Genomic DNA, 230,686 nt, shown 5'->3' on the forward strand with positions numbered 1-230,686 from the left:
GAATGCTGCCAATGATAAAACTAATGACTCCGTGCGTGTGATAAACTTTGTAGTGAGCTATGAAGAAATAGATTATACTGTAGAAGAATATCACGTTCATTAATAAATAAATAATGACACTAATTGAACTATGTGTTACATCTGCCAATTTATATAAAAAGGAAAATAACAAAATGGTCAATAATAAAAAACTGAAATAGTGCAATGTGAAGATCCCATGGTCGAAATACCACCATTTTTTCTTGTTATGGAAAATCCACAGGAAAAATGCAAAAATCGGAAGATAAATGAACAACGCTTTTGGCAGATTATGAAAAGAAGTCTCACCCAATTTTTTTACAATTTCTCCTTTTGTTACACCTTTTTCTTTTAGTTCGAAGAATTTGTGAGCAACAGGAACATTGATGAAATCGTAAAACGATGGATTTTTTGCTTTTGCAGAATCATATGATTTTTTGTTTGTATAGCCATTAAACTCAAAATCATCATCCAGTTTCTTGCTCATATCAAAACTATTCTCGATATCGCTTAATCTTGCAGAGTCTTTTAGTAAGGCATTCACTTTAGTAATTGTGACAGAATCTGTTCCTTTCATTTTTTTTTCCGTTCTTATGCTATCAAGCTTTTTTGAAGTTTCTGCAAGTCTATTCAATGAAACTATTTTTTCTTTTTTTGAATTTTTTTTGCCTTCGAAATTAATATTGAAAGGGGGAAATACGGCAAACAGGAAAAAGGTAATGAAACTGATAAAAATATAAAGCTTAACCGGCGGAACAAATTTTTGCCTTTTACCTTCGAGATAAGTATTGGTCAATTTACCCGGTTTGAAAAGAAGATTTTTAAGAGTTCCCCAAAATTGACCGTCATAATGGGTGAAATCTTCTACAAAATGCGTGAAGAGATAATAAAAGGGCTGTCTGGTCTGGATGTTCTGTTGACCGCAATGGGGGCAGTAATGTTCTTCAACAATATGTCCGCAATTGAGGCAATCTTTTTCTTCTCTCAGTTTTCCGTGGCTCATTTTATAGAATTTTTAACAAAAAAGATTAATAAAAAGCAAAGATAAGCAAAACGGTTAAACCCGTTATTATACAATGCTTTATAAAAGTGTAGTCTTTTTTCGGAAGTCGTTGTCCGATAGGTTTTGGGCTTGAAAATGCAAAGTTAGGTTCCTAAATCGTTACCAATTCAATCGGTAACTGATAAAGACTAATAGGTTATATTTCAGTCTTTTGCACTCCTTTTTACATTTCCTTGTAACTCAATGTAATTTAATTTTAAACATTAAACATTGTGGTTATGGAACAGACAAAAAGGTCAACGTTTAAATTGCTTTTCTACCTGAAAAAGAACGAACCAAAAAAGAACGGTAATGCTCCGATTATGGCACGTATTACCATTGACGGAACTCCTAAAACTTTCGGAACAAAGTTAGAAATTAATGCAGATAATTGGGATTTAAAGTTCGGCAGAGTTTTAGGCAAAAGTGCTGAAGCAGTGAGAGTAAATAAAAAATTAGACAACATACGTGGTCGTATTGATACGATTTACGAGAATATGCTCAAAAATGAGGGCTTTGCTACCGCGCAGAAAGTGAAGCTCGCCTTTTTGGGTGTAGGTGTAATGGACGATGCTGTTTTAAAAGTTTTTAATGACCAGAATGAGCAATTTGAGAAACTGGTCGAAAAGGAAGAACGCTCAGAGGGTACTTACAATAAGTACATCACGGTTTACAATCATCTTTCCAAGTTTATACAGGAACGTTATCATCGTGATGATATGGCTTTTCGTGAATTGAACAACGATTTTATCCGTGAGTTTGATTTTTACCTCCGCTATGATTTACAGTTAAGCCATAATACTATTTGGGTGTACACAATGCCCGTATTGGCTTTGGCAGAACTGGCTATTAAAAAGGGATTGATACGAGATAATCCGTTTCAGGATTACGAAATAAATATGGAAGAAACCGACAGAGGTTACATATTGAAAGAAGACGTTGAGAAACTAATGTTATCCAAAGCACCGCACCCACGGTACGAAGTTGTAAAAGACCTGTTTATTTTCAGTTGTTTTACAGGGCTTGCGTATGCGGATATTAAGAAATTGAAAAGAAATAATATTCAATCTTTCTTTGACGGTCATCAATGGATTATCAGCCGGAGAAAGAAATCAGATGTTGCTTCCAATGTCAGGTTAATGGATATTCCAAAACGCATTATTGAAAAATATCAAGGTACAACAAGGAATGAATTTATCTTTCCAATTCCAACCAATGCTACCTGCAATAACCACGTTACCAAACTGATTGAAAACGCAGAGATTGTTACAGAGCAAAAAGTAACTTTCCACACGGCAAGGCATACTTTCGGAACAATGTTTTTGACCGAGGGCGTACCACTTGAAAGTTTAAGCAAAATGATGGGACACAAAAATATTTCTACCACACAGATTTATGCAAAAATTACCAGTCAGAAAATCAGTAAGGATATGGATTTGGTAACACCTAAATTCAAGGCAATGGAAGAAGCATTTTTAACGGTAGCTATTTAATTAAATCCGACACAACTAATAGAACAGAGCTTGACGGCTCTGTTTTTTTTTGCCCTAAACTTTTTATAGCCAAAGCACATTTACCCCTTTCCAATTCCCTCGCTGTAAAAGAGCTTTTTTCGGCTACTTCTGAAACAGCCATTTTAAAAACACCCTACCTCCGCTAATTCCATTTACAGCATTTTTAAAATCCCTGATAATGTGGCTTTGAGAGCCACACAAGCTAAAAAAACATTTATCAATCCAGCTAATTGGAAGTGTTATTTCAAATCACTACGAACCATTTTCAAATGCCATCTTCTTAGGCTTCCACAATAGTTTTTATCCAAAGTGCCGTATGCTTTTTTGTCTCATTTCAAGAGCAAAGGTATTTCCGTGTTCTTAACGCCACCAAAAGGTCACGCAAGTTTGGAAAAAAATCTCCACCCGTTGGGTAGTATTTGTTTTCCAAAACCTTGTGTCGGCTAAACACGAACCTTTTATGCTCGTGAAACGAAACATAGCATACTCCGGCTCTTTACACGAATAAAAAAAAATGTCAGATACGAAGATTAAAAGCATTGAAAATGGTAATGAAACGAAACAGCACCTCCTCTCATTGCCGAATAAATCAAAAAAAAAACAAATCGAAATCAATAACTAAAAATCAAAGAAGATGAACATCACAGGCAGACTGACAAGAAATGCGGAAGTACGCACATTGTCGAACGAAAAACAGGTAGTAAACTTTTCAGTAGCGGTAAACGACAGCTACAAGAACAAGCAGGGCGAACGAGTAGAGCAAACAACCTACTTCGATTGTGCCTATTGGATAACCGCAAACGTGGCAAGGCTACTGACAAAAGGCACTTTGGTAGAACTCACAGGACGTGTAAGCACAAGAGCGTGGGTAAACAAAGAGGGCGAAGCAAGAGCAGGTCTGAATTTCCACACCTCACAAATCAAATTGCACGGAGGTGGCAACAGAGCCGAAACCGTACAAGCTACTGCACAATCAGAAAGCAACGGATTTACAGCACAGGGAACAGAGGACGACCTACCATTCTAAAACAACAATTCAATCATTTTTTAACATCAAAATTTTATCAAAATGGCACATAACATCAATTTCAACGAGAAAACAGGAAAGTACAGTTTCTTTTCAGTAGAGCAAAAAGCGTGGCACGGTTTGGGGCAAATCGTGGAGCAATACCCAACAAGCGAGGAAGCAATCAAACACGCAGGGTTAGATTACGAGGTAGTGAAATCCCCACTATTTACCAAAGGTTCGGGCATTATCGAAACTGCCAAAGGCATAGAGATAGGCAGTAGCGAATTGGAAGTACCTAACTATTTCGCCAACATACGCACCGATAACAATGCAGTATTGGGCGTAGTGGGTAAAGATTACCATATCGTACAAAACCGTGAAGCCTTTAATTTCTTTGATGCTATCGTAGGCGGTGGCGAGGGCATTCTCTATGAAACCGCAGGAGCATTGGGCAACGGAGAACGCATTTTTATCACAGCCAAACTGCCTGACTATATCCGTGTAGGCAATGGCGATGATGTAACGGAGAAATACATTTTCCTTACCACTTCGCACGATGGTAGCGGAAGTATTACCGCAGCGTTTACGCCTATCCGTATCGTTTGCCAAAATACCTTAAACGCTTCATTGCGTAATATGACCAACGTTGTCCGTATTAAGCACACTTCGGGAGCAAAACAACGTATCGAGAACGCCCACAAGATTATGGGATTGGCAAACACATTGAGCGACCAATTACAGGGCATTTTCAACGATTGGACAAAGGTAAGAGCAACAGACAAAGAGGTTAGAAAACTGATACAGTTGGCACTTTGCCCGAACAAAGAAACGCTTGACCTTATCAAAAAAGGTGCGGAAGATGAAATGTCCACAATGTTCAAAAACACCGTTGAGAACGCATTTGCATACGCAATGACAAGCGACACCCAACAAATGGACACCACAAAAGGTACATTGTTCGGAGCGTACAACGCTGTTACAGGCTATTTCCAAAATGTACGCAGTTACAAAGACAACGAAGCCAAACTACAATCCATTGTATTAGGTGGAACGGCTCAACTCAAATCACAGAAAGCATTTGAGTTGTGTACCGCCTTTGCTTCGGACGGTGCGGAAATCCTAAACCTTAATTAAATAACCACAGGCTACCGCCTTAATCGGTGGTAGCCTACTATAAAACCCAAGCAATGACAATAGGAATATATAAAGCAACGCTGAAGCACGACACAGGCACAACAACGCTCAGAGTAGTATCACTAAGCGGAAAACAGGGAGCTATACAGCAGATAACAACCTCAGAGGGTTGCCCCGAATGTGCCATTGTGGATATAGTAGAAATTTTAAACGATACAAAACAGCAGGATATGAAAGCAACAACAATCGAGGAAGCTAAAAGTCTGGCGAGAGCCAAGAGCCTTGAAAAGAAGCATAAAGACGAAAGCGTATTTATTATTTACTGCAATCGTACAGAGCATTTCTATATAGATACAGACGGTTTAATACGCCTTTGGGAAAAGTCGCACGGCTACTATGTAAATGGGGTTTACACCGCAGAAAATTAACACTAACAATAAAACATTTGATTATGGTTAATTGGTGCAACAATACGGTTTATTTCGAGGGAACACCCGAAGCAATCGAACAGATACAACAGCTATTCAAAGCAATGGCTGAAAAACAGGAAAAAGAAGAATGCGGACAATTGCCCGACTTCGTAGAGGATAGCAATGGCGGTTATTTTTTCGACATCTATTGTAACGAGGGCGATACAGGGATATTTCAATACGAAACAAAATGGTCGCCAAATACTGAAGTGCTGAAAAAGATAGCAGAACAGTATAATGTGAGTTTCTCACAGGACTATGAAGAAGTGAGCAACCTTGTATATGGCAGGGCAACCTATTCTGACAAGCTACTCACGAATATTTATTTGGAGTACGAGGACTTTGAAAAGTTTCACTTTGACGAAGAAACCGATACCTACCACTTTGAGGGCGAACCTCACGAAAGTGATTGCGACATATTGGAAACTCTATTGGAACGGAAAATTGAAAATCATCAACCTTTAAACCAAGTACAATGAAAACTGAAACAATAGCTACAAAGTTTGTACGTCACGATGTACCCGAATTACAATCCCTGCAATACGCTAAAGTGTACCTGCTAAGGGAAAAACTGAACAAAGGAGAGAAGATGAACCGAGCCGAGAAAAATTGGCTTGCGGAAGCCGTAAACCGAAATGCCTTTTTCAAAAAAGCCGTTCCCTTGCAAGGCTATCGTTTTGGGTTTGAAGATGTGCTGAAAACTTATTTGGTAAAGCAGTACGACAGTTGGCACGAATACAATGCTCCCGACAAAACAAGCCTTAAAACCATTGTTTACGGCAAGATTGAGCAAATCGCAGAAATCAAAAATTAACAGGATAGCAATGTACATAACAGATTTAAACGGTTGCCTAATTGAAGTAACAGACCTTGACGAAGCCATAAGAATAACGGCAGACTACAAGGAATACAGGCATAAGGATAAAAGTTTTTCGGAGTTTGACAAAAGGCAAAAAGCCTATTGGGTGGATATGTACGAGAAACTGACAGCAATCAAAGAACAAGTAACAACACATTAAAATTTAAGAGCAATGAACACAAATTTTTTCAATCAAATACAGCAATTGGATTTTACAGGAGTATTGCAACTGAACATTTCTAAGGGAGTAGAAAATAACCTAATTGTATCGATTATTCTCAACAATGAGCAATGCGGAGATAGTGCCAAAAACCTCATTCCCCCATTGACATTTAACGCCACGCCCCAAGAGTTTGACGAGGGATTTTTTCAGCAGATAACCGCACCTATACAAACCGTTTCGGGTTTAATGGTCGATATGGAAGCCTTTATGAAGCAAATGGAAGCAGTCAAAATGCAATCCGAAATGGAGAAGCAGAAAGCCGAGAAAGCCAAAAAGGAAAAAGAAGCCAAAGACAAGAAATACAAAGACGGTATGGCAAAGGTGGACGAGCTGGAGAAAGAGGGCAAATTCCGTGAAGCGTGGATGAAAGTACCTGACATTACGGAGTTTCCCGAAAAAGCAGATGAGATACGCAAACGCAAAACATCATTGTCCGACAAGTTTGCAACACCGAGCCTTTTCGGAGCAATGGAAGAACCAACCGCAGAGCCACTACAAACGGTAGAAGCTACTGCCGATTATCCCATTGATGAAGCAGACGAGAACGAAGAACAGTATTAACCCTTAAAATCGAATTTATGTTATTAGCAACAGTATTACCGAGAGTTTTTATACTCAAAGATAAAGGACAGGAAATCACATTGACCGACCCCGAAACAGGTTGGAGCGTGGAAGCAGTAATGAATTTTTACGCCAATATGTACCCGATTTTGACAACTGCAAAGGTATCAGCACCGAAGATTAAGGACGATGCAGTCGAGTACAGATTTGAAAGCGTAATGGGGACAAAAGGATAATTTAAAACCGTAAAGCAATGAACTATGCAACGCAACAAAATATCGGGAACAATCCATATACCCGAACAGCAAAGGCAACAGAAGTTGCACCGACAGTTGGGCGAGTTCGCACAATGGATGCAAAGACCAAAAGACGCAGACCAAGTACAAAAAGACAAACGGAAATCCGTACCGATAGCAATGCTACCAATGGTTTTTTAAAATGTACGTTTCTGCCTAAATTGAAAACAGCACAATCTGTACAGGCTTGTAAGAAATCGGAAAGGGATTTTTATCAGTCCCTTTCCAAACTTGCCGAGCATTACAGCATTGAGCCAATGCCAACCCAACAGGATTACGGTTATCCCTACAATATGGTACTGGCTATGTGGGATATGGACACTAAAATGAAACGAAGCCTTAGAAATTGGGACGGTTTTAAATTGATACTGGACAGTAAGAAAACCTTTTTAACGAGTGAGGAAAGATACGACACAGGTACAACGCTGTTTTACATTCCTATTGTTCCACTCTTTGAAATGTTGCACGACAAACAGCGAAAACACACCGCACATTTACTGACTTCGGTTTGCAGTTATCTGTACCATATTGCCCGAATACCGTATTACAGACAGGAGGACAGTTATTTGTATTGGCTGTATGAAACGCATAAAGATTGGATAGATAATGACGATGAAACGGAAGAAACCGAAAGTTATAAAAATGAATTGAGGAAAGCGGAAACCATTGGCGACAAGATTGAGCAGAAGTTATACAACCGTATAAATCTAACGGTATTTGAACAGCGTTTAAGCCGTTTTAAAAGCCGTGATACATTTGATAAAGAATGTTGGAACGTGGCTTGTAATGCCTTTGCCCTTTATACGGAATACCCGACAGCAAGTATTTTCCGAAACGCACCAATGCCCGAACAAGACCCCTATAACGATGATTGCGAAAACGAAGTTATCGGAATGGAAAAGTATATCTCCTTTATTTCCGATACCAAAGGTTGGCTTTATGAAAGCCTTACAGAAAGCATCAACAACGAGTTTAACGAGTACGGAGTAATGGAAGAACCGACCATTAACAAAGTCTTTGACGGAAGTAAAATATCGGTTGGAAACCTTGATTTTGAGAACCGACTGTTTGAACTATTGGACGACCTTTCATACCTATTGAATAACTATAAAACCACAGAATAATGAACAATGCAACCGACATAACAGCAAATTTCGGAACGCTTTATTTTCCTAAATCAGCATTGGTTTTTTACGAAACCAACAGCACGGAGAAAGAAACCTATGTAGAGCATTTCGATATGGATAAGGACGGAAACCCTATCAATGCCCACCCATTGACCGTAAAAGAAGCCAATGTTTTGGCAAAGTGTTTACAGACCGATGAAGAAAAGAACACCGCCTTTTTAAAGTCAAAAGGAATTTTGCCTACCAATGTTCTGCACATCAATCCGAGCCTTGATAAAGGCACTGTACTATGGTACACCAAAACACAGCAAAGACAACTGTATTTTGTGGACAGTCTGGGCATTCCCAACGGAATGGCACAAGTACCCGCAATGCTTTGGTTGGCGAGCAAAAGCAGTCTGACTGTATTTGCTTTGGCAAACGACAGAAGACCCACCGAGAAAACACCTTTGCATTACACCCCATTTTTCAACATCTACGAAAAAGGCAATGTATGTATGGGAACGGTAAGTATTGATATTAAAAATTCGGCTTCGGTTGAAGAATTTATACAGGCTTGGGAGCATTATTTTTTCAATTCCTATTTCAGCCATTCATTGTGTGAGAACTTGACCAAAAAGAACATCGTAACCCTTTGGAAAGACCTTGTTAATACAAACAAACCCTTTCCGAAAGAAGCATTAAAAAAGAACAACAAAACACTTAAAAATCTATTGTGATGAATACCGATAAAACAAAAATACATTTTACAGACAACTATCTGCTAAACCCGACCAACCCCATTACGGTAAACCTTATCGGAGCAGGTGGCACAGGCTCAAAAGTTTTGACAGCCTTGTTAGAAATAAACGAAAGTTTGACCGCTTTAGGACACGCAGGGTTGTCCGTAAGATTGTGGGATGATGATATTATCTCGACTGCAAATTTAGGCAGACAGCGTTTTTTTGAAAGCGAAACAGGATTGTATAAATCCGTTGCTTTAATCAACCGTGTAAACCGTTGTATCGGTACAAATTGGAAAGCGGAGAACCGAAAATTTGAAAAGGATAATTTCGGGCGAATACCCGAAGAAGCACAGGCGACCATTACTATTACTTGCGTTGATAATGTACAGGCACGTTTTGGCGTTGCCGAAATACTGAAAGCAGTCAGCCACCGCAGAAGTTACAGAGATACACCAAAATATTGGTTGGATTTTGGGAACAGCCAACACACAGGACAAGTTTTGTTATCTACTATCGGAGAGATAAAACAGCCTAATTCCGAAAAATACGAAACGGTGGCAAGCCTGCCATTTGTTACCGAAGAATTTGGCGACTTGCTGAAGCAATCCGAAGAACAGGACGACACACCAAGTTGCTCACTTGCCGAAGCATTGCAAAAACAGGATTTGTTTATCAATGGCTCATTGGCTCAAATGGGTTGTTCCTTACTTTGGGACTTATTTCGCTATGGAATGACGGAATACAGGGGATTTTTCCACAATCTGAAAGACTACCGCACCCAACCGATAAAGGTTGGGTAAAGCCCGAAAATCGGGCGGCAAAAAGACACACCTCCCGATGGTCGGGCAGTCTTTTTGCATCTTATAAGGTGCAACCCCTTTGCCAAAATGCAGGACTACGCACCGTCCTTACTTCACATTTTACCAAACAGGTTGCGACATTATTTGCGTGGGATATTCATTATCCCATTTATTGTTTATGGTATGACTTCTTTTCTTTTCACACAGCGACCAAAGAAAAGAAGCAAAAGAACGTCGCTTTATTTAGAACAGATATTTAAACTTTCTCGATAGCTCTTTTAAAATCGTCTGCATCGCTACCGATAAGCAGATGACTTTCTACACCTATTTCCGAAAGGATTTTTGCGGTTTCTATATCATCAATATCACTGTGGGCAATTAGTCTAATAGTTGGGTATTTAGCCTTTAATTCCTGAAGCTGTTCCAGCACATTCTCATCATAAAAGTCAAGGTCTATAATAGCCGTTTTGGGGAGTTTCTTTAATGTTGATAATTGAGATAAGCCGTTCGTAATGTTTTCCGAACGGAATAAGATTTCAAATCCTGAAGCAATTAGGTCTTTGCAGATAAAATCTAAAACAGGGCTTTTATCATTGATAAGGGCAAGACTGTTTTTTTCGGGGGTGTTTATTGTTTCCATACTACCATTTTTTTAATGTTAGTCGGTGGAACCTGCAAAAAAATAAGGCGCAGGCAACCACACTTACCGATACTAAGGCACTGGTACGCCCAAACCCCGAATAAGCGAGCGCCCACGCCTATGACGTGAGCGTTCTTACTTATTGCCTCGGGGTTACAAAAATTACCAGTTTTTAGTACCAAGACCTAAAGCAAAAACACTTTAAGTATTTCTATATTTTCACTTACAAATATACAAAAGTAGTTTTGATGGAAAGATACCCGGAACGAAATTAATTGTAATTAAGAAGTTTGAATAGATATGTAATTCTGTTCCAGCACGGTCAGAATATCACTTTCTTTATAGATTATCTTACCACCTATCTGTATATATGGTAAAATGGTATCATCACGGTATTGCTGTAAAGTCCGTTTGCTGATGTGTAACATTCTGCACACCTCTTCGCCCGACAGATAAATTTCTCCATTCATTACAGGACGGTAATTTTTCAATATTTCCTCAATACGGTTTCGTAACTGCGTAATCATTTCCTTATGGGCAATGATTTCTTCGGTTTCATTTGTCAGTAAATCCATTGTCATTTGTATTGTACGGCTGTCCGGCTTGTAGCAAAGCCTGTACATCCGAGAGTTTATAATAATTCTTGCGGTTGAGTTTAGAATACGGCAACAAACCTTTGTCCTTATAGGTCTGTAAAGTCCGTTTGGTAATGTTCATCATCAGGCATACCTCCTGGTTATCCAGCCATTTTTCTTCATTGAAAATCGGGGTGTATTTTTGGGTAGCACTTTCGGTTAGTTCCAAAAGCTCCTTTATATCATTCGTCATTCCGTCCAATGCGGATTTTGCTATTGCGATTACTTCCATATTTGCTCAATTTTTCTGTGGAAGTCGAAGATATTAAGGCTTGTTACAGGGCTAAAGAATGTTGCACCCTTTGGCTTTGAAAGGCAGTGTTTGGCGTTTTACGTTTGCCATAAACAAAAAATCGGATAACCTTTTGGGCTATCCGATTTATTTAGTTGGGATTTACGAAATTCAAAATTCTGTTATATTCAGGAGGGTAATAAGCAAGCTCCCATATATGTCCATCGGGGTCAGAAAAATATCCTGCATATACGCCGAGTGTTTCATTGATAGTAGCATCGTGCGTAACCTTGCCACCGTACTCTGAAACTTTTATCAATGCTTTATCTACTTCTTCTTCAGACGACAGAATACAACTCATAATTGTCCCCACATTATCTTTTGGAAGTTGTACGGAACGACCTGTTTTAAGGCTGTAATACGCTTCAAACCTGTTCTTTTCTATTAGGAATAGATTAAGGTTAGGCAGTTCGATAATAATCAAACCGTCTTCAAGAAATATATCAGGCGTATTGCTGAATAGATTTTTGTAGAATGTTACCGACCTTTCCGGAAACTCAACGGGTAAATAAATGATTGCACCTTTTACGTTCATACACTGTTCTTAATATGCTGCAAATTTAGCCAAAACTAACGTGTGCTTTGTACCTCTACCTGTTGCTGTTTCTTTTCCTTATCCTTTTTCATCTGCCTCCACGACCAGATGAGTAGAATGCCAAGAATTATCAAAGCGTATGCAATCCATCTGCCTACACGCTCTATAAAGCGAATAAATACCGATGCTTCAAAGCTCGAAAAACCCTCAGCACCTACGGCATTACGCCTGTAAAATTTTCTTCTTTTTATCCAATAGATAAGCCCTATCCCTATCACAAGCGGGATTATACCCATCACCAATTGAGAAGTTACCGCATTCATAGCCACAAGATTTTAATTCAAGTAAATTTAAACAAAATAGACCTGAATAGGTGTTGATTTTTAAACTTTTAGGTATTATTAATAAATCCATTTGTTGTCAAATGCTTAAAATCGAAAACGGCTTACCATTAAGATAAGCCGCTTTCTTTGTTTATGGAAATAATAAATTATTCAGAGTTTGTCGCAATGTATAAAATATTACTTAATCACTGCTGTTAAACTGAAAACTTATTTGCTTTTCGTTCCCAAAGCTGTCAGAAATCCACACATCAAAGGATTGTGATACGGCAGAAGTAGAAGTATAGTACAACCTGAATTGCTCCGTTGGTAATGGGTACAAATCATTCGGCTGATACGGCGGTTCATCGTAATATCTCAATGTGCCTTGTCCGTCAAATTGAAAATAACGGAGGAAATATTGCGTATTGCTGTAATTTCCGGTACGCTGTATGGTAATGCGTATTTCAACAGTCTGTCCGTTGGCAACGTCCTTTGGTACTGGCATTACATTGACCTCAAAAGGAAAATCGTTTTGTATTTCGAGGTCATCATCTTTGCTGCAAGATACCAAAGAAACTGAACTTGTCAGGACTGCCAGCATTACATATAACGGCAGTAATCCTATTCTGAATTTATTAAATATTGCTATCATCTTTTTACGTTTTAAAAGTTAAACCTTAATCCCAAGCCTGCGGACGGTCGGAACTGTCGCAAATCTGTACCCCAAAAGACTTTTGTGCGTCCTTGCAGGACGAGTACAAATCGGTCAGACAGGTACGTTTCAAAGGTCAGCCGACCACCGGCACCATAAATGAAATTATCTTCGCTCATTATCTTCGCACCGTCAAACAACATTTCTTCGCCACGGTTGATATTTTCGTAACCGACAACGCCTGTTATCCCGGCGTTGAGCGTAATGTTCTTACGGGTATCGCCCAACAAAAAGAAACTGTAACCGCCCTCAGCGGTATAAGTTTCCTGTGGTATGCGTTGGTCTTTATAATCGTGATATTGGTGTGTATATTCCAATGCCCATATCTGATAATTCCCGTTTTTGCCATTTACCGTCATACCGAGGTTGATGTAATAATCGTTACCGATTTTATCATCAGACAAAATGCCTGTGCTTATTTCCAAACCTTTCTGTTTGGGTAGCATTCTTTGTGCCTGTGTTACCGTGATGGCCACAAAGAGCAGCATCACGGTATAGATATATTTATTCATTGTAATTGCTTTAAAGGGTTATTAAAATTTCAGGTGCATATCATTGATTACACGGGCTTTGATTAAGTCCGAATTTTCCACCTGAAGCGTTTGGTGTCGTCCGCCGTTTTTCTCAAAGATTTCAATCAGCAGAACCTTGTCATCGGCAATAGTAAACTGGTCTAAGAGAAAAACATTTTGTTCGGTAGATTGTCCGTTTATGCTGTCCTCCAAAGGTTTGTAAGTGCGAAGCGGTATCATTGGTCGTTCCTGCACTACGGTGCGTTTGGCAACTTTTTTATCTACTACTTTGAAATTGATAAAATCAATGTTAAACGGTACGTTGCTTTTGTTTCTCAATTCCGTATGGAAATAATATTTGCCGTTGTGTATGTAAATGCCTTTCAGGATAAACTGAATACCGAAGCTCTTTGCCCCAATGTGCTTTACAATACGCTTATCTTTCTTGTAAATGGTTTCCAATAACAAGCCAGCCAAAGACGGCGAATTGTTTCCCAGTTCCTCGAAAAGCACATCGTTTCCGTTGGCTTTATCTACCGCTTTTTGCATTGTCAGCAAGTCATAGCTCAACGCTTCCGGGTAAGAACTGTAATACACGTTAAAGGAGTAAAAACGTCCGTCATTGGTAATTACGGAAAAGTTGGTTTCGGCTTCAAAATTCCTAACCGATGCTTTTACACGCAATACGTTTTCTGCATCTTCCGCTTTTCCGGCAATCAGGTATTCACTACCCAAATCCACATAACGGATAGCGGTCGGGAAAATCAGGTGCGAAGTTTTATCATACGTTACTTCCATACGGTACGGTTCAATCCTGCCCAATTCCAGAGGCGTTTTTACCGTTGCACTATCCTGTGCAAAGGTGGTTACGGCAGAGCCGATGGTCAGGGCTACTGCCCAAAATGTTTTAAAAATATTTTTCATTTTCTTTGATATTTAATTTTTATGGTAATGAAACAAGATCCGTTGCACGGAACTGGTTTCATTTTTTAATTATTTGAAATTGACTTTACTGTTTTGATACAAGAAATACCTGGTGTCCTGCTTTTAATGTTACTTTTGGGGTGCGTACTTTCTTGGCGAAATAGCCCGAAATTCCCTGCACCACACCACGGCTTAAATCGGCAGCTACCTGTTGTCCGGCATTCTGTGTCAGCATTACACTTGTTCCACCTGTCTGGCTCATATTACCTGCCATTTCGGTAAGGGCATTCATTTCAGGAGAGTATGGAACATACAGACCTTGCTGTCCGTCCAAATCATAAATGGTTATATCTACCGGAATGATGTTGCCCTCCAATTCAACAGAGGTAATTTTAAGCTGTAAACGTCCGCCCTGAAACTTGGCATTAGCCGTTACAATCGTTCCCTGCGGGATGGTACGGTTGGGTGTTTTTGCAGGTTCTAATAACCGCAATCTTACACCCGTTTCGCCAACAACAGTCTGTGCATCGTGTACGCAGGCTTTGATACTGTTTTTTGGCTGTACCACTTGCTCGGTAGCACCTGCTGTATAAAAACCCCTGTTTCGGGTTTCGCTCCAATTTTCCAAAAACTCGCTGTCCGTAGGTTCACGATACAAGGCAGATACGGTATTTTTTCTTGCCGCAGTAAAAGATACAAAATACTCTTTCTTGCTTGCACCCGCAGTTCCTGAAGCTGTACCGTTTGCAGGTACGGGTTGTTGTTCTGCGTTGCCTGTGGTCGTATTGGTCGGTAGATACTTTGCCGCCATCTGGTAGGATTTTTCCATTAATGCCAATTGGTCATCTACGGTTGTTGGCTTTGGTACAACTTTTTCAGCCAACTTTTCTTTCAGTTCGTCCAATTGCTTACGGAGTTCCATCGTTTCCGAATTGTTGTCCTGATAGAAATTGCCCAATGTACTTTGTGCATTTCGATAGCTGTTCAATGCAGAATTATTGTTTCTTCCCGAATTTCTACCACCGTTTCCATAGCCTGTGCTTTCGTTTTCATCATCTTCTGTAAATTCATCAGCAGGTTCTTCCTTATCATCGGCATTCCAATAGTCCGAAAGTGTTGCCAAAGCGTTACGCTTTTCCTGTTCTTTGCGTTCCAGCATTTCCTGCTCATACGCCTTGCCTTTGTCGGCAGGCATTCCTGCTCCGGTAGCTTGTGGGACGGCATCGTTTAGCCCGATGTTTTCGATTTCCTTTTTGTCAGCAGACGGTTTGAAAATTAAATACATACAGCCAACGAAAACAATACCCATCAAACCAAAAATCAAAGGTTTTTTGAGCTTTTCCGTTTTGTTCTCCGTACCGTTTTGCAGTACATCGGCGGTTTCTTTCGGGTTCCCTTCCGTTACCCGAACAACCGACTTTTTGTTCTCATTTTCTTTCATAAATCTGATTTTTTAAAATTGTTGATAATGTGTCCTGCAACCTTGCAGGACTTTCATTCTTTTTGAGGACAGGATTTTCGATATGCTCTATCGACATATCGTTTTTTGACTTGCCTGTATCGTACCATACTTTGGCAACAACACCTACGGTCAGAAGCAGATAACCAATAAAGAAGTACAGCGTATATTGGTGTTGCTTCGCTAATGGTAAAGCTCTCCAACGGTCGTCCAGCTTATCAAAAAACCTGTCCATATTTTCCCTTAATTTTTTCATACTTTAATTATTTGAGGTTATCACATTCTAAACCCTCTTTTTTTCGGAGCAAGCTGTTCTTTAGGTGTGTCGAGGACTTTAGAAAGGGCTTCCTTTGTGGTCGGAACTGACCCTGTTGTAAGGTTTGTCAGTTCCGATTTTTTCATTGACTGCCCGTAACGGTCTGTTCTTTCAATGTTCATTTTCTGCACATCGAAATTGCCGTCTTCGTACTGTACCCGCATATAACATTCGGTTTTCGGCTTTTCTTCGCCGTTCCATTCGATGTAAGTCCTTAATGAAAAGCTGTCTGCATTAAGCGGTTTATCTGTACCGTTCTTGCACGCCTCCAAAAAATCGCTGATACTGTCCTTTAGCTTACCTGCATAAGCACTCTCCGTTTGGAAATAACCGTTATATCCTTTATCCGTAAGGGTTTTTACGAACGTGTTTAAATCAAGTGATTGTTCCATATTCATAAATTTTAGCGTTCGATGACTTCAATATCCTTATTCTCCACCACCGCAAATTTTTCGATGTTAAAGCCTTGTGGATTGTTGTCGGAACGAACGGAGTTTACGAGATAGCAGGAAGTAACCAGGTTACGGCGTGTTACATTACTTGACCTTATGATGAACTGTTTGGCGTAGGTACGAACCGCATACGGATAATTGTCGAAGTTGCACACGACACTATCCACCTCGATGCGTTGCTGTACGTTACCTGAAATAATCCTGCTGTAATAGCCTTTCTCCGACAGGTCTTTGTAATAATCGAAAGCACTTTTATCGGCAAGGTTGAAAGCCCTGCTCATATTGCTCTCGATAGCGTTCTTGTCCGGAGCAAGGGTAAAGAACAGTTCGTGAAAACGTCTGACGTGTTCCCTTGCTTCCACAGGTCGGTTAATACTCGCATCCTGCGACAAGGCAAGCATTAAGGATTTACCGTTATCCAGCACATAGATTTTTTGGCGTTGCTCATTGGCAAAACTGTACGATTTCCATACGGCAAATCCTACCACACCAATACAGAGAACCGCAAATACTATGGCATACAGACGTATCTGCCTGAAGCTGTTTTCTATATTTCTTAAAGTTTTAAATTCCATTGTTAAATGATGATTATTCGTTTTACATTATTTTTTGAGCAATTGCCCTCCGATGTTTCCGGCAGCAGAACCTGCTCCGGCACTTGCGATATTTCCGGCTTTCATTGCAGCTTGGTTTACATTACGTGTAAAGTTTCCTGCTCCGCCTGCCTGAATTACCCAGCCTGTTACCGTTGGAATAGTGAAGTAACCGATGATACCGATAATCATAAAGATGATATACACCGTATTGGAGGTATCGGGTACGAATGTGGGGTCAGACAGCATCGCAATATCCTTTTCCAATATGAGGGACTGTATTCTTGCAAGCATCGAACTGAACAAATCCGAAACAGGAAGCCACAGGTAAACACTCACATACCTCGTGAGCCATTGCGTGAGTGTGGACTGAAAGCCATCCCACACGGAGATGGCAAAGGCAATTGGACCGAGAATGCTTAAAACAATCAGGAAAAACGTTCGTATGGTATCAATGACCAAAGCAGCCGCCTGAAAAAGTATTTCCAAAAGATTGCGGAACCAGTCCTTTATAACTTTTTCTAACTGATAGGCTGTCCTGTCCATATACATTCCCGCCATTGTACCAATATCTGATGGCGACCACCCCAGCTCGTCCAGTTTTTTATCAAACTCTTCGTCCGATACCATAAAGGCGGTTTCAGGATTTCTGACCATTGCCTCGTATTCCAATTGGTCTTTCTGCTGTTGGAGTTTGTTCAAATCAAGTACCTGGTCTTCGAGTATGGCGTGTGTTCCTGTAACCACCGGGCTTAATACCGCATTGATTGTTCCCAACACCATAGTTGGGAAGAACATAATGCAAAGCCCCAATGCAAACGGACGCAAAAGTGGAAACATATCAATAGGTTCGGCACGGCTTAAAGCCTGCCAAACCTTTAATGCCACATAGAACAATGCTCCCAATCCGGCAAGTCCTTTAGCTACTGCCGCCATATCGCCTGCAAGCGGCATCATATCGTCGTAAAGCGAACGCAGGAGTTCGTGAAGATTATCCCATTCCATTTTTACCAGTATTTTTGGTTAGCAGTTCCATAGAGGTTAAGCACTCTTTGGGCATCATTTTTCTTTTTCGCTCTCAGGTAGCTGACAGATATATTTTTGTTGGTGTAGTAGCGAACAAGGCTGTGGTAGTCCTTAACTTCTTTGTACACACGGTCAATAATCTCCATACGCTCTTTGTCATTCAGCGAAAGGCTTGATGAGGTTATAATCTGTTTGAGTTCTTTCAGCAGTTCGGTACTTTCGTTAAGCAATGCTGCATAACCATTGCCGATGGCGACCAATTCGTTTGGTTTGAAATTCGGGTCGTTCATCATCTTACCGAAATTGGTAACATACATTTCGGACACATCGCCTACCAATAGCACTGTTTGCTGTACCTTACGGGCATCTTTCACAAGGTTGTTTACAGCTTGTAGCTTGTCGTAATATTCCTTACCCTGTTTGTACACTTTCTCTACCTCTTTGAAATTTTTAATCACATTGGACACTGTTGAAGAGGTCTGTACGATTTCGTTTGCAGAGTTGAGAATACCTGAAGCCAAATTTGCAGGGTCGGTTACAACCCATTGCGCTTTTGCGGACGGTGCTGCGGCAAACATTAGTGCCGTACACACCATAAAAAGAAACTTTTTCATTGTCTTGAAATTTTTGATTGTTAATTACTATTGATTTACATTGTCACGCCGTTGCATTGCGATATGCTTGATGGCGAGTTCCACGTTACCGTCCAGTTCGGAAGCGAGTTGCATCACTTCCATCTTTTCGGTTTCTTCCGTTGTGTATGCGAGATACTCCTCCAAACTAACTTCTGTTGCGTACACTGCCGAGTGTGTTCCGCCCAAACCTATCCAAACCTCTTTGTACAAGCGACTGGCATCGTTGTTCATATTGATGGATAGTACCTGTCCTTTCTCTTTGTCCGTTAATCCGAGCATTGCCTGTATGTCATCGAATTTGTTCATATACTTTCGCTGGTCTAAGAGAATTTTGCAGTCCGAATTGTTGATGATACTTTCCTTTACGATAGGCGATTGGATTATATCATCGACCTCCTGCGTTACGACTATGGCTTCGCCGAAAAACTTCCTAACCGTTTTAAAGAGGTACTTTATGTATTCCGCCATACCTTCTTTGGCGATTGCTTTCCAGGCTTCTTCAATCAAAATGAGCTTGCGGATACCTTTCAGCCTTCGCATCTTGTTGATGAACACCTCCATAATGATAATCGTGACTATGGGAAAGAGGATTTTGTGGTCTTTAATCGCATCAATTTCAAACACAATAAAGCGTTTGGATAACAGGTCTAACTGCTTGTCCGAGTTCAGCAGATAGTCATACTCGCCACCTTTGTAATAAGGTTCCAAAACGTTGAGAAAATTGGCAATGTCAAAGTCTTTTTCACGAACCTGTTTTTCTTCCAATACTTTGCGGTAATCTCCTTTTACATATTCGTAAAAACCATTGAACGATGGAAAAATGCCCTCGTTTTTTATACGGTCGATATAACCGGAAACGGCATTGGAAAGAGCTACTTCTTCAGACCTTGTAGGCGGTTCATCATCACGTTTCCAAAGCGTGAGTATCAAAGTTTTGATACTTTCACGCTTCTCGATGTCGAACACGCCATCATCGGTGTAGAAAGGATTGAACGCAATCGGGTTGTCCTCCGTGTAGGTAAAATATACACCGTCTTCCCCTTTTGTTTTTCCTTTAATCAGCTCACACAATCCCTGATACGAGTTCCCCGTATCTACCAGCAGTACGTGAGCACCTTGCTCATAGTATTGCCTTACCATATGGTTTGTGAAGAACGATTTACCCGAACCTGACGGACCAAGTATGAACTTGTTCCGGTTCGTTATTATCCCACGTTTCATCGGCAAATCCGATATATCCAAATGGATAGGTTTTCCTGTAAGCCTGTCAGCCATTTTTATCCCGAAAGGGGACGGCGAATTGTGGTAGTTGGTTTCTTCGGTAAAGAAACATAAGGCAGGTTCTATGAACGTGTAAAAACTTTCCTCACTCGGAAAATCGCCTGCATTGCCGGGCATTGCCGCCCAGTACAAAGTGGCTACATCCGTAGTATTGTGCCTTGGTTTACATTCCATCAATGCCAATGCACTACCGCAATCGTTTTTCAACTGTTTAAGCTCGTTCGGGTCTTCCGACCACGCCATTATGTTGTAATGCGCTCTTATAGATGAAAGCCCGAACGAATGTGCTTCGTTCAGATACTTCTCAATCCATTCCTTATTGATTTGGTTGGCACGGCTGTACCGAGCCAACGAGTGCATATTACGGGCAGATTTCTCAAACTTTTGCAGGTTGTCCTCGCTGTTATCCAAGAATATGTATTGATTGTAAATGTGATTACAGCTCAACAACAATCCCACAGGTGCAGCAAACGACAGACGGCAATCGCTTCGGTCGGTAGATAATTTTTCAAATCGGGTATCAGCCGAAACGGTAGCAGGCAAGTCGTCCGTATCGGACAAGGTGTGCAATGACAACCTTTTGTTTCCGATACGGACTTCTTCAGCATTTAAAGCGATGTCCTGCATCGGTGTTCTGGCTTCTCTGGACAGCGTGAGGTATTGTTCCAATAATCCCTGTGTTTCGTCCGTACCGATGATGTCGTCTTCGGTCAAACGTCGCAGGGTTATAAACCCGCTATCGTTCACGATACGCTCAAACTGTGCCACCGCTTCCATAAATCGGTGTATCGTTTCCTTATTGATTTCCTTTGGAATGAGTGTGCCTTTACAAAGCGAACTGAAGTTGCTTTGCATACGCATTCTGTTCTTGGTCGTCTTGGTCAGAAACAGATAGCAATAATGGTTCAGGAACGGTCGCTCGTTGAAATGACGTTGATACGACTTTGACAAAAAGCTCTGGTCTTCCTGTGCCAAATCGGGAGCATAGCTTTCTTTGATGTACCAATCCTGTTTGTGGATGACCGTAAAATCGGGTAAGGTTTTAATTGCCTTGTGCCAGGCGGAATGAATGGCTTCGTACTCAGCCGAAGCAACGGTAAACAGTTCCGGCAACCGTACTTCAAAACAAGCGGTAATGTCTGCATCTTTAGAAAGAATACAGTTGTTCTCTACTGCCAGCAAAGGAAATTTGTTTTCCAATGTGGCTGTCTTAGCTACATTTCTCATACGGTTTTGGATTTAGGAGTGAATTTTAAATACCTGTGTACAGGCTTGCGACAAATGATGTAGCGGGGATGCCTCTTAATGGCTCCCAGCTTCATCAGTCCGTGTTCGCCATACTTCCTGTTCAGTGTAAAGGTCTGCCAGATGATAAGTGAAGCACCTCCGGCTCCGAGGAACAGACAGATGTAAGAATTTACACCTGCCATATACAGTATCATTACGAAGATGAGCGTGCCGAGTAACCCACCTGCGAAGATGAAAAGGTACTGTGCTTTCAACCCCTTAAATTCCACCGTTCTTCCGATGCCTTTGTTGATATTGTAATTCATAAGGCAAAAGATTAAAGGAAGAATGAACGCAGAATGGTAGCCGCTACAATCAGGAAGATACACGCACCGAACCACGAAGCTGCCGTCTTCGAGGTATCGGGGTCGCCACTACTGAATTTGTTGTACACCTTAACGCCTCCGATGAGCCCAACCACCGCACCGATGGCGTAGATTAATTGGGTTGCGGGGTCGAAATAGCTTGTTACCATTTGGGTAGCTTCGTTGATACCTGCCGAGCCGTTTCCCTGTGCGAACGCACCAATTCCTGACAGCATCGCCACGGCTGCCAGCAAAACTTTTTTTCTCTGTTTTTCCATAATTGAAACACATTAATTTGTTATTGTTATCCCACACCTTGCGGGCTTTCGGGACAAATGTCTTATGGAAAATGAGGCGTTGCCGTAAAGTGGCACTCAAAGGAAGTGTTTGGCGTTCAATGGCTTTATAGTGGTATGTTTTGGAATAAAAAAACGCCAAGCATTTTACTGTTTGGCGTTGTCTGTCTGATACATTTATTTACATTTTTCGACCTTTTGTATTGCTTTTCTTTGGTCGGTCCGGCTCTTGCTTTTCTTTGGTTTTTTGCTGGTTCTTTTCCGCTTTCAGATTGCTTTTTATCAAATCCACGAGAAAGGTTTTTTCCCACGGTATTAGCTTTGCTTCAAATTGTAATTTCAAACCCTGATGTACCAAACCGTGTGTCAATTCAAAACCATATTTTCTATTCCAGCCAATTCTGTCAAGTAATCTTTCTGACGGAAATTCCACAGCAATTAAATCTTTGGGAAGCTCTTTTATGTTTTTATAATCCGGCTCCTGAAATTCGTGTGTTGTAGGATTGTACGGAATGGTATAGGTTCTTTTATCTTCATCATAGTAGTTCTGTATATTGGAGAAAACAATTCCCTTAGAAAGAAAATCGTCTTTAGGTCGAAGCATATCCATACGAATATCCACATAGAAAGTATGCCCGGCAATATCAATGATTGGTAACATTCCTTTGTTTACCCGTAAGTCATAGGCGTTTTCGGGCTGTGTTGCCATTTCCTTTTCTTCACGTATTTTAACCGCCCAATCTATATAGGCTTTGGCATCCTCTATATTGTTGGGTACGGATTTTCTATGCCCTGACAGCTTACTGTCATCAAGCCCAATGATATAGCCGTGCTTGGGGAACTCGTCAGATTTATAGACAATGATAAGATTGTCTATATCTTTACCGACCACATTGTTTTTGTGGCTGGCGATGGTATAACCTTTATATTCCTCGAATATATAATCCGGGTCGTTTTTGGATTTAATCATATCTGTATGCTTAGGGCGTTATTTTCGGAAATGCGGATTATATGAAATCGGCAATATCAAAATCACTTAAATCATTCTTCCGCAAATTGGAAGAACTGGTTTCGGTATCAGATGATGAAAGTGTGCTGTCCAAAAGCTCGGCAATCTTTCTTGAAGCACCTTGCATTGAACTTTCCAGTAGAGCAAATAATTCGGTTCCCTGTAATCTTTGAACTATATCAATCGCTGTTTCCTTTTGGGCTGGTTCCAATGTTTCTTTTTGGAGCAACACCCCCACGTTGTTTAGTTCTTCAAAGGTAACCCCTTGGGCAAAACCGTCATCGCTACCGGAAGTTCTGTACCTGTTCAAATCTTCTTCTTCCTCTGCTAAATCGGGTACATTATTACTGAACACCTTATCCAATTCTTCCTGCGGAATTTGAATGCCGACGTTTTCATTTTCGTCGTATTCGATGTCTAAATTATCAACATCTACCTCCGGTTCTGCCATTTGGCTTTCATTGGCAGTGTTTGGCACTGATTGGCTTCGTACGGGCTTCGGTTGTCCCATAATATCGGGCAGTTTCGGATTGACTTTTTCCTGTTTCGGTTTTTGTTCCGACTTTCTTTTAATAACAATCTTGTCCTGCAAAAGCAGGGCAATGACTATCAACAGGCATATTACAATTACTATTTCCATCGCTAAAAAATTGGTTTGTTCTGTTTGTTGTAATAATCAATAATATCTTCGCCAAATTCCTTGAAGTGATGTTCAAGAATGTTGTCTATTAAAGAGTAAAGCGTGGCTTTGTCCTCTCTTGATACCTGTACAATACGAAGTAGCCGTTCGTGGTATTCGGGACGTATGTACACTACTTTTCCGTGTCGTCCTGAAGGAAATCTGTTGATAAGGAATAAAGAGGGATAAGGGTTTTTCCGCTCTTTATTTTTCTGATTTTTTCTATTGCTGTTCATCGCTGTAATTTTTAAAAGGTTGGTTTGTTTGCTTTGTCGTAAAGCTCTTTCATTTCCGCCCCGAAATCATCAAAATGATGCTGAAGCAAATTCTGCAAATAATCGGCAAGGGTCAGCTTGCCACCACCGAGCATAAATACAAGCAAGTTCAGTTTCTGATGAAACTCTTTGCTGATATATACCGTTTTCCCTTTTCTTGCCATAAACTCCGTAGGTGTAAGGAATGTGGATTTGTATTGAGCCGTGCGTATGGCTTTGTCTGTTTTTTTGTTTGTAGTTTTCATAATCCGTTGCTTTAAAAAATGGGTTTAAACTTCTCATTAAAATCATCGGTAATCGCTTTCTCAAACAGTTCAAAATGATGTTCGAGAATATTGTCGAGATACGCATACAGCGGTATCTTATCTTTTCCGATAACCTGTACGATACGGGACAGGCGTTCGTGGTATTCCTGCCGGATATAGATGCTCTTGTCGCCCCGCTTTTCCATTGAGTGCGTATTGAGGAAGCGTTCGCCATAAGTGCTATCCAAATTTTTCTTGGCTCTTGTCCGCTCCCTTTGTACAGGTTTCTCCTGTACTGGCTCCGTAATTTCTTCTTTGATGATTTCTTCTTTAATTTCCTCTTTGGGAGGTTCTTCAGGAGGCTGTTGCATTCCCTCTTTGCGGACACCGCCAGCCATTAGGGACATTACATATTCCTCGTCAATTTCAGGCGTGTTTCTTTTTTTATTTCCTTTTTCCATAATCGTTACAGTTCAATGGTTCTTAAAAATTCCTGGATAAATAAATCCAACTGGCAGGCAGTCATCAGCCTTTGGTCGGGCGGTAGCAAAGAAGAACGGAAAGGCGTTTTTTCCATCGCTTCGCTTTCTTTTCTGAAACGCTTGCTGTCCGTTACATAAATCTTCATCAGGGAGAAACCCAAATCGGCTATGAATTTGCCGTACAAATCATAGAGTTCTGATTTTTCACGTCTGTCCACTTGGTTCCAAAACAGGTGGATGCCCTTAATGGTGCTTCCTCCGCTTTTCATTATAATATCTGTAAGCGCCTGTGTAAAGCTTAGTGTACTTTCCACGACAACCCTGTCAGCCGTGATAGGCGAAAAGATGTAATCCATTCCCATAAGGGTATGGAGTATTCCGGCAGAATTCACCGTTCCGGGCAGGTCGAAGAAAACCACATCAAACGGAATGGCGGATGATTTTATTAAGTTTTCAGCCTCCCCCAAAGCGGTTTCCGCTTTGCATTGCTCTATCGTGTAGGCTTTCTTATTAATGGTCATAAACTGCCTGTGGGCAATCCGCTTAAAGTGTTCGTTTTCCTGTACAGCTTTCAAATCCCTTTCACGCATTTTCAATAAACTGTACTGTGGATAGTCGCAATCCAGCACGGCTACATTGTAGCCCATTCGGTAATGGAGCAGGCTTGCTACAAGTGCTGTAAATGTGCTTTTGCCAACGCCGCCTTTTTGAGAAGAAAAGGCAACGAACAGAGGTTTCTTTTTTGTGTCCATATCTTAAAAATTTAAAGTTTCTACTTTCTTGCAGGCATTCTATCCTGCGGACTGTCTGTCAGTCATTCCTGATTTCGTTCCGGCTTCCTTGAAGGATAGCCAGCCATCTTGCTTGACTGAACTTGTGATTGCCTGCCTTTCTGCGATGCGGCAGGACTGCACCCGTTCTTGTTTGTTATCAGTCAGGAGAGCCGTCATTCCTGTATTCCTGCAAACCTGCATACGTTCAGGAAATCTGTCTTGTGTGCTCGCCTGCCGTCAGTCTATCACGTTTGCTTTCTTGCAATCCTGCAATCTTGAAGTCTTGCAATCCGGCTTGCAGAATGGTTTGCATTTTTGAATGCTATCAGTCCGCTCTGAATGATTGTCCGACAGCGTTCCTGCCTGAAATCTGATACAAAGAACCAATGTTATTTTCCTTGTTGTACATAGGTGGCAGTGTTTGGCGTTCAAAGGCAGTGTTTGGCACTCTGTTACACTGCAATGCTTTCAGAAAGAGGACTTTACTTTGTAAAATGAATTTTATTAATGGATTTATGCAAAATCGAATGGACAAAATGGACTTTAACAGCAACGGCATCGAGCCGTTTTTCCCTGTTAAAATCATTCCGTCCCGCAGGGCGGATTTTTGTGTTCAACAGAACACGGCAAGTTGTGTTTTGAGCATCTCGGAATGATTTCCGATGCTCAAAACAACTTGCCCTTTGCAGGGGCAGAAAACACCTTCCGAAGTCAGGGTTTTGTATGGATTTAAAATGGATTAGTGATGAATGATAATAACAATAAGCAACAGAAGAAGACCGGACGCCGCCCGAAAAAAGACCCGGCGAACATCCGATACACGATTTCCTTTAACGAGCAGGAACACGCCCGTTTTCTTGCTCTTTTTGACAAATCAGGTATGCAGGTAAAGGCGCATTTTATTACGTCCTGCATCTTTGACAAGACCATAAAGACCATTCAGATTGACAAAGGAACAGTTGATTTTTATATGCGGCTGACCTCTTTTCACAGCCAGTTCCGTTCCATAGGCGTGAACTACAACCAAATTGTAAAGCTGTTGTACAAGAATTTTTCGGAGAAAAAAGCCGCAGCATTCCTGTACAAACTGGAAAAACAAACGGCTGAAATGGCGATGCTCTGTCAAAAAATCATTCAGATGAGCGAGGAATTTGATGCAAAATACCTCAAAAAATAGCGGTAGAAATGATAGCAAAGATTGGCAGAAGCGGGAATTTATACGGAGCATTGGCGTACAATCAGCTCAAAGTAGAAAATGAAAACGGACAAATTTTGTTCGCCAATAAGATAATTGAAACCGCTAACGGGCATTATTCCGTTGCACAATTAGCCCAATCTTTTGCGCCCTATCTGATTGCCAACCGAAATACCGAGAAACATACTTTGCATATTTCGCTCAACCCCGACCCGAATGACAAGGTAAGCGATGATAAATTTCGGGAAATAGCAGAGGAATATATGCGTGAAATGGGCTACGGCGAACAGCCTTTTGTGGTATTCAAACATACCGATATCGACCGCAGCCATATACACATTGTATCGGTTTGCGTGGACGAGCAGGGCAAAAAGATTTCGGACAAATTCGAGAAAATGCGGTCTATGAATGTGTGCCGTGAACTGGAAAGACAACACGGCTTGATACCCGCAACCGATAAAGAACACAAGCAGAACGACAAGATTTTCCGTCCGGTAGATTATCGGGCAGGCGATGTGAAAAGCCAAATCGCTTCGGTTGTCCGCCACCTACCGAATTATTATAAGTTTCAGACTTTGGGCGAATACAATGCCTTGCTTTCCCTGTTTAATGTTACCACCGAAAAAGTGGAGGGCGAATTGCAGGGAAAAATGCGGCAAGGCTTATTATATATTCCTTTAAACGAGAAAGGCGAAAGAGCCGGGCATCCGTTCAAGGCTTCGTTGTTTGGTAAAAATGCAGGGCTTCCGGCTTTGGAACTGCATTTTGCAAAATGCAAAGAGGATTTAAAAGACCACCCAAGTAAGCAGACCCTAAAAGCTGCAATTTCTATTGCTCTGAAATCCACAAATGATGAGCAGGCTTTTAAAAAGCAGTTGAGTGAACAGGGCATTAATGTAGTGGTCCGCCGGAACGATACAGGTCGTATTTATGGTATCACTTTCATAGACCACAATTCAAAGGCGGTTTGGAACGGTTCACGCTTAGCAAAGGAACTTTCTGCCAATACCTTTAATGATTATTGGAACAATAATATCAAACCGGAGATTAAAGAACCTGTCGTACAACTTCCAAAAACATCCACATCAAATGATGCAGATCTTCCTGCGGAAGAACCTCATCATTTGTTCGAATTCCTGAATACTACTGAAAAACACGAAGACGGTTTGATTGAGGCATTTGGCGGTTTGTTACCCGAAGCACAGGGCGATGATTACGAGGAACAGGATTTTGCTAACAAAATGAAGAAGAAAAAAAAAAGAAGACTGTAAGAGGTCAGATTTTGGAATTAAAAATCTGTTTTTAAAAAGATTTATTGAGCTGTCACTTTATAATTCTGAAAGAATTTAAGTTGTATTTAAGTAATTGCTTAAATAAACAAATTGACTATCTTTGTGCTATGGACAATAATTCTTGCATACGACAACAAGCAGACATTAAACAAATAAACCGCTGTAAAGACCGAGTTTCAGAACTCAACGGTTCTTTTGACTATTTATCGAACGGACTTGAATTAGCGGGAAACAATGTAAGACTGAAAATACTCTTTCTACTTTATGAAGAAAAACGACTTTGTGTTTGTGATATAAGTGATATTCTTGGTATGACAATTTCAGCGGTTTCACAACACTTGCGGAAACTCAAAGACAGAAAACTTATTGAAACCGAACGAGAAGCTCAAACTATTTTTCACTCACTGACTAAAGAGTATGAAAAAATGCTGAAACCATTTTTCAAAATACTTGACGAAAACAAAATATTAGAAACAATATGAAAACTGACAAAAAATTAATTGGTGCAGGACTTTTGACTACAATTGCAGCTTCTCTTTGTTGCATCACACCAGTATTGGCTCTTATTGCAGGAACAAGCGGTCTTGCTTCCACTTTTTCTTGGCTTGAACCTTTTCGACCCTATTTTATCGGGTTGACAATTTTGGTTCTTGGTTTTGCTTGGTATCAAAAGTTGAAACCCAAAAAGCAGATAGATTGCAATTGTGAGACAGAAGAAAAACCAAAATTCATTCAGTCAAAAATGTTTTTAGGAATTGTAACAGCATTTGCAATCGTAATGCTTGCCTTTCCATACTACTCAAGCATTTTCTACCCAAAGACAGAAAAGCAAATTATAGCGGTGGACAAATCCAATATTCAAAAAGTAGAATTTACGATTAGCGGAATGACTTGTGCAAGTTGTGGCGAACACGTAAATCACGAAGTAAATAAATTGACAGGAATAATAAGTTCAAACGCCTCATACGAAAAAGGAAACGCAATCGTGGAATTTGACAACTCAAAAACGAATATTTCTGAGGTCGAAAAAGCAATTAACTCAACAGGATATTCTGTAACCGACAAAAAATAAAACCAAATGGAAATCATATTGCAATCAACAATTACTTGCCCCAACTGCGGACACAAGAAAGAAGAAACAATGCCGACAGACGCTTGCCAATATTTCTACGAATGTGAAAAATGCAAACAAGTTCTTAAACCAAAACAAGGAGACTGTTGTGTTTATTGTAGTTACGGAAGTGTTCCTTGTCCACCAATTCAGCAGGACAAAAAATGTTGCTGACGGACAGAAAACAGAAGAGCAACTAAAAGTATTTTTTATTTGGATGCTTCATAAATGTTACGATACAAAAGGATCATAGAAGCTACAACTCTTATCACTTCGCCAAACACTGCCACGCACCGCCATTGACTGCCACATTCTTATAGCCGCTGTGTAGAGCCTTTAAATTCACGCCCGAACATTAAAACTAAAAAAGAATGCAGGGAGAAGACGATTTAAGAGGTTTAGCCAAAATAATGGCTTTTATGCGGGCAGTCAGTATTCTTTTGGTGCTGATGCACCTTTATTGGTTCTGCTACGGGTTCTTTTTAGAACGTGGTTGGACGTTGGAAATAATCAACAAGATATTAGGCAATTTCGACCGGACGGCGGGCTTGTTTTCACATACCCTTTATACCAAGGCGTTCGCTTTGGTTTTGCTTGCTTTGAGTTGTTTGGGAACGAAAGGCGTAAAGAATGAGAAGATAACCTGGGCTAAAATCTACGTGGCTTTGGGCGTTGGTTTTGTGCTGTTCTTTCTGAACACGCCGTTGTTAAAGCTATCTCCGGTAATAGGCACATTTCTGTATATCCTTACTATCTCGTTAGGTTATATTGCTTTGCTGATGGCGGGCGTATGGATGAGCCGCTTGCTTCGTACCAACTTAATGGACGATGTTTTCAACAACGAGAACGAGAGCTTTCAACAGGAAACAAAGCTGATGGAAAATGAATATTCCGTTAACCTGCCCACCAAATTTTACTACAAAGGCAAATGGAACAACGGTTGGATAAACATTGTAAATCCTTTCAGGGCATCAATCGTGTTGGGTACTCCGGGTTCCGGTAAATCTTATGCCATCGTAAACAACTACATCAAGCAGCAGATTGAGAAAGGCTTTAGTATGTATATATATGATTTTAAATTTGACGACCTTTCCACCATTGCCTACAATCATTTATTGAAGCATCGGGATAAGTACAAAGTTCAACCAAAATTCTATGTGATAAATTTCGATGACCCACGCAAGAGCCATAGGTGCAATCCACTCAATCCCGATTTTATGACAGACATTTCCGACGCTTACGAAGCGGCTTACACCATAATGCTGAACCTCAACCGTAGCTGGATACAGAAGCAAGGGGATTTTTTCGTGGAAAGCCCAATTATCCTATTGGCTGCCATTATTTGGTATCTGAAAATCTATGAGGATGGTAAGTATTGTACATTCCCGCACGCCATTGAATTGCTGAATAAAAAGTATTCGGACGTATTTACCATTCTGACCTCATATTCCGATTTGGAAAACTATCTTTCTCCGTTTATGGATGCCTGGCAAGGTGGCGCACAAGACCAATTGCAGGGACAGATTGCATCGGCAAAAATCCCTTTGTCAAGAATGATTAGCCCGCAGTTGTATTGGGTTATGACTGGCGATGACTTTACGCTCGACATCAATAACCCAAAAGAGCCTAAAATTTTGTGCGTGGGTAATAATCCCGACCGCCAAAATATCTACTCCGCAGCATTGGGTTTGTACAATTCCCGTATTGTTAAGCTCATCAACAAAAAAGGGCAATTAAAGAGTTCAGTAATCATAGATGAGCTGCCCACAATTTATTTTAGGGGACTGGATAATCTTATCGCAACAGCGAGAAGTAATAAGGTGGCTGTATGTTTGGGCTTTCAAGACTTTTCGCAATTAACGAGGGATTACGGCGACAAAGAAAGTAAGGTAATACAGAATACCGTCGGCAATATATTCAGTGGTCAGGTGGTTGGAGAAACGGCAAAAAGCCTTTCGGAACGCTTCGGAAAAGTATTGCAGAAACGCCAGAGTATGACCATTAACCGCAACGATAAATCTACCTCAATTTCCACACAATTAGACAGCCTTATTCCGGCTTCCAAAATTTCAACTTTGACACAGGGTATGTTCGTAGGTTCTGTATCGGATAACTTTGATGAGCGCATCGAGCAAAAGATTTTCCACGCTGAAATCGTGGTGGATAATGACAAGGTAGCAGCAGAAACCAAAGCCTATAAGCAAATACCGCAAATCCTTTCTTTCGTAAACGAGCAGGGCGAGGATAAAATGAAACAGCAGATTGAAAGCAACTACCGTCAGATAAAACAAGACATTGTACAGATTATCGAAATGGAATTGGAGCGTATCAAAAATGACCCGGATTTGCAACATTTGGTGCAGCAAGAATAAGAGCGTTTTAGGATATATCCATCAAAAACAGGGCTGTACTTTTTACAGCCCTGTTTTTTTGTACAGCACTATTACTAACCTTCTCGTTATCAAGTTTCAAGAATAATTTCGAAAACTAAATTTAATCAAATGATTAAAATATTTGGATAAATCAAGAATAAGTTTTTACATTTGTCACTGAAAAGAATTTTAATGTAAAATGGCTAAAAGTAAAGAAGTAAAGAAGTTAGACACTTCTACTGAAGAAAAGATAAAGAACGCTGCTCGTATCGTATTCCATAAAAAAGGGTTTGCGGCAACACGTACAAGGGACATTGCAGAGGAAGCAGACATTAACCTTGCTTTGCTCAATTATTATTTCCGCAGTAAAGAAAAGTTGTTTGATATTATAATGCTTGAAACCGTAACGGGTTTTATGCACACTATGGCAACGATATTGAATGACGAGAAAACCTCTTTAGAAAAGAAAGTAGAATTGGTTGCTTCCCATTATATAGACTTTATTACCCAAGAGCCGAATATCCCCATTTTTATGTTGAACGAAATCCGTAACAATTCGGGCGGTCTGTTAGAAAAATTACCAATCAAACAAATAGTAATGAGTTCTGCATTTGTCAAACAACATCAGGAAGCTGTTGCAAAAGGAAAAATTACCGAACCAAACCCATTGCATTTTTTGATGAATTTATTGAGCTTGGTTGTTTTTCCTTTTATCGGACAACCATTGTTACAGGGAATAAGCGGGTTGGATGAAACACAGTTTAACAAGCTGATGCAGGAGCGTAAAAGATTGATACCTGTTTGGATAAAAGCGATGATGAAAGCGAAATAAATTTTTTTGTCCATAAGTTAATCAAATGATTGAAACTAAAAATTAAATAAAATGATTAAAGTAATTCATAAACAAAAATCAAAATGGCTGATAGGCTTATTGCTGATGTGCAGCCATTGGGCAATGGCACAACAAAACAATTCATTGACCCTTGACCACTGCCTTGAAATGGCAAAACAGAATTATCCTTTGATAAAGCAGTACACGCTGATAGAAAAGACAAAGGAATATTCTATTGCCAACGCTCAAAAAGGGGTTTTACCTCAATTCAATATAGCAGGACAGGCAACCTATCAATCGGCTGTTACCCAAGTCCCGATTTCATTGCCCAATGTGGATATTCCTACAATAAGCAAAGACCAATACAGGTTATATGGCGAGGTATCGCAGTCCATTACCGACCTGTTTACCGTTAAAGACCAAAAGGAATATATCAATGCCAATTCGGAAATAGAAACACAAAAAACAGAAGTGGAACTATACAAGCTAAGGGAACGCATCAACAACCTTTATTTCGGAATATTATTGATTGATGCCCAAATCCAGCAGACCGAACTACTTAAAAAGGATATTAAAAGCGGCATCGAAAAAACCAATGTAGCCATTGCCAACGGCGTAGCATTGAAAAGCACAGCCGACAACCTGAAAGCCGAGTTGCTGAAAGCAGACCAGCGCACCATTGAACTGAAAGCCACACGCAAAGGCTATGCCGATATGCTGGCTTTGTTCATCGGCAAGTCGATTGATGAAAATACCGTTCTTGAAAAACCACATAGGCAAATGCTTACACCCACAATCAACCGCCCCGAACTGAAACTTTACGACTTACAGAAAAAATCCTTTGACGTACAGGAAAAGCTGATTACCGCTAAAAACCTGCCTCGTTTGAGTGCATTTTTTCAAGGCGGTTTTGGCAGACCTGGTTTGAATATGCTGGATAATGATTTTCAAGGTTACTATATCGGTGGTTTACGGTTGAGTTGGAACATTACAGGTTTCTATACTTATAAGAACGAAAAGAAAATGCTTGCTAACAATCAAAGTTTGATAGACATACAACGAGAAACTTTTTTGTTCAATACCAACCTCACATTGAAACAGCAAAACGCTGATATAACCAAAATGCAGGATTTGATTGAAACCGATAAGAGCATTGTTATACTTCGTGAAAGCGTAAAGAACACCACACAAAATCAACTTACTTATGGTACGGCAACCACAAACGATTACCTCATTGCGGTAAATGCCGAAGACCAGGCGAAGCAAAGTTTGATTTTACACGAAATACAGCTTTTAATGACAGAGTACAACGCTCAAACAACAGCAGGAAATTAGTAACAATAAAAAAAGTAGAACAATGTATAAAATAAAAACAATCGCATTGATAGCAAGCATCGCAACAGTGCTTACTGCTTGCAACAATAACAAAGTTTCATTTGATGCTTCGGGAAGTTTTGAGGCAGAAGAAACCATTATTTCATCGGAAGCCACAGGCACAATCAAGCAGTTCAGCATCGAAGAGGGGCAAACATTGGAAGCAGGACAAACCATTGGCTACATAGACAGCTTGCAGTTGTATCTGAAGAAAAAGCAGTTGGAAGCACAGGTTACAGCCATTTTGGGAAAAAAGCCCAATATACCTGTTCAGCTATCTGCCTTGCAGGAACAGCTTAGAACGGCTGAAAGAGAAAGGACAAGAGTTGCTAATTTGGTAAAAGGCGATGCAGCCACACCCAAACAGTTAGATGACATCAACGCACAGATTGAAGTATTGAAAAAACAAATCGAAGCACAAAAATCAACGTTGAGCATTTCAAGCGAGGGCTTAGGCAAAGACGTTGTGCCATTGCAGGTGCAGATTGAGCAACTGAACGACCAGCTTGCAAAATGCTATATCATAAATCCCGCAAGTGGAACGGTACTTTCCAAATATGCCGAAGCCAACGAAATGACGTCAGCGGGAAAACCGCTTTACAAAATCGCCAATTTATCCAACATTATTTTGAGGGTTTACATCACAGGCGACCAACTACCACAGGCAAAATTGAACCAAACAGTAAAAGTGCTTACCGATGACGGCAAAGGCGGTTACAAAGAAACCGCAGGTACAATCATTTGGATAAACGACAAAGCGGAGTTTACACCCAAAACCATTCAGACCAAAGACGAAAGGGCAAATATGGTATATGCCGTGAAGATAAAAGTTAAAAATGACGGTTTATACAAAGTAGGTATGTATGGCGAAATAAAATTCCAATAGCAATGGCAGACGTTGTATTAAATAACATTGTAAAGACCTACAATAAAGGCGAAGTAAAGGCAGTAAACGATGTTTCTTTTGAGGTAAACAAGGGCGAATTGTTTGGCTTGATTGGAGCAGACGGAGCAGGAAAAACAAGCATTTTCCGCATACTTACTACGCTATTGCTTCCCGATAGCGGTACGGCTTCCGTAAATGGTTTTGACGTAGTAAAAGACTATAAAGCCATTCGCAAAAATGTAGGTTATATGCCCGGCAAATTTTCATTGTATCAAGATTTATCAGTAGAGGAAAACCTCAACTTTTTTGCAACCGTATTCAATACCACCGTTGCGGAAAATTACGATTTGGTAAAGGATATTTATGTACAGTTAGAGCCGTTTAAAAATCGAAGAGCAGGAAAATTGTCTGGTGGTATGAAGCAGAAACTGGCTTTGTGTTGTGCTTTAATTCATCGCCCAACAGTATTGTTTTTAGACGAGCCGACCACAGGCGTAGATGTAGTTTCAAGAAAAGAATTTTGGGAAATGCTGAAAGGCTTAAAACAGCAGGGCATTACCATTTTGGTTTCAACCCCTTATATGGACGAAGCCACGCTTTGCGAACGCATCGCATTGATACAAAACGGCAGCATAATGTCTATTGATACGCCCGATACTATCATCAAACAGTTTCCCGACAAGTTGTTTGCAGTAAAGGCAAACGATATGGGTAAACTCTTGAATGCTTTGCGAAACAACACACAGATAAAAAGTTGTTTTTCATTTGGCGACTTTCATCACATCACGTTTCAAAATGATAATGAGCGTTCACAAAATGAACTGATACAAACCTTGCAGGAAGCCGATTTTCAAGACATTGAACTCAAACACATCACACCAAGCATTGAAGATTGCTTTATAAATCTGATGAACTGATATGACAAACGAAGTAGTAATAAAAACAGAGAAATTAACCAAGCGTTTTGGCGATTTCATCGCTACAAACGAAGTTACGTTTGAAGTGTACGAAGGGGAAATTTTCGGTTTCTTAGGTGCAAACGGTGCAGGAAAAACAACCGCAATGAAAATGCTTTGCGGGCTTTCCAAACCCTCATCGGGCAATGCTACCATTGCAGGTTTTGACATTTACAAGCAGACCGAAGAAATTAAAAAGAACATCGGTTATATGAGCCAAAAATTTTCATTGTACGAAGATTTAACGGTAATAGAAAATATTCAATTCTTTGGCGGTATTTATGGTTTATCCGATAAGCAACTAAACGCAAAAAGCAATGAACTGATTGAAACATTGGGATTGCAGAGCGAAGCAAAAAAATTAGTGGCTTCTTTGCCTTTGGGTTGGAAACAGAAATTAGCGTTTTCAGTTGCCGTAATACACGAACCTAAAATTGTGTTTTTAGATGAACCCACAGGAGGCGTTGACCCTGTAACAAGACGGCAGTTTTGGGATTTGATTTATTCGGCAGCCGATAGAGGTATTACCATTTTCGTAACTACCCACTATATGGACGAAGCCGAATACTGCAACCGTATTTCTATGATGGTGGACGGAGTAATAAAAGCATTGGACACACCTGCCAATTTAAAACAACAATATTCAGCCGCTTCAATGGACGATGTATTTTATAAGTTGGCAAGAGGAGCAAAACGAAAATCAGATTAAAGATGAAACAGTTTTTATCATTTGTAAGAAAAGAATTTTATCACGTATTCCGTGATAGCAAAACGCTGTTAATGCTATTCGGCTTGCCTATAGTGCAGATTGTGCTGTTTGGTTTTGCACTCACAAACGAAATCAAAAATTCCAAAATAGTTATTTGCGATTATGCAAAAGATGAAGCCACACAACAAATCATCAACAAGATAGAAGCAAGCAGGAATTTTGAAATTCAGAAAGCATTAATGAGCCACAAACAGATTGAAGAAGCCTTTAAGGAAGGAAACACAAAATTGGCAATTATTTTTCCTACCAATTTCAATAAAGACTTATTGCACTTAAATCAGGCACAAGTTCAGATTATTGCCGATGCTTCCGACCCCAACACTGCCAACACATTAACTAATTACGCAACCAATATCATTATGGATTATCAGCAGGAGTTGATGAAAAACAATGCAATGCCATTCCGTATAGTTCCCGAACTGCGGATGTTGTACAATCCCGAATTGAAAGGAGCAACCAACTTTGTGCCAGGCGTAATGGCATTGGTGCTAATGCTGATTTGTGTGATGATGACTTCCGTTTCCATAGTTCGGGAAAAAGAAACAGGCACAATGGAAGTGCTGTTAGTTTCACCTTTCAATCCCTTTTTGGTTATCATTTCAAAAGCCATTCCGTATTTGTTTTTGTCGTTAATCAATCTTACGATAATTCTTGTATTAAGCATTACGCTTTTGGATATGCCTATAAATGGCAGCGTTTTACTACTATTCGCAACAAGCACCTTGTTGATTATTTGTGCTTTGTCTTTGGGCTTATTGATTTCAAACGTAACACAGTCGCAGCAAGCAGCAATGCTTATTTCAATGATGGGTATGTTAGTACCTACAATGTTATTTACAGGCTTTATGTTCCCTATCGAAAATATGCCTGTTCCGTTGCAGGTCATTTGTAACCTCATTCCTTCAAAATGGTATTACACCATTGTAAAATCAATAATGATAAAAGGGCTTGGATTTAGTGCTATATGGAAAGAAATATTGGTGCTTTTCGGAATGACTTGTTTTTTATTGGTAGTGAGCTTCAAAAAATTTAAAACCCGATTGGTATGAGAACGCTAAAATTTTTATTGCAAAAAGAGTTCAAACAAATCTTTCGTAATAAAGCGTTGTTACCGTTGATTTTTGTTGTGCCGATAGTTCAGTTGCTCATACTTCCGTTGGCAGCCGATTACGAAGTAAAGAACATCAACATTTCAATCGTTGACCACGACCATTCTACTTATTCGCAACAACTGATTTCAAAAATTACCGCTTCGGGATATTTCCAATTGGCAGATTACGGAAACTCATTTCAAAGTGCATTTAATCAGATTGAAAAAGATAAATCCGATTTGATTTTGGAAATACCGCAGGGATTTGAAAAGAACTTAGTTCGTGAAAATGAGCAAAAATTATTTATTGCTGTTAATGCAATCAATGGTGTAAAAGCAGGTTTGGGCGGTGCTTATCTCGCACAGATTATTTCGGCATACAATAATGATATTCGCTTGCAATGGGTACAACCCGATAAGTATAATACTGCACCTGTTATTACCGTTGCTTCATCAAATTGGTTCAATCCATTTATGAACTATCGTTTTTTTATGGTTCCGGGCATTTTGGTTGTGTTGGTAACAATGGTAGGGGCTTATATGTGTGCATTGAACATTGTAAAAGAAAAAGAAGTCGGCACTATTGAACAAATCAACGTTACACCGATTAAGAAATATCAGTTTGTATTAGGCAAGCTCATTCCGTTTTGGGCAATCGGAATGTTAATTTTTAGTATCGGCTTGTTCATTGTAGCACGTTTTGTTTACGGCATTGTTCCTGTCGGAAGTTTGCTTTTGTTGTATGGTTATTTGTCAATTTATCTGATTGCTTTATTGGGTTTGGGATTACTCATTTCCACATTTGCCGAAACACAACAGCAGGCAATGTCGGTAGCCTTTTTCTTCATTATGATTTTTATGCTGATGAGTGGCTTGTTCACTCCGCTTGACGGAATGCCTCAATGGGCTTACATCATAGCAAAGAGTATTCCTGTAACTTATTTTATTGAGGTAGTACGAATGATAATTTTGAAAGGAAGCGGTTTTTCCGACATCAAATATCATTTTATTATTATGATTGGATTTGCTGTTTTATTGAACGGCTTGGCGATTTGGAATTATAAAAAGACGAGTTAGATGTAATGCTGATTTTCCTATTCAACAAATAGGAAAATGCCTAAATATTATGATTTAGGCATTTTTTTAATAACCGGAACATCATCCAATGTAAATTAAATGGACAAATTCTATAATGAAATATTACATAAATTAGAAACTGCAATTCAGGAACTGGAGATTGAAACCGACTGCCCGATAAAAAGAATAGAAGCGGTTATAGAGCTTATCATTCAAAGCCTTGCCGATTTAAAGGAATTTGTATTGAAGCACGACTTTAAAAATATGGAAGAGGAAATCCATTTTTTCAAGTATCAGAAACCTGTTATTGTTTCAAAGCTCATTTACTACAATTCCATCTATAAAATAGAAACGAGAAGACCGTATGGAAACAAGCGCACCAAGAAATATTTTACCAAAGAACTAAAAAAGCTAAAAAGGTTCTTTGAGAATAACCTTGATTTTTACAAGTATTACCGCAGTAACAATTCTTTCGTTGACGAGAAGTTTTTTGTACGTGGGAAGCACGATATAAGGTTATGGTTGGACACTTTTTATTTCGAGGCAGACCACCGCTTTTCTACTTCGCACGATTATAAGGTTGCCAAGATAATTGCCAATGACCTGATACAAGTTTATTTGGAAGACAGGCTGAATAACATCAATGTGAAAAAGGGTTCGGACAATTCATTGAAATGGACAGCAAGCAAAACAGCACTTACAGAATTGATTTATGCACTGTACTCCCACGGTGTATTTAACAATGGGAATGCAGACATAAAATTGATAGCTAAAACTTTTGAAGATGCCTTCAATATTGAATTAGGCGATTTTTACCACACATTTATGGAACTGAAAGCCCGTAAGATAAACCGGACGAAATTCCTTGACAGCCTGTGTGAAGCACTGATAAAGAAAATGGACGAACAGGACGAAAAGTAAACGACCATTACAATACGCCACGCGACAGATGAACACCTTTCGTCCGTATAATACTTTCCTGAACCTTTGGAGCTTCTTTCTGCTTTTCTACCTGCTCCGGGACTGCTTCCCCTTGCTTAACAGGTTCTATTGAAAGCTGTATCTTCCTTTCTACGGCTGCCAGTTCCGTTTTAAGTTCACTCAATCGACTTTCTTTAGACCACGTACCGTTAACCACTTCCTGAAGTATAGGTAGGTCTTTCTGTATTTCAGCGATTTTTTCCTGTTCCTGTTTTACAAAGCCCGGCAGCTTTTCCAAAGCCCTTAAAAAATTCATTGTGGCAGTTTCAGGGTCCTTTGCCATCAGCCCGTTATTGTAGGTGTATTTGATATTTCCCTCGCCCTGTACCAAAAAGCGGTTTACCCGAATATCCAAACCTTCTTTTTCAGACATTTCGGTTTTTACCAACAACGTAAATCCGTACAAATTTCCAATCTCTTCGTACTGACCGCCAGTTCGGGATTTATCTGCAAGTTGATTGAGCTTGATGCCGATTTGTTTTATATCTGCATTAAGTGGTAAACCGTCTAACTGTACAGGATTTGCAATAGTTCCATCCGAATGTTTTTGAATGCGTTGTTTTAAATTTCCCCAATCGAGGTTCATTCTGTTGAAACGAGATTGTGCGCTTTCCAATAACACTGTATAATCTTGCAATTTGTATTTGGCACTAGATTTAGAACGGTTGAAAGCTTGTTTTTCGCTTTCCAAACCTGCAATTTGTTTTTCTAATTTGGCTTTATCCAACAGGTCTGTATTTCCTGAAAGTATCGCCACATATTCCGAAAAATTCATTCCCGATTTTTCATCCATACTTCCTTCGTCAATCGTTCTTTTGGTCAGGTTGTTAGTCTTTAACTGGTCGATGAAAAGCTGCTTATTATACAGCAGGTTGAATTTGTAACTGTCCAACGATTTTTCAACTGCATAGATAATCACAGCAACTTTATTATCGGCAAAGAATTTGGCAATCTCATTGCCTTTTCTGATTGCCCGCCCGTCCCTTTGGGCAAGGTCAGACGGTCGCCACGGTGTATCTAAATGATGAACGGCAACGGCTCTTTTCTGTGCGTTTACGCCAGTTCCGAGCATACTTGTAGAACCAAATAAAACACGGATTTTGCCCTCATTCATCCCGTTGATAAGTTCCCTACGTTGCTTGTCATTTTTCGCCTCCTGAATAAACCTTACTTCATTCGCAGGTATGCCGTGGTCTTCCACGAGCTTGCGTTTGATTTCGGAGTACACATTCCATTCGCCTGGCTTATAGGTTCCCAAATCGGAGAAAACGAACTGCGTTCCTTTCTGTGCTTTGAACTGATTGTAATACTTAGCAATGTTTGCCGCACAATGCGAAGTCTTATTGTCGGGATGGTCGTCATAGATACCACTTACCATACGCATATCGAGCGACATCTTACGGGCATAGTCCGTCGCAATGAGCATCTTTGCTTTTTCTTCCCTTTGCGATAATGGTTCTCTACCGAGCAAAGTAGCATCGCCCGTTTTGGCAAACTGCATCAGGCTTTGGATAAAGGCTTCTTGGTCGGGCGTTGGCGGTATGTTGTACAATACCTCGTTCTTAGTGGGGCGGTCAATACCAATATCCTTAGCCGTTCTGTAATCCGTGATTTCAGAATAGAACTGCGCCAGTTCCGGCACTTTGATAAAGTAGCGGAAACGCTCTTTGGCTACAATATTGTTAGCTACCGAAAATTCATAATCGGTCGTTTTCCTTGCGTAAATAGCTGCCCACGCATCAAATGAATGAATGCCCTGTTTTTCCAATGCACGAGGGCGCAGGTATTTGAACAGCAGGTACAGTTCTGTTAAGGAATTGCTGATGGTTGTACCTGAAAGAAAGGTTGCACCCATATCCGCATTGGTTCGCTCCTGAATGGTGCGGATAGCAAAGAGCAGGTTAAGTGCCTTTTGGCTCCCGTCCACATTACCCAGTCCGGCTACCCTTGTATGACGGGTGTTGAACATCAGGTTTTTGAACTGGTGGCTTTCGTCCACAAACAAATGGTCTATACCCATCATTTTGAAGTCCACAATATCATCCTTGCGGTTTTCAATATCGTGTTGGAGTGTTTTCAGTTTTACTTCAAGATTTTCTTTCCTTTTGATTACACCCGCAAGCATCCCTCTTGTTACTTCCTTACCTTGCGATTGCAGGGCATCGAGGTTGCGCTCTACGCTGTCTAATTCTATTTCGAGGATTTCCTTTTGTATTTCGGGCGATTGCGGTATCATTCCGAACTGGTCGTGCGTGAGTATCACACAATCCCAATCGTTGTTTTTAATATCCCCGAAAATCCGGAGGCGTTTTTGAGGTGTAAAATCATCAATACCTGGATAAAGGATTTTAGCGTGTGGATAGGCTTTGCGGTAGTCTTCAGCAATGGCAGGTATATTTGCTTTCAGCCCGATAATCATCGGCTTATGGGCTAATCCCAAACGCTTCATTTCCTGCGCTGCGGTACACATTATCAGCGTTTTTCCTGCGCCTACTTCGTGGTCGCAGATAGCACCGTTGTTCAGCTTTATCATCCAAACGGTGTCCTTTTGACTTGAATACAGGTCTTCAATACCTGCTGCCTTTCGGTCTAATCCCGGAAAGTCCTGATGGCTGCCGTCATAGTTCGGGCGAACAAAACAGTTAAAGGTATCGTTGTATTGGTCGGTCAGCCTGTTTTTAAACTCATCGTTCTGTGCGTGTAGCCAGTCGGTAAAGGCGGTACGGATTTCGTCAATCTTGGTGTTCGCCATTTGTATGGCTTCCATATCCCGTACTTTAACCTCTTGGTCGCCAACCAGTACTTTTTTGGTAATATCAGGCGTGTTATTGACAAGGGCGTGTTTGAGCAGGGCAATACCGTCAAACGTGCGGCTTTCCGCTTTGACGGCATATTTTTCCCAAATGTGCATATTGCCCTGATGACACTTTACAGAAAAGTCGTCGGAGCTTTCGGAATAATGAACCAGTACATCCGCATCAAACAGGTGCGAAGCGAAACGGGCATAAATCCCAGTAGGTATCCACCGTTCGCCGAGGTTAAAATCCAATTCCTCAAAGTCAATACGTTTTGGTCGGGCTTCCTCTAAAGCGTTAAGGCTTTCTTTGGCTTCGGTATCATCGGGATTGTTTTCGAGATAGGCTCTTACGTCGTCGGCTTTCTCAACTACGTTACCTGCAATCCAACGTTCAGCTATTTCGTATTCCTGTTGTAGCGGATTGAAGAACAACCGCCCGTGCAGGGCTTCTTTAAGGGTATCGGTAGGCAGGCTGCTGATTTCGGACATAAAGTCCAAATCCACATTTCCGTATTTGTTCAGCGAGGCGGCTAAAGCCTCTTCGGGATTGTCGGTTGCTAACGTAGTGGTAGAAAAGCTAACGGGACGGCTGAAAATATCCGCTTTGTGGATTACGCCGCCAATGATACGCTCCAGATAGGGGATTTCTTTGCCTGCGCTGTCGGTCTTTATCAGCTTGGCATTGTCGGCAGCATTGAGATTACCGTATTTTTTGACAAAGCCATCGTACAGGAGGTTCAGCGTTTCCCTTTCTTCTTTATGCTCGGTCTGCTTTTCAGCTTCTTTTTGGTACAGGTTGATATAACTGTCCCTTACGGCTATATAGGCTTCGGCTCTTGCTTTCTGTGAGCTCGGCAATTGCAACGGATGAAAGGTTGCTGTTGCCTTGTCGTCGTTCCTTTGCACATCTTGCAGATAACCAACCCAACCGTTATCCGCAACAAGGCAATCATTACGGTGGAATGATTGCAGTTCGCCACTATACGGGGTAGGTTCGGGAATGGCGTTATTAATGGCATTGGGAACGGCTGACTTATCAGTCTGGCCATTCCCGTTTATTTGTGAAAACAGGTCGCCAATTGCTTCCTGATTTTTGCTGTTTATCTTTGGAGTACCGTTAGCAGTACCGTTGGTTTTTGGCGGTATATAGGTTTGCTGCAATGCACCACTGAACAGATCGGTTTGGCGACCTATTGTATCTCTGCTTTTTCGGGTGCTTTGCTTTTTGCTTCGGGTAGTTCTTTTGGGTAACGCAATTACGGCAACAGGTTCGCCCGCACTTTCAAACAGGTCGAAAATGCTTAGTTGTTTCAATTCCTGCGGGCTTTCCTGACGGACTACCGGAGTTGGTTCGGGTTGTAGTTTTTGCCGAATGGTTACAGGCTCTATTACCGGAGGTATAACCTTTGGCTCAATCGGAATTTGTATAATAGGCTCATCGTTCCGTTTGCCTTTGTATAAACCCAAATTCAGATGCTTACCGAAATCTTCGGAAAGCATTTGTTTCAAATCTTTGGCAATCCCATCAACACCATTTTTATGCGTATAGATTAAGGCAGGCTGTCCGTATGGGTCAGTATCTAATTTGTAGTCTGTATGCACAATCCTTGCACTGTTTTGAAACAAGGCATTGCCTGGTGTATTGTATTCGGTTGGATTGCTTCGGCAAAACAGATCTTCCCTGTCGGTCAGATTTTCTTTTGCCGTATTTTTTTGCAGGATAATCAGGTCGCTTCCCACTTCCGTACCTGCATATTCTGTAAACAGGTTGTTAGGTAATCTTACAACCGATACCAAATTATTATCCTGCATTAACGCCCTGCGTATGGGTTCGTTTTTAGGGCTGTTCAATATGCCTTGTGAAGTGATATAAACTAACAAACCACCCTCACGGAGCATATCAGCACCTTTCAGAAAGAAGTAATTGTGTATGCTTCGGGCAGCCTGTATTTTTGCATTGTCCTTGCTTCGGGAATAAGAAAGGTCGAATACGGAAGTATCGCCAAAAGGAATGTTACTGGCTACTACATCATAGCTGTTTTGTTCCCTTTCGGGAATTTCCTCAAAACCGCTTACACGTACATTGCTTTCGGGATAGAGCTGCTTTAAAATCTTGCCTGTCAGCAAGTCCTTTTCATAGGCAGTAACATTGGCTTTTTGACTTTCCGAAAAGGATTGTATGAATGAGCCGATACCTGCGGAGGGTTCGAGGAATTTATCAATATGCAGACCGCTATCCCGCAAGGCTGATGAAATGGCATCTATGACCTCTGGCGGGGTATAAAAAGCCGTCAGTACGGAACTTTTCATACTATCCACATACTTGCGGTATTGCTTATCGTCTTCGGAATTTTCTTTGAGTAGTTGGTGGAGTTCCTGCGTGAGTGGAAAAAGGTCGTGTTCTGTTTTTCTCCAATGATTGATGTCTATTTCGTTTTCTACGGGGTTCAGAACGAATTTAAGACCGCCAAATCCGCTGTATCGCATCATTAGCAGTCTTTCGCCTACGGTGGCTTGCCGTTTCTCCTTTTCCAGTTTAAAAACAATTCGCAGGGCATCAATATTCTGTTGGAGATGGAACCGCTTACTGAAGCCCATTTTCCTCAATCCATATTGCGATGGTTCCGGTCAGTTCGGTATAGAGTAAATCGAACTCAAACCCGTGGATGAAATCATCGGTTAATTCATATCCTGCAAATACAGGTTCGCAAACAGGAAACATTTTCAGGGCGAACGGTCGCAGTTCCTCATCTGCCATTATGGTATCAAACTCATTGCATACCACTTTAAAAACCGTGTCGAACTTGGAGAAGTGTAAGCCCTCAAACAATATGTAATTAGCTATTTCATTGCATTGCTCTAAGGCGTTTCCCGACCGGAACGCCCCCTCATAAGCGTTGGCAGCCCACGAAGACCGTTGGTCTATAAATTTTTGGTCGTGTACCTTTTCGGGGAAGCTGCTGTTTAATAATTCTTGCAGTCGTAATCTGAAATACGATAGGTCTTTTTGCTGTACGTCCATACTATATTTTGTTTAGAATTTTACTTAAATCCTAAAATTATAAGCGAAAGCAAATGCCTTTGTGAATGTTGCAGGGTTTGGCTTTGAGAGGCGGTATTTGGCGTAATGGACAATAAAAAACCTCTGAAAAATTCAGAGGTTCATTTTTATGGCTTGTTAAGGATTTGGAGCATCCTGCCGACTTCAATATCCATTCGAGAAAAGGCAAACCATTTTTTGCCCAGGTCTTTGAGCGATGCCCCTATATGGTAAAGCTCTGTATTGTCAATAATTAAAAAACGGTCGTGGGCATCGGAGAAAATCTCAATATCTATTACAGTATATTGGCTGTTGTAGCGTTGTAAATCCAACCGTAACTGGTGACTGATACTTTTGGTAAGGATAGTGGCAGTTACATTATCATTGCGCTTACCCAATAAAGTAAGCACCGTATCATCCACATAATTATCAAGCAGGATAATGGAACTTCCGGCACTACGGATAATATCAGAAACAAAAGCATAGGCATCAAAAACCTGTCCGTTGTAAAAGATACCTTTTTCGCTGTGCAGCTTGTCGCTTTCCAAAGCCTTAAAAATCTCTTCAAATTTTTGGTCGGCTTCCAGTTGTTTCAATTCAATATTATCTAGCCGATGAAACAAAGAAGCATTGCTAATGAGCATACGCCGCATTTCTACAAAGGCTTCCATTATTTGAACACTCATTCTTACCGCTATGTCCGAACGGAGTATGGCAGATGCCATTGCAACCCCCTGTTCGGTAAAAGCATAGGGTAAATAACGTCTGCCACCGTAATTTAAACTTGAGGTTCCAAATTGGAACCTCAAGTTTTCAACTTCCTTTTCAGTCAGTTGAAAGCAGAACGAAGCAGGAAAACGCTCGATATTCCGTTTTACGGCTTTGTTGAGGTTCTTTGTTTCCACCTGATACAAGGCAGCAAGGTCACTATCCAACATTACTTGTTTGCCCCGAATAGTATAAATCAGGTTCCTTATTTCTTTGGGTATAATAGACGATTTATTTTCCATTACGCTTATTGCTTTTGTTTTTTTCAAACTCAAAGGAGGTTTCTGCATTTTCTTTCAGCACGATATAAGCATCGAATTTCTTTCCGGCTTTGCTCGTCATTCCTTTGATTAAAGCCGTTTTACCCTTATTGATAAGGCTTACAATATTTTCGATACTGATTTGTACCCCGCAGACGGTACGGAACTGCACCCAATTACAAGCCTCATCAGAACATTTCACAATCTTGTCACGAATGATGAGTTGCTGACTTTTGCATTTCGGACAGGTCAATTTTGGCTGATTAGTATTTGCAATAGAAGTTTGCAGCAGTTCATCGGTAATAGATTTCGCATAGGTTTCCATTTCCTTTTGAAATGCTCCGGCATCCGCTTCGTTGTTTTCAATTTTCTGCAATGCCAGTTCCCATTCTGCGGTCATAGCTACATCTGCAATCTTGCGTTCTTTAACAAGCCCGTACACCTGCAATCCTTTTTCTGTAGGTATTAAAGAACGCTTATCCCTTTGGATATAATTACGGGTAAACAAGGTTTCGATAATGGCGGCTCTTGTAGCCGGAGTACCAATACCAATATTTTTCAGGGCTTTCCGTTCTTCCTCGTTTTCAATTTCTTTTCCGGCGGTTTCCATAGCCGATAGAAGCCCGGCTTCGGTATAAAGGACTGGTGGTTTGGTCTGCTTTTCCAAAACGGCAGCTTCTTTTATTTTGAGTTCATCGCCTTTAGTCAGTTCGGGTAGTTCCTGCACTGGCTCTTCGCCATCATCGGTAAAACTTCCTTTGATGGAACGCCAACCTGCTTCCTGAATTTTACAACCTTTTGCCGTAAAATCGTAGTGCAACACCTGCAATGATACATCGGTTATCTCTTTGACACAGGCTTGTGATATGGCTTCGAGCAGGCGAAGTGCAATCATATTGTAAATCTTATCTTCATCTGCATTCAGTACAGACGGCACTTTGTCGGTAATCAATAAACCGTGATGGTCCGTTACACGGAGGTCATTCACGATACGTTTATTGAACCGTCCCCATTTGATTTTGGTAAGGGCTTGTTTGCAATCTTCACGGTTCTGCAATGCCCGCACAAGGTTGGGAATTTCTGCCCACATATCTTCGGGTATGTATTTGCTTCCGGTACGGGGATAAGTAATAAACTTCTTTTCGTACAGGCTTTGCGCAATATTGAGCGTTGCTTCAGCAGATAATTTCAGCCTTTTGTTGGCTTCTTTTTGCAAGCCCGTCAAATCAAAAAGCAAGGGCGGTTGTTCTGTAACGCTTTTGGTTTCTACCGATGTAACGGTTGCAATTTCATTGCGCTGAATGGCTTTCAGCGTATCATCAGCAAGATGCTTTTCATCCCACTTGGTAACGGAAATACTTTTGAAATCAACCTGTGCTTTGTGATGTAGCAATTGTATCTGCCAATATTTCTTTACAGAGAAATTTTTGTTTTCGAGATAGCGTTTGCATATCAAAGCCAACGTCGGAGTTTGCACTCTTCCGAGCGAGTAAATACCATTGCCTGCGGCAATGCTCAACGCCTGTGTAGCGTTGATGCCTACAAGCCAATCGGCACGGCTTCTGCCTTGTGCAGCCTGATATAACCCGTCAAATTCTTTTCCGTTTTTAAGGTTGTCAAAGCCCTGCCTAATTGCCTTTTCTGTAAGCGAACTAATCCAAAGGCGTTCAAACGGCTTGTTGCATTTCAGGTATTCATAAATGTACCTAAAAATGAGTTCGCCCTCACGACCTGCATCTGTCGCCACGATAATGCTATCGCTTTTATTGAACAATTCTTTGATTACTTTCAGTTGCTTTAATGCGCCAGCATCGGCAGTATAGCCTTTATCTTTTTTGACTTTGCGAACGGTCAATAAAAACGGGTTAGGCAATATAGGCAAAGCGGCTTTGTCAAATCCCGTAATCCCATAATCTTCGGGCATTCCCAGTCCTATTAAATGACCGAATGCCCACGTAACAAAATAGCCGTTACCTGTCAGGTAGCCGTCCTTTTTTTCAGATGCTCCCAACAAGCCGGCTATCTCCCTTGCTACGCTTGGTTTTTCTGCTATAATTGTTTTCATACTGTATTACATTTTTCTGCCTTTGGATTTTGCAGGAGTTTCGGGTTTTTCTTGTTGTTCCTGCTGCTTTTCATTTTTCGGTCTTTGTTGCCCGGACTTCAAAGGCTCTTTGATGTTCTTGGTTGCTTCATTGGTCTTACCCTCTGAATTAACGGCAGTCTGTGTTTTATGGGTTTCGGCAGTTTCTACCCGTGCTTTATACTGACCGGGAAATTCAAAGTTGGTCTTTCCGGTATCTTTGTCGAAAGTGATATAACCCTTGTAGGGTTGGTCTTTTTTATCTTTCAATTCCACATATATGGTTTGCCCGGCTTTGAATTTGTTGTACTGCTCATCGTCCAGTTCTTTGCCCCTGAAAGTTTTCGGAGCTTCCTGCGGTTGGCTTTGCTGATTATTCTGCTGATTGCCCTGTTGATTGGTTTGTTGGTTGGTTTGCGCCTGCTGATGGTTATTGCTTCTGTCAAACAGGAACTCTACATATCGTTTGTCCGCATTAAACTGTACCATTGCAGAAAACTCTGTTCCTTTGGTAGAAATCATACCTTGCAGATAAAGCGGTTTGCCTTCCATTAAGGTTTGCTTTTGCTCGTCATTCAGTTTCACACCTTTTAACTCATCAGGTATTTTTATGAAATCAGTTCGCAATGCCACTACATCATTGGTAAGCCTGTCAATGCTGATAATAGACGGCATCAGTTCGCCCGTTTTAGAATTTACCAAATTGACTACACGCCCCATATTGCCCGTTTCAAGCAGGTTTTTCTTGTCTTCGTCCGTAAACTTGTGACCGAAAAACTCAAAATGGAGGTTAGGCTCTTTTTTGATACCGTGTATTGCCACGATAACATTACCGTCTTCCGCTTGCTGTAAAGACAAGCGGGCATCCGTGCGCAGAATAGAACCGCCGAGGTTAATGCCTATCGGTAAGAGTTCATTGGTTTTGTAACCTCTTAATAGAGGGTCAAGCAGGTTTCTTTTTTCAAGATACTCTTTGCTTAATCCGAGGTTTTTCATTGTGTCCCAATCAATCTGCTCCGGCTTGTAGCGATATTCACTCGTTTCCGTTGTTGTTTGTGCTGTTGCCATATTATTTTGATTTTCTTGTTTTTTGTCCTGTTGCGGTTCTGCCTTTACTTCGAGTTCTTTCAGCACTTTCTCGCCATCGGGAGTGGGCTTATCTACGTGCTTTTGTAATTCCTGTGCTTTTTCAGCAGCAATAGGGGCGGGTACTTTGAAGAAAGTAAAGTTTGTAGGGTTCTTTAACTGGCTGAAAAAATTGGAAAAGAAGTTGGAAAAGAAATCGCCGCTTTTGTCCACACGCATAAACTGGTTTTGGTTTTTCTTCGTGGGTTCGACGGTTTCCATTTTCCCGTTTTCGTCGATACTCTTCACTGCCTGGATTTTCATTTTTTCTTTATCCAGTACGAGTAATATGTCCGAAAGCTGTTCGGGCATTTCCTGTTTATTAGTTGTTTCTTCACTCATATTCTGAAAATTTTAAAAGTTCGCTGTCGAATGTAAAGGAAGCCTGCACCGTATTGCACTATGTGGCACTCAAAGGCAGTGTTTGTCACTTATTGGCATCCAGTTTGGGCAAAGGCGGGTTAAAACTTTCCCTGATGAACTGATGCACATCGGATAGTTTGTAATACAATTTTCCGCTGATGGTATAGTAAGGCAGCTTACCGATGGAGCGATACCGTTGCAGGGAACGGTTGCTGATTTTCAGCATTTGTAATAAATCCTGATTATCCAGTAATTCTTCTCCGTCTATGCTATTGCGCTTCTTTTGTAAATCGTCTATGTGGTTGCCGAGAATGTCAAGCCTATCCATTATGCGTTCCATCCACGCCACAAATTCCATTTTGTCGATATTCATACCCAAAACTTTTACTTATTACCTGATTTTAGCTTTCTGCCTTGTTTAATGTAGCTTTTGCCTTTCGCCATAAGCTGCTCCACATACTCATCGGTAGTTTGTACGGCATTGGCGTTAAGCATTTCCTTGATAGCACCAATCGTATAGTAATACTGCCCGTACATTTTTGAAAAGGCTATCTGCCCGTTGGTGCGCATACGCCACAATGTTTTTTCGCTGATGTGGAGGTACTGGCAGACTTCGTGATTGTTGAGCCACAAACTATCATAGCTTGTATCTTCCAGTTTCAGGATATATTCGCTAATGGCTTTCAACCGTTCGTTAAGGTGCTGCCACACTTCTTCGTCAACTGTTATTATATTCATTGCGCTGTCGTTTAATGTTCACAGGGCAAAATTCAGAATTGTGGCAGTGTTTGTCCGCCAATGCTTGCCAATTGAAAAAGCGGTTTTTTGAAAATTTTACAATTTGCCGGAAAGCCTTATTAAATAAGCGTTTCGGCAGATTTTCCGATTTTGGGATAAGGAAATATGCCCGTTCGCCAATTGCCATATATTGGCGAACGCAGGCACAAAAAAAAGCAATACGGAATGCGTATTGCTTTCAAAGCCTTTATTGATGGAGTGTTTATAAGTCTTTATCCATATATTCTTCCAGTGCTTGTTTCAACTGGTCTAAAAACAAGGTGCGAGAGCCTGCACGGGTTTTCATACGGTGGAATGCGTGATGCACATCGGTCAGTGGTATTCGGAACAACACTTGTGAAATAGCAGTGAGCTTCCGGATGCCTAACTTACCTCCTGAAATAGCACCTGATGCGTAGAGGGCATACGTTAGCTCAATCAGAGCATTCTTGCTGTCCGTCCAGGATAGCTCTTTAATTTCGCTGGCGCTACTGAAAAATGTATCGGAATTTTCTTCGGGGCTGATTTTGGTTAAGAGGTAGGCGTATAAGAGGTCGTTGGCGAGGATGCGGGCTACTTTGTAATCGTAATAGGTAGAGAATTGCGGGTCGATTTCAAATACGTAACTATTAAGCCCATCGAGGTAGTTTATCTGCCCACGCTTAAAATATTCGTGGTCTTTATCCACCCTGCCCGAACGGTAGTAGCGATAAAAATGGGAGTTGCAGATGTGTTCCCTAAACTCAATCTTTAGCTCCGTTAAATGGTTCGAGAAATAGTTATGATATATTTTCCCGTTATTGACCGGGCACGAGGTTTCTATCCGGTAGAGCTTGTTATAATAGATGAGTTTGCCCAGGATTTGGGGCTTAATCATTTTAAAGAACTCAATCTCTTTTGCATCGTTCTCAAATTCCGAACTTAGCACACATTCTTTTGCCGAAACCAATAGCTCCTGAAGAAAGACCGTCATTTGAAAAGCCTCTTCAATTAGCCCCGAGCACGTAATTGACAGTTTCCGTTCCTGCTCCTGAATTTCGGTAACAATAGTTCCTAATAACTTTCTCATAGTAGGGAGGATTACGTTATCAATATCAGAGTACCTTAGCAAATGTTATTAATAAACAGCACTTTAACCGCCAATATTCCCCTACAATGGGGAATATTTTAGCTATTTTCCCCTATGAAAACCGTCGTTTGCATCACTTAGTCACTCATAATCAATAAATACTTAATTTTTAATCTTAAATTTGTGGTTGCGTATTGATGCAACAAAATGAATTGTGATTTAGCGAAATATGAGTACATTATTTATCAAAAATATGGTCTGCAACCGTTGTATTCTCGTAGTTCAGAACGAACTCGACAAACTCGGCATAGAGGCTACCAATATAAAACTGGGCGAAATAATCCTTAAAAAAGATTTAACCACAGCAGAGCGTGAGGCATTGGAAAACGTTTTAGACCCTTTGGGTTTTCAGGTCATCGACGACAAGAAGAGCCGGATGATTGAGAAAATAAAGAACGTTATCATTGACCTGGTGCACCATCAGGACAACGATGCGAAAACCAATCTTTCGGATGTGTTGAGCGATGCGCTGCACCACGATTACAACTACCTTAGCAACCTGTTTTCCGATATTGAGGGTACGACCATTGAGAAGTACTTTATCGCACAGAAAGTAGAAAAGATAAAAGAACTGTTGGTGTACGATGAGCTGTCGTTAAGCGAGATTGCCGACCGTATGAATTATTCGAGCGTGGCATATTTGAGCAACCAGTTCAAGAAAGTAACAGGGCTTACACCGAGCCATTTCAAGCAGATAAGGGAAGACAAGCGCAAGCCACTGGATAAGGTTTAAGTAAATCTTACAAATCAAACCCAGAATTTCACAATAGAACTCCTCTTTATTGTTGCCACCTTTGCATTATGAAAATAAAGCAATCGAGATATGGCAACCAATAAAGAAACAATTTACATTCCTTTAGAGGATGTAGAAAGCGAGCACTGTGCATTAATCGTCGAAAAAGGACTGGCACAGGTAAAAGGCGTAGAAACCCACAAAGTAGAGCTAAATAACCGCAGGGCGGCTATTACCGTTAATGATAACGAGGTAGTAGGCGAAGCTGTAAAAGCAATTAAAGATTTAGGCTACGGCGTTCCCACTGTTAAAAAGACTTATCCCGTTTTAGGTATGACCTGTGCATCTTGTGCAGGCAGTGCCGAGAGTATGGCAAAATATACGCCGGGCGTAGTAAGTGCCGAAGTGAATTACGGTACGGGAAACCTCAACGTTGAATTCCTGCCGAATATAACCAATTCCGAGCAAATCAGGAAAGCGGTACAGGACGGCGGTTATGACCTATTGCTCGAAGACGAGAGCAAGCAACAGGAAACTTTAGAAGCTATCCACGCCGAAAAATTCAGAAAACTTAAAAACAAAACCATTTGGGCAGTAATCCTATCGCTACCGGTGGTCATTATCGGTATGTTCTTTATGGATATGCCTTACGGTAATGAAATAATGTGGGCATTCGCCACTCCGGTAGTTTTATGGTTAGGTAAAGACTTCTTTATCAATGCGTGGAAGCAGGCGAAACACCGTTCTGCCAATATGGACACACTTGTCGCATTGAGTACAGGTATCGCCTATATATTCAGCGTATTCAATATGCTGTTTATGGACTTTTGGCATCAAAGAGGTTTACACGCACACGTGTACTTTGAAGCCGCAGCCGTAATCGTTGCCTTTATTTTATTGGGCAAGCTATTGGAAGAAAAAGCCAAAGGCAATACCTCATCAGCCATTAAAAAGCTGATGGGCTTGCAACCGAAAACGGTTATCGTAATAGAAGCAGACGGCACGGAAAGACAAAAAGCCATCGAAGATGTAAACGCAGGCGATATTATTTTGGTTAAGCCGGGCGAAAAAATTGCGGTGGATGGTACAGTTGTATCGGGCAATTCGTATGTAGATGAAAGTATGCTAAGCGGCGAACCTGTTCCGGTACTGAAAAAGGAAAACGAAAAGGTATTTGCCGGAACCATCAACCAAAAAGGTAGCTTCCAGTTCAAGGCGGTAAAAGTGGGTAAAGAAACAATGCTTGCCCAAATCATCAAAATGGTGCAGGATGCACAGGGAAGTAAAGCACCCGTACAAAAACTGGTGGATAAAATCGCAGGTATTTTCGTTCCGGTAGTAATCGGTATTGCTATCCTGACATTTATTCTTTGGTTCTTCTTAGGAGGCGAGAATGGTGTTGTACAAGGTCTTTTAGCAGCCGTTACTGTATTGGTTATTGCTTGTCCTTGTGCTTTAGGCTTGGCTACTCCTACCGCTATTATGGTGGGCGTTGGTAAGGGTGCAGAAAACGGCATCCTGATTAAAGATGCGGAAAGTTTGGAATTAGCGAAGAAAGTAAACGCTATCGTGCTGGATAAAACAGGTACGATTACCGAGGGAAGACCACAGGTTACAGGCATCCAATGGCTGAACAATGACGATGCGACGAAAGATGTTTTATTGAGCATTGAAAAGCAATCGGAGCACCCATTAGCGGAAGCCGTTGTGAAAAATTTGGAGGGCGTTTCTACAACTTTATTATCAAACTTCGACAGTATAACAGGTAAAGGCGCAAAAGCCGATTACAACAGCGACACTTACTATGTAGGTAATAAAAAACTGTTAGCCGAAAACAACATTACCATTGCCGACCAACTGCAAAAGCAGGCGGACGAATGGGGCACACAGTCTAAAACCGTTATATGGTTTGCAAACAGTAAACAAGCTCTTTCTGTAATCGCTATTTCCGACAAAATTAAAGAGACATCGGTACAGGCTATCAAAGAAATGCAGGATGCGGATATCGAACTGTATATGTTGACGGGAGATAATGAGGCTACCGCCAAAGCTATCGCCGAGCAAACTGGTATCAAGCATTACAAAGCCGAAGTTTTGCCACAGCACAAAGCTGATTTTGTGAAAGAACTGCAACAGCAAGGCAAAGTAGTAGCAATGGTTGGCGACGGTATCAATGACAGTACAGCACTGGCAACTGCCGATGTAAGTATCGCAATGGGTAAAGGTTCGGATATCGCAATGGACGTGGCGAAGATGACCATTATTTCATCAGACCTTACCAAAATACCTCAAGCCATAAGACTATCAAAACAAACCGTATCAACCATTAAGCAGAACCTGTTTTGGGCATTTATCTATAACCTTATAGGTATTCCGATTGCAGCAGGTATTCTTTACCCAATCAATGGTTTCTTACTAAACCCAATGATTGCCGGAGCCGCAATGGCGTTGAGTAGTGTAAGTGTGGTAAGTAACAGTTTACGTTTGAAATGGAAGAAGTAAACCGATAAATCACACAAAGAATATTAAAATAGATAGAAACGTTTTGCTGCTGATATTTGCAGCAGTGAAACAATAATCACAAGTAAATATGGGACAAGACCACGGACACAGCCACTCGCATACTGCGAATAAAAAGACCCTGACCATTAGCTTGGTAATCATCACTACATATATGGTAGTGGAGGTAGTGGGAGGTTTTCTGACAAACAGCCTTGCCTTATTAGCCGATGCCGGACATATGTTGAGTGATGCAATATCGCTTTTCATTGCGCTGATGGCCTTTAAGTTCAGCAGTAAAATAGCCGATTACAGTAAGACCTACGGCTATAAGCGCTTTGAAATACTTGCAGCAGTTATCAACGGTGCAACACTTATCCTGATTTCAGTTTATATCATTTACGAGGCGATAGAACGCTTTCAGAGCCCACCGGAAATTCAATCAGGAGGTATGCTCATTGTAGCAATTGTAGGCTTATTGGTTAATGTGCTTGTAGCCTGGATAATGATGCGTGGTGCTGACGTAAAGGAAAACCTCAATATGCGTGGAGCCTACCTGCACGTCATCAGTGATATGCTCGGTTCGGTTGGTGCAATTATCGCAGCGTTGCTCATTATGTTTTTCGGTTGGGGGTGGGCAGACCCGTTGGCAAGCGTTATTGTTTCGATACTGGTATTGAGAAGTGGGTATTTAGTTACTAAATCATCGGTACACGTATTGATGGAAGGCACACCCGAAAATGTTGAAGTGGATAAGGTCAATGAAAAAATCCTTAAAACCGATGGTATTAAAAGTATTCACGACCTGCATATTTGGACAATTACAAGTGGATTGAATGCACTTACGTGCCACGCCGTTGTAAATGAAAAAATGACTATCGAAGAAAGTGAAATATTACTTCGTAAAGTAGAACACGAATTAGAGCATATGAATATCCATCACGTTACCATCCAGTTGGAAACACCAGCACATCTACACGATAATTCGGTGCTATGTATTGTAAAGGCTGAACCGTCAGCACACGACCATCATAATCATTAATCTTACTGGAATAAAATCAAGTTTTTAATCTCTAAAAAATAAATAGAAATGAAAGTGAACAAATTATTGATAGGCGTATTTGCCTCCTTAGCGATTTTCTTAGCATCTTGCGGGGGCGATACCAAAACAGCAAAAGACGGACACGCACACACCGAGGGCGACGGGCACGACCACGCTACGGAACAGGTGGTTGAAAAACCCGCCGAAAAAATTACAGCAAAAGACAGGAACGAAAAAGGCGAGCTGATTGATGCCCACGGACATTTGATTACAGGCTGTCCCGGTCATAAAGAAATGATAGGTTCAGAGGGTGATATGTGTCCGAAATGTGAGTATATGACTATGATACCTATCACTTGGGATATTACCGGGGTTGATACCGTAAGGGTAACAACATTGTCTGATTACAATCCTCCTGCCGACAAACTGAAAAAATAATGTAGAACTTAGCTTTATTGCGTTTGCTAAAACGGCGGTTCCTTAATTGGGACTGTCGTTTTTTTTATTCTAATTCTTTACAGAAATAATATTAGGTAGGTTTTATTTATATAGCCTTATATTACGAAATATCAAATCAGTAAATCTTACAATTCAAACAAGGAATTTTACAAAGCATTTCTTTTGCAAGGGACTGATATTTGTTAGAAACAGTATAAAATCTATTTCTTAATTTTTTAAATTTTATATTATGATACAAACAAAATTTCAATCGTGTATCGAGGCTTGCCTGAAGTGCGTAGCTATCTGTAACCAATGTGCCATTGCTTGTTTAAATGAAGATGATGTTGCACACGTAAAGAAATGTATCCAGTTAGACCTGGAATGTGCAGCTATTTGCCAAGCGGCAGCAAACGTATTAAGTCTTGATGGTAAATTTAGCAAAGAGATTTGCAAACTATGTGCTGACATTTGCAACGCTTGTGCTGAAGAGTGTGAGAAACACGCTGCAATGGGTATGGAGCATTGTAAAGAATGTGCAGAAGCGTGCAGAGCTTGTGCAAAGGCTTGTGAGGAAATGGCAGCGTAATACTGGCATTTTTTTTTGTTTAAAATTTAGAGGGTTATTGCAGCCCTCTTTTTTGTGCCCTGTCCAATCAGTAAATATCACAAATCAAACAGGGAAAAGCGTAATGAGGAAGTGACCTTATGTACTGAAATTTGCACTATCAGATAACAAAATAAAATCTCAAATAGAAATGAAAAAGTTAGTGTTAGCATTGTCGGTAATCGCATTTACTGCCTGTAACAACAATCAGCAAAAAGACAAGACCACACAGGAGAGCAATCAGCCTGTAATAGAAGAAACAGTTGCCCCCGCAGAAACAGGGAACGAAAATGTAATTACCATTAGCGGCGGCGATGATATGAAATTCGACAAAACCGAACTGAAAGCCAAAGCAGGCGAAACCGTAAAGCTCATTTTAAAGCACATCGGAAAAGCACCGATTGAGGCAATGGGGCACAATGTTGTTATACTTGCCCAGGGCACAGACTTCAACACTTTTGCCAATGCTGCGATAGATGCTAAGGACAACGGCTACATACCTAAAGGAATGGAAAACGCCGTAATCGCAAAAACGGATATGATTGGCGGTGGGCAAACCACAGAAATTACCTTTACGGCTCCGGCAAAAGGCTCGTATGATTTCCTGTGCTCGTTTCCCGGTCATTACATCTATATGAAAGGTAAATTAATCGTGGAATAACACGGCGATTTCAAAATCAGTAAAAATCACAAATCTTACAGGGAATACCATAATAGTAACACCTCGTTTAATACGGAAATTTGTATCACAATAAAAAATAAGTTCAAATGAAAAATGTAGAATTAAGCATACCAGATATGCAAAGTGCACACTGCCAGTCGAGAGTAAACGGAGCAATCAAAGACATTGACGGCATTAAAGTAGAAAAACTGGAAGCAGGAAAATTATCTGTTTCAGTTGAAAACGACGAAGTGAAAGAAGAGTTGGTTGAGGCGATTGAAAAAGCAGGCTACAAAGTTGGCGGCGACGACAGCGGAAAGGCTTCAAGTTGTTCAACAGGATGCTGCGGATAAGTTTTGGACAGTCCCGGAGCAAGCACACCAGTACTTCTCCGGTATTTTTTACCAAAGCTACCCAGCGTATGAAACAGTTAAATCTCGTTCCATAAATAAAAAGCAATGTTACAGAAACAAAATTCAGGCGACTGTTCGGAGATAATGACGAAAGTTTGCAATGTAGCAGACCGGATTATACAGAACAGGTTGGACACAGGTAAATCTGCACCGTTTGCCGTACAGCTTACAAACGAATTGAAAGCAGATTATCACCAGTTGAACAATCTGTTCCTTGTTAAATATGATATGAGCCTTGAAATTATCTATATCAGGCGCATTATCGAAAAGGTAAAAGAGTTACTGGTGTACACCGAGCAATCGCTGTCACAAATCGCAAAGGCGTTAGGCTATCAAAAGCCGACGGAACTGTCCGAGCAATTAATGACCTATACGGGATTAACGTCTGCCCATTTTAAGCAGATACGAAAAAACAAGCTCGAAATCATCAGAAGACAACAGGAAAAGCAAAACGAACTATAATTATCAGAACAGCAAACTTTTAAATAGAAGTCTTTATGAAACCTCGCTTTGTGTACAGGAGCAGAGGTTTTCTTTTTATCAGCAATGCAAGACATTAAAAACCGAGGGATGAAGAAATACACGTGGCGAACACATAAAATTATAAAGGAAACCGAAGATACCATTACCCTATACTTTGACACGGAGCAGCAGGCGTTTACCTACCTGCCCGGTCAGTACCTCAACATCAGGCTTACCGTAAACGGCGAACTGCTCATACGTTCGTATTCGTTCAGTTCTGTGCCGTCTGACGAATTTCCCGCCATTACTATTAAAAGGGTTACAGGTGGAAAGATGAGCAATTACATCTTAAATAATGCAGACAACATCGAAGCCTGGGAAATAGAAGCCCCATTTGGCAGCTTTGTTTTAGAAAAACCGATAGCCGAGCAATCCCAAATTGTTTTACTGGCAGGCGGTAGCGGTATTTCCCCGTTATACGCAATGCTGAAAAGCGTTGAAAACAGCAATCGGATACCCTTACTGGTGTACAGCAATAAAACACCGGAAGAAACCATATTTTGGAATGAACTGGAAGCGATGCAGGCAGCGCAAGAATTGAATATTTGTTATTCCTTTACTGCACCTGATTTTATTTCCACCAAACTCAACCACGTTGCAGGCAGGTTCAATCTGCTTGTTTTACGTTCGGTCATTAAAAGACTGGTTGGCGATGTTGCTGCAGCCCATTATTACATCTGCGGACCCAACGGGCTGATGGATTTGTACCAGGATGCCTTAACGGGCTTGTACATTCCCGAAGACCATATCCATTTGGAATACTTCGACCCGGTTCCGGGGAATGCGGGCGATTTGGAAACGGACGGTACTGTTAAAGATGTGATTGTAAACTATTACGAGGACTACTACGAGAACGAGGAAAAGCAAACGTATGAATGCACATCGCTCATTGAGGTACAGCCGAAGCAGTCGCTTCTGGATGCGATGAAAGAGCACCATATCAAAGTGGCGAGTTCCTGTAAGAATGGAACCTGCGGGGCTTGTTGGGCAGTAAAAACCGATGGCGAAGTTCGGATGCTCCATAACGGGGCACTGACAGAACAGGATATCGCAGAGGGAATAATTTTGCTTTGCCAAAGCTACCCGATGAATGCCGATGTTTGTGTGACGGTGCAGTAAATACCGGGTATAGAAAAAAGGCAAAATATCAGTTTCAGCTATTATTTTGCACTTTGTTTTTTTAGAAATCCATTACCGCATCAAGACCCCTTTTCAACCCTTTGAACGTGCTTACTTTTTCGATGGCAAGGATTGCGCCCTTTACATAAGGTTCGGCACTGTTTCCCGCATCGTGCCTTAAAATCAGCTTTTCGTCCGGCATTCCAAAGATGGCTTCAATACCCAACACGTGACCCGGAAGCCTTACAGCGTGCACCTGTACGCCCTCAATATCTGCACCCCTTGTTTCTTTGCTGCCAATGGTGTCCTTAACGGGAACCGTAATATTCGATTGCTGTATGCCCGACAAACGATGCGCCAGTTCCGCTACCGAGCCGCTCGGCGCATCCACTTTGTTTTGGCTTGCGTAGTCTATGAGTTCATAATTGGGAATATACTGCGCAGCAATAGAAGCGAACTTGAATAGCAGGACGGCTGTAATGGCAAAGTTGCCTGCGGCAAGTACTGAAGTGTTATTATCGTTGGCTGCCTTTTCTATTTCGGTATAATCTTCATTAGTAAGTCCCGAAGTACCCACCACAACTTTTTTTCCTTTATTTAAGGCTGACAGGATATTCTTTTTGGCAATATCTGGTTTGGTAAATTCGACAAGTACATCAAAATCCACTTGCTCCAGTGCCTCTTCTATGGTTCCGAACAATGGGATTTCATCATTTCCGAAATCCAGGATTTCGGCTAAATTCTCTTGTTTATTGAAGCGTGACAAGCCGCCTGCCAGTTGCATTCCTTTTTCGTTATAAACACCTTTTGCGATTGCCGAGCCTGCCCACCCGGTGGCTCCGGCTATAAACACTTTTATCATACTTTAAAATCTTAATCGTTTTTTAGTGCCAGTTTGCGGAGCATTGCCGTACTCATACTATCGGTATAAGCACCATAAGCCGTAACCAAAATTCCTTTTAAACCGTCTTTCGAGGCAATGCCATACACCGTAGCCTCATCGCTTGGGTTGCTTTCGCCCTCATAGCGATAGACCTGCTCAATCTCAAAATCATCAATGGTATATTTGTTATCGCCGCAGATTAAACAGTTCTCTTCGAGATTGAAATCCACGTTATACCCCTCGTTGCGTAGGTTCTGTATTGCTACCAAAACCGTAGCGTATTTGTACGTTACATTTGTCATAGTAATAGTATTTTAAATTGCTGCTTACCGCTCCCGACTGTCCTGTCAGAAATCTTCTTTCAGCAGGTCTTTGAGCTTCCGGTGCTGTATGCACAGTTCGGCATACATTGTTTTCAGCCTGCTGTTTTCTTCGTTTAAATTTACCAATTCTACAAGAATATCCATCCCTAAATCCTTGTATTTGTGTTTCAGTTCAAAAATGTTCGTGCCGTAAACGCCGTATTTCTCGAAAAGTTCCAGTCCGCTTTTACCTGCGTTGTAATCTTTCAGCACCTTTAAAACCTGATGTTCGTTGCTCTTTTTGTTCTTCATTTTTATACGGATGTTGTCTATTACAAAATTCCGTAAGATGGTCGGAAGTAGCTATGTACTTTTCCTTATTTAGTTTATGATATTTAATGTTACTGCACCGATTTTCATAAAATTTCACAAAACAAAGCCGGAATATCATAATAGTTTGTCGGGGGCAAATGCAGAATTTTGACCATTGAATAAAGGAACTTATACATTTTAGAAGATATGACACTATTAATAAAAGGAATGGTGTGCAATAGATGTACCTATGTTCTTGAACAGGAATTGACAGCTTTGGGTTTTGAGGTTTTGGATATAAAACTGGGGCAAGCCATCATAAAGGATACGACAGACTTTTCGCAGAAGTTGGGAGTAATCAAAACGATGCTGAAAGGCATCGGCTTGGAACTGATGTATGACAAAAACCAAAAGACAATAAACAGGATAAAAGAGTTGGTGGAGAAAGGTATCACGTTGCAACTGCAAAGCGGCACACCTACCAAATTCACAACCTTAATCAGTGGCAAGCTGCACAAGAACTACGATACATTGAGTGCCTTATTCTCTTCAGTGGAGGGAATTACACTCGAAAAGTACATCATTCGTCGGAAGATTGAAAAGGTAAAAGACCTTTTGGTACATACCGAAATGTCGCTGACCGAGATTGCCCACGTACTGGGGTACAGCAGTCAGGCATACCTTTCCAACCAGTTGAAAAAACACACGGGCTTTACATCAAGCTATTTCAAGCAGGTAAAGCAGGAACACGGGGAAGCCGTTACTATGCAGATGGACGAAGCGCAACCCCCGCATTAAGGGTTTTCCAATCCATCCCCCAAGCATTTTGCTATTTTTTTAATGCAGGCATCGGAGCTACTGAAACATCAGTAGCTCTGTTTGTTTCAGGCAGATACCACCAAATCAAAAAAGTAAATTTCACAACTTTTACCCGTCATTTCGTATAGCTGCACCTTAGCTGTAACCCGACCTTTGCCCCTGTATTTAAAATTTTCAAAGTTTAACTAAACAAAGAAGCGTAACAAAATAAATGTAAGATGAGAACAAGTAAAATTGGTTTGTTATCCCTCTTCCTTATCGGAGCCGGATTGATACAGAGTTGCAAACAAAAAGAAGAAAAACAGTTAAAAGATGAGCCTCCGGTAGTAACCGTAGCCACTATCAACAGTTCGGAAACCGAGCAATCCGTTTCCTATTCGGGTTCCATTGTTCCCGACAATATGACTACCATAAGTTTTGCCGTTCCCGGCACGATTAACAGTGTGGGTGTAAATGAGGGGCAGCGAGTGAGCAAAGGACAGTTTCTTGCAAGCATTGATGCCACCGAGTACGAAGCGGCATTGCAGATTGCCAATGCCAGTTTAGAGCAGAGCCAGGATGCGTTCAGAAGATTTGATGAACTGTACAAAAAAGGAAGTTTCCCTGAAAAGGATTACATCGACATCAAGACCAAAGTAGCGCAGGCAGAAGCCAACAAAAAAATCAACCGCAAGCGCATTGCCGACAGCCGTTTGCATTCGCCTACCAATGGTATAATTACCGTGAAAACTGCCGAGGTTGGCGGTATGGCAGCACCGGGCGTTCCTGCCTTTACCATTGTAAAAACAGATATGGTATATGCGCAGTTTGCCGTACCCGAAAGCGAAATCGGCAGCTTTAAACAAGGGATGCAGGTAGATGTGAATATTCCTACATTGCAACGCAATTTCACGGGTAAAATCACCATCATTAATCCCGTAGCCGATGAAATTTCAAAAGCATTTACCCTTAAAGTACGCTTGGACAATCCGGGCGGCGTGCTGATGCCGGGAATGATTACCGAAGTGCTTGCAGGCGTCCCGGTAAAGGTTAAGCAGGTACGTGTACCACTTACCGCCATCATCAACAATGTAGATAAAATCCCGCACGTGTACGTGGTAGATAAGAACAACACCGCTAAGCTGACGAGGGTTACAGTGGGCAAAATCGTAGGCGATGCGGTTATTATAACCGATGGTCTTAACGAAAGCCAGACCATTATCCTTGCCGGGCAAAATAACGTGAAAGACGGGCAGAAAGTAAAAGCGCAAACTACATCGGTAACAGCATCAGCCCCAAAATCTGAATAATTTATGAAAAGAAAGATAAACCTCATTGAAGCGGCAATGAAATTTCCGCAAGTACCGATAGCGATTACCGTTATTATGGTGTTTGCCGGGTTAATTTCATTAATGACGATGCCGAGAAGTGAAGACCCCCGTGTAACAGTTAGACAGGGGCTTGTTGTGGCTTTCTACCCCGGAGCCGACGAAGAGCAGATAGAGAAAGAAGTAACCGACAAGCTGGAACAATACCTGTTCGGTTTCGAGGAAATCAAAAAAGAAAAAACCCATTCGGAAAGTAAGCCCGGACAGGTGGTTGTAACGGTAGAATTGCAGGACTATGTAAAGGACACCAAAAAATTCTGGAATACTTTACAGCACGGTTTGGATGCCAATATGCCTTTAGCATTGCCACGGGGCGTACAGGGACCGTATGTGAACAGCGATTTCGGCGATGTGGTTGTTCAGATGATTGCCGTATCAGCCCCCGGTCGTTCTTACGCCCAGTTGGAAAACTATTTGGATGAACTGGAAGACGGCATTAAGACGATACCGTCCGTTTCCAAAATCAAGCGTTACGGCGGACAGAAGCAGCAGGTATTTATTACCCTGCGAGAAGATGTATTGAAGCAATACGGTTTCGGTATCAACGAAATCACAAACACATTAAGCCAACAGAATGTAACTATTCCGAGTGGCGATATTGAAATTGACAAAAACCGTTTCCTTATTTTCACGGATGCGCAGTATCAGAATGAAAATGAAATCGGGAACCTGATTGTATATAGTTCCCCGCAGGGCGGCAATATCCGTTTGCGGGATATAGCCAACATCGAGAGAAGATATGAAGACCTGAAAAGCAAAATTACCGTTTCAGGAAACGATGTAATGATGCTGACCGTAGAAATGCAGCCCGGACAGAACATTGTCGATTTGGGTAATGCGCTGACACAGAAAGTTGCTGAAGTAAAAGAAATCCTGCCATCAGATGTGCAGGTCAGCACCATTGTTGACCAACCCGAAGTGGTTGATATGAATTTGGGGCATTTCTTTATCGAGTTCGGTATCGCCATTGCAGCCGTTATCTTGGTCGTAATGCTCCTGCTGCCGTTCAGGGTTGCCACCATTTCAGCCATTGCAGCACCCGTTACCATTGCCGTAACATTTGCTATCCTCAATTTGTTGGGTATCGAAATGCACCAGGTTAGTTTGGCGGCAATGATTATCGTACTGGGGATGGTGGTCGATGATGCCATTATCGTAGTGGATAATTACATCGAGAAAGTGGACGAAAAAATACCGTCGTGGACTGCCGCCTGGCAGAGTGCCACGCAGTTGATGGTTCCCATTTTCACGGCTACGCTTACCATTGTCCTATCGTTTCTGCCGTTGGCATTTACGCTTACCGGGCTTACGAGAGAGTTTGTGCAATGGATACCGATTACCGTAAGCATAGCTTTGGCGGTTTCGTTCCTTGTAGCCTTGTTCCTTACGCCGTATATGTGTTACCACTTCCTGAAAAAAGGATTGAAAAAGCACGATGATAAACCCAAAAAACGCAATTTCTTAGACCGGATGCAGGACGGTTTCGACCGGGCAATCGAGTTCTGTATGAAATGGCAGAAAACTACGTTGGTAGCAGGTTTGGTTATCTTCTTACTGTCTTTCGTGGTAGGTAGTCAGGTTAAAACCGAATTTTTCCCTATCGTGGAAAGAAACCAGTTCAACCTTGAATTGTGGATGGATAACGGTACGAATATCCACGAAACCGAAGCAGCCGTTAAGAAGATAGAAAAGGAAATTGCAGGCGATAAGCGCATTGTAAACACAGCAAGTTTTATCGGTACAAGCTCGCCACGTTTCTACTCTACCTATGCACCGGAGCACCCACGGGAAAACTTTGCGCAGGTATTCATCAATACCACAAGCAAAGATGCAACGGCAGAAATGATAGACGAGTATGTACAGAAATTCAACAACTACCTGCCGAACGGTTATGTGCGGGTTAGGCAGCTAAGCAAGAAGCAGCAGCACGCACCGATTGAAATCCGTGTGATTGGCAAGGATATGACCGAGCAGAAAAAAGTAGCCAAGCAGGTTGCAGCATTACTGGAAAACACTAAAGGTTCTAACTGGGTGCGCACCGATTATCAGAATGATTATGTAGGGCTGAAAGCCGTGGTTAAAGAAGATGTAGCCTTGCGTTTGGGCGTTACCAAAGCGCAGATAGCACAGGCATTGGGTGCAAAGATAAAAGGATACCCGGTATCGCAGATGTGGGAGGGCAATAAAGCCATCGACATTGTATTGCGTACAGACGAAAGCGACAGGGAAAATCTGGATGCTTTGGGCAATATGTACATCAATTCAACATTCGGTGCTAAGGTTCCTCTAAAGCAGGTGGTAGATTTACAACCGTCGTGGCATACTGGGGCTATTGTACACCGTAACGGGTTAAGAACCTTAACCGTTTCTTCCGAAGCGCAGTTGGGCAGAAAACCCGCAGAAGTATTTGCAGAAGTACAGCCTAAAATTGACAGCCTGAAACTGCCTAAAGGCATTAAGATTGCCTACGGCGGCGAGTATGAGGATGGACTGGAAAGCGGTCCCAAAATGGGAAAGGCTTTTATGATAAGTTTCGTTCTCATCTTCCTTGTGCTGTTATTCCAGTTCAAGCGTGTGGGTAAAGTATTCATTGTACTGGCTTCGTTCCCGTTGAGTTTACTGGGCGCAATGTTGGGCTTGTTCCTTACAGGGTACGAGTTCGGGTTTATGGCAATCATCGGTATTACCGCCTTACTGGGTATCGTAGTCCGTAACGGGATTATCCTCGTGGACTATGCAGATGAACTGGTAAGGGAGCACGGTCATACGATTAGAGAAGCAGCCCTGTTTGCAGCTAAACGAAGAATGCGACCAATCTTCCTTACCTCAATGGCGGCAGCAATCGGTTTGATACCGTTAATGGCGAGTGGCTCGCCGGAATGGGGACCGATTTCAAGTACCATTTCAATCGGTATTCTGGTATCAATGATTACCACATTATTTATCGTTCCGGTACTGTATTACAGGTTCGTAAAACCACCTAAAAACAAACAATCGGATGAACAGCACGAGCGCAATACCGATACCGATGTTCACCACCAAAAATATTTATCATAAAAAGGGATTATGTTACAGAAAAGATATAAAACAGTCATAAAGGTTTTTATATGCGGTTTCGTTCTTTTGCAGGGAACAAACAACCTCTTTGCACAACAGCAGCTAACCCTTGCGGAAAGCAAAGAACTGGCATTAAAAAACAATAACAGAATAGGCAAAGCTAAAGAAGACGTAATTGCCACCCAATCCGACAAGCTGATTGCGGATGTGGCAGGCAGACCAAAACTGGATGCTTCGGCAACCGCCTTTTACTTTGGCGAGCCATTGAACACAATGCTGCCCGAATACGGGTTTGCACCGATGGTCAGCGTTACACAGCCGATTTACACAGGCGGTAAGATTAAGTACGGCAAGCAGATGGCAGAAACCAATATACAGATGAGCAATGCGCAACAACGATTGGTGGAAGACGAAGTATTACTGGCTACCGAAACCGCTTACTGGCTTTTAGTGCAGGCTAAGGAAGAAATCAAACTGGAACAGCAGGTTAAAAAGCAACTGGCTTCGCATTATACATTCCTGAACAACCAGTTTGGGGCAGGATTGATTTACAAAAACGATGTATTGCGGGCAAAGGTGCTCCAGAATGAAAACGAAGCCCGTTTGCAGGCTGCGGAGAATAAGCTCATCCTGGCAAAAAGAAGATTGAGCCAGTTAATCGGGATGGAAGCCCCAACAGGTATAGACGTAGCCGATACATTGAGTACGGGCGACTTTTCTAAGCAGGGTGTTTTGGATGCTGTCGATGCGAACCGACCGGAAATTGAGTTGGCAACCAATGGCATTAAAATGAGCCAGCTTACCAAAAGTATGCTCAAAGCCGACCTGAAACCATCGGTAGGCTTATCGCTCAATGGAATGGCTGCCTTTGGAAAAGAGGGTATTAACTTTGGCGACCCGACCAAAAACCATATGCTAACCTACTTTGGTATGCTAAGCGTGAAAATCCCGGTTTTTGACTGGGGTAGCAGAAAAGAAAAAGTAAAACAGCAGGAAGCTAATATACGTTCGGCTGAATACGGTTTGAAAGAACTGAAAAGCCAAATCACGGTGGAGATTGAGCACGCAATGCTTAATCTGCAATTGCAGGCGAATAACATTGATTTGATGCAGGCGTCATTAATTGAAGCCGACGAAAATTTGAAGTTGAGCAATGACCGCTTTAAAGCCGGAACCATTACCGGAGAAGATGTGCTGATAGCTGAAACGCTTTGGCAAAGAGCATACAGCAATATGTTGGATGCAAAAATACGGTACAAAATAGCCGAAGCTGTGTACCACAAAGCTACTGGGCAGATAAAATAGTTTTTGTTGGAGTGAGATACACTCAATTTGCGGGGGACGGTAACAAGCCCCTGCATTTTTAATGGTTAATACGATGATATAAATGCAACACGATACTGCCAATAAAAACGGTATGATAATGATACCCGACATTTCAGGCTTTACGGATTTCGTTATCAAATCAAATATGTTTGTTGGAAAATACATAACAGAAAGCCTGCTCAAATCAGTAATGGATAGCAATATCCTTTGCCTTGAAATTTCCGAGGTTGAGGGCGATGCGATACTTTTTTACAAGTACCACAACCTGCCCACCTTTGAAGAAACATTGATGCAGATAGAACAGATGTACAACGATTTTCAAAAGGAATGCAAACGCCTCGCATTACAACTGGCAATAGAAATTCCTTTATCATTAAAGATAATTGTACACTACGGGGAATTTACCAAATACAAAATCGGGAAATTCGAGAAGCTCTACGGAGCACCAGTGGTAGAAGCCCACAAGATGCTGAAAAATCACATTGCGGAATACCCGCCATATGCGTTATTTTCTAATGCGTTTTTGGAAATCAATTTTGACCAACCCGAAAAAGCAACCGTTGCGTATGACAACTGCGAAGACTGTAAATACCTGCCCGAAATAGGTTATATCCATTACCTATAAAACCTAACAGTAAAAATCACAAATTTATCAAAGGAAATTATAATACTTGTGCATAGCAGCTTCTATAATTTTACATTAGATTTTAAATACGGTTCTAAAACCGACAATGACAAAATGAAAGATTTAGAAGAAAAACTATTGCGCAGGAACATAAAACCAACTTCGGTTAGGCTGTTAATCTTTAGAAGAATGTCTGACTTTAAAAAGGCTTTCAGCCTGACTGATTTGGAAACCGAACTGGAAACGGTCAATAAATCGACCATATTCAGGACGTTGACCCTCTTTCACGATAACCTACTCATTCATACTATTGATGATGGCTCCGGCGCAATGAAGTATTCTATTTGCAGCGATAACTGTATGTGCACCGTTGGCGACTTGCACGTGCACTTTAACTGTAACCGATGCAAGAATACCTTCTGCCTCGAAAGTATTGCCATTCCGCCTATCCAGTTGCCCGACAAATTTTTGTTGGAGAGTATCAATTTTGTAATGAAAGGAATGTGCAACGAATGTTCGAGGTTCGTTAAAACAAAATAATATTTTATGATACTCATCTTTAAATTTACAAACAGCCATATTTCCCGATATGGCTGTTTGTATTTGCAACCAGGTTCCCAAAACCGACTGATAATTTTGCCTTGTAAATTAAAATAATATGACAATGGCAATAAAAAATCATTATTCAGCAGATATAGATACAGCCTACAAAAGCAACCGCCTGTTTGATGTAATTTCCTTTGAATGTGCAGTACCCGAAAAAGAAATCGTGATTGCTTATACGGCAGCAATGCAATCCCATTCCACGCACCGTATAGCAAGCAGTTTGCTCAAATTTCTTCCGGGTATCACGCTATCCGATTACAAGGTCGAAAAATTTGAAGAGATACCTGGTTATGGTATCAAAGGATTTGTAAACGGGCACGAAGTCATCATTGGCAATTTAGCCCTGATGAAATCTTATGACTTCTTCTACGATGAAAGCCTCGACGAACTGCGGGAGCCTGTAATTCTCATTATGATTGACGACCGATATTCCGGCTGCTTTTTAATGATGGAATATCCGCAGTAGACACCAAATACAAAACATTTCAGGCTTAATACAAATTCAAATGTTAGATAGTATAATTAAATTCAGCATCAAGAACAAAATCGTCATTGCTATAATGACATTGGTTCTTATCATTTGGGGCGTATGGAGTGCAACCAAATTGTCAATAGATGCCGTACCGGATATTACCAATAATCAGGTACAGATTATTACTGCCTGTCCTACACTGGCGGGGCAGGAAGTGGAACAGTTGGTTACGTTCCCCATTGAGCAGAGCATCGCCAACATTCCCGATTTAGTAGAAACAAGAAGTATATCCCGGTTCGGGCTTTCCGTCGTTACGGTAGTGTTCAAAGAAAATGTAGACATCTACTTTGCAAGGCAGTTGGTCAATGAAAAACTGAAAGAAGCCGAAGAAAAAATTCCGAAAGGTATCGGCACGCCTGAACTGGCTCCGGTAAGTACAGGGCTTGGAGAAGTCTATCAATACATCATCCACCCCAAAAAAGGCAGCGAGCATAAGTACAACGCCAAAGACCTGCGTACAATGCAAGATTGGATTGTTGCCCGCCAGTTGTACGGCACGCCAGGCATTGCCGAAGTAAACAGCTTTGGCGGAGAATTGAAACAATACGAGGTTGCGGTAAACCCCGACCGATTGAGAGCGATGACCGTAAGTATTCCCGACATATTCAACGCACTGGAACAAAACAATCAGAATACGGGCGGTGCATATATCGACAAGAAGCCTAACGCTTATTTTATCCGTGGTGTGGGCTTGGCTACTTCGTTGGAAAGATATTAGAAATATACCCGTAAAAATCACGGGGCATACACCCATTTTTATTAAAGACGTAGCCGATGTGCGTTACGGTAGTGCCGTGCGTTACGGCGCACTAACCTATAACGGAGAAGTAGATGCCGTGGGCGGTGTGGTAATGATGCTCAAAGGCGAGAACAGTAACGAGGTGGTAAAACGGATAAAAGAGAAATTACCCACCATTCAGAAATCATTACCGGAAGATGTAACCATCGAGCCGTATTTAGACCGTACCGAATTAGTAGGCAGGGCAATGGACACAGTGGAAAAGAACTTGATTGAGGGAGCTTTGATTGTGATTTTTGTGCTTGTGCTGTTTCTGGGCAACCTAAGAGCCGGGCTAATCGTAGCATCAGCCATTCCGTTAGCGATGCTGTTTGCATTGGGGATGATGAACGTGTTTGGCGTTAGTGCCAACCTTATGAGCCTGGGAGCGATTGACTTCGGTTTGATTGTGGACGGTGCCGTTATTGTCGTGGAAGCAACCCTACACCATTTGGGCTTGCGGAAATCCACCAATAAACTGACCCAAAGCGAAATGGACGAGGAAGTATTTTTGTCCGCTTCCAAAATCAGGACAAGTGCCGCATTTGGCGAAATCATTATCCTTATCGTATATATCCCAATCCTGACGTTGGTAGGCGTTGAGGGTAAAATGTTCACACCGATGGCGCAAACCGTAGGCTTTGCCATTTTCGGCGCATTGATATTGTCCTTGACCTATATCCCAATGATGTGTGCGTTGTTCCTGCCGAAAAAAGGGCACGACAAGCCGAATTTCAGCGACAAGTTTATGGATAAGCTGCAAGGCTTCTACCAACCTTTGTTGCAGAAAGCTATCAGGGTTAAATATTGGTTAGTGGGCGTTACCACTGCGGTATTTGTAGTTGCCGTTATTCTGTTCAGCAGAATGGGCGGCGAGTTCATCCCGCAGTTGCAGGAGGGAGATTTTGCCTTTCACTGTATTTTACCTCAGGGAAGTTCGCTCAATCAGAGTATAGAAACGTCGATGCAGGCATCCCGCATTCTTAAAGAATTTGACGAGGTTAAAATGGTAGTCGGCAAGACCGGAGCTGCCGAAGTGCCTACCGACCCGATGCCGCCTGAAGCTACGGATATGATGATTATCCTCAAACCGCAGGACGAATGGAAAAGCAAGAAAAGCTACAACGAGTTAGGGGATGAAATGATGGAAAGGCTGTCCGTTATTCCGGGCGTTTTCTTTGAGAAGAACCAACCGATACAGATGCGTTTCAACGAATTGATGACAGGTATTCGTCAGGACGTTGCCGTTAAGATATTCGGGGAGAATATGGACACGTTAAGCGTGTATGCCAATAAGGTTAGCGAAGTAGTACAGCAGGTAAAAGGAGCCACACCGCCACAGGTGGAAAAGGTAAACGGCTTGCCGCAGATTAACATCGACTACGACCGTACCCGGATGGCAAATTACGGGCTGACGATACAACAGGTAAACGATATTGTGAGTACCGCATTTGCAGGTAAAGCAGCCGGGGTTATTTATGAGAACGAAAGGCAGTTTGAGCTTGTGGTAAGGTTGGATAGCGTACACCGCAGCAGCATCGAAGATGTAAGGAACCTGATGATACCAACTAATACAGGCTTTCAGATACCCATATCGCAGGTTGCTGATGTCAATTACAAATTGGATGCCGCACAAATCAGCCGTGAAGCGGGAAAACGCCGCATTGTGATTGGCTTTAACGTAGCCGGACGTGATGTGCAAAGCGTTGTTACCGATATTCAGCAGCAGCTTTCCGAAAAAGTAAAATTGCCCACAGGGTATTACTTTACTTACGGCGGTCAGTTTGAGAACCTGAAAGAAGCCAGTAACCGCCTGATGATTGCCGTACCAGTATCGCTGTTATTGATATTCGCATTGCTTTATTTCACATTCCGTTCATTCAAGCAGGCAGGTTTGATATTTACTGCCATCCCGATGAGTGCCATCGGCGGTGTGTTTGCTTTGATGCTGCGGGGAATGCCTTTCAGTATTAGCGCAGGTATCGGCTTTATTGCCCTGTTCGGTGTTGCCGTATTGAACGGTATTGTATTGATAGGCACATTCAACCAACTGAAAAAAGACGGTTTGGATGATGTGATAAAACGGACAATCGAGGGAACAAAAATCCGGTTACGTCCGGTATTGATGACGGCAACGGTAGCATCACTGGGCTTCCTGCCGATGGCAATCAGCACCAGTGCCGGGGCAGAAGTACAAAAGCCATTGGCTACAGTAGTGATTGGCGGATTAATAACGGCTACATTTCTTACCCTGTTTGTATTGCCATTGCTCTACATCATATTCAATTCAAAATTTAATTTCAAAAACAGTAAAGGTGTGAAAACAACCGTAATCGCTCTTTTACTGGGTATCGGAGGTATGACCACTGCCAATGCCCAGGAAAGGGTAAGCATAGATACTGCTATTAATACCGCATTGCAAAGCAATGGGCAGGTCAACGTCAATAAGTCGGAGATTGATGCGGCTAAATACAATGTAAAGACCGCTAACGATATACCAATGACACAGGTATTTGTAGAAAATGAAGATTTAAGACCATCGGACAAAACGGGTATATGGAAAATCGGGCTTACGCAAAGTATTGCGTGGCCCGGCTTATATGCTGCCCGCAAGGACTATTTAAAAGCACAGCTAAAATATTCCGAATTGAATACAGAGGTTATGAATGCCAATATCCGAAAAGACGTTAGAACCGCTTATTACCAGTTGTGGTTTTTGCAGGATAAAAATCTGTTACTGAAAAGCCTTGACAGCATTTACACCAACCTCTTCAATACAACACAGGTTCGGGTTAGAACGGGCGACGTCGCAAAGCTCGACCAGATTGCGGCAGATGCCCAACTCAAACAGTTAAAAGCCTACGTGGAGCAGAACAATAAGGAAATTGTAATACAGCAACAGCAATTAATGGTATTGCTCAATCGTAACGAATGGATACTCCCAATAGATGAGCCGTTACAGAAATTGGAAACGAACTTGTATGATGAAAACAATGTACACCCGGTATTGCAGTTGCAGCAGCAAAATGTAAGCGTTGCGGCGGCAAATATCAAGATACAAAAGAAAAGCAATTTGCCCGAATTTTCAGCAAGGGTATTCAGCCAGAGATTGTACGGCGTTTCAGACCCGTTTACGGGCTTTTCGGTTTCGGTAGGCTTCCCGTTGTTTGGTGCAGGTGCGTATAAAAACAAAGTGAATGTAGCCAACAAGGAAAAGGAAGTACAGGAAAACCTATTGTCTTACCAAACGCAGGTAATGGCAACGGACAAGAAATCTGCCATCGCAGAAATGGAAAAGAATATGGCTTTGTTGAGCTTCTTTGAAACATCGGGACTGCAACAGGCAAAGGATATTACCGAAGCGGCGTCACAAAGCTACCGCTCGGGAGATATCAGCTTTGCAGAACTAAGCCAGTTCTTAACGCAGGCAATCAATATCCGCCAAAATTATCTGGACGTTCTGAACAGTTACAATCACTCAGCAATTCAATACAATTACCTTAATAACAAATAAGATGAACAATATATCGAAAATGTTTTTAGCAGCACTCTTTACAGTTTCCCTGACCGCCTGTGGAGATAGTCAAAAAAAGGAAAGCGAAGACGGTCATAACCACGAGCACAAAACGGAAGCAAAAGCCGATACAGGGCACGGACACGAGCACGGAGCCGAAGAGGGCGCTGCCACCGTTGCGGCACTTACGCCCCAACAGATTGAAGCTGTAGGTATCAAATACGGTGTGGTGGAAATGAAAGAACTAACCGCCACTATTAAAGCGAACGGTATTTTGAGTTTGCCCAACAGTAGCAAGGCAAATGCTACCTCTTTATACGGTGGCGTGATAAAATCTATTAATGTACAGATTGGCGACTATGTACGCAAAGGACAGGTTATTGCCACCATTGCCAACCCGCAGTTTATCCAGTTGCAGGAAGAATACCTGACCATCAACAGTAAAATAACTTTTGCCGAACAGGAAATGCAAAGACAAAAAGAACTGAACACCGGCAATGCCGGGGCATTGAAAAACCTGCAAAATGCCACCGCCGAACTCAATGCGTTAAGAACCCGCAAAGCCTCTTTGCATCAACAAATACAGCTAATGGGCATCAATCCAAATTCAGTCAGCAACAGTTCACTTAAATCCTCACTGATAGTTACAAGCCCCATTAGCGGAGCCATTAGCAATGTGTACGGCAAAATCGGCAGCTATGTAGATGTTTCTTCGCCTGTGGCTGAAATTGTAGATAACAGTTCCCTGCATTTGCATTTGAATGTATTTGAAAAAGATTTGCCCTTGCTGAAAACCGGGCAGACCATACATTTTACCCTGACCAATAATCCGGTAAACGAGCACGATGCCGTGATATACGGTATTGGTTCGGCGTTTGAAAACGACAGCAAAACCATTCCCATACACGCCCGTGTAAAAGGCAATGTAAAGGGACTGATTGACGGGATGAACATTACGGCGATTGTGAGCCTCAACAATGTGCTTTCCCCGTCAGTTCCAAATGATGCGGTGGTAGATGCGGACGGTAAGAAATACATCTTTGTCATTACCAACAAAAAGCCGCAGGCAGCCGGAGAAGAAGACGGACACGGGCACGACCACGGCGATGAAAAGACAGCGCATAAAGAGGAAGCGGCAGGCACGGTAAATTTTGAAAAAATTGAAGTGGTTACAGGTGTTACAGAAATGGGTTATACGAGCATTACTCCAGTAACGGAAATTCCCAAAGATGCAAGGATAGTTACCAAAGGTGCGTTTTTCATCAATGCGAAATTATCAGGTGGTGGCGGTCACGCTCACGCACACTAAAATAACAAATACCCTCTGATTGTTCCTAATAAGCAATCAGCCAGTAAATCAAATATAAGGGTTTTGCTAAAATGGTAGCTGTTTCGCTTTTGCAACCAGGTTCCCAAAATGGCAGAGTAATTTTGTTTTACAAATAGAAATAAAAAAAATTTTAGATATGTCAAAAATATGTTGTAGTACAGACGATAGTCTGAACCTGGTAAATAAAAAAGAGCATAAACATAAATATGATACACAGGGAAATCAACTATGCTGTTTGAAAACAGAAAAGATTTATAAAAATGCAGGTGCATCAGATTTGCTGAAAGATGCTAATCATTCCGATGACGGACACGGACACACTGGCGGCAAAAGTTGCAGTAAAGCCGATACTAAACATTGTGATGATGACCACAACCATATAGAAAAAAGCGGACGCAATCACGACCACCACGGACACAATCACGATCACCACGGGCACAGCCACGGTGATGACCACGACCACAGTCACGACATAGAGGGCAAAACGCCATTTCAGTTATTTATGCCTGCGGGTATATCTTTAGCTTTATTACTTGTTGCTATCGGTTTTGATAATTACTTTACTCAAAACTGGTTCACTGGTTGGGTTAGAATTGCCTGGTACGTTATCGCTTATTTACCTGTCGGATTGCCAGTAATCAAAGAAGCTATTGAAAGTATCCGATACAAAGACTTTTTTTCAGAATTTTTCTTGATGGCGATTGCGACAATCGGTGCATTTGCACTTGGCGAATATCCTGAAGCAGTAGCTGTAATGCTGTTCTACTCCGTAGGTGAAGTATTTCAGACTATTGCGGTATCAAGAGCAAAAGGTAATATTAAAGCCCTATTAGACCAACGCCCTGATGAGGTAACGGTTATCAGAGCAGGTAAGCCTATTGTTGTAAAAGCTGAAGATGCTTACATAGGCGATGTTATTCAGTTAAAGCCGGGCGAAAAATTGGGATTGGACGGCGAGTTGATTTCAGAAACCGCCTCTTTCAATACAGCAGCCCTTACAGGAGAAAGCAAACCTGATACAAAAAGTAAAGGCGAAGCTGTATTGGCAGGTATGATTAACCTCAACACTGTAAGCCAAATAAAGGTAACAACCGATTATTCGGATAGTAAGTTAAGCAGAATTTTGGAACTGGTTCAGGATGCCACATCGCAAAAAGCACCAACCGAGTTGTTTATCCGTAAATTTTCCAAAATTTATACGCCGATAGTCGTATATCTGTCTATTGCTATTACCTTACTTCCCGCACTTTTCGTAGATAATTATGTATTCAGTGAATGGTTGTATAGAGCATTGGTATTCCTGGTTATCTCTTGTCCTTGCGCTTTGGTAATCTCCATCCCTCTGGGTTATTTTGGTGGTATTGGGGCAGCAAGTCGAAACGGTATCCTGCTTAAAGGGTCTAATTTCCTTGATATTCTTGCCAAAGTAGAAAATGTAGTGATGGATAAAACGGGAACCCTCACCGAAGGTGTTTTCAAAGTCCAGGAAGTCTTTATCAAACCAGAATTCAATAAAGACGAAATACTCAACCTCGTCAACGTATTGGAAAGTCAAAGTACACACCCTGTTGCAACCGCAATCCACAATTATTGGGGAGAGGTAGATGCCGACGTAAATTTAGCAAATGTTGAAGAAATAGCAGGACACGGATTAAAAGCCACCGTTAACGGTAAAGAGCTTTTAGTAGGTAATTTCAAATTGCTCGATAAATTTAACATCAGCCACGATGCAGATACCGCAAACATAGTTTACACAGTAATAGCGATTGCTTATGATAGAAAGTTCGTAGGATATTTAACCATTTCGGACAGCATTAAAGTAGATGCAAAAGCAGCAATTGAAAATCTGCGTAAAATGGGTGTAAAAACCACAATGTTGAGTGGTGATAAAAATACCGTTGTTCAGTTTGTTTCGGGACAGTTGGGCATTGACAGTGCGTATGGGGATTTATTACCTGAAGACAAAGTAAATAAAGTAAAGGAAATCAAATCCCGTAATGGCAGCGTGGCGTTTGTAGGTGATGGTGTAAATGATGCTCCAGTAATTGCGTTGAGTGATGCAGGTATCGCAATGGGCGGTTTAGGAAGTGATGCTGCTATTGAAACAGCCGATGTTGTGATACAGGACGATATGCCATCCAAAATACCAATGGCTATTAATATCGGAAAACAGACTAAAAAAATCGTCTTTCAAAATATAGCATTGGCATTCGGAGTAAAAGCAATCGTGCTTATACTTGGTGCAGGAGGATTAGCAACAATGTGGGAAGCTGTATTTGCCGATGTAGGTGTAGCCTTATTAGCAATTCTTAATGCGGTGCGGATACAAAGAATGAAGTTTTAATTGTTAAGTTGGACTGCCGCAAGATTATTTTTGCGGCAGTTTTTTTATCGTAAGCAATTTTGGAAATGGGTAAACAACAATCACAGGCTTCACTAAGCGAAATACATAATTCAGTCGATACGACCACTCCTGGTAAATCCCGTTGGCGGAGAGTACTGGCTTTTTTCGGGCCAGCTTATCTTGTCAGTGTTGGGTATATGGACCCAGGCAACTGGGCAACTGGTTTGGCGGGTGGCAGCCAGTTCTGATATTCATTACTTTGGGTTTTGTTGATGAGTAGCATTATGGGTTTATTGCTCCAGAGCTTGTCAGCAAGGTTGGGCATCGTTCGTAATAGGGATTTGGCACAGGCAAACCGGGAAACATACCCGAAGAAAATAAACTTTATACTGTATCTACTTGCAGAAATAGCTATTGTGGCCACAGACCTTGCTGAAATATTGGGTATGGCGATAGGCTTGCAATTACTTACAGGAATGCCCTTGATTTGGGGTGTTGCAATTACTGCGTTAGATACATTCTTGTTGATGACCCTACAAAAATGGGGAATGAGAAAACTAGAAGCCTTTATTATTGGATTGATATTCGTTATCGGAATGTCATTCCTTGTGCAAATATGGGTAGCTAATCCCAATGTAGGAGAAATAGCGACAGGACTGATACCACACATTCAGAACGATACAGCATTGTATATCGCCATCGGCATTATCGGTGCGACGGTAATGCCACATAATCTATACCTCCATTCTGCATTGGTACAGACAAGAAAGTTTAACCGTGATGACGCCAGCATCAAAAAAGCAATCAAGCTAAATTTTTGGGACAGTGCTATTGCATTAAATATGGCATTGTTTGTAAATGCTGCTATATTAATTCTTGCCGCTACGGTTTTTTACAAAACCGGGCGTTCTGATGTGGCGGAGCTAAAGCAGGCTTACGAGCTATTACCTCAACATTTCGGAAGTAATTTTACAGCCAAACTCTTTGCCGTAGCATTGATAGCTGCCGGGCAAAGCAGTACCATTACAGGTACGCTTGCCGGCCAAATCGTAATGGAGGGTTATCTGCGGTTTAGAATAAACCCTTTATTAAGAAGGCTTATCACGAGGTTACTCGCCATAGTTCCGGCAGCTTTGGTAATCCTAATCAATGGCGAGGACAATGTAGATAGCCTGCTTATCTTCAGCCAGGTGGTATTGAGTATGCAACTGGGTTTTGCAGTTATTCCACTTATACATTTTGTAAGTGATAAAAGGACAATGGGCAAATTTGCCATCAAGCCCTTGATAAAAATAACGGCTTGGGTTATAACAATCCTACTGGTGTATCTAAATTCCAAACTATTAGCAGAGGAAGCATTTAGTTTTTTTGCTACTTCAGGTAACATAGCTTGTAAAAGTTTAATCATTTTGGGTGGGATAGGTTTTATCATTTTGATGGCATATACTACGTTGTACCCATTATTCAGTAGAAAAGCCTTTTGTGAAATAACACCGCACGACAAGCCGGAGCCTTTGCAGCTACAACCATTCGTGCCATACCGGAATATTGCGCTTACTGTGGATTTTAAGACCCTTGACCACAAGGTTATCAACCACGCCATTACGCAGGGCGGTAAAGACAGCAGGTACACGCTCATTCATATCGTGGAGAGTGTGGCATCCGCATCGCACTTTCACGACAGTACCGACGAGGAAACTGTAAAAGACAGGGAGTTTTTGGAGGAATACGCAAAGCAGTTACAGGACAACGGATATTTTGCTGATGCAAAACTAGGCTTTGGAAGGACTGCCAATGCCATTGCCGAAATCGTCAATCAGTCCGGTGCTGAACTGGTGGTAATGGGTGCACACGGGCATAAGGGATTGAAAGATTTGTTGTACGGCGCAACCATAAATCAGGTAAGGCATTTGGTAAATGTACCTGTGCTGGTTATCCCTAAAGAAAACACTGAAATAGTAAAAATTTAACCTTTAAAAATTGATAATATGAATAAACTGAATTGTTGGAAGTGCGTACTGCTATTGTCGTCGCTTCTTGGGTTGTTAATCCAAAGTTCTTAAAGTACTTTATGTAAATATTGCAAACTAAAAAGTCACGGGATATACCGTGACTTTAATTTGATTAAACTAATGAACTCAATCCCCCAAAATTGACCTGATTTTAATTTAAGGTGGCAGTTAATGAAATTTCTAAATTATATGCTTTTCCTACAGGACACATTGCTTTTGACTGTTCAGCGTATTTTAAAAAATCTTCATTGGTTAAACCAGGTATTTCTGCATCCAGTACCAAATCGGAATTAGTAATATCGAAGCTTGTTGCGGTTATAGTACAGGATGTTTCAATTTTCTCTGCCTCTATACCGTTGCTCGTGAGGATATAATTTAATGTCATTGTGTAACAAGCTGCGTGCGCTGCCGCCATTAATTCTTCCGGATTAGTAGCAGTAGTTTCTCCTTCTGCTTTATTGTGTTTAAAAACACTTCTACCAATAGTAGAATGCGATGCATCAAAATTTCCATTTCCGTTTTTAAAATTACCTTGCCATTTAGCTGTGATTTTTGCTTTCATTGTACTCTATTTTTAATTACATAACAAAATTACTGCTTCAGAGAAAGGCTATCAATACACATACTTCACACTTAATAGGACATTTTACCCATAAGTAGGGTTACATTGAATTTCGGAATGTAAGAGGTGAAGAGCCCGTTTGTGATTTGAAAAAGCGAAGAAAATAAGAATAGTCTTCGTACCCGAGATAAACAGCGATTTCTTTAATGCTTAACGTTGTATTGACAAGTAATCTTTTTGCCTGAAGGATAATTCGATTTTTGATAATTGTATTTGGAGCAATCTGTTTTTCTGTTACTATTTTTCGGTTGAGGTTTTTAGGTGTAAGATTGAGCATAGATGCATAATCTGCTACGGAGTGGATAGTTCGATAATTTTGCTCTACCAATTGGCTAAATTTTCTCGCCAGCTCTTTATCGAATGATACGGGGTGATAAATATCGTAGTCCTTTTTTGCAAGAGTTCGGGTAGCAAAAATAACAACCTGCTTGATATAGGTCTTAATCATTTCTTCCGCCCAAAAATCTTTTACCGCAATTTCCTCTTTAATAGAAATAAGTATTTTTTGAAAAATGTCTCTTTGATGTGCGGTGAGCGCTATAAAAGGAAGTTCAAAAACGTTGTCGAAAAGAAGTCCGTCACAAGCAAGCTCTTTATCGTGAAAAGCGATACAATAGAAATTCGGGTTAAAATAAACAATGCTTCCTTCCGAATTTTTAGATATTTTGAATTGTTGCCCTATACTAAAGAAAAGCAATGTACTTTCTTCAAAATCATAGTCAACAAAATCAACATTAACACGTCCTTCTTTTAAGAAAACAATTTTATAATTCTCGTCAAACCAAACTGTGTTGCTTACAATCCCATCTGGCATTCCAAAAAAATCGAAATAACCTATCATTTTATCCTGATTGTTCTCGGTCGCTATATCCATTCTCCTTTTTATATAAACAACAAAGCCCTGAAATAAATCAGGACTTTGCTAAAGTTACAAAAATTATAATGTTCCTCTGCGTTCTTGCTCTCTTTCGATAGATTGGAACAATGCCTTAAAGTTTCCTGCGCCGAAACCTCTTGCACCCATTCTTTGAATAACCTCAAAGAAAAATGTAGGACGGTCTTCAACTGGTTTGGTAAAGATTTGTAACAAATAGCCCTCTTCGTCCGCATCAATCAGAATACCCAACTCCTGCAATTCCTTGATATCTTCTTTAAAGCGGTGCATATGCGCTTTTAAGCGTTCAGGAATGGCATCATAATACGCTTGTGGCGGTCTTGACAGAAATTCAACCCCTCTTGATTTCAGGTCGTTTACGGTCTTTACAATATCATCCGTAGTTACGGCAATATGCTGAACGCCCTCGCCCTCGTAAAATTCAAGGTACTCTTCAATCTGTGATTTCTTTTTGCCCTCTGCGGGTTCGTTTATCGGGAATTTAATTCTGCCGTTACCGTTTGCCATTACTTTAGACATCAGGGCAGAATATTCGGTAGAAACCTGCTTATCATCGAATGACAGGAAGTTCTCAAATCCCATTACATCCTCAAACCATTTTACCCAGGTGTCCATTTGGTTCCAGTCCACATTGCCCACCATATGGTCAATATATTTTAGTCCCGCAGGCGCAGGGTTATATTCGGTTTCCCATTGCTCATAGCCCGGCATAAATATACCGTTGTAGTTTTTGCGTTCGGTAAACATAAAAATCGTTTCGCCATACGCATAAATGCCCGATTGTACCACTTCGCCGTTTTCATCGGTAGTTACAGTTGGTTCCATATAGGCTTTAGCACCTCTTTTCGTGGTTTCTTCAAAGGCTTTGCGGGCATCTTCTACCCAAAGACCCACTACTTTGATGCCGTCGCCGTGCTTCTTTACGTGTCCGTTAATTTCGGAATTAGAGCGCATCCCGGTCGTTAATACCAGTCTCACTTTGTCCTGCTTTACCACGTAAGAAGCCCTGTCCTGTAAGCCTGTTTCCAGTCCGGCATACGCCAACGACTGAAACCCGAAAGCTGATTTGTAATAGTGAGCAGCCTGTTTCGCATTGCCTACATAAAATTCCACGTAGTCTGTTCCTAAAATCGGTAAAAAATCTTGTGCGCCCTCGAATATCTTATCCAAGCCATATTCGACGTTCTTTAAATCGTTTGTCATTATATATGATTTTTAAAAATTATGTTATGTGTGATTTTGCAATAAAGATTGTTGCACAAAGAAGATTTGTGCAATCGTGTTGGGGTTGGGAACCCGAAGCTACAACATAGCCCGATGCAAAACGGAGAGAAAGGTTTTGATAGCCATTTTATAAAACAGTTAGCGTTATACTTCGATAAAAGTATTCCGCTTATTCTGAACGAGCACTATAATCAGTAAAAGTCATAAAACAAAGCCGGAATATTACAAGCGGAACCGTTTTTGAAATGCAATCAGTAAATATCATAAATCAAACAAGGAATTTCACAAACAGCTTAGCGCATTATCTACCGATTTTTGTATCAGCAAAAACAAATAAAAGTTCAAGACAATGGAAAGCAAAAATCTTCAATTCAAGACAAACCTTAATTGCAGCAACTGTGTATCAAAAGTGCAGGCAGATTTAGATAACGCAGGCGGTATCTGCGAATGGAACGTTGATACGACCAACGCCGATAAAATCCTGACTGTAAAAGCAGAGGGCATTACCGAAGACGAGGTTGTCGCCATCATCAAGAAAAAAGGGTTTAAAGCTGAACCCATTTCAGAATAATCAGCCATTCACTCATTATTAAAAAGGATAAAAAAATGAAAAAGTTAATAGTAGCAATGACCGTAATGTTGTTTGGATTTTCTGCCTTTGCGCAAAATACAGGCAACCTGCTGAACAACTACATCAGCGTAAAAAATGCTTTGGTAAGCAGCGATAGTAAAGCGGCAAGCACCGCCATTAGCGCACTGAACGAAGCCGTTAAGAGCGAGGGCGATTTTGCACAGAAAGCAGAATTGCAGAAAGCCACCGACAAATTAAGTAAGGCAGGTAACAACCTTGAAAAGCAAAGAGCCGCTTTCAACGAAGTATCAACCGTACTGTGGAAAGTGGTAAAATCATCAGACAAAGTAAACCAACCCGTTTACTACCAATATTGCCCGATGAAAAAAGCATATTGGTTAAGCAAAGAAAAGGAGATTAAAAATCCTTACTACGGTTCTTCTATGCTTACTTGTGGTAAAGTTACCGAAACTAAATAATAACCCACAAAGGCATTGCTCAATGGGCAATGCCTTTTAATCTTTATAACCAATGCGATTTTTAAAATGGATAATCAAAAATTTCTTTACAAAAAGCTGTTGCCGCTAACCCTGTTGGCAATCTTTATATCACAAGTCAGCATTGCACAAAAGGTAGTTCATTACGACCTGTATGTAAAAGATACGCTTGTAAATTATGCGGGCAAGGAAAAGAGGGCAATTGCTGTAAACGGGCAAATCCCGATGCCCACGCTTGAATTTACAGAGGGCGACACGGCAGAAATCGTAGTGCATAACCAGTTAAAAGAAAGTACATCCCTGCACTGGCACGGCTTGTTCCTGCCGAATAAGGAAGACGGCGTACCTTTCTTAACGCAAATGCCGATTGAGCCGGGCGCAACTTATACTTACCGATTTCCGATTATTCAGAACGGAACGCATTGGTATCACTCACATTCGGGATTGCAGGAACAGATTGGAATGTACGGCAGCTTTATAATGCGCAAAAGGGCTGATGATAAAACATTTAGGAAAGGAATTGACGATTTACCGGAAATTCCCATAATGCTAAGCGAATGGACGAACCTGAAGCCCGAAAATGTACACCGTATGCTGCACGCAGCAAGCGACTGGTTTGCGATAAGGAAAGGCGCAACACAAAGCTACGCCGAAGCCATTAGAAGCGGAAAATTCAAAACCAAGCTGAACAACGAATGGAAGCGTATGTTGGCAATGGACGTGAGCGATGTGTATTACGACCGTGTAATGATGAACGGTAATCATCATACCGATTTAAAAAGCATTGACGGCAAGCCCTTAAAAGCAGGCGATAAAGTACGTTTACGCATTTCCAATGGGGGTGCATCGTCTTACTTTTGGCTGCGCTATGCAGGCGGTAAAATTACCGTAGTGGCGAGTGATGGCAACGATGTGGAGCCTGTGGAAGTGGACAGGCTGATTATTGCTGTATCGGAAACTTACGATGTGGTTGTTACCATTCCCGAGGACGGCAAAGCCTTTGAATTTATGGCAACCACCGAAGACCGTACCCAATCCACAAGCTATTTTATTGGCAACGGTACAAAACAATTGGTCGGGGAAATGCCACGCCTGAAATATTTTGAGGGTATGCAAATGATGAACGATATGATGAAGATGAACGGCGACCTGGAAGATATGGGAATGAATATGAGCCTGAACCAAATGGATATGAACGTAGTGATGTACCCGGAGATTACAGGCGAGGAAAAGAGCAAAAAAAACAAGGGTACAGCACCGTCTATGGAGCATCACGGCGACCATAAGATGAATAGCGACGAAGACCCCAACCGTTATAATGCTAATGCGTTGAGCGACATTAAAACGCTCAATTACGCAATGTTGAAATCGCCGCATAATACCACGCTTCCGGCTGATGCCCCGGTTAAGGAACTGAAATTTACCTTAACGGGAAATATGAACCGTTACGTTTGGAGTATGGATAACAAGGTTTTGGCAGAAACAGATAAGATACCTGTTAAAAAAGGCGAAGTATTGAGGATTACGATTTATAATAACTCAATGATGCGCCACCCGATACACCTGCACGGTTTTGATTTCAGGGTGCTGAATGAGCACGGCGAAAATGCACCGATGAAAAACATCATCGACATTATGCCGATGGAAACCGATACGATAGAGTTCCTTGCGAATACCGAGGGTGATTGGTTTTTCCATTGTCATATCCTGTATCATATGATGGCAGGTATGAATAGGGTTTTCGCTGTGGATGATTACAAAAATCCGTATTTACCCAATAAGGAAAAAGCATATAAAATGTTGCAGCGTGAAAGCAATATGCCACATTTGATGGCTCAAAGTGATTTTGCGACCAATGGTATTGACGGAGAAGCAATGTTGATGAACGCCCGTTACAGTTTGGGTACGGAATGGCGTTTAGGCTATAATGATATGCACGGCTATGAAGTGGAAACGCATTTGGGACGTTACATTGGTAAAATGCAATGGCTGATGCCTTTTGTCGGTTTCGATTGGCGATACCGCAGAATGGGAATGGACGAGCACGAGAAAAACCTCTTCGGACAGGTTAATAAAAAAGACAACCGAGCTGCTGTGAGCTTAGGGGTAATGTACACCTTGCCGATGTTGGTCAACGTACAGGCAGAAGTTTACCACGACGGTATTTTCAGGGTATCATTGATGCGGGAGGATATACCTATCTCCAGACGGTTAAGAGCCGGGTTTATGGTCAATACCGATTTGGAATATATGGCAGACCTGCGGTACATTTTGACGAGGCATATCGGTATCAGGGCGCACTATGATAGTGATATGGGCTTTGGTGCAGGACTTTCGCTCAATTACTAAAGGATTTCATTCATAAAATAGACAAAGGTTGTAGCGGTTATGCTATAACCTTTTTGCATTTACAATACCAGACTAAATCAGTAAACCTCACAAATCAAACAAGAAATATCACAATAGGCAGCCCGAAACAAATTGCCAATTTTGCATCATAAATTTTAAGATTATGACAGCAAAAATAAAATGGAACAACGTGTATCTACTGTTTACCTCGCAGGCGTTGTTCCAGACTGCATCCATATTGGTCATTACACTTTCGGGTGTGGTAGGCTTACAAATGGCTCCCGATAAAAATCTGGCGACCTTACCATTGGCAATGATTACCGTAGGTACGGCAGGTATGATGATACCCGCATCCCTCATTATTAGAAAATTAGGTCAGCGCAATGCCTTTATGATAGGTACACTGATAGGTGTTTTGTCGGGTTTGGTTTCGTGGTACGGTATTATCCAAAATTCCTTTTGGCTGTTTTCAGTGGGTAATATGCTCATTGGTACTTATCAAGGCTTTTCGCAATACTATCGTTTTGCGACGGCTGATGCCATTCCCGACTATGCGAAAAGCAAGGCAATTTCTTTTGTTATTGCAGGTGGCATTGTTGCAGCATTCGCAGGACCCAACTTAGCGAGGTTTACGCAGCATTTAGGGGCGGTTCCTTACGCTTATCCCTACTTTTCTATTATCCTGTTAAGCGTGGTCGCTTTGGGTGTTGTTTCCTTTTTAAAGCTGCAAAGAACATCTGCGGTACAAACCAATGAAGCGGTAAAGAAAGGTCGCCCGTTAAAAGAAATCATTAAGAATAAAGATACCATACTTGCAATACTGGCATCATCTACCGCATTTGCCGTAATGGGAATGTCTATGACTGTTACCCCGATAGCAATGCACAGCGTAGGGCATTCGTCCGACAGCTCCGCAACGGTTATCCAGTGGCACGTATTAGGTATGTTCCTGCCGTCATTCTTTACAGGTATGCTTATTCAGAAATTCGGCGTTTACCGTATCATTATTTCCGGTTTGGCGATTTTGTTCCTGTACATCATCATTGCCCTGATGGGAACAGGCTTTGCGCATTTCGTTTCCGCATTGTTCATCGTGGGCTTAGGTTGGAACTTCCTGTTTATCGGCGGTTCGTCATTGCTTACCAAAGTGTACCGTCCCGAAGAGAAAGAAAAAACGCAGGCTTTCCACGATTTCACGGTTTTTGCAGTAATCAGTATTGCTAGCTTCTTTGCAGGCAGCCTGTTTAATTACTGGGGTTGGAATGGCGTAAACATTGTACTGATACCGATGCTTATCATCACATTGATAGCGGTTATCAGGATTGTAATGAGCCAAAAGAACAGCGTTAGCAATCAGTAAAAATCGTAAATCAAACAAAGAATATCACAATAGATACAACCCATTTAATGCGGAAATTTGTATTGTAATAAGAGAGATAAATAAATGAATAATTTAAAACCATATTACTAAGCACGGTTGTTTCACTGGCAGCGTTATCTGCCTGCAACAATTCAGAAAGTAATAATAAAAAATCAGAGGATATGAATGCACATCAGCACGCAAATCACGACAGCGCATACGCTTGTCCGATGCACCCGGAAGTAAAAGGAAACAAAGGCGATAAATGCCCTAAATGTGGTATGGCTTTGAGCCCTGTTAATAAAGAGAAAAGCCAGTATGAAGTAAAAGTGGCTGCCGACCCGCAAAATGTGGAAGCAGGTAAACCAACTAATCTATCCATCGCCATTAGTGAACACGGTAAAAATGTACCGTTGGAAGTAGTGCACGAAATGAAAATGCACCTTTTGGTAGTGAATGAAGAACTGACCTGGTTTGACCATATCCACCCCGAAGAACAGGCAGACGGTTCTTATAAGGTTTCAGAAACATTCCCTACAGCAGGTAAATACCTGTTATTTACCGACTACAAACCGAACGGAGCCGAGGGAGAGGTCAATAAGCAAACCATTGAGGTAAAAGGTACGGCAGCAACACAAACAGCCGATTTAAAGACAAAATTGGTTTCAACCGTAGATGGTTTTACGGTAACGCTGCTTAACGGCGAAGACTTTAAAACAAACAGAAATCAGGGCTTGCAATTTTCGGTAGAAAAGGACGGCAAGAAATTAGAGGAAAAGGATATGCAGAATTATCTCGGAGCGACTGCCCATATCGTAATGATAAGTAAAACTAATAAGGATTTTCTACATATACACCCGGTATCAAAAGAGAATTTCCCAATCTATGCCGAAACGCTTATCAAAAAAGCAGGGCTTTATAGATTGTGGGCACAGTTCAAAATAAACAATGTGGTACATACGGCAGATTTTACTATTACCGTATCAGAAGGCGAAAAATCGGTAGAAGACCACAGCCACCACACGCACAACCATTAATAGTCTGTAACAGGAAAACAGTAAAAGTCACAAATTAAACCCGGAATATCACAATAGCAGACTTCGGGATTATGTTGAATTTTGCGACAGTTCAAAACAATAGTAAATAAGTTTAAAAAAATATGGAAAATACAGAATTTCAGTTCAAGACCAATCTTAATTGTGGCGGTTGTGTATCAAAGGTAAAAGCGGATTTGGACAGTACCGACGGTATCTGCGAATGGAATGTAGATACAGCCAACAATGACAAAATTTTAACCGTAAAATCAGAGGGTATAACACAAGATGAAATAGTTGCCATCGTTAAGAAAAAAGGCTTTAAAGCAGAACCATTAGTGGTTTAATCTCTTAGCCCTATCCAGTTTTAATTAAGGATAGGGCTCTCTTATACTCAATCAATACATACTAAAATGAGGCAATTTATTGTGGGCTATCTGCAATTGCTGCCTCATTTTGTGCTTTTTAATTGGTTTCATACTTTAAATTTCGCTTTCGATGACAAATTATTACCAAACTATAATAAACGAATTAGACGATAGAATTAACGAATTGACCTATGAGCCAAGTAATTCATTGATATCGTATGAAAATGCAATTATATTAGTCTTGCAGAAACTTGAGGAGATAAAAAAATACATTAAGAAGAATGGATTTAAAGATGATGAAGCCGAAATACTTTTTTTCAAACAGCTAAAGCCTCAATTAGTATCGAAGCTCATCTACTTCAATGCCATTTACAAGATTGAAACAAAAAGACCACGAGGCGGCGATAAAATCATCAAGAAATATCTGAATGTTGAGCTTTCCAAAATCAAGAGGTATTTCGATGCTAATTTGGAATTTTACAAGTATTACAGAACCAACAGCACTCATCTGGACTATAAATTCTTTTTACGTGGCAAGCACGATATAAAGTTGAGTTTAGACACCTATTATTTTGAAGCAGACCATAATTTTGCAACCTCGCACGATTACAAGGTAGCTAAGATTATTGCCAACGACTTGATACAGGTTTACCTCGAAGACCAGTTGAGCAATAACAATCAGAGAAAGCTACTTGAAACGCCTCCCCTAAACTGGACAGGTAGTAAAACTTCACTCATTGAGTTGATTTATTCGCTGCATTCGCAGGGTTCAATTGACAATGGTAATGCAGATATAAAAATCATCGCCAAGACTTTTGAAAATATATTTAATATTGACTTAGGGGATTTCTACCATTCCTATTTGGAACTGAAAGGCAGGAAGATAAACCGAACAAAGTTCCTCGATAGTCTTCGGGATGCACTTATCAAAAGGATGGACGAGCAAGACGAAAAATAAAGGTAAAGTTTCACTGCTTTACCTTTATTTTTTATACATTTGCAGTAATGATTTACAAGGTAATTGAATGAAAGCAAGTGTAGTAAGCACCATTACTAAATCGTTACCGATAACTCTTTCGGTTCTTGTAAACTACTCTTTATTAGTCAGTTTTGACTAAATTAATCTTTTTCCTCAAAAATATAAAAATCCCGAATTATAAATAAAGCTTATTTTGACAAATTTCAGAAAGTTTTCAGTCAATTAATGATTGGTTAACTTATTAATTTTTAGAAAATTAAAATATTTTTCTGAGGAAAATTTTTCATCCGGGAAAAAATTCATACCTTTGCACACCCTTTGAGGGAAAATTATGTTTAATCGTAAACGATAAATTGTGAATACATTAAGTTACAAAACAGTATCGGCAAACAAAGCTACCGCTAATAAAGAATGGGTTGTGGTAGACGCTGCTGAGCAACCGTTAGGAAGACTAGCTTCTACTGTTGCAAAGATTTTGAGAGGTAAGCACAAAACGAATTACACGCCACACGTAGATTGTGGAGACAACGTAATCGTTTTGAACGCTGGGAAAGTTACACTTTCCGGAAACAAGTGGGCAGACAAAACTTACATTTGGCATACTGGATATCCAGGAGGTCAGAAGTCTATGACTGCTGAAGAGCTTAAGAAAAAAGATGCTCTTAAAGTATTGGAAAAATCTGTAAAAGGTATGTTGCCAAAGAACAGATTAGGTTCAGCTTTATTCAAGAACCTTTATCTATATGAAGGAACTGAGCACAAACACGAAGCTCAACAGCCAAAAGTAATCAATGTTAACGAATTCAAATAATTGGATATGTCTATAGTACACAAAATCGGAAGAAGAAAAACTTCTGTTGCAAGAGTTTATGTGAAGCCAGGGACTGGTAACATTACTATAAACGGAAAAGATGCTAAAACATATTTTTGTACAGATGTTTTGGTTTACAAAGTTAATCAGCCATTTTTGTTGACAGAAACTTTAGGTCAATATGACTTAACTGTTAATGTTTTTGGTGGAGGAATCACTGGTCAGGCAGAAGCTATCAGACTAGGTGTTTCAAGAGCATTGTGCGAAATCAACGAAGAGTTCAGATTGGCTCTTAAGCCTCACGGATTGTTGACAAGAGATGCAAGAATGGTGGAGAGAAAGAAGCCAGGTCAGAAAAAAGCGAGAAAGAGATTCCAATTCTCAAAACGTTAATTTTTTTTGGACAACAGATTGGATATATCAGATTTTTTATCGATTGTCTTATTTCTGAAGTCTATTTATCTAACCAAAAAATATTGCCCGTTATGTTTAGCATCCAAACTTTACTCCCATCTAAAGTAAAGTTGATTGCAGAAAAGCGGAAAGTAAACTAACAAAAACAAGAAAACATGGCAAAAGCAAATGTAAAAGACCTTTTAGAGGCTGGTGTACACTTCGGTCACATGACCAGAAAGTGGAATCCAAATATGGCTCCATACATTTTCATGGAGAAAAACGGTATTCACATCGTAGATTTACATAAAACAGCTGTTAAATTGGACGAAGCTTGTACAGCTTTGGAAAAATTGACTTCTGCAGGTAAAAAAGTTCTTTTCGTAGCTACTAAGAAGCAAGCGAAAGAAGTAGTAGCAAAACACGCTGCTGAACTTAATATGCCTTACATTACAGAAAGATGGCCAGGTGGTATGCTTACAAACTTTGTAACTATCAGAAAAGCTGTTAAGAAAATGAACTCTATCGATAAAATGAAGAAAGATGGTACTTTCGAAACTTTATCCAAAAAAGAGAGATTACAAGTTGATCGTCAAAGAGCTAATCTTGAGAAAAACTTAGGATCTATCGCAGACATGGTTCGTCTTCCTTCAGCTATTTTCGTAGTTGACATTATGAGAGAGCACATCGCAGTAACTGAAGCTAAAAAATTGGGTATCCCGGTTTTCGGTATCGTTGATACTAACTCAGATCCAAGAAAAGTGGATTTTGTAATCCCAGGAAATGATGATGCTTCTAAATCTATCGATATGTTGTTGAGCGTTGTTTCAGCTTCTATCAAAGATGGTCTGTCTCAAAGAAAAGCGGATAAAGAAAAATCTAAAGAAGAAGGCGAAAAAGTTTCTGCAGAAGCAGATGCTGATTTCGATGCTGAATAATCAATAGATTTTCTACAAAATAAAAGCGGTTCAATTATTTGAATCGCTTTTTTATTTATAGAAATTGGGGCAGCTTAATCCGCCTGTAGTTTATCCTGAGCTTGTCGAGGGTCTCCCAATCTTTTTGCAAGAATATTTCAGATTAACAGAGCTCGAAATATAAGCAAAAAAGGATTTCCGCTTGGTTCATTGATTCAAATAAAATAAATATTATATTGAGATAAGTCGGGACGCAAAATTCGTCTTCCAATCAACATTCGTCAATAAATAGAAATGAAAAACGAAAAAACCTTTCAGAAATTCAAACTCTGAAAGGTTTTATTTTATATGATCAAATAAATATAATTACCCTTTGAATTCTCCCATGGCAATGAATTTCTCTTGACGATCATTCACCAATTTTTCAATAGGCTCTTTAGAAAGTGTTTTGATGTCTTTTAACAAAACCTTCTTCACATTTTCGAAAGTTGCTGCAAGGTCATAATGAGCACCTCCAAGTGGTTCAGGAATGATAGCATCAATCAATTTTTGCTTGAGCATATCATCAGCTGTCAGCTTCATTGTAGTTGCTGCAGTTTCTTTATATTCCCAGCTTCTCCACAGTATTGCAGAACAGTTTTCCGGAGAGATAACAGAATACCAAGTGTTTTCCATCATATATACCTTGTTTCCAACACCAATTCCCAATGCCCCACCACTTGCACCTTCACCGATGATGACAGTAATAATCGGGGTTTTCAATTGGCACATTTCGTAGATGTTTCTGGCTATCGCCTCACCTTGTCCACGCTCTTCTGCCTCAAGACCAGGATAAGCTCCGGGTGTATCAACCAATGTCACAACAGGAATGTTGAATTTCTCTGCCAGTTTCATCAGTCTCAGCGCTTTTCTATAACCTTCTGGATTAGACATCCCAAAACGTCTGTGCTGGCGTTCTTTGGTAGTTCTTCCTTTCTGAGTTCCAATGATTATCACGGTATTTCCACTGATGCTGGCAATTCCCCCAACCATTGCTGGGTCGTCACCAAAGTTTCTGTCACCGTGAAGTTCTACAAAGCTTCCTGCGTCTGCCAAACCATTGATATAATCAAGTGTATATGGTCTGTCCGGATGCCTGGAAAGCTGAACTTTTTGCCAAGGTGTAAGGTTTCCGTATATTTTTTTCTTGGTTTCTTCTATTTTTGTTTTGATCTTTTTGCAGGATTCATCGACATCAATACCACTTTCTGTGCCTAGTTGTACACATTTTTCGTACTGCTCGATCAGTTCTTTTACAGGTTGTTCAAATTCTAAGTACTCCATATTTTGTTTGGATTAAACCGTTCAAAAATAATCTATTTTTTTTAAATGGATTCTAATATTAATAAAAAGTCTTCGAGAGCCTCAGACTGACAATTCAATTAGTTTAAACTGATTGCCTTTTCTATTCTTGCAAGTGTTTCTTCTTTACCGATGATATTCATGATATCGGGAACATCAGGTCCTTTCAGTTCACCAACTAAAGCGAGGCGAAGCGGCATCATCACTTTTCCCATGCCCAAAGAATGTTCTTCAGCAAAATGATGAATTGTTTCTTTCAAAGTTTCAGAATCAAAATCTGAAGTTTCAAGTTTTGCTGAAAAATCTTTTAAAATAGATGATGTTGTATCGTTCCAAGCTTTTTTCAGTGCTTTTTCATCGTAGGAAGTTGGCGCTTCGAAGAAGAATTTTCCGTCATTGTAGATATCAATTACAAATGTTGCTCTTTCTTTCATTAATGAAACTATTCTTAATAATTTATCATCAGAAAGATTTAAAGTTTTTACTTCATCGATTTCTTTTAATAAAATTAAAACTTCTTCATCAGATTTTAGTTTTAGATATTCTTGATTGAACCATTTTGCTTTCTGTGGATCGAATCTTGCGCCGGCTTTATGAACTTTATTAAGGTCAAATTCTGCAATCATCTCATCCATAGAAACAATTTCTTTATCATTTGCTGGTGTCCAACCTAACAAAGCTGTCATATTGATAAAAGCTTCCGGAAAATAACCGGATTCTTTGTAACCCTTCCAGATCTCATCACTTTCCGGATCTTTGAAATTCATAGGGAAAACCGGAAATCCAAATTTTGCACCATCTCTTTTGCTTAATTTTCCTTTGCCTTCAGGTTTTAGGATTAATGATAAATGAGCAAATTCCGGAGCTTCCCAACCCATTGCTTCGTACAATAAAACGTGCAAAGGCATTGATGGCAACCACTCTTCACCACGGATAACGTGAGAGATTTTCATCTCAAAATCGTCAACCACATTGGCAAAATGATAAGTTGGCATTCCGTCGTTTTTAATTAAAACCTTATCATCTAGTGTGTTAGTATTTACAGAAAAATTTCCTCTGATGATATCTTGTAGGTTAAGCGTTCTGTCAATCGGCATTTTGAAACGAACGACATAAGGAACATTCGCATCCAACAATTTTTGAACTTCGTCAGCTGAAAGAGAAATACTATTTCTCAAGTGTTGTCTTGTCTGATGATTGTAGGCAAAAACATCGCCTCTGGCTTCGAAGTCTTTTCTGATCGTATCCAATTCTTCAGGTGTATCGAATGCGAGATAAGCATAATCTGTTTTAAGGATTTGCTCTTTGTATCTGTCATAAATATCTCTTCTTTCAGATTGTCTGTAAGGCGCATAAGGTCCACCAACTTTCGGGCTTTCATCTGGGATAATTCCACACCATTCCAAAGAATTCATAATATAATCCTCTGCGCCCTCTACATATCTGGCAGTATCTGTATCCTCGATTCTAAGGACGAATTCTCCTCCTTGGTTTTTTGCGAAAAGGTAGTCATATAAAGCTGTTCTGACACCGCCTAAATGTAAAGCTCCTGTTGGACTTGGCGCAAAACGCACTCTTACTTTTTTCATAAATAGATATTTATTTTACCAACCACGTGTATGGTTAAAAAATTGTGGTGCAAAATTAAGAAATTCTTCCCGTTTTGCCTTTTGAATTTGGTTAATCTTTTCCGAAATAGTATTTTTGAAGATTAAATTATTAGCTATGTTAGAAATAGGCGAAAGACCTTGGGGAAAATATTATGTTTTGGCAGATGAGCCAAATTATAAACTAAAAAGGATAGAGGTAAACCCTGGTCAAAAATTGTCATATCAATATCACCATAAAAGACAGGAGCAATGGACGATCGTCGAGGGTAATGCTACTATTGTTTTGGATGGGGAAGAAATTTCTTTAGATTATGGGCAAAGTGTTTTTATCCCGCTTGGAGCCAAGCACAGAATTATGAATCTTACCGATAAGCCTGTAGTTTTCATAGAAGTACAGACTGGAACTTATTTTGGAGAGGAGGATATTGTGAGACTGGAGGATGAATATGATAGGAGCTAAATAGCATGAACAATCTATCATTTCTTGTAGGATTAAAAAATAATTTGGAGTATTCTCAGAAGTTTTATGAGAATACTCGTTTGTTTTATCCCAATATAGAAATTGTGTTTGTCAGTTTTGGAAGTTCAGATGGAACGCACGAATGGCTGGATTCTTTGGAAGACACAAACTTGAAATATTATTATTCTGAGGAAAATAGGACATTGTCCGACACATATAATAAAGCCATAGAAATTTCAACAAAAGAGTTTATATGCTTCTTGCACAACGATATGGTATTGGGTGAAAATTTTGGAATTGAAATTCTAAAATCTCTGGAAAATCATCCAATTGTTTATTACAAAACTGTTGAGCCCCCAATATTTGATAAAGATGAAAGGCTATGGAAAGAGGTAAGGGATTTTGGAGATTCTTTTGAAAATTTTGACCACAAAGCTTTTTATGACTATGAAAAAAGGCATGAAAATATAAAGGGAGAGTTTTCTGATAATGTGAGTTTTTTTTTGGCTTCTAATAAGAATATCATAAAAAGCATAGGTGGTTTGGATCCATTATTCTCGCCCATGTTTTGTGAAGATGATGACCTTATTTTGAGACTTAAATTGTCTGGAGAAAAGTTTTATGTGTGCCCAAATGCCATCACATATCATTTTGTAAGCAAAACATCAAGGTTTTCTGAGGAGTATCGGTCTAAAACGAAATTGATCGAGGAAAACTCTCAAAGAAATTTTGCAAGAAAATGGGGCTTTTATAATTTTTCTAAATCTAAGGCCAAATATGACATTGGAATTGTTCTTAAAAATACAAATCTGGAAATACTTTCCAAACTGGAGCCTTTGGCTTCAACAATTTATGTGGATATTGATTTTACTGAGTATTTGGCTTCCGAACAACCAAGGACATCAATTTCGTTAAAGGAAAAAATAAAAAATATCAATGACTTTCCAAAAAGTAATGATGTTCTGGTTTATATCAACGGAAGTAAGTTAAATTCTAAATCATGGGATATATTAAACAACATTTCAGATGTAATTTCTCAAAGGATATCTGAGAAGAAATTTAAAAGTTCTGCCCTGAAACGATTTTACCAAAGAATTTTTAAAGGCTATAAACCGATGATAATTATAAATCGAGTTAAAAGACTAGAAAAAAAACTAATAAAACGAAATTGAAAATGATCAGCCATATTCTAAAATTATTTTTGAAAACAGGCATTACTTATGGAATAACGGTAAATAATGAAATCGAAGAGATAGAAAAGCTTTTGGATGTGCTTATCCCATTAATAGATAAAGATGATGAAATTATTGTTTTGCAGGATGTAACAGATGAAAATTTGGAGGTTACTACTATTTTAAAATCATATGGCAACAAAATAAAAAGAATCACATCTTATTTAAATGCGGATTTTGCTACTTTCAAAAATAATCTCATCAGAGTTGCACAAAAAGATTATTTATTTCAAATTGATGCAGACGAAATCCCAAAGGAGACTCTGATAAAGGAATTGAAATTTTATCTTTTTAAAAATAGAAAAGCAGATGTTTTTATGGTTCCGAGAATTAATATAGTTAATGGCATTACAGAGGAGCACATAGAAAAATGGAATTGGAATGTGAATCAAAAAGGTTATATCAATTTCCCCGATTATCAACATCGTATCTTTCGACTTAACAAAGGAATTCTATGGGAAAATAAGGTACATGAAAAATTGTGTAACTACAAAAAAATCAAAGGTTTACCGTCTTCAGATGATTCGATGTGTCTTTTACATATAAAAGAAATAGAAAGACAAGAAAAGCAAAATGCTTTTTATGATACTATTTTATAAATATTGATATGGGTATTAAAGTGATTCTGGATGCTGATGTAATTGCAGATTTTTATAAAGATAACAGGACAGGCATTTTTCGCGTGACTTATGAACTTTTCAAAAGTCTTAGCAAGAGGAAAGATGTTGAGCTTTTTTATTCACATTTCGGTTTTCTAAATCGCGAAAAAAGTACAGATGAGTTAGATGCTTTCTTCAAAGATAATCGTATTGAAATAAGAGGTGTCAACAAAAGGTCTAGAAGGAAGTTTTTACCTTTTAGAAAAGAAAAATTATTTAAAAATCTCTACAAAAAAATAGGCATTTTCAACTATAAAAATATATTGGTTGAAGATCATTTGAACACAGCCCATATTTTCCATTCTACATATTATCCAATCGATAAGATTGTAAAGAACTTTCCAAATTTAAAGAAAGTTGTGACCGTTCATGATTTAATCCCGATTTTATTTCCAGAATTCCATTTTACTTCAGATTTGATTAGAGATATTATTAACAGTGTAGGAGAAGATGGATATGTGATATGTGTTTCAGAAAACACGAAAAAAGACCTACTTACTTTTGCGCCACACATTAATGAAAATAGAGTATTTGTTAGTTTATTGGCAGCTTCTCATGAGAATTTCTATGTATGTAATGATGAAGATAAGCTCAGAAATATTCGTGAAAAATATAACCTCCCAGAAAAGTATCTGTTAAGCTTAGCTACACTGGAGCCCAGAAAAAATATTGACCATGTGATCCGATGTTTTGTGAAGATGATTACAAAATATGAAATTAAAGATTTGAGTTTGGTCTTAGTTGGGTCAAAAGGTTGGGATTATGAAAAAATATTTGATGAATATGAAAATGCTAGTTTTTTAAAAGATAAAATCGTTATCACAGGATTTGTACCAGATGAGGATTTGGCAAGTATCTATAGTCACGCAAATTCTTTTTATTATATGTCTTTTTATGAAGGTTTCGGTCTTCCTCCATTAGAAGCTATGCAATGTGGTGTTCCGACAGTTACTTCCAATACTTCCTCTTTACCCGAAGTTGTTGCGGATGCAGGTATTATGATAGAGCCGACAGACGAAGAAAGACTTGTGGAAGCTATGTGGAATTTTTACAGTGATGAGAATCTAAGAAGAGAATATGCTGAAAAAGCCCTAAATCGTTCCAAACATTTTTCCTGGGATAAAGTAGCAGAAGAACATTCAGATATTTATAAAAGAATTATCGAATCCTGATCTAAGATAATAATTTAAAGATCTCTTCTTTTTGGGCCTCAATAGAGAATGGGAAAATTCCCTTTTCCGAATTGTTATGAAGTCTGTTCCAAAGTTCTTTATCCGAGCTAATTGCAATTATATTATCAGCAAATTTTTGATAATCATCATTACCTGCGATAAGAGCAGTAACACCATCTTCTAAAAACATACCTTCTGCTCCAATTTCTGTCGTCAAAACCGGAAGTGTATATTCCAAAGCTTGTCCGATTTTTCCTTTCACTCCGGCACCAAAACGCAAGGGAGAGACAGAAGCGTAACAATTTTTATAAAAAGAAGTTACATCTTCCACATATCCAGCGATCTCGAATTTTTCCGAATTCATTTTTTGAATCGACTCTGGAGCTTCTGAACCAATAATGGTAATTTTCAAGTCAGGTTTTTTTTGCCAAACCAATGGCATTATTTTATTATAAAGGATTTCAACGGCATCAACATTGGGATCGTGAAGAAAAGTCCCGATGAAGAAAATATCTTTTCTTTCTTCAAAAGAAGGCATTTCTTCTGGTTTCACTTTCAGATTGTGGACGTTACTTACCGTGAAAAGTTTGGATTCGTCCACGAAAGATCTCATGAATTCTTTCTCTTTATCACTGATTACTGCAATTTTATCGGCCTTTTTGCAAAGCTCTGTTTCGATATACTTATAATGTTCTACCTCTTTGGCTCTTTGTTTATCATATTTTATTTCCAGCCCTCTTTCCATTCTCAGATAATGGATGTCGACCATATCGTAGATAATCTTGGCTTGTGGCGCATTCTTTCTAAAGAAGTCAAGATAATATTCAAAAAGTTCTGGTCTGTGACACCAGACAAAATCAAGTTTTGGAATTAATTGACCGAGGAAATGTTTTTTTCCTTTCATTATTCCAAATTTATTAATGAAAGGTGCATAGACAGTTACATTATGGTTATTTAAATTATGGATGTATTTTTTAGAATCTACAGTTGGGATAGATTTTCTCCAGTCCATTAGATACACATTATAATATTTTGCCAGAAATTTTGCTATTTCAGTAAGCCTGTTGGATGCAGAATCTTTATCAAATGTAGGAATCTGGCTATCCAGAATCAAAATATTTTTTTTATTTGGATCCGGAACAATCATTTTGTTTGACAAAGGATAATGTTTCTTTATATGGATGTAGTTTTTTATCTTTCTTTTAATTCCCATCAGTCCGTTATTTTGAATATTTTCTTCACGAAAGTTCCCACAGTATATTGGTCTAGAATCACTCTTGAAATCTCCGTGTAAGGTCGTTCAAGAAAATTTTTCAATGTTTCTATGTCTAGATTTTCACTATTAATTACCAATATATTATTTGAATCGTAAAAGTCGTAATTTTTAATTAATGAATTGGTAGTGATCAGTTTTTTTCTATAGCCCAAGCTCTCAAATGTCCTGAAGGAAAGACCTTTTTGATCATCTCTTTGGATGTCTATTATTGCTTTTGATTGTGAGATCAGTTTTTTAGTCTCAACAAGAGAAAGATATTGGGTCGTGCAGGTCAAATGTGGATAATTTAATTTTTCGAACCAAAATATAATGAATTTGATTTTTAAGCCATTTTCAGATAACTGTTTTGATATTTTCTCGATTTTATTGATTCTTGAATCAAAAGAAGAAATATTGAAAATGTCATATTTTATTTCTTCTGATTCGATTTGCTCATCATAAATGAAATTTGTTGTCTCTGTAAAACCATATTTTTCAATATCCTCTTTTTCGTAAGAATAGATCTCATCGAATATATTAGCAATGTCTGCTTGTCGAGGATATTTTTTACAACTATCATAATAATAGGCAATGAAGCAACTTGTTTTTTCTTTTAGTTTTTTTAAAAGAGAATCTTCAATCAAATCCGGACGAATGATGAAAATAATGTCTTGCTTTTCATTGATTTTCTCAAGAATCTGATTTCTGAAGAATTCTTTTTTGATATTCTTTCCAAAAATTTTAGTAATTCCGTTCCAAATTTTAGAGCCAAAGTTTGGATATTTATATTTTATAGAATCGGTTTTTATATCAGTTACAATAATGTCAGAGTAAGATTGCAACTCATTCACAACAAAATCTATATAACCGTAAGCGAAAGGATAAATTAATGTGATTCTTTTTGCCATTATTTCAAAAATATCTCTTTCAATTTACTCTCAAAGTCGATTTCTTCATTCATAACTTTATCCCTATAAATTTTAAAACTAGGAATATGTGCAGGATAATTCTCGAGCACATCCTTAATTTTACTTATGATCTTAGGAATATTATCATTGCTGAAATCAAACTTATATTCATCGGGAATCATCAGATCTTCATAATAAGCAGAAGAGCCATTTTTCCCAGAAATAATGCAACAATCTTGCGAAACAGATTCTCTCAGCATCTTGTCCCTTCCCGGATTTTCTCCAAAATCCACATATAAAAGTGACTTTGACATCAGGTTTCTTATCTCTTCAGCATTCATGTTTTGGATAGGAATCCAATTGAGTTCCTGAGAATTTTTGATCAATTCCGCAATTTCATTTTTTCCCTTTTTAGGATTGTATAAAATACTTTTATTTGAAAGATCTTTTTGCTTGGAAGGATGATTTTTCAGAAAGCTTGGATTGATATAATCACAGACAAAATCTATTTGCTTGTCCAGAATTTTATGATTTTTCAAATATAAACCAGATCTGAAGGATTGTGCCCAATGGAAAACATTAGGAAGCGTTTCAAAATGATATTCTTTGTCATCCTGTTTATAGAAAAGCTTTGTCAAAAAATTTTGTTTTCGGATTCTGTGATCCATCAGGATTTTATAAAAATCTACACTTAACCACCAGATTATCTTTTGACTTGTAGGATATTTCTTTACCAAAAAAGTCATAGATTCTGGGATAATTAGAATGTTATCTGGATTATCTTCGACAAAAGAAATTTCTTTGGTTTTGTATATATTGTAATTTTTTGCTTTGGCGTTTATCCTTTTAGGAGTATAACGCATAAAAACATTTTCAACACCCAGTTCGATCAGTTTGTTAGATAGTTGATGTAACGCCTCAGGTCCACCTGTTACTTTTCTTGGGGGACAGAAGATGATGATTTTTGATATTTTTTTATACGATACCATTGAACAGGGAATTGATGATAAATTGAAAATAATATTCATCAATTTATCAGCTATAATAACACTTAATTTTGAAAATTACAATAGCTTATTTTACCAGATCATTTACCCAGTTTTCCACCATATATTTATCCAAAACCTCTTCAGGGATGTCCGTGTAAGGCTTTTTCAGGAAAGATTGTGGGATTTTTATATTTTCTATATCTTCAATTACCAATATGTTTTCCGGATTATAAAAATCGTAAGTCATAATATCAGGATTGGTTGTGATCAATTTTTTCTTTAATCCCAAACTTTCAAAAACACGAAAACTTAAACCTTCTTGCTGATTTCTGTTGACATCAAGGATTATTTCCGATTCTTCCATCAAACTGTTGATCTCGGAAATAGACAATGTACACTTTGAAAACTCCAGATAAGGGTCTGTGTTCTCCTTGGAGGAAAAAATAATAATTTTACTTTTGATTTTGAGATCGTACAAGGATTCTGCAATTTTTTTTATGACCGGAAATCTTTTGTCGTAAGAACTGATATTGAAAACCTTATACTTGAAATGTTTTGATACAGTATCAATCGTTTTATAAATAAAATTGGGTTTGAATATCAGATCATATTTCTCGCAATCTTTCTTTTCAAAAGAAAAAACTTTATCGAATAGGCCGAGAATATTCTTTGTATTTGGATATCTGCTTATGGAATCATTAATAAGGAGAACAGATCTTTTAGCTTTCTGATTGATCGTTTCAATAGTTTGTTTTGATAAAAAATCGGCTTTGATATAAATAACAGTATCAATGTTATTAAAATCCTTGATCTCATCCATGATAATATCATTATAATGGATATGTTTTAGATTGACGATACCAAGATTTTTTGTGATAAAATTGAAAGCTTTGTGGGTAAAATCTGGGTAAGTATATTCAAAACTATGAAAATTGACGTGTTTCACCCTATACGACTTTTTCTCCAACGCATCTGCAATGTATTGGTTGTAACCCCAGTTATCAAAGGTGATAAGAAGTATGTTTTTTCTTTTTTCGTACATTCTACCGTTCTAATTCTTACGATATGGTCTTGTCTAAAAATTCTTTTAACTCATGTTCAAAATAAGCAGGCTTGAAATCCGAATAGCTTTCTGAATTTGGAACAAAATCCTTTACATGCAAAAATCTGTCCATTTTTGGATTACTTGTCCAAGCCCAATCTGCTGATAGAATCTGTGGCGAAAATATGGTAAATGTTGGGATGTTCAAAGATTTACTCACATTAGTTGCTCCGCCTTCATTGCCAATCAAACATTTGCAAAGACTTGTCACGGCGGCAAATTCTCTTAAACTTTTAGTATGGAAATTTTTTATGACCAATTGTTTTACATCTTCTGAAAGTTGACTATATAATTCTTCAAACAGATCATCTTGAAAAGGCATGTAATTGCAAAGCAGTTTCGAGTTGGATTTGTATTTAAAAATATAATTGATTACCTCTGCCATATATTCAATCGGGTAGGTTTTTTCTTTTGAACTACCGAATGTACTCAGCATTATCAGATTGTCATCAACAGACAAGCCATTTTGCGAGAGGATTCTATGTGCATTTTCTATTTCCGCTTCTGAAAGATAAATTTTCGGAAATGTTTCTTGAAAATCAATACCCAAAGATTCTAACATTTGTAATCGATGTTCAATCCCAAATGTTGTGTTTTTGGATTTTAGTTTTGTTGCTCTTTTTACAGGGAAATTATAAAGAAACTGAGTATAATATTTGAAAAATCCAATTTGTGTTCTTGCTCCTGAAAGTAAAGTCAGAGCTCCGGTTTCTATTTTTGAATATAGGTCAATAACAATGTCAAATTTCTGTTTTTTGACCTCTGATAGGGTTTTCAGAAAACTGTCTTCAAAAAAAATAAAATGATTGATGTACGGATTCCCGACCAGGATCTGAGCGTGCTTTTCTTCTGCCAGAAAACTTACTTCAGAATCTGGAAATTTATTTTTCAATAATGGTAAAATGGTACTTGTAACGAGAACGTCACCCATAAATTTTTTCTGTATGACCAATATCTTCATTCTAATTACTGAACTCCAAGACTGTTTTTTCAATGATCTTCACACAATCCAAAAGTTGTTCCTCAGTAATGACCAAAGGTGGTGCTAATCTGATAATATTTCCGTGTGTAGGTTTGGCCAGTAAACCATTCTCTTTTAGCTTTACACAAAGATTCCAGGCAGTTTTGCTATCTGGTGTATCATTGATAAGAATTGCATTCAGAAGACCTTTTCCTCTGACTTTCGTAATTAAGTCAGTTTTCTCAATTAATTTTTCAATTTCTAAACGAAATAATTGTCCTAATTCCTCGGCTCTTTCAGATAATTTTTCCTCTTTTACAACATCCAAGGCAGCAATTGCAACAGCGCAAGCAATAGGATTTCCACCAAATGTAGAACCATGTTGTCCAGGCTTGATAACATTCATGATCTCATTATTTGCTAAAACCGCAGAAACCGGATACATTCCACCGGAAAGTGCTTTCCCAAGAATCAAAATATCAGGCTGAACATCTTCGTGATGGCAGGCTATCAGTTTTCCGGTTCTTGCAATTCCGGTCTGAACTTCATCTGCAATGAAAAGGACGTTGTATTTTTTACAAAGTTCTGATGCGCTTTTCAAAAATCCTTCGTCCGGAACATAAACTCCAGCCTCACCTTGAATTGGCTCTGCTAAGAAAGCTGCAATATTTTGAGAATCTTGCTTTAAGATTTCTTCTAGTGCATTTAAGTCGTTATAAGGTATCTTTATAAATCCCGGGGTAAATGGGCCATAGTTTTGGTTGGCATCCGGATCATTTGAGAACGAAACTATTGTAGTAGTTCTTCCGTGGAAATTGTTTTCACAAACTACTATTTTTGCCGCATTTTCAGAAATCCCTTTTACTTCATAGCTCCATTTTCGGGCTAATTTTACAGCAGTTTCTACAGCTTCCGCACCGGAGTTCATAGGAAGAACTTTATCAAAACCAAAAAGTGTAGTGATTTTTTTCTCGTATTCTCCAAGATTGGAATTGTAAAAAGCTCTTGAAGTCAATGCTAATTTCTTCGCTTGATTGACTAAAGCTTCTACAATTTTAGGATGAGAATGTCCTTGGTTGACAGCAGAATAAGCGGAAAGGAAATCGTAATATTTCTTGCTTTCAACGTCCCATACAAAAACGCCTTCGCCTTTTTCCAAAACTACTGGTAGAGGATGGTAATTGTGAGCGCCATATTGATTTTCGAGGTCAATGAAATATTGAGAATTCTTTCCCTGGACTGCTGTTGACATATCTTTTATTTTTTACAAAAATAATAAATTTGATGTCAATCATAGCTAATAAAAATGCCTAACTTTCAAAGTCAGGCATTTTATATGTGTATTAATAATCTTTCTAGATATGATTATCGAAATTTTTATCCATTACAAAATCTTCCATAAACTTGGTTGTGTAATTTCCAGCAAGGAAATCCTCATTTTCCAATAATTGTCTGTGAAAAGGAATTGTAGTTTTCACACCTTCGATATAGAATTCTTCCAAAGCACGTTTCATTTTTGCAATCGCCTCATCTCTTGTTTGAGCTGTTACGATCAATTTTGCAATCATCGAATCGTAGTTGGAAGGAATCGTATATCCAGAATAAACGTGAGTATCTACTCTCACACCGTGTCCACCGGGAATATTAAGTTCTTTAATTTTTCCAGGAGAAGGACGGAAATCTGCGTAAGGATCTTCAGCGTTAATTCTGCACTCGATTGCGTGCATTTTTGGATAATAATTTTTTCCGCTGATTGGCGTTCCAGAAGCTAAAAGAATCTGCTCACGAATGAGGTCATAATCTACAACTTGCTCAGTGATTGGATGTTCTACTTGAATTCTGGTATTCATTTCCATAAAATAGAAGTTTCTGTGTTTATCCACCAAGAACTCGATAGTTCCAACACCTTCGTATCCAATATATTCAGCGGCTTTTACAGCTGCAGCGCCCATTTTTTCACGAAGTTCATCCGTCATAAAAGGAGAAGGCGTTTCCTCGATCAGTTTCTGATTTCTTCTTTGGATAGAACAATCTCTTTCTGAAAGGTGACAAGCTTTGCCAAATTGGTCTCCGGCAATCTGAATTTCGATATGTCTAGGCTCTTCGATCAGTTTTTCCATATACATTCCGCCATTTCCAAAAGCTGCAACAGCTTCTTGGATTGCAGAATCCCAATGTTCTTTCAGATCTTCTTCTTTCCAAACGGCTCTCATTCCTTTTCCACCACCACCAGCAGTAGCTTTGATCATTACAGGATAGCCAACTACTTTTGCAGTCGCTTTGGCATCTTCGTAAGAATCGATCAAGCCTTCAGAACCTGGAACACAAGGGATTCCAGCTTCTTTCATAGTCGCTTTAGCCGTAGCTTTGTCGCCCATTTTTTCGATTTGCTCAGGAGTTGCTCCGATGAATTTGATTCCGTTTTTTGCACAGATTCTAGAGAAATTAGCATTCTCTGAAAGGAATCCATAACCTGGATGGATTGCGTCTGCATTGGTGATCTCTGCAGCAGCAATAATATTAGGGATTTTAAGATAAGAGTCTTTGCTCATCGCAGGTCCAATGCAAACTGCCTCGTCTGCAAAACGAACGTGAAGACTGTCTTTGTCTGCTGTAGAATAAACTGCAACAGTTTTTATCCCCATTTCTTTTGCCGTACGCAAGATTCGCATTGCGATCTCTCCACGATTTGCGATCAATATTTTTTTGAACATCTTTTTCGAATTTTAAATTATAAATTTTGAATTTTAAATTATTTTAAATGAAAAATCTCCATTTAAAATTTATAATCTTTAATCTAAAATTGCTTAAGATGGGTCTACTAAAAATAATGGTTGGTCATATTCTACAGGAGAAGAATCCTCTACCAATATTTTTACAATTTTTCCGCTAACTTCTGACTCTATCTGGTTGAAAAGTTTCATTGCTTCTATTACACAAACCACTTTTCCTTCTGTTACAGAATCGCCTACGTTTATGAAAACATCTTTGTCAGGAGATGGTTTTCTGTAGAAAGTTCCAATCATTGGAGATTTGATAGTAATATATTTGCTGTCATCATCAGAGCTTGCTGCGTCAGAATTAGCAGGTGCAGAAACGGGATTTGCAGCCGGTGCAGAAACAGGAGCCTGGTAAGCAACTTGAGGGGTTACATAGCTTACAGCTTCGCCTCCTAGTGGAGTTTTGATATAGATTTCGAAGTCCTTATTTTTATATTTCACTTCGGAAACACCTGCCTTTGCAACAAATCTTACAAGATTCTGAATGTCTTTTATATCCATAAAAATTTTAAATTGTTTTGAACGCCAAATATAATAAAAAACCACCCAAATTGATAAAATCCGAGTGGTTTTTTATGCTAAGTATAAGATTATCAAAGATAGATCTTAGTTTTCTTCTGTAGTTTCTACTGTTTTCTCTAATACAACCTTTCCTCTGTAATAAAGTTTTCCTTCATGCCAGTGTGCTCTGTGGTATAGGTGCATTTCTCCAGACGTTGCGTCTTTTGCCAATTGAGGAACTACAGCTTTGTAGTGTGTTCTTCTCTTATCTCTTCTTGTAGACGACTGTCTTCTTTTAGGATGTGCCATTGTTAGTACTTTTTAAAAATTCTTATCGAATTATATTGTTGTTATTTCTTAATTATTGTCTTTCAATTTTTTCAAAGCTTCCCATCTTGGATCTGTGCTTTCTTCTTCCTCTTCGACTATTTTTGGACTGTATTGGTCGAGTATCTTTTGATATTCGTCGTTATCTCTTACGGATGGTGCCAGTTTTTTCATCGGTATAGATAAAACTACTGCTTCATATATAAGGTTGGCAAGATTAAATTCACCATCTTTTTTGTTGATGGTAATGACATCTTCATCGCTGTCATCATATTCTTCACCAAATTTTACAAGAATTTTCAAGTCATTCTCTATGTTTTCAGAAAATTCATCATTGCTAATGTCGCAAATCAATTGAACTGTTCCTGAAATATTAATATGAAATTCCAAAAACGTAGTATGCTTGTCCAAAAGAATATTAGCGATAATTTTTGGATTAAAAAATTCCTGCTCAGTCTCAAATAAATCAAAGAACTCTTGGTCGATCTCAAATTTGAAATCGTGTTTTCCCGGTTTTAAGCCTATAAAGGCAACGTCATAGTTTCTAATTCTGTCCATAAAAACGGTTTGCAAAAATAATTTATTTTTTTTAAATAACAAAATATTTTTTGGAAATACTTGACTTGCAAAAATTTACTCCTAAAAAACAGATTTTTCGTCTAGTTATTTTCAATCGGAAGGTCTTCGTCTATCCCGTTATTTGCGTGAGAAGCTTTCGGACGAAGGCGATTGCTCATCAAATCGTAGTATTCTTCTCTGTTCTTAAAAATCTGGATGGCTGTAAAAATAGCTTCGAAAAAAGAAGTTTCGTCTGCCAGATTTTTCCCCGCAATGTCATAAGCAACGCCGTGGTCCGGAGATGTTCTGATAAAAGGCAATCCAGCAGAATAATTTACGCCTTCTTCATAAGCGATTGTTTTGAAGGGAGCCAAACCTTGGTCGTGATACATTGCAAGAACAGCGTCAAAGGCTTTGTACTTTTCCGGTTGGAAAAAACTGTCTGCCGGATAAGGGCCGAATGCTAAAGTTCCATTATTGAAAAGTTCTTTTATCGCAGGTTCTATGATCTCTATTTCCTCTTTGCCGATTATGCCACCATCGCCAGCGTGAGGATTGAGTCCAAGAACTGCAATCTTTGGTTTTTCTACACAGAAATCTTCTTTTAGGGTTTTGGCAAGTTGGGTGATCTGTTTTTTCAATTTCTCTTTAGAAATGTTTTGTGCGATCTCTGCAACAGGAATATGATGTGTGGAAACGGCGACTTTCAAATCTTCTGTAACCATAAACATGACTGCTTTTTTCCCTGCTTTTTCTTCGAAATATCCAGTGTGTCCTGCGTGGGCAAAACCGTACTTCATCATTTCGTCCTTATTAATAGGAGCCGTTACAATAACATCAATCTCGTTGTTGAGTAATGCTTGTGTTGCGGATTCCAAAGAATCAATCGCCATTTTTGTGGATTCTTCTGTTGGAACACCGAATTCTACATTGCCATTCTCTTTGGTGAGATTCACCATGTTGATTTTTCCACCTTGAGCTTCTTTTGCAGAATTGATGTAATTGAAGTTCGTCTGCAGTTTGAAAACGTTTTTCTGATAAGTAAACAGTTTTCCTGAACCAAATATAACCGGCGTGAAAAAATCTGTGATGCTTTTGTCTTTCAGAGACTTCAGGATGATTTCGGGGCCGATCCCGTTGAAATCGCCGATGGAAATTCCTACTCTGATTTTATGGTGTTTGGAGCTCATTTGTTTATCTTTGGCATTTAAAAAGAATTTTACAAATTTAGGTTTTTTTAGGTTGTTTTTATAACTATTTGTTTACATATTATACTAAGCAGTTAGTAAAATATGCAATATTTATAGCCCCGATTGCAACGGCATCCTTTTTCTTTTTTTGCTAAAAAAGAAAAAGATATAGTGGAAAGCGGGATAAAGCTCCTAAAAATTTTAACAATATTAATTATACAAATGTTCACAGGAATAATAGAAGCGACCGGAAAAGTTGAGAAAATTGACAGAAATGAAAGTAATATTGATTTTGTCTTAAGTTGTCCTTTCACGCACGAATTGAAAATCGACCAAAGTCTGGCTCACAACGGATGTTGCCTGACTGTTGTGGAAATAAATAATGATACTTATAAGGTAACCGCCATCAATGAAACGCTGGAAAAAACCAATCTTGGGTTCTGGAATGTTGGAACGGAAGTGAATTTGGAACGTTGTTTGAAATTCGAAGGTAGATTGGATGGGCACGTTGTTCAAGGACACGTAGATAAAACCGGGACTGTGGAAAGAATCGAAGACAAGAACGGAAGTTATTTTATTACAATTAATTACGAAGAGTCTGCAGAATATACGACGGTTCCACAAGGTTCGATTACTTTGAATGGAACAAGTTTAACGGTTGCGGAAAGTGGGGAAAATCGGTTTTCTGTGGCAATAATTCCCTATACTTGGGAGTTTACGAATATGAAGCATCTAAAAAAAGGTGATGTCGTGAATCTGGAATTCGATATCATCGGCAAGTATGTTGCGAAACTTTTGAAAAAACAAAATGTCATTTAGTGATTATAAAGGTTACCGGTTAAGAAACAGGGTTTTTGTTGGATTTTTGGCAATTTGCTTCCTTAGTATTTTGACTTCGGCGGTTTTGTCGTTTGTGATTTTGCGTGATAATGCCAAGAAGCAGAGCAAAACTGATATGCAGAACAAATCCGAGGCGCTGATGTCTTCTCTGGATTATGCACTCAGTCATTCTATGGTTGAGACCAAAGATATTCCTGCGGTTCTGGAAAATAAAATCTATGAGATTGCTGATATCAACAAACACGATATAATCATCTATGACCTGAACGGAAACTATCTCCTTTCTAATAAAGAACCGAATCTTGTCGTTCAGAAAAAAATGCCTGCCGATGTCATAAAGGCAATCAAGAAGAATGGGAAACAATACGATGACAAGTCTTATGATGAGAAGCTTGAAGCTACGATCGTTTCTTCTTATATGGTTCTGAAAAACAATATGCTGGAAAATATTGCTTATGTTTATTTTCCTTATTATCACAATGAGAGTGCCTATATGATGGTTTTCAAGCATTATTTTGCTTACATCATTGGGATCAATCTTTTGATTGTTTTGTTCAGTATTTGGTTGAGCTGGATTATTTCGAATAATTTGACGAAAGCTATTACGCGTTTTACATCGATGATCAGCAGGATCAATTTGTTTGACAAGAATCTGCAACCTATCAAATATTATAAGAATGATGAGCTGAATGCACTCGTGAAGTCTTATAACAAAATGATTTCCGAGATCGCGGACCAGAGGGAACGTCTCAGTTATATCGAGAAACAATCGGCTTGGCAGGAAATGGCGAAACAAGTGGCACATGAAGTTAAAAATCCGCTTACGCCGATGAAGCTGATGATGCAGAATTTTGAAAGAAAATTTGACCCGAATGACCCGAATATTACTGCTAAAGTTAAAAATCTAAGCGAAGTTGTAATTGGTCAGATCGATGTCATTAGTAGAGTAGCGAGTGCTTTTTCTGAGTTTGCACAATTGCCTCAAAAAAATGACCAAGAAATCTCTCTTAATAAAGAAGTAAAAAATGTGCTGACGATTTTCAGTGATGAAAATATCTTTGTCCATGCCAATCATGATAATATAATGATGAAGATCGATAAAGATTATATGGCGAGGATCATTACCAATCTTGTGACGAATGCGAGTCAGGCAAAGGCGGACGATAGAAAATCGGTCATCAATGTGGATTTGGAAAAAATTGAAAAACGAATCCGAATTACTGTTCAGGATAATGGAGTAGGAATTTCTGAGGACAAAATCAATAAAATCTTTGACCCGAATTTCACTTCGAAAAATAGCGGAATGGGAATCGGATTGACAATGGTAAAACGAATGGTGGAAGATTATAATGGAACAATTACCGTTGTTTCCGAAGTTGATAAAGGCGCGACTTTCACAATTTCAATGCCTTCGAATTTGTAGATGAAACCTTTCCGATTTCAACAATTTGATGTCAATCAGAGTTCTGAGGTTTTCCGAGTTGGAACAGATGCTGTTTTATTAGGTGCTTTGTCGAATGTCATTAATTCAAAACAAATTCTGGAAGTCGGCACTGGAACCGGAATTGTTTCTCTGATGTTGGCGCAAAGAAATCCGAATGCCAATATTTTGGCAATTGATATTAATTCTGAAGTAGTCCAAATTTCTCAAAATAATTTTTCTAATTCTCCTTTTTCGGATAGAATCAAAAGTTGTCTTCAAGATTTTAAAAATTTTGAAACAGAACAAAGATTTAATTTGATCATTTCGAATCCGCCGTATTTTGAAATCAATACTTCAGAGAAAGATATTCTAGCAAGACAAAGATTAGAACTGGATTTTTCTGATCTAATTCAAAATGCTTCGCAATTACTTTCTGAACAAGGTTTGTTTTCTGTTATTATTCCAATTGATTCTGAGAAAGATTTTACTCAGATTGGTCTTAGTAATAATTTATTCCTTCAAAGGAAAATTATTATCAAAGGAATCAAAACTGCCGAACCGAAAAGAGTAATTTTAGAATATTCTTTAAAAGAATCAGAAACAATAATAGAGAATTTCATCATAGAAAAATCACCAAGAGTTTATTCCAATGAATATCTAGAGTTGACAAAAGACTTTCACATATTCAACAAAAAAGCTCTCTGAAATTTCAAAGAGCTTCTTTTTGTATAACTAATTTTTTTCTTATTCGAATAACTCTGCTGTATCCAAAACGGAAACTTCGCCATTTTCACATCTGATAGCTTCTCCAGGATAATTCTGAATCATATGATAATCGTGAGTCGCCATTACAACCGCGCAATGGTTTTCTTCTGCAAGATTTTTCAGAAGCGTCATAATATCATTAGATGTTTCTGGGTCTAGATTTCCTGTTGGCTCATCTGCAAGGATCAGTTCCGGATGATTTAGAAGCGCTCTTGCAATCGCTGCACGTTGTTGTTCTCCTCCGGAAAGTTGGTGAGGCATTTTGTGCTTTTTGGTTTTCATCCCAACGCTCGATAGGACTTCATCAATTCTTATTTCCATTTTGTTCTTGTCTTTCCAGCCTGTGGCTTGTAGAACAAAAAGAAGGTTTTTCTCAATGTTTCTGTCTGGCAAAAGCTGAAAATCCTGGAAAACGATCCCTAATTTTCTTCTAAGATTTGGAACGTCGGATTGTTTCAATTTTTTCAGGTCAAAACCTGCAACTTGTCCGCTTCCGCCTTGCAAAGGAAGTTGTCCGTAAAGAACTTTCAGAAGAGAACTTTTTCCCGAACCTGTTTTCCCAATTAGGTAACAGAATTTTCCTTTCTTGATATGAAGGTCAACATTATTAAGAACGGTAAAGTTTTTCTGAACAATTTTGGCACTGCTCAAATCTATAATATCGACTCCGGGGTCATTTCTGTGCGGCATAATTTCAAATTGAAAGTTGTAAAATCAAAAATAACAAAAACTTATTTTTTGACTTCTACTTTTGGGAAATTTTAACAACAAAAAATGTCTGAAACCAAATCCAGACATCTTTGTATATGATAATTTTAAGAAATTATCTCTTAGCGCGAGATGCACTAACAGTTAAACTCTTTCTGCCTTTTGCTCTTCTAGCAGCCAACACTCTTCTTCCGTTTGGTGTAGACATTCTTTCACGGAAACCGTGCTTGTTTCTTCTTTTTCTTTCAGATGGTTGGAATGTTCTTTTACTCATCACTAATATATTTAGTTCGTAATTCTATTAAATTTTCAGATTGCAAATATAGAAATATTATTTCGAATGGCAAATAATTAAAAACTTTTTTATGTTAATTTTTACTTCACGTCAATATCAATAATTTGACTTCGTCGAACCATAAGGTTTGGGCAGCTTAATCCGCCTGTAGTTTATCCTGAGCTTATCGAAGGGCTTCCAAACCTAACGCAGTGGTTCGACGCAGTCAATCTTTTCACTCCGCTTCGTTGCGTAAAAAGGATTTCCACTCAAACCTAACGAAGTGGTTCATTGATTCAAATTAAAATAAATAATAAGTTGAGATAAGTCGGGCTGCGGATTCAACATAAAAACAACAGTTTGCAAAAAATCCAATATTGTCATTGACTTCGTCGAATCTTCGATTTCCGGAAGAGTCTAGACTGTTGAGATTCTTTCAGAATGACAAAATTACGGTTTATAATTTCTAATCTTTAAATTTGCCTTAATCAAAAAACAAACGATGATAAGATCAAAACAAAATTCTGAACATTACATTTGGGGTGAAAACTGTGACAGCTGGATTTTACTTAATTCAGAGAATCTTTCTATTAAGCAGGAAATAATTCCGCCTCATTCAAAAGAGCAATTGCATTTTCATAAAAATGCACAGCAGTTTTTCTTTATTTTAAAAGGAAAAGCAACTTTTGTAGTAGATGAAGAAGTTTTCGAAGTTGCTGAAAATTCAGGATTTCATATCGCTCCGAATAAAAATCATTTGATAGAAAACCAATCCGATGTCGATTTGGAATTTCTCGTCATATCGAATCCTTCAACAAATAATGATAGATTTGCAGTAGAAAACTAGACAACTAATTATGAAAACTGTATCTCTTATTTTAAAAATAATTTCAGGTCTGATACTGATTTTCAGTTGGACTTTTGTCAGTATAAATTTTAACAAAATGCCTCAATTGGTTCCAGTTCACTATGACTTTGACGGAATGCCGGACAGCTTAGGCTCTAAAAATACCAATTGGTTTTTGCTGCTGATTCAGACAGCACTGTTTTTCCTGCTATTATATTTTTCTAAAAATCCAGATAAACCAGGACTTAACATTCCGAAAAATTTGAAAGAAAATAAAGTGATTGCCGAATTCGTGGTTTCTGGTTTACTATTCTTAATGATGCTGATTTTCGGTTTGATTTCTTATGAGAGCACACTTAATGCCTTAGGTGAAATTAATACATTAAGTTCTGCACATAATTATTTACTGGCCTTATTACTTTTTTGGCTAATCGGAATATTGATTTGGTCGTTCTTTCTATCTAAGCGAAAAAAAATAAATCCTTAATGAAATCTCTATACAATCTTTTCGTTCATTTAATGATTTTCGGGATGAAAGTCTTTTCACTCTTCGATTCCAAAACCAAAAAAGGAGTCCGGGGAAGAAAAGAATCTCTGAAAATCGTTCGTGAAAAAATCCAAGGTCACAAAGTCTTGTGGATGCATGCTGCGAGTTTGGGCGAATATGAACAAGGTCTTCCAGTTCTTGAAAAGCTTAAAGAACAATTCCCTGAACACAAAACTTTGGTGACTTTTTTTTCACCTTCAGGTTATGAAAATGTAAAGAAAAGAAAACAGATTGCCGATGCAATTTGTTATCTGCCTTTTGATAGGGAAAAAAATGTGAAAGAATTTGTCTCCACTTTTGAAACTGAGATTTTCTTCACTGTAAAATATGATTATTGGTACAACCTTTTAGAAGAACTGAAAAATCGAGGAACAAAAAATTATGTGATTTCGGCTTTGTTTTATGAACATCAGATTTTTTTTGAAAGTTATGGAAAATGGTTTGCGAAACAGCTTCAGAAAAATATTGATTGGTTTTTTCATCAGACTATCAAATCTCAGGCTCTGGCGAAGAAAATAGGATTGACCCATTCTACAGTTTCAGGTGATACTAGATTTGATCGAGTGAAACAGTTTTTAGATAGAGACAATCATCTGGAATTCATAGAAGAGTTCAAGGGCAATCAAAAACTAATTGCACTAGGAAGTAGCTGGCAGGCGGAAGAAGATATTGCGCAGGTTTTGGTGAAAAAACTCCCAGAAACCAAAATTGTAATTGCGCCACACGATTTGCACAGAGTTTCACAATTGAAAAATCTTTTCCCGAACGCTATATTATATAGTAGTTTGCAAAATTCTCAAACATCTGATTTTTCCAATTCTCAGATTTTAATTATCGATTCAATCGGAAAGCTTTCCAAATTATATTCTTATGCGGATTTGGCAGTTGTTGGCGGCGGCTTTCATTCCGCGGGATTGCATAATATTCTGGAAGCTGCGGTTTATGGCGTTCCAGTGATTTTTGGGAATCAATACAAAAAGAATCCTGAAGCGGATGCTTTGATTGAGGCAAAAGGTGGAAAAAGTTTTGATGATTTTGTAGTTGCGTCAGCTTTTATTACTGAAGTCATTAAAAAAGATTCCCAAACCGGAGGCGAAGAAAAATCTTATCTGAAAGAAATGTCGGAAAAAGCATTTGAATTTGTCAATTCTCAACCTGATTCTACGGAGATAATTGTTAAGAAAATTCTTGAAAAATAATGCAAGTATATGTCAGCAAATAAAATATTGAAAGGGTTAAATTGAAAAAGATCTAGGCAAGAAATAAAGATTTCAAGTTTGTTAAAATGTATTAAATTTGAAATGAAAAATTATAAATAAAACATATTGTTATAAAATTAAATTTGAAAAATGAAAACTAAAAAAACTAGTAACCCAATTTTGTTGTTTCTATTATTCTTTTCTACGGTTGTATTTAGCCAGAAAAAAGAAATCAAAGACAATATTGGTAGACTCATCGTTAACCCTACTGGCCAAAAAATTAATTATTCTAAAAATGATGAGATATCAATTGGATTCAACAAAACCAATGACATAATCAAAAGCGGAGCAGCTTATCCAAATAAATCGAATGCCACGAAAGATACCATAAATGCAAAAGCGTATAATGTTTTTTCAATTATGGGTACTTCTATCGGAAGGAACTCTATGCATTCTGTTGATATTGATAATGATGGAACTATAGAATTAGTTTGCAGTGCTGCAACTCAGACTTTTGGATTTAACGATTATTGGTACATCATGCGATACAATTCCGCAGAAGGAACTTATGATCAAATTTGGACAAGTCCACAATACTCGAAAAAGATAACTAAACTGGAAGTTGTTGATTTTAATAATGATAATAATTATAAAATTTTATTGAGTTATGAGGATGGTTCAATAGAAATCTATGATGGTAAAACAAGAGATCTATTAAAAAAGGCAAAACCTGTAGATGAGAAAATTAATGATTTAGTTTATGCAGATGCAGATAATGATTCCAAAAAAGACATTGTTATTGCCTGTGAAAATAATACTTATGTCTTGGATGCTGATTCTTTCCAACAAAAATTTAAAATTGCGCAAGGCTCAAATCATGTTCGTGTTGGTAACGTAGATGCTGATTCTAAAAATGAGATCGTGCTTTCTTACGGTGCGGTTTATAAAATAAGTGGTTCCGCTATATCCAATATCTGGAGATTCTATACTGGAAATGATGGACAAATTGAATTGTCTGATATTGATGGGGATTCTAAACTAGAAATAATATTTGCCGAAAATTGGTACAAAATTAATGTTTATGATGTAGATACTAAAACTACAAAATACACAATCTCAACAGAACGAGATATTGATACTTTATATGTAAAAGATGTCAATAATGATGGCATAGATGAAATATTATATGGAGATGCACAATGGGGAAAAGTCTTTTGCTATAATGCAGTAACGCGTGCACAAATGTGGTCCGTTAATAATCCTGAACACGGTGTAGCTGCTATAAGTTACGCAGATCTAAATAATGACGGTAAGCAGGAACTGGTATGGACTGCAGGATGGACATCAACAGGATCTGATTATATGTATATTTATAATGTGTCAGAAAATAAACGACTTTGGAGAAGTGATGATATTGTTGGCCCGTTCTATGCCGTTGCGAAAGGTGATGTAGATAATGATGGTAAAGATGAAATTGTTGGTGTTTCCTATGAAAGTGAGAGTGGCTACGAAAGTGGTATATTGGTTATCATTGATGCCCAAACTAATAAATTGAAATGGAAAAGTGATGGATACTTTTTAAAGTATGCTTGGACAGGACTTTACAATATTTCAATAAAAGATATAGATAAAGACGGACAAAATGAGATCATTATCGCTGCAGGACAAACATACACTGGGCAAATTTGGATAATCGATGGTAAAAATCATACAATCAAATCCAACCCCATATTTTCATCTGATAATATTAGTGAATTTTATTCTATGACAGTGGATGATGTAGATAATGATGGTGAAGAAGATTTATTAGCGGTAAGTTCATCAGTGCTATATGCTATAAGACCATCAGATTGGGCAATCCTATGGAAAGTAGGAATCGTGAATAACTATAAAAAACCTGTCTTAAGAAGCTCTGATCTGAATGGTGATGGAAAAAAAGAAACAATTCTTTGTAAAGGTAATTTACAGATAATATACGGATCAAATCAATCTATATGGACATCTACTGAAAATAACTATGTCAATTTCGATCTATTTGATTACAATTCTGATGGAACTATGGATATTGTGGCCACAACTACAGATGGACATATTAGAATATTGGATGGTATCAGTAAGAATTTATTAAATGACCTGAATCCTGAAACCACAGAAATATCTTCTGTAAGAGTAAAAAAAGTAGGTAATGACTTAGTATATGTTTATAGTTGTGATGGAAGAATCAATTATTATAAAAATAACTCAAAAGCTACTGTAACACAATTCTTCGGAACAAGAATAGGTGAAATCGAAGGGCTGAAGATTTATGACACCGGAACAGATTTTACTGAGATTTTATTTGGGACCGGCACTTCGATAATTAGACTAAATCCTAATCTTGCTAATTTAGGTCTCGCTACTGTTGATGTTAAATCTGATGTCATAGCCAATAACTTTAGTTTATATCCTGTTCCTGCTAAAGATGAACTTTTTATAGACTTACAAAATAGTAATCTTTCAAATTATTCCTATGAAATAATCAATACGAACGGACAAATTGTCAAAAGCAAAACGAAGGCTCAAAATCTAAGAGAGAAAATCGATGTAAGTTATTTGCCATCAGGTTTATATATTGTTCGGTTGAAAAGCAATAATTTATATTTTTCAAAGAAATTCATTAAGGAATAATTTTTTTTTGAAAAACTTGTATGAAAATAGAGGAAGGAGCAATGTTGTTCCTTCCTTTGCTTTATGTAATCATAATATATTTTATCACCTGTAAAAAGAAATACTATTTGAAATTTCTAGAGTTAGTAGCTGTTTTGATAAGTATTTTCATTGGGTAATTTCGGAAAGTATATTTACAAAATAAGTTATCTCAAAAATCCCTGACTTTTTATCTCCTTCACAATCAATTCAAAATGGTCTGGAATATTCTCACATTTCAGCCAATTAAAATCGAAGCCGTTATTGATGCAAAGCTTTTCCAAATAAAGCGCTTCGTGAATTTGGAAATCGATATCGCCGAGAAGTTCATCAAATTCCATCCAATAATCTTCGTCCAATTTTTTGATTTGGATCAATGCTTTGATGATTTTATTAATGAGATAAATGTAAAGTTTATACACTGCGTCGAATCTCTGTCTGCCCAGTTTTTCGTTGTGTTCAAGAATTTTATTGACCAAAAATAAATTCAAATAGACATCACCGAACTTGTCCGTTGTTACTTTCACATGTTCAGTTATTTCTGCACTTAATTTGCGTATCAAAACCAAAAAATATTTCTGATTCGCAACATATCTGGAAATTTCCGAAACTCTTTCGCTGATGATTTCTTCCATTGCATTACGTTTATCATCCGTCGTTTCTGGGTCAATAAGTTCGAAATAGAGTTTTTTGGAAAGCAATTTATCTTTCTTCAACAATCGGAAAATCAGTCGGTCTTTCTCAATTGGAGAAAACTCGCTCAACGCCTGTTTGAACTCTTTTGAATATTCCATTAATTAAAGATTTTAGAATATTTGATAAAACCATTAAGCGCCCAATTTGCCGTGTAGTAAAGAGATTTAACAGTTGAAAATTTCATATAATCCTTGTAAACCAAATATTGGTCCTTCATAATATTCGATTTATTTCGAGAGACGCTGTTGGGTAACATTCTGTATTTTGATAACGTTTTTTTTAAAGGTTTTCCTTGTGGGATTTTCTTCAACAATTCCAGCCACATTACGTGGTCTTCTCGTTTTGTACCTTCGGGAAAGTAGAATTTCCCAACTCTTTTGGAATCATACATTGATGCTAAAAGCGACAATCTGCAAGTTTTTAAAAGATTATTAAAAGTTACAATTTTATCCGCTTCGAAATCGCCAATTTTCGTTGCATTCAGATTTTCATCACAACGGGAATAAGTGGAATAAGCCAATTCAGAATTTTCTTTTTTCATAAAATTGACCATTTCCTCAAGGAAATTCGGTTCCCAAAAATCATCAGCGTCAAGAAATGTGATGAATCTTCCGGTTGCGTTTTCCAAAGAAATATTTCTTGCGTGACCTGCGCCTCCATTTTTATCAGCTTTGAAAACTTTGATTCGTGAGTCATTTTGCTTTTCCAGAATCTTCACCGAATTGTCCGTCGAACAATCATCGGTAATCAGCCATTCCCAATCCTGGAAGGTTTGATTGAGGACAGAATCAATGGTTTCATTCAAGTATTTTGAAGAATTGTAACTCGGTGTGATAATAGAAATTTCTGGCACTTGTGAATTTTTTACAAAGATAGAGAAAGACAAGAAGATAAAAGAATAAAGAAAAAAGACTTCTTTATACTTAAAAGCACTTCGACTCCGCTCAGTGTGACATCCCTAATATTAACTGTTTTTTTAGTTGTCAGTCTGAGCGGAGTCGAAGACCTTTTGATTTTTATCCCTAACTTCTTTTTGAATGACAAACTTGATTCGAAGTCGAAACCCGCAGCCCGACTTGAGCGGAAATCCTTTTTACGCAACAAAGTGAAGTGAAAAGATTGGGAGTCCTTCGACTTCGCTCAGGATGAACTACAGGCGGATTAAGTTGCCTCAAAATTTAAAATTGTCATTTCCTCTCAAAATCTTAACTTTGTGAATCTTAAAAAAAATTATTCATTATTAATTCTTACTTTATAGAATGTTTTACGACCATCAGCAGATAGAAAAAAAGTGGCAGAAATACTGGGAAGACAACCAAACTTACAAAACTTCCGACTCAACCGATAAACCAAAATTCTACGTCCTCGATATGTTTCCTTATCCTTCCGGAGCGGGACTTCACGTGGGACATCCGCTCGGTTATATTGCTTCTGATATCTATGCGAGATACAAAAGACATCAGGGTTTCAACGTTTTGCATCCAGTTGGTTATGATAGTTTCGGACTTCCGGCTGAGCAATACGCCATCCAGACTGGAACGCATCCGGCGATTACAACGGAACAAAATATTACAAGATACGAGGAGCAATTGAGAAAAATTGGTTTCTCTTTCGATTGGAGTAGAGAAGTGAGAACTTCCGACCCTTCTTATTATAAATGGACACAATGGATTTTTATTCAGTTGTTTCATTCTTGGTATAATAAATCGACTGATAAAGCAGAATCTATTGAAACCTTAATCCAACATTTTGAAGAAAAGGGAAGTGAAGGACTCAATGCGAATCAAAATGAGGAACTGAATTTCACTGCGGAAGAATGGAAGAATGCTTCTGAAATCGATAAAAGCGCAATATTATTGAATTACCGTTTGGCTTACAGAGCGGAAACAACTGTGAACTGGTGCCCGGCTCTAGGAACGGTTTTGGCAAACGACGAAATAAAAGACGGAAAATCCGAAAGAGGCGGTTATCCAGTTTTCCAAAAGAAAATGATGCAGTGGAGTATGAGAATATCCGCTTACTCTGAAAGATTATTACAAGGCTTGAAAACTTTGGATTGGCCACAACCTTTGAAAGATTCTCAGGAATATTGGATTGGAAAGTCTCAAGGAGCGCAGGTTAGATTCGCCACTGAAAATGGAGAAACCATCGAAGTTTTTACTACAAGACCTGACACGATTTTCGGAGCGACGTTTATGGTTTTGGCGCCGGAAAATCCTTTGGTTCAAGACTTAAAAACTGAAGAACAAGCAACGGAAATTGCAAATTACATAGAAGAAACGTCCAAAAAAACGGAACGTGATAGAATGGCTGATGTGAAAAACGTTAGTGGTGCTTTCACGGGAAGTTATGCCATCAATCCTTTTACTGGGGAAAATATTCCTGTTTATATTTCGGATTATGTACTGATGGGTTACGGAACAGGCGCTGTGATGGCGGTTCCTGCACACGACGAGCGTGACCACAGATTTGCGAAGAAATTTAATCTGGAAATCATCAAAGTTGTAGAATCTGATGTGGATGTTCAGGAAGAGTCTTATGATTCTAAGGATTCGGTTTGTGTGAATTCGGATTTCCTAAATGGACTTAATTATAAGGATGCGAAGTCAAAAATCATCGCTGAAATCGAAAACCGAGGCATTGGCCACGGAACTACGAATTACAGACAGCGTGATGCGATTTTCTCCAGACAAAGATATTGGGGCGAGCCGGTTCCTATCTATTATAAGGAAGGAATGCCATACACTTTGCCTAATTCCGCTTTGCCTTTGGAATTGCCTGAGGTTGAAAAATATTTGCCGACAGAAGACGGCGACCCACCATTAGGAAATGCGAAAACATTTGCTTGGGACGAGGCGAATCAGAAAGTGGTTGACACCGATTTGATTGATGATAAAACCGTTTTCCCGTTAGAATTATCCACAATGCCGGGATGGGCAGGAAGTTCTTGGTATTTCCTAAGATATATGGACCCGAATGATGATGAGGTTTTTGCAAAAAAAGAACTGACCAATTATTGGGGACAAGTTGATTTGTACATCGGAGGAAGCGAGCACGCGACCGGTCACTTATTATATTCTCGTTTCTGGAATATGTTCTTAAAAGACAGAGGTTACATTGAACAAAACGAACCTTTCCAAAAATTGATTAATCAAGGGATGATTTTGGGGATGAGTGCTTTAATTCATAGAATTGACGGAACAAATAAAATTGTTTCAAAAAATCTAGCAAGTGAATATCAAACTCAAAAAATTCCTGTTGATATTTCTATGTTGATTGGAACAACTGATGAAATTGATGTTGAAAAACTTAGAGTTTGGCGACCAGAATTTAATAATGCTGAATTTATTCTTGAAGATGGAAAATTAATTACCGAAAGGGAAGTTGATAAAATGTCTAAAAGAACTTACAATGTCGTAAACCCAGATGATATCTGTAACGAATACGGTGCAGACGGTTTAAGATTGTACGAAATGTTCCTTGGTCCATTGGAACAATCCAAACCCTGGAACACACAAGGTCTTAGCGGAGTTTACGGTTTCCTGAAAAAATTCTGGAATCTTTATTTCGATGGTGATACTTTTTCGGTTTCTGATGAAGAGCCGACAAAAGAGGAATATAAAATCCTTCATACCTTAATAAAGAAAGTTAATTTCGATATTGAGAATTTTTCTTTCAATACTTCGGTGTCCTCTTTTATGATTGCTGTAAACGAATTACAGAAATTAAAATGCAATAAACGCAATATCTTGCAGCCTTTAGCTGTTATTATTTCACCATATGCGCCACATATTTGCGAAGAGGTATGGAATTTGCTGGGAAATAATGCTTCCATCGAATTTGAGCCTTTTCCAAAATTGGATGAAAGCTATTTGATTGAAGACGAGATAGATTACCCGGTAAGCTTCAATGGGAAGATGAAATTTAAGATTAAATTATCAGCTGACCTTGGCAAAGGAGAAGTTCAAAAATTGATGATGGAGAATGATGAGGTGAAGAAGTTTTTAGGAGATAAATCAGTTAAAAATTTCATCTTTGTTCCAAAGAAAATCATTAATGTTGTTATATGATTTTGGAATTCTTTAAGAGACGTTAAGAAAAATTATTATTCTACGCATTGGAAATTATCGAAATTAAAATCATAATTTATGTATGCCAAATTTATGCATATTCCATTAATGTTTCCAAAAGAGATAATGATTTCATAAAAACAAGGTTTGTATTTAATTAATAATTGAATAAAGCAGTTTTAATAGATAAAAAAATCATAAGTCAAAGCAAAAATAATTTTGCATTTTTAAAAAATTTGACTTTATTTTACACGATAAAATTTAACAATTATAATTTAGTTTTAATATGGAAATGAATGTTTCGAACACAGATGAGCAAGTAGTTGCTAAAAAGCAAGGAGGACTTAATCCGGCTATTATTATCCCTATTATCCTTTTGATAGGTATTGCTATTTATTTATTCGTTTTGGGTAACCCTGGCAACTTCAGAGATGCCGAGAAATTAGGAGGCAGCTCTGTCGCTTTTTCAGACATCGATGGGAAAGATATTCATCCAGAGTCTTTCTTGGGAATTATTTACAAAGGAGGTGTGATCGTGCCAATCTTGATTACGTTTATGCTTACCGTTATTGTTTTCTCTATAGAGAGAGCATTGGTTCTTGGTAAAGCTGCAGGCAGCGGAAACCTAGACAGTTTCGTTATTAAAATCAGAAGCTTACTTAACCAAAACAGAATTGATGAAGCTCTTGAAGAATGTGACAGACAAAAAGGTTCTGTAGGTAACGTAGTAAAAGAAGGTCTTACGACTTACAAAGCTTTGGCAAAAGACAACACACTTAACAAGGAGCAAAAAATGGTAGCGCTTAACAAAGCTATCGAAGAAGCTACAACGCTTGAGATGCCAATGTTGGAAAAAAATATGATGATTCTTTCTACATTAGGTACAGTTGCAACATTGGTAGCACTACTTGGAACCGTAATCGGGATGATCAAAGCGTTCTTCGCATTAGGTTCTGGAGGTGGAACACCGGATGCTGCGGCTCTATCTACAGGTATTTCTGAGGCTTTGATTAATACAGCTTTAGGTATTGGTACTTCTGCGATCGCAATTATCCTTTATAACTTCTTTACTTCCAAGATTGACGGTTTGACTTATAAGATTGACGAAATCTCTATGAGCATCCAACAGTCATTTGCCGAATTTAACTAAGAATCAGTAAATTAAAAATGTGAATGTATTTTTCACATTTCAATTCAATAAAGTAGTTAACAAAGACATTTTTAAATAATGGCGAGAATTAAACCAAAAAGACACGGTGTAGTAACGGATATGACCGCAATGTGCGACGTTGCATTCCTACTATTGACGTTCTTTATATTAACCACACAGTTCAAAAAACCTGATGTGGAGCAGATAAAACCGCCTTCCTCTATATCAGAGAAGTTACTTCCTGATGCAAGTCTTATGACAATTAATGTTACGCCAAACGGTGTATTCTATTTCCAACCGGTAGAAAATGCTGGGGAAAGAGTACAGGTTTTGGACAATATGGGAAAAAAGTACGGTGTTACTTTTACCCAACCAGAAAAAGTAGCATTTACAAGAGTTCAGGCGATAGGCGTGCCTATCAGTCAGCTTAAAAGTTATTTGAATCTTCCTGAAGAAAAACAAAAAGACTTCAAAGCGACCGAAGGTATCCCGATGGATAGTACTAATAAACAATTAATTGACTGGGTACAACAGAGTTTAGCTGTTAATCCTAATTACAAATTAGCGATTAAAGGAGATGTAACAACAAAGTATCCGAAAGTTAAAAGTTTATTTGAAGGTTTGAGAGATATTGATTTTCTTAAATTCTGGCTGATAACATCACAAGAAGGTAAACCATAAGCAAAAGAAGAAATGGCAGAAGTACAGGTTAAAGACGATAGCGGGAAAGGCGGCAAGGTCCGTTCGAAGAAGCAGAATACCCGCGTAGATATGACACCGATGGTAGACTTAGGTTTTCTTTTGATTACTTTCTTTATGTTTACCACCACATTTAGCAAACCAAACGTAATGGACCTCGGTCTTCCGGCAAAACCGAAAGATGAGAAACAAAAACCACCAGATACGGAGATTAAACTGAGTAATTCAATTTCGATTATCATTGGTAAGGACAATAAGATTTTCTATCATCAGCAGGATCAGCAAGGTCTTAATGATCAGACACTTATGGAAACTACTTTTGACAGAGAAGGAATTAGAAAAGTTATTGAGCAGGCAAAAGCGGGAGCGGCTGATAAAGACAAATTTACAGTCATTATCAAACCTACCGACGATGCAGTATATAAAAATTTTGTAGATATTCTTGACGAGATGGCAATTACCAAGAACGAAAGATATGGGGTTACCGATATCAAACCTTGGGAGTTAGTAATCTATAAAAAGAAAGTAGGAGAGCAATAGTCCTCCTGATTTACAATATCATTTTTTAAAATATTAAAAATGTCTGACGAAAATTTAAATTACAACTCTAACCTTACTTTGGATGAGATTGTATTTGAACATAGAAATAAGGAATATGGTGCCTATGATTTGAGGCACACATATCCCAAAATGCTTACTAAATCTTTCCTGATTGGTACTGCAGTATTTCTAATCGTTTCTTTGTCTCCTTTCATCTATATGAAGATACAGCAAATGAACGAAAAAGATAAAACTGAGGTAGATGCGAAGTTGGTTGAGATTCTGGATGAGCAGCCAATTATAGAGCAGCCGAAAGAAGAAGAACCGCCACCGCCACCGCCACCAAAGGAAGAAGAAAAGCAAGAGGTGATTCAGAATGTTGTTCCGGAACCTAAAAGAGCTCCGAAAATAGAAACGCCACCGCCACCAATTACAAAGCAATTGGAAACTACAACTGGTTTGGTAGCACAAGAAGGAGTTAAGACTCCTGCTTATACGCCGCCACCGCCACCGCCATCAACTGGTAAAGGTGTTGTTGCAGAAGTTAAGCCTGTAACTAACGAAGTTTATGAATCTGTAGATCAAAATGCTGAATTTCCAGGAGGAACCAATGCTTTCAGAACAAAGTTTAGCAATAGTTTTGATTCAGGAAGTTTAGAGGGTGAAGGAACCCTTAAAACAGAAATTACTTTCGTTGTAGAAAAAGATGGTTCCCTTACTCAAGTAAAAGCTACTGGTCCTAACTCGGATTTCAATAGAGAAGCAGAATCTACAGTTAAAGGGATTAAAACCAAATGGACTCCAGGTAAAGTTAATGGACAACCTGTAAGGTCTAGATTTAGATTCCCTGTTACGATGAATTTCCAATAAGGAATTAATTTGTAACATATTATATAAAAGAGAAGTTTTTGTAACTTCTCTTTTTTTATTAGATTTGTATATGTTTAATTGGCTTTCTTTAGTGACTGGAGTCTTCTATATCATATTAGGCGTTGTGGTCATCCTTTACAAATTTTTTATCATCCTTTTGGAGCCTAATGTGGCCTATCCTCTTGGTTTACTGTTAATAGCGTATGGTGTTTTTCGTATAGTGCGTGCTGTAATAAGACTTAAAAAAGATGAATAGCATGAAAAAAAATATTATGCTAATACTCATTGGTGTCATTGCTTTGGCGTGCTCAAAGGAAAAGAGACCAGAAATAGATAATCCGAACAAAGGTGAGATCACTATAGAGGTAGATCCTTCATTCAAAAGTGTTACAGAAGCATTGACTGAGCGATATACCGCACTTAATCCATTGACTAAAATCAATCTTGTGTTAAAAAAGGAAGATTTGGCTTTATTGGATTTTTTCGAAAGGAAAATTAGGGTTGTTGTGCTTTCCAGAGAACTGTCTCAAGAAGAAAAAGAGATGTTTGATAAGAAGATAGATTTACCTTGGCAGCCTGCGAAATTTGCTGCAGATGCCGTTCTCTTTATAGTTCCGAAAGATTCTCCACTGGAGTCCATTTCAATGGAACAGATTTACAGTGAATTACAGTCCGATAAAAAACGTATTATCTTCGACGGGACCAATTCCAGCAATCTGAATTTTGTTGCACAGAAATTTAACAAAAAACCATCTGAGCTTAAGTTTTCCATTATCAATGGTAATGAGAATATTGTGGAGCAAATCAGCAATTATCCGGACAAGATCGGCGTCATCAGTTATAATACAATTAGCCGTCCGTTCGGGGCAGAGGCAAAGAAATTGAGAGAAGAGATGAAGGTTCTGAAAATTGTCCAAAATAGCAAAACTTATGATGCTACGCAGTCCGGTCTGAAAGATATGACGTATCCGTTCACCAGAATTCTTTATTTTCTGACCAATGAGGGTTATTATGGTTTAGGAAATGGTTTTATAAGATTTTCCTGTACACAGCTTGGTCAGATTGTCGTAGAAAAAGAAGGTCTTCAGCCCTATAACATCTTCAAAAGAGAGGTACAAATGAGATAATTGTTTTTTTTAATATTTTTTTAACAGAAAAAACTTTGTATTATAAAATAATGGTCTGAATATTGCGAATCAAACCAGTGATTAATATTTTTTTAGAAATAATGAAAACCGATAATATAATGAATGTATCAAAAAAGATAGTTTTAACAGCTGCAATTGGATTTTTTGCAAATTTATCCTTTGCGCAGTCTGTACAAGATGGAATTAATTATGTAGATAGTCAAAAATATGCTAAGGCTAAACAAAATTTTACTGACCTTATTAACAAAGACCCAAAAGATGCAAGCAACTATTTCTATTTAGGAAATGCTTATTTGACTCAATTTGACCCTAATTTTAGTGCTGCGGAAGAAAGTTTTAACAAAGGTCTTGCTGCAGATTCTAAAAGTTATCTTAATAAAATTGGTTTAGCATCTGTTAAGTTAGGAAAAGGCGACAAGTCTGCTATTGCAGAAATCCAACAGATTGTAAAAGATTCTAGAGAAAAGGATGCTGAAGTTCTTTTCAGAGCTGGAGAAGCACTAACTCTTTTCGAAAAAAATAGTTCGCCGGATCTGGCTATTACTTTCCTTAACAAAGCTGTAGAAAAAGCAGATAAAAAAGGAGTCCCTGCCAACTATTACTATTCTCTTGGAGATGCTTACAGATTGAAAAAAGACCCAGGTAATGCGATGTCTGCTTATGATAAAGCTGCGGCTGTAGCACAAAACAAGGCTTCCGTTTATACAAGGATGGGAACACTTTGGATGGCTGCACAAAGATGGCAACAGGCAAAAGAAAATATTGACAAAGCTATTGCAACAGACCCAACTTATGCGCCAGCATATAAGGCTTTAGCAGGATTCAACATCAAATATCAAAAGAATGCTGAAGCGACTCAGAATTTGATCAACTATACCAAGTATGCGGATGATGATCCTTATACAAAATTGGAAATTGCAAAACTATATTTCACAAACGATGATTTTACCAATGCAAAGGCGACATTGGATTCTGTATTTGATAAAGTCGATGATCCTATCAAATACAGATTGAGAGCTTATATCCAATATGGAGACGGAGATTACGCTGGAGCTCAACAAAATATTGAAACGTTTTTGTCAAAAGCTGAGAAAAGCAGAGTCCAGCCTTCTGACGAAGGCTTACAAGGTCTAATTGCTGCGGGTATGGCAAAAGATGAAAAAGATGCCGCAAAAAAAGCACAGTTGGACTCAATTGCCCAACAAAAAATTGCCATTGCAAAAGCCGCAAAAGACGAAACGCTTAAATGGGATGAAGAACTTGCAAAAGTAAAGGGAGGAATCAATTCTGCTTCTGTTGACCAAGGTCCAACTTCTCCGGCCATAGAAGCACTTAAAAAGAAAATTATAGAGAACCCTAGTGATACAGATTCTCTTTACAAATTGGCTACAGAATATCAGAATATTCAAAATTGGAATGGGGCTATCTTGACTTGGGGTAAAATGATTTCTGCTTTACCAGATTGGGCGCCAGCATACTATAGTCAAGGCTATGCATATCAACAGACACAAAATAATGATATGGCGAAAGCTTCTTATGAAAAATTCATTTCTCTTGTAAAACCAGCTGAAATCGAAGCTAGTAAACCAAGCTTAGGTTATGCTTATTTCTTTATTGCATTTATGGAAAAGGATACTAATCCTGAAAAAGCAAAACAAGATATTGCAAAATCTTTGGAATATGAACCAACTTATCAAGATGCAATCAATCTGCAAAAAACTTTGAATAAATAATTTAAATCTTAGTTATAGAAACTTCCCAGCTTCGAAAGTTGGGAAGTTTTTGTTTTTAGTAAATTTGTATAAAAATTTTTTGAGAATGAAATGTGATATTCTTGCAATAGGAGCGCATCCGGATGATGTGGAGTTAGGATGTGGAGGCACTATTATAAAATTGATTTCTGAAGGAAAAAAAATAGGTATTATTGATTTGACCGAAGGCGAGCTGGGTACAAGAGGTACTGCCGAGACGAGAGCTGTTGAAGCAAAAGATGCGGCAGTGATTTTAGGAATTAGTTTAAGAGAAAACCTAAAACTGAAGGATGGATTTCTTAATAACTCAGAAGAATATCAATTGAAAATAGTAGAGAAAATAAGAAAATATAAGCCCGAAATTGTCTTGGCGAATGCAATAGATGATCGTCATCCTGATCATGCAAAAGCAGCAAAATTAATATCTGATGCTTGCTTTTTGTCTGGGTTGAAAAAAATTGAAACATTTGATAATGATAAATTGCAAGATGTATGGCGCCCGAAACATATTTTTCATTATATCCAATGGAAAAATATAGAACCCGATTTTGTGATGGATATTACAGGATTTTTAGATAAAAAAATAGAAGCTTGCCTGGCTTATAAGACACAATTTTATAACCCCGAATCTAATGAACCTATTACGCCAATTGCAACGAAGGATTTCTTAGAGAGCCTGACTTACAGAGCTCAAGACTTAGGAAGGCTTTCTGGAGTGGAATATGCGGAGGGTTTTACAACAGAAAAATTAATTGCAATCAAAAATTTTGAAGGAATAGTTTGCAATTAAATGATAAAATGTTATATTTGCACACGCAAAAACGGTGATTGTAGCTCAGTTGGTTAGAGCGCCGGATTGTGGTTCCGGAGGTCGGGGGTTCGAGACCCCTCATTCACCCACAAAAAGAGCATCTCATATTTGAGATGCTCTTTTCTTGTATAGAAAATATATTATATTTTAAATAAACAAAAAAATCACATCCTAAGGTGTGATCTTTATTTTTTTCTTAAACTTCATCGTCCGAGTCAATTGTAAAAGATTTTGATTTGAAATCTTTGTCATGTCTTTCAGAGATTACATCTTCGCCTTTTTGCTGGATGATAAAGTCTGTAGATTCATTAAATAATTCTTGGAAACTTTTGAAATCTTCTTTGTAAAGATAGATCTTATGTTTTTCGAAAGTTGCCTCACCATTTTCACCGAAATTCTTCTTGCTTTCTGTAATGGTCAAATAATAGTCACCTGCTTTTGTCTCCCGCACATCAAAGAAATACGTTCTTCTGCCTGCTTTCAACACTTTAGTGAAAATCTCATTCTCATGTCGTTCTTTAAATTCACTCATCGTTAAATATTTTTTAGAAATCTGTATTAACAAATATAACAGAATTCTTGGAAATTCAAAATGTTTTGTTAAAAAAAAGTATTAAATAGGTTGTTTTCTTAAAATTTTGATAAAATTTTGAATCGTTTTATATCGAATTTAATTCAAATATAGAATTTCATCTGCGCGTTTTGCACTTGATTCTCTGTGGGTTATTATAATAGAAGTTGTAGTTTTGATATCATTGTCTATGTTCTGTAAAATGTTTTCTTCTGTTTCTGTATCCAATGCAGAAAGACAGTCGTCAAAGATTAAAAGATTAGGCTGTTTAATCATTGCTCTGGCAATGCAAATCCTTTGTTTCTGCCCTCCAGAAAGCATTACGCCCCGTTCACCAACCATAGTTTTGTACTGCTCTTTGAATCCTTCGATATTTTTATGAACATCTGCTTTTTTCGCCATTTCTACTACCAAGTTATGGTTTGGATTATCGATAGCAAAGCCAATGTTATTCTCGATCGTATCAGAAAACAAATAACTTTCCTGCGGAGTATATCCAATTTGGTCCCGGTACAACTTCAGATTATGTTTTTTTATATTTTTTCCATCAATGAGAATCTCACCTTCATCAGGATCGATCAAACGACAAAGAAGTTGAGCTATGGTTGATTTTCCACTTCCGGTTTTTCCCATTATCGCCAAAGATTTTCCAGCATCAATTTTAAAACTCAGATTATCGATTGCCTTGATGCCTGTATTTGGATAAGTATAACTTACGTTTCGGAATTCGATTTCGCCATTTATTGGATAAACCTCGTTATTCATATTTACAATCTCCGATTTTATATCCAGGAATTCATTTACACGTTGCATACTAGCATCAGCCCTTTGATTGACAGATGTTACCCAGCCCAGCATAGAGAAAGGGAAAATCAGCATATTGATGTACATAAAGAAATCTGCGATTGTTCCTACACTCATTTCTCCTGCAATATACTTTTGCCCTCCGATGTAAAGAATGGCAACATTCAGAAGTCCGATAACGAAAATGATAATTGTGAAAAAGTAAGCTTCTGTTCTTGCCAGATCAAGCGCTTTATCCTGATAATCTTTAACTTTGATACCATAATTTTTCTCGATATATCTTTCCTTGCTGAAAAATTTTACAACACGGATTCCCGAGAAACTGTCTTGTACAAAAGTCGAAATGCCAGATTGGCTTTTCTGCATCACTTTCGATTTTTTATTGATGATGTCACTCACTTTATAGATTCCGTAAGAAAGAATCGGAAGAGGGATCAATGTCCAAAGTGTCATCTGCAGATCGGTCATGAACATATAAACACTTGTAATGATCAATAGAATGATAAGGTTCACAACATACATAACACCAGGACCAAGATACATCCTGATGGCAACAACATCCTCACTCAATCGGTTCAGCAGATCCCCGATGGTTGTCTTTTTGTAATCCGTAACAGACAGTTCCTGATAATGACGGTATATTTTGTTCTTCAGTTCATATTCGATTCTTCTGGATGCTACAATAATGGTTTGGCGCATCATAAATGTGAAAAAGCCAGAAAGTAGGGAACAGCCAATTAAGATTCCGGAATTGATGAAAATTACTCTGAAGTATGTCCAATTATTCTTAATATTATCAATGATATTAAGGTCAGAAGATAGGTTTAATGTTGAATAATTCTTCTCGATAATATTAATGGTCTGTCCGATATATTGGATTTTGTAGATCGCAAAAAAGTTACTCAGGATAATAAATAAAAATCCCCAAAAAAGTAAGACGCGATGTTTCCAGAAATAAGGGTTAAGTGTCTTTAAAGCTTTCATTTTTCAAACTTTGTTTTTCCAAAGCCGATGCAAAATTAATGATTTAAAATTTCAGAGAATACTTTAAAATCAGATTTGAGATTTCTTAACAAATGATAAGACATTTTAAATCAAATAGTCTGATAAGTTGACATTTATCAGTAATTTTGCACTCGAAAAATCTAAATATATGACTCCCAAACCAAAATATGATGTTGCATTGATTGGAAGCGGTATAATGAGTGCAACTTTGGCAGCAATGCTCCACGAGTTTGATCCGAAACTCAAAATTGTAATTTTTGAAAGACTTGGTGAAGTAGCAAAAGAAAGTTCATCTGCATGGAACAATGCAGGGACAGGACATTCAGCTTTTTGTGAACTGAATTACACACCGGAAAAAGAAGGTAAAATCGATATCAAAAAAGCTGAGTATATTGCTGAGCAATTTGAAGTTTCTAAGCAATTTTGGTCTTATCTTATCAATAAAGGATTGATCGACAATCCGAAAGAATTCATCAACTCTTGTTCGCACATGAGCTTTGTGTTTGGTGAAAAAGATGTAGAATATCTCAAAAAAAGACACGCTGCATTGCAAAAATCGGCATTATTCCAAGGCATGGAATATGCAGATGACCACAAAACTTTAGAAAAATGGGTTCCATTGATGATGCAGAAGAGAATGTCCAGCGATAAACTGGCAGCTACAAAAATGGATCAGGGGACGGATATTGATTTCGGGAAATTGACCTCAAAACTGATTAATTATTTGAAGGATAAAGAATCTATAGATGTTTTCACATACCATGAAGTAAAAGATGTTTCTCCTATGAAAAAAGGAGAATGGAAACTGAAAGTTAAAAATAGAAAAAGTCTGGAAAAGCATAATCTAAAAGCGAAGTTTGTTTTCATAGGAGCTGGTGGATATGCTTTACCACTTTTGGAAAGCTCCGGAATCGAGGAAAGTAAAGGTTATGGAGGTTTTCCAGTGAGTGGACAATGGTTGGTAACAACTAATCCGGAATTGGTGGAAAAACACCAGGCCAAAGTTTATACGCAGGCTACGGTTGGTGCACCGCCAATGTCTGTACCACATCTTGACCTTAGGATCATAGATGGTAAAAAAGCATTGCTGTTTGGCCCTTTTGCTGGTTTCTCAACCAAGTTTTTGAAAGAAGGAAGTTACTTAGATTTGCCGGAAAGTGTTAATTTCAAAAATATCCGTTCATTGTTTGGTGCATGGTGGCACAATATGCCTTTGACCAGATATTTGATTCAACAAGTAACGATGAACAAATCTCAGAGAATGTCGCATTTGAGAGATTTCGTGAAAGATGCAAAAGAGGAAGATTGGGAATTGAAACATGCAGGGCAAAGAGTTCAGATCATCAAGAGAGACAGATTCGAAGGTGGAAGATTGGAATTCGGGACAGAAGTGGTTGTTAACAAGGATGGGAATATCGCATCACTTTTAGGTGCTTCTCCGGGAGCTAGTACGTCTGCATTTGCAATGATCATGGTACTTGAAAAATGTTTCAGTGAAAAACTCAAAAACGAATGGCACGGCAAACTTCTGGAAATGGTGCCAAGCTATGGGAAAAAGTTAGCTGAACATCCGGAATTGATTCAACAGATCAGAGAGTATTCTAAAGAAAAATTAGAATTAGAATATTAATTTTTTTAACTCAATAAAAATGAGTGAAACTATTGTAAAACCATATATTGCAGACGAACTTCTTGAAAAGATCAGATCTGAAATTGTAGAAGAAAAACAAGTGATTCTACATTGCTGCTACAAGTCGGAGTTTTTTCTTGAAGAGAAGATCAGGATATGGTCTTCTATTTATCTGGTTGACAGACAATCTGAACATGTTTCAAAGCTTGTTCATTTTGAGAATATCAGTCTTTTTCCGGAATGGACAGATGTGCCTTTTGGAAAAGAATACTGGTTTACATTAGTTTTCTCGGGATTACCAAAAAACTGCAAAGTATTTGATTTTATAGAACTGATTCCACAAAACAATGGATTTTTCCAAGAAGGAATTGTGAGAAATTCCTCGGATGTTTATAAGATTAAATTAGATATGTAAATAAAAAAGGTTCAGAATATTCTGAACCTTTTTTTAAGAAATCTTTTGCATCTCTTGTTTTATCTTTTCCTGAAGAGTTTCCGAAGCAGGAACCAATGGAAGCCTCAAGTAATTTTTGATCAATCCTTTTTCTGCAAGAATGGTTTTAACACCGCAAGGATTACCTTCTGCAAAAATCAGTCTGGTGATCTCTACCAAAGAATTGTGGATCTTATAAGCCTCGTCAACTTCTCTTTTAAGGGCCAGTTTTACCATTGTTGAGAATTCTTTTGGATAAGCTTGCCCAATTACAGAAATTACACCATCTCCACCAGCTAAAGTTACAGGAAGTGTATATTCGTCATCGCCAGACATTAGAGAAAAATTTTCAGGTTTCTGTCTCAAAATGTCAAAATATTGCAGAATATTTGGAGCAGCTTCTTTTACCATAAAAAGATTGGGGAATTCATTTGACAATCTTAGAGTTGTAGAAGCTTCTACGTTTTGTCCGGTTCTCCCCGGAACGTTATAAATGATGATTTTTTCACCAGTTTCAGCCAAAGCTTTATAATGCTGGTAAAGTCCTTCCTGATTTGGCTTATTGTAATAAGGAGATACTGATAAAACAGCCTCGAAATCTGATAGGTCGGTTTCCTTGATCTGTTGTACAACCTCAGCCGTATTATTCCCTCCGATTCCTAGAACAAGAGGCAATCTGTTATTATTGATTTTTGTGATGTGAGCAATTACCTTTTCCTTTTCCTCTTTGGAAAGCGTTGCAGCTTCTGCTGTCGTTCCCAAAACAACAAGAAAATTGGTTCCGTTGTCTATATTATAATCGATTAATCTCGTAAGAGCATCAAAATCTACTGAAAGATCTTCGTTGAAAGGTGTTACCAAAGCCACACCTACGCCTTTTAACTGACCCATTTTTATTTGAAAATTAAATTTCTCAAAGTTAATTTATTTTAATAAGTCCACAAGTATTATATTTGTCATTATTTGCCTTTTTTAGGCGGAAATCTCCATTTCAGAAAATTCAAGAATGCTGTATAATACTTTAAAAAAAATATTACCAAAAGGTTTTTTAATAAAAAATGAGATTTTTTTCAGAAAAATAATTTATCTCTATTACATAGGAAATTCTTATCACTGCCCGATTTGTGATAGATCATTCCGGAAATTTCTACTCAATCAACGCAGGGAAAAATTATGCCCAAGTTGTGGAAGCATGCCTCGGGACAGAAGGCTTTTTGCAGAATTCAAGAAAGAATATTCGGGAGATAATATTATTAAATTATTGGATTTCTCCCCTTCAAGATCATTATACAGAAAGCTCAAGAGTTCCAAAAATATCCACTATTTTCCCACAGACCTTTCTACAGACTTCATAGCAGAATATCAATATGATATTACAAACATTCCTGTAGAAGATGGCTTTTTTGATTATATTTTCTGCTATCATATTTTGGAGCACATAGAGGATGATGCAAAGGCAATGTCCGAATTGTACAGAGTTCTGAAAAATGATGGGAAAGTTTTTGTCCAAACACCTTTCAAAGAAGGTGATATATACGAAGTTCCAGAAGCAAAGACAGATGAGGATAGATTGAAGTATTTTGGACAGGCTGATCATGTCAGGCTTTATTCGGTAAAAGGTTTAGCGGAAAGGTTGGAAAAGATAGGTTTTAATGTAACAATCAAAACCTTTGAGCAGGATGACGATCTGGGTTCTAATAAAAAAGATACCGTTTTACTTTTGAATAAAAATTGACGTTGCATTTAACTGGACAATAATTAATTAGTTGGTTTTGAAGTCTTAAAATCATTAGATTTGTATTCATATTTTCTTTCAATGAAAAATAAAATTTTTGGATTCGGAATCATTGGATTGTTGATGACTGGCTGTAAAGCACCTCTCAGCATTGCAAACATCCATACTGAAAAAAACATATATATTACCGACAAGCTACAAGAGGACAGGGCTATGGATGCCGTTATCCAACCTTATAAACATGAGCTTGAAGGTAAGATGAACACCAAAATCTCCCATACCAATGTAGAACTTAATAAATCCGGAGATAATAGCAATCTCGGAAACCTTTTGGCGGATTATACTTTCGAAGGTGCAGATCAATGGGCAAAAAATAACAATATACCTCCTATTGATGCTGCTGTGATCAACATTGGCGGAATTAGAAATATAATTCCAAAAGGAGACATTACTCTGAAAAATATTTATGAAGTGATGCCCTTCAATAATGAAATTGTAATTGTAAAAATGTCCGGAAAGGTTATTGATGGTATGTTCCAATATTATTTGAAAACGCAGCAAAATAACCCGGTTTCTCATATGATAATAGAAACAGACGGAGGAGATGTGATATCGAAAAGGCTTATCAACGGCAAAACAATTGATGAAAACAAAACGTATTATATTGCAACATCGGATTATTTAGCTTTGGGAGGAGATAATATGTTTTTCTTCAGCAAAGGCGAAATGATTCCTACAGGCATCAAGATGCGTGATCTATTTCTGGAAAAATTTAAGCAAAATCCAGAAGTTTCTGCGCCTGATGACGTCAGATTGATCTTTAGAAATAAAAAAGTGCAGGAATAATGAAAAGAAAAGAATTTCTAAAGTGTATTGGAGGCGGAAGTCTCGCTTTGACATTAGCACCTGATCTTTTGTTAGCAGAACAATTTGACATATTGAAAAAAAAATCTGCAAACAAGCTGACAATTTTGCATACCAATGATCAGCACAGCAGGATTGAACCTTTTGCCGATTCGTTTAAAAGCAATCCCAATCAGGGTGGATTTGCGAGAAGAGCTTCATTGATCAAGAAAATCAGAAGTGAGGAAAAAAATGTTTTGCTTTTGGATTCGGGAGATATTTTCCAGGGAACACCATATTTCAATTTTTTCGGAGGAGAGTTGGAATTCAAATTAATGAGCATGATGCAATATGATGCATCTACGATGGGAAACCATGATTTTGACAATGGGTTGGAAGGCTTTTTGAAAGTACTGCCAAATGCGAAATTCCCTTTCATCTGTTCCAATTATGATTTTAAAAATACAATTTTGGATGGTAAGACCGAGCAGTATAAGATATTTAACAAAAACGGAATCAAAGTAGGGATTTTTGGAGTTGGAATAGAGCTGAATGGTCTTGTAGGAAAAAAGAACTATGCAGAAACCATTTATCATGACCCGATAGAAATTGCGCAACACTATTCTGATCTTTTAAGGAAAGAAAAAAAATGCGACCTTGTGATTTGCCTTTCCCATATTGGATTCGACTACAATGATCAACCAGATAAAATATCGGATAAACATTTGGCGGCAAAAACTTCTGGGATAGATTTGATTTTAGGTGGACATACTCATACTTTCCTTCCGGAGCCTCTAACTTTTCAGAATAAGGAGAGTAAGAATGTTATTGTAAATCAAGTAGGTTGGGCAGGTATTTTATTAGGAAGATTGGACTTTTATTTCGACAAAAATAATGATTTGAAAAATATTTCGTGGAATAATCAGTTAATAGATGAAAACATAATAGTTTAGGATGAAGAAAATTTTATTAATTATATCATTTTGCATAGCTCTGATCTCTAATGCACAAAGCAAGTGGAGCGATCTTTTCTCTTACAATAATGTGAAAGTTATAAGAGAGGATGGTGATCGATTGGTTGCTGCTACAGAAAACGGAATTTTTTATTACTACCCTGGGACGGGCGAGATCAAAAAATTGTCGAAAGCCAATGGTTTGCACGAAGTTAAAATTTCGGCTTTCGATTATAATTCAACAACTCAAACAGGTATTGTCGGGTATGAAAATGGATCTTTGGATGTTATTACACCAAACGGAATATTTTTAATCGTAGATATTCCTTTAAATGCATCATATAACGGAAGCAAAAGAATTAATCATATTTCTATAAATGGTGATAGGGCAATTATTTCTACTGGCTACGGAGTGTCAATATTTAATGTTACAAGAAGGGAATTCGGAGATACTGCCTTTTTTTCAACGGGATCGACTTATGAAGCTGTAAATTCTGCTGTTATCAAAGATAATACCGTGTATGTTGCAACAGGTCAAGGATTGAAACAACACGAAATTAATTCTACATTTGCAATATATTCTGAATGGAATGCAAGCCCCAACTTGATACAGACTGGTATTTTCAAAAAAATTGACGCTAATAATGTTATCGCTTTTGCCACAGCTAAGGAAGTTAGATACGGCAACGGGTCGAGCTTCTCAACAATTTCTGGGTTTATAGATATCCAGGATATTAGAGTTACTCAGAATCAGATTATTGTTACCGACCAAGCTCAGGTTTATGTTTATAATACCAATGGTATACAACAAAAAAAATTCGACGCAGGAGAACTCGTCAATACTGCTTTGATTTATAATAATACATTATTTACAGGAACTATGGCTTCAGGGATGTTTAATGAACAAAAAAACAGCCTGAAACCAGATGGCCCATTCAGTAATATATCATACAAAATCTCATTGTTAAATAATCAGATCTGGGTTTCTACTGGAATTAGAGAAGGACAGTATAATACACCTCTCAGTCAAAGATTGGGATATTATCATTTCGATGGTAACTCTTGGATATATCCGGATTTGTTTAAAAATGACCCATACAGATTTTACTGCCTTTTAGATGTGACACCCAACCCGTCAGACCCATCAGAAGTATTTTTTACCAACTATTATACTACATCGCCATGGGGGCCGGCTTTTGATTCTGATAAAGGAATATATAAGATGGTGAATGACCAGTTTGTGAAAAAATACGTTTCAGAAGGTACCAAAGATCTTTCCAGACCAGTGGGATGTACATTTGATTCAAATAATAATTTAATATGTTCTGTAGCATTTCTTCAAAATACTACTGGCACAACCGGATTTTACTCTTTTAACAGAAGTGCGGATAATTTTGTGTTAACTACAACATCCATTAGTGATGGGGCACAGAAGCCGATCTCAAAAGATGGTGCTCTTTATATTCCTATACCAAGAGGGATTGGAGGGTTATTGATGTACAATTATAATAATACACCATTTAATAGTTCAGATGATTCTTTAAAACTTCTGAACAGGGATAATAATCTTCCGGTTGCAGATGCAGTAAGCGTAGCACTGGATAAAAATGATGATCTTTGGATAGGGACTTCAGAGGGACTCAGGGTGTTATCAAATCCTAAAGCTGCGATTTTGGAAGCCAGTCCACAAACAGAAGAGATCATAATAGAAGAGAATGGATTGGCAGAAGAACTCTTTAGAGATGCTAATATACTACAGATCACTGCGGATTCTGGTAATCAGAAATGGGTTTCAGTTGCAGGAGGAGGAGTCTTCTACATCAGTTCTAATGGTGATAAGACTATTTACCATTTTACAAAAGCAAACTCTCCATTACCAAATGATAGTGTGACAGATATACAGATTGATGAAAAGACAGGGAAAGTCTATTTTGCAACTTTGGATGGGATAATGGTTTATCAAGGTGATGTCACAGAAGTTACATCTAATTTTGGAAACGTCTTGGTATACCCTAATCCTGTTGTCTATTCCCAGTACAAAGGTAATGTAAGGATTCGAGGTCTGGCTTCTAAAACTAATATCAGAATTACAGATGCAGCAGGTAACCTTGTGCATTCTGCAGTCGCCAATGGCGGATATTTCGAATGGAATCTTAATAATCAAAGAGGCGTAAGAGTAGCGTCAGGAATCTATTATGTTTTGATGACCAATGAAGATGGAACTGATACAGCCACCGCAAAAATAGCTGTCGTAAATTAAGAAATGACCCAAGAAGTTTTTTTACTATCTTATACAAAATATGGAGATCACGATGCTGTTCTCCATTGTTTTTGTAAAGAAAACGGGTTCGAAAGCTTTTTTGCAAAAGGAATCTATGCTCCGAAGAATAAGAAGAAGGCTTTCCTTTTTCCATTGAATGAATTATTGCTTTACACTTCAGACAAGAAAAAAAATATTCGGAATATTACCAAAATAGAGCAGAAAAACCCGGAGCTTTTCACTTCTGATATTCGGAAAAATTCTATTCTCTTTTTTATTTCAGATTTGCTGAATCAAGTTCTTAGGAATGAAAATCAAAATCAAAATATATATTCCGAGATTTCTATTTTCTTGAGTCAATTGCAAATGGATAATTTCCAATCTCATTTGATATTTATTTTTAGATTACTAAAGCAACAGGGATTACAGCCATTATTTTCCAACAAAACCTACTTGAATCCAGAATCAGGAAACTTCGAGGAAACCGAATCTCATCATTTTTTTGATAAAGATATTTCTGCGATTTGGAAAGAATTAATTATTTCCCAAACTCCATATGATATAAAGCTAAGCAGAATAGGAAAACAAAACTTCCTCGATTCCATTCTAGTTTATTTTCATTATCATTTTACCGATTTCCGAGAACCTAGATCTCTGGAAATCATCAAAGAAATTTTTTAAATCATGATTATCAAAGCCGAACAAAAAGATATTCCAACCATTCAGGATTTAGCTAAAAAATCATGGAGTTTCGCTTATGCCAATATTCTGAAGCAAGAGCAAATCGACTATATGCTGGAATTGATGTATTCCGAGAAAACTTTAAAAGAGCATTTTGAAAACCCTAATTATCAATATTATTTAGTTCAAGAAAATAATGAATTCTTAGGTTTCATCGGCTTCGAGATTCATCAGGAAGCAGAAACTACAAAACTTCACCGCATCTATTTTCTGAAAGAAGCGCAAGGAAAAGGCTTGGGAAAAAAAGCATTGGAATTTGTAATCAATGAAGCAAAAAACGTAAATGATAAAAGAGTAGTCTTAACGGTCAATAAAAATAATATGGCCCAAAAATTTTATGAATCTCAAGGTTTCAAAGTTTATGATGAAGCAATTTTCGACATCGGAAACGGTTATGTGATGGATGATTACCTTATGGAATTTATGATTGATTAATAATTTACCAAAGCATTTGCAACCTCGCAGATGCTTTTTTGTGAATGATTTTTTCCTCATTTTACTCGCTAAAAGTGAATTGAGAATGAACAGCTTTCAAACTTGAAATTTTTATCAATTAGATTCCGGACTTTTCTATTTTGCTTTAATTCTGATTTTAAGTTCATTAATGAAAATTAAAATATTTCAAATATCAATTTTCTAAAACAGTATTATGTACGTATTAATTCTCAGTAAAACTTGACTAAACTTATCCTTAAGCATTATTAATAAACGAATAATCATTCATTAAAATTCTATTTCGCGGATAATTTTAGATTTGTCCCAGAACGAAATCAGAACGCCTGATAGTAATTTTTCTTCATATACTATTTTTTAAATTTAGAAGTCTGTTATTTTATAGCAGACTTTTTTGGTTAAATTTAATTCAGGTTTTAACTTAAACTCTCAAATACAAAAACCTCTCTAACTAATCTGCGACCACTTATTTTTCCCTTTATATTGCTTTATGTAATATTGCTTCATCACAAGATTGTCCGGATGATTAAGCAAAGAATCTTTTTCCAGGATCTGTTCCACAGCTTGTTTCGAAACTTTTATAATAACAGAATCTTCTATCAGACTTAACTTTTTGAAATCCACGACACCGCTTTGCTGAGTTCCCAGAATGTCCCCAGGACCACGCAATTCCATATCCACTTCCGAGATTTTGAAACCATCATTCGTCTGAACCATTGTTTTGATTCTTGTTCGGCTTTCTTTGCTCAGTTTGTCGTCTGACATCAGGATGCAATAGCTCTGTTCTGCGCCTCTACCAACACGTCCGCGCAACTGATGAAGCTGTGACAACCCGAATCTCTCCGCACTTTCTATTACCATTACAGAAGCGTTCGGGACATTCACACCAACCTCTATTACGGTTGTTGCAACCATGATCTGTGCTTGTCCCGATGCAAAATATTGCATATTGATATCTTTCTCAGTGGGTTTCATTCTTCCGTGAACCATTGTCACATTATAACTTTTGAAGAAATTCATAACGTGTTCCAGACCTTCCATCAGATTTTTGTAATCTAGAGTTTCAGATTCTTCAATTAATGGATAAACAAAATAAATTTGACGTCCTTTCTCTATTTCTTCTCGACAGAAATTGTAAACCGAAAGTCTATCCTTTTCCCGTCTGTGAGCCGTGATGATTGGTTTTCTTCCAATCGGCAATTCATCAATTACAGAAACATCCAAATCCGAATAAAAACTCATTGCCAAAGTTCTCGGAATGGGCGTTGCTGTCATCACTAAAATGTGTGGCGGAATATTATTTTTTGCCCAAAGTTTTGCCCGCTGAGCCACTCCGAATCTATGCTGCTCATCGATAATCGCTAATCCCAGTTTATGGAATTTCACTTTATCTTCAAGAATTGCGTGTGTTCCAATCAAAATAGAAAGTTCGCCGTTTTCCAGTTCCTCGTGGATGATTCTTCGTTCCTTGGTTTTGGATGAACCTGTCAGCAACAGGACTTTTATATCAGTATTTTCTAATAATTCCTGAATTGAATTAAAATGTTGTTGTGCCAAAATCTCTGTCGGCGCCATAAGACAAGACTGGAAACCGTTGTCCATCGCAATCAGCATTGTTAATAATGCCACCATCGTTTTCCCCGAGCCAACGTCGCCTTGCAATAATCGGTTCATTTGGGTCGAACGTTTCATATCGGTTCGGATTTCCTTTAGAACACGTTTTTGGGCGTTGGTTAATTCAAATGGAAGATTATTTTCATAGAATTGATTGAAATAATCACCAACAATTGGAAACGGATTTCCAAATGATTTAGTTTTTTGATGAAGCTTTTTAAGTCCATAACCCAATTGAAAGAAAAAAGCTTCCTCGAATTTCAATCGTCGATTGGCTTCATCGTAATGTTTTAAATCTTTAGGAAAATGAATATTGTAGTAAGAATTCAGTCTTCCCATCAACTTCATCGATTTCAAAAGATATTCGGGCAAATTCTCCGAAATAAAATTTGGTAAATCCTTCAAAAGATTGAAAATCGCAGTTTGGAATAACTTATTGGTAATGCCCCGTTTGGTTAATTTCTCACTCCCTGGATAAACGGGCAAAAGCGTTCCTGATAAAGCTTTCTTTTCATCGACCTCAATTTCCGGATGTGGCATTGAGAAATTTCCATTAAAGAAATTGACTTTGCCAAAAATGAAAATATCTTTATTAAGCGGAATTGCATCTTTCATCCAGTTGGTGTATCGAAACCAGATCAAATCCATCGTTCCCGTTTCATCGCGGAACTTTGCAGACAAACGTTTTCCCTTTTCATAAACCACTTCCTGTAAGTCGGTGATTTTTCCTTTTAGCTGTATGTCTGTTTCAGAATATTTTGTCAAGTTTCCGATTTTATAGATTTTGCTTTTATCAATATATCGGATTGGGTAAAATGTCAGAAGGTCTTCCACAGTCGATATACCCAACACGTTTTTGATGAGTTTTGCGCGTTCGGTTCCGATATTTTTGAGAAATTCTATGGAAGTTTCTAAAGTCAATTAAAAAATTAATTTTGACGAATTTCGGGAAATTAAAGGAAACCACAAAAAGCACAAAAGAAAAACACGATCTTTGTCATTTCGTACGAATCTAAGCTTTATCAATCCAAAAAGATAAAATTAAGTTTGGTATTTTGCTAAGAACTTTTAATGTTTCTGTTGGATTTAATTAGAAAATTCCTTTTATAATGATTTCTATTCCTTTATCTTGGATCTAAACTTCTTCTGGTAGCTTTCCCATTCTTTTTGGGTCTTGATGTTTTTATACTCATTTTTTGCGATCATTGTGAAATATGGCTCCACTTCTTTCGCTTTTAGAGCACCAGACAGGCTTGTGATCGGGTCGGTATTTTCATCCAGGAAAATCATTGTCGGGATAATGTTGATGTTCATATATTTTGAGAACTGGTGTAGACCGTTCTTTCCCTTTTTACTTTTGTAGTCAGGATTTGTGAATTTATGCCCTGCAAAAGTTACAGATTCGTTTCCATCGCTCTCAAACTTGACAGCATAATAATATTGGTTGATGATTTTTGCAATTTCCGGGTGATTGAACGTGTATTTCTCCATCTCCTTGCACGGCGCGCACCAATCTGCATAAAAATCGATGAGGATTTTTCTCGGTTCTTTTTTCTGAGCCTCCAGAGCCTGCGAAAGTGTTATCCAGCGGACTTGGGCGATTCCAAAGAATCCGGTTGTTAAAAGAAATATTAGTATTAGTTTTTTCATTTGTGTTTTTTTAATATACTTTTAATTACATTCTTATGGTTTAGACGTTTTAGTTACCCTTTTTACTTTACACCCTGCATCAGTTTTTTTACGAATGGTGAAATCAAAATTAATATTACTCCGGCAATCAATGCATATAATCCCAATTGTTTATATCCATCGGTGTAAGTGATAAGAGCATCATGATTGGTGGCCCCGGATTTTACTTTTGCTAATCCTGCTCCTATTTGCCCTGCAACATATTGCCCATAAGCAGAAGCTAAGAACCACATTCCCATCATCATTCCCTGTAGTTTTTCTGTGGACAGTTTTGTCATAATAGACAATCCGATTGGTGATAGACATAGCTCTCCGAAGGTAATCACTAATAGTGCTATGGTAAAGATATTAAGCGAAGTTATCCCTTGCAGATTGGCGAAAAATTTGGTTCCAAAAAGGACATAATAGCCTAATCCTAAGAATATAAATCCTAATCCGAATTTGTTGATAGTATTTGGTTCCAGTTTCTTTTTGTTTAGCCAGATCCAAAATAATCCAACTAATGGTGCCAGAAAAATGATAAAGAAAGCGCCTCCTGAATTGTTAACACCATTCGGATCCAATCCGAAAAGGTCTTTGTTGAGATTCTTCGCTGCGAAAATACTGAGTGAGCCACCGCTTTGCTCATAGATTCCCCAGAATAGAATGGAGAAAATAATAAAGATCAATGCTGCCCAGAGTTTTTTGCGTTCAGGTGCAGTTACTTTCGTCATCTCATAAAAAAGGTAGAGTAGTGTCAATGGCCCGACGGTCCACATAAAATAATCGGTGTATTGTGGAACAGAAACCATTGTCATGATCAATGGAATGAAAATCAATGAAAGAATGTAAACGCCATATTCTTTCCATTTTTCTAGTGGAGAAAAAGAACCATCCTTATTAATTTTTTGAGGAGCAAGTCCGATTGGACCCAGCCGTCTTTGTGTGAAAATGAAATTAACCAGACTGACGACCATCACAATTGCGGCTAATCCGAAAGCTACATTCCATCTTTTATGTTCTGGTATAAAATCAGAAAACATTTCGCCTTTTCCAATGGCGATACAAAGATAGCCACCTAAAAGTGCTCCAAGATTGATTCCTGCATAGAATAACGAAAATCCGGCGTCGGTTCTTGTGTCGTTAGGTTTATATAATTTTCCAACCATTGTGGAGATATTCGGTTTGAAAAACCCTGTTCCCACAACAGTGAACGAGATTCCCAAAAAGAAATAATCGTGAGGATTGGCAGCAAGAATAAGGCTACCTATGATCATCAGAATGCCGCCCCAAAACAAAGATTTTCTGAATCCAAGAATCTTATCTGCAAACAAACCGCCCACAAAAGTAAATGCGTAAACAAAAGCCTGTGTTGCACCATATTGTAGATTAGCTTGCTCATCGCCAAATTTCAATTGAGAAATCATAAAGAAAACGAGCATCCCCCGCATCCCGTAAAAACAGAAACGTTCCCACATTTCTGAGAAAAATAAAGACCAGATCTGTTTAGGATATTTTCCTTTGAAATTCTGGATTTCTTCAAGTGTAAGATTCATAGATGATAATTAAGGATTATCGGTTAAGCGCTTAGTAGAGCTATTGCATTTTGCATCCTACGAATTTAACAAAAAAAACCTATGAAAGTCAGAGGTTTTTTAAGTCTTTTAGAGGTTTATGGTTTTATTCTTTAATGAATTTTGAATCAATCACAGAATGTTCGGTATAAACTTTCAAAATATAATATCCTCTAACAATATCCGAGACCGATATTTTGTTGTTTTCTACCTTCAAATTAGCTTTCATTAATCTTCCCGACAAATCTAAAATTTCTACTTTTTTAATTTTTTCAGATGTTTCGAGATTTAAAATATCTTTCACAGGATTTGGGAAGACAGATATTTTTTTGGTTTTAGAAATATTTTCGGTTTGTAATAATGAACAATCGCTTGTTACGGTAATATTTGTACTGACAAGGCTTTGTACGTAGCTTTTTTCTATCTCATCACAACAAATAGATCTTAAACTAGGATTGTCATGAATGATAACATATGCTTGGAAACTTTCATTTTTCATCTGTATTGTTTCTAGTTGATTGTTGTTGCAATCAAAATATTCAAGACTGGAACAGTTTTGTAGTTCTAAAGTTGTTAATTGATTATGATCACAATACAGTTTCTTAAGATGACTTAATTCATCTAAGTTTAAAAAAAACAATTGATTGGAGCTGCAGGAAAGAATATAAAAATTTATACAACCTTTTATATCCAAAGAGTTTATTTGATTGTAATTGCAATTTAAGACTTGTAAATTGGTCAAATCGTGTAAATCTAAAGAAGTTAATTGATTATCTGCACAATCCAAAATTGCAAGATTAGTACAATCTCGTACATTTAAAGAAGTCAAATTGTTGTAATAGCATAATAGTTTTTGAAGATTAACACATCCCTTTATATTCAACGAAGTAATTTGATTATTAAAACAATATACTTCTTCAAGATTAGTGCAGTCCTGTAAATTTAGCAATGCTAATCCATTTGCGATTTGACTGTCACAAGACAAAATTTTAAGATTAGAGAAACCCTGTAGATCTAATGTGGATAAAAGGTTTTTGCCACAATCTAATATTTGGAGATTAACAAAACTCTTTATGCCCTCCAAACTATGAATTCCATCACCATACAAAATGAGTTTGTATACTTGTTTAGCTTCTGTTTCTTGTATTTCACCATCATTATTAGCATCTAGATCATATATGTAATTTCCATTTATGTCCTGTGCATTTCCGGCTAATAAAGCTGCTTTAAAATTTACATCCGGAATGTTTACAATTTGTGCGTGCAATTTTATTAGAAAAAGAAAGGCCAGTAAAAAAAATAATCTTGTTTTCATATTTGTGTTTTTTTCGAATTTAAAACTATGAAAAAGATTCAAAAGCAATACTTACTAATTAGAATTTGCGGTGTTTGAACTAGATTTGATGTGAAAGAAGCTGTTTTGAATATATTAAAAAACCACCGGATATCCGGTGGTTTAAATTTATAGATCAATGTGAAAGTTTTTTACTTCACACCGTGCATCATTCTTTTAAGAATAGGCGATAAGAAAGCTAACAAAACAGCTGCAATTCCACAAAGCACCACGAAAACCATAAAGAATTCGAAAAGATTGTGAATGGTAAAACCTGCGAATGTTGTGTATTCTGTCGGCAATTGTGCAGTAGCAAAAGCTTTTGTTTGTTCAGGATTTAATGTTATTTTTTTATCCAGAACATCCTGAAGATTAACACCGATTTCCTGTGCTTTTGCAAATTTGTCCCCAGTTGCAGGGATGATTGCTCCCAAAGTTCCGGCTAAAGCGTAACCCGCAGCATTCGCGATAAAGAATACACCATATAATAAAGATGAGAATCGTTTAGGTGCCAATTTACCAACCAAAGATAATCCGATTGGGGATAAACAAAGTTCACCCATTGTTTGGATCAGATAAAGTAAAATTAACCATTTTATAGCTAATAATCCTGAGTTTCCAAGGTCTTTTACGTTATAAGCAATGATAAAATAAGATAGTGCAATCAAAGCCAAACCAATCGCTTGTTTCAAAGGAGAAACCGGTTCTTTGCCTCTGGCTCTTAATTTATCCCAAAGTAAACTGAATGGTAAAGCCAAAAGAACCACGAAAAGCCCGTTGAAAATCTGAACCATTGAAGGCGGCATATCCCAGCCGAAAATATTTCTGTCAGTTTGATTATCTGCGATGAAGGTTAATGATGAACCTGCCTGCTCAAAAGCTGCCCAGAAGAAAATAATGAAAAACGAAACAATGTAGATCACCCAGATTCTTTGTCTTTCGATTTTGTTCTCAGCAGAGCTCATAATGAGGAATGCTAATGAAATTCCGGCGGCATAGATGAAAGGATAAATAATTCCTTTTATCAGCTGTCCCATTTCCACAGAGTTGAATCCAAATTCGCCTACCAAAAAGTACCTGAAGATGAAGAAAAGAATCACAAATAAAACCGTTGTAATTCCAATTGCTTTTCCTGTGAATTTTGCTGTTTGGGCTTCACCTTCTTCAAAGTCTTCGCTTGTATTATGCTTTGGTAATCCTCCGATTGGTCTTCCTTCCGGCGTTACAACATATCTGTTTTTAAGGATGAAGAACGTTACAGTTCCGATAATCATCGCAATCGATGCGGCTAAAAATCCCCATTTGAAAGCAAAGATATCTCTTACTCCGGATGCATCTTTTACGTCACCTACGTATGGACAGATGAACTGACCAAGAAACGCTCCAATGTTAATTCCCATATAGAAAATAGTAAATGCTGAATCTAATTTAGATTTTTCTTGTTTTGGATAAAGACTTCCCACCATTGATGAAATGTTAGGTTTGAAGAACCCGTTTCCGAATATAATTACAAAAAGAGCAAACCACATTAGACCTTTTGCACCGCCAAGATTGTCAGAAAAAGTTGAAGCACTCAGGAAAAGTAAGAATTGTCCAATTGCCATCAAACTTCCTCCTAAAATAATACAATTTCTGTTACCCAAATATTTATCAGCAATGAAACCTCCCAGAAGTGGCGTTAAATAACATAATGCCAAGAATCCACCATAGATGATAGAAGCATCTGCTTCTCTTATCAGTAGAGAGTTTACCATAAATAAGGTAAGCAATGCTCTCATCCCGTAAAAATTAAAACGCTCCCACATCTCCGTCCCAAATAGGACCCACAAGCCTTTAGGATGTTTCGAACTAGTCTTTACTGTCTCCATATAAATTAATTGTTAAATTTTCTTAAAGGTAACAAATATAGTTTTTTTTCATAAACGTAAGTGATTCAAGTTGCTGTTTATGCAAGATTTAATAATCCATATTTTATAGATTTGATTTAATTTTGTCTTTTTATGGAAATGAATTTAGAATTTAGAAAGGCAATTACTGAAGATTCTTCAGAGATTTGGGAGATATTACAGGACGCTATTACAAGGAGAAAGAACGACGGAAGCCGACAGTGGCAGGACGGTTATCCGAACTTAGAAACTGTAAAATCTGATATCGAAAAAGGACTGGGTTATGTTTTATTGGTTGACGGAATTGTGGCAGGTTACAGCGCACTAATTTTCAATGATGAGCCGGCTTATGACGCTATCGAAGGAGAATGGCTGACTAATGGAGACTTTTTGGTGGTTCACAGAGTAGCGATTTCAGACAACTTTGCTGGGAAAGGTTTATCTAAAAAGATTTTCAGCTTTATCGAAGATGTTGCAAAAGAGAATAATACATTCAGTATAAAAGTAGATACCAATTTTGATAATCCGGCAATGCTGACGATTCTGGACAAATTAGGTTATCAATATTGCGGAGAAGTCCATTTCCGGGGAAGTGCAAGAAAAGCTTTTGAAAAGATACTGGAGTAAATCAACTTACCCAGTATCTTTTTGTTCAAATAATTAATCCACACCTTTCTCTTTCATTACTTTATTCAAAAACTTCAGCATAAAAAGTCCTAGAACAAAAGCAAAAATCAGCAGAGCAAAGTTGACCAGGAAATAATATTCTTTATTTTCATAATTGTACCAAGTGCTGGCAAGAATGCCCGAAAGTTTATTTCCGACAGAATTCGCTAAGAAGAATCCTCCCATCATCAATGCTGTGATTCTACTTGGGGACAATTTTGAAACGACCGATAATCCCATTGGTGACAAGCAAAGTTCCCCAATTGTTACGACACCATAACAGGCAACCAACCAAAGTGGAGATACTTTTACGGCACCATTTTGTCCTGCAAAAACCGCAGCGACCATTACCAGACAGGATAAAGCCGTGATAAATGTTCCAATCACGATTTTTGTTGGTGTTGTCGGTTCTTTTCCTCGCCTTCTGAAAATTGCCCAGAAACCAACAATTACCGGTGTAAGCACAATTACCCAAAATGGATTGATAGACTGGAATAATTCTGTATTGAATAGATAAACTTCCTGTTTCGGATTAGCTTCAAACTTTTGCTGTTCTTCCGGATTGATATTTTTGAAATAAACATCTTTTCCCTGAACTTTTATAGTTTCTCCAGCTTTATTCTTCTGCGAACGGAATTGATTGTCATAAACCGGAACTTCTTTGTTTTCATAGGATTTTCCGTTAGTTCCGTCTTTTCCGTCGAGCATATAGATGTTACGCATCGGTTCTACCAATTTGTCTGGAATACTTCTGTCCGTATAATAATTGGCCCAACGTGTAAGTGCGGTTCCGTTTTGCTTGAAAATAGCCCAGAAAAACATACAAACCAAGAATATCAAAAGTAATGCTCCAATGGGTCTTTTCTCATCTTTATTGGCCTTGAAATAAAGCGAAATATAAAAGTAAATTACAGGAATGCAGGCAAAAATAAATGCATCTGTAGAATCGCTTCCAAAAATATTGTCAGGGATTATCCAACCAATCGCTCCGGCAATCAAGGCTGGTAAAAATACTTTCAGAAGAACGTCTGATATCTTGCTGTCGCCTTCCTGTGCTTTTTTCATTTCGCAGGCGTGACGAATATGTTTCAACCCAAAACTAAAAATCACCAATCCAATCAGCATCCCGACACCAGCAGCGATGAAAGCCTCGCCCCAGCCATACCGGTTACGCATATAGGCCGCAATAATGTTGCAGACAAACGCCCCAATATTGATTCCCATATAGAAGATATTGTAGCCAGTATCTTTGTTCTTTTTATAAGGTTCTTCGGAATAGAGATTTCCCAAAACTGTAGAAATCGTCGGCTTGAAAAATCCGTTTCCGACAATTATCAATCCTAATGAAGTATAAAAAAGTGGTAATTCTTTAAACAATCCAAGGCCAATATAACCTGCGGCCATCAATATTCCTCCTACATAAATGGATTTGATGTAGCCTAATAAACGCTCGGCAAGAAAACCTCCAAGAAATGGAGTGAGATAAGTTAAAGCAATATAAGTCCCAAAAACATCATCTGCCATTTTATCGGGCAGTCCAAGTCCACCTTTGTCTCCGCTGGGCTCGATAACATACAGAACAAAAATCCCGAGAATCAAATAATAACCAAAACGTTCCCACATCTCGGTAAAAAATAAATAAGGTAAGCCTTTTGGATGCTTGGTTTTCATAAGTTTAATTTTTCACAACGTTCCCAAAAATAGGATTTTAAATTTAATTGATGTAATAAAAATAGTTACTGAACTGTCTGTTTATTAAAATTAGCAGGATTTGACAAGTCAAGATTATCAATCTTTGATAGTTTTGAAATAAAATATGAATAAGCATTTTTTATAAATCTAAATTTTTCAAAGTACTGGTAACAATATTTTTAGTTGTCACACTTATTTACATATTTCAGAATGGCTATGATTTGGAAGAATTAGTGGATGCTGTAAGGTTTTAATTTTAGTTTTTACCTATTTAGAAACTAAAAAATGTTCAGCCGAATTTAGCATTTATAATAATAACAGAATTTTGCTAAATTTGATAAAGCTAAACATTTGAACAATGGAAATCACGATAAAAGATTTGGAAAACGATTTGAAGTCTTTGCCAAAAGAACTTCTGAAAGAGGTGAGCGATTATGTTGCCTTTCTAAAATTTAAGTATGGACAAGATTCAAATGAAGTGAAGCTGGAAGATTGGCAAAAAGAAATCTTGGATGAAAGGTTATTATATCTAGAAAAAAATCCTAACGATACTTTAGATTTTGAGAATACAATTGCAGAATTGAAAAAAAAATATACCTAAATGTATATTGAATTAAGTTTTCAGGCATTACAAGATATCGAAGAGATTTTGGAATATTATTCTCGAATCAATCAAAAACTACCAACTAAGTTTCTTGAAAGAATTGAAGAGGCAAAATCAAGAATTGTCAATTCCGAATTAGGATTTGAAATTAAGTATAAAACAGTACGCACTGTATTGTTAAAACAATTTCCCTATCATTTGCATTACGTTTTAAAAGATGACAATATTATTATAATTGCAGTTTTGCATAGCCGAATCAATCCGAAAACTTACTTATATTAAAAAACCGCAAAAGAAAAAATCTTCTGCGGTTTTTTTATTTTCTATATTTAGTCTTCTACAAATTCTCCAAAATAAAATTCGTCATCTTCTCATAAAGCTGAGGTCTGGTTTGTCCACCGTAAATACTGTGATTTTTGTCCGGATAAGCCATAAACTCAAATTGTTTTTTGTTCTGAATCAAAGCCTCAGAAAACTCCATAGAGTTCTGGAAATGTACGTTGTCATCAGCCGTTCCGTGAATTAGCAGGAATTTCCCTTTCAACAAATTAGCAAAAGTCGTTGGCGAATTCTGGTCATAGCCTTCCGGATTTTCCTGTGGCGTCTGAAGGAATTTTTCTGTGTAAACCGTATCATAATATCTCCAGTTCGTCACCGGCGCAACGGCAATTCCCAGTTTGAAAACATCCGCACCTTTCGTCAAAGCCAAAGAACTCATATAACCTCCAAAACTCCATCCGAAGATGCCGATTCTGGATTTGTCAATATAAGATTGTTTCCCGAACCATTCCGCAGAAGAAATCTGATCTTCAATTTCGTATTTTCCGAGTTGTTTATAAATCGTTTTCTTGAATTTCGAACCTTTAAAACCGGTTCCACGGCCATCTACACAAGCGACCACGTAACCTTTCTGAGCCAACATTTCGAACCAGATTCCATTTCCGCCGTCCCAGGAGTTGGAAACCTGCTGAGAGCCCGGACCAGAATATTGGAACATAAATAATGGATATTTTTTGTTCGGGTCAAAGTTTTTTGGCTTGATGATCCAGGCGTTCAATTGGTCGCCAACAGAATTAGGAATAGTGATAAATTCCTTCGTCACGAAGTTGTCTTTCTGAAGTTTAGAAAGCGCTTCATTATTGTTTTGTAATTCTTTAATTTCTTTTCCGGAAGCATCTTTCAAAACATATTTGTTTGGAGAAGAAGCTGTCGAATAGGTATTGATAAAATAATTGAATGACCTGCTGAAACTTGCAGAGTTATTGCCTTCAGGATAAGAAATCAACGTTGTTTTCCCGGAGTTGATATTCAGTTTAGAAACCACTTTGTTCAGACTTCCTTTTTCTGTGGTTTGGATGTAAGCTTCCTTAGTTTTCGGGTTGTAGCCGTAGTAATCGGTGATTTCCCAATTGCCTTTCGCTACTTGTTTTTTTAATTTTCCAGCTTGGTCGTACCAGTACAATTGTCTGTACCCATCACGCTCAGAAGCCCAAAGGAAAGAGTTGTCATCCAAAAATTCCAAAGTCAAATTATCGGTTTCTATCCAGGCATTATCGGTCTCAGTGAGCAGTTTGCTCACGTTTCCGGATTTGGTATCCACTTTTAGCAGATCCACGTGATTGTGGTGCCTGTTGCTGGTCGCCAAAACTATTTCGTCTTTACCGTTCGTCTGCCAAAGTTGTGGGATGTAATAGTTCTCAAAACTTCCCAAATTCAAAGCTGTTGTTTTTGCTGAATTCAACTGATAAAGATTCGCCGTTACGGTCGAGTTTGTTTCTCCAGCTTTTGGATATTTGTAGCGCATCTCCGTTGGATAAAGTGATTTTCCATAGATAGGAATATAGATTTCCGGAACTTTGGACTCATCAAATCTCACGAAAACAATCGCATCGCCGGCTTTGTTCCATTGGTAATAATCTGCGTGAGAAAACTCTTCCTCATAAACCCAGTCTCCTAGACCATTGATAATAGAATTTTTCTTCCCGTCATTTGTGATTTGCGTAATTTTCCCCGAAGTCAAATCCTGATAAAACAAATTATTATCAACTATGAAAGCGACTTTGCTTCCGTCTGGCGAAAATTTCGGTTCCTGAATCCAATTTCCATTATTTAGCGGCGTTACTTTATTTGATTTCAAATCCTTCACATCAAATTTCCCCCAAAACGAATGTCTGTATATATCCTGACTCTCTTTCTGCAACAAAATCTTAGATTCATCCGCAGAGAAAATATAAGATTCAAAGCTTCCATCTACGATGTTGCCAGATTTCTGAGACGTTTTATAATTATACTTCGCAATACCATCTTTCTCAATGGTGGCGTAGTTTTCACCATCATTCAGGGACGCAATTCCCGCGATTCCTTTTCCGCGGTAATAGCCGGAGTAGATTTTATCGAGTGTAATTTCCTGTGCATTAATGTTGTGTGAGAAAACTGCCGCCAGCATGACAACAGAAAAAAGGACTTTTTTGTTCATAGTCTTTCTATTTTATTTTTGGAATTCACGAACCTTGCGGTTTCATTTTTAAGATTTTAATGACGTAAATATAATAAAGATTAATTGTTTTCAGCAGAGTAGATTTAATGTTAATTTTATCTGTAACACTCAACTTTACTCTTGTAACAGTCTACATAAGTCCTGTGACACTCAACTTTACTCCTGTAACAATCTACTTAACTCCTATAACAGTCTATTTATTTACATTGATTGCCTAGTTAACTCTTCTGAATGTCTACAAAAGTCTTCTGACAGTCTACTTAACTCCTCTGATTGTCTAATTAAATCATTTGATGGCCTACTAAATTCCTGACAACTATCAACCAACAACAATCAACCAAAATTCCCTATCTTTGCGCCATTATTTTTCTCACTTAAAAACGTTTATAGCATGCAACTGTACAACACCTTAAGCGCAGAAGAAAGAGCTCGACTTATCGATGAGGCCGGAAAAGAGCGGCTGACATTGTCTTTCTATGCGTACGCCAAAATTGAAAACCCAAAAAAATTTCGCGACGACCTTTTTATAGCCTGGAACGCCATGGATGCGCTCGGCCGTATTTATGTGGCCACGGAAGGCATCAATGCTCAAATGAGTGTTCCCGCCGATAACTTCGAGGCTTTTCGTGACACGCTGGAAGTTTATGATTTTATGAAAGGCATCCGTCTGAATGTGGCTATAGAGCAGGACAATCACTCATTTCTAAAGTTAACCATCAAAGTCAGAAACAAAATCGTCGCCGATGGTCTGAATGACGAAACGTTTGATGTGACCAATAAAGGAATACACTTGAAAGCGCAGGAATTCAATAATATGTTGGAAGACCCGAATACGATTGTGGTGGATTTTAGAAATCATTACGAAAGTGAAGTTGGTCATTTTGAAGGAGCAATCACACCGGACGTAGAGAATTTCCGCGAAAGTTTGCCGATTATCAATGAGCAATTGCAGGACTATAAAGAAGATAAAAACCTTTTGATGTATTGCACCGGCGGAATCCGTTGTGAAAAAGCAAGTGCTTATTTCAAACATCAAGGTTTCAAAAATGTGTACCAACTGGAAGGCGGAATCATAGAATATGCCCGTCAAATTAAAGAAGAAGGCGTTGAAAGCAAGTTTATCGGGAAGAATTTCGTATTTGACCATAGATTAGGGGAGAGAATTACAGATGATATTATTTCTCAATGTCACCAATGCGGAAAGCCGTGTGACAATCATACCAACTGCGCCAATGATGCTTGTCATCTGTTATTCATCCAATGCGATGAATGTAAAGCAATTATGGAAAATACTTGCTCAACAGAATGTCACGAGATAATCCATTTACCGCAGGAAGAGCAGGTTGCTAGAAGAAAAGGTCTTCAGGTAGGAAATAAAGTTTTCAGAAAAGGAAAATCCGAAGCTTTGAAGTTTAAAAATTCGGGAGATTTGTCTACACAGGCTTTAGCGAAAGCTACAAAAGCGGAAACGAAAGACATTCGCCAAAAAATAAAAATTAAAAAGACTTTGGTTGGAAAAGCAGAACATTATTTCACAAAATCTAAGATTGCACAGTTTTTAATTGAAAACAATGAGCTCTCTGTAGGCGACAAAGTTTTGATTTCCGGACCAACAACAGGAGAACAGGAAATAATCATTACTAAGATTTTTGTTGATGGTGAATTCAGCAATACTGCGAAAGTTGGGGACCAGATTACTTTTGAACTTCCGTTCAGAGTTAGATTGTCGGATAAATTGTATAAAATTTTGCAAGATTAAAGCATTTTACGATGAATCTTAGTCTCACAAAAAAAGAACTTAGAACGATTTATAAAGCAAAAAGAATGGCTTTATCACAAGATGAGGTTGATTTTTTGTCTGAAAAAATCTTTGAACAATTTATTTTACAATTTAATATTAATGAAAATCAAAAAGTTAATATTTTTTTGCCTATTAAAAAATTTCACGAGATAAATACTCAGATATTTATAGATTATTTTTTTGACAATAAAATAAGAGTTTTTGTTCCAAAAATTCAAAGCGGAAAAATGATTTCTGTGGAGATTTTCACAGATTCAAAATTTGAAGTTAATAATTTGGGAATCAATGAGCCTGTTTCAAATATTAATTTAGACGTTGATTTGGACTTTGTTTTAACGCCATTATTGTATTGTGACAGATTTGGAAATAGAATTGGTTACGGAAAAGGGTTTTATGATTCATTCTTTTCGGATGATTTAAAGATTCATAATAAAATTGGTCTAAATTTCTTTTCTCCAAATGAAGATATTAGTGATGTATTTGAGAAAGATGTAGCTTTGGATGGATTAATTGCACCTTTTGGATTTATTAATTTTAACGATAAATAATTGAAAATCAATTGTACTTAATTGTAAATTGCTTTTACAAAGCTATTACAAGTTATTTATTAATGATTTTTGTCAGACCACTCTACCTTTGTCTTGTAATTATAACACGATAATTCACAAACAATAATATTAATAATAATTTAAATTTTTAGAAAATGAAAAAGTCATTATTTGTAGCTGCTATCGCTGCTATCGCTCTTGTAGCTTGTAAAAAAACTGAAACTGTTGAAGGTGCTGCTACTGATTCTGTAGAAGCTACTGCTGATTCTGCTGTTGCAGCTATCGATTCTACTGCAAGTGCTACAGTTGATTCTGTAAAAGCTACTGCTGATTCTGCTAAAGCTGAAGTAAAAGCTGATGAGAAAGCTGCTAAAGAAGAAATTAAAAAATAATTGAAGCTTCAAGCTAAGAAAAAATGATAATGCCGCTAGTGATAGCGGCTTTATTTATTTTTTGAGAGTGTCGGAATCCTTTTTATAGAAATTGACAAAGTAAAATTTGAATTCCTTTTTAAATTGTACAGGAGAAGCTTTTAGTAGATATTGAGCCTTTCTGCTGACTGTTGTGATGTAAGTTCTCTTGTTGTCATAATATTCGACATCAAAAGTTGCAAAGTCTAATGTGTCCTGTTTTTTTACAGCTTTGGATGTCGTTAGATTACTTACCTTTGCGTATCTCACCTTCAGACTATCCATTTCCCTCAACAATGGTTTCAAATTGCTGGAGTCTTTTGAGAGAAAATGAGACTGCATCTGAGTATAGATTACAGAATCTATTTCGGTATCTTTATTTCCTGAGGTGTAAAGTGTTGACAAGTCAAGTATGTCCTGGACTTTTTGAGAAGTTATAACATTAGTTGCCTGCAAACTATCAAGTTTTGTTTTTGAATATGTTGAATTGTTGTTGGCGTTTCTGATCGTTTCCAAAGAGTTCTCTTCACCATCATATTTTTTATTGCAAGATATAATTCCAAATATTATTAATGCAGGGATTATTATAAATTGATATGATCTATTTTGATTTTTCATCGTCAGTAATTTTAAATTTGATCATTACTATTTTTCCGTTTTTCATCTGAGAATCTATCACTTCCAGATTTTCTAATGACGTTGTAGGAAGCGTAACTAGTGAGATGTATTTTTGTTTGTCCATTGTCTCAATGCCATATATGTCACTATCAACAACTTGATAGATCAGGGCATTATCACTGATAAGTTTGTTTAATTCACTCGTTTTTTTCTTAAAATCTATAATAGATTTCGAATAATAATAAAGCTGAATGGCATAATCATTAGGTTTCAACTCAATATCTTCTGATAATGGTGCTGATGTCAAATCTCTTGTCACTGTATCTGTCCTATAAAAAGGTGAAGAAATGACCATTTTCAAATTTTTACTTTTTGTTTCGTAGACAAATTTCGAATTTGGTTTTACTTTGAAAAGAATTGGAGATTCATTTTCTCGGATAATTTTTACGTCTAATTCTCCTTTTATAGATGAGTTCCTGTCTGCATCAGTAAAAGCATAGGTGTACTTTTTATAAAAAAGATTATCATAGAAAACTAAAATGAGGACAACTACAAATAAAAATGCCGAAATCCCTAACCATAGATACCTTTTAAGGAAATTTTGATTCCCTTTTTCAAAATTAATATTCTGATTTATTTCATCAAAAGCTTGATTGTCTATAGAAACGAGCGGTTTTGGAACTGGTGGATTTTTTGTTGTTTCAGGCTGTATTTCTGTTTCATTCGTAACCTTAACATCTGTTGCTGTAGGTTGTTCAACAATTGTTAAAGGATTTTTCTTTTTAAACTCAGACCACGAATTATATCCCGAATAGACCGATAAAATATTCAACATATCAATTCTCGGAATTTTTTCCTGCGAATTATTTTTGAAATAAGTGTAAAATGTTTTTTCACTTATGTTTCCTTTGGCCTTTTGTCTTAAATCTTCCTGAAAATAAATAATATCAATCCCCTTCCATTTGGAAATGTCATCATAAGAGGGCGAATGTGTCTCAAGATATTTCTCCTGAACAGCAGTTTTTAATGACTGGAAGTGTGAAAATTCTATATCGCTCAAAATTGTAATTGTTCTTAATTTATTGATTTTCAGTTATACTGATTTGTAAATCATGTTTTACAAATATATTACAATTAATTTTCAAAACAAAAATATTTTATCGATATAATTTTGCCCTGTTCAAATAATGGACAATCTATTAACTAACAATTTAAATTTTTATTATTATGAAAAAGTCATTATTCGTAGCTGCTATTGCTGCTGTTGCTCTTGTAGCTTGTAAAAAAACTGAAACTGTTGATACTGCTGCTGCTGATTCTGCTGTAGTTGATTCTGCTGTTGCAACTATCGACTCTGCTGCTGCTAAAGTTGATTCTGCTGCTGCTAAAGTTGACTCTGCTGCTGTTAAAGTTGATTCTGCTGCTGCTAAAAAATAATCTTAACTTAGTTAAGAATTTAAAACCACTTCAAATCGAAGTGGTTTTTTTATTTTTCTAATTTCTGTCTTAGGATTTCATAACAAGTAATAGCAGCTGCATTACTTAAGTTTAGAGAATCTATACTTCCGGACATGGGAATCAAAATATTTTCGCCTTTTTTTTCCCAAAAGTCACTTAAGCCAGAATGTTCTGTTCCGAATAAAACAGCCGACTTTTCTTTTAGATTTTTGGTGTGAATATATTTTGCATCTTCACTCATAAAGGTGGTAAAGATTTTATACTCGTAAGTTTTTAAAAATTCTAAAGTTTGTTCGTTGGAAGCTTGAAAGATATTCATTCCGAACAGACATCCCACACTGGAACGAATGACATTTGGATTGTAAAAGTCTGTTCTTGGGTCGGTCACAATCAAAGCGTTGATGCCGAAGGCCTCACAACTTCTAAGGATTGCGCCAAGATTTCCCGGTTTTTCAACACTTTCTAAGATAATAACCGCTGAATCTTTTTTTGGACTAAAATCTTCTAACGATCTTTCTTCCAATTTATAAATGCCGATAATTCCTTCGGTTGTTCCACGATAAGCAATTTTTTCATAAAGCTTTTCCGAAACGTAATGGATTTTTGAATCGGGTAATTTTCCTTTGAAAATAGATTCACAAATGAAAAATTCTTCGGGTTGATTGCCGAAGTGGATTGCGCGTTCGTTTTCCTGCTGACCTTCTACGATGAAAACGCCGGCTTTTCTTCTATCCTGATTCTTGGTCAAAAGTCTGGTTAGTTTCTTGATTTTTTCGTTTTGAAGGCTTTCTATGAGCATTTTAAGATTTTTGCAAATGTACAATGTAAAATGTACAATGTAAAATGTATGTTGTAAAATGTGGAAACCTTGATAGAGGCGAAGCGCGTGAAGGATTGTAGTGGAAAGCCCGGAGTGAGGCATGAGTGAGGACTTGGAACGGAAAGCCCAACCCGAGCGTTGGTCTTGGTCTTGGCGAGGGGCACGCCCAAATTTGATGTAATGATAAGATGAAAATTTGTATATCTTTGTTTTATGATTTTACGAGGAGAAAATTTAATCAAGGAATACGGACCGAAAAAGGTGGTAAAAGGCGTATCACTGGAGGTTCAGCAAGGCGAAATTGTCGGACTTTTGGGACCAAATGGAGCGGGAAAAACAACGTCTTTTTATATGATTGTTGGATTGGTGAAGCCGACTTTGGGCAACGTTTTCCTGGATAACCAAAACATAACGAAGGATGCGATGTACAAACGTGCACAGAACGGGATTGGTTATTTGGCGCAGGAAGCTTCGGTTTTCAGGAAACTGTCTGTGGAAGATAATATTTTGGGTGTTTTGCAATTGACGAAGCTTTCCAAAAAAGAACAGCAGATGAAATGTGATGCGCTGATTGAGGAATTCCATCTGGAACACGTTCGTAAAAACCGTGGCGATTTGCTTTCCGGAGGTGAAAGGCGTAGAACGGAAATTGCGCGTTGTCTGGCTACAAGTCCTAATTTTATTCTTTTGGATGAGCCTTTTGCGGGTGTTGACCCGATTGCGGTGGAAGATATTCAGAAAATCGTGAGGTCTTTGGTGGAGAAAAATATCGGAATTTTGATTACCGACCACAACGTTCAGCAGACTTTGGCGATTACCAACAAAACCTATATTATGTTCGAAGGGAAAATCTTGAAAGAAGGTTTGCCGGAGGATTTGGCGAATGATCCAGACGTTAGGAAGGCTTATCTTGGGGAGAATTTTAGATTTGAAAAGTTTTAGGTAAATTCATAAGTTAGTTGTGAAAATGACTTCGGAATTCGAAATCACTGAGTTTAAAGAAAAATTAAATGAATTTACAAAAAAAGGTTATCCTTTAGTAAAAGGAAATCCTTTTGCAATTCTGAGTATGAATTTTTCATCAAAACCTTTTTATGGAAATATTTATGACTCAGAGTTTAAAATAACGAAAAATGCTAATCTAAATCTTGTTCCTTATTTAATATCAGGAACATATAAAAAATATGGAAAATTAACTAAAGTAAATTATCAAATCGTTCCAATGAAATTTGGATATTACTGGATTAGAATTTTTCCAATTATTATTAATCTTGTCGGAATGATATTTTTCTTAGCAAACTTAAAAAGAATTGAATTCAAAACTTTAAACTTCACCAAAATCGGACTGGCAATCTTATGCGCCGAAATTTTTATTTTATTACCTTTAATTCTTACTGAGATAAAAAAAAATAAATTTGAGAAAGAATTTATTAAAAACCTAAAAATTAAAAGTTACCAGGGCTAACGTAGATTTTGCAAAATTTGGAATTAAGTAGAAAGGTTGAGCCTTTTTTATTAAGCAAAAATTAATTTAGCATTCAAAAAACCTACTGACAAACTATTGTCACAACTGCGTCATAAATTTGTATCAAATAAAACAAACTATTATGAATGCAAACGCAAAAGTCCTGGACTCACAACAACTTTTAATCCATTGGCAAGGCCACAGAAATCTGACCAGAAGAGTGATTGAAGCTTTTTCAGAGAAAGATTTATTCGAGTTCTCTATTGGTGGAATGAGACCATTCGCAAAATTGACTTTAGAATTATTGGCGATTGGCGGACCAGCTTTGAAATCGATTGTCACGGGAACTATTAGCAAATTTGATGAATCTTTCAACCCAACAACCAAAGCAGAAATCTTGGAAAAATGGGATGAAGAAACAGAAACAATCAATGAGTACTTTTCTCAAATTTCAGAAGAGCGTTTTCAGGAAATGTTCAATCTTTTCGGACAATATGAATTTCCAATTTATCAGAACATTCTTTATTTTGTGGACAACGAGATTCATCACAGAGGTCAAGGTTACGTTTATCTGAGAGCTTTGGGAATCGAGCCACCTTTTTTCTGGGAAAGAGAAAGGTAGGGAAGATACAAGAATCAGTAACAAAGAGAAAAGACAAAAACCGTTTCGTTTGAAGCGGTTTTTTTTGATATTATTTTATTTTAGATTCTTAGAGATATTGGCAATCAAATTATTCATAATATCTTTCAGATTTTCAGGTTCAATTATTTGAGCATAATCTAAAAACGTAATCAACCAGCGTGGGAAGCCTTCATCAATCCATTCTGTTTCAAAGGTCAGCAGCATTCCGTTTTCGGTCTCTTCTTCGGCAATCAGGCCGTAGTATATTTTGGAATTCACAATATGAGGCATTATTTTCTTTTCAACCAAAAGTTTGATCTGTACTTTTTTGTTTTCTGATTTTTTCCTGTAATCATTGATATTCCCATAATTTTGCAAAAATTGATTCTGCGTCTTTTCGATTTTCAAAATCCTGTCAATTCTGAATTGTCGGAAATCCTTTCGCATCGTACAAAATGCCATCATATACCAATAATTGATTTCGTAGAAAATTCCAACCGCTTCTATAACTCTTTCGCTGGCTTCATCTCTTACATTTTGATAACTGATTTTCAACTGATTTTTTTCGGCAATACTTTCCAGAATTGTTGGAATAATATTTTTTACAGCGTCCGGTTTTTCTGGTCGATGTGTGTAAATATCAATTTGATTCTCAATATTCTGAACCATATTCTTCTCCGAATTTCGAATCACCGCTTTCACTTTTTCCATTGCGGAATTGTAATGCGAATCGAGACTCTCGTGCGAGAATTTCTGCATCAGTTTTTCTGCGGTGATGAAGCTCAAAACTTCTTCTTTCGTAAACATCACGGGCGGAAGTTTGTAGCCATCCACCAAAGAATAGCCGGAACCAGCTTCCCCAAAAACCGGAATTCCTGCATTTTCCAAAGTCTTGATATCCCGATAAATCGTCCTGATACTGACATCAAATTTCTTCGCCAAATCCTGCGCACGAACAATGGATTTAGTTTGAAGTTGCGTCAGAATCGATGTGACCCGGTCGATTTTTTTGATATAATGGTCTTCGTTCATTTTTTAATTGAAGTATGAAAAGTCTTCGACTCCGCTCAGACTGACAATGTTAATAATTAGTATTAGAGATGTAACACTGAGCGAAGTCGAAGTGTTTATTATAAAAAATATCATTCATCCTTATAAGTTTTCACCAATCTTTCAAGATTCAAACTTCTAGCGGAAGCATCGAAAATCTCTCTGTAAGTTCCTTCTTTTTCGTATAATTCTTCATGCGTTCCGTTTTCTACCACTTCGCCTTTTTTCATCACATAAATCATATCCGAATCCAAAATCTGCGACAACGAATGCGAAATAATAATCACTGTTCTATTTTTCTTAATCGCATCCAAAGAGTTTTTAATTTGTTCCGTGGCAATCGCATCCAAACTTGCTGTTGGTTCATCAAGGAAAATAATCGGTGGATTTTTCAGGAATAATCTTGCAATCGCAATCCGCTGTTGCTGACCGCCGGAAAGTTGCGTGGCGTCGTGGTTGTAACCATCCGGCAAATCCATAATCTGCTCGTGAAGATAAGCTTTCGTTGCCGATTCTTTGATTTGGTCTAAAGTTGCCTCAAGATTTCCGTAGCGGATATTATCCTCAATACTTCCCTTGAAAATATGATTTTTCTGAAGCACCAAACCAAGGTCATCTCGCAGATAATCATTATCAAAATCATTCAGATTATTGCCATCCAAAAGAATTTCTCCCGAATCTGGCTCATAGAATTTACAAAGCAAATTAATAATCGTCGATTTTCCGGCGCCACTCAATCCAACCAAAGCTGTCGTTTTTCCATTTTCGATTTTGAGAGAAACATTTTTCAAAGCTTTCATTCCATTCGGATAAGTAAAATCGACGTTTTTGATTTCGAAATTACCTTGAATTGGTATATTGTCGATTGTTCCATTCGGTTCGGTTTCATCGTCGTCATTCAGGATTTCGAAATACCCTTCGGCGTAGATAAAGGCGTCATTCATATCATCATAGATCCTGTGAAGCTGGCGAATCGGTGCAGAAACGTTGTTAAACAACATAATGTGAAGCATAATCGCACCAATCGTCATTTGCTGGTCGAGAACCAGATAAACCGTCAAAAGAATAATCAAAACGACACCAAATTGCTCAATAAAAGTTTTCAAACCGTCGAAAATAAAACTCGTTCGGCGCGTGTACAACTGGCTTTCCATCAAGTGCATCTGGAGATTGTATTGTTTTCTGCCTTCGAATTTTTCCCGCACAAAACTCTTGATGACCATTATGGAATTGATGAGATTCAGAAGTCCCGACGTTTTTTGTTCCCTCTGATTTCGTAAAGTTCGTCTGACGTTTCCTAGTTTTTTGGCTTGTCTAGACGTCACATAAAAGTAAATCGGAATCACAAAAGTCGAAACCAAACCGACATAAATATTCTGCATATACATTACAATCAAAGCAATAATCGCTGTTGAAAATAAGGGTAAAATATCGATGAAAAAATTCTGAACCAATTTGGTTAAACTTTCAATACCTCTGTCGATGCGGATTTGGAGTTTTCCGGATTCGTGGCGGTCGTCGTTGTAATAAGCAATTCGGTAAGTCAAGATTTTATCAATCGCCGCTTGTGCCAACTCGGAACTGACATTGATTCGGATTTTTTCACCATAAAATTTCTGTCCAAACTGAATGAAGATATTCGCCAGTTCTTTTCCTAAAAGTATAATTGAAATCAAAATCAAAACGTGGATTCCTTCCGACATCGGATGAGGAAGCTGTGTCAGTTTCGTTACTTCATCTACTGTGTATTTCAAAACTAACGGATTGACCTGAGCGAATAAAGCGCCGATAAAAGTCAAAGCTAAAGTTCCAACAACCATCCATTTGTATGGTTTTATGAAACTTTTTAGTTGATTGAAAATGTGAATAAGATTGGTGGTTTTCTGAAAAGGTTTTTTCATCTTAGAAAGTTAAGGATAAATTTAAAATACCTGTTGTGCATTTATAAAAAATGAATTTTGTAATTAATAATCAATGCTTTAGATTTAACGCTTCGACTCCGCTCAGCGTGACAGTGCTACAATTCAACGTTTAGTATTAGAGATGTCAGTCTGAGCGGAGTCGAAGACTTTTGTATAATGTTTAAAATCAATAAATTATATAATATTCCTAAATGTACAACAGGTTTAAAATGCATAGAAATTAACACTTAAGTTTTATTTTTAATTAAGCACAAAAGTCACGTAAGAACACTTTAATTTGATTGACTAAGTGAACTTTGTTTTCAATATTGATATCTTTCTAAAGTGACTTAAGTGTTTAAAAAATAAAAACCTTAATTTTAAACTTTCGTAAAAAACAACAATGAAAATATATACAAAAACCGGTGACAAAGGTGAAACCGGACTTTACGGCGGAAGCAGAATCTCCAAAGCCAGCGCACGAGTAGAATCTTACGGCAACATCGATGAACTGAATGCTTCGATTGGCGTCGCAAAATCGCATATTGATGATGAAGCGGTTATCGATCAACTCAAAAAAATTCAGTTTGATTTGTTTACAGTTGGTTCCGAAGCTTCGACGCCGATTGATAAATTGTTTTTGGCTAATGGAAAAGCACGATTGCCATTGGTAATTTCAGATAAAGAGATTGAAGAATTGGAAGTTTGGATGGACGAGATGGAAAACAAAGTGGAACCTTTGCAATATTTTATTTTACCTGGAGGTGGAAAAGCGGCGACTTTTCTTCACGTGGCAAGAACGGTTTGCAGACGTGCGGAAAGAAGTTTGGTTTTTCTCAATCAATCCGAAGAAGTGCGGGCAGAACTTATCAAATATCTGAACCGTTTGTCGGATTATCTTTTTGTTTTGGCTAGGTATGTTTCGAAGCTTCATGCTGAGCTGGAAGAATATTGGAATCCTAATGATAGAAGTTAGAATTAAGATTTTAGAAATTAGATTGATTAAATGAAGAAGGCTCTACTTTTCATCAACGGAGAAGCTCCAAAATCAATTCCCGATTTGTCAGGTTATGATTTAATCGCTTGTACAGACGGCGCATTTCATTATTTGAAAAAATTGAAGTTTCCTTTGGATAAATTGAATTTTATTTCCGGCGATTTTGATTCTCACAAAATTGAGGAAGAGATTATTCAACAAAGTCAGAATTATGACTTCGAAATCATAGAAACGCCTGACCAGAACAAAACGGATTTTCATAAAGCTTTGGAAATAATCATTGAAAAAGGTTTTGAAAATATCGATGTTTATGGTGCTAGCGGAGGAGAACAAGACCATTTTTTAGGAAATCTGAGTGTGGCTTTCGCTTTTAAAGATAAAACGAATCTTCGGTTTTTTGATGAATATTCGTCATATTACTTTATTCCAAAGAAATTCACAATTTCTGATGTCAGAGGAAAAATGATTTCCCTGATGCCTTTTCCCATTGCTAAAAATATCGAAACCAAAGGTCTGAAATGGCCTTTGTACAAAGAGGACCTGATTCTTGGAGAAAGAATTGGAACACGGAACGTGGCAGAAAATCAGGAAGTTTCACTCAAATATAAAGAAGGTGATTTGCTGATTTTTGTCGGGAAATAATTGATTAATTTTTATAGAATTATTAACGCAGAAATTCAGTTTATTTCATCATTTTTGCATCGTAAAAACAATTAAATTTTTTTAGCCAGAAATGAAAATAAAATATTCTGAACTAATTGACCAAACGCTTTATTTTCCTACAGAAGAATTCAATGTAGAAGAGAATAATCTGAAGTTCCACGATATCAATCTTATGGAAGTTGTGGAAAAATTCGGAACTCCTTTGAAGTTCAATTATTTACCAAAAATATCTCAGAATATAGAAAGGGCAAAATTCTGGTTCAAAGAAGCTTTTGAAAAGAACGATTATCAGAAAAATTACAGATATTGCTATTGTACAAAATCCAGCCATTTTGCCTTCGTTGTGGAAGAGGCGTTGAAAAATGATATCAGTCTGGAAACGTCTTCGGCTTATGATATGGATATCGTGAAATCGCTTTACGACAAAGGAAAAGTGACTAAAGATATTGAAGTAATTTGTAATGGTTTCAAAACCGATGATTATTTGGCAAAGATTTCGGATTTGATCAACAGCGGTTTCGAAAATATCACACCGATTCTTGATAATTACAGAGAGCTTGATAAGCTGACAGAAAGCATCGACAGAACTTTTGACATCGGAATCAGGATTGCATCTGAGGAAGAACCAAAATTCGAATTTTATACCTCCAGATTAGGAATCGGATACAAAGATATCATCCCATATTACAGCCAGAAAATTGCTGAACATCCAAATGCAAGGTTGAAAATGCTTCACTTTTTCATTAATACCGGAATCAAAGACACGGCGTATTATTGGAACGAATTGTACAAATGTCTTCGTGTTTACGCAAGATTGAAAAAAATCGCACCGGAAGTTGATTCATTGAATATTGGAGGGGGGTTTCCTATCAAAACTTCATTGAATTTCGATTATGATTACCAATATATGGTGAACGAAATCGTTTCTCAAATCAAGAAATTCTGTGAGGAGGAAGGAGTGGAAGAGCCAAATATTTACACAGAATTCGGAAGTTTTACCGTTGGAGAAAGTGGTGGACATTTGTATAAAATTATTTCTCAGAAACGCCAGAACGACAGGGAAAAATGGAATATGATCGACTCGTCTTTTATGACGACTTTGCCGGATACCTGGGCAATTTCGCGTCACTTTATTATGTTGCCTTTGAACCGTTGGGAAGACTCTTACGAAAGGGTTTTTCTTGGTGGATTAACTTGCGATTCAGATGATTATTACAATTCTGAGCAACATACGAATGCAATTTATTTGCCTGTTTTCAATGAGACAAAACCTCTTTACATCGGATTTTTTCATACAGGAGCATATCAGGAAACCATTGGCGGTTACGGTGGTGTTCATCACTGTTTGATGCCTCAGCCAAAACATATTTTGATTGATAAGGATGAAGACGGAAATATCACTTACGAATTGTTCCGAGAAGAGCAGAAGCCGGAAGATGTTTTGAAACTTTTGGGATATTAAATTCAGATAATAGACTTTTAGATAAAGGATAATAGACGAAAAAAGCGGAAATTCATTTCCGCTTTTTCTATTTGATTTCTGTGATGAACTCGTCTTTTGGAGTTCTGTATTTTTTCAGATTTACCAACCAATCTCCGCTTGTGTCTCTATAGCCTAATGGTAAAATCACGACACTTTTCAAGCCCTTTTCAGAGAATCCTAACAATTCATCAAGAGCTTGATTGTTAAATCCTTCCATTGGCGTCGCATCCACTTTTTGTTCGGCAGCTGCGGCAATTGCTAATCCGAAAGAGATATAAGCCTGTTTTGCTGCGTGTGTTGCGTGCCATTCGTTGCCAAGTGGTTCGTACATTCCCCAAAGTCTGGCTTTGTAATCATCCATCGCACTAATTGGGATTCCTCTTTCTATTGTTGTTTTTTCAAAAACTTCTGAGATGCTGTTGTGAGAATAGCCGTCCCAAGCTGCCCAAACTAAAAGATGCGAGCCGTCTGTAACCTGAGCTTGGTCAAAAGCAATTGGTCTTATTTTTTCCAATAATTCTCTGTTCGAGATTACGAATAATCTATAAGGCTGTAAACCAGAAGAAGATGGTGCCAGTCTTGCGGCTTCCAAAATGTAATCCACTTTATCTTGAGGAACGATTTCGCCGTTCATTTTTTTCGTTGCATATCGCCAGTTTAAGTCTTCTAATAAACTCATTAATGAATTGTTTTTTAATTTGAATTGTCAAAGTTAAATAAGAAAAGTTTATTTTTGTAATCAACTTACAAAAAGTTACCGTTACTAAAAAGTAACTTATTTGATAATTAGTTAGTTATAAAATAATGTTAATGTAGATTTAATATTATAAAATCGAAATTTAGATTCATTATGAAAATAAAATGTTGTAAAACCAATCTGCTTGCAGTTCAGGATACAATGGATATTTTGAAAGGCAGATGGAAAGTCCAAATTATTGCTGCACTTTGTTATGATAAAATGCGTTTTTCGGATTTACAGAAAGAAATAGACGGTGTTTCTGCAAAAATGCTGAGTAGTGAGTTGAAGGATTTAGAAATCAATCAATTGGTAACAAGAACAGTTCTCAGCACACAACCAATTAGTGTGGAATACGAATTGACAGATTACGGAAGAACTTTGAAAAAAATCATCGAAAACCTTGCAGAATGGGGCATTGAACACAGAAAAAAAATTATCGGAAAAGTATTAGAAAATTAGTCCTATTTCTATCTTATTTTAAATTTAAAATTGATTTGAATTTAGATTTTTTTATCTTTATTGTTTGGTTTTGGGATTAAACAGAATATGCTGAAAAAGGTCTTTTCATTAGTGGTTTTTTTGATGTTGGCAGTCAATGTTAACTCGCAGATTACTGATGCACAAAACCTGACCAAAGATGTAGAAGCTTTAATGTATTCTGACCCCGAAAAAGCACTGAAAACGGCACAATATATTGTTGCTAATCAAAGTTTTGGAAGTGTGGATGATGTATATAATTCTTGTCTTTTACAGGCAGAAATTTATATCAACCTTGAAAGATATAATGATGCTGTCGTGAAATTGATTTCCGCAGACAGGCTTTCTCTCAATGTCAACAACGATTTTTTCAAAGCTAAAAACGAATATCTCATTGCCAGAATTTATCAGATAACGGGATTTCAAAACTCTGTTTCTCATCCTATTTCGGAGCTTGATAATTTATCAAAATCATTGAAAGATGACGAGAAAAAAGTTGTTGAGCTGTGGAAAACCGAATTGGAGATTCGGACTCTGGTATCAGAGAAAAAATATAAAGAGGCTCTGGCTTTAATTCAAAAAAAACAAAATCAACAATCTGAATTGTATCCAACTTTTGCGATGCAACTTCATCAGATTCAATTAGAAATAGAAAATAAGCCGAGCAAAATTGATTTTCAAGACAATTCTTATTTCAAGTTTTTATCTGATATTAATCTTCTGAAATCAAAAATTAAAACTAAAGATTTTCAGGAATCAGATTTGTTGGCCCTCAAAAAACAAAATCCCCAATATGGCGATTTTTTCTATAAAAATCTGTACAAATATTGGTCTCAGGAGGTTTGTAACGGAGGAAATACTGAAGATTGTTTTCGCATAAGAAAAGAATATATCAAGCTCTTGAAGCTTTCCATTTCTGATTTGCAGAATGCACGGGTCAACATCATCAATCTCATCGACCAAAAGGAAAAACAGATCAATCTGTCAGAAAAAGATTTTCAAAACAAAATTTTATTTGCCTTGTTCGTCATCGGATTTTTATCTGTCATTGGCTATTTGATCTACTTTTTGGTTTTGAAAAATAGAATTAAAATGGTCAATTCTGAAATAGAAAAGCGAATTATTTCTGATGAGTATGAACAAAAATTGAGTGACCAACTGAAAGATTTTCAGGCAAGTAACGTATTCGTGATTCCGGAAAAAACAGAAAATCTGATTCTTTCCAAATTGGAAGTTTTCGAAAAATCTAAGGAAGTTACCAATGCGCATTTGTCATTGGCGGTGTTGGCAAAACGCTTAGATACGAACTCAAAATATCTGTCAGAAATCATCAATAAGCATAAACAGAAAAATTTCAATAATTATCTTAATGATTTGAGAGTTAAATATATAGTAGATAAACTGGAAAATAATCCGGAATATCTGCAATATAAAACGAGTTATTTGGCCGAGGAAGCTGGTTTCGCATCTAGAACTACTTTTACCACGATTTTCAAGAATGTGACAGGAACGAGTCCGTCGCAGTTTATCGATCAACTGAAAAATAAATAATTATGAAAAAGTTATTATTTATTTTCTTTTTGATGACTTCTCTGTTTGTTTTTGGACAATCCGAAAGCCACGTTCAGCTTGAACAGGAGATATCGACGGCGGACAGAATGGCTTTTGCAAACCCGGATTCTGCGCTGATTACGTTGAAAAAGTTGGAACCAAAATTAGACAACGACCGATTGAAAAGTAAATTTCTTCTGGCAAAAGGAAGCGCTTATTCTGTCAAACACCTTTCTTCAGACGCTTTGCGTCTAGGTTTGGCTGCGCTTAATAATTCTGAAAAATCTAAAGATTCTTTGATGATGATTAGTTCTTTGGGTTTTATTGGAAATCAGTATTATATTCTGAAATTAAATAAGAAAGCAATCAATTATCTCAACAGGGCTGAAACAATCATCGATTATTTGAATGATAATTCTCTGCAACAGGTGACTGCCAATATTTATTTCGTTAAAGCGTTGGTTTACAAAGATAATCTGGACCCAGAGTTTGCCATCCGATATTTTGATAAAGCTATCAATGAATATAATAAAAGCAAAGATAAAAGCAGTCTTCTGAATATCAATATTACCAAAATGCAAAAAGGCTATTGTTTGATTGAAATTGGCAGGCCAAAAGAAGCGGAAACGATTTTTTCTGATGTCATCCGGGAATCAGAAAAGAACAAAATCGCGGAAGTCTATTCCTATGCGAGAATTGGTTTAGCGGCATCTTTGGAAGGTCAAAAGAATTTTATCAAAGCGAATCAGATACTTTTGGAAACCGAAAAACAGATTGGGAAATCACAAAATATCGAAATGCTGACGGAAATCTATGATGCGCTCAGTCAAAATTATCTTGTTCAAAATAATGAAGAACGGTATTTTTTTTACAATAAAAAACTGGAAAATAATCTGCTAAAGAACGAAGAAATAGAGAAAAAATCTTTCTCTGATTTGCTGGATAAAAACATAGAATCACAAAACTTGGAATTGAAAAATAATCAGATATTATTTTACTTTTTTATGTTATTGGTATTTTTATTTGCATCCGGAAGTTTATTTTACATCAAAAAAAGAATAAACCAACTGAAATCGGCAAAAGCTTAGTGTTTTCTGGATGTTTGTTTAATTTATTGTTTTTCAGTTGTTTAATTTTTTTAAAAGTTGTTCTAATTCTTGTAAATTCTACAATTCTGAACAGTAAACATTTTCTTTTGTTCAATTTCAGAACTACATTTGAACCATAATTTAAAATTTGAATGATATGAAATTGAAAAACGCTTTTTTTGCTTCTTTGCTTTTATCAGGAATGATGTCTGCACAGAACATCTCTATAGATACAACCGTGCCAAGTAACCCCGCTCCCGAGAACAGTATTTTAGAATATTGGTATTGGGCATATGGTATTAAAGTTAGTGGTAGTGGTTTCACAGCCAATTCGCCAATTAAGTTTACCTCAGTAGACCCGCAAGGTGGTTTGAGGTCTTTGTCATCTACAACAGATGCCAGTGGGAATGTTACTTTCCAATTCAATGGTTGGACCAATACTTCCCCGCTGGGATATTATACGCTTAAAGCAGAAGATGCTTCGGGAAAAACGGCTTCTGGAAATTATACCGTTATCAAAGATCCTAAAAAGGTAATTACTGGTGAAGCTACTCCTACCGAATTCAAAATGGGAGATTTTGTCTCAGGATCTAACGTTAAAGTGAAAAATCTGGTTCCTTACGGTCAGGTAAAAATTAACGTTGGTGATCCTGCATCTAATGGCTGGGAACTGAATAAAGATGAAGAAATGTATGCAGATGAGAATGGGGAGTTAGATATTGAATTCAATAGTAATTCCAGACTTTTCGCTCCAGCAGGAGTGGTTCCGCTTCAGCCTGTAGAAGGTAACTGGATATTGAGCTACAATGACTGGTCTGGAGAAGGTTTGAAGGGAAGTACGAAAATAAGAGTATTACCAAACAACCCAAGTACTTCGTCTTATTGCTCGGTTTCAGCAACTGTTTCGGAGCCAATTACGTCTGTAACTTTTGCGGATATTTCTAGTGCTTCTGATCCTAATACAAGCAACTCTTATGAGAATTTTCTTTCTAAAGTTGGAAATCTTGAAAGAGGTAAAGAATATAAAATCACAGTTAAAGGAAATACTGCTGGATCTTGGAAAGTAAGTACTTTCACCGCTTTTATCGATTGGAACCAAAACGGAACGCTCGATAATGAGAACGAAATCTACAGAATCGGTTTTGTAAAAGGAAGTACAGGTATGGATGATATGTCTGCTGAACTAACTATCAAAGTTCCCGAAGATGCAGTTGTAGGGAATACAAGATTGAGACTTTTAAAAGTTAATTCACCTTCTACCTTTGCGATGTTTTGGCCAACTGGCTCTTGTGGGAATTATAATAATGGACAGATTGAAGATTATACATTGAATGTTAAAGAAGCTTTAGCAACCGGAGAAACTTCATTCAACAAAGTTCAGTTGTACCCCAATCCGGTGAAAGATGTTTTGAATATCTCTTCTACTAAAAAAGTAAATTCTATCTCTGTTTACAACGTAGCTGGACAATTAGTAAAAACTGTTCAAAATACAAATACGGTTAATATGAACAATTTGTCTGCTGGTGTTTATGTTGTGAAAACTGATGTAGAAGGCAAAGTAGAAACTTCTAAAGTCATCAAGAAATAATCCTTTTCAAATAATCAAATAATCTTCCCGGCTATTATAAAACTATCTTTTATGGATAGCCGGGATTCTTTTTGCCAAAATTTAACCAATAATTATCAAATGATTTATGAAAAAATCTATACTTTTTTTATCTAGTTTCCTTGGAACTTTAGCTTTTGCACAAGTCGATGTAACAGCAACTGCCGGAACAACAACAGCAACTTATGAAACGATAAAAGCCGCTTTCGATGCTATCAATTCGGGAGCACATCAAGGTGCAATCAATTTAACAATTACTTCCAATACATCTGAGACCGCAACCGCAGTTTTAAATAGAAGTACAGGAACTTCTAACTTTACATCGGTATCATTGAAACCAGCAACCGGAGTTACAGCAACAATTACCAATGCAACTACAGCAGGCCCTGTTTTGAGAATCTTAGGAAGCAACGTCACTATCGACGGAAGTAATGACGGTTCTAACTCAAGAAATCTTAGCATCATCAATGGCTTTGCGACAGGTTCTGTTGTAATTGCGATGGGTTCCTCGGATGTTGCGAATCCACTGACCAATGTGACCGTAAAAAACACAACAATTATCAACGGTGTAAAAACTGCTGGAAGCGGAATCATCGTAAGTAACACTGCGGGAGCTCAAACTGCTGGATATTTCAATAACATAATATTGGAGAATAATTCTATTCAAAAATCTTATCAAGGGATTTACATGATTGCCGTGTCTGCCATAGGAAATGGTTCTGGCTCTGTGATTACCAAAAATGACCTTTCTACAAGCGGAGAAAATTCCAACAGATTTATGGGAATCTATCTTGGAGGAACAGATGGTGTCATAGTTTCTGAAAATAAAATCGGCAACTTTGAAAATACTTCTAATGAGGTAAAAAGAGGAATTTGGCTTGCAGTTTCCACGATGAATACTACTGTTTCCGATAATGTTATTGATAATATTAGTGTGAATAATGCAGGTGGAGGTAGTGTAACCGGGATTCAAATTTTCAACAATGCCGGAGCAGGGGGTGCGCCTACAGCAAACAAGATTCTTAGAAACAAAATTTCTAACTTTTCTAGCAATGGATTCAATAGCTCTGTTACAGGAATCAGTTTAGGAGGTTCTACTGTAGGAACTGTCATCAGCCAGAATGATATCAATAATCTGGTAGGTCTGAGAACTGCAACTACTGTAGGTTACGGAGCTGAAGCTATCATATTGAGTGCGGGAACGGCATCCAATACATTGGTAAGCAACAACTTTGTCTCAAAAATATCCAGTTTTGCTGCGAACACTTCATCTGCCACTTACACTGGCGGGATTTTGATCAATGCAGGAACAGGTTACAAAGTCTATAACAATTCAGTTTATCTGACAGAAACCCAGAATGACGGAACCAATAAAGGTTTGCCTATAGCATTCAGTTCTACTGTTTCTACAGCAGGCGCAATAGACCTTAGAAACAATATTTTTGTTGTTAATTTGGCAGATACAACAATTCCAACATATTCTATCTCAGTTCCGCCAGTAGCTGCGACATATTCTAATATAGATAACAATATATATTATAGTTCAGGCCCAAATCTTGGACAAACGCCAGGAGGTCCACCTGCTTTTACTGATATTACAGGAATGAAAAGTATCTTGGGAGGTAATAATAACTCTATCAAAGTTCTTCCAAAATTTGTTTCTGTTACAGATCTCCATATTGCTCAAGATTCTGAAAACTCTGCTCTTGATAACAAAGGTGTTTCTGTTGCGGATGTTACAACGGATTTTGATGGTAATGCAAGAAACGCAACCACGCCAGATATTGGTGCAGACGAATTCACTATCGAGACAATGGCAGTTGGCGATGTTGCCAATAAAACAAAGGTTCAGGTTTATCCAAATCCAGTTCACGATGTTTTAACGGTTTCATCTGACAAAAAAATAAATAATATTTCTGTTTATAATGTTGCAGGACAATTGTTACAGGAGATCAGTAATTCTAATGTCATCAATCTAAATAAATTATCTTCAGGGGTTTACTTTGTGAAAACAATTGTAGAAGGTAGATCAGAGATGACGAAAGTGATCAAAAAGTAAATCTAATTCATCATAATTATTAATTTGAACGGGACTGATCTTTTGAAAGGTCTCGTTTTTTATAGTAATTGATAATGAACTCTTTTTTATAATTAAATATGAAGAAAATTCTTGCCATTCTTGCGGTTTGTTCTGGATTAATATTGAGTTTTGCTCAATGGGGTCCGACAATAATGATAGAACCAAAATCAAAGAAAGTGAAAGCCACTAGTTTTTATTCTCTTGATCTTGATGCTATCAGAGCGAAACTTGCAACAGCAAAACCAACAGGTAAAAACAGTGCGCCGATTATTATTGAATTGCCAACTTTAGAAGGGAAAATTGAAAAATTCGAAGTTTACAGTTTGCCAGTTGTAGAAAAATCCTTGGCAGACCGTTATCAGCTCGGTTCTTATGTAGGAGCCAAAATTGGTGATCCCACAGTTTGGGTAAGATTCAGTGTTTCGCCTTACGATTTGCAATCGATGATGTTCAAGGATGGAAGATATGAATTCATTGAGCCTCAAAATAAAGAAAAAAAAGTTTATGCTGTTATTCCAAAATCTGGAAAGCGAGAGGATGGTCACGCATTTTCCTGTTCAACCAATGAATCGCCAATCAATAGAAACCAAATTGATCAATTAACAAAAGGTTCTGATTTTTCAAATTCAGTTACAGATTTCAGTAAAGCGAGTGACAAAAAATACAGAACTTACCGTCTGGCAATCTCCGTAATTGGAGAATATACACAATATTTCGGTGGAGTAGCACAGGCTTTTGCGGCAATCAACGCAACTATTACGAGAGTGAATGGCGTCTTCGAAAAAGATTTTGCAATCCATCTGAATGTGCAGGATTTTCCTCAGCTGATTTACACCAATCCGTCAACCGATCCTTACTCCAATGCCAATGTGGGAATTGGCGGCGCTTGGAATCTCGAATTACAGCAGACTCTGACATCAGTTATTGGTAATGATGCTTATGATATTGGACATCTTTTTGGACAAGCAGGAGGTTCTGGTTCTGCAGGAGATGTTGGAAATGTTTGTAGAAATCCATCCAATAATTCAGATGCTAAATCAAAAGGTGCAGCATTCAGCACTCCAAGAATAGGCGGACCGGAAGGCGAAAGATTTGATATCGATCTGGTGGCGCACGAGATGGGACATCAGTTTGGGGCAGATCATACTTATTCTAATATCATCCAGTCGGCACCCAATCAAACAGCGCATATGGAACCTGGTTCTGGTTCTACGATTATGGGCTATGGAGGAATCAGTGGAATAGACAATGTACAAAGTTATTCAGATTCGTATTTTCATGTGAGAAGTGTTGAGCAGGTTCAGACTTATGTCAATTCTCAATCTTGTGGAACGAGTAATTCAATCGATAATAATCCGCCTGTTGTTGCTGGTTTATCAAACAAAACGATTCCGAAAGGGACTGCATTTGTTTTAACTGCTGATGCAACAGATGCAGAAAATGATCCATTGGTATATAGCTGGGAAGAGTATGATCTGGCCACTGCTCCAGTTACAACAGTAATGGATAATAATACCAATGGTGCCAAGTTCAGATCTTTGCCTCCTTCGAACTTATCTTACAGATATTTTCCAAGACTCAGCACTGTGATTGGTGGAAACTTATCCAATGCCACAGACTGGGAATCGGTTTCCAATGTGGCACGGACAATGAACTTCAAAGTTTTGGTAAGAGATAACAATGCAGATGTGACGCAACAGCAAACTGCATCAGGTTCTCAAACTATCACAGTTGGCAATGACGGACCTTTCAAAATGACCACGGTCAAAGTTTATAATAATGTATCAAGCACCATTACTTGGGATGTTGTTAATACGAATCTTGCGCCTTATAATGTTTCTAATGTGAAAATCGATTATTCAACTGATCAAGGCTCAACTTGGAATATTTTGACGAATTCAACGCCAAATGACGGATTAGAGTCTTTTGATTTTTCTTCTGTCAATGCTAATTCGCTGGTTATTGTGAGAGTTTCTGCGGTTGGCAATGTTTTCTATGCTTTAGGAAATGTCTCAGTGACCAGTGTAGCTACTTGTGACGGTTCTGCTCCAACTAATTTATTGGCTGCAAACATTACCCAAACTACAGCAAACTTAGATTGGGATTTGGTTGCCAATGCAACTTATACATTGAGATATAAAAAATCAACAGAGAGTAACTGGACAGAAGTCAATAACATTACTGCCAATCATTATGCATTATCACAGCTATCAATCAATACTTCTTATGACGTGAGTGTGGCAGCGGTTTGCAGTGGAACTACCGGAACTTATGCTAATGTGACTTTCTTCACCAACGCTTATAACTACTGTCCGGCTTCATCCACGTATTTGTTTTCTGAGAAATTGTCGAACGTTACTTTTGCAGGTATCAATAACAATTCTACATCCAATGCCGGATATGAAGATTTCTCTAATGTAATAGGTAGTGTTATTCCTGGACAGATCTACAATTTCACGGCGTCTTCCACTACTGGTTCTTCAGATTCTGATCAGGTGATTGTTTGGATTGACCTCAATCAAGATGGTGACTTCGATGATGCCGGGGAAAAAGTTTTGACTACGGATTATAAAACATCGCCATGGAATGGAACGATTACTATCCCAACAACTATTGCAAAAGGGAGAACGAAAATGAGAGTGAGGCTTTATGCTGCGATATCTAGTCCTAATACCACGCCTTGCGGAACATCATATTACGGACAGGTAGAAGATTACAGTCTGAATATTGGGACGTTAGGTGTAGCGGATGTAGAGAAGATTTCTATCCAATATTACCCGAACCCGGTAACTGATATCCTGACGGTATCTTCCGATAAAAAAGTAAAGCAGATATATGTTTATAGTATTGCAGGGCAATTGTTACAGGAAATCAAAGACTCCAATACCATCGATTTCTCGAGATTACCTTCAGGAATTTATTTTGTGAAAGCCAATGTAGAAGGCAAAACAGAAACAACGAAAGTGATCAAGAAATAGTAAAATATTTAATTTGTGTTTTTATGAAGCGAGGCTGATCTTACTGAGACGCCTCGCTTTTTTATATTAAAAAAACATGCGCAGAGATCGATCAGCCTCTGCGCATGTTTTTTTACGAATTATTTTTTTGAAAAATTATAAGTCTTTCCATTTTGTACCATTTTTAGTTGATTAGGAGAAAAATTAATCTGAATTTTTGCAGGCACAAATTTGAACTCATCTTTATCTACATGTTCCAATTCAAAGGAAGATTGTCCTTTTCCTTGTGCAAACAGCTTTCCTTCTTGTGAGAATATCTTTAAATCTATGGGGATATCCGGAGAAGAGTAATCGCCAATATATTTTTGAAATTTCTCAGGTGTATCTACAGATTTGGTTGCATCTTCTCCGAATTTTGGATAAGTATAATCTGCATCATATATTAAACTTAAGATGCCTATTCCCAAACCATTGTGTGGATATTCTTCTCCGTTGATAATCATCGAAACAGAATAATCTTCTTTCTTATTATAAGATGTGATTGCGTGACTTCCAGCCGTGTCTCCACCGTGTCCAAAAGAAACCTGATTATAAAACGGGACAGCCATTATTCCTGATCCAAAATCCAAAGGTTTCTTCGGCGTTGGCATCATCCTTTCAAGCGTTTCTTTCTTCACAAACTTCCCATTGAATAGAGCATTAATGAAAAGATTCAAATCATTGGGAGTCGAAACAATATCGCCTACACCAATACAATTATGAAAATCGAAGTCTTCAACTTCTACCCATTTCCCGTCCTCGTTTTCGTACGATTTGAAAACGTTGTTTGGATTGTCGAGAACTGAAAAAGTATTTTTCAGATTCGCTTTGCTTGTGATGTTTTCTTTCAGAAGTACGTTGTATGGTTTTTTCGCAACTTTCTCAAGGATTCTGCTCAAAAGATAATAGCCGGAATTGGAATATCTAGTTTTTTCTCCTGGCTGAAATTCTACACCCTGAGCTTTGATTGTGTCGAGAATTACTTTGTCCCCAACTGGTTTTTTGAACAACCATTGATAGTGTTGACCTGCATAATCACCCAATCCGCTGGTGTGATTCATCATTGTTTTGGTGGTGATCTTATCAGCATTTGGAATCTCCGGGTAATATTTGGAAAGCTTGTCGTCGATATTTAGTTTCCCTTTCTCAACTTGCTGCATCAGCATAATAGCTGTAAATAATTTGCTGACAGAACCAACCTGATATCTTGTGTTGGAATCCCATTTTACATTTGGCAATTGATCTTGACCAAAGTTTTTCTGATAAACTTCCTTCCCGTTTCTGAAAATCGAAATACTACCAATAGATTGTTTGTTATCAGTCATATAATTCAGGAAGTCATCAATTTTTTTAGTATTTATTTCTCTATTTCCTATGTCTGGGATTTTGGATTCTTTGCTTGATGTTTCTGCATTTTTTTCATCAATCCTGGAAAGATTCAAATTAAAATCTCTGGAACGCTGCGTGAAAACCCCTTCAAAATGGTCTGTGTTGAATTGTCCTTTGTAAGACGCGTCTAGATCTTTCATTTCGAAGATCAATTCGTTGTTTGCAAATTCTGTTTTGTCAACGGTAATGATTTTGTCGCCTTGTTTTGGACTTCTCGCAGTCGAAATATATCTGTTGTTTTCTTTCTTAATATCAAGAATTAGAGGAAGTGTCATAGTGCCTAAGTCGATTTCACCTTTCCAAGAACCCGTTAAATCTTGGGCGTAAAAAGTCTGTGCCAATAGAATCAGCACCAATAATAGTTTGGTTTTCATATATAAATAATTATGGTTTGTTAAAGATCATATGCAATCGCCAGCCATTTTAATTTAGCTGAATGAAATGTCAGAACGATGCTATATGTTTAATTTTTTTAAAATATAGTCTGGCTAACGATTGTTAAAATGAATGAGGCGATCACGAAGAGAACAACATGTTGCCACTTTTTGATGTTTGTAGCAGTTTTGAAACCATTGTAGTAAAGCACAAAGCTGTAAATCATAAATGGTAAGGTTGCCAATGCGAAAGCAGTAACCAGGATGAGGTTTATAGTTTCTATCTGGCTTGGGTCACCAACATTTTTTGTAATACTTTGAGTGGCATTCTTCAAAAATGACATTCCTGAGATTGGCATTATTATGATCAGTGGAATGGCAGATATCAGAACCGTATTGATGATATCGATGATTCGGGTTCTATTATTAAGGAATAAAGCAAGGATATATAGAACAATGATTGCCAAAACTGAACTCAAAGAATTGATTTTCATAACATCCCAAATTGTCTGGTTGTCTTCCAAATGAGAAAGATGGAAAATACTGTCATTCACATTTCCTGCATAATAACACCCAAAAATATTCAAGATGAAAAATAAGATTCCTACAATAAGCAGATGCTTGTCGTCGAGCCTCCCGAAAGGATTAAAAATAGTTTTCCAGGTCATTGTTTTAGTTTTGAAGTTTTTTTACTTTCTCGATCAGGTCGTCCATTTTATTTCTCATCGTGGGGTAAGAAAGTTCGGCTTGTTTTGCCATTTGCTTGATGCTTCCGCTGGAAAGAAAAAAATTGAGAACAAAATCCTGTTCTTCTCTACCAAGCTTCAAAAGAACGGGAAGTTCGTAATCTCCATTAACCTGAGTTGCGCAGGACGGGCATGTCATTTGACTTACATTCAAAGTGTGATCACAACTTGGACATATGATAGGCAGTTTCATTTATTTTAATTTTGTTTTACAAATGTAATAATTATTTTAATAAAATTAAATAATATTTTAATTTTATTAAAATTTGATTTGAAATTGAAAACAAAAAACTTCCAGAGCAATGGAAGTTATAAGGTTTAAATAAAAGGTGATCAATAACTTTATTTTGTTATTTTAGATTTGTCTTCAGGTTTTACATAGTCACTGTAACTCATTGGAGAATAGGTTTTTTGTTCTATCTTATCAATTTGAGTAGCTGTTTTGCCCCAATAATTTTGTTCATATTTTTTTGAGATGGTCATGGAACAAATTGGCGATTTGCTAGAAACTTTCAACTTTATCATTGTGATATAATTGATATCGGAATAAAAGAATTGCGGGATTTTCTCTGCAGATTCTTGGTTTTCGCCATTGGCATAAGTAACTGTCCATTTGTATAAATAATCTCCGGAATTAAAGTTGGGGAAAAATGAAATAATCGATTCGCTGACTTTTACTTCTTTGAAATCATCGATCTTGATTCCGCAATTATTCCCGGTAGGACTTTGTTTCAGGTCTGTCAGTTCAATGTTTTTTTCACATTGTAATAATCCCTGATCAGTTAATATAGATACGGAAATAGTACTTTTTCCAAAATCTTTACCTGTTACACTAACTTTATTAAGCTTATTGTTACCTTCTATTTTAAAGGCTTGTTCGTTGGAAGATTTCCATAAATAACATTCTTCACATTGTGCTTTGGCATCGACACTAAAGGTTGTGATTTCGTTAGGAGCAATAATTTTGTTTCCAGTAATGTTGCATTGTGCATAGAAATTACCGATTGTCAGGAGTCCGACAATCAGCGACAATAAATTTTTCATCTGATATGTGTTTTTTTTGTGTTTTTCGAATACAAAAACTATACCTGAATCACTCCAAGGTTGAACTTTTCTGTAATCGGAGCATGATTGGCGGCCTCTATTCCCATACTGATCCATTTTCTGGTATCTACAGGATTGATAATAGCATCTGTCCAAAGTCTTGCTGCGGCATAAGTCGGCTGAGTTTGCTTGTTATAATCTGCCAATATTTTATCAAGAATATCCTTTCTTTCTTCCTCGGTGATTTCTTTTCCTTCTTTTTTAAGTGCAGATTCCTGGATTTGAAGAAGAACTTTTCCAGCCTGCGAACCACCCATTACAGCTAGCTCAGCCCAAGGCCAGGCAACGATCAATCTTGGGTCATAGGCTTTTCCACACATCGCATAATTCCCTGCGCCGTAAGAATTTCCTGTAATCACAGTGAATTTCGGAACTACGGAATTGGAAACAGCGTTTACCATTTTTGCTCCATCTTTTATGATTCCGCCATGTTCGGATTTGGAGCCGACCATAAAACCTGTAACATCTTGAAGGAAAACCAAAGGGATTTTTCTTTGATTACAATTAGCGATAAAACGTGTCGCTTTGTCGGCTGAATCGGAATAAATCACACCACCGAACTGCATTTCGCCTTTGCCACTTTTTACCAACTTTCTTTGATTAGCAACAATTCCTACACTCCATCCGTCAACTCTGGCTGTAGCACAAATTATACTTTTCCCATAATCTGGCTTGTATTCTTCGTATTCAGAATTATCTACAAGACATTTGATGATCTCGAAAGTGTCATATTGTTCTGACCTTGCTATTGGCATTATTCCGAAAATATTATCGGGATTTTCCTTAGGAGGAGCACTTTCAATTCTGTCAAAACCAGCCTTATCAAAATCTCCGATAGATTTCATAATGTTTTTGATTCTGTCCAAAGCATCTTTGTCATCTTTGGCTTTATAATCTGTAACACCGGATATTTCGCAATGTGTTGTTGCACCTCCAAGTGTTTCATTATCAATGTTTTCTCCAATCGCTGCTTTTACAAGATAACTTCCAGCCAGAAAAATACTTCCTGTTTTGTCAACTATCATAGCTTCATCGCTCATGATTGGTAGATAGGCGCCACCTGCAACACAACTTCCCATGATAGCTGAGATTTGGACGATTCCTGCGGAGCTCATTTTGGCATTATTTCTGAAAATTCTTCCGAACATTTCTTTGTCGGGGAAAATCTCGTCTTGCATAGGTAAAAAAACACCAGCGGAATCAACTAAGTAAATAATTGGCAAACGGTTTGCCATGGCTATTTCCTGAGCTCGTAGATTTTTCTTTCCTGTAATAGGAAACCAAGCTCCGGCTTTTACTGTGGCATCATTGGCAACCACGATGCATTGCCTTCCCGAAACATAACCTATTTTTACGACCACACCGCCTGCCGGGCAACCGCCTTCTTTTTCATACATTTCATATCCTGCAAATGCTCCGATTTCTATGGTGTCAGAATTCTTGTCGAAAAGATATTCTAATCTTTCTCGGACAGTCATTTTTCCTTGGTCACGTTGTTTCTGAAGCGCTTTTTCTCCGCCGCCAGATTTAATTTTGGTTAAGGTTTTTTTGATGTCAGAAAGTTTCAGTTTATTGATATCTTCTCTTTTGTTGAATTCTAAATCCATAGGGTTTTTTCTTTGGCCTTAAAGATAAAATTTTTTGAATAATGACAAAGCAAGTTCAACAGAAGATAAATTTAACATAATATATTTTGTTTTTCTACGTTACTAAACAAAATGAAATGAATTTTTAGTTAGTTTATGTTTATTTTAATAAGCAATTATTAAAAGATCCGTATAAAGATTTTGTACGGATTTTTTAGTGCCGAAATTTTAAAATATTTGATTATTAAAATGGACTTTAATCCTTCGTAATTTCTTATAAATCTGTAATTTTATCATAGATTTGCAAACTGAAAGGTCAATGTTATATTAATGAAGAATTCTTATTTGCTGAGGTTACATCTTATCGTTTTTTTGTGGGGCTTTACGGCTATTTTAGGCAAGTTAATTTCCACAGATGCCAACGTTCTTGTTTTTTACAGAATGTCATTCGCAGCATTTTTCCTTTATCTCTATATTAGGATCATTAAAAAAGAAAGCATAAAAGTTACAAAAAGCTTGTTGCTAAAATTGGTAGGAATAGGAAGTGTAATGGCTTTTCATTGGCTATTCTTTTTTCAATCCATCAAGGTCTCGAATGTTTCCATTGCTTTGTCCTGCCTTTCTTTATCTACTTTGTTTGCGGCATTGATAGAACCATTGGTTTTTAAAAGAAAGCCAGATTGGATAGAGATCATCATTGGTGTAATCATCGTAATTTGTATTTCTTTGATCTTCAATGCGGAACTGAAATATAAAGAAGGAATTATCTACGGAATTCTGTGCGCACTTTTCGGAACAATATTCTCGGTTTTCAACGGGAAAATGTTTGGGAAGACCAGTTCCGGAAATATTATTTTCTATGAGATCGCTGGCGGATGGTTGGTCATTAGCTTGTTTTTTCTTTTTACGGGACAAATTTCTTCTGTCAGCGAAATAAGTTTCACTGATATTGCGTTAATAGTATTGTTGGCTTCTGTTTTTACAGCTTATCCAATGTTTGAGAGTGTGAAACTTATGAAATTCATTTCACCTTTTACATTGATTCTGACAGTAAATCTAGAACCAGTATATGGGATTATCTTGGCTTTTTTTATCTTTGGGGCATCAGAACATATGAGTCCTGTATTTTATGCCGCATCTTTGGTAATGATCATTTCAATTATCATCAATGGTGTCATAAAATCTCGAAGAAAAAAAGAAGACCGCATTACAGACACAACGCTTTAATGAAAAGAATTTTATTTTTTTTGCTTGTAATCATTTCGCAGATTTTCGATGCCCAGATCATTAGGAAGTATTCTAATGAGTTTTTGAATATTGGTGCTGGTGCAAGAGGTTTGGCAATGGGTGGTGCTGTTGTCTCTAATCAGGATGATGTCTATTCTCCGATGTGGAATCCTGCGGGATTATTGAAAATCGATAGAGACTGGCAAGCGGCTGCAATGCACGCAGAATACTTTGAATCCATCGCCAAGTACGATTATATCGCTTACGCTAAACCTTTGGATAATGAGAATGGCGTTTTTGCAATTTCATTGGTAAGATTGGGTGTTGACAATATTCTTAATACAACTCAATTGATAGATTCTGAAGGAAATATCGACTATGATAAGATCAGTTCTTTTTCCACTTCGGATTATGCTGCTTTGTTCTCTTATGCATTCCATCCCAATGGTAATCACAGATTAGATGTTGGAGCTACTGCAAAAGTTGTTTACAGAAATGTGGGGAAATTTGCAAGTGGATATGGTTTTGGATTTGATTTGGGTGCGATCTATCATTCGGATACAGATTGGAATTATGGAGTGATGTTAAGAGATGCCACAACCACGGTCAATTTCTGGACTATCAATCAAAAAGAATTGTCGGCTGTTGTGAATGGTGAAGAATTCAATCCCGCCCCGACAGACAAAATGGAGATTACAATGCCAAAACTTAATCTAGGTGTAAGTAAAACTTTTGAGTTCAACAGAGATTTGAAGTTATTACCGGAAGCGGGGATCAATGTCGATTTTGCGAAGACGGCAGCTCTTATTTCTACAGATTTTGCAAGTATCACGCCTTATGCTGGTGGAGAATTGATCTTTCAGGATATGATTTTTGTACGATTGGGTTTCAATAGATTCCAAACGCTTTCAGATATAGAAGATCTGAAGAGAAAGGTTTCTTTCCAGCCAAGTGCTGGTATTGGCATCAAATATAAAGGTTTAACTTTGGATTATGCCATTACAAATTCTGGAATCGGCGGTTCCAATTTCTACTCCAACTTTTTTTCGCTGAAGTTGGATATACACGGTTTTAGAAATTAAAAAAATGATTAACTTTCACCAATGAAAAAGCTATCAATTTTTTTATCTGTTTTTTTACTTGTTCTAATCAAAGCTCAGAATCTTTCTGATTATAAGTATGTTTTAATTCCAGCAGAATTCAATGACTTTAAAGAGAACAGATCATATGGTCTTGGCAAATTTTTAGAAAGATCGTTGAAATCAAAAAAATATATCGTGCTTTCCGAAACAAAAAGCCAATGGCCACAAGATGCGTTGCTGAATCCTTGTAAAATTGTGAATGCAGATATTTTGGATGATAAAAGCATGTTTAGAAACAAGATCATTCTTCAGTTCAAAGATTGCAACAGCAAAGTGATCTATTCCGAAAAATCGAGTAGCACGATCAAAGAATTTGAACCAGGATATCAAGACGCTCTGAAGCAAGGATTGGTAAAAGTCACTGTTTCTAATCCTAGTCCGGAAATAGAAAAGCTTGCTGAATCCAAGACCACGGATGAAGTCAAAAGGAATGATGATGTTAAAACAACTCAGACTCCAATTGCACAAAGATACAAGAATGGAAACCTGAGCCTGCAGAAAATTCAAATTGATGACAGCCAATTCATCTTGGTAGATGGAAATAGTTCTGTTCCTTTTGCAACTTTCAAAGCAACAAATAAATCTGACGTTTTCCGAGTCAAATTGGCTTCTGGAGAATCAACAATTGGGTACTTCGAAAATGGAAATATCGTCATCGAAATTCCTAAAAGTAATGGTGATTATGCCAAAGAGGTTTTCTCTGCAAACTAATTTGTTTATAGATATAGAATAAAAGCTCCAATTTTGGAGCTTTTTTAATTAGGAATTAGAAAAATTTGACCTTATTTATTAGGTTGCGGCGTATATCTCAAATATGGTTTTATAACTTTCACACCTTTTGGAAATTTTTTCTCTGCATCTTCTTGTGAAACCGCTGGCGGAATGATCACATCTTCTCCATCTTTCCAATCAACAGGCGTTGCAACACCATAACCATCTACCAACTGTAAAGAATCCAAAACTCTGAGAATCTCGGTGAAATTTCTTCCCGTGGAAGCAGGATAAGTGATGATCAATCTTACTTTCTTATTTGGGTCGATGATCAGCAAAGACCGTACTGTCAAAGTTGCACTCGCATTTGGATGGATGAAATCATACAATTCCGATACTTTTTTGTCCTGATCTGCAATAATCGGGAATTCAACTTCCGTATTCTGGGTTTCATTGATGTCAGATATCCAACCTTTGTGATTGTCAATTCCGTCGACACTCAAAGCAAGGACTTTTGTATTTCTTTTATCGAATTCTGGCTTCAGTTCAGAAGTTTTTCCAAGCTCAGTTGTACAAACCGGAGTGTAATCTGCGGGATGAGAAAATAAAATTCCCCAAGAATCTCCTAGATATTCGTAAAAATTAAGTTTTCCAAGACTACTCTCTGCTTCAAAATCAGGAGCGGTATCGCCAAGTTTAATAGACATATTTTAATATTTTTATGATTAATGGATAACAAATTTAGTAATAAAATCTAATTCATACTAATTTAGTATTATTTATTTTTTGACAATAAAAAAAACCACAATGGATGTGGTCTTGAATTTATTTGTGAAATTTTGTATTATAATGTTCCAATTTTGCTTTCATCAATATTATATTTTTTGATAACCTCTTCATAAGACATTTTAGAAAGGTCACTAGTGTTAGTGTTTTTATTGCCAAAAACTGCAGGTACAAGGACTACTCTAAATCTCTGATTATTCAAATATTCTGGAGTTGTAGTAATATCATAAGTTCCTCCAGTACTAGCATAGATTAAAAAGTCATTTTTTGTGAAGTCAAAGTCATAATCTAACTCACCTTGTGGCAGATATAATGTTCTTGGGATTTGTTGCCAAACAATTGCTCCATTTTCCGACCCAGCCTGTCTGAACATAATGACATAATCCTGATCTAATAAAGGACGGGAGAATTTCTGATAGTAATTCCAGCCATCAGTTGCATTAAAAGCAAAATTGACAGTAAGATCATAAACTGCAGGATAATCTACATCTACTTGTACATAATCATCATCGTCATCCTTACAACTGAAGATGAAAACGCTAGCAACTAGCAATAATAAAAGGGGCAAAAACTTTTTCATAGGTTTAAATATTTACGTTAAGATTTAATTACAAATTACAGACCATAAAAATAGCTATTTTCCGCGGAATTAATATCTTTATGGAAACTTTCTGAATTTTAGATTTTGAAAATATGAAAAGGTTAAGTCTTCTTATAATAACTTTTATTTCGCCATTTTATTTCGCTCAGTATCAGCCTAAAAATCTATCTTCTACAGATATTAAAAAAGCAAATAGTTGGGTTGATATAACTTATAACTCACTTTCGCAGGATGAAAAATTGGGACAGCTTTTTATCGTAGCGCTTTATACTAACAAAGGTGAGGATTTTATTAATCAAATCAGGAACATCGTGGTCAATGATAAAATCGGAGGATTAATTCTGATGCAGGATGATGCGGCGAGAGAAATCAATCTGCTTAATGAATTTCAGTCCAGATCAAAAGTGCCTTTGATGATCGGGATGGATGCAGAATGGGGATTGTTCCAGCGGATAGCAAAAGCGCACAAATTTCCCTGGGCTATTACACTAGGAGCAATCCAGGACAAAAATCTGATCTATGAGATGTCTGCTAAGATTGCCGAGGATTGCAAGAGAATGGGAATCAATTGGGATTTTGCACCCGTTGTAGATGTGAACACCAATCCAAATAATCCAATCATCGGGAATAGAAGTTTTGGTTCCGATGTCAATAATGTCGTGAGTTCTGCTTTGGCTTATTCCAACGGTTTGCAGGATAACAAAATTCTTGCGGCGATTAAACATTTCCCTGGCCACGGCGATACAGACACAGATTCACATTTGGATTTGCCTGTCGTTTCTCACAATTTGGAAAGATTGGAGAAAACAGAAATAGCACCTTTCAAAGCTTTGATGGGCAAAGGAATTGGTGGTGTAATGGTTGCACATCTTTATGTCCCGACTTTGGAAAACGAAAAAGGAATTCCGGCTTCGGTTTCTAAAAAAATTGTGACGGGGCTTTTAAAAGAAAAGCTTGGGTACAAAGGTTTGATTATCACTGATGCATTGAATATGGGTGCTGTTGCCAATAAATTCAAAGCGGGAGAATTAGACGCATTGGCTTTCAAAGCAGGAAATGATATTATGTTGTTCTCGCAGGATGTTGCAACCGGAAAAAAGTTGATTCAGAAAGCAATTGACAATGGCGAAATTCCACAATCCAGATTAGAAGAAAGTGTGAAGAAAATTCTTTTGACCAAATATTATCTTGGTTTGAATCAATACAATAACATCAATCCGGAAAATGTTAACGAAGATTTGAATAATGCATCACATTCGGCTTTGGTTCAGAAAATGTATGCAAATGCTTTGACATTGATCAAAGATGATAAAAAGCTGTTACCATTGGATTGTAAACAGACTTACTATTACGTTCCGTTAGAGGAAGCGCCTTATGAAACTTTCCTTGATCAGATCAATACAGGAACAACTATCATTGTGAAAAAAGCTAATGAAATTGGCACAATTCCAGCCAACTCAAAAGTAATTGTTGGTTTCCATAAAGATAATTCTACAGCTTATAAACCGTATAAAATTTCTGACGCAAGCAAGAAAATTTTGTCAGATTTAACCGAGAACCAAAATGTGATTTTGGATGTTTTAGGAAGTCCTTACGCTTTGAAAGATATTGATATTTCTAGGGTTTCCACAGTTTTGGTTTCTTATGAAAATAATGACGACTCAATGACAGCAACAGCCAACGGAATTCTTGGGCAAACAAAAATCTCAGGAAGGCTTCCGGTTTTAGTGAATGACAATTTGAAATTCGGAATGGGAATAGATGTTGAGGCTAAAATTCAAAATCAAACTGATAGAAAAAATAGTTCGGAAACAAAAAATTCTAAGACGGTAATTGAGTAAATTTGGAAGAATAAAAGTCATTATACTTTTTACATAATACATTGTACAAGAAAAAAATGAAAATAGGAATACTTTGCTATCCAACCTACGGCGGAAGCGGAATTGTAGCAACAGAATTAGGAATGTCTCTGGCGAACAAAGGTTATGAGGTTCATTTCATAAGTTCTGCATTACCAGCGCGTTTGGATGTTACAAACCCGAATATTTTTTTCCATAAAGTCAACGTTCAGACCTATCCGTTGTTCCAATATCAGCCTTATGATATCGCATTGTCATCGATGATCTATCGCGTTGTAAATCTTTACAAATTGGATATTCTGCACGCCCATTATGCGATTCCTTATGCTTATGCTGCGTTCACAGCGAAACAAATGTTGAAGGCTGAGCACAAAGATGTGCCTCTGGTGACAACACTTCACGGGACGGATATTACTTTGGTTGGGCAACATCCAAGTTACAAGCATGCTGTAGAATTCTCTATCAATCAAAGTGATACAATTACTTCGGTTTCCGAAAGTCTGAAAAAAGATACATTGCAGTTTTTCAATATTCAGAAAGAAATTCAGGTAATTACCAATTTTATTGACAATTCTGTTTTTGATGAAGATTGTAAAACTTGCCAAAGAGAACAATTTGCGAGTGATGATGAGAAAATCCTGATTCACGTTTCCAATCTTCGTCCGGTTAAAAGAATTCAGGATGTTTTGGAGATTTTCAAAAATGTTAATAAGAAAGTCAAATCAAAACTAATCATCATTGGCGAAGGTCCGGAAATGGAGAAAATCTCTGAATTTATGGAGAATAATCCGGAACTGATTGGCGAAATCAAATTACTCGGAAAAGTCAACGATTTGTATAGAATTCTTCAGTTGTCTGATGTTTTCCTTTTGCCTTCTGAGCAGGAAAGTTTCGGTTTGGCAGCATTGGAAGCGATGGCGGCAAGAACGCCGGTTATTAGTAGTAATGCAGGCGGAATTCCGGAAGTTAATATTCAGGGTGAAACTGGTTTTTTGGCAGAAACTGGAAACGTAGAGGCAATGTCTAATTACTGCATCAAATTGTTGAGTGATAAAAATCTTCTCGAAGAAATGAAAAAGAATGCAAAAGCGCAGGCAATCCATTTTGACTTGAAAAATATCCTTCCGATTTACATTGATATGTACGAAACAACCATTGCAAAATTCGAAGAAAAGAAATACAAAGAAGTTTGATAGGATATTTGTCTTTCATATATTAAAAAGTCTTCGATTCCGCTCAGACTCACACTTTAAAATTAAACATTTAGTATTAGGGTTGTCACATTGAGCGAAGTCGAAGTGTTTGAATTACTTTAAATTTTCGAATTTACATTTAAAATATTTCTGTAACTTAACCCTTTCGAAGTTTTACTTTGAAAGGGTTTTTGCTTAACGAAAATCAAACACACAAATGAATGAAGAAATATTACAATACCTCTGGAATTATAAAAAATTTCGGAGCTTCGATTTTGTCTCTACCAATGGACGAACAATCGGAATCTTAGAATTCGGAGAGTGGAATAAGAATTCTGGTCCGGATTTTCTCTTTGCCAAAATTAAGATTGATGACCTCATTTTTGCAGGTAATATCGAGATCCATACCAAAGCTTCCGATTGGTTTTTCCACAATCATTCTGGTAATCCTGAGTTTGGAAACCTGATTCTTCACGCAGTTTATATCAATGATTGTGATATTCCGGAATTGGAACAGCAGAATATTCCGACTTTGGAGCTCAAAAATTATATTGATGAAGAATTGATTCAGAAACATCTGAATCTGAAAGCAGAACATTCTTTCATTGCTTGTGAAGAATTGTTTGATGAGAATAAAATTCCGTTATTTTTTGAAGAAACTGTTTTACTCAAAAAGTTAGAAGCCAAATCACAAATCTTCCAAGAAGCGCTGAACAACAATCAAAATAATTACGAAGCGGTTTTATTCCAAAATCTGGTTTATACTTTCGGATTGAAAGTGAATGCGGAAATCTTTCTTCAAATGGCTGAAAGTCTTGACTTTGCTGTCATCCAAAAAATCAAGCAGAATGATATTCATTTAGAAGCTTTGTTCTTTGGGATCTGTGGTTTTCTGGATAATTCAGCAGATGAGATAATGCAAATATGGAAACGTGAATTTGACTTCTTAAAAGTGAAATTTAATTTATCAGATATCAGAATTCATCCCAAATTTTCCAAACTTCGTCCACCGAATTTTCCAACAATCCGATTATCACAACTAGTCAACCTTTATCATACTCAGCCAAATCTTTTCTCAAAACTGATTGAAGCAAAAACGATTGAAGATTTGTATAAGATTTTCGAAAATGTCAAAGCGTCCGAATACTGGGATAATCGCTTCAATTTTGGCAAGATTTCAAGTGTTGAAGGAAAAAAATATCTCAGTCAGGATTTTATCGATTTGATTATTATCAATACAATTTTGCCTTTGAAATATTTTTATCATAAAAACCATAATCCGGAAATAGTAGATGATATTTTTGATTTTTACAAACAAATGAAACCTGAGAAAAATTCGGTTTTGGATGAATGGAAACAATTGGGAATGAAATTCGAAAATTCATTACAAACACAAGCTTTTCTTTATCAATACAAACTATTCTGCAATCATAAAAAATGCTTAAATTGCAGTGTCGGTTTTCAGTTGCTGAAGACGGATGATTAACTCAATTAAAGAAAATGAAAGAACCTCAAGTTATCAACGGGTTACGTCACAAAATGGAAAGAGAATGGTTTGGTGTCTTGACGAGATACGGAACAAAACTCGGAATTCCGGTTTCCAAACTACGCGTTTTCTTCATCTATTCTACGTTTGCAACCGCAGGAATTTTCTTTCTTTTTTATCTAGGAATGGGTTTTATGCTTTGGGTAAAAGATTGCATTGTGACCAAACGACCAAGTGTTTTTGATTTGTAGTTTATTTCTCGCAGATTTGCCAAATTTACAGATTTTCAATATAAACATTATATTGTCATTCCGTAGGAATCTCAACGGTCTAGATTCCTACGGAATGACAATATTGGGATTTATTGACAAAATTTTATTTGATGACAAATCCGCAGCCCGACTTGAGTGGAGATCCTTTTTTGCTTTTACTTATAGTTCTATTTAATGTCGAAACGTCTTGCAAAAAAGATTGGGAGCGGAAGGCGGAAATAGCTGCCCAAATTATCTAACAATAAAAATCCGATTGAGCACTCAACCGGATTTATATTTTAAACAAGTCTAATTTTTAGCTTCTAAAATCTAATTTCCACAATTAAGAATTCGCTGTAGAAAGATTTGCAGCAGCATATTCTCTATTCATTCTTGCGATGTTTTCAAGAGAAATTCCTTTTGGACATTCAACTTCACAAGCTCCAGTATTGGAACAGTTTCCGAATCCTTCTTCGTCCATTGCTTTCACCATATTCAGAACTCTTCTCGTTGCTTCTACACGACCTTGAGGTAACAATGCGAACTGAGATACTTTTGCACCTACAAACAACATTGCAGAACCGTTTTTACAACTCGCTACACAAGCACCACAACCTATACAAGCTGCTGCATCCATCGCTTTGTCAGCATCTTCTTTAGGAACCGGAATTGCGTTCGCATCCAAAGTGTTTCCAGAAGTATTCACAGAAACGAATCCACCTGCAGCCATAACTCTGTCAAAAGCACTTCTGTCCACTACCAAATCCTTGATTACCGGAAAAGCAGCGCTTCTCCAAGGTTCGATGTGGATGGTTTCGCCATCTTTGAAATGACGCATATGCAACTGACAAGTCGTGATTCCTGTATCCGGACCGTGCGCTCTACCGTTGATGTAAAGTGAACACATTCCGCAGATTCCCTCTCGGCAATCGTGGTCAAACGCTACAGGGTCTTTCCCTTCGTTGATTAACTGCTCGTTCAGGATATCCAGCATTTCTAAGAATGAAGAATCCGTAGAAACATCAGAAATTTTATAGGTATCGAATTGTCCCTTCGACTTATTATTTTTTTGTCTCCAAATTTTCAGCGTAAGATTTAAGCCTTTTTTTGCACTCATATTTATATATTTTTGAATGGAGATTATTTGTAACTTCTTGCTTTAACTTCGATATTCTCGTACACCAAGTCTTCTTTGTGAACCACAGATTGATTGATGTCCATACCTTTATATTCCCACGCAGCAACGTATTTGTAATTCACATCATCACGTTCTGCCTCTCCATCAGGAGTAGAGTGGTCTTCACGGAAGTGTCCTCCACAAGATTCGTTTCTGTTAAGTGCATCGATTGCCATTAATTGTCCTAATTCAAGGAAATCAGCAACTCTGAACGCTTTTTCCAATTCTGGATTCAGGTTATCAGCTTCACCAGGAACTTTTACATTTTTCCAGAAATCATTTCTAACTTCTTCGATTTCTTTGATAGCTTCTTTCAAACCTTCAGGCGTTCTTCCCATTCCAACCTTGTTCCACATAATGTGTCCCAATTGTTTGTGGAAATGGTCAACCGTGTGCGTTCCTTTATTGTTTAAGAAGAAATTGATCTTATCTTTAATTTCTTTTTCCGCATTAATGAATTCGGGAGTTTCAGTAGAAATTTTTCCGGTTCTGATATCTGCAGAAAGATAGTCAGCAATGGTGTAAGGTAAAACGAAATACCCGTCTGCCAAACCTTGCATTAAAGCAGAAGCTCCCAATCTGTTGGCGCCGTGGTCAGAGAAGTTGGCCTCCCCAATTACGAAACATCCAGGGATTGTAGATTGTAAGTTGTAATCAACCCAAACACCACCCATTGTGTAGTGAACCGCAGGGTAAATCTTCATTGGTGTTTTGTAAGGGTCATCAGCAGTAATCTTTTCGTACATTACGAATAAGTTACCATATTTTTCCTCAATCCATTTTTTACCAAGGTCGTAAATCTGCTGTTCCGTTGGATTATGAATATGTTTTTCGATAGCTGCTTCTTTACCTTTTTTCATAATTTCTGTTGAGAAATCGAGGTAAACGCCTTCTTTAGTATCATTATTTTCAATTCCGAAACCTGCATCACATCTTTCTTTTCCAGCTCTGGAAGCAACGTCTCTAGGAACCAAGTTTCCAAATGCAGGATATCTTCTCTCCAAATAGTAATCTCTGTCTTCTTCTTTGATATTTTCTGGTCTCAATTTTCCTTCACGGATCGCTACAGAATCTTCGATTTTTTTAGGAACCCAGATTCTTCCGGAGTTTCTAAGAGATTCTGACATCAAAGTCAATTTAGATTGTTGAGTTCCGTGAACAGGAATACAGGTCGGGTGAATCTGAACATAACAAGGATTTGCGAAATATGCTCCTTTTTTGTGGATTTTCCAAGCTGCAGAAACGTTTGATCCCATTGCGTTAGTAGAAAGGAAATAAACGTTTCCGTAACCTCCAGATGCAATTACAACTGCGTGAGCAGAATGTTTTTCGATTTCTCCAGTTACAAGGTTTCTTGCGATAATTCCTCTTGCTTTTCCATCAACAATTACTAAGTCCAGCATCTCGTGACGGTTGAACATCTGGATTCTACCTTTACCGATTTGACGGCTCATTGCAGAATATGCTCCTAATAATAACTGCTGACCAGTTTGTCCTTTTGCATAGAAAGTTCTTTTTACCTGAACCCCACCAAATGAACGGTTATCCAATTGTCCTCCGTATTCTCTACCAAAAGGAACACCCTGCGCGACACATTGGTCAATAATATTGGCAGAAACTTCTGCTAATCTGTAAACGTTAGCTTCTCTAGCACGGTAATCTCCACCTTTGATGGTGTCGTAGAACAATCTGTAAGTTGAATCTCCATCTCCTTGATAATTCTTAGCAGCATTAATACCACCTTGAGCCGCAATGGAGTGTGCTCTTCTTGGAGAATCCTGATAGCAGAAAGCTTTTACGTTATATCCTTGTTCAGCAAGAGTCGCAGCAGCAGAACCGCCTGCTAATCCTGTCCCAACAATGATAATATCTATTTTGTCTCGGTTGTTTGGAGCAACCAAGTTCATATGGTCTTTATGATTTTTCCATTTGTCCTTAAGCGGACCGTGAGGAATTTTTGAATCTAAACTCATAATTTACTTTTTATTATTGAGTAACGAAGTGATAAATTGCGATGATGATGAAACCTACCGGAATGATAACAGAATACCAGTTTCCGAAAGCTTTGATAAAAGGAGTGTACTTTGGATGTCTTGCTCCAATAGATTGGAAAGAAGATTGGAATCCGTGTGCTAAGTGCAGACCTAGTAAAACAAATGCAATAACGTAAAGAGCAACTCTCCAGATATCGTGGAATTTATGGTGCAATTCCTCCCAATATCTCAACTCATCAGGATTGTTTCCTTGGATATACTTATAACTGATTTCCGGATACCAAAAATCGTAAAAGTGCAAAGCCAAAAATGCTAAAATCACAGCGCCGGAAATTAACATATTTCTGGACATCCAGGTAGAATTTGCAGAACCTTGGTTCATTGCATATTTCACTGGTCTTGCATTGTTATTTCTGATTTCCAGAACGAATCCCATCACAAAGTGGAAAACAACTGCAAAAATCAAGATAGGCTGCATCAGATACTGAACCGCAGGATTGTATCCCATAAAATGAGAAGCAGCGTTGAAACTGTCTTCACTAAAGATGGAAATCATATTGGTGGATAAGTGCATCACCAAAAAAATCAGCAAGAACATTGCTGAAAGTGCCATAGCATATTTTCTGCCTATAGAAGACGTAGTCCCTGCCATAATTCTATTGTTGTTTTGAATTTTCACAAATTTAGAAAATAGTTGAATCACATAACATTGAGAAATGTCAGAAAAATACAGTTTGTAATCTTTCTAAATAACTTTACTGGAATGTTAACGATATTCTAAATTTGATAATTATTCTGTATCAATTTCAATAAAAAAACCTCGAAAATAATTCCGAGGTTTTGTTTTATAATTCTTTTCTCAATCTTGCGACTGGGATGTTCAATTGTTCACGATATTTTGCAATGGTTCTTCTTGCGATATTATAGCCTTTTTCTTTCAAGATTCCTACAAGAGCATCGTCTGTGTAAGGTTTTCTCTTGTTTTCTTTGTCGATTGCTTCTTGCAAATGTTGCTTGATTTCTTTGGTTGAAACTTCTTCACCATCGTCATTCGTTAATGAATCAGAGAATAAGTTTTTCAAATAAACAATTCCGTTCGGTGTGTCAGCATATTTGCTTTTCACAACTCTGGAAATGGTTGAGATGTCGAAACCTGTAATGTCAGCAACATCTTTCAGAATCATTGGTCTGATGTTTTTCTCATCTCCGGAAATGAAATAATCTTTCTGAAGCTTTACAATCGCAGTAATGGTTTGTAATAATGTATTTTGTCTTTGATTAATGGCATCAATATACCATTTTGCAGCATCCAGTTTTTGTTTGATGAAAAGTGCGGCCTGTTTATGTTCAGCAGACTTTTTGTCATGAGAATAAGTCGAAAGAATCTCTTTATACTCATCAGAAACTCTCAATGTTGGAGCATTTTTGTTATTCAAAGAAGGAATGACTTGGTTGTCCTTAACTTGGATTACAAAATCAGGAATAATTTCTTGATTAATTGTAATCGTCTGCGTGTCGAAGTTTCCGCCAACTTTTGGAGAAAGTCTGGAAATTTCGTCTAAAGCTTCCTTCAGGTCTTCTTCTTCGATGTCGTATTTCTGAAGAATCTTGTTGTAATGCTTGTTTGCCAATGCATCAAATTGATTTCTCAGAATGTTTCCTGCTAAAATTACGGCAGAATCAGAGCTTACTTTTTTCTCAATCTGTAAAAGCAAACATTCTCTCAAATCTCTTGCGCCAACACCTGGCGGGTCGAGTTTTTGAACGTAATTTTCAAGAACATCAGTCACTTTTTCAATGGTGGTATAAATTCCTTGTGAGAAAGCTAAATCGTCAACAATAGATTTGATTTCTCGTCTCAGATAACCATCAGTATCAAGGTTTCCGATAATATATTCAGCAATTCTCAAATCCTCATCATCGATGTTTGAAAGTCTGATTTGTTCTAAAAGATAGTCGTAAAGCGATTGTCCTTCTGTTAATAAGGACTGGTTGTCAAATTCTTCATCATCGGCAGAGTAGTTGCTGCTCGCAGTTTTGTAGCTTGGTTCGTCATCATAAAGATACTCATCGACATCAAAATCAGTTTCGATGCTTTCGTTACCTTCTGTTTCATACTCTTCGTCAGCTTTGGAGTATTCTTCCTCAGAATTTTCATCAGCCACTTTTTCTAAAGCAGGATTTTCTTCCAACTCTCTTTCCAGTTCTTCTTCAAATTCCAATGTATGAAGCTGAATCAACTTCATCAACTGAATCTGTTGAGGGGCCAATTTTTGGCCAAGTCGCATTTGTAGATTTTGCTTTAGCATAATTTTGATATTTGTCGATTAATGTCAACTTTACGAAGTTAGAAAAATATTTTTTAAAAACAACAAGTTTAGCACGATTTTTGATGAATGATATTTAACATAAAAAAACCTTCAGGATTCCTGAAGGTTTTTTTTTGGTTTTCACCAAATTTTTATGCGTTTTTCCGGAGCTACATAAAGCTTGTCTCCTGGTTTGATATCGAATGCTTTTTGGAAGGCATCCATATTTATCAAAGGTCCAAAACTTCTATAATAGCCCGGCGAATGCGGGTCGGTTTTCACTTGATTCGTCATATACTTGTCGGTAGATTTGGTTCTCCAAACCGTTGCCCAGCTCATAAAGAATCTCTGGTCTTGAGTTAATCCGCTGATTTCTCCCGGATTTCCGTGGTCTTTCAGATACATCTGTAAAGCGGTGTAAGCGACATTAATTCCACCTAAATCTCCAATATTTTCTCCGCTCGTGAATTTTCCATTGACAAAACTTCCCGTCACAGGCTCGTATTTATCATATTGTGCAGCCAGTTGTCCTACTTTTTCGTCAAAGTTTTTTCTGTCACTTTCTGTCCACCAGTTATTAAGATTTCCATCACCGTCGAATCTCGAACCGCTGTCATCAAAGCCGTGTGAAATCTCGTGACCAATTACGCCGCCAATTCCTCCAAAGTTAACCGCAGGGTCAGCATTGAAATTGAAAAACGGTGGTTGCAAAATCGCTGCCGGGAAAACAATCTCATTGTTGGATGAGCTGTAATAAGCATTGACAGTTTGCGGAGACATTCCCCATTCTGTTTTATCAACCGGTTTTCCTATTTTGTCAAGATTTTTTGCGTAATTCCACACGGAAATTTTTTCAAGATTGTTATAATAAGTTCCATTGTTGGAAGCCAACTGAAGATTCAGTTTAGAATAATCTTTCCATTTGTCTGGATAAGCGATTTTCACTTTAAATTTGGCTAATTTTTCCAAAGCTTTTTCTCTGGTCACAGGCGACATCCACTCCAGATTTTCTATATGCAGTTTGAATGATTTTTTGATGTAATCTACATAAGTTTCCATCTTCTGTTTCGCTTCTGCCGGGAAATATTTCTCAACATACAGTTTACCAAAAGCTTCTCCCAAAACACCATTGATGACACCAAGTCCACGTTTTTCCATAGAACGTTGCTCTTGCTGACCTTGCAAATATTTGGAATAAAAATCAAAACGAGTGTTGTCCAGATTCTGGTCCAGATTTCCTGCATTGTTATTTAAAAGGTCATATTTCATATATTCTTTGATAAGTCCGATATTTTTATCGGTCATCCAAGAATCCATATTTTGATAATATTTCAATTCACCAATTATAACTTTATCCGTGTTAACACCAACTGTTTTTAGATAATCGGGAAGATTAACATTTTTCACTAACGGTTTTAGTTCCTTAACCGTTTTAGGATTGTATCTCAAATTAGCATCACGGCCTTGTTCCAAAGTCAATAAGTCTTGAGCGAGTTTCTTCTCAAAATCAACAATTTGCTGCGCCGTTGCATCTGGATTTTTATTTCCAAGAACTGTTTCAAGTTTAGCCACGTAATTTTTATATTCAGTTAAAGTTTTAGTGTTGGCTTCATTCACTTTTTGATAGTAATCTTTACCTAAACCTAAACTCGGTCCGCCGAGATAAACAGCGTTCATCACCGAGTTTTTCATATCTGCGCTCACTCGCCATCCATAGAAAGGATTGTCCCCGGCAGGTGTCGCTTCAATCAAATATTTCTGCAAATCTTTAACATTTTTAATCGCATCGATTTTCGCTAACTGAGATTTGATAGGATTGATTCCTTCTGCATTTCTTTTATTCCAATCGATGAAAGTTCCGTACAATGCCTGGATTTTTTCACCTTCGGAATTAGGACTGAATTTTTCTGAAAGAATTTTGTTCAAAATATCCAAAGACGCCACATCTACATCTTCTCTCAATGCATTGAAAGAGCCCCAGCTTGGTTTATCTGATGGAATTACCGCAGTTTTCATCCAGCCACCATTCACATAATTGTAGAAATCATCTTGAGGTCTTACGGTTTTGTCCATATAAGAAATATTAAGACCTTCCTCTTTTATTTCCTTTGGCGCTTTTGTTTCTTTTTTCGGTTCTTCTACTGATGTTTTTTGTGACGTAGAGCAAGATTCTAAATAAAATGTTGCTGCAATAGTCATCACATAAATGCTGATTCTTTTCATTGAGATTTATTTTAAGACTCTCAAATGTATGGAATTTAAATTTTTTTTGAATCTCATCTAAAAAAAAATCCCACTCAATAAGAATGGGATTAAAATATTTTTGAATTAAAATTCTGCACTTTTTGGTGTTCTTGGGAAAGGAATCACGTCTCGTATATTCGTCATTCCAGTTACGAAAAGAACCAATCTTTCCAGTCCTAATCCGAAACCTGCGTGTGGAACAGAGCCAAATCTTCTCGTGTCCATATACCACCAAAGTTCTTCTTCGTCAACGTGCATTTCTGCCATTTTGGTTTTCAGAACATCAAGTCTTGCTTCTCTTTCAGAACCACCGATGATTTCTCCGATGCCTGGGAAAAGAACGTCCATTGCAGCAACGGTTTTGTTGTCGTCATTCAGTTTCATATAGAAAGCCTTGATTTCTTTCGGATAATCGAACAAAACAACTGGACTTTCGAAATGTTTCTCAACTAAGAATCTCTCGTGTTCAGACTGTAAATCTGTTCCCCATTTTTCAACAGGATAAACGAATTTTCCTTTTTTATTTTCTTTAGAATTCAATAAGATTTCAATCGCTTCCGTATAAGAAACTCTCTTGAACCTTTTTGCAATCACATTTTCCAGCTTTTCGATAAGACCTTCTTTGGCTCTTTCTTTTTCTGGTTTCTGTTTTTGCTCTTCTTCAAAACGCTTGTCTAAGAATTCCAAATCGTCTTTGCAATTGTCCAAAACATATTTAATGACATATTTCAAGAAGTCCTCCGCCAAATCGATATTGTCTTCCAGATTATTGAAAGCCACTTCCGGCTCAATCATCCAGAACTCAGCCAAGTGACGAGTCGTATTCGAGTTTTCTGCACGGAAAGTAGGTCCGAAAGTATAAATTCTTCCTAATCCCATCGCTGCAGTTTCGCCTTCCAATTGTCCGGAAACCGTCAGGTTGGTTTTCTTACCGAAGAAATCCTGAGAAAAATCGATTTCTCCTTCTTCTGTTTTTGGAATATTATCAAGGTCGAAGTTTGTAACGCCGAACATTTCGCCAGCACCTTCTGCATCAGCTCCGGTAATTACAGGCGTGTTGATGTAGAAAAACTGATTTTGATTAAAGAAAGAGTGAATCGCAAAACTCACAGCGTGACGCACTCTGAAAACGGCTCCAAACAAATTGGTTCTGAATCTCAAATGTGCCTGCTCACGCAATTTTTCTAAACTGTGTTTCTTAGGTTGAAGAATAGTTGATTGTAATTCGTCAAAGAAATTATCTCCCAAAAAGGTGATTTTCTTGGCAATGATTTCGACAGTCTGACCTGCGCCTTGACTTTCCACCACTTCACCTACAACTTTCAAAGACGAAGCGGTATTGATTTTTTTGATGATTTCTTCGTCGAAATTTTCAAAATCCACAACCACTTGCAAATTATTGATTGTAGAACCGTCATTAAGAGCTATAAAACGGTTAGAACGGAACGCTCTTACCCAACCTTGAACAGTAATGTCGTGATGCAAAACTTTTTTGTAATCTGCTAATAAGTCTTTAATCGTCTGTCTTTTCATCTGTAATCAATATATTTTTCTTACGGTCAGATGGAACACGTCAGTGTTTCATTTTAGTAAAACTTTTGTTAAAGTTTCTGTTTTAAAATTAAGTGAGTGCAAATTTAGGAAAAAAAGACAACCTGTATCTATAAAATACTATCATATTGAAATGGAATTAAATATAAATTTGTTTATTTATTGTAAATCCCAATATTTATTTTAAATTCATCAAATGAACACACTTCGTAATGGCGAATTTTTTGGGCAGACCAATGAAAGGCTCAACTTCGATGGATTGACCATTACGGATACAGAATACACGCATCCTTTCGTCGATTGGCATTATCACGAAAATCCCTATTTCACGTTTCTGCTTCAGGGAAATATGAAAGAAGGGAACAAGAAAGAAATCTACGACTGTTCTGCCGGAACTTTGCTGTATCATCATTGGGAAGATGCGCATTACAACATCAAACCGGATATTTTTACACGAGGTTTTCATATCGAAATTACGGAAGAATGGTTTGAGAAATTTCAGGTTTCGAAAGAAAATGTGGAAGGAAGTTTTAACATCAAAAATCCTGCTTTCAAATTATTGATTTATCAGATTTTCAAAGAATCAAAATTGAATGATAATTCTTTTGAATTGAGTATTAATCAAGTTTTATTGAATCTTTTAAGTCAATTATGCAATCAAAAACTGTCTTCTGAAAAGAAACCGATTTGGGTCAATCAGATTGATGAAATTCTTCACGAAAGTTTTACGGAAAAGTTGAATTTAACCGAACTTTCTAAAACTCTGAACATTCATCCGATGCATTTGAGTCGTGATTTTCAGAAATATTTTCAGTGTAACTTGGGAGAATATATCAGAAAACTGAAAGTTGAAAAATCATTGATTTTGTTGAATCAAAATGATTCTCTTTCCGATGTTGCTTTGGAATGTGGATTTGCAGACCAAAGTCATTTTATCCGATGTTTCAAAGAAAATATTGGAATTACACCTTTGAAATATAAAAATATTTTGAAGAAATAGCGATGTTAATTTCATTCTATTTTTTTCAAAAGTCAAAGTCTAATTTTGTCAGATAAAAATTACAATGAAATCAACTTTTTTATTTCTCCTGATTTTCGTCTTCGGATTTTCTCAAAGTCAAATCGAAAATATCGTTGAGCCTGAAAAAATCGAAAATTCCATTCAGAAAAAGCATTTGAACCAAATTCTGTTTTTAGATAAAGTAGTTTCAATTGATAATCTACAGGAATCGGATTTTCTTAAAACAATGACTTTTCAGGAAGATAAAGATTTTGATGTTCGAATTTTTCTGGATAATTCTTTGGTCAATTATCTTCATCAACTTGATAATTCTTTGACTGTTGATGAATTACTTAAAAAAGGAAATTACCAGTTCAATTTCTATGTTGACGGAAAATTGATTTATACAGAAAACTTGAATTCCGGAGCAGGAAAAATGGAAGATAAAAAAGTCAAAACCAATTTTAGGATTCCGTTTCTGAATACAAAAAATGAAGATTCTTGGGGAAGATATCTTTGGATGAGGTTTTTCTTTGCAAATAGCGGAATGGACGCTTTGGATGTTGGAAACCATACTTTGAAAATCGAAATCAAGCCATATCTAAAAACTTCAACATTGAAAGTTGGAAATGTGATTGCATCTGGTGAAATTCAATTAATTGTTCCGAAAAAGAATGTTCCTGAGGAACAAATTGCCATTCAGAAAATAAAACCAAATAGCGGTTGGAAGGTTTCTGATGAGAAAATCAACCAAGAAAAAATCAGACTTCTCAATCAAAAAATTGCTGAAAATAGATTCAGGGAAATTACAGGAATTGTTGTGATTAAAAATGAAAAATTGTTGCTGGAAGAATATTTCAACGGTTACGGAAGAGATAGCTTGAATGACACACGTTCGGTTGGAAAATCCTTTTCTTCAGCTTTGATGGGAATTGCAATCAAAGATGGTCATATCAAAAGTGAAAATCAAACTCTGAAAGATTTCTATGATTTGAAACAATTCAAAAATTATTCTTCGAAAAAAGATAGTGTCACGCTTAAAAGTCTATTGACAATGAGTTCTGCTTTTGACGGAAACGATGAAGATTATAATTCTGCTGGAAATGAGGAGAATATGTATCCAACAGATAATTGGGTAAAATTCACTTTGGATTTGCCAATGACTGAGAATAAGATTGGAAAAATTTGGCATTATTTCACAGCAGGAGTTGTTGTAACAGGAGATATTTTGGACAAATCTGTTCCGAACGGTTTGAAGGATTATGCAGACAAAAAACTATTTCAACCACTTGGAATCACGAATTACAAATGGCAATTCACGCCTCAAAATAAACCTTCTTTAGCAGGCGGTTTGAAAATGCGAGCTTTAGATTTTGCCAAGTTCGGACAGCTTTACAAGAATAATGGAACTTGGAACGGAAAGAAGGTTTTAGACAAAAATTGGATTCAGAAAACTTTCACCAATTATTTTGCTGATAACAAAGAATCAGAAGGTTATGGTTATCTGTTTTGGAGAAAAGTTTACAAAGTCGGAAACAAAAATTTCGAATCTTATCAATCCAGCGGAAATGGCGGAAACAAAATTATTATTATTAAAGAAATTCCTTTAGTTATCGTCATTACAGCAAAAGCTTATAACAGACCTTATGCGCATTCTCAGGTTGATAAAATCGTACAGGAATATCTGTTGCCAGCCGTTTTGAAAGAGTGATTTTGATTCAATCTTAAAATTTTATTTTTAACTTTGATGAAATTCTACAATGATGACTGCCTTAGAAAAATCTATATATCAGGAAATTACAGAAAAACTTAAAGACGCTCCCAAAAGTATATTAGAGCGAGTTTTGGGATATGTTGATGGAGTTTTGGAAAATAAATTGGATGCCAATTTCAATGATTTGAAAGCTCAGGTTAAAGAAGATTATGCTAATTACAAATCTGGAAAATCAGAACTTTTGGATATTGATGATGTTGAAAGGGAAATAGAGAATTTTATTTCTGAAAATGAAAATTGAAATTACTTCAGGTTTCCGAGATAAACTGAAAAGACAGATTCAATACATTTCAAAAGATAAACCTCAAGCAGCCAGAAAGTTCAATCAACTTGTTTTTCAAGAAATAAGAAAACTCGCTGATAATCCGAAGAAAAATAGGAAATCCATCTTTTTTGATAACGACAATATCAGAGACCTTGTTGTCAAAGGTTATCTAATTGTCTATGAAATTTTGTCCCAAGAAAATAAAATTGTCGTATTTGGATTTTATAAATGGGAAGAAAATCTTTAAAACTTACTCGTCCTTCTTAGATGGAATCAAGAAAACATCCATTAAACCTTCTGGTAAAAACATTTGTATGAATTTATCTTCACGGTTCACTTCCAGAATCCAATCTTTGATAATCGGGATGATGATTTCTTTTCCAGCAAGGTTCAGAATGAAATAATTCTGAGCAGTTTGGTCATTGATGGAGACAATATTGCCGCAAGTTTTCCCATCAGCTTCACGGATTTCGAAACCAATGACTTCGTGGTAATAGAATTTTTTTCCAGTCAATGGCGGCAACGTAGAAAGCGGAAGATAAACACCTTTTCCAAGCGATTGATTCACCAGAGCTTCGGAAGAATTTTTGAAAGAAATAATTTTAGTGTCAGCTTTCGACCAGGATTGTTTTTCCACAAAAAAAGGAACCAGTAATCCGTTGACTTCTACAAAAATCGATTCCAATTTGTTGTACATCTCAGGTTGGTCTGTATCCAGTTTCAGAATCACATTGCCCTGTAAACCGTGTGTTCTGGTAATTGTTCCTAAAAAATAGCAATCTTCTTTTCTCATTATTTCCGATGATGAATTTTATTAAACAACAAAGACACGAAAACTTCGTGTCTTTGTTTTGTATCTTTTGTTAAAGAATTAAGCCTGAGTTTCTTCAGTTCCTTCTGCCTCAGCAGTTGGCTCTTCAGTAGCAGCTTCTTCTGTTGCAACTTCCTCAGCAGGAGCGTTAGCAGCCTCTTCAGCAGCTTTTGCATCAGCCTCAGCTTTCGCAGCAGCATCAATTCTTGCTTGGTTTACTTTAGCTTCAGCATCTAGAGCCGCTTTTTTAGCGTCAGCTTTAGCAGTAGATAAACCTTCAACTTTTCCTTGTACTTTAGCATCTTTAGCCTCAACCCAAGCAGCGAATCTCTTCTCAGCTTCAGCCTCGTCAAAAGCACCTTTGGCAACACCACCTTGAAGGTGTTTTTTGTACAAAGCACCTTTGTAAGAAAGGATAGCTCTTGCAGTATCAGTTGGTTGAGCTCCGTTGTTTAACCACTTTACAGCAGAATCAACGTTCAAGTCGATAGTTGCAGGGTTTGTAATTGGGTTGTAAGTACCTAATTTTTCGATGAATCTACCATCTCTTCTAGCTCTTGCATCCGCAACTACGATGTGGAAGAAAGGTTTTCCTTTCGAACCGTGTCTTTGTAATCTGATTTTTACTGACATAAATTTTAAATTTGTGGGAACACGTCCCGGTTAAATGTTTGAGTTTGCAAAGATATAAAAAAAGTTCGATGTTCAATAGCCTGAATTAAAAAATCTAAAAACCTTAAACATAGAACTTTAAACTTTCATATTCAGGAGCCGGGAACCTGCTTTCCGTTGCAATTCCTCGCTCGGTCGGCTCCGCTGCGCTCCGCCGCCTCACTGCGGGATTTCCACTACAATCAGGGCTATGGTTTTTGTCTTCCATTTCAAGTTTCGTCAAACGATATAACTTTTATCCAAAGCTATAATCGAAGATTTTAAAAACTAAAGTACTCTTTTGTGAACTGTTTCCCAATAATCAGTGTCAGCTTAAGTGTCAAGAAAAACTTTTGTCCCTTTTGTGGTTTAAAAATTAGCCTAATCCTTTTTTATAAGTCTCCAAAGCCCGTTCTCTTGCGAATTTATGCTCCACGATTCTGTCATCCAATACATTTTTCTCAAAATCAGGATTCCATTTTCGGATATATTTCAAATCTTTATCGAATTTTTTAGTCTGTTCATCCGGATTGAAAACCCTGAAGTACGGCGCTGCATCGCAACCGCAACCTGCCGCCCATTGCCAATTTCCGTTATTGGCAGATAAATCATAATCCAGCAATTTTTTCGCAAAATAAGCTTCACCCCAACGCCAGTCTATCAAAAGATGTTTTGTCAGAAAACTTGCGACTACCATTCGGATTCTGTTGTGCATTCTTCCGGTTTGGTTCAGTTGGCGCATTCCGGCATCCACGATTGGGTAACCTGTTTCGCCTTTGCACCATTTATCAAATTCTTTTTCGTTGTTGCGCCAAGCGATGTTTTCATATTTTTCTTTGAAACAATACTTCACCACTTTCGGAAAGTGAAAAAGAATCTGCATAAAGAATTCTCGCCAAATCAATTCATTCAGCCAAATTTCGTTGTGGCTTAAAGCAAATTTCACACATTTCCGAATCGAAATCGTTCCAAACCTCAGCGCAATTCCAAGATGTGTCGTGGCGTCCAAAGCTGGAAAATCTCTTTTTTTATAGTAAACATTAATGATTTTAGATTCCAGTTTTGGTTCTTCAAATTCCAAATCTGTTTTCTCAAATCCGATTTCTTTTAAACTTAAGATTTTTTTTGAAGGTAATTTCAGAAATTGGTCTTTATTAATCCTAGCTGATTTGTAATCATCTTCGGTAAGAAGTTTTTTCCACTTTTTGGAAAAAGGCGTGTAAACCGTGTAAGGTTCGTCATTATCTTTTGCAACTTCATTTTTCTCAAAAATTACTTGGTCTTTGAAATCGAAAAATTCAATATTTTTTGATTTGAGAAAATCCTTAACCTCATCATCTCTTTTGATTGCAGAAGGTTCATAATCACGATTGCAGAAAACAGATTTCACATCATATTCCTTCTGTAATTGTTTGAAAATCTCCAAAGGTTTTCCGTAAAAAGTAAGAAGAGAACTTCCAGTCTCGTGCAGTTCTTGATTGATTTTTTCTAGTGACTGATGAATGTAATCGACACGACGGTCATATTTATCTTCGAGAAGGTCAAGAATGTCTTTGTCAAAAATAAAAATAGGAATTACTTTTTCATCAGATTTCAAAGCTTCGGACAAGCCTTTGTTGTCATCCAATCGAAGGTCTCGCCGAAACCAGAATATTGAGATTTTTTGCATTGAATTTTAATTGATAGAACTTTTAAATACTAAGAATACAAGTAATGCCGAAAATACAGTAGCAAGAAAAGTTGAAATAAAAATAGCTAAATTACTTCTGCTTTTTCCGGTAATCATTTTTATAATAAAATAACAAACAATATAAGTTGGAACCAATAAGTAGAAAATGAAACCTTTGATAATGAATAATATTAATAATAAAAACAAAAATCCTGCAATTGATGCGACAATCAGACCAATAATACTTTTGTAGATAGTATCTTTATCAACTTCGGAATCTTTTTTATTATGTTCGGATACTATGTATTTTTCCAAAATAAAATAAGATAATTCATCCTTTTCTAAAAGTTCGGAAGATATTTTTTCGTCCACTTCTTCCAAGCTTTTGTTCTCTAAAACCATTTTGTTGATTTCAAAAGCAATTCTTCCTTTTTCTTTGATGATGAGTTTTTTATGATTGGCTTTGGCTTTAATTACATCAATATTTCCACGTTCAGTCAGAACTTCTTCTAATTCTTTCCCGAGTTTTCCAGAATTATCGATCCATTGAATGTAGGCATCAACTAATTCTTCTTCGCTGAAATTTTTGTAAATATTCATTTATTCCAAACTTCCCAAGTAAAACAATCCAAGACATTGTTGGTTATCTTCAATTTTTAAAGAATTTTTCAAGTTATTTACGATTTTCGGAGAGCTCCAATAACAGCCAATTCGGTTGGCAGTACAAGTCAGATACATATTCTGAACCGCCATAGATGTTGCAGCAATTTCTTCCCAATCCGGAACCAATCCACTGAACTCAACCACAATCGAAATTATGACATTTGCTTTTGAAATTTTAAAACCAATATCTTCATGTTTCTTTTGCAAAAACTGGAATTTTGGTGTCACTTCTTTGTAAATATTCTGAAGTTCCTGTCCTAGACTTTGTTTTTCTTCTTCCTTGAAAACTTTGAAACGCCAAGGTTTCGTGCGTTTGTGATTCGGAGCCAGAACTGCATTACTGAGAATTTCGTCGATGATGTGTTGAGGAATTTCTTTATCAGAATAATCTTTCGGGAAGATGCTTCTGCGCTCTTCTATAATATGTTTGAGGATTGTTGCGTTTTCCATAACTCAAAGATACGAGAAAGAAGAAAAAGGAACAAAGTAAAAAGAAATAAGAAAAACTTTAAAGTGGGAATCTACGGACATCTGGCATCCAGCATTTGTCTCTAAATGATTTCAACAATCTCCTGATGAATTTTATTAAGGACAAAATCATCGCCTACTTTCTTCCCGAGCATTATCTGCGCCATTGGACTTTCGGGGGAAATTGCATAGAATCGGTCGCCTTGAAAGAAAAACTCACCCAAAGAAACAGAAATATAAAAACGGGCTTTATTGGTAATAACAAGTGAACCAAGTTTTATAGTTTCTGAGACAGAATTCAAGACTTTGCGCATTTGAGTCTGCATACTTTTAAGCGAAACCATTTGTCTGTCCAAATGATAAATCTCCTCCTGAATTTCCTCTCGTATAGAATCGTATTTTGAAGTTTTTTTGATGTCTCTGCTGGCTTCCAAAGAAAAATTGAGGTAAAACTCCAAAGTTTTAACTTTTCCCGAGAGAGAGTCGTTCACAAAATTCCGTAATTCACTTTTATCATAAACTGTCTTCTGCATAAATCCAATTTTAAATAAAGATAATGATTTTAAAAACAAATAAAAACCTCTCTAGAAATTAGAAAGGTCATATTTTGATTGTATCATTAATTATTCCAAAAGGTCAGGTCTGCGTTCTTTTGTGATTCTTACTGCCTCGTCGTGTTGCCATTCTTCGATGGCTCCGAAATTGCCACTCAATAAAATTTTTGGAACGGATAAGCCTTTGTAAGTTTCTGGTCTTGTGTAGATTGGGTAAGATAAAAGGTCATCTTGAAAACTGTCAGTCAATGCACTTTGCTCATCATTCAAAACACCAGGTAATAACCTTATTACAGAATCTGCCAAAACGCAAGCCGCTAATTCCCCACCGGTTAAAACATAATCTCCGATAGAGATTTCTTTGGTAATATGTAGATCACGGACTCTTTGGTCTATTCCTTTATAATGTCCACAAAGAAAAATCAGATTTTTTTTGATTGATAAAGTATTCGCAATTCTTTGGTTAAGTGTTTCTCCATCAGGCGTTAGATAGATGATCTCGTCATAATCTCTTTGAGATTTCAATTCAGAAATACATTTGTCCAAGGGCTCAACCATCATTATCATTCCGGCACCTCCGCCATAAGGTTCATCATCGATCTGGCGATGTTTTCCGATGCTCCAGTCTCGGATGTTATGAAAATGAACTTCGGCTAGTCCTTTTTCCATCGCTCTTTTTAGGATTGAGGTTTTGAAAGGGCTTTCCATAAGTTCCGGAAGTACGCTGATGATGTCTATTCGCATATTTTTTATAATTGATGAATGATAGTTGATAAATGATGAATAAAATTAGATCATTATCAATCATCGATTATCATTTATACTATTGTTCTGTCGGATTTTTCTTAGATGGCGCAATGATCAGTCTTAATGAAGAGTCTTTGTTAATATAACTCCACATCCAGTTGAAGAAAATTGCCAATTTGTTTCTGACACTCAGAATCAGCATCAAATGTAAGAACATCCAGAAATACCAAGCAAGAAAACCCTGAAATTTAAATTTCGGAAGGTCGACAACTGCTCTATGTTTTCCAATGGTTGCCATAGAACCACGGTCGATATATTCATATTCTTGCCAGTCTTTTTCGGAATCTTTTTTGAAATTTCTGGCCAGATTTTTCCCCTGATTGATAGCAACATTCGCTAACTGAGGATGCGCCTGAGGATATTTTGACGTTTCCATATAAGCGATATCACCAATAGCGAAGATATTATCATAACCTTTCACTTTGTTGAATCGGTCAACCACATATCGGTTTCTTACAGTATTTTCCTTGTTGAAGTCATCAATGATGTTTCCTGTAACTCCAGCTGCCCAAATCACATTATTGGTTGGGATAGAGTTTCCGCTTTGCATATAGATCTTGTCGCCATCATAGTCAGTTACACGTTCATTTTTCAAAAATTTCACACCAAGCTGAATCAGGTATTTTTCCGCCGCATCCTGAGATTCATGGCTCATAGCTTCTAATGGTTTGTCACCTGCGCTGATAAGAATGATGTTGAGGTCGGAGAAATTCATCCTTGGATAATCTCTCGGAAGAATATTGGTTTTCATCTCGGAAAAAGCGCCTGCAAGTTCAACTCCGGTTGGCCCGCTTCCTACAATAACGAGATTCCAGTTGCCGTCGTCGCTGGATTTTCTTTCGATGATCATCTTTTCGAAGGTCATCAAAATGTGATTACGTATCGTAATAGCTTCCTGCGTATTTTTCATTCCTAAGGCCAGATCCTGCATCTTCTGATTTCCGAAGAAATTGGTTTTACAACCTGTAGCAATTACCAATTTATCATAAGTGAAAACACCATCTTCGCCAATCACTTTGTTCTCAGACGGAATGATTTTCTTGACTTCTGTCATTCGGAATTGGATATTTTTTGACTTCTGGAAGATCTTTCTGAAGGGGAAAGAAATATTGGAAGGTTCGATTCGTCCGGTCGCAACCTGATAGAACAAAGGCTGGAACATATGATGATTCATCTTATCGATGACCATTACCTTATATTTTCCTTGATTATTTAGATTTCTCGCAAGCTGTAAACCTGCGAAACCACCTCCAATGATAACGATCTTTTCCCTCATTGCGATTTTTTTATAAAATTAAGATTTTTATTTTGCTTTAGACCAATCAAAAATTATGCTTAAAATTTGGGAAAACAATGATTTCTGTCATTTGAAAATTAAAAAAAGAACTCTGTCAATTTATTTTTGACAGAGTTCTAAAAAACACAAATGATGAAAAATTAATTTTTATAGAAACCTCCAGCAATTTTGCCTGCTGTAAAAGTTTTTTCAAGATTTCCGGTTAATGAATAAACTGATATTTGAGAATCCTCGACATAATCTTTAACATTAGAAATGAAAATTTTGCCATTCAGAACTTCTAAAGCATATATCGTTTTGTAATCTTCGAAAGGAGCAATCGTAAAAGCGGCGGAAGGTGTTGTTGTGCCGGATAGATCTGTTACGTAAACATTTCCTTTTGAATTGAATACAACTTTATTATTATCAATACTTAGATTTTCTCCGTTTGCGATTCCTGTGTATTTTGTTTCCTTTATAATGTTTCCTGCTGGGTTGATCTGATAAAGATAAGTGTCTGCGTAGTCATTTGCTAATGTATAGACAGAGTTATCATAAGAAATAGTTTTAGTGATCTGCCCGTGAGGGATTGAAATTGTTTTTTCAACTTCATTGGCATTATTGATAACTGTAATGGTATTACCAAATCCAAAGGAAGCATTCTGAACAAAAACTTTGCTGCCGGCAGACACAATTCTTTCCACAGTATCTGTAAAGTCAATTTTTTTCACAAAACTATTATTAGAAGCATTGTAAATAGAGACATAGTTGAATTCTCCGTATTTGCTGTTTGTCACATAAAAATAGTTGTTAGCGAAAGTGATAAACCTTGGTTGGTTGATATTATCAGTAATGGTAGCTGTTTTGTTAAATCTGAAACGATTGACAACCTGTATTTTGCTGGAGTTATTAGCAACAATATAAGCTAGATCACCAGAAAATGCGATATTATTAACAACATCTCCCAGAACTTCATTATTTACTTTTCTGTAAATATCATTTTCTATTGTGGAAATATCAGAAGGAATAAAAGAAACGCTTCCGCTAGGTGTTGTGAAGTTACCTTCGTTTGTTACTAAAATCCCGCTATAAGATGTTTCCTGATTATTGAAATCGAAATCGTCATCGTTACAAGCTGCGAATGTCAGAAGAACAGATGCGAAAAGTCCGGTTAGTAATTTGTTGATTTTCATATGTAAATTTATTTATTGTTTTAAAAATTTAATTTAAGATTGACGGCATAATTCCTTTGTGGCATATAATAATAGTCAACCGTCTGATAGATCTGATTGGTAATGTTATTGACTTTAAAACCAAGCTGAATTTTTGAAGAAATCTTTGCCAAAGTCCCCAAATTCAGAATCATATATTCTTTCATGAAATTATTTTCGGTGTTGTCTGTGTAGGTTTTTCCATTGTAGAAAGCCTGTACAAAAAATCTGATGAATGAATATTGATAATCTGCATTGAAATTAATCTTATGAAACGGAATATACATAAGCTGTTTTTTGGTTTCCGAATTGATAGATCGGGTATACGAATAAGAAAGGTTACTGTTGATATGGTGCTTTCCAAAATCCTTATCGAAAGATAAATTAGTTTCCAATCCGTAGGAATCTACTTTCTTAATGTTTTTCGGAGTCCAGATGATCGAAGTGACCGGAATCCACTGAATCATATCAACAATGTACATGTAATAAGGCGTGATTCCCAATTTGAAATTCCTATAACTGAAGTTGTGCGACATCTCTGCTTGGTAAGAACTTTCCGGTTTCAATTTTGGGTTTCCTCCTTCTTTCCAATACAAATCATTGAAAGTAGGAGCACGGAAATTTCTAGAAATATTCAGCGTAGTTTGATACCGATTGTTGACAGAATATTTTCCACTTGCAGAGAACAAAAACGGATTTTTATAGTCTTCTACGATCTCTTGTTTTGCACCTAATTCCCAATAAAATTTTTCTAAAGCATTATTTCGATAGAGTAGTGAGAAATTCCCCTGATTCCTTTTCGGAGTTCCAATCGCGGAAGTTCCAACACCTTCTGCTTCATTATATTGATATTCTGAAATGAAATTGATGGACGAATTTTTTGAAACTGCAAGATCAAAATCATTTTTGATGATATATTGTTTCCCTATTCCACCACTGGTTCTGGTTTTATTAATGTCTCCAAAATATTGGAAATTATCTTCCAGATAAGCTAGTTTGAAATTATTTCTGGATTTCCCGGAATGTAATTTCCAGCCAGCCAAACTTCGGAATGTCTGGACCTTGTATTTTGTTCTGGTTTGGCTTTCCTCAAAGATCGGATAATGTTGGTCGCTGTCATAATGTTGACTTTGCCAATAGAATTCGTTATTCGGATTGATTTTATAAGCTAAGCCAAGGTTGAAACTCGTGTTCTGATATTCTCCGTTTCTGTTGATGAATTTTCTTTGAGGAACTTCATAATCATTCTCACTTCTGGAATGATTGATATTAACATTGAAACTAAAGTTCCCATTACTGAATTTCACCTGAGCAACAGAATTACTCGTTCCAAACGACCCATATTCCGAAAACAAAATTCCGTTGAAACCTCTGTTAAAATCAAGGATATTATTAAGGTGGATTGAACCGCCAATAGCGCCGCTTCCATAAATTACACTTCCGCCACCAAATTTGATTCCGACATTTTCATAGCTCAACGGATTCATATTATTGATATCGCCTTGACCTAGAAAAATTGAATTCACATTGATTCCATTCCATAAAAAAGCCGTTTGTTGTGCCGTTGTTCCCCGAAAACCTGGCGATGAAGTTGCTCCACGACCATTTTCTTTAATATAAATATTGGATTGAAATCTCAACAAATCTGATAAAGAAGTCGAATTTCCAAGGATTTTATCAGAATTAAGATTCGATATTTTTGCAGTTTTAGAGAGTTTACTGAATTGATTATCAATAAATAACGTGTCAATCAAATATTCCTGAGCAGAAACTTGATGTATGATATAAATGAAAAAAAAAGTAAAAATACGTTTTGTCATAACCTGCCTTTCCTCCGAAAGCTTTTATTCAAATTTTCTCTGGCAGGTCTCCTGACTTTCGATGATTTTGCGCCTTCTCACTCTTTTCAGAACAATGACATTTTGCAAAAACAGTTAAAATTTAATTATTAATTTTTCATTATTAATTAAATCAGTTGCGATTTACAGTTGCGGGGACAGTCGGAGAATTGCACTCCGTTCCCTTTTAATTCCAGATGAAACATCCAGAAACTAAAGTGGTGCAAATATAAATATAATTACATCATGAAAGAGATATTTTGAAAAGAAAAAGCTGCACCAGAATGATGCAGCTACAATAAAATAATTATGAAAAGTTAAATTTACTTTTTAATGATCTTAAAAGATCTGTTTTCTTTATCGCCGTTGGTTTTTAGGATGTAATTTCCTTTTGGCAATTTTGTAGTGTTCAGAACGGATGATTTTGCATTCGTATCTTGTTCGATTACTTTTTTGCCAGATATATCATAAACTTCAATTTTGTTTATTTTGTTATCAGATTCGATGTTAACATTATCACCAACAGGATTTGGATAGACTCTTACAGTATTTTTGGAAACATCAGCTGTTGCCATGATTTGATTAACATGAATATTGAAAACACAAGTGTCTATGATAACGCCGTCTTTTACCAAATTATGTACAATGACATTATCACCGATTGGGAAATCTGAACCTGATTCTGCGCCTTGAACCAAAACTACTGTAGGAGACGGAGCTGCACACTCATAATAGACTTTGAAAACACCATCTATCCCATCTCTCACTGTCCAGCTGGTTCCACTGTTATTTGACGTATAACTGTTAGATGTGCTTCCGTCATTGTTTTTTGATTCCCAGGAAACAACCGGCCCTTGTGCCTGCATTGCCACCCAATATTTTCCACTTTGCAATTCTACAGTTTCCGGTAGTTTAATAGAAACCTCATAGATTGGGAATCCTGTTCCTGGAGCAGTTCCCACTTGAGTCTGGGATTCATAGGCCATGTTGTCAAACGCTTTTACAAGTTGTCCCGGTTTACCATTGTCGTCTTTGTAAATATTAACAAATGTTCCGTAAGAAAACCTGATAATATTAGGAACGATTTTATTCACTTTCATAGTTTGTCCTGCCGGAACGATAAAGTCATTGGCCACCCATGTATTTGAGAAGCTAACAAGATTTTCAGCATTCTTGCTTGGGTAAGTAATGCTGCAGGATGCTGTAGAATTTCCAGAACAAGTGAAAGGAAGTTCATAAGTTACTTTTGCAGTTGTTCCGCCAGGAATGGTATTAACATTCATATCTGAAGGACAAGTGAAGTTGCATCCAGGGTCATCCATTCCATTGGTAATGTTAAGGGTATAATCTTCAGCCTGCCCCGAGTTATAATAATATCCTGAGGCACCTGTTGGCCAGAACATAGAATATTCTGTCACAGACTGCATTTTAAGAACCCTTATTCTTGTGTTTCCGTTGATTGCATTTTGAGGCACTGTAATTGGGAATTCTGTGAACTTGTCATCAACGCCAGTAGATCCGAAGATATAACCTTCGCTGATGATCTCGTTGTCTTCATCCAGGATTCCATTATGATTCCAGTCTACAAATAAGGTATAAGTATCCGGCGCATAATCTGTACGATTCTTACCCTTGATCTTTACATTATAAGTCTGACCTGCCTGCAGGTTGAATACGCTGCTTGTCATGTCTTCGTAGAAAGCCGAACTGTTTGGGTCCGTATTATAACCTGTACCGTTGATCTCAAAACGCGTTATTGGTGTAGATGGTATAAAGTTGTCTACTTTATCTATCGGATCGTATGATTCCGGACTAGGATTATTTGGTAATATTCTGAATTCTGTACTTCCAAAGTAATTAGAATTGTACTCAGTAACACTAACTCTCCAGGTTCCTGCGATGTCTGGCATTATATCTCCCCAAGGGTACGTTGGTGTATTTCCAGTGAAAGCAATATCAAAATTTCCATTTTCATCTGCATAATATTGTCCGGTAATTCCCGATCCGGATTCATTTGGGGAGAATAGGTGAACAACGACTTGTGCATTAGGTTCGACATTAGAAGCATGTAGCTTGAGACCAATGTTGAAAAACTGATCTAATGTAAGATATTTGAAATCAATGGTCACGGGTATGGTTTCATTTGGATTGGCGATTACAGTTAGATTAGCATTAGCGGTTTTGCCATTTGCATCTGTCGCCTTTACAATGTGTGTACCTTTTACTGATTTGATTTTCTTGGCACTGATTTGTATAGAGAATTTTCCCTCGCTATCAGCTGTGCCTTCAAAGTCTCTCCATCGTTTTCCATCAGGATCTGTTGCAAAGACCGTCACTTTTGAGTTGGGTGTAAAGCCTGTTCCTAGGACAGGAAATCCACCTGACCAATACCACCACTCATCTATGGTCCCTTGTGTATCCGATACCAAAGAGGTGTCTAATGTGATCTGTTGTGCATTGAAAAGCCCGAAAACGAACAGAATCAAGCTTTTTAATAGTAATTTTACATTCATTTATTTAATTTTTTATGATTAATTGATACAATGTTACAATTAAGTGTGAAGTTTTTAATTTTTTATGGAGTAACATTATGAATACTCTGATTTAAATATGGTAACATTTTATATACAAAATGTTTAATTATTTGATTTTCAATAATTTAAAACAATGTAAAAATTAATAAAAAAATAACCCTAAATTTGATGATTACTTGTAGATATGCGGAATGTTTTAGCTTTATTTTTGGTGTTTTTTACTTTGTTTTTCAGTGCACAGAATTCTTCCAAAAATTCTGATGTATATGTGAAACGGCTCATCAATCTGATTCGGGAAAATAATAATAACCGACTGAAATCTATGAGCTACATACAGGAAGCACTTCGTTTCGAGAAAGAAATTGCGGATTCAACCAAAATTGAACTTTTCGTAACTGCTGGAAATTGTTACAAAGACCAGGAATCATTTTACCTTGCATTGAGCTATTATTATAAAGCCTTGGAAATTAAAAATGAGAAAGAATCCAATCGTTCTTTTTCTATTCTGAATAATATTGGTGGCTGCTATTATTTGATGGGCAATTATAAAAAAGCCCGTCGTTTTTGGGAATTGGCTCTCAAGAAATTCGAATCCAACAAGGAAAGCCAGAATGTCGAAGGTTCCCTTATTTATAACAATCTTGCGGTTCTGGAAAAAGAGCATGGAAATTATGCAAGGTCGCTAGAGATGCTGAAGGAATTTAAAAAGCGTAATGAAAATCTGAAAGATACCTTCAATATTATTATCGCATATGAAAATATAGCGGACGTCAATGTCAAGTTAAAAGAACCGGATCTGGCAATTAGTAACCTGTCAAAAGGCATCAGCCTTGCTAAAAAAATCAAGTCCGACTATGACCTTGCGAGTCTGTATGCAGATATAGGGAATATTTATCTTTCACAACCTTCCCGCCGGGATTCGTCTTATTATTATCTTTCTAACGCTTTTGATATTTCTAATAAGAGTGATTTTTCTGACATCAAATTATCTTCCTCGGAAAAGCTGGTTTCTTATTTCGAAAATCTCAAAGATTACAAAAGCGCACTTTATTATCTTCACGTTGCAAAATCTTTGTCAGAAGTTACAATCAACAAAGAAAATGCTAAAAAAGTTTCAAGACTTGAGTCTGAATTTGAAGAAAAAAACAAGCAGAAAGAATTATTTCAACAGCAGAAAAAAAGAGAGCGATACTTTATTTTCGGGATGATTATTTTACTGTTGTTTTCCGTGATTGTGCTCTTGATGTTTAAGCTTCAGAAAAGCAAGTCCGAAAAAAAAGTAGCGGAAAATAAACTTCTCGCTAAAAAACTGGATGAGAAAAACAAAGAATTGGCAAATAACGCCGTCAAAATGATGCAGGCTTCTGAGATTTTTCAGACCACACAAAAGGAACTCAAAGAAATGGACCCGAAATACGAAGACGACCGAAAGATGATTTCCAGAATCATTATGGATTTCAAAAAAGGTTCACAGGCACTCAATAAATCCGAGTTTGATAAATTGTTTATAGAAACTGACGAAGATTTTTACAAAAAATTACTAGATAAATATCCATCCCTTACCAAAAACGAACTTCGCCTTTGCGTATTCCTCAGACAAAACCTTTCCTCCAAAGAAATCTCCGCAATTACACAGCAAAGTCCACACAGCATTGTGGTTGCAAGGTCAAGATTGAGAAAAAAACTCGGGCTTGAAGAATCTCAGAGCATCAGTAATTTTTTAATTCAATTTTAAACTCATTTGAAAGGAGTCGATGGATTCATAAAATGACTGCAAAGGTTTTGGGAACGATTTTTCATTGGCTGCTGTCCTGTCAACTATCAAAAAATCATTCTCTTTGGCGAATTCTTTAAATTCTTTTCCAGAATCTATATCAACCACATTTATTTCTATCGTCATATTTTTATGCGTAAGTTTATGATTTATTATTTTTGAATTAATGATATAATCGTTCCATTTTTCAGGAATTGAAGTTGGAAATTCATATAGTTTTTTCCAGATGAAATCATTTCCACGTTGTTTGATAAGAAACTGATTTTGATGCTTCACGAAAAAATATCTCAGACTCAGATCTGAAACTTTTACTTTTTTAGTTTTCACAGGAAATCCCGAGATTCGGCCAGTTTGGAAAGCGATACAATCATCATTCACAGGACATTCTCCACAAAGCGGATTTTTGGGTTTGCAAATCTCAGAACCAATATCCATTATCGCCTGATTGAATTCGCCAGACTTGTCATCAGGCATAATTAACAAAGCTAAATCAGAAAAGTATTGAAAAGCCTTTGAACCAGAAATATCAAAATCATCAGCAAAAATCCTCGACAAAACCCGATAGAAATTTCCATCAACTGCAGGAACTTTTTCGTCAAAGCAAATACTTGCAATCGCAGCAGCTGTATATTTTCCAACTCCTTTTAATTTTAAAATGTCATTATAATGATGAGGAAACTCACCACCAAAATCCTCTACAACCTGATGAGCGGCTTTATGCAGATTAATTGCTCTGGAATAATAGCCCAAACCTTTCCAGTATAACAAAACCTCATCTTCCGAAGCATTATGAAGTGCTGGTACTGTGGGGAATCTTTCTATAAACCGGAGATAATGGCCGAGACCTTGTTTTACCTGCGTTTGCTGCAAAACAATTTCACTTATCCATATATTATAAGGAAGCTGGTTTTCTCTCCAGGGAAGTTGTCTGGCATTGGTATCATACCAGTTTGCGAGCTTTTTTCCAATGTGAAGAAAATCAGCATTTTGTTTGTTTGTTTTCAAAAATATGTCTTATATTTGCACACCAAAAATATAAAGAATTTTAGAAAATGACAAAGGCAGAATTGGTAAATACCATCTCGAACAAGCTGGGAGTAGAAAAGAATGATACACAGAAAGTTATCGAAGCTTTCATGCAAGAAATCAGAACATCTATGTATAACGGAGATAACGTTTACTTAAGAGGTTTCGGTTCTTTCATCATCAAAACAAGAGCGGCTAAAACAGGAAGAAACATTTCTAAGAATACAGCTATAGAAATCCCTGCTCATAATATTCCTGCTTTCAAACCTTCAAAAACTTTTGTAGAAAAAGTAAAGACCAAAGTTGCAGTAAAATAATTAATCGAGTATTAACAGTATAAAAAAATATAAATTATGCCAAGCGGAAAGAAAAGAAAAAGACACAAGGTAGCAACTCACAAAAGAAAGAAAAGAAGAAGAGCAAACAGACACAAAAAGAAAAAATAATTTAGCCTTTTTGAGTCTTAAACATATTAAATATAGTTGGCATTTTGCCAGCTATATTTTTGTTTTATATTTACAACCTAATTTTAATAAAACCTTTTTATGAAGTTATGAAAAAAGAACTGATTATTTCCAATGAGGGAGATGCTTCAAAAATTGCTTTATTGGAAGATGGCCGCCTTTTTGAACTTCACGAACAAGAAACAAAGACCGATTTCGTGGTCGGTGACCTATTTTTAGGTAAAATCAAGAAACTTGCACCCAATCTCAATGCAGCATTTGTCAACATTGGAACAGACAAAGATGCATTTTTGCATTATCAGGACCTGGGTCCGCAATTCCTTTCTTACCAGAAATTCCTTAAGAGTACAATCTTAAAAAAACAACAATCCCCAAGTCTCAAAAATTTTGAAACAGCAAAAGATATAAACAAACTTGGAACTGTTGACAAAGTTTTGACGGCGGGCGACCTTGTCCTTCTTCAAATTACCAAAGAACCAATTTCTACAAAAGGACCGCGTATCTCTACGCAAATCTCTCTTACAGGTCGTTTTTTGGTTTTGATTCCTTTCGATAATAAGATTTCAATTTCCAAAAAAGTAGCTGACCCAGAAGAAAAGAATCGTCTGAAAACATTGATAGAAAGTATCCGTCCGGAAGGTTTCGGGGTGATTATCCGAACCGTTGCAGAAGGGAAAAAAGTAGCTGAGCTTCATAATGATATGAATCAGCTGGTGAAAAAATGGGAGTCGACGTTTAAAAACATTCAGAAAAATAAAGTTCCAAGTAAGGTCTTGAGTGAAGAAGATAAAGCGTCTTCTATCCTTAGAGATAACTTTAACCAGGATTTCGTAAGCATCATCTGCGATGATGAAAAAATGGTTGATGATATGAAAGCTTACATAGAAGTAATTGCGCCGGAACGTAAAAATATTGTTCAGTTTTATGATTCTCACATTCCTTTGATGGAGTATTATAATGTCGAGAAGCAGCTGAAGCAAAGTTTCGGAAAGCACGTGAATATTCCAGCTTCAAAAGGTGCTTATCTGGTAATTGAGCATACAGAAGCGCTTCATGTTGTAGATGTGAATTCCGGAAACAATATCTCATCTGCCAACACGAACAAGACCCACGCATTGAATGTCAACAAAATGGCAGCGACAGAAATCGCTAGACAGTTACGTCTGCGAGATATGGGCGGAATCATTGTTGTCGATTTTATCGATATGACCGACCCGGAACACAGAAAGGAATTATACGAACATTTTCGTGAAGAAATGAAGCGTGACAAAGCAAGGCACAAGATCTTGCCACCTTCAAAATTTGGTTTGATACAGATGACCAGACAACGTGTGCGCTCAGAAAAGCATATCGAAACGTCTGAAGAAAACCCCAACAAAGACGGCGAGATCATCGCTCCAATCGTGATTGTCGAAAAAATGGAAGATTCTATCAGAACCATTATGCAGACAGAAAAAGGAAAGCTTTTCCTGCACGTGCATCCATTTGTGGAAGCCTATCTTACCAAAGGATTGGCAAGTATCCAAAACAAATGGTTTTTGAAGTACAAAAAATGGGTAACCATCATTCCCAGAGATTCTTTTAAAATGCTGGAGTTTCATCTGTACAACTCTAAGAAAGAGGAATTGATGAGCTATTCTAATTAAAAAATTGATTAGCAAAGATTTATTTCAGGAATCTAAAAATTTTGAAAGTCTGTTTAAAAAATTAAACAGACTTTTATTTTTCCGAATAAATACTTATTCTATAGAATTATTCGTTTTAATTCTTAAATTTGGTTTTATGAAATTAAACATCTATTCTCTTCTTATATTTTGCCTTTTTACAAGCTGTTATACCTATAGACATGTTGCTGATGAAAAAGAGGTCCCGACTGCGGCTAAGGAAAACCCTAGAATAAAATCTCAGAAATCTGAAATGACAGCTACTGCTGTTGATGCAATTTCTGTAGAAAATCAAGTCCAGAAAAGCCAATTACGAAGTGCGACTGCGGATGGCAAAATAAAAGCGATGTTTCCGCAAGGTCAAAAAACAACAAGAAAATTGTTAGGGATAAAAGATAAATTGGAATCAGGTAAAATTTACAAAATCAAAGTTGCCGATAAACGATATAAGATACAGGTCGATCAATGGGAAAGTGACTCACTGGTGGTTCACCCTGTTCGTAAACCTGAAAAGAAAATGAAGTTCCACAAAAACCAGATAGAAGAAGATGCGATTTTGGAAAAGCGTTTTTCTCAGCCCATTTCGGATATCATCACTGTTACTGCTTATGCTGCTATAGGAGTCTTAATTGCTGTACTTGCCCTTTAATTTTATAAAATATTTTATACAATAGCTAAAAACGATTTCTTGATGGAAATTTTTTTGGCTATTTTTTATTTATGTTAACTAATATTTAACTTCGAAATTCTGTTATTTAGTCATTGTTATGATATTTTGGTTATAATTTTGATACGAACTATTTAAATAGAAAAATATATGTCAGGAAAAATTTTATGGATAGATGATGAGGTCGATTTACTGAAACCACACATCGTCTTCCTAGAGAATAAAGGCTACAACGTTACGCCGGTGAACAATGTGAATGAAGCGTTGGAAATGATAGAAAAAGAAAAATTCGAGTTAACACTTCTTGACGAAAATATGCCGGGAATCTCCGGTTTGGAAGCAATTCCGATGATTAAGGAAAAAGATAATGCGCTCAAGATCGTTATGGTTACGAAGAGTGAAGAAGAGCACATTATGGAGCAGGCAATTGGTTCTCAAATCTCAGATTACATCCTGAAACCAGTCAATCCAAACCAGGTTCTACTATCTCTAAAGAAGATTCTTCAAAGCGAATCTCTAGTGGAGCAAAAGACTATTGTAGATTATCAGCAGGAATTCCGTAACCTTAGTATGGAGTTATCTTACCTCAGAACTTATCAGGATTGGGCAGAATACTACAAAAAAATCCTAAGCTGGGAAGTGAAATTCGATAAGGTTTCCGATAATGAGTTTGCAGATCTGCTTCAAAATCAAAAAGAAGAAGCCAATATACAATTCTCAAAATTCATAGAGAATAATTATGAAGAATGGCTTCACAGCAATGAAAAACCGATGATGAGCCATACGCTTTTCAAAGACAAAGTGAAACCAGAGCTGGAAAAAGAAAAAGTTCTTTTGCTGATGATAGATAACTTGAGATACGACCAGTGGAAAGTCATAGAACCTCTGTTCACGAAGTTCTACAACAAAACTTCTGAGGATTATTATTTCAGTATTCTGCCAACAGCTACACAATACGCAAGAAATTCATTCTTTGCAGGTTTAATGCCTTCTGAAATCGAAAAAAGATTCCCGCAATATTGGTTTAATGATAATGAAGAAGGTAACAAAAACGAACACGAAAGAGATTTCCTGGAAGACCAGATGAAGCGTTTGGGACTATCAAGCAAATCAATGAAATACCTGAAAATCCTGAATTCAGATTTTGAAAGAAAGATTTTAGAAGATTTCAATCAACATAAGAACAATGATTTGTTAGTAATAGTTTACAATTTTATTGATATTTTATCTCACGCAAAAACCGATAATAATATTGTAAATCAATTAATTAGAGATGATAAAACCTTCAGGTCTTTGACATACAATTGGTTCGAGAATTCGTCATTAATTAAAATTATAAAGACTGCTGCAGAAAATGGATTCAAATTGGTGATTACAACCGATCACGGCACAATTTATGTTAAAAAACCTAGTAAGGTAGTTGGCGATAGAGAAACGTCTACCAATATAAGATACAAGACAGGACGAAGTTTGACCTATGAGGACAAAGATGTTTGGGCGATAAACAATCCCGACAAACTCTTTCTGCCAAAAGGAAATCTGAGTTCCAAATATATTTTCGCCAAGAACAATATATTTTTAGCATACCCGAAGAACTATAATCACTTTGTGAATTATTACAAAGACACTTATCAGCACGGAGGGATTTCCCTAGAGGAGGTCATCATCCCGATAAGCATCCTAGAACCCAAGTAGTTTTTTCATAGTTTATTTGATTTGGGTTTATTGGGCGGAAAGAGGCAACTTTTTCCGCCTTTTTCTTTAGGAGCAAGAAGTTTGTTATTATTTAGACGTTTCCAAACCTCTAGTAATTTATACTGAGCCTGACGAAGTGCTATATCTTTTTGTCATTGCGAACGCGAAGTGAAGCAATCTGTTGAACTTTTCTGCAATCGCAATAACAAAAAAGGATGCCGTTCCCATCGGGGCTAGAAAGAACTTTTGCATTTCTTTTGACCATTCAATTCAAAATCCCGAACTTTGAAATTTCAACCTTGAATCTAAATACCGCAACCTTACTTTATGAAAATCATTTCCTACAACGTCAACGGAATCCGCGCTGCATTCACAAAAGATTTTTTGGGCTGGCTCAATGTCGCAAACCCAGATGTGATTTGCATTCAGGAAAGCAAAGCTGGAAATGACCAGATTGATATTGATAGTTTTGAAAAATTAGGATATCACAGTTATTGGCATTCTGCAGTGAAGAAAGGTTATAGTGGAGTAGGAATCGCTTCCAAAGTAAAACCAAATCACGTAGAATATGGTTGCGGAATCGAAAGCTACGACAACGAAGGCAGGATTATGAGAGCGGATTTCGATGGCTTTTCCGTGATTTCGGTTTATGTTCCATCAGCTTCTAATATTGAGAGATTGGATTTCAAAATGCAATTCTGTTTCGATTTTCTGGCTTATATCAAAGAACTCAGAAAAACCATCCCGAATCTAATCATCAGCGGAGATTTCAACATCTGTCACGAAGCAATAGATATTCATAATCCAATTGGTTTGGCAAATACTTCAGGCTTCCTTCCAATGGAAAGGGAGTGGATGACCAATTTTATGAATGAAAATAGTTTGACCGATAGTTTCAGATATTTCAATGACCAGCCGGACCAATATTCTTGGTGGAGTTACAGAGCTGGTTCAAGGGCGAGAAACAAAGGCTGGCGTTTGGACTATAATTTCGTTTCCGAACCATTGAAAGAAAAATTGACAAGAGCCGTAATTTTGGCGGAAGTTAAACACTCTGACCATTGCCCAGTTCTTGTAGAACTAGGAATATAAATGATAAATTATAATTGATGAATGATTAATTATTATATTTAGATTTTATCGATTATCATTTATCAACAGTCAATCATAAAAACGTGCACGAACAATTCAATTTTATTATCGAAGTTTTAGGAACGATTTCTTTTGCAATGTCGGGGAGTTTTGCTGCGATGCAAAAACGTCTTGATCCTTTCGGGGTTTTGATTATTGCATTTGTTACCTCAGTTGGCGGAGGAACAGTAAGGGATTTGCTTTTAGATGTTCCTGTTTTCTGGATGACCGATATGCTGACTTGTTCGTTGATATTCTTCACCTGTGTCTTTTCAATGATCTTCAAATCTATCGAGAAGAACTTCAAGGTTACACTTTTTATATTTGATAGTTTTGGACTAGGCTTATTTACCATTATCGGAATCCAAAAAGGGTTGAATGAAGGCCTTCATCCATTGATCTGTTTGACCTTGGGAACAATTACCGGTTGTTTTGGAGGAATCATCAGAGATATTTTATTGAACAGAATCCCGTTGGTATTCCGAAAAGAGATCTATGCAACAGCTTGTATTGTTGGCGGTGGAATCTTTCTGCTTCTATCACGGTATTCTGTTCTGTCTTATGGATTGATTCAGATTTTCACGATTCTTTTGATTGTGATCATTCGTACTTTGGCAGTAAAATACCATTGGCAGATACCCAAATTTTATGGTTACGAGCAAAATGATGAAATGTAATTAAATTTTGTTTTTGTTGAAATATGTAAATTAGATTTGCTTAAAATTTATATATTTGACAAAAAAATAAAGTTTATGAAAAAAAATATACTATTTTCTTCTTTGCTATTAGCTTTTCTATCTGGGAATTCGTTTGCACAAGATTTTAAATTGATACATTCTGATAGTCAGTCTATATCTGTTGATTTTGAACTTGATTCTTTTGCGAAAACGGATAAAAGTATCAATGGTAAAAATTATCATACTTTTTCAAAACAATATTCGGTTCTGATGTCCGAAGCAGGAAATCCTGCAATGCCTTATTTCTCCAAATCTATTCAGCTTCCGGAACAAGGAAACTTCGATTACAAAATAGTATATGACAGCTACGAAGATATCGACAACATCGATATTGTTCCATCCAAAGGAAATCTAAAAAGAAATACTGACCCGGAAACGATTCCTTATATTTTCGGCGAGAATTATAAAAGAGATGATTTCTTCCCTGGAAAATTGGCTCAATTTGGAAATCCGCACATTCTTAGAAATACGAGAGGTGTTACATTTTCACTTTATCCCTATCAGTACAATCCTGTTCGACACAAGCTTAGAGTTTATAAAAATCTAAGAGTAGAAGTTATTTTGAATGATAAAAAAGGAGCAAATGAAATTATTTCTAAGAAAACAGATAATACTTTCTTTAATGATCTTTATTCCAAACATTATCTTAATCACTTAACTTCAAACAAATATACTCCTGCAAAAGAAGAGGGAGATTTATTAATTATTACAGCCCCGGCTTTTGAAAATCAGTTAAGTTCTTTAGTAAACTGGAAGCGAGAAAAGGGCATCAAAACAACGGTTGTGAATACTACAGCTGCAGGAACTACGGATACGGCCATCAAAAATTATATAACCAATTTTTATCAAACCAATCCTAATTTGGTTTATATCCTTTTAGTTGGCGATTCTGGTGATGTTCCTTCTCATACTTATGGATATAATGGAGAGCAGCTTTGGAGCGATTCTTATTATGGACAATTTACGAATGATTATTATCCGGAAGCTTTCGTAGGAAGACTATCCGGAAATAGTCTAGGTATTAAAACTATGACAGACAAGATTCTGGAGTATGAGAAAAGTCCTATTGCCGGAGATTGGATGAAAAATGCCATCGGAATTGGATCTAACGAAGGGAATGGCTATGGAAATGATGGCGAAGCAGATTATGTGCATCTCAGAAAGATTAGAACTCAATTGAAAGATTATGGTTATCAAACTGTTTACGAGTTTTATCAAGGTTCACAAGGTGGAGAAGATGCAGCGGGTGAACCAACACCGACAATGATCAATAATGCAATAAATGCCGGAACAGGATTATTCAATTATACAGGACACGGTGACCTGAATCTGATGGTTACTGGAAATTATACCTCTAATTATGTAAAACAATTGAAGAACAATGGAATGTATCCTTTTGTAGTTTCTGTGGCATGTAATAATGGGACTTTTGTTGGAAAAACTTGTCTTGCGGAAGATCTGATGTCGGTAAGCTATAACAATTCTCCGGCTGGTTCTATTGCCACTGCGGCTTCTACAATTCTTATGGCTTGGGCAGAACCTATGGAAACTCAGGACGAGATGACGAATATCCTTACTGAGGTTTATGAGAACAATAAGAAAGAAACGATTGGAGGATTGTTTTATAACTCACAAATAGGAATGTTGGATAGCTATAATGCTTCCGCAACTGCTATTGAAGTTATGCAAACCTGGGTTCTTTTTGGTGATCCATCTGTTGTTTTCAGATATGATACGACCAAAAATTTAGAACTACAGCATCCAAATCAGATTGATTCATCTACACAAACGCTAACTGTTTCTTGTGAGGAAGAGAATGTAGCTGTTGCTTTGACCAAAAATGGAACTATAATAGGTTCTGCTCATAGCAAAGATGGAAGTGTAGTTTTTGATTTGGGCGGAATTGTTGATGGAGAATCATTAATGATTACTGCAACTAAACAAAATTTCAAACCTTATCAGGCAACGATTGAAGTTAAAACTTTAGGTGTCGCAACTTTCAAAAAAAATGGTGTTAGTGTTTATCCGATTCCTGTGAAAGATATTGTCAACTTGACTTGGGAAAATGCTAGACCGACAAAAGTTTTGCTTTATGATTTGACTGGAAAATTATTGCAAACCATCAATAATACGTCAGATAAAAAACTACAGATCAATGTTTCCAAGTATCCGAAAGGAACTTATCTGTTGAAATACGAGATTGACAACAAAATTTATTCTGAGAAATTAATTGTTGAATAATAAATTTAAGACATAAAAAAGGAGCGAATTATTTTCGCTCCTTTTATTTAGCTAGAAAAACTTCCCTCTGTTTCTCATATTCGGATTGTGCATATGTTTCTGCATTGTCGGCATCTTCAGCTGGTCTTTCATCATCTTTATTTGGTCGGTCATCATTCCTGCTGAGTCCAATTGTTTTGCTTCTTCCAAAAGTTTCTGAGCTTCATTTTTTCTACCTTTGGAAAGTGCAGCAGCAGCCAGATTCAGTTTTGCCATTGCTCTGTCGTGCTTCATATTCAATCCGTAGTCCAAAGCTTTTTTCATCAATCCTTCCGTTTTTTGAGGATTGTCCTGTGCTGTTGTCAAGGCTTGCAAATAGTGGAAATAACCATATTGACTCTTGTGTAGTTGAGATTTGTAATTAGTAATATTCGATAAAAAATTTGCAGCTTTTTCCATATTTTGTTTTCTGAGTTGCCAAAAAGCCAAAAGGATATTTTCGTTTTTGAAGAAAAGTGCGATAGGAATTGCTGAGAGTACAACTAAAACGATTCCCCAACCGATATTACGATCGAACATCAAATAAACACCCAGAGCTATAATGATTGCAGCGATTACAAATTTTATGTATTTGTTCATTTTTAAATTTTAGGTTGCAAAGATAAGAATTAACAAGAAGAATTCCGATAGTTAAGACGTTATGAATTTTCAGAAGAATTAAAAAACTCCCAGACAATTCTAGCCTTGGCTTTTCCAAGAATTTCTTCCAAAGTCACGATGTCCGCTTCTTTGATTCTTTTGACTGATTTCAGTTTACTCAATAATAATTCAATAGATTTTGGACCAACGCCAGGGATTGCTTCCAGCTCCGATTTGATGGTGGAATTAGTCCGTCTGGTTCTGTGATGTCTCACGCCGAAACGGTGAGATTCGTCTCGTACACGTTGGAGAACTTTGAGCGTCTCTGCTCTTTTATCAATATATAAAGGAATTGAATCTTCCGGAAAATAAATTTCTTCCAGACGTTTTGCAATGCCAATGATTGTGATTTT

General features: G+C 37.5%; 219 protein-coding genes, 1 tRNA gene, 2 pseudogenes and 1 riboswitch (2 of these 223 running past the window's edge). Of the genes and pseudogenes, 123 read left to right on the forward strand and 99 right to left on the reverse strand.

The window, feature by feature from the left end:
* Window positions 1–1,021: the 5' portion of a DUF3667 domain-containing protein gene (locus RTX21_RS14215; protein WP_312768659.1), read on the reverse strand. 77 nt of this gene lie to the left of the window's left edge; only the first 1,021 of its 1,098 coding nucleotides appear in the window; it begins with the start codon at window positions 1,019–1,021; its stop codon lies beyond the left edge, outside the window.
* A 278-nt stretch (window positions 1,022–1,299) separates the two neighbouring features.
* Here RTX21_RS14215 and RTX21_RS14220 point away from each other — a divergent pair, with 278 nt between their 5' ends.
* From RTX21_RS14220 to RTX21_RS14275, 12 genes are all read left to right on the forward strand, one after another.
* Window positions 1,300–2,553 (forward strand): site-specific integrase, encoded by a 1,254-nt coding sequence (locus tag RTX21_RS14220; protein ID WP_312768661.1) that lies wholly within the window; start codon window positions 1,300–1,302, stop codon window positions 2,551–2,553.
* Window positions 2,554–3,208: 655 nt separating this feature from the next.
* Window positions 3,209–3,601 carry a single-stranded DNA-binding protein gene (locus RTX21_RS14225; protein ID WP_312768664.1) on the forward strand — a complete coding sequence of 131 codons (393 nt, stop codon included), beginning with the start codon at window positions 3,209–3,211 and terminating at the stop codon, window positions 3,599–3,601.
* Window positions 3,602–3,643: 42 nt separating this feature from the next.
* The gene (locus tag RTX21_RS14230; RefSeq protein WP_312768666.1) at window positions 3,644–4,717 is read left to right on the forward strand and encodes a DUF932 domain-containing protein; all 1,074 of its coding nucleotides are present in this window, start codon (window positions 3,644–3,646) and stop codon (window positions 4,715–4,717) included.
* A 53-nt stretch (window positions 4,718–4,770) separates the two neighbouring features.
* Window positions 4,771–5,145, forward strand: a complete 375-nt coding sequence (locus tag RTX21_RS14235; protein WP_312768669.1) for a hypothetical protein — start codon at window positions 4,771–4,773, stop codon at window positions 5,143–5,145.
* Window positions 5,146–5,168: 23 nt separating this feature from the next.
* Window positions 5,169–5,666, forward strand: coding sequence for a hypothetical protein (locus RTX21_RS14240; protein ID WP_312768671.1), 498 nt, complete (start codon window positions 5,169–5,171; stop codon window positions 5,664–5,666).
* Window positions 5,663–6,001, forward strand: coding sequence for a molybdenum ABC transporter ATP-binding protein (locus RTX21_RS14245; RefSeq protein ID WP_312768673.1), 339 nt, complete (start codon window positions 5,663–5,665; stop codon window positions 5,999–6,001). Before RTX21_RS14240 ends, RTX21_RS14245 begins: the two co-directional genes overlap by 4 nt.
* Window positions 6,002–6,011: 10 nt before the next feature.
* On the forward strand, window positions 6,012–6,206 hold the full coding sequence (locus tag RTX21_RS14250) for a hypothetical protein (RefSeq protein WP_109568718.1): 195 nt from the start codon (window positions 6,012–6,014) through the stop codon (window positions 6,204–6,206).
* A 12-nt stretch (window positions 6,207–6,218) separates the two neighbouring features.
* Window positions 6,219–6,830, forward strand: coding sequence for a PRTRC system protein E (locus RTX21_RS14255; RefSeq protein ID WP_109568719.1), 612 nt, complete (start codon window positions 6,219–6,221; stop codon window positions 6,828–6,830).
* Window positions 6,831–6,847: 17 nt separating this feature from the next.
* Window positions 6,848–7,066 (forward strand): PRTRC system protein C, encoded by a 219-nt coding sequence (locus RTX21_RS14260; RefSeq protein WP_124986857.1) that lies wholly within the window; start codon window positions 6,848–6,850, stop codon window positions 7,064–7,066.
* Between the two features lie 17 nt (window positions 7,067–7,083).
* A complete protein-coding gene (locus RTX21_RS14265; protein ID WP_312768674.1) occupies window positions 7,084–8,250 on the forward strand; it encodes a hypothetical protein in 1,167 nt (388 codons plus the stop codon).
* On the forward strand, window positions 8,250–8,972 hold the full coding sequence (locus tag RTX21_RS14270; RefSeq protein ID WP_312768675.1) for a PRTRC system protein B: 723 nt from the start codon (window positions 8,250–8,252) through the stop codon (window positions 8,970–8,972). The genes RTX21_RS14265 and RTX21_RS14270 overlap by 1 nt, the downstream gene beginning before the upstream one ends.
* Entirely contained in the window at window positions 8,972–9,778 is an 807-nt protein-coding gene (locus RTX21_RS14275) for a PRTRC system ThiF family protein (protein WP_312768677.1), read from the forward strand. Before RTX21_RS14270 ends, RTX21_RS14275 begins: the two co-directional genes overlap by 1 nt.
* A 256-nt stretch (window positions 9,779–10,034) precedes the next feature.
* On the opposite strand, the gene RTX21_RS14280 is transcribed toward RTX21_RS14275, so the two are convergent.
* The 24 genes from RTX21_RS14280 to RTX21_RS14395 all read right to left on the reverse strand — a co-directional run bounded on the left by RTX21_RS14280 (window position 10,035) and on the right by RTX21_RS14395 (window position 25,665).
* A complete protein-coding gene (locus RTX21_RS14280; RefSeq protein ID WP_312768678.1) occupies window positions 10,035–10,418 on the reverse strand; it encodes a DNA-binding response regulator in 384 nt (127 codons plus the stop codon).
* Between the two features lie 281 nt (window positions 10,419–10,699).
* Window positions 10,700–10,993 (reverse strand): helix-turn-helix domain-containing protein, encoded by a 294-nt coding sequence (locus RTX21_RS14285; RefSeq protein ID WP_312768679.1) that lies wholly within the window; start codon window positions 10,991–10,993, stop codon window positions 10,700–10,702.
* Window positions 10,974–11,285 carry a helix-turn-helix domain-containing protein gene (locus RTX21_RS14290; protein WP_312768680.1) on the reverse strand — a complete coding sequence of 104 codons (312 nt, stop codon included), beginning with the start codon at window positions 11,283–11,285 and terminating at the stop codon, window positions 10,974–10,976. Before RTX21_RS14290 ends, RTX21_RS14285 begins: the two co-directional genes overlap by 20 nt.
* A 151-nt stretch (window positions 11,286–11,436) precedes the next feature.
* Window positions 11,437–11,880: a VOC family protein gene (locus RTX21_RS14295; RefSeq protein WP_312768681.1), complete on the reverse strand. Its 444-nt coding sequence runs from the start codon at window positions 11,878–11,880 to the stop codon at window positions 11,437–11,439.
* A 35-nt stretch (window positions 11,881–11,915) separates the two neighbouring features.
* Window positions 11,916–12,203 carry a molybdenum ABC transporter permease gene (locus tag RTX21_RS14300; RefSeq protein ID WP_312768682.1) on the reverse strand — a complete coding sequence of 96 codons (288 nt, stop codon included), beginning with the start codon at window positions 12,201–12,203 and terminating at the stop codon, window positions 11,916–11,918.
* Window positions 12,204–12,405: 202 nt separating this feature from the next.
* Window positions 12,406–12,855, reverse strand: a complete 450-nt coding sequence (locus RTX21_RS14305; protein ID WP_312768683.1) for a DUF3872 domain-containing protein — start codon at window positions 12,853–12,855, stop codon at window positions 12,406–12,408.
* 11 nt (window positions 12,856–12,866) lie between these two features.
* Window positions 12,867–13,427: a conjugal transfer protein TraO gene (locus RTX21_RS14310; RefSeq protein WP_312768685.1), complete on the reverse strand. Its 561-nt coding sequence runs from the start codon at window positions 13,425–13,427 to the stop codon at window positions 12,867–12,869.
* A gap of 21 nt (window positions 13,428–13,448) precedes the next feature.
* Window positions 13,449–14,351 carry a conjugative transposon protein TraN gene (gene traN / locus RTX21_RS14315; RefSeq protein WP_312768687.1) on the reverse strand — a complete coding sequence of 301 codons (903 nt, stop codon included), beginning with the start codon at window positions 14,349–14,351 and terminating at the stop codon, window positions 13,449–13,451.
* An 85-nt stretch (window positions 14,352–14,436) separates the two neighbouring features.
* Window positions 14,437–15,792: a conjugative transposon protein TraM gene (gene traM / locus RTX21_RS14320; RefSeq protein ID WP_312768688.1), complete on the reverse strand. Its 1,356-nt coding sequence runs from the start codon at window positions 15,790–15,792 to the stop codon at window positions 14,437–14,439.
* The gene (locus RTX21_RS14325; RefSeq protein WP_312768690.1) at window positions 15,779–16,066 is read right to left on the reverse strand and encodes a nitrogen regulatory IIA protein; all 288 of its coding nucleotides are present in this window, start codon (window positions 16,064–16,066) and stop codon (window positions 15,779–15,781) included. The genes traM and RTX21_RS14325 overlap by 14 nt, the downstream gene beginning before the upstream one ends.
* A gap of 20 nt (window positions 16,067–16,086) precedes the next feature.
* A complete protein-coding gene (locus RTX21_RS14330) occupies window positions 16,087–16,518 on the reverse strand; it encodes a hypothetical protein (RefSeq protein ID WP_312768691.1) in 432 nt (143 codons plus the stop codon).
* 11 nt (window positions 16,519–16,529) lie between these two features.
* A complete protein-coding gene (gene traK / locus RTX21_RS14335; RefSeq protein ID WP_312768692.1) occupies window positions 16,530–17,153 on the reverse strand; it encodes a conjugative transposon protein TraK in 624 nt (207 codons plus the stop codon).
* Window positions 17,154–17,180: 27 nt separating this feature from the next.
* Complete coding sequence (gene traJ, locus RTX21_RS14340; RefSeq protein ID WP_312768694.1) at window positions 17,181–18,176, reverse strand: conjugative transposon protein TraJ; 996 nt, start codon at window positions 18,174–18,176, stop codon at window positions 17,181–17,183.
* Between the two features lie 2 nt (window positions 18,177–18,178).
* Window positions 18,179–18,811 carry a DUF4141 domain-containing protein gene (locus tag RTX21_RS14345; protein WP_312768695.1) on the reverse strand — a complete coding sequence of 211 codons (633 nt, stop codon included), beginning with the start codon at window positions 18,809–18,811 and terminating at the stop codon, window positions 18,179–18,181.
* Window positions 18,812–18,838: 27 nt separating this feature from the next.
* Window positions 18,839–21,340, reverse strand: a complete 2,502-nt coding sequence (locus tag RTX21_RS14350; protein WP_312768696.1) for a TraG family conjugative transposon ATPase — start codon at window positions 21,338–21,340, stop codon at window positions 18,839–18,841.
* Complete coding sequence (locus RTX21_RS14355) at window positions 21,337–21,666, reverse strand: DUF4133 domain-containing protein (protein WP_060776077.1); 330 nt, start codon at window positions 21,664–21,666, stop codon at window positions 21,337–21,339. Before RTX21_RS14355 ends, RTX21_RS14350 begins: the two co-directional genes overlap by 4 nt.
* Before the next feature lie 11 nt (window positions 21,667–21,677).
* Window positions 21,678–21,983 carry a DUF4134 domain-containing protein gene (locus tag RTX21_RS14360; RefSeq protein ID WP_002979435.1) on the reverse strand — a complete coding sequence of 102 codons (306 nt, stop codon included), beginning with the start codon at window positions 21,981–21,983 and terminating at the stop codon, window positions 21,678–21,680.
* A 199-nt stretch (window positions 21,984–22,182) separates the two neighbouring features.
* A complete protein-coding gene (locus RTX21_RS14365) occupies window positions 22,183–22,971 on the reverse strand; it encodes a hypothetical protein (RefSeq protein ID WP_312768697.1) in 789 nt (262 codons plus the stop codon).
* 37 nt (window positions 22,972–23,008) lie between these two features.
* Window positions 23,009–23,650: a conjugal transfer protein TraD gene (locus RTX21_RS14370; protein ID WP_312768699.1), complete on the reverse strand. Its 642-nt coding sequence runs from the start codon at window positions 23,648–23,650 to the stop codon at window positions 23,009–23,011.
* 2 nt (window positions 23,651–23,652) lie between these two features.
* Window positions 23,653–23,925 (reverse strand): DUF3408 domain-containing protein, encoded by a 273-nt coding sequence (locus tag RTX21_RS14375; protein WP_312768700.1) that lies wholly within the window; start codon window positions 23,923–23,925, stop codon window positions 23,653–23,655.
* Between the two features lie 11 nt (window positions 23,926–23,936).
* Window positions 23,937–24,209 carry a DUF3408 domain-containing protein gene (locus RTX21_RS14380; RefSeq protein WP_312768701.1) on the reverse strand — a complete coding sequence of 91 codons (273 nt, stop codon included), beginning with the start codon at window positions 24,207–24,209 and terminating at the stop codon, window positions 23,937–23,939.
* A gap of 11 nt (window positions 24,210–24,220) precedes the next feature.
* Entirely contained in the window at window positions 24,221–24,670 is a 450-nt protein-coding gene (locus RTX21_RS14385; RefSeq protein WP_312768702.1) for a DUF3408 domain-containing protein, read from the reverse strand.
* Between the two features lie 5 nt (window positions 24,671–24,675).
* The gene (locus tag RTX21_RS14390) at window positions 24,676–25,443 is read right to left on the reverse strand and encodes a ParA family protein (RefSeq protein WP_312768704.1); all 768 of its coding nucleotides are present in this window, start codon (window positions 25,441–25,443) and stop codon (window positions 24,676–24,678) included.
* Window positions 25,444–25,482: 39 nt separating this feature from the next.
* On the reverse strand, window positions 25,483–25,665 hold the full coding sequence (locus RTX21_RS14395; RefSeq protein WP_312768707.1) for a hypothetical protein: 183 nt from the start codon (window positions 25,663–25,665) through the stop codon (window positions 25,483–25,485).
* Between the two features lie 544 nt (window positions 25,666–26,209).
* Here RTX21_RS14395 and mobA point away from each other — a divergent pair.
* The 14 genes from mobA (at window position 26,210) to RTX21_RS14465 (ending at window position 39,339) form a co-directional block, all read left to right on the forward strand.
* Window positions 26,210–26,641, forward strand: coding sequence for a conjugal transfer protein MobA (mobA, locus tag RTX21_RS14400; protein ID WP_066440844.1), 432 nt, complete (start codon window positions 26,210–26,212; stop codon window positions 26,639–26,641).
* Window positions 26,642–26,649: 8 nt separating this feature from the next.
* Window positions 26,650–27,930: a conjugal transfer protein MobB gene (gene mobB / locus RTX21_RS14405; RefSeq protein ID WP_312768710.1), complete on the forward strand. Its 1,281-nt coding sequence runs from the start codon at window positions 26,650–26,652 to the stop codon at window positions 27,928–27,930.
* A 128-nt stretch (window positions 27,931–28,058) separates the two neighbouring features.
* Window positions 28,059–28,433: an ArsR/SmtB family transcription factor gene (locus tag RTX21_RS14410; RefSeq protein ID WP_002978466.1), complete on the forward strand. Its 375-nt coding sequence runs from the start codon at window positions 28,059–28,061 to the stop codon at window positions 28,431–28,433.
* Window positions 28,430–29,023 (forward strand): mercuric transport protein MerTP, encoded by a 594-nt coding sequence (gene merTP / locus RTX21_RS14415; protein WP_002978464.1) that lies wholly within the window; start codon window positions 28,430–28,432, stop codon window positions 29,021–29,023. The genes RTX21_RS14410 and merTP overlap by 4 nt, the downstream gene beginning before the upstream one ends.
* 6 nt (window positions 29,024–29,029) lie before the next feature.
* Window positions 29,030–29,236 (forward strand): GDCCVxC domain-containing (seleno)protein, encoded by a 207-nt coding sequence (locus RTX21_RS14420; RefSeq protein ID WP_002996045.1) that lies wholly within the window; start codon window positions 29,030–29,032, stop codon window positions 29,234–29,236.
* Window positions 29,237–29,433: 197 nt separating this feature from the next.
* The gene (gene mobC / locus RTX21_RS14425; protein ID WP_002978460.1) at window positions 29,434–31,434 is read left to right on the forward strand and encodes a conjugal transfer protein MobC; all 2,001 of its coding nucleotides are present in this window, start codon (window positions 29,434–29,436) and stop codon (window positions 31,432–31,434) included.
* 199 nt (window positions 31,435–31,633) lie between these two features.
* Entirely contained in the window at window positions 31,634–32,266 is a 633-nt protein-coding gene (locus RTX21_RS14430; protein WP_002978457.1) for a TetR/AcrR family transcriptional regulator, read from the forward strand.
* 51 nt (window positions 32,267–32,317) lie between these two features.
* Window positions 32,318–33,601: a TolC family protein gene (locus RTX21_RS14435; RefSeq protein WP_312768716.1), complete on the forward strand. Its 1,284-nt coding sequence runs from the start codon at window positions 32,318–32,320 to the stop codon at window positions 33,599–33,601.
* 22 nt (window positions 33,602–33,623) lie between these two features.
* Window positions 33,624–34,526, forward strand: a complete 903-nt coding sequence (locus tag RTX21_RS14440) for an HlyD family secretion protein (RefSeq protein ID WP_002978452.1) — start codon at window positions 33,624–33,626, stop codon at window positions 34,524–34,526.
* A gap of 2 nt (window positions 34,527–34,528) precedes the next feature.
* Window positions 34,529–35,443 carry an ABC transporter ATP-binding protein gene (locus RTX21_RS14445; protein WP_002978450.1) on the forward strand — a complete coding sequence of 305 codons (915 nt, stop codon included), beginning with the start codon at window positions 34,529–34,531 and terminating at the stop codon, window positions 35,441–35,443.
* A 1-nt stretch (window position 35,444) separates the two neighbouring features.
* Window positions 35,445–36,191: an ABC transporter ATP-binding protein gene (locus RTX21_RS14450; protein ID WP_002978447.1), complete on the forward strand. Its 747-nt coding sequence runs from the start codon at window positions 35,445–35,447 to the stop codon at window positions 36,189–36,191.
* A 2-nt stretch (window positions 36,192–36,193) separates the two neighbouring features.
* Window positions 36,194–37,300, forward strand: a complete 1,107-nt coding sequence (locus tag RTX21_RS14455) for an ABC transporter permease (protein ID WP_002978445.1) — start codon at window positions 36,194–36,196, stop codon at window positions 37,298–37,300.
* Window positions 37,297–38,418, forward strand: coding sequence for an ABC transporter permease (locus RTX21_RS14460; RefSeq protein WP_002978443.1), 1,122 nt, complete (start codon window positions 37,297–37,299; stop codon window positions 38,416–38,418). The genes RTX21_RS14455 and RTX21_RS14460 overlap by 4 nt, the downstream gene beginning before the upstream one ends.
* A gap of 99 nt (window positions 38,419–38,517) precedes the next feature.
* Complete coding sequence (locus RTX21_RS14465; RefSeq protein WP_002978441.1) at window positions 38,518–39,339, forward strand: RteC domain-containing protein; 822 nt, start codon at window positions 38,518–38,520, stop codon at window positions 39,337–39,339.
* A gap of 7 nt (window positions 39,340–39,346) precedes the next feature.
* Here RTX21_RS14465 and RTX21_RS14470 read toward each other — a convergent pair whose 3' ends face one another.
* From RTX21_RS14470 to RTX21_RS14505, 8 genes are all read right to left on the reverse strand, one after another.
* Window positions 39,347–44,794 (reverse strand): N-6 DNA methylase, encoded by a 5,448-nt coding sequence (locus RTX21_RS14470; protein ID WP_312768720.1) that lies wholly within the window; start codon window positions 44,792–44,794, stop codon window positions 39,347–39,349.
* Window positions 44,781–45,218: a DUF1896 domain-containing protein gene (locus RTX21_RS14475; protein ID WP_066434609.1), complete on the reverse strand. Its 438-nt coding sequence runs from the start codon at window positions 45,216–45,218 to the stop codon at window positions 44,781–44,783. Before RTX21_RS14475 ends, RTX21_RS14470 begins: the two co-directional genes overlap by 14 nt.
* Before the next feature lie 146 nt (window positions 45,219–45,364).
* Window positions 45,365–46,246 carry an ORF6N domain-containing protein gene (locus RTX21_RS14480; protein ID WP_109568747.1) on the reverse strand — a complete coding sequence of 294 codons (882 nt, stop codon included), beginning with the start codon at window positions 46,244–46,246 and terminating at the stop codon, window positions 45,365–45,367.
* Window positions 46,236–48,329 carry a type IA DNA topoisomerase gene (locus RTX21_RS14485; RefSeq protein ID WP_213189189.1) on the reverse strand — a complete coding sequence of 698 codons (2,094 nt, stop codon included), beginning with the start codon at window positions 48,327–48,329 and terminating at the stop codon, window positions 46,236–46,238. The genes RTX21_RS14480 and RTX21_RS14485 overlap by 11 nt, the downstream gene beginning before the upstream one ends.
* Window positions 48,330–48,335: 6 nt before the next feature.
* Window positions 48,336–49,814, reverse strand: a complete 1,479-nt coding sequence (locus RTX21_RS14490) for a DUF3945 domain-containing protein (RefSeq protein WP_213189188.1) — start codon at window positions 49,812–49,814, stop codon at window positions 48,336–48,338.
* A gap of 85 nt (window positions 49,815–49,899) precedes the next feature.
* Window positions 49,900–50,208 (reverse strand): helix-turn-helix domain-containing protein, encoded by a 309-nt coding sequence (locus RTX21_RS14495; RefSeq protein ID WP_002978404.1) that lies wholly within the window; start codon window positions 50,206–50,208, stop codon window positions 49,900–49,902.
* Window positions 50,209–50,219: 11 nt separating this feature from the next.
* Window positions 50,220–50,573, reverse strand: a complete 354-nt coding sequence (locus RTX21_RS14500) for a helix-turn-helix domain-containing protein (protein ID WP_109568748.1) — start codon at window positions 50,571–50,573, stop codon at window positions 50,220–50,222.
* 262 nt (window positions 50,574–50,835) lie between these two features.
* On the reverse strand, window positions 50,836–51,681 hold the full coding sequence (locus RTX21_RS14505) for an RteC domain-containing protein (RefSeq protein ID WP_066436109.1): 846 nt from the start codon (window positions 51,679–51,681) through the stop codon (window positions 50,836–50,838).
* Window positions 51,682–51,910: 229 nt separating this feature from the next.
* On the opposite strand from RTX21_RS14505, the gene RTX21_RS14510 reads away from it, so the two are divergent.
* From RTX21_RS14510 to RTX21_RS14550, 9 genes are all read left to right on the forward strand, one after another.
* On the forward strand, window positions 51,911–52,474 hold the full coding sequence (locus tag RTX21_RS14510) for a helix-turn-helix domain-containing protein (protein WP_066436106.1): 564 nt from the start codon (window positions 51,911–51,913) through the stop codon (window positions 52,472–52,474).
* Between the two features lie 90 nt (window positions 52,475–52,564).
* Window positions 52,565–54,976: a heavy metal translocating P-type ATPase gene (locus RTX21_RS14515; protein ID WP_066436105.1), complete on the forward strand. Its 2,412-nt coding sequence runs from the start codon at window positions 52,565–52,567 to the stop codon at window positions 54,974–54,976.
* 88 nt (window positions 54,977–55,064) lie between these two features.
* Complete coding sequence (locus RTX21_RS14520) at window positions 55,065–56,015, forward strand: cation diffusion facilitator family transporter (protein WP_066436104.1); 951 nt, start codon at window positions 55,065–55,067, stop codon at window positions 56,013–56,015.
* A 48-nt stretch (window positions 56,016–56,063) separates the two neighbouring features.
* Window positions 56,064–56,453, forward strand: coding sequence for a hypothetical protein (locus RTX21_RS14525; RefSeq protein ID WP_066436101.1), 390 nt, complete (start codon window positions 56,064–56,066; stop codon window positions 56,451–56,453).
* Between the two features lie 250 nt (window positions 56,454–56,703).
* Window positions 56,704–57,042, forward strand: a complete 339-nt coding sequence (locus RTX21_RS14530) for a four-helix bundle copper-binding protein (RefSeq protein WP_066436100.1) — start codon at window positions 56,704–56,706, stop codon at window positions 57,040–57,042.
* Between the two features lie 169 nt (window positions 57,043–57,211).
* Complete coding sequence (locus RTX21_RS14535; protein ID WP_066439840.1) at window positions 57,212–57,721, forward strand: plastocyanin/azurin family copper-binding protein; 510 nt, start codon at window positions 57,212–57,214, stop codon at window positions 57,719–57,721.
* A gap of 107 nt (window positions 57,722–57,828) precedes the next feature.
* The gene (locus RTX21_RS14540) at window positions 57,829–58,074 is read left to right on the forward strand and encodes a heavy-metal-associated domain-containing protein (RefSeq protein WP_066439837.1); all 246 of its coding nucleotides are present in this window, start codon (window positions 57,829–57,831) and stop codon (window positions 58,072–58,074) included.
* A gap of 105 nt (window positions 58,075–58,179) precedes the next feature.
* Window positions 58,180–58,596, forward strand: a complete 417-nt coding sequence (locus RTX21_RS14545; protein ID WP_109568750.1) for a helix-turn-helix domain-containing protein — start codon at window positions 58,180–58,182, stop codon at window positions 58,594–58,596.
* A 108-nt stretch (window positions 58,597–58,704) separates the two neighbouring features.
* On the forward strand, window positions 58,705–59,775 hold the full coding sequence (locus RTX21_RS14550) for a flavin reductase family protein (protein ID WP_164467814.1): 1,071 nt from the start codon (window positions 58,705–58,707) through the stop codon (window positions 59,773–59,775).
* 61 nt (window positions 59,776–59,836) lie between these two features.
* Here the strand turns inward: RTX21_RS14550 and dapB are convergent, their stop codons facing one another.
* Genes dapB through RTX21_RS14565 form a run of 3 tightly spaced genes read right to left on the reverse strand, consistent with a single transcriptional unit; the run spans window position 59,837 to window position 61,272 of the window.
* The gene (dapB, locus tag RTX21_RS14555) at window positions 59,837–60,637 is read right to left on the reverse strand and encodes a 4-hydroxy-tetrahydrodipicolinate reductase (protein WP_066439833.1); all 801 of its coding nucleotides are present in this window, start codon (window positions 60,635–60,637) and stop codon (window positions 59,837–59,839) included.
* An 11-nt stretch (window positions 60,638–60,648) separates the two neighbouring features.
* Window positions 60,649–60,960 carry a hypothetical protein gene (locus RTX21_RS14560; RefSeq protein WP_066439832.1) on the reverse strand — a complete coding sequence of 104 codons (312 nt, stop codon included), beginning with the start codon at window positions 60,958–60,960 and terminating at the stop codon, window positions 60,649–60,651.
* Between the two features lie 45 nt (window positions 60,961–61,005).
* Window positions 61,006–61,272: a hypothetical protein gene (locus tag RTX21_RS14565; protein WP_050377136.1), complete on the reverse strand. Its 267-nt coding sequence runs from the start codon at window positions 61,270–61,272 to the stop codon at window positions 61,006–61,008.
* 207 nt (window positions 61,273–61,479) lie between these two features.
* Here RTX21_RS14565 and RTX21_RS14570 point away from each other — a divergent pair, with 207 nt between their 5' ends.
* The 12 genes and pseudogenes from RTX21_RS14570 (at window position 61,480) to RTX21_RS14625 (ending at window position 79,540) form a co-directional block, all read left to right on the forward strand.
* Window positions 61,480–62,070, forward strand: a complete 591-nt coding sequence (locus RTX21_RS14570) for a helix-turn-helix domain-containing protein (protein ID WP_066439830.1) — start codon at window positions 61,480–61,482, stop codon at window positions 62,068–62,070.
* A 239-nt stretch (window positions 62,071–62,309) separates the two neighbouring features.
* Window positions 62,310–63,380: an efflux RND transporter periplasmic adaptor subunit gene (locus tag RTX21_RS14575; RefSeq protein WP_050377138.1), complete on the forward strand. Its 1,071-nt coding sequence runs from the start codon at window positions 62,310–62,312 to the stop codon at window positions 63,378–63,380.
* 3 nt (window positions 63,381–63,383) lie between these two features.
* Entirely contained in the window at window positions 63,384–66,515 is a 3,132-nt protein-coding gene (locus RTX21_RS14580) for an efflux RND transporter permease subunit (RefSeq protein ID WP_066439828.1), read from the forward strand.
* A gap of 9 nt (window positions 66,516–66,524) precedes the next feature.
* Complete coding sequence (locus RTX21_RS14585) at window positions 66,525–67,820, forward strand: TolC family protein (protein ID WP_066439822.1); 1,296 nt, start codon at window positions 66,525–66,527, stop codon at window positions 67,818–67,820.
* 82 nt (window positions 67,821–67,902) lie between these two features.
* Window positions 67,903–68,466 (forward strand): DUF2652 domain-containing protein, encoded by a 564-nt coding sequence (locus RTX21_RS14590; RefSeq protein ID WP_066439821.1) that lies wholly within the window; start codon window positions 67,903–67,905, stop codon window positions 68,464–68,466.
* Between the two features lie 48 nt (window positions 68,467–68,514).
* Window positions 68,515–69,006, forward strand: coding sequence for a Fur family transcriptional regulator (locus RTX21_RS14595; protein WP_219071566.1), 492 nt, complete (start codon window positions 68,515–68,517; stop codon window positions 69,004–69,006).
* Window positions 69,007–69,130: 124 nt separating this feature from the next.
* Window positions 69,131–69,538 carry a hypothetical protein gene (locus tag RTX21_RS14600; RefSeq protein WP_146193372.1) on the forward strand — a complete coding sequence of 136 codons (408 nt, stop codon included), beginning with the start codon at window positions 69,131–69,133 and terminating at the stop codon, window positions 69,536–69,538.
* Between the two features lie 40 nt (window positions 69,539–69,578).
* Window positions 69,579–73,896: pseudogene (locus RTX21_RS14605) on the forward strand (CusA/CzcA family heavy metal efflux RND transporter).
* A gap of 1 nt (window position 73,897) precedes the next feature.
* Window positions 73,898–75,205 carry an efflux RND transporter periplasmic adaptor subunit gene (locus tag RTX21_RS14610; RefSeq protein ID WP_066434357.1) on the forward strand — a complete coding sequence of 436 codons (1,308 nt, stop codon included), beginning with the start codon at window positions 73,898–73,900 and terminating at the stop codon, window positions 75,203–75,205.
* A gap of 157 nt (window positions 75,206–75,362) precedes the next feature.
* A complete protein-coding gene (locus RTX21_RS14615) occupies window positions 75,363–77,570 on the forward strand; it encodes a heavy metal translocating P-type ATPase (protein WP_066434355.1) in 2,208 nt (735 codons plus the stop codon).
* Between the two features lie 260 nt (window positions 77,571–77,830).
* Window positions 77,831–78,913 (forward strand): annotated as a pseudogene (locus tag RTX21_RS14620) (Nramp family divalent metal transporter); the annotation flags it as partial.
* Between the two features lie 93 nt (window positions 78,914–79,006).
* On the forward strand, window positions 79,007–79,540 hold the full coding sequence (locus RTX21_RS14625) for a universal stress protein (RefSeq protein WP_308196694.1): 534 nt from the start codon (window positions 79,007–79,009) through the stop codon (window positions 79,538–79,540).
* Between the two features lie 193 nt (window positions 79,541–79,733).
* Here the strand turns inward: RTX21_RS14625 and RTX21_RS14630 are convergent, their stop codons facing one another.
* From RTX21_RS14630 to hppD, 3 genes are all read right to left on the reverse strand, one after another.
* On the reverse strand, window positions 79,734–80,144 hold the full coding sequence (locus tag RTX21_RS14630) for an OsmC family peroxiredoxin (protein ID WP_066434354.1): 411 nt from the start codon (window positions 80,142–80,144) through the stop codon (window positions 79,734–79,736).
* Between the two features lie 100 nt (window positions 80,145–80,244).
* Complete coding sequence (locus tag RTX21_RS14635; protein ID WP_066434353.1) at window positions 80,245–81,078, reverse strand: AraC family transcriptional regulator; 834 nt, start codon at window positions 81,076–81,078, stop codon at window positions 80,245–80,247.
* 63 nt (window positions 81,079–81,141) lie between these two features.
* Window positions 81,142–82,302 (reverse strand): 4-hydroxyphenylpyruvate dioxygenase, encoded by a 1,161-nt coding sequence (gene hppD, locus RTX21_RS14640; protein ID WP_066434350.1) that lies wholly within the window; start codon window positions 82,300–82,302, stop codon window positions 81,142–81,144.
* A 370-nt stretch (window positions 82,303–82,672) separates the two neighbouring features.
* Here hppD and RTX21_RS14645 point away from each other — a divergent pair, with 370 nt between their 5' ends.
* The 10 genes from RTX21_RS14645 (at window position 82,673) to rpsB (ending at window position 91,623) form a co-directional block, all read left to right on the forward strand.
* Window positions 82,673–82,894 carry a heavy-metal-associated domain-containing protein gene (locus tag RTX21_RS14645; RefSeq protein ID WP_027384830.1) on the forward strand — a complete coding sequence of 74 codons (222 nt, stop codon included), beginning with the start codon at window positions 82,673–82,675 and terminating at the stop codon, window positions 82,892–82,894.
* A 35-nt stretch (window positions 82,895–82,929) separates the two neighbouring features.
* Window positions 82,930–83,373 (forward strand): DUF3347 domain-containing protein, encoded by a 444-nt coding sequence (locus tag RTX21_RS14650; protein ID WP_082738211.1) that lies wholly within the window; start codon window positions 82,930–82,932, stop codon window positions 83,371–83,373.
* Between the two features lie 66 nt (window positions 83,374–83,439).
* Complete coding sequence (locus RTX21_RS14655) at window positions 83,440–85,740, forward strand: multicopper oxidase family protein (protein ID WP_066434340.1); 2,301 nt, start codon at window positions 83,440–83,442, stop codon at window positions 85,738–85,740.
* Between the two features lie 163 nt (window positions 85,741–85,903).
* Window positions 85,904–87,100, forward strand: coding sequence for an MFS transporter (locus RTX21_RS14660; protein ID WP_312768727.1), 1,197 nt, complete (start codon window positions 85,904–85,906; stop codon window positions 87,098–87,100).
* A gap of 182 nt (window positions 87,101–87,282) precedes the next feature.
* On the forward strand, window positions 87,283–88,137 hold the full coding sequence (locus RTX21_RS14665; protein ID WP_219071571.1) for a heavy metal-binding domain-containing protein: 855 nt from the start codon (window positions 87,283–87,285) through the stop codon (window positions 88,135–88,137).
* A 122-nt stretch (window positions 88,138–88,259) separates the two neighbouring features.
* A complete protein-coding gene (locus RTX21_RS14670) occupies window positions 88,260–88,481 on the forward strand; it encodes a heavy-metal-associated domain-containing protein (protein ID WP_066434334.1) in 222 nt (73 codons plus the stop codon).
* Window positions 88,482–88,632: 151 nt separating this feature from the next.
* The gene (locus tag RTX21_RS14675) at window positions 88,633–89,460 is read left to right on the forward strand and encodes an RteC domain-containing protein (protein ID WP_066434328.1); all 828 of its coding nucleotides are present in this window, start codon (window positions 88,633–88,635) and stop codon (window positions 89,458–89,460) included.
* Window positions 89,461–89,836: 376 nt separating this feature from the next.
* Window positions 89,837–90,292: a 50S ribosomal protein L13 gene (gene rplM / locus RTX21_RS14680; RefSeq protein WP_074236969.1), complete on the forward strand. Its 456-nt coding sequence runs from the start codon at window positions 89,837–89,839 to the stop codon at window positions 90,290–90,292.
* Between the two features lie 6 nt (window positions 90,293–90,298).
* Complete coding sequence (gene rpsI, locus RTX21_RS14685) at window positions 90,299–90,685, forward strand: 30S ribosomal protein S9 (protein ID WP_089874983.1); 387 nt, start codon at window positions 90,299–90,301, stop codon at window positions 90,683–90,685.
* Window positions 90,686–90,861: 176 nt separating this feature from the next.
* Window positions 90,862–91,623: a 30S ribosomal protein S2 gene (gene rpsB / locus RTX21_RS14690; RefSeq protein ID WP_027383697.1), complete on the forward strand. Its 762-nt coding sequence runs from the start codon at window positions 90,862–90,864 to the stop codon at window positions 91,621–91,623.
* A 345-nt stretch (window positions 91,624–91,968) separates the two neighbouring features.
* Here the strand turns inward: rpsB and RTX21_RS14695 are convergent, their stop codons facing one another.
* Window positions 91,969–92,925, reverse strand: coding sequence for an acetyl-CoA carboxylase carboxyltransferase subunit alpha (locus RTX21_RS14695; RefSeq protein WP_312768731.1), 957 nt, complete (start codon window positions 92,923–92,925; stop codon window positions 91,969–91,971).
* A 98-nt stretch (window positions 92,926–93,023) separates the two neighbouring features.
* Entirely contained in the window at window positions 93,024–94,532 is a 1,509-nt protein-coding gene (gene gltX, locus RTX21_RS14700) for a glutamate--tRNA ligase (RefSeq protein WP_312768734.1), read from the reverse strand.
* Between the two features lie 136 nt (window positions 94,533–94,668).
* Here gltX and RTX21_RS14705 point away from each other — a divergent pair, with 136 nt between their 5' ends.
* From RTX21_RS14705 to RTX21_RS14720, 4 genes are read left to right on the forward strand one after another with little or no spacing between them, the layout of a single operon-like run.
* Window positions 94,669–95,013, forward strand: a complete 345-nt coding sequence (locus RTX21_RS14705) for a phosphomannose isomerase type II C-terminal cupin domain (protein WP_312768737.1) — start codon at window positions 94,669–94,671, stop codon at window positions 95,011–95,013.
* Between the two features lie 5 nt (window positions 95,014–95,018).
* Window positions 95,019–96,185, forward strand: coding sequence for a glycosyltransferase (locus RTX21_RS14710; RefSeq protein WP_312768739.1), 1,167 nt, complete (start codon window positions 95,019–95,021; stop codon window positions 96,183–96,185).
* 2 nt (window positions 96,186–96,187) lie between these two features.
* Window positions 96,188–96,844: a glycosyltransferase gene (locus RTX21_RS14715; protein ID WP_312768741.1), complete on the forward strand. Its 657-nt coding sequence runs from the start codon at window positions 96,188–96,190 to the stop codon at window positions 96,842–96,844.
* A gap of 8 nt (window positions 96,845–96,852) precedes the next feature.
* Complete coding sequence (locus RTX21_RS14720) at window positions 96,853–98,076, forward strand: glycosyltransferase family 1 protein (protein WP_312768744.1); 1,224 nt, start codon at window positions 96,853–96,855, stop codon at window positions 98,074–98,076.
* A 1-nt stretch (window position 98,077) separates the two neighbouring features.
* Here RTX21_RS14720 and RTX21_RS14725 read toward each other — a convergent pair whose 3' ends face one another.
* The 11 genes from RTX21_RS14725 to pdxA form a co-directional block, all read right to left on the reverse strand.
* Window positions 98,078–99,289, reverse strand: a complete 1,212-nt coding sequence (locus RTX21_RS14725; protein WP_312768747.1) for a glycosyltransferase family 4 protein — start codon at window positions 99,287–99,289, stop codon at window positions 98,078–98,080.
* The gene (locus tag RTX21_RS14730) at window positions 99,289–100,239 is read right to left on the reverse strand and encodes a hypothetical protein (RefSeq protein ID WP_312768749.1); all 951 of its coding nucleotides are present in this window, start codon (window positions 100,237–100,239) and stop codon (window positions 99,289–99,291) included. The genes RTX21_RS14725 and RTX21_RS14730 overlap by 1 nt, the downstream gene beginning before the upstream one ends.
* Entirely contained in the window at window positions 100,239–101,228 is a 990-nt protein-coding gene (locus tag RTX21_RS14735) for a hypothetical protein (RefSeq protein WP_312768752.1), read from the reverse strand. The genes RTX21_RS14730 and RTX21_RS14735 overlap by 1 nt, the downstream gene beginning before the upstream one ends.
* Window positions 101,229–101,313: 85 nt before the next feature.
* Window positions 101,314–102,270: a hypothetical protein gene (locus RTX21_RS14740; RefSeq protein ID WP_312768754.1), complete on the reverse strand. Its 957-nt coding sequence runs from the start codon at window positions 102,268–102,270 to the stop codon at window positions 101,314–101,316.
* A gap of 16 nt (window positions 102,271–102,286) precedes the next feature.
* The gene (locus RTX21_RS14745; RefSeq protein ID WP_312768756.1) at window positions 102,287–103,261 is read right to left on the reverse strand and encodes a glycosyltransferase family 9 protein; all 975 of its coding nucleotides are present in this window, start codon (window positions 103,259–103,261) and stop codon (window positions 102,287–102,289) included.
* Window positions 103,262–103,292: 31 nt separating this feature from the next.
* Entirely contained in the window at window positions 103,293–104,543 is a 1,251-nt protein-coding gene (rocD, locus tag RTX21_RS14750; RefSeq protein ID WP_312768758.1) for an ornithine--oxo-acid transaminase, read from the reverse strand.
* Window positions 104,544–104,646: 103 nt separating this feature from the next.
* Complete coding sequence (gene accC / locus RTX21_RS14755) at window positions 104,647–106,005, reverse strand: acetyl-CoA carboxylase biotin carboxylase subunit (RefSeq protein ID WP_312768761.1); 1,359 nt, start codon at window positions 106,003–106,005, stop codon at window positions 104,647–104,649.
* Between the two features lie 93 nt (window positions 106,006–106,098).
* Complete coding sequence (gene accB / locus RTX21_RS14760; protein WP_312768764.1) at window positions 106,099–106,572, reverse strand: acetyl-CoA carboxylase biotin carboxyl carrier protein; 474 nt, start codon at window positions 106,570–106,572, stop codon at window positions 106,099–106,101.
* A gap of 105 nt (window positions 106,573–106,677) precedes the next feature.
* Window positions 106,678–106,881, reverse strand: a complete 204-nt coding sequence (gene rpmF, locus RTX21_RS14765; RefSeq protein ID WP_027383684.1) for a 50S ribosomal protein L32 — start codon at window positions 106,879–106,881, stop codon at window positions 106,678–106,680.
* A 48-nt stretch (window positions 106,882–106,929) separates the two neighbouring features.
* Window positions 106,930–107,457: a DUF177 domain-containing protein gene (locus tag RTX21_RS14770; protein WP_312768767.1), complete on the reverse strand. Its 528-nt coding sequence runs from the start codon at window positions 107,455–107,457 to the stop codon at window positions 106,930–106,932.
* Window positions 107,458–107,558: 101 nt separating this feature from the next.
* Window positions 107,559–108,647, reverse strand: a complete 1,089-nt coding sequence (gene pdxA / locus RTX21_RS14775; RefSeq protein WP_312768769.1) for a 4-hydroxythreonine-4-phosphate dehydrogenase PdxA — start codon at window positions 108,645–108,647, stop codon at window positions 107,559–107,561.
* 222 nt (window positions 108,648–108,869) lie between these two features.
* On the opposite strand from pdxA, the gene RTX21_RS14780 reads away from it, so the two are divergent.
* Genes RTX21_RS14780 through RTX21_RS14790 form a run of 3 tightly spaced genes read left to right on the forward strand, consistent with a single transcriptional unit; the run spans window position 108,870 to window position 111,615 of the window.
* Window positions 108,870–109,466: a riboflavin synthase gene (locus RTX21_RS14780; RefSeq protein WP_312768770.1), complete on the forward strand. Its 597-nt coding sequence runs from the start codon at window positions 108,870–108,872 to the stop codon at window positions 109,464–109,466.
* Window positions 109,456–110,910: a HAMP domain-containing sensor histidine kinase gene (locus RTX21_RS14785; protein ID WP_312768771.1), complete on the forward strand. Its 1,455-nt coding sequence runs from the start codon at window positions 109,456–109,458 to the stop codon at window positions 110,908–110,910. Before RTX21_RS14780 ends, RTX21_RS14785 begins: the two co-directional genes overlap by 11 nt.
* Window positions 110,911–111,615 (forward strand): tRNA1(Val) (adenine(37)-N6)-methyltransferase, encoded by a 705-nt coding sequence (locus RTX21_RS14790; RefSeq protein ID WP_312768773.1) that lies wholly within the window; start codon window positions 110,911–110,913, stop codon window positions 111,613–111,615.
* A 39-nt stretch (window positions 111,616–111,654) separates the two neighbouring features.
* Here RTX21_RS14790 and RTX21_RS14795 read toward each other — a convergent pair whose 3' ends face one another.
* Window positions 111,655–112,365, reverse strand: coding sequence for an ATP-binding cassette domain-containing protein (locus RTX21_RS14795; protein ID WP_312768775.1), 711 nt, complete (start codon window positions 112,363–112,365; stop codon window positions 111,655–111,657).
* Window positions 112,366–112,498: 133 nt separating this feature from the next.
* Window positions 112,499–112,657: a 50S ribosomal protein L34 gene (rpmH, locus tag RTX21_RS14800; RefSeq protein ID WP_007843334.1), complete on the reverse strand. Its 159-nt coding sequence runs from the start codon at window positions 112,655–112,657 to the stop codon at window positions 112,499–112,501.
* A 502-nt stretch (window positions 112,658–113,159) separates the two neighbouring features.
* On the opposite strand from rpmH, the gene RTX21_RS14805 reads away from it, so the two are divergent.
* From RTX21_RS14805 to RTX21_RS14820, 4 genes are all read left to right on the forward strand, one after another.
* The gene (locus RTX21_RS14805; RefSeq protein ID WP_312768778.1) at window positions 113,160–113,504 is read left to right on the forward strand and encodes a cupin domain-containing protein; all 345 of its coding nucleotides are present in this window, start codon (window positions 113,160–113,162) and stop codon (window positions 113,502–113,504) included.
* A 10-nt stretch (window positions 113,505–113,514) separates the two neighbouring features.
* Complete coding sequence (locus RTX21_RS14810) at window positions 113,515–113,991, forward strand: DUF1648 domain-containing protein (RefSeq protein WP_312768780.1); 477 nt, start codon at window positions 113,515–113,517, stop codon at window positions 113,989–113,991.
* The gene (locus RTX21_RS14815) at window positions 113,991–115,250 is read left to right on the forward strand and encodes a 3-deoxy-D-manno-octulosonic acid transferase (protein WP_312768783.1); all 1,260 of its coding nucleotides are present in this window, start codon (window positions 113,991–113,993) and stop codon (window positions 115,248–115,250) included. The genes RTX21_RS14810 and RTX21_RS14815 overlap by 1 nt, the downstream gene beginning before the upstream one ends.
* A gap of 150 nt (window positions 115,251–115,400) precedes the next feature.
* Window positions 115,401–117,917 (forward strand): FG-GAP-like repeat-containing protein, encoded by a 2,517-nt coding sequence (locus RTX21_RS14820; protein ID WP_312768785.1) that lies wholly within the window; start codon window positions 115,401–115,403, stop codon window positions 117,915–117,917.
* 185 nt (window positions 117,918–118,102) lie between these two features.
* Here the strand turns inward: RTX21_RS14820 and RTX21_RS14825 are convergent, their stop codons facing one another.
* Together RTX21_RS14825 and RTX21_RS14830 are read right to left on the reverse strand one after the other, a co-directional pair.
* Window positions 118,103–118,729 carry a deoxyuridine 5'-triphosphate nucleotidohydrolase gene (locus RTX21_RS14825; protein ID WP_312768786.1) on the reverse strand — a complete coding sequence of 209 codons (627 nt, stop codon included), beginning with the start codon at window positions 118,727–118,729 and terminating at the stop codon, window positions 118,103–118,105.
* Window positions 118,729–119,484, reverse strand: coding sequence for a glycosyltransferase family 2 protein (locus tag RTX21_RS14830; protein WP_312768787.1), 756 nt, complete (start codon window positions 119,482–119,484; stop codon window positions 118,729–118,731). The genes RTX21_RS14825 and RTX21_RS14830 overlap by 1 nt, the downstream gene beginning before the upstream one ends.
* A 406-nt stretch (window positions 119,485–119,890) precedes the next feature.
* On the opposite strand from RTX21_RS14830, the gene leuS reads away from it, so the two are divergent.
* The 9 genes from leuS to RTX21_RS14875 all read left to right on the forward strand — a co-directional run bounded on the left by leuS (window position 119,891) and on the right by RTX21_RS14875 (window position 129,758).
* Window positions 119,891–122,701: a leucine--tRNA ligase gene (gene leuS, locus RTX21_RS14835; RefSeq protein ID WP_312768789.1), complete on the forward strand. Its 2,811-nt coding sequence runs from the start codon at window positions 119,891–119,893 to the stop codon at window positions 122,699–122,701.
* 286 nt (window positions 122,702–122,987) lie between these two features.
* Window positions 122,988–123,851 (forward strand): MotA/TolQ/ExbB proton channel family protein, encoded by an 864-nt coding sequence (locus tag RTX21_RS14840; protein ID WP_312768791.1) that lies wholly within the window; start codon window positions 122,988–122,990, stop codon window positions 123,849–123,851.
* Window positions 123,852–123,929: 78 nt separating this feature from the next.
* Window positions 123,930–124,532 carry a biopolymer transporter ExbD gene (locus RTX21_RS14845; RefSeq protein WP_312768793.1) on the forward strand — a complete coding sequence of 201 codons (603 nt, stop codon included), beginning with the start codon at window positions 123,930–123,932 and terminating at the stop codon, window positions 124,530–124,532.
* Between the two features lie 12 nt (window positions 124,533–124,544).
* Window positions 124,545–125,090, forward strand: a complete 546-nt coding sequence (locus RTX21_RS14850) for a biopolymer transporter ExbD (RefSeq protein ID WP_312768795.1) — start codon at window positions 124,545–124,547, stop codon at window positions 125,088–125,090.
* Window positions 125,091–125,129: 39 nt separating this feature from the next.
* Complete coding sequence (locus RTX21_RS14855) at window positions 125,130–125,960, forward strand: energy transducer TonB (RefSeq protein ID WP_312768797.1); 831 nt, start codon at window positions 125,130–125,132, stop codon at window positions 125,958–125,960.
* A 272-nt stretch (window positions 125,961–126,232) separates the two neighbouring features.
* Window positions 126,233–127,087, forward strand: coding sequence for a substrate-binding domain-containing protein (locus RTX21_RS14860; RefSeq protein ID WP_312768798.1), 855 nt, complete (start codon window positions 126,233–126,235; stop codon window positions 127,085–127,087).
* Between the two features lie 119 nt (window positions 127,088–127,206).
* Window positions 127,207–128,841, forward strand: a complete 1,635-nt coding sequence (locus RTX21_RS14865) for a tetratricopeptide repeat protein (protein WP_312768800.1) — start codon at window positions 127,207–127,209, stop codon at window positions 128,839–128,841.
* Window positions 128,842–128,926: 85 nt separating this feature from the next.
* Window positions 128,927–129,649: a bacillithiol biosynthesis deacetylase BshB1 gene (bshB1, locus tag RTX21_RS14870; protein WP_312768802.1), complete on the forward strand. Its 723-nt coding sequence runs from the start codon at window positions 128,927–128,929 to the stop codon at window positions 129,647–129,649.
* 33 nt (window positions 129,650–129,682) lie between these two features.
* Window positions 129,683–129,758, forward strand: a tRNA-His gene (locus RTX21_RS14875).
* A gap of 108 nt (window positions 129,759–129,866) precedes the next feature.
* Here RTX21_RS14875 and RTX21_RS14880 read toward each other — a convergent pair.
* Both RTX21_RS14880 and RTX21_RS14885 read right to left on the reverse strand, forming a co-directional pair.
* Window positions 129,867–130,202: a DUF3276 family protein gene (locus RTX21_RS14880; protein WP_027383662.1), complete on the reverse strand. Its 336-nt coding sequence runs from the start codon at window positions 130,200–130,202 to the stop codon at window positions 129,867–129,869.
* 138 nt (window positions 130,203–130,340) lie between these two features.
* Entirely contained in the window at window positions 130,341–132,029 is a 1,689-nt protein-coding gene (locus tag RTX21_RS14885; protein WP_312768805.1) for an ABC transporter ATP-binding protein, read from the reverse strand.
* Window positions 132,030–132,165: 136 nt separating this feature from the next.
* On the opposite strand from RTX21_RS14885, the gene mqo reads away from it, so the two are divergent.
* Complete coding sequence (gene mqo / locus RTX21_RS14890; protein ID WP_312768977.1) at window positions 132,166–133,680, forward strand: malate dehydrogenase (quinone); 1,515 nt, start codon at window positions 132,166–132,168, stop codon at window positions 133,678–133,680.
* Window positions 133,681–133,699: 19 nt separating this feature from the next.
* Window positions 133,700–134,095, forward strand: coding sequence for a hypothetical protein (locus RTX21_RS14895; RefSeq protein WP_312768807.1), 396 nt, complete (start codon window positions 133,700–133,702; stop codon window positions 134,093–134,095).
* Between the two features lie 33 nt (window positions 134,096–134,128).
* Here the strand turns inward: RTX21_RS14895 and dapA are convergent, their stop codons facing one another.
* Window positions 134,129–135,004 carry a 4-hydroxy-tetrahydrodipicolinate synthase gene (gene dapA / locus RTX21_RS14900; protein ID WP_312768808.1) on the reverse strand — a complete coding sequence of 292 codons (876 nt, stop codon included), beginning with the start codon at window positions 135,002–135,004 and terminating at the stop codon, window positions 134,129–134,131.
* Window positions 135,005–135,305: 301 nt separating this feature from the next.
* Here dapA and RTX21_RS14905 point away from each other — a divergent pair, with 301 nt between their 5' ends.
* From RTX21_RS14905 to RTX21_RS14930, 6 genes are all read left to right on the forward strand, one after another.
* Window positions 135,306–135,848, forward strand: a complete 543-nt coding sequence (locus RTX21_RS14905) for a methyltransferase domain-containing protein (protein ID WP_312768809.1) — start codon at window positions 135,306–135,308, stop codon at window positions 135,846–135,848.
* A gap of 81 nt (window positions 135,849–135,929) precedes the next feature.
* Window positions 135,930–136,694: a 5'-nucleotidase C-terminal domain-containing protein gene (locus RTX21_RS14910; RefSeq protein ID WP_312768810.1), complete on the forward strand. Its 765-nt coding sequence runs from the start codon at window positions 135,930–135,932 to the stop codon at window positions 136,692–136,694.
* Window positions 136,694–137,644 carry a metallophosphatase gene (locus RTX21_RS14915; protein WP_312768811.1) on the forward strand — a complete coding sequence of 317 codons (951 nt, stop codon included), beginning with the start codon at window positions 136,694–136,696 and terminating at the stop codon, window positions 137,642–137,644. Before RTX21_RS14910 ends, RTX21_RS14915 begins: the two co-directional genes overlap by 1 nt.
* Window position 137,645: 1 nt before the next feature.
* On the forward strand, window positions 137,646–139,904 hold the full coding sequence (locus tag RTX21_RS14920; protein WP_312768812.1) for a hypothetical protein: 2,259 nt from the start codon (window positions 137,646–137,648) through the stop codon (window positions 139,902–139,904).
* Window positions 139,905–139,907: 3 nt separating this feature from the next.
* On the forward strand, window positions 139,908–140,585 hold the full coding sequence (locus tag RTX21_RS14925; protein WP_312768813.1) for a recombination protein O N-terminal domain-containing protein: 678 nt from the start codon (window positions 139,908–139,910) through the stop codon (window positions 140,583–140,585).
* A gap of 3 nt (window positions 140,586–140,588) precedes the next feature.
* A complete protein-coding gene (locus RTX21_RS14930) occupies window positions 140,589–141,080 on the forward strand; it encodes a GNAT family N-acetyltransferase (protein WP_312768816.1) in 492 nt (163 codons plus the stop codon).
* Between the two features lie 465 nt (window positions 141,081–141,545).
* Here the strand turns inward: RTX21_RS14930 and recG are convergent, their stop codons facing one another.
* The 5 genes from recG to RTX21_RS14955 all read right to left on the reverse strand — a co-directional run bounded on the left by recG (window position 141,546) and on the right by RTX21_RS14955 (window position 149,155).
* Entirely contained in the window at window positions 141,546–143,633 is a 2,088-nt protein-coding gene (gene recG / locus RTX21_RS14935; protein ID WP_312768818.1) for an ATP-dependent DNA helicase RecG, read from the reverse strand.
* A gap of 195 nt (window positions 143,634–143,828) precedes the next feature.
* A complete protein-coding gene (locus tag RTX21_RS14940) occupies window positions 143,829–144,362 on the reverse strand; it encodes a thioredoxin family protein (RefSeq protein WP_312768820.1) in 534 nt (177 codons plus the stop codon).
* A gap of 62 nt (window positions 144,363–144,424) precedes the next feature.
* Window positions 144,425–145,936 carry a peptide MFS transporter gene (locus RTX21_RS14945; protein ID WP_312768821.1) on the reverse strand — a complete coding sequence of 504 codons (1,512 nt, stop codon included), beginning with the start codon at window positions 145,934–145,936 and terminating at the stop codon, window positions 144,425–144,427.
* A 124-nt stretch (window positions 145,937–146,060) separates the two neighbouring features.
* Window positions 146,061–147,269: a leucine-rich repeat domain-containing protein gene (locus RTX21_RS14950; protein ID WP_312768823.1), complete on the reverse strand. Its 1,209-nt coding sequence runs from the start codon at window positions 147,267–147,269 to the stop codon at window positions 146,061–146,063.
* A gap of 170 nt (window positions 147,270–147,439) precedes the next feature.
* Window positions 147,440–149,155: a peptide MFS transporter gene (locus RTX21_RS14955; protein ID WP_312768824.1), complete on the reverse strand. Its 1,716-nt coding sequence runs from the start codon at window positions 149,153–149,155 to the stop codon at window positions 147,440–147,442.
* Between the two features lie 132 nt (window positions 149,156–149,287).
* Between RTX21_RS14955 and RTX21_RS14960 the strand changes: the two genes are divergently transcribed.
* The gene (locus RTX21_RS14960) at window positions 149,288–149,800 is read left to right on the forward strand and encodes a GNAT family N-acetyltransferase (RefSeq protein WP_312768825.1); all 513 of its coding nucleotides are present in this window, start codon (window positions 149,288–149,290) and stop codon (window positions 149,798–149,800) included.
* 33 nt (window positions 149,801–149,833) lie between these two features.
* On the opposite strand, the gene RTX21_RS14965 is transcribed toward RTX21_RS14960, so the two are convergent.
* On the reverse strand, window positions 149,834–151,510 hold the full coding sequence (locus RTX21_RS14965) for a peptide MFS transporter (RefSeq protein ID WP_312768826.1): 1,677 nt from the start codon (window positions 151,508–151,510) through the stop codon (window positions 149,834–149,836).
* A gap of 379 nt (window positions 151,511–151,889) precedes the next feature.
* Between RTX21_RS14965 and RTX21_RS14970 the strand changes: the two genes are divergently transcribed.
* Together RTX21_RS14970 and RTX21_RS14975 are read left to right on the forward strand one after the other, a co-directional pair.
* Window positions 151,890–152,132, forward strand: a complete 243-nt coding sequence (locus RTX21_RS14970; protein WP_312768827.1) for a hypothetical protein — start codon at window positions 151,890–151,892, stop codon at window positions 152,130–152,132.
* Window positions 152,133–152,417, forward strand: a complete 285-nt coding sequence (locus RTX21_RS14975; RefSeq protein ID WP_312768829.1) for a type II toxin-antitoxin system RelE/ParE family toxin — start codon at window positions 152,133–152,135, stop codon at window positions 152,415–152,417.
* A 55-nt stretch (window positions 152,418–152,472) separates the two neighbouring features.
* Here RTX21_RS14975 and RTX21_RS14980 read toward each other — a convergent pair whose 3' ends face one another.
* Window positions 152,473–154,611, reverse strand: a complete 2,139-nt coding sequence (locus tag RTX21_RS14980) for a S9 family peptidase (RefSeq protein ID WP_312768831.1) — start codon at window positions 154,609–154,611, stop codon at window positions 152,473–152,475.
* Between the two features lie 412 nt (window positions 154,612–155,023).
* Here RTX21_RS14980 and RTX21_RS14985 point away from each other — a divergent pair, with 412 nt between their 5' ends.
* From RTX21_RS14985 to RTX21_RS14995, 3 genes are all read left to right on the forward strand, one after another.
* Window positions 155,024–156,391, forward strand: coding sequence for a rhodanese-related sulfurtransferase (locus RTX21_RS14985; protein WP_312768834.1), 1,368 nt, complete (start codon window positions 155,024–155,026; stop codon window positions 156,389–156,391).
* A gap of 11 nt (window positions 156,392–156,402) precedes the next feature.
* The gene (locus RTX21_RS14990; protein ID WP_312768836.1) at window positions 156,403–156,981 is read left to right on the forward strand and encodes a 5-formyltetrahydrofolate cyclo-ligase; all 579 of its coding nucleotides are present in this window, start codon (window positions 156,403–156,405) and stop codon (window positions 156,979–156,981) included.
* Window positions 156,982–157,136: 155 nt separating this feature from the next.
* On the forward strand, window positions 157,137–157,373 hold the full coding sequence (locus RTX21_RS14995) for a hypothetical protein (protein ID WP_312768837.1): 237 nt from the start codon (window positions 157,137–157,139) through the stop codon (window positions 157,371–157,373).
* Between the two features lie 54 nt (window positions 157,374–157,427).
* Here the strand turns inward: RTX21_RS14995 and RTX21_RS15000 are convergent, their stop codons facing one another.
* Together RTX21_RS15000 and RTX21_RS15005 are read right to left on the reverse strand one after the other, a co-directional pair.
* Window positions 157,428–158,009, reverse strand: coding sequence for a hypothetical protein (locus RTX21_RS15000; RefSeq protein WP_312768839.1), 582 nt, complete (start codon window positions 158,007–158,009; stop codon window positions 157,428–157,430).
* Window positions 157,993–159,069, reverse strand: coding sequence for a hypothetical protein (locus RTX21_RS15005; protein WP_312768841.1), 1,077 nt, complete (start codon window positions 159,067–159,069; stop codon window positions 157,993–157,995). Before RTX21_RS15005 ends, RTX21_RS15000 begins: the two co-directional genes overlap by 17 nt.
* Before the next feature lie 167 nt (window positions 159,070–159,236).
* Here RTX21_RS15005 and RTX21_RS15010 point away from each other — a divergent pair, with 167 nt between their 5' ends.
* The gene (locus tag RTX21_RS15010; RefSeq protein WP_312768842.1) at window positions 159,237–159,446 is read left to right on the forward strand and encodes a hypothetical protein; all 210 of its coding nucleotides are present in this window, start codon (window positions 159,237–159,239) and stop codon (window positions 159,444–159,446) included.
* A gap of 49 nt (window positions 159,447–159,495) precedes the next feature.
* Here the strand turns inward: RTX21_RS15010 and RTX21_RS15015 are convergent, their stop codons facing one another.
* Window positions 159,496–160,266, reverse strand: coding sequence for a TrmH family RNA methyltransferase (locus RTX21_RS15015; RefSeq protein ID WP_312768843.1), 771 nt, complete (start codon window positions 160,264–160,266; stop codon window positions 159,496–159,498).
* A 234-nt stretch (window positions 160,267–160,500) separates the two neighbouring features.
* Here RTX21_RS15015 and lptB point away from each other — a divergent pair, with 234 nt between their 5' ends.
* From lptB to RTX21_RS15030, 3 genes are all read left to right on the forward strand, one after another.
* The gene (lptB, locus tag RTX21_RS15020) at window positions 160,501–161,229 is read left to right on the forward strand and encodes an LPS export ABC transporter ATP-binding protein (protein WP_312768845.1); all 729 of its coding nucleotides are present in this window, start codon (window positions 160,501–160,503) and stop codon (window positions 161,227–161,229) included.
* A gap of 25 nt (window positions 161,230–161,254) precedes the next feature.
* Window positions 161,255–161,752, forward strand: coding sequence for a hypothetical protein (locus RTX21_RS15025; protein ID WP_312768846.1), 498 nt, complete (start codon window positions 161,255–161,257; stop codon window positions 161,750–161,752).
* A gap of 142 nt (window positions 161,753–161,894) precedes the next feature.
* Window positions 161,895–162,374: a DinB family protein gene (locus RTX21_RS15030; RefSeq protein ID WP_312768848.1), complete on the forward strand. Its 480-nt coding sequence runs from the start codon at window positions 161,895–161,897 to the stop codon at window positions 162,372–162,374.
* Window positions 162,375–162,449: 75 nt separating this feature from the next.
* On the opposite strand, the gene RTX21_RS15035 is transcribed toward RTX21_RS15030, so the two are convergent.
* Together RTX21_RS15035 and RTX21_RS15040 are read right to left on the reverse strand one after the other, a co-directional pair.
* Window positions 162,450–163,406 (reverse strand): YafY family protein, encoded by a 957-nt coding sequence (locus tag RTX21_RS15035; RefSeq protein WP_312768850.1) that lies wholly within the window; start codon window positions 163,404–163,406, stop codon window positions 162,450–162,452.
* A gap of 110 nt (window positions 163,407–163,516) precedes the next feature.
* Complete coding sequence (locus tag RTX21_RS15040; protein ID WP_312768979.1) at window positions 163,517–165,244, reverse strand: ABC transporter ATP-binding protein; 1,728 nt, start codon at window positions 165,242–165,244, stop codon at window positions 163,517–163,519.
* A gap of 484 nt (window positions 165,245–165,728) precedes the next feature.
* Between RTX21_RS15040 and RTX21_RS15045 the strand changes: the two genes are divergently transcribed.
* The 3 genes from RTX21_RS15045 to RTX21_RS15055 all read left to right on the forward strand — a co-directional run bounded on the left by RTX21_RS15045 (window position 165,729) and on the right by RTX21_RS15055 (window position 168,447).
* Window positions 165,729–166,301 carry a cob(I)yrinic acid a,c-diamide adenosyltransferase gene (locus tag RTX21_RS15045; protein ID WP_312768852.1) on the forward strand — a complete coding sequence of 191 codons (573 nt, stop codon included), beginning with the start codon at window positions 165,729–165,731 and terminating at the stop codon, window positions 166,299–166,301.
* A 30-nt stretch (window positions 166,302–166,331) separates the two neighbouring features.
* Window positions 166,332–166,964, forward strand: coding sequence for a thiamine diphosphokinase (locus RTX21_RS15050; RefSeq protein ID WP_312768853.1), 633 nt, complete (start codon window positions 166,332–166,334; stop codon window positions 166,962–166,964).
* A 91-nt stretch (window positions 166,965–167,055) separates the two neighbouring features.
* Window positions 167,056–168,447, forward strand: a complete 1,392-nt coding sequence (locus RTX21_RS15055; RefSeq protein WP_312768855.1) for an arginine decarboxylase — start codon at window positions 167,056–167,058, stop codon at window positions 168,445–168,447.
* A gap of 67 nt (window positions 168,448–168,514) precedes the next feature.
* On the opposite strand, the gene RTX21_RS15060 is transcribed toward RTX21_RS15055, so the two are convergent.
* Window positions 168,515–169,147 (reverse strand): nitroreductase family protein, encoded by a 633-nt coding sequence (locus tag RTX21_RS15060; RefSeq protein WP_312768857.1) that lies wholly within the window; start codon window positions 169,145–169,147, stop codon window positions 168,515–168,517.
* A gap of 171 nt (window positions 169,148–169,318) precedes the next feature.
* Here RTX21_RS15060 and RTX21_RS15065 point away from each other — a divergent pair, with 171 nt between their 5' ends.
* The 6 genes from RTX21_RS15065 (at window position 169,319) to RTX21_RS15090 (ending at window position 178,987) form a co-directional block, all read left to right on the forward strand.
* Window positions 169,319–169,666 (forward strand): helix-turn-helix domain-containing protein, encoded by a 348-nt coding sequence (locus RTX21_RS15065; RefSeq protein ID WP_312768859.1) that lies wholly within the window; start codon window positions 169,319–169,321, stop codon window positions 169,664–169,666.
* Window positions 169,667–169,753: 87 nt separating this feature from the next.
* The gene (locus RTX21_RS15070) at window positions 169,754–171,235 is read left to right on the forward strand and encodes an AraC family transcriptional regulator (RefSeq protein ID WP_312768860.1); all 1,482 of its coding nucleotides are present in this window, start codon (window positions 169,754–169,756) and stop codon (window positions 171,233–171,235) included.
* Between the two features lie 2 nt (window positions 171,236–171,237).
* The gene (locus RTX21_RS15075; RefSeq protein WP_312768861.1) at window positions 171,238–172,323 is read left to right on the forward strand and encodes a hypothetical protein; all 1,086 of its coding nucleotides are present in this window, start codon (window positions 171,238–171,240) and stop codon (window positions 172,321–172,323) included.
* Window positions 172,324–172,480: 157 nt separating this feature from the next.
* Window positions 172,481–173,911 carry a GEVED domain-containing protein gene (locus RTX21_RS15080; protein WP_312768863.1) on the forward strand — a complete coding sequence of 477 codons (1,431 nt, stop codon included), beginning with the start codon at window positions 172,481–172,483 and terminating at the stop codon, window positions 173,909–173,911.
* 106 nt (window positions 173,912–174,017) lie between these two features.
* Entirely contained in the window at window positions 174,018–175,988 is a 1,971-nt protein-coding gene (locus RTX21_RS15085; RefSeq protein ID WP_312768865.1) for a T9SS type A sorting domain-containing protein, read from the forward strand.
* Window positions 175,989–176,086: 98 nt separating this feature from the next.
* On the forward strand, window positions 176,087–178,987 hold the full coding sequence (locus RTX21_RS15090; RefSeq protein WP_312768868.1) for a reprolysin-like metallopeptidase: 2,901 nt from the start codon (window positions 176,087–176,089) through the stop codon (window positions 178,985–178,987).
* Between the two features lie 119 nt (window positions 178,988–179,106).
* Here RTX21_RS15090 and RTX21_RS15095 read toward each other — a convergent pair whose 3' ends face one another.
* The 5 genes from RTX21_RS15095 to RTX21_RS15115 form a co-directional block, all read right to left on the reverse strand.
* Window positions 179,107–180,768: a serine hydrolase domain-containing protein gene (locus tag RTX21_RS15095; RefSeq protein ID WP_312768870.1), complete on the reverse strand. Its 1,662-nt coding sequence runs from the start codon at window positions 180,766–180,768 to the stop codon at window positions 179,107–179,109.
* A 98-nt stretch (window positions 180,769–180,866) separates the two neighbouring features.
* Entirely contained in the window at window positions 180,867–181,436 is a 570-nt protein-coding gene (locus RTX21_RS15100) for a YIP1 family protein (RefSeq protein WP_312768872.1), read from the reverse strand.
* A gap of 4 nt (window positions 181,437–181,440) precedes the next feature.
* On the reverse strand, window positions 181,441–181,707 hold the full coding sequence (locus tag RTX21_RS15105) for a DUF2089 family protein (protein ID WP_312768875.1): 267 nt from the start codon (window positions 181,705–181,707) through the stop codon (window positions 181,441–181,443).
* 149 nt (window positions 181,708–181,856) lie between these two features.
* Window positions 181,857–182,558 (reverse strand): hypothetical protein, encoded by a 702-nt coding sequence (locus RTX21_RS15110; RefSeq protein WP_312768878.1) that lies wholly within the window; start codon window positions 182,556–182,558, stop codon window positions 181,857–181,859.
* A 38-nt stretch (window positions 182,559–182,596) separates the two neighbouring features.
* Window positions 182,597–184,225 carry a carboxyl transferase domain-containing protein gene (locus RTX21_RS15115; RefSeq protein ID WP_312768880.1) on the reverse strand — a complete coding sequence of 543 codons (1,629 nt, stop codon included), beginning with the start codon at window positions 184,223–184,225 and terminating at the stop codon, window positions 182,597–182,599.
* 309 nt (window positions 184,226–184,534) lie between these two features.
* On the opposite strand from RTX21_RS15115, the gene RTX21_RS15120 reads away from it, so the two are divergent.
* From RTX21_RS15120 to RTX21_RS15130, 3 genes are read left to right on the forward strand one after another with little or no spacing between them, the layout of a single operon-like run.
* Window positions 184,535–185,431 (forward strand): DMT family transporter, encoded by an 897-nt coding sequence (locus RTX21_RS15120; protein WP_312768883.1) that lies wholly within the window; start codon window positions 184,535–184,537, stop codon window positions 185,429–185,431.
* Window positions 185,431–186,513 (forward strand): PorV/PorQ family protein, encoded by a 1,083-nt coding sequence (locus RTX21_RS15125; protein WP_312768885.1) that lies wholly within the window; start codon window positions 185,431–185,433, stop codon window positions 186,511–186,513. Before RTX21_RS15120 ends, RTX21_RS15125 begins: the two co-directional genes overlap by 1 nt.
* 21 nt (window positions 186,514–186,534) lie before the next feature.
* Window positions 186,535–187,284, forward strand: coding sequence for a hypothetical protein (locus tag RTX21_RS15130; protein ID WP_312768887.1), 750 nt, complete (start codon window positions 186,535–186,537; stop codon window positions 187,282–187,284).
* Between the two features lie 71 nt (window positions 187,285–187,355).
* On the opposite strand, the gene RTX21_RS15135 is transcribed toward RTX21_RS15130, so the two are convergent.
* Window positions 187,356–187,991, reverse strand: coding sequence for a peroxiredoxin (locus RTX21_RS15135; RefSeq protein WP_312768888.1), 636 nt, complete (start codon window positions 187,989–187,991; stop codon window positions 187,356–187,358).
* A 137-nt stretch (window positions 187,992–188,128) separates the two neighbouring features.
* Window positions 188,129–188,650, reverse strand: a complete 522-nt coding sequence (locus RTX21_RS15140) for a hypothetical protein (RefSeq protein WP_312768890.1) — start codon at window positions 188,648–188,650, stop codon at window positions 188,129–188,131.
* A gap of 113 nt (window positions 188,651–188,763) precedes the next feature.
* Between RTX21_RS15140 and RTX21_RS15145 the strand changes: the two genes are divergently transcribed.
* The 4 genes from RTX21_RS15145 to RTX21_RS15160 all read left to right on the forward strand — a co-directional run bounded on the left by RTX21_RS15145 (window position 188,764) and on the right by RTX21_RS15160 (window position 193,460).
* Window positions 188,764–190,512 (forward strand): glycoside hydrolase family 3 N-terminal domain-containing protein, encoded by a 1,749-nt coding sequence (locus RTX21_RS15145; protein WP_312768891.1) that lies wholly within the window; start codon window positions 188,764–188,766, stop codon window positions 190,510–190,512.
* A gap of 56 nt (window positions 190,513–190,568) precedes the next feature.
* Window positions 190,569–191,723: an N-acetyl-alpha-D-glucosaminyl L-malate synthase BshA gene (gene bshA, locus RTX21_RS15150; protein WP_312768893.1), complete on the forward strand. Its 1,155-nt coding sequence runs from the start codon at window positions 190,569–190,571 to the stop codon at window positions 191,721–191,723.
* 217 nt (window positions 191,724–191,940) lie between these two features.
* On the forward strand, window positions 191,941–193,209 hold the full coding sequence (locus RTX21_RS15155; RefSeq protein ID WP_312768895.1) for a DUF2851 family protein: 1,269 nt from the start codon (window positions 191,941–191,943) through the stop codon (window positions 193,207–193,209).
* A 14-nt stretch (window positions 193,210–193,223) separates the two neighbouring features.
* The gene (locus RTX21_RS15160) at window positions 193,224–193,460 is read left to right on the forward strand and encodes a PspC family transcriptional regulator (protein WP_312768897.1); all 237 of its coding nucleotides are present in this window, start codon (window positions 193,224–193,226) and stop codon (window positions 193,458–193,460) included.
* 343 nt (window positions 193,461–193,803) lie between these two features.
* Here RTX21_RS15160 and RTX21_RS15165 read toward each other — a convergent pair whose 3' ends face one another.
* The 6 genes from RTX21_RS15165 to asnS all read right to left on the reverse strand — a co-directional run bounded on the left by RTX21_RS15165 (window position 193,804) and on the right by asnS (window position 202,717).
* A complete protein-coding gene (locus tag RTX21_RS15165; protein ID WP_312768898.1) occupies window positions 193,804–194,577 on the reverse strand; it encodes a succinate dehydrogenase/fumarate reductase iron-sulfur subunit in 774 nt (257 codons plus the stop codon).
* A 23-nt stretch (window positions 194,578–194,600) separates the two neighbouring features.
* On the reverse strand, window positions 194,601–196,613 hold the full coding sequence (locus RTX21_RS15170) for a fumarate reductase/succinate dehydrogenase flavoprotein subunit (RefSeq protein WP_312768981.1): 2,013 nt from the start codon (window positions 196,611–196,613) through the stop codon (window positions 194,601–194,603).
* Window positions 196,614–196,623: 10 nt separating this feature from the next.
* Window positions 196,624–197,283: a succinate dehydrogenase cytochrome b subunit gene (locus RTX21_RS15175; RefSeq protein ID WP_312768900.1), complete on the reverse strand. Its 660-nt coding sequence runs from the start codon at window positions 197,281–197,283 to the stop codon at window positions 196,624–196,626.
* A 193-nt stretch (window positions 197,284–197,476) separates the two neighbouring features.
* Window positions 197,477–198,940, reverse strand: coding sequence for an RNA polymerase factor sigma-54 (gene rpoN, locus RTX21_RS15180; protein ID WP_312768903.1), 1,464 nt, complete (start codon window positions 198,938–198,940; stop codon window positions 197,477–197,479).
* A gap of 141 nt (window positions 198,941–199,081) precedes the next feature.
* Window positions 199,082–201,163, reverse strand: coding sequence for a M13 family metallopeptidase (locus tag RTX21_RS15185; RefSeq protein ID WP_312768905.1), 2,082 nt, complete (start codon window positions 201,161–201,163; stop codon window positions 199,082–199,084).
* Between the two features lie 105 nt (window positions 201,164–201,268).
* Window positions 201,269–202,717 carry an asparagine--tRNA ligase gene (gene asnS / locus RTX21_RS15190; protein WP_312768906.1) on the reverse strand — a complete coding sequence of 483 codons (1,449 nt, stop codon included), beginning with the start codon at window positions 202,715–202,717 and terminating at the stop codon, window positions 201,269–201,271.
* Between the two features lie 214 nt (window positions 202,718–202,931).
* Between asnS and RTX21_RS15195 the strand changes: the two genes are divergently transcribed.
* The 4 genes from RTX21_RS15195 to RTX21_RS15210 all read left to right on the forward strand — a co-directional run bounded on the left by RTX21_RS15195 (window position 202,932) and on the right by RTX21_RS15210 (window position 206,021).
* The gene (locus RTX21_RS15195) at window positions 202,932–203,735 is read left to right on the forward strand and encodes a helix-turn-helix transcriptional regulator (RefSeq protein ID WP_312768908.1); all 804 of its coding nucleotides are present in this window, start codon (window positions 202,932–202,934) and stop codon (window positions 203,733–203,735) included.
* Window positions 203,736–203,799: 64 nt separating this feature from the next.
* Window positions 203,800–205,446 (forward strand): serine hydrolase, encoded by a 1,647-nt coding sequence (locus RTX21_RS15200; RefSeq protein ID WP_312768910.1) that lies wholly within the window; start codon window positions 203,800–203,802, stop codon window positions 205,444–205,446.
* Window positions 205,447–205,495: 49 nt separating this feature from the next.
* Complete coding sequence (locus RTX21_RS15205) at window positions 205,496–205,750, forward strand: hypothetical protein (RefSeq protein ID WP_312768911.1); 255 nt, start codon at window positions 205,496–205,498, stop codon at window positions 205,748–205,750.
* The gene (locus tag RTX21_RS15210) at window positions 205,740–206,021 is read left to right on the forward strand and encodes a type II toxin-antitoxin system RelE/ParE family toxin (RefSeq protein WP_312768912.1); all 282 of its coding nucleotides are present in this window, start codon (window positions 205,740–205,742) and stop codon (window positions 206,019–206,021) included. Before RTX21_RS15205 ends, RTX21_RS15210 begins: the two co-directional genes overlap by 11 nt.
* A gap of 3 nt (window positions 206,022–206,024) precedes the next feature.
* Here RTX21_RS15210 and rimM read toward each other — a convergent pair whose 3' ends face one another.
* The 11 genes from rimM to RTX21_RS15265 all read right to left on the reverse strand — a co-directional run bounded on the left by rimM (window position 206,025) and on the right by RTX21_RS15265 (window position 218,235).
* Window positions 206,025–206,567 (reverse strand): ribosome maturation factor RimM, encoded by a 543-nt coding sequence (rimM, locus tag RTX21_RS15215; protein ID WP_312768913.1) that lies wholly within the window; start codon window positions 206,565–206,567, stop codon window positions 206,025–206,027.
* Window positions 206,568–206,645: 78 nt separating this feature from the next.
* Window positions 206,646–207,218: a 30S ribosomal protein S16 gene (locus tag RTX21_RS15220; RefSeq protein WP_312768914.1), complete on the reverse strand. Its 573-nt coding sequence runs from the start codon at window positions 207,216–207,218 to the stop codon at window positions 206,646–206,648.
* 394 nt (window positions 207,219–207,612) lie between these two features.
* Window positions 207,613–208,905 carry a deoxyribodipyrimidine photo-lyase gene (locus tag RTX21_RS15225; RefSeq protein WP_312768915.1) on the reverse strand — a complete coding sequence of 431 codons (1,293 nt, stop codon included), beginning with the start codon at window positions 208,903–208,905 and terminating at the stop codon, window positions 207,613–207,615.
* A gap of 6 nt (window positions 208,906–208,911) precedes the next feature.
* On the reverse strand, window positions 208,912–209,505 hold the full coding sequence (locus tag RTX21_RS15230) for a hypothetical protein (protein ID WP_312768916.1): 594 nt from the start codon (window positions 209,503–209,505) through the stop codon (window positions 208,912–208,914).
* A complete protein-coding gene (locus RTX21_RS15235) occupies window positions 209,506–210,018 on the reverse strand; it encodes a nitroreductase (protein WP_312768917.1) in 513 nt (170 codons plus the stop codon).
* A gap of 101 nt (window positions 210,019–210,119) precedes the next feature.
* Window positions 210,120–210,569: a hypothetical protein gene (locus RTX21_RS15240; protein ID WP_312768918.1), complete on the reverse strand. Its 450-nt coding sequence runs from the start codon at window positions 210,567–210,569 to the stop codon at window positions 210,120–210,122.
* 90 nt (window positions 210,570–210,659) lie between these two features.
* Entirely contained in the window at window positions 210,660–211,334 is a 675-nt protein-coding gene (trmD, locus tag RTX21_RS15245; RefSeq protein ID WP_248875857.1) for a tRNA (guanosine(37)-N1)-methyltransferase TrmD, read from the reverse strand.
* A 79-nt stretch (window positions 211,335–211,413) separates the two neighbouring features.
* On the reverse strand, window positions 211,414–212,673 hold the full coding sequence (locus RTX21_RS15250) for an NAD(P)/FAD-dependent oxidoreductase (RefSeq protein ID WP_312768920.1): 1,260 nt from the start codon (window positions 212,671–212,673) through the stop codon (window positions 211,414–211,416).
* Window positions 212,674–212,834: 161 nt separating this feature from the next.
* Window positions 212,835–213,866: a DUF5074 domain-containing protein gene (locus RTX21_RS15255; protein WP_312768921.1), complete on the reverse strand. Its 1,032-nt coding sequence runs from the start codon at window positions 213,864–213,866 to the stop codon at window positions 212,835–212,837.
* A 20-nt stretch (window positions 213,867–213,886) separates the two neighbouring features.
* Complete coding sequence (locus RTX21_RS15260) at window positions 213,887–215,704, reverse strand: TonB-dependent receptor domain-containing protein (protein ID WP_312768923.1); 1,818 nt, start codon at window positions 215,702–215,704, stop codon at window positions 213,887–213,889.
* 23 nt (window positions 215,705–215,727) lie between these two features.
* Window positions 215,728–215,955: riboswitch (cobalamin riboswitch) on the reverse strand.
* 90 nt (window positions 215,956–216,045) lie between these two features.
* The gene (locus RTX21_RS15265) at window positions 216,046–218,235 is read right to left on the reverse strand and encodes a T9SS type A sorting domain-containing protein (protein ID WP_312768924.1); all 2,190 of its coding nucleotides are present in this window, start codon (window positions 218,233–218,235) and stop codon (window positions 216,046–216,048) included.
* Between the two features lie 205 nt (window positions 218,236–218,440).
* Here RTX21_RS15265 and RTX21_RS15270 point away from each other — a divergent pair, with 205 nt between their 5' ends.
* Window positions 218,441–219,991, forward strand: coding sequence for a tetratricopeptide repeat protein (locus RTX21_RS15270; protein ID WP_312768925.1), 1,551 nt, complete (start codon window positions 218,441–218,443; stop codon window positions 219,989–219,991).
* Here RTX21_RS15270 and mutY read toward each other — a convergent pair.
* Window positions 219,977–221,035, reverse strand: a complete 1,059-nt coding sequence (mutY, locus tag RTX21_RS15275) for an A/G-specific adenine glycosylase (protein WP_312768927.1) — start codon at window positions 221,033–221,035, stop codon at window positions 219,977–219,979. The genes RTX21_RS15270 and mutY overlap by 15 nt on opposite strands.
* Before the next feature lie 47 nt (window positions 221,036–221,082).
* Here mutY and RTX21_RS15280 point away from each other — a divergent pair, with 47 nt between their 5' ends.
* The 7 genes from RTX21_RS15280 (at window position 221,083) to RTX21_RS15310 (ending at window position 229,655) form a co-directional block, all read left to right on the forward strand.
* Entirely contained in the window at window positions 221,083–221,373 is a 291-nt protein-coding gene (locus RTX21_RS15280; RefSeq protein ID WP_027383593.1) for an HU family DNA-binding protein, read from the forward strand.
* A gap of 236 nt (window positions 221,374–221,609) precedes the next feature.
* On the forward strand, window positions 221,610–223,166 hold the full coding sequence (locus RTX21_RS15285) for a ribonuclease E/G (protein ID WP_312768929.1): 1,557 nt from the start codon (window positions 221,610–221,612) through the stop codon (window positions 223,164–223,166).
* A gap of 136 nt (window positions 223,167–223,302) precedes the next feature.
* Window positions 223,303–223,833 (forward strand): hypothetical protein, encoded by a 531-nt coding sequence (locus RTX21_RS15290; protein ID WP_312768931.1) that lies wholly within the window; start codon window positions 223,303–223,305, stop codon window positions 223,831–223,833.
* Between the two features lie 168 nt (window positions 223,834–224,001).
* Complete coding sequence (locus RTX21_RS15295) at window positions 224,002–225,546, forward strand: PglZ domain-containing protein (protein ID WP_312768933.1); 1,545 nt, start codon at window positions 224,002–224,004, stop codon at window positions 225,544–225,546.
* Window positions 225,547–225,873: 327 nt separating this feature from the next.
* Complete coding sequence (locus RTX21_RS15300) at window positions 225,874–226,638, forward strand: exodeoxyribonuclease III (protein WP_312768934.1); 765 nt, start codon at window positions 225,874–225,876, stop codon at window positions 226,636–226,638.
* A gap of 83 nt (window positions 226,639–226,721) precedes the next feature.
* Window positions 226,722–227,354, forward strand: a complete 633-nt coding sequence (locus RTX21_RS15305) for a trimeric intracellular cation channel family protein (protein ID WP_312768935.1) — start codon at window positions 226,722–226,724, stop codon at window positions 227,352–227,354.
* Window positions 227,355–227,429: 75 nt separating this feature from the next.
* Window positions 227,430–229,655, forward strand: a complete 2,226-nt coding sequence (locus tag RTX21_RS15310) for a C25 family cysteine peptidase (protein WP_312768936.1) — start codon at window positions 227,430–227,432, stop codon at window positions 229,653–229,655.
* A 51-nt stretch (window positions 229,656–229,706) separates the two neighbouring features.
* On the opposite strand, the gene RTX21_RS15315 is transcribed toward RTX21_RS15310, so the two are convergent.
* Together RTX21_RS15315 and uvrC are read right to left on the reverse strand one after the other, a co-directional pair.
* Window positions 229,707–230,273: a DUF2892 domain-containing protein gene (locus RTX21_RS15315; protein WP_312768938.1), complete on the reverse strand. Its 567-nt coding sequence runs from the start codon at window positions 230,271–230,273 to the stop codon at window positions 229,707–229,709.
* A 59-nt stretch (window positions 230,274–230,332) separates the two neighbouring features.
* Window positions 230,333–230,686: the end of an excinuclease ABC subunit UvrC gene (gene uvrC / locus RTX21_RS15320; protein WP_312768940.1), read on the reverse strand. The gene runs 1,449 nt beyond the window's last position; only the last 354 of its 1,803 coding nucleotides appear in the window; the start codon falls outside the window, past its right edge — the gene reads right to left on this strand; its stop codon occupies window positions 230,333–230,335.

The sequence above is a fragment of the Epilithonimonas sp. genome (assembly GCF_032054305.1).
Classification (GTDB): Bacteria; Bacteroidota; Bacteroidia; order Flavobacteriales; family Weeksellaceae; genus Epilithonimonas.

Bases quoted from the DNA above. Each gene is read 5' to 3' on its own strand.
- rpmH (WP_007843334.1), bottom strand. From the start codon at position 112,657: ATGAGTAAAAGAACATTCCAACCATCTGAAAGAAAAAGAAGAAACAAG.
- RTX21_RS15040 (WP_312768979.1), bottom strand. From the start codon at position 165,244: ATGGTTGTTGGAACTTTAGCTTTGACTTTTATCGGCGCTTTATTCGCT.
- RTX21_RS15315 (WP_312768938.1), bottom strand. From the start codon at position 230,273: ATGAACAAATACATAAAATTTGTAATCGCTGCAATCATTATAGCTCTG.
- RTX21_RS14455 (WP_002978445.1), top strand. From the start codon at position 36,194: ATGAAACAGTTTTTATCATTTGTAAGAAAAGAATTTTATCACGTATTC.
- RTX21_RS14540 (WP_066439837.1), top strand. From the start codon at position 57,829: ATGAAAAATGTAGAATTAAGCATACCAGATATGCAAAGTGCACACTGC.
- RTX21_RS15060 (WP_312768857.1), bottom strand. From the start codon at position 169,147: ATGAGTTTATTAGAAGACTTAAACTGGCGATATGCAACGAAAAAAATG.
- RTX21_RS15125 (WP_312768885.1), top strand. From the start codon at position 185,431: ATGAAAAGAATTTTATTTTTTTTGCTTGTAATCATTTCGCAGATTTTC.
- RTX21_RS14815 (WP_312768783.1), top strand. From the start codon at position 113,991: ATGAAATCTCTATACAATCTTTTCGTTCATTTAATGATTTTCGGGATG.
- RTX21_RS15200 (WP_312768910.1), top strand. From the start codon at position 203,800: ATGAAATCAACTTTTTTATTTCTCCTGATTTTCGTCTTCGGATTTTCT.
- trmD (WP_248875857.1), bottom strand. From the start codon at position 211,334: ATGCGAATAGACATCATCAGCGTACTTCCGGAACTTATGGAAAGCCCT.
- RTX21_RS15235 (WP_312768917.1), bottom strand. From the start codon at position 210,018: ATGGAAAACGCAACAATCCTCAAACATATTATAGAAGAGCGCAGAAGC.
- RTX21_RS14850 (WP_312768795.1), top strand. From the start codon at position 124,545: ATGGCAGAAGTACAGGTTAAAGACGATAGCGGGAAAGGCGGCAAGGTC.
- RTX21_RS14930 (WP_312768816.1), top strand. From the start codon at position 140,589: ATGATTATCAAAGCCGAACAAAAAGATATTCCAACCATTCAGGATTTA.
- RTX21_RS14375 (WP_312768700.1), bottom strand. From the start codon at position 23,925: ATGAACAGCAATAGAAAAAATCAGAAAAATAAAGAGCGGAAAAACCCT.
- RTX21_RS15070 (WP_312768860.1), top strand. From the start codon at position 169,754: ATGCTGAAAAAGGTCTTTTCATTAGTGGTTTTTTTGATGTTGGCAGTC.
- RTX21_RS14345 (WP_312768695.1), bottom strand. From the start codon at position 18,811: ATGAAAAAGTTTCTTTTTATGGTGTGTACGGCACTAATGTTTGCCGCA.
- RTX21_RS14795 (WP_312768775.1), bottom strand. From the start codon at position 112,365: ATGCCGCACAGAAATGACCCCGGAGTCGATATTATAGATTTGAGCAGT.
- RTX21_RS14240 (WP_312768671.1), top strand. From the start codon at position 5,169: ATGGTTAATTGGTGCAACAATACGGTTTATTTCGAGGGAACACCCGAA.
- RTX21_RS14945 (WP_312768821.1), bottom strand. From the start codon at position 145,936: ATGAATCTTACACTTGAAGAAATCCAGAATTTCAAAGGAAAATATCCT.
- RTX21_RS14485 (WP_213189189.1), bottom strand. From the start codon at position 48,329: ATGAAAACAATTATAGCAGAAAAACCAAGCGTAGCAAGGGAGATAGCC.
- RTX21_RS14845 (WP_312768793.1), top strand. From the start codon at position 123,930: ATGGCGAGAATTAAACCAAAAAGACACGGTGTAGTAACGGATATGACC.
- accB (WP_312768764.1), bottom strand. From the start codon at position 106,572: ATGGATATAAAAGACATTCAGAATCTTGTAAGATTTGTTGCAAAGGCA.
- RTX21_RS15145 (WP_312768891.1), top strand. From the start codon at position 188,764: ATGAAAAGGTTAAGTCTTCTTATAATAACTTTTATTTCGCCATTTTAT.
- RTX21_RS14535 (WP_066439840.1), top strand. From the start codon at position 57,212: ATGAAAAAGTTAGTGTTAGCATTGTCGGTAATCGCATTTACTGCCTGT.
- RTX21_RS14275 (WP_312768677.1), top strand. From the start codon at position 8,972: ATGAATACCGATAAAACAAAAATACATTTTACAGACAACTATCTGCTA.
- RTX21_RS14245 (WP_312768673.1), top strand. From the start codon at position 5,663: ATGAAAACTGAAACAATAGCTACAAAGTTTGTACGTCACGATGTACCC.
- RTX21_RS15195 (WP_312768908.1), top strand. From the start codon at position 202,932: ATGAACACACTTCGTAATGGCGAATTTTTTGGGCAGACCAATGAAAGG.
- RTX21_RS14725 (WP_312768747.1), bottom strand. From the start codon at position 99,289: ATGGGAATTAAAAGAAAGATAAAAAACTACATCCATATAAAGAAACAT.
- RTX21_RS15285 (WP_312768929.1), top strand. From the start codon at position 221,610: ATGAAAAAAGAACTGATTATTTCCAATGAGGGAGATGCTTCAAAAATT.
- RTX21_RS14905 (WP_312768809.1), top strand. From the start codon at position 135,306: ATGCCTCGGGACAGAAGGCTTTTTGCAGAATTCAAGAAAGAATATTCG.
- RTX21_RS14365 (WP_312768697.1), bottom strand. From the start codon at position 22,971: ATGATTAAATCCAAAAACGACCCGGATTATATATTCGAGGAATATAAA.
- RTX21_RS14950 (WP_312768823.1), bottom strand. From the start codon at position 147,269: ATGAAAACAAGATTATTTTTTTTACTGGCCTTTCTTTTTCTAATAAAA.
- RTX21_RS15115 (WP_312768880.1), bottom strand. From the start codon at position 184,225: ATGGATTTAGAATTCAACAAAAGAGAAGATATCAATAAACTGAAACTT.
- RTX21_RS14390 (WP_312768704.1), bottom strand. From the start codon at position 25,443: ATGGACACAAAAAAGAAACCTCTGTTCGTTGCCTTTTCTTCTCAAAAA.
- RTX21_RS15210 (WP_312768912.1), top strand. From the start codon at position 205,740: ATGAAAATTGAAATTACTTCAGGTTTCCGAGATAAACTGAAAAGACAG.
- RTX21_RS14730 (WP_312768749.1), bottom strand. From the start codon at position 100,239: ATGGCAAAAAGAATCACATTAATTTATCCTTTCGCTTACGGTTATATA.
- RTX21_RS14675 (WP_066434328.1), top strand. From the start codon at position 88,633: ATGACAAATTATTACCAAACTATAATAAACGAATTAGACGATAGAATT.
- RTX21_RS15105 (WP_312768875.1), bottom strand. From the start codon at position 181,707: ATGAAACTGCCTATCATATGTCCAAGTTGTGATCACACTTTGAATGTA.
- RTX21_RS15045 (WP_312768852.1), top strand. From the start codon at position 165,729: ATGAAAATATATACAAAAACCGGTGACAAAGGTGAAACCGGACTTTAC.
- RTX21_RS14715 (WP_312768741.1), top strand. From the start codon at position 96,188: ATGATCAGCCATATTCTAAAATTATTTTTGAAAACAGGCATTACTTAT.
- RTX21_RS14570 (WP_066439830.1), top strand. From the start codon at position 61,480: ATGACACTATTAATAAAAGGAATGGTGTGCAATAGATGTACCTATGTT.
- RTX21_RS14230 (WP_312768666.1), top strand. From the start codon at position 3,644: ATGGCACATAACATCAATTTCAACGAGAAAACAGGAAAGTACAGTTTC.
- RTX21_RS14530 (WP_066436100.1), top strand. From the start codon at position 56,704: ATGATACAAACAAAATTTCAATCGTGTATCGAGGCTTGCCTGAAGTGC.
- rocD (WP_312768758.1), bottom strand. From the start codon at position 104,543: ATGTCAACAGCAGTCCAGGGAAAGAATTCTCAATATTTCATTGACCTC.
- RTX21_RS14465 (WP_002978441.1), top strand. From the start codon at position 38,518: ATGGACAAATTCTATAATGAAATATTACATAAATTAGAAACTGCAATT.
- RTX21_RS15225 (WP_312768915.1), bottom strand. From the start codon at position 208,905: ATGCAAAAAATCTCAATATTCTGGTTTCGGCGAGACCTTCGATTGGAT.
- RTX21_RS14960 (WP_312768825.1), top strand. From the start codon at position 149,288: ATGGAAATGAATTTAGAATTTAGAAAGGCAATTACTGAAGATTCTTCA.
- RTX21_RS14270 (WP_312768675.1), top strand. From the start codon at position 8,250: ATGAACAATGCAACCGACATAACAGCAAATTTCGGAACGCTTTATTTT.
- RTX21_RS15095 (WP_312768870.1), bottom strand. From the start codon at position 180,768: ATGAAAACCAAACTATTATTGGTGCTGATTCTATTGGCACAGACTTTT.
- RTX21_RS14310 (WP_312768685.1), bottom strand. From the start codon at position 13,427: ATGAATAAATATATCTATACCGTGATGCTGCTCTTTGTGGCCATCACG.
- RTX21_RS14500 (WP_109568748.1), bottom strand. From the start codon at position 50,573: ATGAATATAATAACAGTTGACGAAGAAGTGTGGCAGCACCTTAACGAA.
- RTX21_RS15030 (WP_312768848.1), top strand. From the start codon at position 161,895: ATGAATGCAAACGCAAAAGTCCTGGACTCACAACAACTTTTAATCCAT.
- RTX21_RS14580 (WP_066439828.1), top strand. From the start codon at position 63,384: ATGAAAAGAAAGATAAACCTCATTGAAGCGGCAATGAAATTTCCGCAA.
- RTX21_RS15120 (WP_312768883.1), top strand. From the start codon at position 184,535: ATGAAGAATTCTTATTTGCTGAGGTTACATCTTATCGTTTTTTTGTGG.
- RTX21_RS15100 (WP_312768872.1), bottom strand. From the start codon at position 181,436: ATGACCTGGAAAACTATTTTTAATCCTTTCGGGAGGCTCGACGACAAG.
- RTX21_RS14735 (WP_312768752.1), bottom strand. From the start codon at position 101,228: ATGGTATCGTATAAAAAAATATCAAAAATCATCATCTTCTGTCCCCCA.
- RTX21_RS14650 (WP_082738211.1), top strand. From the start codon at position 82,930: ATGAAAAAGTTAATAGTAGCAATGACCGTAATGTTGTTTGGATTTTCT.
- RTX21_RS14505 (WP_066436109.1), bottom strand. From the start codon at position 51,681: ATGAGAAAGTTATTAGGAACTATTGTTACCGAAATTCAGGAGCAGGAA.
- RTX21_RS15140 (WP_312768890.1), bottom strand. From the start codon at position 188,650: ATGAAAAAGTTTTTGCCCCTTTTATTATTGCTAGTTGCTAGCGTTTTC.
- RTX21_RS15025 (WP_312768846.1), top strand. From the start codon at position 161,255: ATGACTTCGGAATTCGAAATCACTGAGTTTAAAGAAAAATTAAATGAA.
- mobC (WP_002978460.1), top strand. From the start codon at position 29,434: ATGCAGGGAGAAGACGATTTAAGAGGTTTAGCCAAAATAATGGCTTTT.
- RTX21_RS14990 (WP_312768836.1), top strand. From the start codon at position 156,403: ATGAATCTTAGTCTCACAAAAAAAGAACTTAGAACGATTTATAAAGCA.
- RTX21_RS15015 (WP_312768843.1), bottom strand. From the start codon at position 160,266: ATGCTCATAGAAAGCCTTCAAAACGAAAAAATCAAGAAACTAACCAGA.
- RTX21_RS15230 (WP_312768916.1), bottom strand. From the start codon at position 209,505: ATGAATATTTACAAAAATTTCAGCGAAGAAGAATTAGTTGATGCCTAC.
- bshB1 (WP_312768802.1), top strand. From the start codon at position 128,927: ATGAAATGTGATATTCTTGCAATAGGAGCGCATCCGGATGATGTGGAG.
- RTX21_RS15090 (WP_312768868.1), top strand. From the start codon at position 176,087: ATGAAGAAAATTCTTGCCATTCTTGCGGTTTGTTCTGGATTAATATTG.
- RTX21_RS14885 (WP_312768805.1), bottom strand. From the start codon at position 132,029: ATGAAAGCTTTAAAGACACTTAACCCTTATTTCTGGAAACATCGCGTC.
- RTX21_RS14710 (WP_312768739.1), top strand. From the start codon at position 95,019: ATGAACAATCTATCATTTCTTGTAGGATTAAAAAATAATTTGGAGTAT.
- RTX21_RS14520 (WP_066436104.1), top strand. From the start codon at position 55,065: ATGGGACAAGACCACGGACACAGCCACTCGCATACTGCGAATAAAAAG.
- RTX21_RS14420 (WP_002996045.1), top strand. From the start codon at position 29,030: ATGGAAATCATATTGCAATCAACAATTACTTGCCCCAACTGCGGACAC.
- RTX21_RS14355 (WP_060776077.1), bottom strand. From the start codon at position 21,666: ATGAATTACAATATCAACAAAGGCATCGGAAGAACGGTGGAATTTAAG.
- RTX21_RS15010 (WP_312768842.1), top strand. From the start codon at position 159,237: ATGAAAAAGTCATTATTCGTAGCTGCTATTGCTGCTGTTGCTCTTGTA.
- RTX21_RS14410 (WP_002978466.1), top strand. From the start codon at position 28,059: ATGGACAATAATTCTTGCATACGACAACAAGCAGACATTAAACAAATA.
- asnS (WP_312768906.1), bottom strand. From the start codon at position 202,717: ATGAAAAGACAGACGATTAAAGACTTATTAGCAGATTACAAAAAAGTT.
- traK (WP_312768692.1), bottom strand. From the start codon at position 17,153: ATGGAATTTAAAACTTTAAGAAATATAGAAAACAGCTTCAGGCAGATA.
- RTX21_RS14825 (WP_312768786.1), bottom strand. From the start codon at position 118,729: ATGGAATATTCAAAAGAGTTCAAACAGGCGTTGAGCGAGTTTTCTCCA.
- rpmF (WP_027383684.1), bottom strand. From the start codon at position 106,881: ATGGCACATCCTAAAAGAAGACAGTCGTCTACAAGAAGAGATAAGAGA.
- RTX21_RS15160 (WP_312768897.1), top strand. From the start codon at position 193,224: ATGAAAGAACCTCAAGTTATCAACGGGTTACGTCACAAAATGGAAAGA.
- RTX21_RS15310 (WP_312768936.1), top strand. From the start codon at position 227,430: ATGAAAAAAAATATACTATTTTCTTCTTTGCTATTAGCTTTTCTATCT.
- RTX21_RS14265 (WP_312768674.1), top strand. From the start codon at position 7,084: ATGAACTATGCAACGCAACAAAATATCGGGAACAATCCATATACCCGA.
- RTX21_RS14600 (WP_146193372.1), top strand. From the start codon at position 69,131: ATGGCAATAAAAAATCATTATTCAGCAGATATAGATACAGCCTACAAA.
- RTX21_RS14805 (WP_312768778.1), top strand. From the start codon at position 113,160: ATGATAAGATCAAAACAAAATTCTGAACATTACATTTGGGGTGAAAAC.
- RTX21_RS14515 (WP_066436105.1), top strand. From the start codon at position 52,565: ATGGCAACCAATAAAGAAACAATTTACATTCCTTTAGAGGATGTAGAA.
- RTX21_RS14630 (WP_066434354.1), bottom strand. From the start codon at position 80,144: ATGAAAGCAAAAATCACAGCTAAATGGCAAGGTAATTTTAAAAACGGA.
- RTX21_RS15295 (WP_312768933.1), top strand. From the start codon at position 224,002: ATGTCAGGAAAAATTTTATGGATAGATGATGAGGTCGATTTACTGAAA.
- RTX21_RS15055 (WP_312768855.1), top strand. From the start codon at position 167,056: ATGAAAATAAAATATTCTGAACTAATTGACCAAACGCTTTATTTTCCT.
- RTX21_RS15035 (WP_312768850.1), bottom strand. From the start codon at position 163,406: ATGAACGAAGACCATTATATCAAAAAAATCGACCGGGTCACATCGATT.
- RTX21_RS14560 (WP_066439832.1), bottom strand. From the start codon at position 60,960: ATGACAAATGTAACGTACAAATACGCTACGGTTTTGGTAGCAATACAG.
- RTX21_RS14645 (WP_027384830.1), top strand. From the start codon at position 82,673: ATGGAAAGCAAAAATCTTCAATTCAAGACAAACCTTAATTGCAGCAAC.
- RTX21_RS14670 (WP_066434334.1), top strand. From the start codon at position 88,260: ATGGAAAATACAGAATTTCAGTTCAAGACCAATCTTAATTGTGGCGGT.
- RTX21_RS14865 (WP_312768800.1), top strand. From the start codon at position 127,207: ATGAATGTATCAAAAAAGATAGTTTTAACAGCTGCAATTGGATTTTTT.
- bshA (WP_312768893.1), top strand. From the start codon at position 190,569: ATGAAAATAGGAATACTTTGCTATCCAACCTACGGCGGAAGCGGAATT.
- pdxA (WP_312768769.1), bottom strand. From the start codon at position 108,647: ATGAGCTCCAAACACCATAAAATCAGAGTAGGAATTTCCATCGGCGAT.
- RTX21_RS14300 (WP_312768682.1), bottom strand. From the start codon at position 12,203: ATGAATGCGGTAACTTCTCAATTGGTGATGGGTATAATCCCGCTTGTG.
- RTX21_RS14635 (WP_066434353.1), bottom strand. From the start codon at position 81,078: ATGGATATAGCGACCGAGAACAATCAGGATAAAATGATAGGTTATTTC.
- RTX21_RS14965 (WP_312768826.1), bottom strand. From the start codon at position 151,510: ATGAAAACCAAGCATCCAAAAGGCTTACCTTATTTATTTTTTACCGAG.
- RTX21_RS14745 (WP_312768756.1), bottom strand. From the start codon at position 103,261: ATGGGTGACGTTCTCGTTACAAGTACCATTTTACCATTATTGAAAAAT.
- RTX21_RS15270 (WP_312768925.1), top strand. From the start codon at position 218,441: ATGCGGAATGTTTTAGCTTTATTTTTGGTGTTTTTTACTTTGTTTTTC.
- RTX21_RS14660 (WP_312768727.1), top strand. From the start codon at position 85,904: ATGACAGCAAAAATAAAATGGAACAACGTGTATCTACTGTTTACCTCG.
- RTX21_RS14525 (WP_066436101.1), top strand. From the start codon at position 56,064: ATGAAAGTGAACAAATTATTGATAGGCGTATTTGCCTCCTTAGCGATT.
- leuS (WP_312768789.1), top strand. From the start codon at position 119,891: ATGTTTTACGACCATCAGCAGATAGAAAAAAAGTGGCAGAAATACTGG.
- dapB (WP_066439833.1), bottom strand. From the start codon at position 60,637: ATGATAAAAGTGTTTATAGCCGGAGCCACCGGGTGGGCAGGCTCGGCA.
- RTX21_RS14610 (WP_066434357.1), top strand. From the start codon at position 73,898: ATGAACAATATATCGAAAATGTTTTTAGCAGCACTCTTTACAGTTTCC.
- RTX21_RS14695 (WP_312768731.1), bottom strand. From the start codon at position 92,925: ATGGAGTACTTAGAATTTGAACAACCTGTAAAAGAACTGATCGAGCAG.
- RTX21_RS14380 (WP_312768701.1), bottom strand. From the start codon at position 24,209: ATGAAAACTACAAACAAAAAAACAGACAAAGCCATACGCACGGCTCAA.
- RTX21_RS15080 (WP_312768863.1), top strand. From the start codon at position 172,481: ATGAAATTGAAAAACGCTTTTTTTGCTTCTTTGCTTTTATCAGGAATG.
- RTX21_RS14975 (WP_312768829.1), top strand. From the start codon at position 152,133: ATGTATATTGAATTAAGTTTTCAGGCATTACAAGATATCGAAGAGATT.
- RTX21_RS14220 (WP_312768661.1), top strand. From the start codon at position 1,300: ATGGAACAGACAAAAAGGTCAACGTTTAAATTGCTTTTCTACCTGAAA.
- rpsI (WP_089874983.1), top strand. From the start codon at position 90,299: ATGTCTATAGTACACAAAATCGGAAGAAGAAAAACTTCTGTTGCAAGA.
- RTX21_RS14995 (WP_312768837.1), top strand. From the start codon at position 157,137: ATGAAAAAGTCATTATTTGTAGCTGCTATCGCTGCTATCGCTCTTGTA.
- RTX21_RS14460 (WP_002978443.1), top strand. From the start codon at position 37,297: ATGAGAACGCTAAAATTTTTATTGCAAAAAGAGTTCAAACAAATCTTT.
- RTX21_RS14450 (WP_002978447.1), top strand. From the start codon at position 35,445: ATGACAAACGAAGTAGTAATAAAAACAGAGAAATTAACCAAGCGTTTT.
- RTX21_RS14550 (WP_164467814.1), top strand. From the start codon at position 58,705: ATGAAGAAATACACGTGGCGAACACATAAAATTATAAAGGAAACCGAA.
- RTX21_RS14370 (WP_312768699.1), bottom strand. From the start codon at position 23,650: ATGGAAATAGTAATTGTAATATGCCTGTTGATAGTCATTGCCCTGCTT.
- lptB (WP_312768845.1), top strand. From the start codon at position 160,501: ATGATTTTACGAGGAGAAAATTTAATCAAGGAATACGGACCGAAAAAG.
- RTX21_RS15265 (WP_312768924.1), bottom strand. From the start codon at position 218,235: ATGAATGTAAAATTACTATTAAAAAGCTTGATTCTGTTCGTTTTCGGG.
- RTX21_RS14510 (WP_066436106.1), top strand. From the start codon at position 51,911: ATGAGTACATTATTTATCAAAAATATGGTCTGCAACCGTTGTATTCTC.
- RTX21_RS14260 (WP_124986857.1), top strand. From the start codon at position 6,848: ATGTTATTAGCAACAGTATTACCGAGAGTTTTTATACTCAAAGATAAA.
- traJ (WP_312768694.1), bottom strand. From the start codon at position 18,176: ATGGAATGGGATAATCTTCACGAACTCCTGCGTTCGCTTTACGACGAT.
- RTX21_RS14925 (WP_312768813.1), top strand. From the start codon at position 139,908: ATGACCCAAGAAGTTTTTTTACTATCTTATACAAAATATGGAGATCAC.
- RTX21_RS14445 (WP_002978450.1), top strand. From the start codon at position 34,529: ATGGCAGACGTTGTATTAAATAACATTGTAAAGACCTACAATAAAGGC.
- RTX21_RS14290 (WP_312768680.1), bottom strand. From the start codon at position 11,285: ATGGAAGTAATCGCAATAGCAAAATCCGCATTGGACGGAATGACGAAT.
- RTX21_RS15290 (WP_312768931.1), top strand. From the start codon at position 223,303: ATGAAATTAAACATCTATTCTCTTCTTATATTTTGCCTTTTTACAAGC.
- RTX21_RS14470 (WP_312768720.1), bottom strand. From the start codon at position 44,794: ATGGGCTTCAGTAAGCGGTTCCATCTCCAACAGAATATTGATGCCCTG.
- RTX21_RS14980 (WP_312768831.1), bottom strand. From the start codon at position 154,611: ATGAACAAAAAAGTCCTTTTTTCTGTTGTCATGCTGGCGGCAGTTTTC.
- RTX21_RS14820 (WP_312768785.1), top strand. From the start codon at position 115,401: ATGAAAACTAAAAAAACTAGTAACCCAATTTTGTTGTTTCTATTATTC.
- RTX21_RS14575 (WP_050377138.1), top strand. From the start codon at position 62,310: ATGAGAACAAGTAAAATTGGTTTGTTATCCCTCTTCCTTATCGGAGCC.
- RTX21_RS14740 (WP_312768754.1), bottom strand. From the start codon at position 102,270: ATGTACGAAAAAAGAAAAAACATACTTCTTATCACCTTTGATAACTGG.
- RTX21_RS14985 (WP_312768834.1), top strand. From the start codon at position 155,024: ATGCAACTGTACAACACCTTAAGCGCAGAAGAAAGAGCTCGACTTATC.
- RTX21_RS14720 (WP_312768744.1), top strand. From the start codon at position 96,853: ATGGGTATTAAAGTGATTCTGGATGCTGATGTAATTGCAGATTTTTAT.
- RTX21_RS15085 (WP_312768865.1), top strand. From the start codon at position 174,018: ATGAAAAAATCTATACTTTTTTTATCTAGTTTCCTTGGAACTTTAGCT.
- RTX21_RS15135 (WP_312768888.1), bottom strand. From the start codon at position 187,991: ATGTCTATTAAACTTGGCGATACCGCTCCTGATTTTGAAGCAGAGAGT.
- RTX21_RS14840 (WP_312768791.1), top strand. From the start codon at position 122,988: ATGGAAATGAATGTTTCGAACACAGATGAGCAAGTAGTTGCTAAAAAG.
- RTX21_RS14255 (WP_109568719.1), top strand. From the start codon at position 6,219: ATGAACACAAATTTTTTCAATCAAATACAGCAATTGGATTTTACAGGA.
- RTX21_RS14810 (WP_312768780.1), top strand. From the start codon at position 113,515: ATGAAAACTGTATCTCTTATTTTAAAAATAATTTCAGGTCTGATACTG.
- RTX21_RS14440 (WP_002978452.1), top strand. From the start codon at position 33,624: ATGTATAAAATAAAAACAATCGCATTGATAGCAAGCATCGCAACAGTG.
- RTX21_RS14565 (WP_050377136.1), bottom strand. From the start codon at position 61,272: ATGAAGAACAAAAAGAGCAACGAACATCAGGTTTTAAAGGTGCTGAAA.
- RTX21_RS14615 (WP_066434355.1), top strand. From the start codon at position 75,363: ATGTCAAAAATATGTTGTAGTACAGACGATAGTCTGAACCTGGTAAAT.
- RTX21_RS14590 (WP_066439821.1), top strand. From the start codon at position 67,903: ATGCAACACGATACTGCCAATAAAAACGGTATGATAATGATACCCGAC.
- RTX21_RS14280 (WP_312768678.1), bottom strand. From the start codon at position 10,418: ATGGAAACAATAAACACCCCCGAAAAAAACAGTCTTGCCCTTATCAAT.
- RTX21_RS14860 (WP_312768798.1), top strand. From the start codon at position 126,233: ATGCTAATACTCATTGGTGTCATTGCTTTGGCGTGCTCAAAGGAAAAG.
- RTX21_RS15130 (WP_312768887.1), top strand. From the start codon at position 186,535: ATGAAAAAGCTATCAATTTTTTTATCTGTTTTTTTACTTGTTCTAATC.
- RTX21_RS15260 (WP_312768923.1), bottom strand. From the start codon at position 215,704: ATGACAAAACGTATTTTTACTTTTTTTTTCATTTATATCATACATCAA.
- RTX21_RS14855 (WP_312768797.1), top strand. From the start codon at position 125,130: ATGTCTGACGAAAATTTAAATTACAACTCTAACCTTACTTTGGATGAG.
- RTX21_RS15175 (WP_312768900.1), bottom strand. From the start codon at position 197,283: ATGGCAGGGACTACGTCTTCTATAGGCAGAAAATATGCTATGGCACTT.
- RTX21_RS15050 (WP_312768853.1), top strand. From the start codon at position 166,332: ATGAAGAAGGCTCTACTTTTCATCAACGGAGAAGCTCCAAAATCAATT.
- RTX21_RS14545 (WP_109568750.1), top strand. From the start codon at position 58,180: ATGTTACAGAAACAAAATTCAGGCGACTGTTCGGAGATAATGACGAAA.
- RTX21_RS14790 (WP_312768773.1), top strand. From the start codon at position 110,911: ATGAAACCTTTCCGATTTCAACAATTTGATGTCAATCAGAGTTCTGAG.
- traM (WP_312768688.1), bottom strand. From the start codon at position 15,792: ATGAAAGAAAATGAGAACAAAAAGTCGGTTGTTCGGGTAACGGAAGGG.
- RTX21_RS15220 (WP_312768914.1), bottom strand. From the start codon at position 207,218: ATGTCAGTAAAAATCAGATTACAAAGACACGGTTCGAAAGGAAAACCT.
- RTX21_RS14920 (WP_312768812.1), top strand. From the start codon at position 137,646: ATGAAGAAAATTTTATTAATTATATCATTTTGCATAGCTCTGATCTCT.
- gltX (WP_312768734.1), bottom strand. From the start codon at position 94,532: ATGAAAAAAGTAAGAGTGCGTTTTGCGCCAAGTCCAACAGGAGCTTTA.
- RTX21_RS14295 (WP_312768681.1), bottom strand. From the start codon at position 11,880: ATGAACGTAAAAGGTGCAATCATTTATTTACCCGTTGAGTTTCCGGAA.
- RTX21_RS14235 (WP_312768669.1), top strand. From the start codon at position 4,771: ATGACAATAGGAATATATAAAGCAACGCTGAAGCACGACACAGGCACA.
- RTX21_RS14655 (WP_066434340.1), top strand. From the start codon at position 83,440: ATGGATAATCAAAAATTTCTTTACAAAAAGCTGTTGCCGCTAACCCTG.
- RTX21_RS14430 (WP_002978457.1), top strand. From the start codon at position 31,634: ATGGCTAAAAGTAAAGAAGTAAAGAAGTTAGACACTTCTACTGAAGAA.
- RTX21_RS15300 (WP_312768934.1), top strand. From the start codon at position 225,874: ATGAAAATCATTTCCTACAACGTCAACGGAATCCGCGCTGCATTCACA.
- mobA (WP_066440844.1), top strand. From the start codon at position 26,210: ATGAATGATAATAACAATAAGCAACAGAAGAAGACCGGACGCCGCCCG.
- RTX21_RS15240 (WP_312768918.1), bottom strand. From the start codon at position 210,569: ATGCAGAAGACAGTTTATGATAAAAGTGAATTACGGAATTTTGTGAAC.
- RTX21_RS14250 (WP_109568718.1), top strand. From the start codon at position 6,012: ATGTACATAACAGATTTAAACGGTTGCCTAATTGAAGTAACAGACCTT.
- RTX21_RS14435 (WP_312768716.1), top strand. From the start codon at position 32,318: ATGATTAAAGTAATTCATAAACAAAAATCAAAATGGCTGATAGGCTTA.
- RTX21_RS14285 (WP_312768679.1), bottom strand. From the start codon at position 10,993: ATGGATTTACTGACAAATGAAACCGAAGAAATCATTGCCCATAAGGAA.
- RTX21_RS15185 (WP_312768905.1), bottom strand. From the start codon at position 201,163: ATGAAAAGAATCAGCATTTATGTGATGACTATTGCAGCAACATTTTAT.
- rpsB (WP_027383697.1), top strand. From the start codon at position 90,862: ATGGCAAAAGCAAATGTAAAAGACCTTTTAGAGGCTGGTGTACACTTC.
- RTX21_RS14385 (WP_312768702.1), bottom strand. From the start codon at position 24,670: ATGGAAAAAGGAAATAAAAAAAGAAACACGCCTGAAATTGACGAGGAA.
- RTX21_RS14910 (WP_312768810.1), top strand. From the start codon at position 135,930: ATGAAAAATAAAATTTTTGGATTCGGAATCATTGGATTGTTGATGACT.
- RTX21_RS14585 (WP_066439822.1), top strand. From the start codon at position 66,525: ATGTTACAGAAAAGATATAAAACAGTCATAAAGGTTTTTATATGCGGT.
- RTX21_RS14705 (WP_312768737.1), top strand. From the start codon at position 94,669: ATGTTAGAAATAGGCGAAAGACCTTGGGGAAAATATTATGTTTTGGCA.
- RTX21_RS14350 (WP_312768696.1), bottom strand. From the start codon at position 21,340: ATGAGAAATGTAGCTAAGACAGCCACATTGGAAAACAAATTTCCTTTG.
- RTX21_RS15110 (WP_312768878.1), bottom strand. From the start codon at position 182,558: ATGAAAAATTTATTGTCGCTGATTGTCGGACTCCTGACAATCGGTAAT.
- RTX21_RS14495 (WP_002978404.1), bottom strand. From the start codon at position 50,208: ATGAATATCGACAAAATGGAATTTGTGGCGTGGATGGAACGCATAATG.
- RTX21_RS14940 (WP_312768820.1), bottom strand. From the start codon at position 144,362: ATGAAAAAACTAATACTAATATTTCTTTTAACAACCGGATTCTTTGGA.
- RTX21_RS14480 (WP_109568747.1), bottom strand. From the start codon at position 46,246: ATGGAAAATAAATCGTCTATTATACCCAAAGAAATAAGGAACCTGATT.
- RTX21_RS14305 (WP_312768683.1), bottom strand. From the start codon at position 12,855: ATGATAGCAATATTTAATAAATTCAGAATAGGATTACTGCCGTTATAT.
- RTX21_RS15205 (WP_312768911.1), top strand. From the start codon at position 205,496: ATGATGACTGCCTTAGAAAAATCTATATATCAGGAAATTACAGAAAAA.
- dapA (WP_312768808.1), bottom strand. From the start codon at position 135,004: ATGGGTCAGTTAAAAGGCGTAGGTGTGGCTTTGGTAACACCTTTCAAC.
- traN (WP_312768687.1), bottom strand. From the start codon at position 14,351: ATGAAAAATATTTTTAAAACATTTTGGGCAGTAGCCCTGACCATCGGC.
- RTX21_RS14780 (WP_312768770.1), top strand. From the start codon at position 108,870: ATGTTCACAGGAATAATAGAAGCGACCGGAAAAGTTGAGAAAATTGAC.
- RTX21_RS15075 (WP_312768861.1), top strand. From the start codon at position 171,238: ATGAAAAAGTTATTATTTATTTTCTTTTTGATGACTTCTCTGTTTGTT.
- RTX21_RS15065 (WP_312768859.1), top strand. From the start codon at position 169,319: ATGAAAATAAAATGTTGTAAAACCAATCTGCTTGCAGTTCAGGATACA.
- RTX21_RS15255 (WP_312768921.1), bottom strand. From the start codon at position 213,866: ATGAAAATCAACAAATTACTAACCGGACTTTTCGCATCTGTTCTTCTG.
- RTX21_RS14395 (WP_312768707.1), bottom strand. From the start codon at position 25,665: ATGCAGGTTTGCAGGAATACAGGAATGACGGCTCTCCTGACTGATAAC.
- RTX21_RS14895 (WP_312768807.1), top strand. From the start codon at position 133,700: ATGAGTGAAACTATTGTAAAACCATATATTGCAGACGAACTTCTTGAA.
- RTX21_RS14955 (WP_312768824.1), bottom strand. From the start codon at position 149,155: ATGGAGACAGTAAAGACTAGTTCGAAACATCCTAAAGGCTTGTGGGTC.
- RTX21_RS14475 (WP_066434609.1), bottom strand. From the start codon at position 45,218: ATGGACGTACAGCAAAAAGACCTATCGTATTTCAGATTACGACTGCAA.
- rimM (WP_312768913.1), bottom strand. From the start codon at position 206,567: ATGAGAAAAGAAGATTGCTATTTTTTAGGAACAATTACCAGAACACAC.
- RTX21_RS14490 (WP_213189188.1), bottom strand. From the start codon at position 49,814: ATGAGTGAAGAAACAACTAATAAACAGGAAATGCCCGAACAGCTTTCG.
- RTX21_RS14625 (WP_308196694.1), top strand. From the start codon at position 79,007: ATGGCATATACTACGTTGTACCCATTATTCAGTAGAAAAGCCTTTTGT.
- RTX21_RS14770 (WP_312768767.1), bottom strand. From the start codon at position 107,457: ATGGACAGAATTAGAAACTATGACGTTGCCTTTATAGGCTTAAAACCG.
- RTX21_RS15155 (WP_312768895.1), top strand. From the start codon at position 191,941: ATGAATGAAGAAATATTACAATACCTCTGGAATTATAAAAAATTTCGG.
- RTX21_RS15000 (WP_312768839.1), bottom strand. From the start codon at position 158,009: ATGAAAAATCAAAATAGATCATATCAATTTATAATAATCCCTGCATTA.
- merTP (WP_002978464.1), top strand. From the start codon at position 28,430: ATGAAAACTGACAAAAAATTAATTGGTGCAGGACTTTTGACTACAATT.
- hppD (WP_066434350.1), bottom strand. From the start codon at position 82,302: ATGACAAACGATTTAAAGAACGTCGAATATGGCTTGGATAAGATATTC.
- RTX21_RS14915 (WP_312768811.1), top strand. From the start codon at position 136,694: ATGAAAAGAAAAGAATTTCTAAAGTGTATTGGAGGCGGAAGTCTCGCT.
- RTX21_RS14785 (WP_312768771.1), top strand. From the start codon at position 109,456: ATGTCATTTAGTGATTATAAAGGTTACCGGTTAAGAAACAGGGTTTTT.
- RTX21_RS14360 (WP_002979435.1), bottom strand. From the start codon at position 21,983: ATGGAAAAACAGAGAAAAAAAGTTTTGCTGGCAGCCGTGGCGATGCTG.
- RTX21_RS14970 (WP_312768827.1), top strand. From the start codon at position 151,890: ATGGAAATCACGATAAAAGATTTGGAAAACGATTTGAAGTCTTTGCCA.
- RTX21_RS14325 (WP_312768690.1), bottom strand. From the start codon at position 16,066: ATGAAAAAATTAAGGGAAAATATGGACAGGTTTTTTGATAAGCTGGAC.
- RTX21_RS14225 (WP_312768664.1), top strand. From the start codon at position 3,209: ATGAACATCACAGGCAGACTGACAAGAAATGCGGAAGTACGCACATTG.
- RTX21_RS14880 (WP_027383662.1), bottom strand. From the start codon at position 130,202: ATGAGTGAATTTAAAGAACGACATGAGAATGAGATTTTCACTAAAGTG.
- RTX21_RS15280 (WP_027383593.1), top strand. From the start codon at position 221,083: ATGACAAAGGCAGAATTGGTAAATACCATCTCGAACAAGCTGGGAGTA.
- mobB (WP_312768710.1), top strand. From the start codon at position 26,650: ATGATAGCAAAGATTGGCAGAAGCGGGAATTTATACGGAGCATTGGCG.
- RTX21_RS15165 (WP_312768898.1), bottom strand. From the start codon at position 194,577: ATGAGTGCAAAAAAAGGCTTAAATCTTACGCTGAAAATTTGGAGACAA.
- RTX21_RS14330 (WP_312768691.1), bottom strand. From the start codon at position 16,518: ATGGAACAATCACTTGATTTAAACACGTTCGTAAAAACCCTTACGGAT.
- RTX21_RS14665 (WP_219071571.1), top strand. From the start codon at position 87,283: ATGAATGCACATCAGCACGCAAATCACGACAGCGCATACGCTTGTCCG.
- RTX21_RS15250 (WP_312768920.1), bottom strand. From the start codon at position 212,673: ATGAGGGAAAAGATCGTTATCATTGGAGGTGGTTTCGCAGGTTTACAG.
- accC (WP_312768761.1), bottom strand. From the start codon at position 106,005: ATGTTCAAAAAAATATTGATCGCAAATCGTGGAGAGATCGCAATGCGA.
- rpoN (WP_312768903.1), bottom strand. From the start codon at position 198,940: ATGCTAAAGCAAAATCTACAAATGCGACTTGGCCAAAAATTGGCCCCT.